Here is a 225,432-nt window from a genome sequence, read left to right as displayed (position 1 = left end):
GGGCGGGGAGGTGGGGCGGCGGGAAGAGCTGAAGGTCAGCAGCCGCGGCAGATGTTGTTGATGCTGCGATAGACCGCGTCGTCGTCCTGCCGCATCTGGCGCAGCGTTTCGAGCGTCGTGCCCGCGTCGGTCGCGGGCGCAGGCTTGCGCCTGGCCGCGAGCTCGTCCTCCTGCCGCTTGTAGCAGGCTTCGCGCTCGGGCTTGGCCTGGATGAAGCGGCAGTTCTGCTCCACGGCCGTGGCGGGAGCGGCGGCGGAGATCGCAAGAGCGATCAGGGCGGAATGGGCGAGTTTGGCGACGGTCGAATCCATGGCGGCCCTTCTCTCAGGTCCATTGATCGCGGGCAACCGCTAACTTGCGACCTACAGCGACGGCGCCAGTGACGTCTTCAGCAATGTCAGCAGCGCCTGCACCGCGGCCGCATTGCGGCGCCGCTCGGGGATCGCGGCCTTCACCCACAATTCCGGAATCGGAAAGTCGCGCAGCACCGGCTTCAGCGTTCCGTCGTGCAGAGCATCGGCGACGAGATAATGCGAGATCAGCGCAATGCCGTTGCCGGCGATGGCGCTGCGCGCCAGCACGTGTCCCTCGTTGGAGGAGAGCAGCGGACTGACCTGGATGCTGATGCGCCCGCGCGGTCCGTCGAACAACCATTCCGGGCCGGTCGGCAGAAAGCTGAGGCAGCGATGCTCGACCAGATCCCGCGGATGCTTTGGCGTGCCGTGTTTCTTCAAATAGGCGGGCGAGGCGCAGAGCAGCCGCTTCAGCGCGCACAGCGGCTCGTCGACGACGCCGCCAAAGGAATGCGGGAACGCGCCGATGGCGATGTCAAAGCCTTCGGTCACAGGATCGACCGGCCGATCGATCAGCACGATCTCGAGCTTGAGCTTCGGGTTCTGGGTCTGGAATGCGCTGAAAACATCGGCGAGCCGCGCCACCGTCAGCGAGGTCGGCGCCTTGATGCGCAGGTGATCGACGAGATCGTGGCCCTTCTCGCCCATGCGCGAGAGCAGATCGGTGGCGTCCGTGACCACGCCGCGCGCGCGATGCACATAGCGCTGTCCGGCTTCGGTCAGCCGCAACTGCCGGGTCGAGCGGCGAAACAGCGGCGTGCCGATCCGCGCCTCCAGCTGCGTGACGCGCTTGGCGACGACCGAGGTCGAGACGCCGAGCTTTCGCGCGGCGGCGGAGAAGCCGGCGGAATCCGCGGTGGCGAGGAAGGCCTGCAGGTTCACCAGGACGTCCATGGCGATCTTTCTCGATTCGCGAAAGCTGATTGTGTATTTTGGTGGATTGTAGCTCGCTGCGCGTTAATTCATAGTCGCCCGCAAGCAAGGAATTTTGGGAAGGGGCGCGCCATGCGGGCCGTGACGATCGAAGAACCGGCACGACAGGTGCCGCTCTATGGCGAATATGAAGTCGTGGTGCTCGGCGGCGGGCCCGCCGGCATCGTCGCGGCGGCTTCAAGCGCACGCGCCGGGCGGAAGACGCTTCTGATCGAGCGCTATGGCTTTCTCGGCGGTATGGGCACGGCGGCCGGCGTCACTAATTTCTGCGGCCTGCATGGCAATGTCTATGGCGAGCACCGGCGGCTGGTGCAGGGCATGGCCTCCGAGCTGCTGGCGCGGATCGACCATCTGAACGGCCTGAACACGCCGCATCTGATCCTCGGCAAGGTGTTCGCGCAGGCCTATGACACCGCGGCCTACAAGATCGCGGCCGACGAGCTGCTGGCCAGCCACAAGGTGCACATCCTGTTCCACGCGCTCGGCGCCGGCGTCGTGATGGGCGACAACAGCCGCATCGACGCGCTGATGGTCGAGACCAAGGCCGGCCGGCAGGCGGTGCGATCGGAGATCTTCATTGACTGCTGCGGCGACGGCGATCTCGCGGTCTGGGCCGGCGCGCCGTTCGAGATCGGCGATGCGCACGGCCATCCGCTGTACCCCTCGATGATGCTCCGTCTCAACGGCATCGATCCTGCGCGGGCGGGCGAAGCCTGGCGGACCATTCCGCAATTGATGGAGAAGGCCATCGCGGCCGGCACGCATCAATTTCCGCGCAAGAGCGCGATCGTGCGGCCGCAGAAGTCCGGCATCGAATGGCGGGTGAACTTTACGCAAGTGGCGCGCGAGGACGGCCACGCCATCAATGGCGTCGAGCCCGACGATCTCACCCGCGGCGAGATCGAGGGCCGCAAGCAGGCGCTCGCCGCTTACGAGTTCTTGCGCAGCACTGTCCCGGGCTTTGAGAAGTCCTACATCGTCGATTTGCCGCCGCAGCTCGGCATCCGCGAGACTCGCCGCATCACGGGCGGCTATCAGCTCAGCGGCGAGGACGTGCTCGGCTGCGCCTCGTTCGGGGATTCCATCGGCGTCAATGGCTGGCCGATCGAGGCCCATGTGCCCGGCGACGTCGTCTTCACCTTCCCGCCGATCCCGGAATCCCGCGGTTATAACGAGCTGCCTTACCGGATGCTGGTGCCCGAAGGCGTCGACAACCTGCTCGTCGCCGGCCGCTGCGCCTCCATGACCCATGAGGGTCAGTCCGCGGCGCGGGTGTCCGGGGCCTGCTTCGCGATGGGGGAGGCCGCCGGTTCAGCCGCCGCGCTGGCGCTCTCCGGAAATCGGATTCCGCGCGAAATCCCCATTGAAAAATTGCAGGAAACGTTGAAACAACAGGGTGCCTTCATCGGCCGGGACCAAATGGTGCCGGAAGGCTTGTGACGGGCGGCAAGAGAACAACGGCGGAGGAAACGGATGATCGGAATGGTGCGGCTCGCACTCGCGGGCCTTCTGGCGATCGCGGCAATGGGCGGTGCAAGGGCCGAGGACGCGCTGAAGGCCAGGATCGGCGTGCTCCGCCTGTCCTCCTCCGCGCCCGTCTTCATCGCGCAGGACAAGGGCTATTTCCACGAGGCCGGCCTCGAGGTCGAGCTGAAATTCTTCGACGCGGCCCAGCCGATCGCGGTGGCGACCACGTCGGGCGACGTCGATTTCGGCATCACCGCCTTCACCGCCGGTCTCTACAATCTCGCCGGCAAGGGCACGCTGAAGGTGATCGGCGGCATGAGCCGCGAGAAGGCGGGTTATCCCCTGATCGGCTATTTCGCCAGCAACAACGCCTATGCGGCCGGCCTCAAGACGCCAAAGGACCTCGCCGGCAAGCGCGTGGCGATGACGCAGGTCGGATCGAGCTTTCACTATTCGCTCGGCCTGCTCGCCGACAAATACGGCTTCAAGCTCGCGGACGTGAAGATCGTGCCGCTGCAATCGCTGTCGAATGCGGCGGCCGCGCTGAAGGGCGAGACCGTCGATGCGGCGCTGCTGCCGATCTCGACCGCGCGCAAGCTCATGGACGAAGGCGGCGCGAAGTTCCTGGGCTGGGTCGGCGACGAGACGCCCTGGCAGCTGGGTGCGGTGTTTGCCTCGCCGAAGACGCTGACCAACAAGGCGCTGGTGACAAAGCTGCTCGGCGCCTTGGCCAAGGCGGACCGCGAATATTACGACGTCATCCTCGCGGCGATGAAGGACGGTGTCGCGCCGATCAACGACAAGACGAAGCCGCTCTTGGAGATCATCGCGAAATACACCAATCTGCCGGTCGAGCAGGTGGTCGGCAATTGCGCCTATATCGATCCCGACGGCAAGCTGGACGTGAAGAACGTCGACAACCAGATCAAATGGCTCCAGGAGCAGGGCTTTGCCGACAAGGGCTTTGACGCGGATGCAATCATCGCCAAGGAATTTGTGAAGGCGGATTGATGCTGCGCGCCCCCTCCCAGACCCGTCATCCTGAGGCGCGAGTAGCGCAGTGCATCCGCACTGCGCTGCGAGCCTCGGAGGATGAACGGCCGAGCTGCATCCGGGCCGCTCATCCTTCGAGGCCCGACTTGCGGCAAGCCGCAAGTCGAGCACCTCAGGATGACGGGTCGAGACGTGGAGGCGTGTAGCGCATGGACCTGATCGCCAGCCACATCTCCCATCGCTTCGGCGATCTTGCCGTGCTCGACGACGTCTCCTTCACCGTCGGCGCCGGCGAGGTGGTGGCGATCGTCGGGCCCTCGGGCTGCGGCAAGAGCACGCTGCTGTCGATCCTCGGTGGGCTGCTGCAGCCGACGTCCGGTGCGCCCGAATTGCGCGGCTCGCCGCCGGCGGACAGTCTCAATCCGCTCACCTTCGTGTTCCAGGATTTCGCGCTGCTGCCCTGGGCGACGGTCGAGCAGAACGTCGAGTTCCCGCTGCTGCACGCCCAGCTTTCGGCGGCGCAGCGCCGCGCGCTGGTCGACGACGCCTTGCGCCGCACCGGCCTGACTGATTTCCGCAAGACCTATCCGAAGCAGCTCTCCGGCGGCATGCGCCAGCGGGTCGGCATTTCGCGCGCGCTGGCGGTGAAGCCTGCCATCCTGCTGATGGACGAGCCGCTGTCGGCGCTGGATTCGCAGACCCGCGAGCTCCTGATGGAGGATTTCGTCCGCCTGCTCGCCGATGGCGGCATGGGCGCGGTCTATGTCACCCATAATCTCGAAGAGGCGGCGCGGCTCGCCGATCGCATCGTGGTTCTGTCGCGCAGACCCGGCCGCATCCGGGAGGTCGTGACCGTGCCGATGACGCGCACCGAGCGCGGCGAAGCTGCGGCACGCGAGAAGCTGCTGGCGCTGCAGACCCAGATCTGGTCGCTGATCCGCAACGAGGCGATCGATGCCGAGCGCGAGGTCCAGCATGCTTGACCGCGCGGGCCAATCTGCCAACGACGAGGCGACGCGGCGCGTCGGTTTCCGCGGCGCCGGCTTCGTGCCCGCCAGCAGCCGCTACGGCGGGTGGATCGCGCTGGCGATCGTCATCGCGATCTGGCAGGCCGCTGGCAGCGCCGGGCTCGTCAATGCGCTGTTTCTGCCGACGCCTGCTGCAATCGTCCGGGCGATCTATCAGCTCGCGATCTCGGGCGCGCTCTGGCAGCATGTGTCCGCCTCGCTGCTGCGCATCGGCGTCGGCTGGCTGCTCGGCACCGCCGCCGGCGTTGCCGTCGGCTTCGCCATCGGCCTGTCGCGGCTGGCGCGCAGCGTCGGCATCACCTTCATCTCGGCATTGTTCCCGATCCCGAAGATCGCGCTCTTGCCGCTGCTCATCCTCTGGCTCGGCATCGGCGAAGAGCCGAAGATCGCGACCATTGCGCTCGGGGTGTTCTTCTCGACCGCGATCTCGGTCTATAGCGGCGTCGATGCCGTGCCGCGCAACCTGATCCGCATGGCGCAGAGCTTCAACGTTCCCTTCGCCACCATCGTGCGCAAGGTGATCTGGCCCGGCGCGCTGCCCGCGATCCTGGCCGGCTTCCGCATCACCGCATCCGTCGCGCTGCTGCTCGTCGTCAGCGCCGAGATGATCGGCGCCCAATACGGCATCGGCGCCTTCGTGCTCCAGGCCGGCAACCTCATGCAGACCGATCAGCTGCTCGCCGGCGTCGTCATCCTGTCGGTGTTCGGGCTTGCGATCGGCAAGGTGATCGGCTGGCTGGAGATGCGGTTGTTGCACTGGCGGTAGCCGCGATCACCGCCGGCGTAGGGTGGGCAAAGCGCAAGCGTGCCCACCACTTCTTGATGAGTCGCGAAGACGCGTGGGCACGGCGCAAGTGCGCCTTTGCCCACCCTACGAGACTGATGGAGATGCGCGCCCTAAATCAGGTCGTCATGCCCGGGCTTGTCCCGGGCATCCACGTTCTTCGGTCCGCGCGGCAAGGCGTGGATGGCCGGGTCAAGCCCGGCCATGACGGCGGATAGAGCAGAGCCTCACGCGTTGCCGCGATCTTCCCTGAACAGATCCAGCTTCTGCTGCACCGGGCGATCCGAGAAGCTGAACAGCACCGCATCGTCGTCCGTCTCGTGCGTCACCCATTGCCAGCTCGGCACCACGAACAGATCACGCGGGCCCCATTCGAACACGGCATCGCCGATGCGGCTGCGGCCCTTGCCCTCGATCGGACAGAACACCGTGGCATCCGTCGAGCGATAGCGCGCGGTCTTGAAGCCCCTGGGCAGCAGCTGGATGAAGGTGCCGATGGTCGGCATCGCGAAATCGCCGGTCTCGGGGTTGCTGAACTTCAGCTTCAGGCCGTGGCAGGCGTCCCATTCCTGGCTGGTCCTGGCCTTCTCCAGCGCCTCGCGCGTATAGGCATAGGGATAGCTGAAGATCGGAGAGGTCTTCGATGAGCGCTTCACGTCGACCGGCAGCAGATTGTGGCCGTAGCGCGCAAAGCTGTCGCCGGCGGGCTTGGTGATCTTCTGCTGGTCCTCCTTGGCGCCTTCCGCGAACGAGCAGTCGAAGAACTGCACCATGGGAATGTCGAGGCCGTCGAGCCAGAACATCGGCTGGTCGGTCTCGTTGGAATGGTCGTGCCAGGTCATCGACGGCGTGATGATGAAGTCGCCCGGCTCCATCGCGGTGCGCTCGCCGTCGACGGCGGTGTGCGCGCCCTTGCCTTCGAGCACGAAGCGCAGCGCCGACTGGCTGTGACGATGGGCAGGCGCGATGTCGCCGGGCACCACCATCTGCACGCCGGCATAGAGCGAGGTCGTGATCTTGGACTGGCCGCGCAGTCCGGGGTTCTCCAGCACCAGCACGCGCCGCTCGGCTTCTCGGGCGGTGATCAGCTTGCCGGCTTCGATCATGTAGTCGCGGATGACGTCGAATTTCCACAGATGCGGCCGGCAGGCGCTCTTCGGCTCCGGCGTGATCAGATCGCTCATCACCGTCCACAGCGCGGTGAGGTTTTCGCCGTCGATCTTCTTGTAGAACGCTTCGCGTTCCGGCGTCTTGGTCACGGCTTCCATGGCGGCGCTCCCGATCGTTTGTTGATTGACAGTATACTGACGATCTAGGTAGCGTCAATGCTGGCAGATGTTGTTGCTGTCATTCCGGAGCGATGCGATAGCATCGAATCCGGAATCTCGAGGTTCCGGGTTCTCGCTTCGCAAGCCCCGGAATGACAGAACGAGGGAGGGTCCCAATGAAGCTGCACGGCTATTTCCGCTCCAGCGCCGCCTATCGGGTGCGGATCGCGCTGAACCTGAAGGGCCTCAAGGCCGCGCATCTGCCGCATCATTTGCGCAAGGGCGAGCAATGCGCGCCCGCCTATCTCGCCATCAACCCACAAGGCCTGGTGCCGGCGCTGGAGAGCGATGCCGGTGCGGTGCTGACGCAATCGGTCGCCATCATCGAATGGCTCGACGAGACGCATCCCCGTCCGCCGCTGCTGCCGAAGGATGCGCTGCAGCGCGCCAAGGTCAGGGCGTTTGCGCTTGCGATCGCCTGCGACACCCATCCGCTGCAGAACCTGAAAGTGCTGGCGCGGCTGCGCGAGCTCGGCCTGCCCGAAGACAAGGTCCAGGACTGGGCCGCCTGGGCCAACCGCGAAGGCCTGGCGGCCTGCGAGATCCTGATCAAGGACGAGCCGGGCCCGTTCTGTTTTGGTGATGCGCCGACGCTGGCCGATCTCTGTCTCGTGCCGCAGCTCGCCAATGCGCGCCGCTTCGGCGTCGACGTCTCGGCCTATCCGCGCCTGCTGGAGGCCGAGGCAGCGGCCAAGGCGCTGCCGGCGTTCGCCGAGGCCGCGCCGGAGAAGCAGCCCGATGCCGAGTAAGCCTGCCGCTCCGATCACGATCGACGCCGTCTATGCCGCGCCGGGCTATCTGTTCCGGCGCATGCAGCAGATCGCCGTGTCGATCTTCATGGAGGAGTGCAAGGCGTTCGACCTGACCCCGGTGCAATATGCGGCGCTGATCGCGATCCACACCCATCCCGGGATCGACGCCACGCGGTTGTCGGCGGTGATCGCCTTCGACCGCTCCACGCTCGGCAGCGTGATCGAGCGGCTGCAGGCCAAGGACTATGTCGAGCGCAAGCCGGCGCCCGAGGACAAGCGCATCAAGCTGCTCTATCTGACCAAATCAGGCGCCGCGATCCTGCGCGAGATCATCCCCGCCGTCGAGCGCGCCCAGGCGCGCATGCTGGAGCCGCTGAAGCCGGCGGACCGCAAGACGCTGATGGGGCTCCTGTCGCAGCTCGTCGACCTCAATAACGAGGCCTCACGCGTGCCGCTGCGCGCCGAGGATGCGCTGGAGCATCTGGGCAAGACGGGGTGAGGGACGTACGAGGCGATACGCGCGCCTCAATCTCACATCTCGTAGGGTGGGCAAAGGCGCTCTTGCGCCGTGCCCACGACCTCCTTCCAACTGATCAGAAGTGGTGGGCACGCTCCGCTTTGCCCACCCTACAATTGCAGTGCGTGGATCTCCGCCTCACATCCGCAGCAAGGCCTGCCGGTCGATCTTCCCCGTCCCGGTCTTCGGCAGCTCGTCGATGAAGATGACCTCGCGCGGATATTTGTAGGGCAGCAGCCTGCCCTTCACGTAATCCTGCAGCCGCCGCGTCGTCTCACGCTGGTTGGCCGCGCGGTTGTTCATCACCACCACCGCCTTCAGCGTCATGCGGCGATCCGGCAGCTCGGCGGCGAACACCGCGCATTCGCGGATATCGGGGTGGTCGGCAAGGCACAGCTCGACCTCGAGCGGATAGACCCATTGGCCGGAGATCTTGATCAGATCATCGGCGCGGCCGCGGAAGAAGTGGAAGCCGTCGGCATCCCTGACGAAGCGGTCGCCGGTGTAGATCCACCCTTCCTCGCGGATGGTCTCGGCGGATTTGTCCGGCCGGTTCCAGTACAGCGGCGTGTTGGAATCGCCGCGGACCCACAGGATGCCTTCCTCGTTGTCGCCGACCTCGCGACCGTCCTTGTCGCGCAGCGCGACCTCGTAGCCGGGGACGCGCAGGCCCGCGGCGCCGAGCTTCTTCTGCCCGGGCCGGTTGGAGAGATAGATGTGCAGCACCTCGGTGGAGCCGAGGCCTTCGACGATCTCAAGGCCGGTGAGCGCCTTCCAGCCGTTGAAGACCTCGGCCGACAGCACTTCGGCGGCGGAGAGCGCCATGCGCAGTGACGAGAAGTCGGTCTTGTCCGCGCCCTCGGCCTTGGTCAGCGCCGTATACAGCGTCGGCAGGCCGAAGAAGACCGTCGGTCTGTGCTGCGCGATCGCTGCGAAGATCGCTGCGGGTTTCGGCTGGCCCGGCAGCAGCAGCGTCGCAGCTCCCGCCGAGAACGGGAAGGTTATGGAATTGCCGAAGCCGTAGGCGAAGAAGATCTTCGGAACGGAGAAGCAGATGTCGTCCGGCGTCAGCTGCAGGATGTTCTGCGCGAAGGCGAGATCGCTGTAGGCCATGTCGTGCTGGAGATGCACGATGCCCTTGGGCCGGCCGGTCGAGCCGGAGGAATACATCCAGAACGCCATCTCGTTGCGATGCGTGGAGACTTCGGCCAGCTGGGTCGGGAATTGCGCCAGCCAGTCGGCCGCCGCAACCGCTCTCGGCGCCGCGTGATCGCCCACCGCGCCGTTGGCGACGATCAGCGTATGCAGCCTGGTGTCCTTGCAGGCCTCCGCATTGAAGCGCGCGCAGAATTCGGCGTCCGCCACCGCAACTTCCGCCCCGGAATCGGCGAGATAGAATTGCAGCAGGTCGGGCGGCGTCAGCGTGTTGATCAGCAGCGGCACGAAGCCGGCGCGCACCGCGCCGAAAAACGCGGCCGGATAGGCCGGCGTGTCGTCGAGGAACAGCAGCACGCGGTCGCCGCGCTTCAGGCCGAGCGAAGCAAAGCCGTTGCCCCAGCGGCAGGCTTCCGCGCACAGCTCGGCATAGGTCCGCGTGCCCGCGGGGCCCAACAGCGCCAGCTTGTCGCCGCGGCCCTTGGCGAGGTTGTCGAACAGCACCCGGCTGGCGTTGTAGATCTCGGGAACGGCAAAGCCGATCTCGCGTGCTCCCGCACTGTCGGCGGGCACCTGGTCGCGAATCTCGTCGCTCATGCCTCGTCTCCGCCGTTGTTTCCATCACCCTTGGCCGCCTCGTAGCGGGCCATGAAGGCCGGCGACATCGCGCGCAGCCGGGAATCGTCGATACGGCCGGAGCGGGTGATGTAGCTGTAGGCGAAATCCATCAGCGGAAGCTTCATGTGCTCGGCAAAGTGCTCGTACCAGAACGCCGAGGTGCGCGCGGCGTTGACGAGCTTCTGCACCACCGGCTTGCGCGCGGCCTGGTAGCGATGCAGGGCGGTCGCAAGATGCGCATCCGATTCCAGCGCCTTGACCAGCGCGATGGCGTCCTCGATCGCAAGCCGCGTGCCCGAGCCGATCGAGAAATGCGCCGAGTGCAGGGCGTCCCCGAGCAGCACCATGTTCTTGAACGACCAATGCTCGTTCCAGACCCAGGGGAAGTTGCGCCAGACCGATTTGTTGGAGACGAGGCAATGGCCGCCAAGCGTGTCCGCGAACACTTCTTCGCAGACGCCCTTGGACTGCTCGACATCCTTGTAGGCGAAGCCATAGGCCTGCCAGGTCGCGTGGTCGCATTCGACTAGGAAGGTGCTCATGGCCGGTGAGTAGCGGTAATGATGGGCGTTGAAGGCGCCCCGGTCGGTCTTCACAAAGGTCTGCGACAGCGTGTCGAAGCGCTTCGAGGTGCCGTACCAGACGAACTTGTTGGAGGAGTAGGACAGCGAGGTGCCGAAATCGCCCTCATAGGCGCGGCGCACCAGCGAGTTCAGGCCGTCGGCGGCGACGATCAAATCGTGGCCATGGAGCTGGTCGATGGCGTGGATCTGCGTGTCGAAGCGGGGCGTGACGCCGACGTCGAGCGCGCGCTGCTGCAGGAATCGCAGCAGCTCCAGCCGCCCGATCGAGGAGAAGCCGACCCCGTCGATGGCGACGCTGTCGCCATGAAGGTTCAGCGTGATGTTCTCCCAGCTCTCCATGTGCGGCGCGATCGCGTCGACCGTGTCGGGGTCGTCGGCGCGCAGGAATTCCAGCGCCTGGTCGGAGAACACGACGCCAAAGCCCCAGGTCGCGTCGGCCGGGTTCTGTTCGAACAGGTCGACCTGATCCTCGGGGTGACGCTTCTTCCAGAGATAGGCAAAATAGAGCCCAGCGGGGCCCCCGCCAATCACGGCGATCCGCAACGTCTGCCTCCCTAATTGACAGTATACTTACTATCTAGGGGTAGACTAATGTGCTCCGGCGTCCGGCGCCAGCGGAATTATCCGCCGAGCGCCGGCGCCGAAACTCATCGTCGGACACACGTTTTGCGCGCATCCGAACCGTCAGATCCGAATCATAGCCAAACCGCGCCGGCTTGGCTATTCGCGGATCAGACCAGCTATCGCGCAGCGAATCGCGCCAGCACGTCCCTGCACGCCGGTGACAGCGACGCGGCATTGCTGGCCAGGCACTGAACGATGCGGCCGCCGCCGGCCTCGACGCCGGCGCAGATGGTGCGGATGTCGGCGCCGCAGGCCGATTGGGCGACAAACAGCTGTTCGCGCGGCCGCAAGGGACGCAGCACGAGCACGGTCGGCGCGGCGGCAGGCGCGGCTGCCGCGGCCCCCGGCGGCGCAGCGGTGGCGGCCACGCCAGCGCCGGTCGCAGCGCTCACGGCCTTCTCGCAGGCTGGCGAGACCTTCGCCTTGTTCTTCTCCAGACATTCGAGCGCGGCCGTTCCGCCCGGCGGCACGCTGGCGCAGACCTTGGGATAATCGCCGCGGCAGGAGCTCTTGATCGCAGCAAGCTGCGCGCTGCTGGGCTGCTTGGGCGCGGCGGCCTTCGGCGCCGGTGGCGCTGCGGCCGGCTTCGCAGCGGGAGCGGATTCAGCCTTCGGTGCGGCAGGTGCCGGCGCCGGCTCGGCTTTGGGGGCCGCTTCCTTGACCGTTTCCTTGGGTGCAGCTTCGGTCTTCGGCGGAGTGGGAGCAGCCTCGGTCTTCGGCGCCGCCGGCGGAGCGATCGCGCGAACCGCGGTCTGACATCCCGGCGAGAGGCTCGACACGTTCTTCTGCAGACATTGAAACGCTTCCGTGCCGCCGGGCGTCACGCTCGAGCAATGCGCCATGAAGTCCGAGCGGCACGCGGACCTGATGGCGCTCTTCTGGGCGTCGGTCGGCGCTTGCGCGAACGCGCCTGTTGCAGTTGCGAACAGTGCCGCCGCCAGCAACGCCTTGCGCGTTGCGACTTGTTTGAACGTGTTGACCATCCGGATGAATTCCTGCCCCTGTCGATATTGTTCGACGTTTCATCAAGGTCGCGCAATCGTCGCGAGTGATGCTTCGCGAGCGATATCATTGGCCGCTTCGGCCGCTACCGCAAGCAGATTGTGCCGGCGCGATGACGATGTGCCGGCGTGGTCAGAGCCTGACCATGCGCTTGCCGCGGTTCTCGCCCGCGAGCAATCCGATCAGCGCCTTCGGCGTGTTCTCGAGGCCGGCGATGATGTCTTCCTGCACCTTCAGCTTGCCGGACTTGACCCAGGCCTGGAGATCGGCGAGCGCGCGCTGGCTCTCCTTCATGTAGTCCATCACGATGAAGCCCTGCATGACGAGCCGCTTCACCACGATCAGTCCCGGCACGCCGCGCGGGCCGTGCGCTGCGGGCACGCCGTCATATTGCGAGATCGCGCCGCAGCAGGCGATGCGGCCGTAATTGTTCATCTGCGGCAGGCAGGCTTCGAGAATGTCGCCGCCGACATTGTCGAAATAGACGTCGATGCCATCAGGAGCAGCCGCACGCAGCGCCTTGAACAATGCGCCGTCCTTGTAATCGACGGCGGCATCGAAGCCGAGCTCGGAGGTGAGCCAGTTGCACTTGTCGGCGCCGCCTGCGATGCCGATGACGCGGCATCCCCTGATCTTGGCGATCTGCCCGACGATGGAGCCGACCGAGCCCGCCGCCGCCGAGACCACCACGGTCTCCCCCTCCTTGGGCTTGCCGATCTCGAGCAGGCCGAAATAGGCGGTGAGGCCGGCGATGCCGAACACGCTGAGCAGATGCGTCATCGGTTCGAGCTTCGGCATCTTGGTGAGATGCTTCGCCGGCACCGCGGCATATTCCTGCCAGCCGGTGTCGCCGAACACGATGTCGCCGGGCGCAAGCTCGGGCGCCTTCGAGCTGACGACCTCGGCAATGGCGCCGCCGGCCATCACGCTGTTGGCCTCGACCGCGGAGCGATAGGTCGCGCCGTGCATCCAGGCGCGGTTGGCGGCGTCGAGTGAAATGTATCGCACGCGCAGCAGGGCTTCGCCGTCTTTCGGTTCCGGCATTGCGCCGTCGATCATCTTGAAATGCTCGAGGCCGAGCTTGCCGCCGGGTTTTTCGACCAGCAGGATCTGGCGATTGGCGTTGCCGCTCATGGCGTTTCCCTCATTGATGTCTTGACGATTATTGATGCAGCCGCCGCAAACAGGACGTGCGAGCCGCATGTGTTGTGCGCCGCACGAAGGCTAAAGCGCCGCGTTCGATTTCACAACGGGAACATCCTGCCAACGGCTGGACACCGGGGCCGCCTCGTTCCGACGAAATCTGGTCTTGCATCACCGCGCATCGCCGCAGCCGGCCAAACGCCCAGTGATCGCGCCGTCACGTGTCTGCCGGTGAAAGTCCGCAAATCCATGCGCTGCTGCATGTGAAGCTGCCCCGCCACCATTGTCACGGCCGTACGGGCGAGGACGAACATCGCCAGAGCCAATTGGTGCGCTTCGTTCCTGTCCGCAGTCCGAAAGATGGGAGCCGCGGATTTCCAGTTGCGACGCGGACGGTGCGACGTTGATTTGCACAGCTTCGGAGGTTGAATTCTCTCCGGCAGACTACTTAGGGGACTCGCCCTAAGATAAGCCGCGCAATCGCGCGGCCCGGCGGTTCCGTTTAACAATGCCTTGCGGAACAGAGTTCGGAGAGCCCAATGAATCATTCGATTTATAGCGCCGACCGCGCCACTCACGCGAGGATCGTCATCGTCGCGCTGCTGGTTGCTACGGCCGTCGCCGGTCTTGCCGTTTCCCTCCACGCCGGCGCGAGAACCGTATCGGTCGAGAGAACCGCCGTATTCAAGCCTGGCAAGCCGGTGGTTCTGAGCGGTTTGTCCATCGTTGCCGCTCCCTGACCCGGAGATCCGCGATGCGAGTGAGCAGAATCGAGAGCGGCGTTGCCACCGAGCCGTTTGACCCGGCGTTTTGGTCCGTCGCAGTCGTCCTCAGCGGGGCGGTCGTCTATCTCGCCTGCCTGATCTAGCGGGCCGGGAGCCTGTCGGCGGCCGATGCGGTCTTGCGAGAATCGCAGCTTGCGCGCCGCCGTATCTCTTTGTTGTTTGCGCTGGCGCAACCGATACGAGCAGGACGTGCGATAACGTCTTGGAGCCTGGCGGCTCTCTCTGAAACTCGATGCAGTTGCTGGGGTAACGAGGCTCGGTATTTCGGGCCTCGTTCCATTTTGCCGATTGGCTGTCGCAGGATATCGGCCGCCAGCGCTGGCGGCTCAGTGCTCTGGCTCGAACACCCGGTCCAGCGCCGCGTCGTACGTCGCTTGCACCAGCTCCGGATGCAGCTTCGCCAGGACCTCCATCATCACGCCGGAATTGATCTCGAGCACGCGCCATGCACCGTCGACGCGAACCACGTCGATCGACGCAAAGACAATGCCGATGGCGCGCGCGGCGTCGACCGCGAGCTTGACGCAGGCCGTGCGGACATCGCCATCCTCCAGCAGCACCGGCCTTGCGCCGGCATCGAGATTGTGTCGCCAATCCGTGCCGCGCCGCTTGCTGTAGACGACGCGCGGCACGTCATCCAGCAGCACCACACGCACCTCGTCCTCGATCGCGACATAGGGCGAGATCACGAGTCCGGTGCTCATCGAGAAGACCTCGCTGGCCGCGCGATCAAGTTCTGCCTCGGTCGTCACCTTGAACACCGAGCGGCCCGATGTTCCCTCGTTCGGCTTCACCACCACGCCTTGCGGATTGTCGCCAAGCAGCTCCAGCATGGCCTCCCGCCAGCCGGCGCCGACCACGTTGCTGCCCAGCTTCGGATTGAGGAAGAGCTGGTGCGGAATGCAGGGCACGCGCTCCAGCCTCAGCACCTCGGCAGTGGCTGATTTGTCGTTTGCGAGACGGTGCGCGATCGCGCTGTTGAGGCCGATGTCGTAACCGAAGGCGAAGCGGCGCTTTTGGCCCCGGCGCATTGCGATCAGCCAGCCGTCGGCGCGGACATCGACGGCGATGCCGTGGTCCGCGCAATAGCGCCGGATCGCCTGCACGAAGATTCGCTCGCCGCCTGCCAAATCGCCTGTCATGTCTCTTGTCGTTCCCCGTCGCCGAAAGCCGCAAAAATGCGGGCAACGGCGTCAATCGCGCGGAAAATCAGAGCTATTCTTAATGAAATTCTCGCGAGCGCGACGGAAATTAAGTGCTGCAATCGAGCCCCGGAGGGAAAAGAAATTGCCCTTCCTGCAGGCGAGGCAGCAGATTCATTAATGATGCGTCCAATTCCGCCGCAAATGCCGGTTTGATCGGCATCAATTGCAGCCGAAACGAGGTTGATTATTGGTCTCAATGGCGTAGATCACACACGCGAAATCCTCCGCCATGGCAATGGTGTCCGCCCTGTTTTCGGGGCCGGGCAACGCTGTTGCCCGAAAACCGCAATTATTCGGAATATCGAAAATCATGAGCGCGTTTTACCGAGAGAAGGTTCTTTCCGTTCAGCACTGGACCGACACGCTGTTCAGCTTCCGCGCCACGCGCGACACCGGCTTCCGCTTCCAGAACGGCCAGTTCGCCATGATCGGCCTCGAAGTCGACGGCCGTCCGCTGCTGCGGGCCTACAGCATGGCGAGCGCCAACCACGAGGAGGAGCTCGAGTTCTTCTCGATCAAGGTGCAGGACGGCCCGCTGACCTCGCGCCTGCAGAAGATCAAGGAAGGCGACACCATCCTGGTCGGCCGCAAGGCGACCGGCACGCTGATCACCGACAATCTGCTTCCCGGCAAGCGGCTGATGCTGCTCTCGACCGGCACCGGCCTTGCGCCGTTCGCGAGCCTGATCAAGGACCCCGAGGTCTACGAGCAGTTCGAGTCCATCGTGCTGGTGCACGGCTGCCGCCAGGTCTCCGAGCTCGCCTATGGCGAGAAGCTCGTCGCCACCTTGCGCGAGGATGAGCTGTTCGGCGAGTTGCTCGCAGACAAGCTCGTCTACTATCCGACCGTGACCCGCGAGCCGTTCAAGAACCGCGGCCGCATCACCGATCTCATCAGCTCTGAGCAGATCTTCAACGACATCGGGCAATCGCCGCTCGACATCGCAACCGACCGCATCATGATGTGCGGCAGCCCGGCGATGCTGGAAGAGCTGAAGGTGATGTTCGAGAGCCGCGACTTCATCGAAGGCAGCGGCAACAAGCCCGGCCATTTCGTGATCGAGAAGGCATTCGTCGAGCGGTAAGCGCCGTTCGCCATCGTGCCGAACGCCTAATTATCCACTCAGCTGTCGTCCCGGACAAGCGCGCCCAAAGCGCGCGCCGATCCGGGACCCATAACCACAGGGAGCAGTCTTGCGAAGGCTGGTAATCACCAGCTTTGTCCAACATCCCTCCCTGTGGTTATGGGTCCCGGGTCTGCGCTTACGCTTGCCCGGGACGACAACTGAAGATGTGGAAGTGCGTGTGCGTCCCACTGGCGCCCCATCGCGGCGTCTGCTCAGGATCGATTGCCGCCTCCATCCCCACCCCTTTGCTGCACCGCAATACCCGGCCGTCAGGCTGATTGATTTGTCTCGGCCGAATTCGCTAGCCTGAAACAAGGGCCGGGTCATATCCGTATGACAGGCGAAGGCGTATCGTACCGCCTCATGCTGGCGAGAGGATGGGAATCGTGGCCGAGGACAACAAGACGCAGCAAGCCCCCAAACGCCTGCCGCTGGCGGAAGAGGGGATCATGGAGACCTTGCTGCTGCCGTTCTCGCCGCGCTTCATCGTGCTGACGATCTGCGCGGTCGTCACCGCGCTCCTGATCGGTATCGGCCTCGCCGACCGCAAGATCTTCGACATCATGCTGGTGCCGATCCTGATCTTCGGCGCGCTGACGCTGCTCGGCGTGCGCGATCTCCTGCAGAAGAGCCACGCGGTGCTGCGCAACTACCCGATCTCCGCGCATATCCGCTTCCTGCTCGAAGAGATCCGCCCCGAGATGCGGCAATATTTCTTCGAGAGCGAGAAGGACGGCATGCCGTTCTCGCGCGACACCCGCGCGGTGGTCTATCAGCGCGCCAAGATGGAGCTCGACAAGCGCCCGTTCGGCACCCAGGAGGACGTCTACCGCGAGGGCTATGAGTGGATGCACCATTCGGTCGCGCCGAAGACGCATGCCCAGGAGAAATTCCGCATCACCATCGGCGGTCCCGATTGCAAGAAGCCCTATTCGGCCTCGGTGTTCAACATCTCCGCGATGAGCTTCGGCGCGCTCAGCCCCAACGCGGTGCGGGCGCTCAATGCCGGCGCGAAGAAGGGCGGCTTCGCGCACGACACCGGGGAGGGCGGCGTCAGCCCCTATCACCGCGAGATGGGCGGCGACATCATCTGGGAGATCGGCTCCGGCTATTTCGGCTGCCGCCATCTCGACGGCGCCTTCGATCCCGAGGCGTTCGCGCGCGTCGCCGGTGACGACCAGATCAAGATGGTCGAGCTCAAGGTCAGCCAGGGCGCCAAGCCCGGCCATGGCGGCGTGCTGCCGGCGGCAAAGGTCTCGGAGGAGATCTCCAAGATCCGCGGCGTCGCGATGGGCGAGGACTGCATCTCGCCGGCCTCGCACCGCGCGTTCTCCACCCCGACCGGCATGATGCAGTTCATCGCCGAGATGCGCCGCCTCTCGGGCGGCAAGCCGACCGGCTTCAAGCTCTGCATCGGCCATCCCTGGGAATTCCTGGCGATCTGCAAGGCGATGCTCGAGACCGGCATCTATCCGGACTTCATCGTCGTCGACGGCAATGAAGGCGGCACCGGTGCGGCGCCGCTGGAATTCATGGATCATCTGGGCATGCCGATGCGCGAGGGCGTCAGTTTCGTCCACAACGCGCTGATCGGCATCAATGCGCGCGACCGCATCAAGATCGGGGCATCCGGCAAGATCGCGACCGCCTTCGACATGGCGCGCGCGATGGCGATCGGCGCAGACTATTGCAACTCGGCGCGAGGCTTCATGTTCTCGCTCGGCTGCATCCAGTCGCTGAGCTGTCACACCGACCGCTGTCCGACCGGGGTGGCGACGCAGGACCCGACGCGCGCACGTGCGCTCTACGTGCCGCTCAAGATCGACCGCGTGCATAATTATCACCACGCGACGCTGCATTCGCTCACCGAGCTGATCGCCGCGGCCGGTCTTGAGCATCCGCAGCAGCTGCGACCGATCCATTTCAGCCAGCGGACCTCGACGACCCAGGTGCGATCCTTTGCCCAGCTCTATCCGGAGCTGCGCCCAGGCGAGCTGCTCGAAGGCACCGCGGACCGGCGCTTCAGCGACGCCTGGCGGATGGCACGGGCGGACACGTTCCAGCCGGCGCTGTAGCAGTTGCCCCACCGCGATACCGGCGCGCGCAAGACGCGGCGGGAGCGCGGCGGGCCTTTAATGGTTGGTTCAACTTTGGGTGTAAATTGCGCCCATGGACGAACGGCGCGACAAGGCAAGGCATCGCGTGCTGAAGGCCGGAACGATCGAGTTCGGCGGCGGCGCGATCGACTGCACCGTGCGCAACCTGTCCGACACCGGCGCCGCGCTCGACGTCACCAGCCCGCTCGGAATTCCCGCGCGTTTCACCCTGTTCGTTCCGGCGGATGCAACGCATCTGTCATGCACCGTGGTCTGGCGCAAGGAGAAGCGGATCGGCGTGAGGTTCGGATGAGGGTTGTGTTCGGGTAAGCTCGCGCGGGGGCCAAATCGACGCGTACTCGCGCTATCGCTCAATTCACCCCGTCTCGACCTCACTCAACCGGCTCGCCAGGATCTTGTCGATCCTCCGCCCGTCGAGATCGACCACCTCGATATGCCAGCCGCCGAAGTCGAAGGCGTCGCCGGCATCGGGCAGCGCGCTGAATTGTTGCAGCACGAGGCCCGCCACCGTGTTGTAGCGGTGCGGCGGCAATTCGATGCCGAGCAGATCGCCGAATTCGTCGACCGGCATCCAGCCGGAGATCAGGAACGAATCGTCCGCGCGCCTGACATAGGCCGGCTCCGGCGGTCCCGCTTCGGAATGGAAGGCGCCGACGATCGACTCGAGGATGTCGGTGGCCGTCACCATGCCCTCGAAGCCACCGTATTCGTCGTAGACGAAACCGACATGAACCGGAGCGGTCCTCAGAATCGTCAGCACGTCGCGCGCGTCCGCCGACGCCGGGATGCCGGGCGCTTCGCGGACCAGTGCGCGCAGGTCGGGGTTGCGCTCGTTCATATAGGCGACCAAAAGGTCCTTGGCCTGGAGCACGCCGATCGGCTTGTCGCGGTCGCCGTCGGAGACGGGAAAGCGCGAGTGCGGGCTGTTGGCGATGATCTCGCGAATCTCCTCAGGCGGGGCGTTGAGGTCGATCTCGTCGACCTCCGTGCGCGGCGTCATGACCGCGCCGGCCGGCCGGTCGCCGAGCCGCATCACGCCGGCGATCATCTCCTTCTCGCCGGGCTCGAGCACGCCTGCATTCTCGGCTTCGCTGACAAGATGATGGATCTCGTCCTCGGAGACCTTCTCCTCGGCCTTGCCGCCGCGGCCGAGCAAGGCGAGGATCAGCTTGCCGGAGACGTCGAGCAGAAAGACCAGCGGCAGCGAGACCTTCGCGAGCACGTGCATCGCCGGCGCGACCCTCACCGCGATGCTCTCGGGGTCGCGTAGCGCCACCTGTTTCGGCACCAGCTCGCCGACGATCAGGGTGGCGTAGGTGATGAGGGTGACGACGAGGCCGACGCCGACGATGTCGGCAATGCCGGCGGACAGGCCGAGCTCGAGCAGCCATTGCGTCAGCCGCTGTCCGAGCGTCGCGCCCGAGAACGCGCCGGAGAGCACGCCGACCAGCGTGATGCCGATCTGCACCGTCGAGAGGAATTTGCCGGGATCGGCCGCCAGCGCCAGCGCCCGCTCGGCGCCGCGCACGCCCTTGGCCGCCAGCAGCGACAGCCGCGCCGGACGCGACGAGACCACGGCCAGCTCGGACATGGACAGCAGGCCATTGATCACGATCAGGACGACGACGATGATGAGTTCGACCGAGAGCATTGAGATTCCGAGGTAAGGGAGTGTGGCCGCATGAACGGCACCTGCCTCGATATAGGTACTCGGAGCGGAAATGCCGTCAATTTTGCCGCATCCGCCGCCCCACGGAACCCATAGGTGACGACATCCCCTGGGCATCCGCGACGGCCTGACACTCCGCGGAACTACGGATCGATGCTTAACGACCCCTTCATGGCCGGCAGCTAAGTTTTCGACATAGCAGAAATCTATTCGGGAGACCCCAAGATGCGAATCGGGAAACTTTTTGCGCTGTCGATGCTGACGGTGACGGTGTTCGCAGTCATCCTCGGCGCCGAGGTGCTGATTCCGCAGACACGCATCTTCACGAACCGCTCCGACGCGATCAAGACCGTCGATGCCTTTGGTGCGACGCTGATGGCCAGCCAGCATGTCGCCAGCCTTCGTGCCCCCTATATCGGACCGATCTTCCAGGAAGGCGCCGCAACGCAGGCACAGCTCGAAGCTGCCACGAAGGCTGCGAAAGCCGCCGAGGCGGGCTTCGAGGCCGCACGGCGCGCCGTCATGGTGCTGGATGACGGCGGCGCGATCGCGGAGAATCTCGACCGTGCGGCGCGGCGGCTGAAGGAAGTCACCAATGCTGCCGACCGCGCGATGGGCCTTCCCCTGGCCGCGCGCGATAGCGCCGCGACAAAGGGCTTTCTTCCCGGTGTTGCCGAGGTCATCGGCCACATCGAACCGGTCATGAACCGGCTCGAGGCGAAGGTCATCAACGCCGATTCCTCGCTCGCGGCGCTGTTGAGCCTGGCGCGAACCGCACAGGATCTGCGCGTTTCGGCCGGTAGCCGCGCCGCCACGCTTTCCCCGGCGCTGTCGGCACGCCGCCCGCTCACCGCCGCCGAGCTGTCGCTGATGGACCGCATGCAGGGACGCGTGGAGGCCGACCGCGAGCGCATCGAAGCGGGTATCGAGCAGCTCGGTAATCCCGCCCGCATCATTGCCGCGTTCAAGGCGGCAACGGACTCCTATTTCGGACAAGCCGCGGTTGCCGTCGACAAGGAGCTCCCTGCAGCCCGGAGTGACGGCAAGTACGGCGCCACCGCCGACGATCTGGCGAAGGTCATCGTTCCCGCCATCCAGATGTTCTACGGCGTGCGCGACGCCGCGCTGGCCGAAGCGGCCGAGCGCGCCACGGCTGCGCGGAACGGCGCCCTGGCGATGCTCGCGCTGGCCGGCGTTGCCGTGCTCGCCCTGCTCGGAACGCTCGGTGGCGTGACCATGATGCTGCGCAAGCGCGTGGTGACCCCGCTCGGCCGGATCGCGGACGTGATCGGAACGCTCGCCGCCGGACGGCACGAGGTCGAGATTCCCACGACCGGCCGCGATGACGAGATCGGCCAGGTGGCGGGCTCGCTGCAGCACTTCAAGGATTCGCTGCTCGCCAAGAAGGCCGCCGACGAGGCTGCTGCGGCCGAGGCCGAGGCGAAGCTGCGGCGCAGCCAGCGTATGGATCAGATCGCGCGCGAGTTCGAAGCCATGATCGGCGATGTGATCAACACGGTGTCGTCCGCCTCGTCCGAACTCGAAGTATCGGCGGGCACGCTGACGAGCACGGCCGATCAATCGGAGAAGGTCACCGCAACCGTCGCGGCCGCCTCCGAGCAGGCCTCCACCAACGTGCAGACCGTTGCCGCGGCGGCCGAGGAGATGGCCTCATCGGTCGACGAGATCGGCCGCCAGGTGCAGGATTCCGCGCGCATTGCCGCCGAGGCGGTGCAGCAGGCGGGGCGGACCAACGACCATGTCGGCGAGCTCGCCAAGGCTGCAGGGCGGATCGGAGACGTCGTCGAGCTGATCAGCCAGATCGCGGGCCAGACCAATCTTCTCGCCCTCAACGCCACGATCGAGGCGGCGCGTGCCGGCGAGGCCGGGCGCGGCTTTGCCGTCGTCGCCTCCGAGGTCAAGGCGCTCGCCGAGCAGACCGCCAAGGCGACCGGCGAGATCAGCCAGCAGATCTCGGGAATCCAGACCGCGACGGAGGAGTCCGTCGGCGCCATCAAGGCGATCGGCGACACCATCACCCGCATGTCGGAGATCGCCTCCGCGATCGCCTCGGCGGTCGAGGAGCAGGGCGCGGCGACGCGGGAGATTTCCCGCAACGTGCAGCAGGCCGCGCGCGGCACCCAGCAGGTCTCCGCCAGCATCGTCGACGTGCAGCGCGGCGCGAGCCAGACCGGCTCGGCCTCCGCCAACGTGCTCACGTCCGCGAGATCCCTGTCCGGCGAGAGCAGCCGTCTCAAGGTCGAGGTCGGCAAGTTCCTGGACGCGATCCGCGCGGCGTAGGTTCACCCCTCCCGCAAGCCAAGCGGGAGAGGGGGCGCAGCTCCGTCCTTACGGCGACTAAGGCTCACTTTATCGCGCCCGAACCGCCGCTCAGAATTCCCCGTGCAGCCGTCCTGAGAATACCGACACTGGGCCGCGGTCGGCGTTGTAGGCGGGGTTGACGATCAGCTGGTAGTCGGCGGTGAAAGTCAGCGCCTTGTTCAGCGCATAGGCGTAGTAGGTCTCCAGCACGCGTTCCCTGCGGTAGTTGAGCCGGCCGTCGCCGATCAGCGGGCCGAGGCCGCCGGCGGCGATGAAGTCGCGATGGTCCTGCGACAGCGCGTTGACGGCGCCGGCGATGGCGACGACGTCGTCGGGCCGGCCCCATCTCGTGCCTTTCACCGAGACGCCGCCGGACAGGCTGCGGTCGATGTCGGTGAAGGCCATGATCTCGTTGCGGCCATCGTTCCAGCTCCAGCGGCCGAACACGCCGATGTCGCCGACGATCGCCTGTTCGAGGTTGAGCGCGTAACCGTATTTGATGCGGCCGCGGCGGGTCTGGCTGATATCGACGCCGAACGCGGGATTGTCCAGCGTTTCGCGATAGCTGCCGGAGAACGCGCTGTTGACGAAACCGAGCACGCGCAGCTTGCCGGGCTGGCCGAACAGCGAATAGCGGGTCTCGAGCTCCGCCACATACGCGCCGCGGCGACCGACATTCATGTCGAAATTGCTGGAGTTCGATTCCGCGCCGATCAGGAAATAGCCGGCGCGCAGGGCCCATTGCTTCTGGTTCAATTCGGCCGTGGCGCCGTAGCCGAGGCCGAGCTTGTCGGCGGCATAGTCGAAGGCGCCGGAGGCCCAGATCGACCAGTTCATGAAGTCTTTGCGCGGATCGTGCGCGTAGGAGTTGCCGTCGAACACGTCGACCACGGAGAACTTGCCGACCTGCAGGGTCAGGCGCGAGACGTCGACCTTGCTCGCGAGCTGGAGCTGGCCGGAGGCAAGCTGCTCCTGCTCGCCGCCGAAACCGAAGGTGTGTCGCACGAACAGCCGCGAGGCGTTGAAGTGCGGATAGGGGAAGCCGGACTTCTGCGCTTCGCCGTTGGGGAAGCCGGCGGCGCCCGTCGTGTTGTTGAAACCGAATCCCTGCAGCAGCTCGGGGTTGAAGTAGACCTCGCCGCCGTCCCATAGCCGCGCATTGAGATAGAGCGAATTGCTCCAGGTCTGCTGAAAATCGGGTGACGGCAGCAGGCTGTTCGGTCCGGTATAGGGCGCGCGGAATGCGGGGTAGCCCTGGCCCAGCGCGGTCGACTGGCCATGAATCTCCCAGCGGCTGGACTCGGTGTCGGTCACATCCGACTTCGGGTTGTAGGTCGGCACGCCCGGCCAGTCGATCTTGCGATTGAGGCCGAGCCGCAGGCTGTGAAGATCCATCGACGAGGAATATTGCCCGCCCGAGGGGAAGGTGACGCTGGCGTTGTCGTATTTGCTGTAGAGATATTCGAGCCGCGTGGTCCAATGCGGCGCGAAGGCGTATTCGACGCCGCCGCCCGCGGTCCAGCCGAACCGCGTGTGCAGCACCTTCTCTTCAGTGCCGCCGCTCGGCGTCGAGAGGAAACGCTCGCCGGTGAAGGCCGCGCCGCCGGTGGCGTAGACCAGCCAATTGCCGCTGGCATAGCCGAGCCGCGCGCGCAGGCTCGCGACATAGTCCCAGCGTTCCTCCGCGAAGGACAGCGCGGTCCCCGTCGACGACACGACGTGGTTGGAGGGCAGATAATTCGGAAAGGAGATGTCGCCTTCGACGCCGAGCAGCAGGCCCGAAGCGAAGCGCCAATTGTAGCCGGCCTGGACGCCGCCGGTCGCGCCGGTGAAGACGTTATCGTCGGTTGCGAATGTGGGATCGGTCAGCGTCGCGGCGGACGTGCCGCGGGTGACGCCGACATGCGCGCCGATATAGAGGCCGGTCCAGTCGTAGACCGCCTTCAGCGCCGGCGCCTTGAGCGGCAGATCGGTCGCGCGGCCGGTTGCGGGAAAAGCCAGCACGCCCGAGGCAATCGCCGCGGCCGTCCGCCAGGTCCTGTAGCGGTGATCTCTCAACGTCAAAACGCACGCCCCCAAACGCGAATGTCATCCAGCCACCGCGACATCCCTGCCGATTCGTGGCGGCCCTGTCATCAGTCTTGGGCGCCCGCGCACCGCCGAGATGACCCCGGCCCGACCCGACTTCGTCCCAAGCTCCCGACCCTGCGACAGGTCTTATTGCTACTAATTCGCAATAGCAACTAAATCCGGATCGCCCACTGAGGATGAATCGCACCGCTGTATGACGAGGCTACAACAATCCAGCGGGCTCCAACATGAATGACCCCGCCCGGGGGGACAGCCGGGCGGGGTCCGGGCACGACACGGGGTGGATGAGGCGCCCGTGTCGGACGCAGGATCCACGTGAGATCGGCCTCAGGTACTCAAATCAGTAGCAGGTACGAACGCGGCCGACGTACTGGCCGAAGGCGTTGTACTGGGCGACCCAGCCGCAGCGGTGATAGCCGTGATAATAGGGGTCGTTGGTGGCGGCGATCGCGGAGCCGACGACGGCGGCGGTGGCGATGCCGGCGCCCACACCCCAGACCCAGCCGGGCTGCTTGGCTTCGGCCTGCGAGGTGGTGGACACGATGCTGCCGGTCAGGGCGAGCGTGGCGAGAGCGGCGGCGGCAAGCTTGGTCTTGATCGACATAAGAAACTCCATCCGGGTTGAGGCGGTCCGTTGTGGCCCGCGTGCCCAGTTGGACGGAGGCTCCTCGCGTCCGGTTCGAAAACGGCAAATCCGCTGCCGGAGCCGAGGCCTTTCCTGAATGATTCCAGGACTATAAGGGCTAGCCGAGGGGCCCCTTGGCGAGCCTGTTCACGTCGAAGTTATCGACCTCGCTCAGCAGCTCGCAAAAGGCGCGCGCGCCCTGGTCGAGCAACTGCTCGCCTTTCGCCGGCTCGGCCAATGTCGCGTTGCCGACGGCGCCGCTGGCGTTGAGATCCTGGGCCTGCCAGGCGAACGGCGCGGGCCGCTGCGTCGATAGCCAGCGATATTGCTTTTCCAGTGCGATGCTGCTCGCGGCAAAATCGGCGATCGCGGCTTGACGCACCTGATCGGGATAGCGCGCCAGCATGATCGAGGTCTCGATCGCGCCGCCATGAATGCCGTGGCGCACTTCCTCCGCCGGAAACAGTCTGTCGGCGCCCGACAGCCGCGACCACGACGTCGTCACCACGAACAATTTCTGGTGCGCGCGAAGATCCTGCGCGACCAGCATCATCGCTGCGCTGTTGCCGCCATGGCTGGTGATGATGACGAGCTTCCTCACGCCGCGCCGCGCGATGTCCTCTCCGATTTCGGTCCATCGCTTCAGCGCGACCTCGGTCGGCAGCGTCTGCGTGCCCGGATAGTCGATATGCTCGGTGGAGATCCCGACCGGCTCAACGGGCAGGAACGTCACCGGGACGCTTCCGGGCAACAGCTCGCGCGTGCGCGCCAGATAGGCGTTCGCGATCAGCACGTCTGTCGTCAGCGGCAGATGCGGGCCGTGCTGCTCGGTCGCTGCCAGCGGCAGCACCGCGATCCAGCGCGCCGTCTCCGCCGGGGGCACACCGGCCCAGCGGATCTCGGTCCAGTCGCGGGACGGCGTCATCAAGGTTTCTTTGCCCGAATTTGTCACGTAATTTGGGTATCAGGGGATGCGGACCCGGCCGGCTCGCGTCCCCTGATGTCATGCGGTTCTATCGCGTTGCGCTCATATGAGCCAGACGCGATTGGGCTTCAAGCGAACGACGGAGTGCCATTATGACCCATTTTCATCTGCGGCGGACGCTCACGGCGGGCCTCTTCGCCGCTCTCGTCGCTCTCGCACCGGCGCGGGCCGAGACGCTCGACAAGGTCACTTTCGGCACCAACTGGGTCGCCGAGGCCGAGCATGGCGGCTTCTTCCAGGCGGTCGCCGACGGCACTTACAAGAAATACGGCCTCGACGTCACCATCGTTCCCGGCGGTCCCAACGAGAACAACCGGATGTTGCTGATCGCCGGCAAGATCGATTTCTTCATGGCCGCGAACACCCTGATGTCGTTCGACGCGGTCGCCAACAACGTCCCCGTCGTGACCATCGCCGCGATCTTCCAGAAGGATCCGCAGGTGATGCTGACGCAGCCGGACGCCAAGGTCGGCAAGCTCGAGGACCTCAAGCCGCTGACGTTGTTCGTCTCCAAGGAGGGCATGGGCAGCTATTTCCAATGGCTGAAGTCCGAATACGGCTTCAGCGAGAAGAACGTCCGCCCCTATAATTTCAATCCGCAGCCCTTCATCGCCAACCCCAAGAGCGCGATGCAGGGCTACGTCACCTCCGAGCCCTTCGCGGTCGAGAAGGCGGCGGGCTTCAAGCCCAACGTGCTGCTGCTGGCCGACTACGGCTTCAACACCTATTCGACCCTGATCGAGACCCGCCGCGACATCGTCGAGAAGAAGCCCGATCTGGTCCAGCGCTTCGTCGATGCCTCCATGGTGGGCTGGTACAATTACCTCTATCGCGACAATTCGGCCGGCAACGCCACGATCAAGCAGCTCAATCCTGAGATGACCGACGATCTGCTGGCCTATTCCGTCGCCAAGATGAAGGAGCACGGCATCGTCGATTCCGGCGATTCCCTGAAGAACGGCATCGGCGCGATGAGCGACGAGCGCTACAGCTCGTTCTTCAACAAGATGGTCAAGGCCGGCGTCGTGAAGGCGGATCTCGACTTCCGCAAATCCTACACGCTCCGCTTCGTCAATAAGGGCGTCGGCCTCGAGCTGCGTCCGAACAAGCCGTAACGCATGTTGAGATTTGGCACGCAGGTGCGGCTCGGGCTCACATCTCCCGAAGGGAGAGGTCGCATCGCATCGCCAGATGCGATGCGGGTGAGGGGTTACGCTTTTTCGGAGGACCTGTTCCCCCTCACCCGCGCCTGCGGCACGACCTCTCCCCGTTGGGGAGAGGTGAAGGACGCCCGAAACGCGGCAGCCTGCGCGCAATGGTAGAGCGCATCACCTCGTCCGCCGTCGAGGCCAGCCTGACGGCTCTCGCCGTCAGCCTGCGCGGCGTGACCAAGACCTATGACAACGGCGTCATGGCGCTCGGCCCGTTCGACCTCGCGGTGCGCAAGGGCGAGTTCATCTCGCTGCTGGGCCCGTCCGGTTGCGGCAAGTCGACGGTGCTGCGGCTGATCGCGGAGCTCGGCGCGCCGTCCTCCGGGATCGTGCGAGTGGCGCGCCGCGAGGGCGAGCTGCAGCCGGGGCACGGCATCGGCTTCGTGTTCCAGGAGCCGACCCTGATGCCATGGGCCAGCGTGCGCGAGAACGTGCGCTTGCCGCTGAAGCTCGGCGGCGTGGCGAAGGCCGAGGGGCGCGCGCGTGCCGACGCCGTCTTGGCCAGCGTCGGCCTTGCCGATTTCGCCGATGCCTTTCCGCGCGAGCTCTCCGGCGGCATGAAGATGCGGGTGTCGCTGGCGCGCGCGCTGGTCACCGATCCCGACATCCTGCTGATGGACGAGCCGTTCGCCGCGCTCGACGAGATCACGCGCTTCCGCCTCAACAACGATCTGCTCGCGCTGTGGCGAGCTCTCGGCAAGACCGTCATCTTCGTCACCCATTCGGTGTTCGAATCCGTCTATTTGTCGCAGCGTGTTGTCGTGATGACGGCACGGCCGGGCCGCATCCAGGCCGATATCCGCATCGAGACGGTCGAGCCGCGCGGCGAGGAATTCCGCACATCGACCGCTTACGGCGACTATTGCCGCAGGGTCTCCGGCGCGCTGGCGCCGTCCTATTCGGGGCGGCCACTGCTATGAGCGCCCGGTCCGAGAGCATTTCCAGGCCGCAAGGCGCGCAGCGTGCGCTGCGCCTGGTGCTTCCCGTCATCGTGTTCGCGGCCGGCCTCATCGCCTGGGAATTGGTGGTCCGCCTCAAGGAGATCCCGCCTTACGTGCTGCCGGCGCCCTCGATCATCATTCTGACGCTGATCAAGGATTGGCAGGTGCTGTCGCAATCGCTCGCGACCACGCTGCTGACCACGCTCGAAGGCTTTGTTGCGGCCAGCGTCGGCGGCATCGCGCTGGCGCTGCTGTTCAACCAGTCGAAATGGGTGGAATACTCGCTGTTCCCCTACGCGATCGTGCTCCAGGTCACCCCCGTGATCGCGATTGCGCCACTCTTGCTGATCTACCTGGAACAGCAGACCGCGGTGGTGGTCTGCGCCTTCATCGTCGCCTTTTTTCCTGTGCTGTCCAACACCACGCTCGGGCTCAATTCGGTCGATCGCAACCTCGCCGGCCTGTTCCAGCTCTATGGCGCATCGAAGCCGCAGACGCTGCGCTTCCTCAAGCTGCCGGCGGCGCTGCCTTACATTCTCGGCGGCCTGCGCATCGCAGGCGGCCTGTCGCTGATCGGCGCGGTCGTGGCCGAGATCGCGGCGGGAACCGCGGGCGCCGGCTCCGGGCTCGCCTACAGGATCGCGGAATCAGGCTATCGATTGAACATACCCCGCATGTTCGCAGCGCTGCTGCTGTTGTCGTTGGCCGGGATTGTCATCTATGGGGTGCTGGCGCTAGTTTCGCACCTCGTTTTACGGCGCTGGCATGAAAGCGCGCTTGGAGAGGAAAACTGATGGCTGCCGGTTCGATTTCGTCCGAAAAGATCGACCTTCTGATCTATGGGCCGGTGCGGCCGATCCTCGAGAACGGGTTTTCCGATCATTTCGTCGTGCACAAGGCGGAGACGCACGGCGACCTCGAACGGCTGACGCCGGCGATCCGCGAGAAGATCCGCGGCGTCGCCGTGACCTATCACACCGTCCGGGCCGACAGGGGGGCACTGTCGCAACTGCCCAAGATCGAGATGGTGGCGAGCTTCGGCGTCGGCTACGACCACGTCGATGCCAAATACGCCGCCGAGCACAACATCATCGTCACCAACACGCCCGACGTGCTGACCGAGGAGGTCGCCGACGTCGCGATGGGTCTTCTGATCGCCACCTTGCGCGAGTTCATCAAGGCCGATCGCTACGTCCGCTCCGGGCTGTGGCAGACGCAGAACTATCCGCTCAGCGTCGGCTCGTTGCGCGACCGCAAGGTCGGCATCGTCGGCATGGGCCGGATCGGCCAGGCCATCGCGCGCCGGCTCGATGCCTCGCTGGTGCCGGTGGTCTATCATTCGCGCAACCCGTCCAAGGACGTCTCCTACAAGCACTATCCCGACCTGATCGAGATGGCGAAGGAGGTGGACACGCTGATGGTGATCGTGCCCGGCGGCGCCTCGACCAACAAGATGATCAACGCCGAGGTGCTCAAGGCGCTCGGCCCGCGCGGCGTGTTGATCAACGTCGCGCGCGGCTCCGTGGTCGACGAGCCGGCGCTGGTTCAGGCGCTGAAATCGGGCACCATCCTCGCCGCAGGCCTCGACGTGTTCGCGGCCGAGCCGAACGTGCCGGACGAGCTCAAGGCCATGCAGAACGTCGTGCTGCTGCCGCATATCGGCTCGGCCTCGGTGGTGACGCGCAACGCGATGGACCAGCTCGTGGTCGACAACCTCAAGTCATGGTTCTCAGGCAAGGCGCCGTTGACGCCGGTTGCGGAAACGCCGTTCAAGGGACGCTGATGCGAAGTCTTCGGGCCGTCGCATTCGCCGTCGCGGCCTCTTTGGCCGCGATCGGCGCCGTCGCGGCCTCCCTGGCCGCGATGGGCGCTGCCCATGCGCAGGATGCGGCGAGCCTGAAGAAGTCGATGCCCGGGCAGTGGGAGCTGTCGACCACCGAGCGCAGCAAGACCTGCGTCGTCACGATGAAGGGCGATGCCGCAGGCCAGGGCTACAAGCTGGAGCTGGAGCCGGCCTGCAAGACCGCGCTGCCTTTCACCAAGGACATCGTCGCCTGGAGCGTCAGGGGCCTCGACATCGTGCGCCTGCAGGATGCGGCCGGTGAAGCCGTAATCGACTTCACCGAGGTCGAGGCCGGCATCTTCGAGGGCCTGCGCCAGGGCGAGGGCGTCTACATCCTGCAGGATCTCGCCGCGGCCCGCTCGATGGCCAAGTCGATGGACCAGATGATCGGCGACTGGGCAATGGTGCGCGGCAACGGCCAGCCGGTGTGCGGGCTGACGCTGACCAACACCGAGGCGAGCCCCGACAATTTCCAGGTCTTCCTCAAGCCGAGATGCGACGCCGCCATCGCCCAGTTCAATCCGGCGCAATGGCGGCTCGAGCGCGGCCAGATTATCCTGATGTCGAAATCGGGCGATGTCTGGCAGTTCGAGGCCGACGACAACGCGCAATGGCGGCGCGTCCCCGACACCGCCGATCCCCTGATCATGCTGCGTCAGTAACCGGCCCGGCATTCGCCGTCGCCGAAGCCGTGCAGCGCTGGATCGAGCCGTGACCGGACGAGCCCGGACGGACCAGAATCCGCTGGTTTGAGAGTTCTTGCCGAATTTCGAACTTTTCCTGCGCCTCGGGCGACCAAGGCGGAATGGCTCAAACACGATCGGGCTTTGACATGAAATTCGTTGCCCTGGCTTTTTCGTGCCTTCTGCTGCTCGCGATGCCCGCCAGCGCGAATGACACGCGCACCTTTGATGCGATGGTCCTGTTGGCCAAGCGTGGAGATGCCGAGGCGCAATATCATGTCGGCATGATGCACAACAATGGCATCGGCACGCAGCAGGACCGCAGCCAGGCATTCGAGTGGTTTCAGAAATCGGCCGCCGGCAACGACCCCCTGGGGGCCTACAAGCTCGGTTGTTATTATGACGGGCAAGGTGCCGGCATTGTTGCAACCGATGCCGATCAAGCACTGAAATACAAGCTCGTGTCCGCCAGGGCCGGCTATGCGCGCGCTCAGCACGACGTTGCCCTGATGTATGACCGACAAGGCAATTCGGAAGAAGCGCTGAAATGGTGGAAGACGGCTGCCGATCAGGGGCTTCCCGAGGCCCTCTTCAGCCTGTCTCGCGCCTATTCGGCCGGAAAGGGGACGCCGAGAGATTTGTCCCTATCGTATGCGTATTTCAAGCTGTCGAAGGTGGCGCCGGCCAGGAATGTGAAAGAGATGGCGTCGATGTTGTCCAAGCCCGAGCTGGAGAAGGCCGAGAAGCTCGTTGCCGAATGGAAGCCGCAACCGACCGCCTTGACGCTCAAGGCATTCAGCGGGTTCAGGGCCGCTGAAGAGCATTTGAAGGTCGCCAAGAATCAGGTGTTCTGACCTGGTTAGATCAACCGCATCCCGCGCAGGCTGGCATGACCGCCCTTGCCCACAATGATGTGGTCGTGCACGGCGATGCCGAGCGGCTTGGCGATGTCGATGATCGCCTTCGTCATCTGGATGTCGGCCTGCGAGGGCGAGGGATCGCCGCTAGGATGATTGTGCACCAGGATCAGCGCGGTCGCCGATAATTCCAGCGCGCGCTTGATCACCTCGCGGGGATAGACCGGAGTGTGGTCGACCGTGCCGGTCTGCTGCACCTCGTCGGCGATCAGCTGATTGCGCTTGTCGAGGAAGAGCAGGCGAAACTGCTCCTTGTCGGCGAACGCCATGCTGGAGCGGCAATAGTCGATCACCTCGTTCCAGGACGACAGCGCGTTACGGCTGTTGACCTCGCCCCTGGTCACGCGGCTCGCCGCGGCGGCAATCAACTTGAGCTGGTTGATCGCGGATTCGCCGATGCCCTCGACCTCGCGCAGCCGCGCCACCGGCGCATGCACGACCTCGGCGAACGAGCCGAACGTCTTGATCAGCGCCTTCGCCAGCGGCTTGGTATCGCGCCGCGGCAGCGCCGGAAACAGCGCCATCTCCAGCAATTCGTAGTCGCTGAGCGCATCCGCGCCCGCGCTGTAGAAGCGCTCGCGCAGCCGCTCGCGATGGCCGAGATAGTGCGGCGCATCCTCGGGCTTGCTCTTGTCGTGGTCGGACTTGGCGGGCATCGGCCGCCAGCATCGCCGGGGCCTGGCGTTTTTGCAACCGTCAATTGCGGGGCGGAAGTTCGGTTTGTGCCCAGCGGGCACGCCCGAAAGTTCACCCAATCTGCTTCTCGCCGTGCCGCTCCGACAGCGTGAAGATCTCGACGCCGGTGGCGGTGACGCCGACGGAGTGCTCGAACTGTGCCGATAGAGAGCGGTCGCGGGTGACCGCGGTCCAGCCGTCGGAAAGGATCTTCACGTGCGGCTTGCCGAGATTGATCATCGGCTCGATGGTGAAGAACATGCCGGGCTTCAGCTGCACGCCCTCGCCCGGACGGCCGATATGGATGATGTTCGGCTCGTCGTGGAACATGCGGCCGAGGCCATGGCCGCAGAAGTCGCGCACCACGCTCATGCCCTGCGGCTCGACGAAGCTCTGGATGGCGTGACCGATGTCGCCGGTGGTGGCGCCGGGCTTCACCGCGGCGATGCCGCGCATCATCGCCTCATACGTCACCTCGATCAGCCGCTCCGCCTTGCGGGCGATCGGGCCGACCGCGTACATCCGGCTGGAATCGCCGTACCAGCCGTCGACGATGAAGGTGACGTCGATGTTGACGATGTCGCCTTCCTTCAGCGGACGGTCGCCGGGCATGCCGTGGCAGACCACGTGGTTGAGCGAGGTGCAGGTCGAATAGCGATAGCCGCGATACATCAGCGTCGCCGGATAGGCGCCATGGCTGAAGGCGAACTCGCGGACGAACTGGTCGATGCGCTCGGTCGGCACGCCGGGCCCGACGATGTCGGTGAGCTCGTCCAGGCACTTCGCCACCAGCGCGCCCGCCTTGCGCATGCCGGCAAAGGCGGCCGGCCCGTGCAGCTTGATCTGTCCGGTCTTGCGCAGCGAGGTATCGGTGGCTTCGACGTAGCTCATGCTTGTGCAGTCTTCCTTGGGCGGTCCGGCTGATCGCGATTATCGGCGGAAAGGCTTGATTTCAGGCCCCAATTTAATGATTGCGGGCCTTCATGCAAGCTGGAGGGTGCCGACCGGGCGGCGAAAGCGACCTAATTCGGGACTTCTACGGTGGTTTCCACGGGGAGGGCGCCGCCGCGGATGCGGATTTCGCGGACCGGATAGGGAACCCGGATGCCCTCCTGCTTGAAGGCGTCCCACAGCGCCAGCATCACGTCGCTCTTGACGGTGTCCATGCCGTCGGGGTCCGCGAGCCAAAGGGTGAGCGAGAACTTCATCCCGGCCTCCGCGAACTCGGTCAGAATGCAGTTCGGCGGCTTGCCCTTCTGCGCGCGGGGATGAGCGGCGGCGGTCTCAGCGGCGAGCTTGCAGACGAGCCGCGGGTCGGCGTCGTAATTGGTGCCGAAGGCGATCTTCACCAGCGTGTTCTTGTCGGTATAGGTCCAGTTGACGACCTTCTGCGTCACCAGATCCTCGTTCGGCACCAGGAACTCGCGGCCGTCGCCGGCGGCGACGGAAATATAGCGCGTCTTCATCGCGCTGATGCGGCCGGTATTGTCGCCGATGGTGACGAGATCGCCGGGCTTCACCGACTTGTCGGCGAGCAGGATGATGCCGGAGATGAAATTGGCGACGATCTTCTGCAGGCCGATACCGATGCCGACGCCGACCGCGCCGGAGAACACCGCGAGCGCGGACAGGTCGATGCCGACTGCGCCGAGCGCGATGACGATGGCGACGGCCAGGAGCCCGATGCGGATGATCTTGACCAGCAGCACCTGCACCGACGGCGTCAGGTCGGTGGTCGCGTTGATCCGGCTCTCGGCGAAATTGCTGGCGATGTTGGTGGCCCAGAGCGCGACGAGGAGGAGCGCGCCGGCCTTGATCGCCAGCAGCGGGGTCAGCCTGAGGCCGCCGAGCACGATCGCGTAGGCATCGAGCAGGTCGACGGTCGCATCGAACTGCCCGAGGATGGAGAGCGCTGCGACGAACCACGCCGTGATCGACACCAGCTTGACGATGAAGGCATTGCGCAGCACCGAGGTCAGGAGCCGGATCGCGAGCCAGGCGAAACCAAGCTTGGCCGCGACCATCAGGAGATAGGAGCGGCTTGGCCAGGTCGCGTGATACATCACCACGCGCGAGACGATCACGAGCAGCGTGAATACCGCCGTCGAGGCGCTGGCGACCATGACTCGCACGAAATGCCTGAGCGGCAGCGGCCAGCGCAGCGCCAGCGAGGTCAGGTCGACCCGGCTGCGAATGGCGGCCTCCGCCGCATAGGCGATGCCGGCGGCGGCCAGAATGAGGCCGAATTGCAGGTAGAACCAGGGTGAAGAGATTTCCGCCCCGACGCTGCGTGCGGTGGTCTGCACGAACTCCATGAAGTCCTTGAGGTCCATGTCCATCGGTCTCGTCGGCAAGCGGGGAGGATTTGATTCGAGGGAGCCGCAGAATCCCACAAAGGGCACGGCCGGGCCATCGATACACCGGCATGTGATGGACGTTAAGGCCGTAAAATGCGGGCAGATTGCCGCGAGATGAGAAAATGGGTTGGCGTGCGCAGGCGGCGACGATAGAGATGCATGGATATATGTTTGGGTAAATCCGTTGGTCGCGGCTCGCTTCGCCTCTCCCCGCGTGCGGGGAGAGGCCGAAATTCGAGCGCAGCTTGAATTTCGGGTGAGGGGGACTCTCCGCGAGTCTCACTGTCACCGTCTCCGCGGAGGCTCCCCCTCACCCCACCCTCTCCCCGCAAGCGGGGCGAGGGAGCGCCCGGCCGGTGGCCCCCTGACCGAACTCGCTCATTACCTGGAGTAACCCGCAGCACCGCATGGCTTCCCTCGACTCCGTCAGCCTCGCCATATTGCTCGGCGCCGTCCTCGTCATGGCCGGTATCCTGTCGAGCCTGCTTGCGCTCCGCTTCGGTGCGCCCCTGCTGCTGGTCTTCCTTGCGGTCGGCATGCTCGCCGGCGATTCCGGTCCCGGCCAGCTCCAGTTCGACGACGTCCGCACCACCTATCTTGTCGGCTCGGTGGCGCTGGCCCTGATCCTGTTCGATGGCGGCCTCAGGACGCGCTTTGCCAGCATCCGCACCGTGCTCGCGCCGTCCGTGGTGCTTGCGACCGCCGGCGTGCTGCTGACCGCGCTGATCACGGCGCCGTTCGCCAGATTCGCGCTCGATCTCAACTGGACGGAATCGCTGCTGGTCGGCGCCGTGGTGGCCTCGACCGATGCCGCCGCGGTGTTCCTGCTGGTGCACACCCAGGGCCTGCGCCTGCGCCCGCGCGTCGGCGCGACGCTGGAGGCGGAATCCGGCACCAACGACCCCTTCGCGATCTTCCTCACCTTGATGCTGGTCGAGTACATCTCGGTCGGCTCGAGCTCGCCCGGCCACGTGCTGATGGAGTTCATGCGGGAGGCGGTGCTGGGCGCCATCGTCGGCTTCATCGGCGGACGCCTCGTCGTCATCGCGCTCAACCAAGTGGCACTGCCGCAGGGCCTGCATGCGCCCTTCGTGACCACGGCCGCGCTGGTGATCTTCGGCGGCGCGCAGATGATGCATGCTTCCGGCTTCCTCGCGGTCTATCTCGCCGGCATCATCATCGGCAACCGGCCGACGCGCGCGCATAACCAGGTCGTGGCCTTCCTCGATGCCGCGACCTGGCTGGCGCAGATCGTGATGTTCGTGCTGCTTGGCCTGCTGGTGTCGCCGAGCCGGTTAGGGGCCAGCATCGTGCCGGCCGTCGCCGTCGCGTTCGTGCTGATGCTGGTGGCGCGGCCGATCGCGGTGTTCGTGTGCCTTGCGCCGTTCCGCTTCAACTGGCGCGAAAAGATCTTCATCGCCTGGACCGGCCTGCGCGGCGCGGTCGCGATCTTCCTGGCCTCGATCCCGATGCTGGTCGGCCTGTCCAAGGCCTATCTCTATTTCGACGTCGCCTTCGTCGTCGTCATCATCTCGCTCTTGCTGCAGGGCTGGACCCTTGCACCGGCCGCGCGCAAGCTGCACGTGGCGCTGCCGCGTGCCGAGCGCGGTCCGCGGCGTGTCGAACTGGATCTGCCCGGCCAGCTCGAGCAGCAGCTGGTCGGCTATCCGGTGCGGCCCAAGAGCCTGTATTTCCGCCGCGGCCTGATCCCGTCCTGGTCCAAGCCGACGCTGGTGATCCGCAACGAGAACATCCTGACGCCGCTGGAGGCTGACCCGATCGCGCCCGGCGACTACATCTATCTGCTGGCCCCGCCGGAGAAGGCCGAATCGCTCGACCGCTTCTTCGTCGACATGCAGCCGAGCTCGGCGCCGGATCCGCATCTGCTCGGCGACTTCATGGTCTCCGGCGAGCACACGCTGGCCGAGCTGGCCGAGATCTACGGCGTCCGGATCGGCGAGGACGAGGGCAAGCTGACCCTCGCCGATTTTTTCGACGTCCATCTCGACCACGCGCCGAAGGAGGGGGCCGAGCTCGCCCTCGACGAGATCGTGCTGGTCGCTCGCAGCATCTCCGGCGGCCGCGTCAGCGTCGTCGGCTTGCGCCTGCCGGAAGAAGACGAGACGCCCCCGCCGCTGACCCGCGCGCAGGCGCTGCGGAAGAAGCTCTCGGATATGTGGGCCTCGGTGGCGGGGGTGTAGGGGACGCAGCGCCTCGTCAATCTCCCGCCCCGTAGGGTGGGCAAAGCGGTAGCGTGCCCACGCTTCTTTTGCGATCGAGACAGTTGGTGGGCACGGCGCGATGCGCCTTTGCCCACCCTACGAAAGCCGTCGTTTGGACAAGGTCGCTGTGCGCCTCACGCCAGCACCTTCACCCCGCCGACACTCGTCACCCGGCCCTGCTTCAGCATCACGATCTGCGTCGCGAGCTGGCGCAGCTCGGCGGCGTCGTGGCTGACATAGACCATCGGCACGTTGGCCTCGTCGCGCAGCCGCACCAGGTAGGGCAGGATCTCGAGCTTGCGGCCCTCGTCGAGCGCGCCGAGCGGCTCGTCGAGCAGCAGCAGGCGTGGCCGTGACAGCAGCGCGCGTCCGAGCGCGACGCGCTGGCGCTCGCCGCCGGAGAGTTTTCCGGGACGACGATCGAGCAGGGCGCCGATGTCGAGCAGGTCGATGACGCGCCTGTGCTGGGCGGGATCGGGCGCTAGGCCGTTCATGCGGCGGCCGTAGTCGAGATTCTGCGCGACGTCGAGATGCGGGAACAGCCGCGCGTCCTGAAACACGTAGCCGATGCGGCGGCGATACGTCGGCACGTGGATTCCGACCGCGATGTCGTCGACGGTTTCGCCGTCGATCACGATGGTGCCGCGGTCGGGCCGCAACAAGCCTGCGATCATGTTGACCAGCGAGGTCTTGCCGGCGCCCGACGCGCCGAACAGGCCGATGACGCGGCCTTCGCTGGTGAAGGACGCCTGAAGCGAGAACTCGCCGAGTTTCTTCTCGACATCGACGCGCAGCATGGTCAATTCCCGTGCAGCCGCGCGGTGGCGCGGCGGGCGAACCATTCGGCCGATATCAGCGCGCCCAGCGCCAGCGCGATCGAGACGATCACCAGCCGGCCAGCCGCGGCGTCGCCGTCCGGGGTCTGGATCAGCGAATAGATCGCCGAGGAGATCGTCTGGGTCTCGCCGGGAATGTTGGAGACGAAGGTGATGGTCGCGCCGAATTCGCCGATCGCCTTGGCGAAGCCGAGCACCATGCCGGCGAGCACGCCGGGCAGCGCCAGCGGCAGCGTCACGGTGAAGAACACTTTCCAGGGGGCGGCGCCGAGCGTCTCGGCGGCCTGCTCCAGCCGGCGGTCGATCGCCTCGATCGACAGCCGCATCGGGCGCACCAGCAGCGGAAACGCCATCACGCCGCAGGCGAGCGCCGCGCCGGTCCAGCGGAACGAGAACACGATCCCGAGATGGTCGGCGAGGAAGCCGCCGACGAGGCCGCGCCGGCCGAACGTGAGGAGCAGCAGATAGCCGGTGACGACAGGCGGCAGCACCAGCGGCAGATGCACCACGGCATCCAGCACCGACTTGCCCCAGAAATCCCTGCGCGCGAGCAGCCATGCCAGCGCGATGCCGAACGGCGTCGCGACCAGCGTGGCGATGATCGCGACCCTGAGCGAGAGCAGGATCGCGGTCCATTCGGCGGGAGAGATCTCGAACATCAAGTGCTGAATATCAGATTGTCGGGCTGACCAGGAACTTGAAGCCGTATTTTTCCAGGATGGACTTGGCCACCGAGGAGCGCAGGAAGGCGAGATAGTCGCCGGTCCCGGCCTTCGCGGTCGTGGTCGCGGCGACCGGATAGATGATCGCGGGATGCGAGTCCGCCGGGAAGGTGCCGACGATCTTGACGCCGGGCTCGACCTTGGCGTCGGTGGCATAGACGATGCCGAGATTGGCCTCGCCGCGCGCCACCAGCGTCAGCGCGGCGCGCACGCTTTCGGCCATCGCGAATTTCGCTTCGGCTGCCTGCCAGGCGCCGAGCTTCTCGAGCGCCGCCTTGGCATATTTGCCTGCGGGCACCGACTTGACGTCGCCGGTCGCGATCCGGCCGTCGCCGGCGAGCTTGGCGAGGTCGAAACCTTGCGCGATCGTGACGCTGTCGATCTTGGACTCCTTCGGCGTGATCAGCACGAGGCTGTTGCCGAGCAGGTTGACTCTGGAAGGCTCATTGATGGTCTTCCTGGCGATCGCGTAATCCATCCAGTCGGTGTCGGCGGAGACGAACACGTCCGCCGGCGCGCCCTGCTCGATCTGCCGGGCGAGCACCGAGCTCGCGGCATAGCTGACCGAGAACTTGACGCCGGACCTGGCGGTGTAGGCGGCATCGACCTCGTCGAGCGCGTTCTTCATCGACGCGGCGGCGAACACGGTGATGGTCCTGTCCTCGGCTGCGGCCGGCGAGAGGGGGGCGGCGGCAAGGATCGCGAAGGCAAGGATCACGAAGGCGGTGAGAAGTCCGGACTGGCGAAACATGCATGCGCTCCGTGCGAGCTCGCGCGCGCAGGCGGCGCACGCAAATCTGGCGTTGGGTGGGTCAGATGCGACGGGCGGACGCGCCGTTCCACGGCTCCACTTTGGCTTACGGCCAGCGTGGGATATCGCAGCAGCGAAGATAGCAGGCCAGGTCGGAAGGTCAAACCGGGCGCGTCATCCCGGGCTCGCTTCGCGCCCCGGGACGACAGCGGTGGGCGAGGGGACAGCGTATCCTACGGCTTCGCATCGCCTGCGTTCAACACCGCCTTGCAGGCCGCGGGCATCTGCGCCAGCGTCATCGGCGGCTTCGGCTTTGGCGGCTCCGGCGGCGGCTTGGGGTGCAGCACCGCGTCGGAGAACCAATAGGCGAGATCGGCGGGCTTGCAGCCTTCGTCCTCGGCCTGCGACGGCTGGCCCTCGCAATCCTCGGCACCCGCCGGGCAGCGCATGCGGATGTGGAAATGGTAGTCGTGGCCCCACCAGGGGCGGATCTTCGACAGCCACGCGCGGTCGCCCTTGGCCTCGCGGCACAGCGCCTTCTTGATCGCGGCGTTGACGAAGATGCGCTGCACCGCCGGCTCCCGCGCCGCATCGCGCAGCACCAGCACATGGCCCGGCGTGAACACTTTCGGATCGATGTCGAGCCGGTCCTGGCGCACCATCATCACCGCCGACATGTCTTCGCGCTCCTCGCGCGAGAGACGGCGGTCCGGCATCGGCGTCAGCCAGATGTCGGCGTCGAGACCGATCTGGTGGCTGGCATGGCCCGACAGCGCGGGCCCGCCGCGCGGCTGCGCGATGTCGCCGACCAGGATGCCCGGCCATCGCGCGTCCTTGTGCGCCTTGGCCGCGAGCCGCTTGATCAGCGCGATCATCTCGGGATGGCCATAGCTGCGGTTGCGCGACAGCCGCATCACCTGCCAGTGATCGCCGTTGAGCGGCATCTGCTCCGCGCCGCCGATGCAGCCCTTGGTGTAGGAGCCGATGACATGGGCCGGGCCCTTGGACGGCAGCAGCTTGCGCGCGAACAGCTCCTTGGCGGCCAGATCCGGGTCGTTCGGATTGGCGAGCGGCGGCAGCGGCTTCGGATTCACGCTGCCCTTGTCCTGGGCCAGCGCGCCGCCGGCGGCCAGGGGGACGAACCAGAGCAGGAGGAGGATGATGCCGCGGCGACTCATGCAGATGTCCTTATAGCCCAATGCTGCATCAGGGGTAAGAATGAGGCTGGAGCCGGCCGCCGGCTCAGCGCTGCTGGTTAAATCGCGTCTCAGGCCGCGTTTCTTAAGGCGGCAATAACCGTATCCTGCATTGACCAAAATTCGTGCGCGGCGCGAGGAAAATCCGCGGCTCGCATGCAATCGCGCCTGATTTCGGAACTGATTCAAGCGCGCGCGCAATTTTGCATCAGGCCGACCTTCGATTGCGGCTCCAGACCCAATGTGACAGCGCCTGCCGCCATGGCTACGCCGCGCAAACAGGCAGCAAGGTCCGCCTCGCGCGGACCGCAGCCCGGCAAGATTACTTTTTTTTCAGACACTTGCCCCAAGACTTTTTCATTCAGGACTTGCGCGGGCGGGCGCAACGGGAACGAGTGAAGTTGGGTTTGAAGTCTCGAAAAGCAAAAAAGCGAAGGCAAGGCTTGCCTGCCCGGGCCGGCCGCTCGCCGCGTAAGCCGCGCTTCGCATGCGCGCCGCGACCCCTGTCCGAACGCGACGAGGTCTTGCGCAGTCGCGCCGAGGCGGAATCCGCGATCGCGGACGCGCGCAAATCCCATGAGCGGCTGCGCCAGGCCATCGACATCCTGCCGCAGGGCATCGTGTTCCTCGATGCCGAAGGCCGCTACGTCCTCTGGAACAAGAAATACGCCGAGATCTACAGCAAGACCGCCGATCTGTTCGAGGAAGGCGCACGCCTCGAAGACACGCTGCGCATCGGCGTTGCCCGCGGCGACTACCCGGAGGCCGTGGGCCAGGAGGACGAGTGGATCGCCGAGCGGCTGCAAAAACTCTATCAGCCCGGCGCGCGCCACGAGCAGATGCTGTCGGACGGCCGCGTCATCCTGATCGACGAGCGCTTGACCGATGACGGCGGCGTGGTCGGCCTGCGCGTCGACATCACCGAGCTGAAGCAGCGCGAAGCCTCGTTCCGCCTGCTGTTCGACGGCAATCCCGTCCCGATGATCGTCTGCGCGCTGGACGACGAGCGCATCCTCGGCGTCAACGATGCCGCGGTCGCGCATTACGGTTACAGCCGCGCCGAGTTCGAGCGGCTGAAGATCCGCTCCTTGCAGGCCTTCGACAGCGAGCCGCCCTGGACTGCCGACCGTTCCAGCGAGGAGCAGGCCGGCCGCACCTGGAAGCACGTCAAGGCCGACGGCGCGCTGATCGACCTTGCGATCTATTTCCGCGAATTGACCTATGCCGACCGGCCCGCGGTGCTGCTGGCGCTGATGGACATCACCGAACGCAAGCGCGCCGAGGCGCGGCTCGCCTTCATGGCCCAGCACGACGCGCTGACCGGCCTGCCCAACCGCGCCTTGCTGCGCCAGCAGACCGACGAGATGCTGCTGCACACGCGGCGCAGCCCCGAGAAGGTCGCGCTGCTGATGCTGGGGCTCGACAATTTCAAGGCAGTCAACGACACGCTCGGACACGCGGTCGGCGACAAGCTGCTGCGCGGCGTCGCCAAGCGGCTGCGCTCGACCTTGCGCGAGGAAGACGCGCTGGCGCGGCTCAACTCGGACGAGTTCGCGATCGTGCAGAGCGGCTTGATGCGGCCCGAGGACGCGGTGGGGCTGGCAAAGCGCCTGCTCGAGGCCATCGCCGATCCTTATCTGCTCGACGGTCATTCCGTGGTGATCGGCGCCTCGATCGGCATCGCGATGGCGCCGGGCGATGGCGACGATTCCGAGAAGCTGCTCAAGAGCGCCGACATGGCGCTGTCGCGCGCCAAGCAGGACGCGCGCGGCAGCTTCGCCTTCTTCGAGGCCGCTTTGGATGCGAAAGCGCAGAGCCGCCGCAAGATCGAGGTCGAGCTGCGCGACGCGATCCAGAACGACGTGCTGCGTCCGTATTATCAGCCGCTGATCGACCTCCAGAGCGGCCGCATCACCGGCTTCGAAGCGCTGGTGCGCTGGCCGCACGCCGAGCGCGGCATGGTCTCGCCCGCCGAGTTCATTCCGGTCGCCGAGGACACCGGCCTGATCAATCCGCTCGGCGGGCTGATGCTGCGCCGGGCCTGCCTCGATGCCGCGGCCTGGCCGGACGACGTCCGAGTCGCCGTCAATCTGTCGCCGCTCCAGTTCCGCAGCGGCAATCTGCTCTCGATGGTCACGGAGGCGCTCAAGGGTTCCGGCCTGCCGCCGCGGCGGCTCGAGCTCGAGATCACCGAGACGCTGCTCCTGGAAAAGAGCGCGCAGGTGCTGGCGACGCTGCATGCCTTGCGCGCGCTGGGGGTGCGCATCTCGATGGACGATTTCGGCACCGGCTATTCCAGCCTCAGTTACTTGCGCAGCTTTCCCTTCGATAAGATTAAGATCGATCAGTCCTTCGTTCGCGATCTCGGCGCCAACCGCGAGGCGCAAGCCATCATCCGCTCCATCGTCAGTCTCGGCAAAGGCCTGGGCGTCACCATCACCGCCGAAGGCGTCGAGACCGAAGCCGAGCTGAGCTGCCTGCGCGCGGAAGGCTGCCACGAAGGCCAGGGGTTCCTGTTCAGCAAGGCCCGGCCAAATATCGAGATCGTCAGCCTGCTCGCCGCACAGCGCGGCATCGACGGCGATGACGCCGCGCTGGTGGCGTGAGCGGTGGTCGCCGCCTGGCGATGCCGATGTAAAGGGACGCGCCGCATTCTCCAACGTCGCAACACGAGGCCGAAACTCGAAGTCCGACGAAGGGGCGGACTCATAGCGCCGGCTTGCTGACGCAAAGCCTTCGTCAATGGCGGACCTGAGGTCGGCCAGCCGAGTTGTGCTCCAGGAGAAGGTGTCCCACCCATGTGCCGAGTACAAAATTCTTTCTCTGCGCGCTTGGTTGTTGGACAAGGGGGCGTCCGGTTCAGAGGGAGCACGACGAATGTTTGGTAAGTCTGACGGCACTTGGTTGAACGAGCCGAAAACATGGTCCGAAAAGGAAAACCTCCTTGAACTGATAACGGACCGGGCCACTGACTTTTGGCGCGAGACACATTACGGCTTTATCCGCGATAGCGGACATTTCCTCGGTTTTGAGACGGGAGATGCGTTCACGGCCGAACTTCGCATCCGAGCTGATTTCAAGGCGCTCTACGATCAAGCGGGCCTGATGGTGCGTATAGACGAACGTCGCTGGCTCAAGGCGGGGATCGAGTTTTCGGACGGACGCGCCATGCTTTCGAGCGTGCTGACTGCGGGGCAATCGGACTGGGCAACAGCCCACTATGAGCACGACGCCAGTGACTTCCGATTGCGTGTCACGGTTGCGCATGGTGTTCTTCGTTTGCAGGCCTCGACCGATGGAAAGATGTGGCCTCTCATGCGGCTCGCGCCATTCGCGGAGAGTTCTTCCTATCTCGTTGGCCCCATGGCTTGCACGCCGGAGCGGTCAGGATTAGCGGTCGCCTTTTCCGATTTTCGGCTGCTGCCGCCGCTTGGCAAGGAGCTTCATGATCTGGGATGAGGAGCACAAGCGAAAGCGAGTTGACGTCCGCTCGCCAGGGCAAACTGGCGATGTCCTCGCTCGTCGAAATCAGGCCGCGGCGCGGCCGAGGGCGAGCGATGGCCTACGCCTGGTCGGGAAGCTCAGCGCCACCGCGACGGCGGCGAGGCCGATCGCGAACGAGCCGGCGTGCAGCCAGGTGTAGCGCTGGAAGCTGTCGAACACGAGCCCGCCGGCCCAGGGTCCGAGTGCCATGCCGAGGCTGGCGAAGGCCGACACCGCACCGAACACCGTCCCCATGATGCGGGCGCCGAAGAACTCGCGCACCAGCACCGCATAGAGCGGCATCACCCCGCCATAGGCGAGGCCGAACACGACCGACAGCGCGTAGAATTCGCCGAGCTGCGCCACCGCGAGATAGGTCGCGATGCAGATCGCCTGCACCAGGAGCCCGCCGACCAGCACCGGCTTTGCACCGAGGCGATCGGCCAGCGCGCCCAGCAGCAGGCGGCCGCCGAGGCCCGAGACGCCGGCGACGCTGTAGACCGTCACCGCCGTGAGCGGAGCGATGCCGCAGACCATCGCATAGGACACCATGTGGAAGATCGGGCCGGAATGCGCCGCGCAGCAGGCGAAATGCGCCGCCGCGAGCGCAATGAATTGCGGCGTGCGCAACGCCTGCGCTGCGGTCAGCTCGACCTCCGGCGCCGTGTCTGCACGCGTGTCGGCCGCTGCCGCGGGCGCCGGACGCACCAGGAAGCAGGCGGGGATCAGCAGCGCCCAGGCTGCACAGCCGATCACCAGCATGGCGGTGCGCCAGTCGTAGGCCGTGATGAGCCAGCTCGCGGCCGGCGCGATCGTCACCGGCGACACGCCCATGCCGGCCGAAACCAGCGCCACGGCCAGACTTCTGTTCTTCTCGATCCAGGCGCTCGCCAGTGCCATCATCGGCGCATAAAAGCTGCCGGCGGCAATGCCGATCAGCACGCCGAAGCAGAGCTGGAACTGCCACAGGCTCGTCGCCTGGCTCGCGGTGACGAGGCCGAGCCCCAGCAGCAGGCTTCCCGCGAGCACCACGATGCGGGTGCCGAACCGGTCCGACAGCGCGCCCCACAGGAACGCGGCAAATCCCATGAAGAGGAAATCCAGCGTCGCCGCCGCGGACACGCCGGCGCGCGACCAGCCCATGGCGTCCGAGATCGGCTGCAGGAACACCGCCAGCGACAGCATCGTGCCGAACCCGACACATGTCATCAGCGCGCCTGCGGCGACCACGACCCAGCCATAGTCGTAGCGTGACGGCTTGCTCATGCGTTTCCTCGGCGCTGTTGGTTTTGTTCGTGATGCGCGGGAGGGATGGTGGCCCATCCGCTTCCGGAGAGCAAGGCGCGCCGGGCACATGGCTGACACCGCCTGCCTGTCATGATAGCGTGCCGCTCGCCATCGGCCTGCTTTGTTGTTCTCACTAACGCATCCGCAAGAACGCGTGAGGAGGCAAGTCCAATGACATGGGAAGCGCTCTGCAGGCCGCGCAATTGCCGCGGGCTTGTCTTGTCAGTCATGCTCGCCGCCGCGGTCGCGGCATCTCCAGCCTGCGCAGACGACGGCCGCAGCTCCGCCCGCGAGCCGGGGCCGGTGTTTTCGGATAGCGGCCCGGATGCCGAGCTCTACGGCGCGGCCGAGGGCTATCCGGTCGGCACACGCGGGGGTGCCCCCCAGCTTGACAAGCTGGTCGGGGCCTACAGCCATTACGACGAGCTCTATCGCTCGCGCCCGGTTCGCCGCGCAACGCTGCCTTGGTCATTCAAGCGCGCGCCGGAGCCGCCGATTGCCTATAGCTTCGATAACCAGCGGCTAAGCATCGCGGACTACCTCAAGCGCAACCCGGTGACGGGACTCCTGATCGCCCGCGACGACACCATCCTGTTCGAGCACTATCAATATGCACGGACCGACCGCCACCGCTTTGTCTCGCAATCCATGGCCAAGACGCTGGTGGCCATGCTGGTCGGGATCGCGGTCTCGGAGGGGCGCATCAAGTCGATCGACGACCTCGCCTCGACCTACGTTCCCGGCCTTGCGGGAACGGAATATGGAAACACATCCATCCGTGCCCTGCTGAACATGTCTTCAGGCGTCGCGTTCTCCGAAGTCTATGACGGCAAGGACGACATCGCCCGGCTCGGGCGGGCCCTGTTCGTCGACGAGCCGAAGGACCCCGCCGCAATCGTCGCGCAATTCAATACCCGAACCGCACCGCCGGGGACCAGATGGCACTATGCCAGCGTTGAAACGGAAATCCTCGGCCTGGTCCTGCGCGCCGCCACGGGCGCGCCGGTTGCCGACTATCTCCACGACCGGATCTGGGATCCCATCGGCACCGAAGCCGATGCCTCGTGGGCGATCGACGGCAGCGGGCAGGAGGTCGCCTATTGCTGCTTCAACGCCACCTTGCGCGACTATGCGCGCCTGGCCCGATTGCTCGCGCATGACGGCGCCTGGGAGGGGCGGCAGCTGATCCCCCGGCAATGGCTGCTCGATGCCACGACGGTCAGGCCAGAGGATGGTCATCTCGCGCCGCGCGTTGCCACGCCCTTTCTCGGTTACGGCTATCAGGTCTGGCTCCTCCCCGGCGAGCCGCGCAGATTCGCCCTGCTCGGCATCCGCGGCCAAATCATCCTGGTCGATCCCGCCTCCAAGCTCGTCATGGTGCACACCGCCGTTCGCAAGAAGCCAACCGAGCCCGGTGGCCTCAGGGAGCCGCTGGCGCTGTGGTCTGCCGTGCTTCAGCAGCTCGGGCACTGATGAATTGCTGATGCCTGCCAATGGCATACAGCCGCGCCCGGCGCGGTCCGTCGCGTCGGAAAGCCGCGGCTGCATTGAACCTGTCCGGCTTCCGGGAGCACCAACGGCGCGTAGGTCCCTGATGTCAGCGACGAGGGAAGGCGCGATGAAGGCTCTGAAAGCATCCATCTGTGTTGCAGTCACGGCGCTCGCCTTGAGCCTGTCCTTCGGCGCGCCATCCCATGCCGAGGAGGACGAGGCGGGTACGCTGACCCGGCAGATGAAGCAGCTTTATCGGGCCGGGAAGTACATGGAAGCGCTGCCTCTGGCCCAAAAGTCGCTGGCTCTCCGCGAGAAGGAGTTCGGCCCTGATGATGCGCATGTCGCGATGCCGCTGAACGACCTCGGCACGATCCACTACAATCTCGGCCAATACGCCGTTGCCGAACCGCTGTACAAGCGCGCGCTGGCGATCCGGGAGAAGACGCTCGGTCCGAACCATGCCGAAGTCGCAATGGTGCTGAACAATCTCGGCGATCTCTATCGGGCGGAAGAGCGTTACGCGGAAGCGGAGCCGCTGCTCAAGCGCTCGATCGCCATCAGCGAGAAGACGGTCGGCCCCAATGATGCGTCGATCGTGCTGGCGTTGAGCAACCTCGGCGCGGTCTACAGCAATCAGGGCCGGTACGATCAGGCTATACCGCTGTTCAAGCGAGGCCTCGCCGTGCTGCAGAAGGCGCTCGGCCCCGACGATCCCGAGGCCACGGTGATGATGAACAATCTGGCCGACGCCTATATCAATCGCCATCGCTATGCCGATGCCGAGCGCCTGCTGAAGCGGTCGATGGCGGTGACCGAGAAGGCGTTCGGCCCGGATCATCCCGACATCGCGCAGGCACAGAACAATCTGGCTGCGCTCTACGGGCGTCAGGGCCGTAACGCGGAGGCCGAGCGCCTGTACAAGCGGTCGGTGGCCACTTTCGAGAAAACCCTCGGCCCCAACCATCCGGATCTCGCCGGCGTTCTGGAAAACCTCGCCGGTTTCTACAAGTATCAAGGCCGCTATGCCGATGCCCAGCAGGTCCTGAAACGGTCGATAGCCATCCGAGCGAAGACAAGACCGATCTGAACCAGGATGGTAGGGCGTTTGCCCACACCACGACTTCTCCAACTTTCTTGGCACATTGACGCCGGACCATGTCGGCATGGGCCGGTCTCGATCGTCCTTGGGTCGACACGTCGCGGACGTGCTGGAATGGACCCGGCACATGTGACGAGATTCCGTCAACTCGAGCCGTCAAAGTCGCACTGGAGCAATGCCCATGAGGATCACCGTCGAAACCAGCGTAGCTGCCCCGATCGATCAGGTCTGGCAGGCCTATACGACGCCCGCCGACATCGTGAAGTGGAATGCGGCGTCCGACGACTGGCACACGACCACGGCGACGGTTGACCTGCGGGAAGGCGGCGCCTTCTCGTCCCGGATGGAGGCCAAGGACGGCAGCATGGGCTTCGACTTCGCCGGCACTTACACCAGGATCGTCGAGCACAAGCGGATCGAATATGCGTTCGGCGATCGGAAGGCCGAGGTCGAGTTCGTGCCGGGCCCGAAGGGCGTTGTCGTCCGTGTCGTCTTCGATGGCGAAACGACGCACTCGGAGGAGCAGCAGCGTGGCGGCTGGCAGGCGATCCTCGACAATTTCGCACGGTACGTCGAGGCGAAGAAGGTGTGATCGATCAGGCAGCGGACGGGAACGCCCGCATCACACACCCTGCGATGCTGCCGCCATTCCCCTGTTTTGCCCGACGGAGCAAACGGATTCGTGAAATCGAAAAAGCGCAATGCCGCCAAGGGGGCGGCTACTGTGCATGGGGTTGTTTTCGCAATTTTTGTTGGCTGACCCCGAAGAGGGGGGCCGACCGTGCCGAGCCTCGCCTCAGCTATCCACCTTCAGCGCGGCGATGAAGGCTTCCTGCGGGATGTCGACCTTGCCGAACTGCCGCATCTTCTTCTTGCCTTCCTTCTGCTTCTCCAGAAGTTTTCGCTTACGCGTGATGTCGCCGCCGTAGCATTTCGCGGTGACGTCCTTGCGCAGCGCGCGCACCGTCTCGCGGGCGATCACCTTGCCGCCGATCGCTGCCTGGATCGGGATCTGGAACATGTGCGGCGGGATCAGCTCCTTCATCTTCTCGACCATGGCGCGGCCGCGGCCTTCGGCGCGGGTGCGGTGGACCAGCATCGAGAGCGCGTCGACCGGCTCGGCATTGACCAGGATCTGCATCTTGACGAGGTCGGCCGGCTTGTAGTCGGTGAGATGATAGTCGAACGAGGCGTAGCCCTTGGAGACCGACTTCAGGCGGTCGTAGAAGTCGAACACCACTTCGTTGAGCGGCAGATCGTATTTCACCATGGCGCGGGAGCCGACGTAAGTCAGCTCCTTCTGCGAACCGCGGCGGTCCTGGCACAGCTTCAGCACGCTGCCGAGATATTCGTCGGGCGTCATGATCGTCGCCTCGATCCAGGGCTCCTGGATCTCCGCGATCTTGACCACGTCGGGCATGTCGACGGGATTGTGGATCTCGAGCTCGCTGCCGTCGGTCAGCTTCATCTTGTAGATGACGCTCGGCGCGGTCGCGATCAGATTGAGATCGAACTCGCGCGACAGCCGCTCCTGGATGATCTCGAGGTGCAGCAGCCCGAGGAAGCCGCAGCGGAAACCGAAGCCGAGTGCGGCCGAAGTCTCCATCTCGAAGGAGAAGCTGGCATCGTTGAGCCGCAGCTTGCCCATCGCGGCACGCAGCGTCTCGAAGTCGTCGGCATCGACCGGGAACAGGCCGCAGAACACCACGGGGATCGCCGGCTTGAAGCCCGGCAGCATTTCCGTGACAGGCTTCCTGTCGTCGGTGATGGTGTCGCCGACGCGGGTGTCAGCGACTTCCTTGATCGCGGCGGTGATGAAGCCGATCTCGCCGGGGCCGAGCTCGTCGACCTGCTGCATCTTCGGCGTGAAGAAGCCGACGCGCTCGACGTCGTAGGCCGCGCCCGTGCCCATCATGCGCACGCGCTGGCCCTTCTTCATGACGCCGTCGACGACGCGGATCAGAACGACGACGCCGAGATAGACGTCGTACCAGCTGTCGACCAGCAGCGCCTTCAGCGTCGCGTCGCGGTCGCCCTTCGGCGGCGGCAGACGGGTGACGATGGCCTCCAGCACGTCGGGGACGCCGAGGCCGGTCTTGGCCGAGATCATCACCGCGTCGGAGGCGTCGATGCCGATGACGTCCTCGATCTGCTGCTTGACCTTCTCGGGCTCGGCGGCGGGCAGGTCGACCTTGTTCAGGACCGGAACGATCTCGTGATTGTTGTCGAGCGCCTGGTAGACGTTGGCAAGCGTCTGCGCCTCGACGCCCTGGCTGGCGTCGACCACCAGCAGGGAACCTTCGCACGCCGCCAGCGACCGCGAGACTTCGTAGGCGAAGTCGACGTGGCCGGGCGTGTCCATCAGGTTGAAGATGTAATCCTTGCCGTCCTTGGCGCGGTACGACAGGCGCACCGTCTGCGCCTTGATGGTGATGCCGCGCTCGCGCTCGATGTCCATGGAATCGAGCACCTGCTCCTTGCCCGCCATTTCGCGGTCGGAGAGCCCGCCGGTCATCTGGATCAGGCGGTCGGCCAGCGTCGATTTGCCATGGTCGATATGGGCGACGATGGAGAAATTGCGGATGTTGGAAATGGGGACGGTCGTCATGGGCGCGGGATACCACTCACATCCCCCTGCGGCAACCATATTGCTGTAATTTCAGGGCCTTTGTTCACGCCAAGCTGATTCCACGATCGCCCAAAACGCGCTAGCAACGGCCCATGTCGATCACGTCCCTTCCCACCACCAGGGCACGCGCGAAGACCCGCCTGAGCTTGACCCGCGTCCGGGCCTGGCTGGTTGCCTGCGCGGTCCGTCCCGAGGCGAGATTGTGGCTGGTGATCCAGCTCGCGATCCTGCACGCGGTGCTCTGGACCTTCATCCTGATCAATCTGAAGGCGGCGCAGGACGTTCACATGGACGTCGCGGAAGCCTATGGCTGGGGCCAGAAATTCCTGTGGGGCTACGGCAAGCACCCGCCGCTGTCGGGCTGGGTGGCCGGTCTCTGGTTCAGCGCGTTCCCGGCGGCGGACTGGGCGACCTATGCGCTGGCGATGGCGACCGTCGGCGTCGGCATGGTGATCTGCTGGCTGGTGGCCTTGCGCGTGGTGGACGCGCGCCGCGCCTTCCTGGTCGTGGTGATGGTGGCGCTCTACCCGATCTTCAATTTCAAGGGCTTCAAGTACAACCCGGATCTGCTGCAGCTCGTCACGCTGCCGCTGCTGGTGCTCGCTTATCTCAACGCGTTCGAAAAGCGGAGCTGGCAATCCGGCGTCCTGCTCGGGCTCGCCGGCGCGCTGGCGCTGATGACCAAATATTGGGTGCTGACCATGATCGGCGCCATCGGGCTTGTCGCGCTGATCCATCCGGAGCGGATGAGATTCCTGCTCTCGCCGGCGCCATGGGTGGCGATCGCGACGATGGCGCTGGCGATGATCCCGCACATCGTGTGGCTGGCCGAGGCGCATTTCGTGCCGCTGACCTATGCCGGCGACACCTACAGCCTCCAGGACAAGAGCCAGGTGCATCAGCTCGTCGCCGGCTACCTCCTGCATAATTTCGGCTTGCTGGCCTTGCCGGTGGCGCTCGCCGGGCTGGCGATGGCGCTGGTGCCGCCGTGGCTGACGCTGCTGGTGCGCGCGCCCGCGCGCATCGTCACGCGGGCGTGGCGGCGCGGCGCCAATTCGGGCGTCAATGTCTCGCAGGCGCTGAACGTCTGGATCATCCAGATCATCGTCGCGTTCGGCCCGCCGCTCGGTGCGCTGGTCTTCAGCATCTACATGAAGACCGATTGGGGCATCTCGCTGTTCTTCCTGGTGCCGCTGGCGCTGGTCGCGATCCCCACCTTGCGCGTGCAGAGCGCGAGCCTGTTCAACATCGCCGCGATCTGGCTCGTGCTCAGCGTCGCGACGCTGATTGCCTCGCCCTGGATTGCCGCGCGCGAGATGACGGCCAATGCCGGCAACACCGCGACCTATGGCGCGCGCTCCGAGCTTGCGCGCGAACTGACCCAGGCCTGGCACGCGCGCTTCGCCTCGCGCTGGGCCGTCGTTGCGGGCACGATGGAGACGATCCAGCCGATGGTGTTCTACAGTGCCGATCACCCCAGCCCGTTCACGCCGAACGAAGCCTGGGCCTCCGGGCTGACCTCGCTCGACGACGTCAAGCGATACGGCTTCATCGGCGTGGTCGATGCCAGCGACGAACGCCTGCCCAAGTTCGAGAAATGGATCTCCGAGACCGCGCCGAACGCCGAGCGCATCGTGATGACCACGCGCCGCTTCACCCACGGCAAGCCCGGCCCGTCGATGAGCTGGAATGTCTACATCGTACCGCCGGGGAAATAGTCGAGCTGTCGTAGGGTGGGCAAAGGCGCACTTGCGCCGTGCCCACGATCTCTCTCGGTCGCGAAAAGATGCGTGGGCACGCTTCGTTTTGCCCACCCTACGGCACTGCGTGCGTTAGGGAGAGCTAAATCCCTTCCTCGTTGAACTTGCTTTCAACGAGCTCGGTGATCGCCGCGAGCGCGGCTTCGGCCTCCGCGCCGGCGGCGGCGACCGTGATGGTGGTGCCGGGTCCCGCGGCGAGCATCATCAGACCCATGATCGACGTGCCGCCGACGGTCTCGCCGCCGCGCGTCACCCACACTTGCGCGTTGAAGCGTTCGACCGCCTGGACGAATTTTGCCGAGGCGCGGGCGTGCAGGCCGCGCTTGTTGATGATCAGGAGATCCCTGGAGATCGCGCCCGCGGGCACGCCTGCCCCCGCTTGTGACGCCTCGCCGGTCATTTGCCGGCGAGTACGCGGCTGGCGATGGTGACGTATTTGCGGCCGGCTTCCTGAGCCATCGCGATCGCGTCGGGCAGCGTGCGCTCCTCGCGCACCTTGGCGAGCTTCACCAGCATGGGCAGGTTGATGCCTGCGAGCACTTCGACCTTGGGCCGGCTCATGCAGGATATTGCAAGGTTCGACGGCGTGCCGCCGAACATGTCGGTGAGGATCGCAACACCGTCGCCGGAATCGACGCGGTTAACCGCCTCGATGATGTCGCTTCGGCAGAGATCGGAATCGTCTTCGGCGCCGATCGTGATCGCTTCGATTTGTTTTTGTGGGCCCATGACATGCTCAAGCGCTGCCTTGAATTCGTCGGCAAGGCGCCCGTGGGTCACAAGTACTAGACCAATCATCGGAAAACTCCTCGCGGGCGCTTTTGGTGCACCGCACGAACGCGCCACTTTGACCATCCAGAGCCCCCGCGCAAGAGGGGATGTTGCGTATCTCCCTGAATCTAGACGGATGGATGAGGGGAGCTGCGCCGGTCTATTCGGTCGCGATAGTGGGGTTCATATGGTTACCATTTCCCTTCAAACAATCGCCCGAAGGGTTAACGGAAGATGAACTCTTGGTAGTGGTCAAGGCCGCGACAACCAAGGGGAGGGGTGAATGGTCGCGGCCCACCGGGATTCGCGGTATTTCGACACCAGAAATGCTGGTTTTCAGGGCTTCGGGCGGCGGCAGGCGCTCCGCGTCCGCCGCGTCCAGATCGACCACGAGACCGACGGTCGCATGCTCCACGAAGTCGCAGCAGCGGATTCCGAGGCCCCGGATCTCGATCAGGCCCTTGAGGCGCGGCGCCGGGCGGACCTCAATTTCATCGCCGACTGTCGCCAGATGGACACGGTCATCCCCGACCAGAACGGCCCTATCGACCACGCCCGCGCGTCCCGCCATGATCAAATCGAAGGCAAGGCGCGACTTGCCCGAGCCCGAGGGCCCGCGGATCAGCACCGCCAGGGGCCCGACCTTGACCGCGGAGGCGTGAACGCTGGGCCCGGCCTCGTTCAAGCCGCCGTCGTTCAATCGGCCCTGGCTCATAGCGCCGGCAGCCTGACCACGAAGCGCGCACCTGCGACCGTCGGGACGCCCTCGTCATCCAGCGGGCCGGCACGGTTCTCGGCCCAGATGCGTCCGCCATGGGCGTCGACGATCTGCTTGGAGATCGACAGGCCGAGGCCGGAGTTCTGGCCGAAACCCTGATGCGGACGGTCGGTGTAGAAGCGCTCGAAGATGCGCTCCAGCGCGTCGTCGCGAATGCCGGGGCCGTCGTCGTCGACCACGATCTCGATCTCGGAGCGCACGCGGCGGCAGGTGAGGCGCACCTTGTTGCCGGCTTCCGAGAACGATTGGGCGTTGGAGAGCAAGTTGGAGACCACCTGTCCGAGCCGCGAATCGTGGCCGCTGACGGCGAAGGTGTCGCTCGGGCTGCGGCCCTCGAAGCGCGTCTCGACCGCGACGTCATGGCCGAGCTTGGTTTCATTGGCGACGGACACCAGCGTCGTCAGCAGGCGGCGCAAATCGACCGGGATCGCATCCTGGCGCTGCAATTCGGCATCGAGGCGGCTGGCGTCGGAGATGTCGGAGATCAGTCGGTCGAGCCGCTTGACGTCGTGCTCGATCACCTCGAGCAGGCGCGCGCGGCTGGTCTCGTTGCGCGCCAGCGGCAGCGTCTCGACCGCCGAGCGCAGCGAGGTCAGCGGGTTCTTCAATTCGTGGGCGACGTCGGCGGCGAACATCTCGATCGCCTCGATGCGGCTGTAGAGCGCGCTCGTCATGTCGCGCAATGCGCCCGAGAGATGGCCGATCTCGTCGCGGCGGCGGGTGAAATCCGGAATCTCGATGCGGGCCTTGATGCGGCGGCGCACGCGCTCGGCACTGTCGGCGAGCCGGCGCACCGGACCTGCGATCGTGCTCGCGAGCAGCAGCGACAGCATGATCATGACGGCGGCCGCGACGCCGCCGACCTTGAGGATGGCGAGGCGCTCGGCGGTGACCATCTGGTCGATGTCGTCGCCTTGGGTCGACAGCATCAAGGCGCCGTGAATCGCGCGCGAGCGCAGCACGGGGACCGCGACCGAGACGATCACCTCGCCGCGGGCATTGACCCGCACCATCGAGCGCTTCTGGCCCTGGAGCGCATCGCCCACCTCCGCATAGCCGTTGCCGTTCTCGGGCCCGAGCTCGCGATAGAGCGGCAGGTCGCCGCGGTTCAGCCAGGTGCGGACCGCGACCATGCCGCGCTCGACGATGCCGGGCTTCTCGGCCGGCGGCGGCAGGTTGTAGCGCAGCACGTTTTCGAGGTTGCGGCTGTCCACCAGCAGGCTGCCGTTCGGATCGTAGATGCGGGCGCGCGTCTTGGTCGGCGAGATCAGCGTGCGCAGCACCGGCGCCACCCGCTCCGGATTGATCGGGAAATCCAGCGGCGAATATTCGTCCGAGCCGCCATAGGTCTCGCCCGGCTTGAGGTCGAGCAGCCGGTCGGGATCGATGGTGATGGCGTTGGTCTGCACCGTGGCGGAGGCCGCGATCGCGCCGGCGATGATCTCGGCCTGCACCAGCAGGCTCTGCGCCCGCGCGTCGATCAGGCCGGCGCGGAATTGCGACAGGTAGAGGATGCTGGCGACCAGCGCGACGAGGCCGGCGAGGTTGAGCGAGACGATGCGGCGGGTGAGGCTGGAAAAGGACAGCGCGAAGAAGAACTGCCCGGCGCGCTTCAGCCAGTTCAGCGGTCGGAAGCCCTGCGGCTTGGCTTCGGCAAATGGCTCCTGAACGCCGTCGGATGCGACGCCGCCGGCGCTCTGGTTGGGATCAGGCTGCGTTCGGTCCAGCAATGCTTACGCCCGTGTTCAGACGGCGTTGAGAAGGTCCCCACATTCTAGAGCATGATCCGGAAAAGTGTGCAGCGGTTTTCCGAAAGGATCATGCTCGAGAAACAAACCGGAGCACGATGATCTCATCGCGCTTTGGAGCGATCCCGGTCCCGATGCAATCAGAACCGGCGATGCTCGTAGTCCGTTCGTGAAGCTGCCTGCCGCCTCAGGCTTCCTTGAAACGATAGCCGACGCCGTACAGCGTCTCGATCATCTCGAACTCGTTGTCGACCACCTTGAACTTCTTGCGCAGCCGCTTGATGTGGCTGTCGATGGTGCGGTCGTCGACATAGACCTGATCGTCATAGGCGGCGTCCATCAGCGCGTTGCGGCTCTTCACCACGCCGGGCCGGGTCGCCAGCGCCTGCAGGATCAGGAATTCGGTGACGGTCAGCGTCACCGGCTCGTTCTTCCAGGTGCAGGTATGCCGTTCGGGGTCCATGCGCAAAAGGCCGCGATCGAGCGCCTTGGCGTCGTTCTCCTTCGGCGCGACGGTCGGGTCCTTCGGCGCCGAGCGGCGCAGCACCGCCTTGACGCGCTCGACCAGAAGGCGCTGCGAGAACGGTTTGCGGATGAAGTCGTCGGCGCCCATCTTGAGGCCGAACAGCTCGTCGATCTCCTCGTCCTTCGAGGTCAGGAAGATCACCGGCAGGTCGGATTTCTGCCTGAGGCGGCGCAGCGTCTCCATGCCGTCCATGCGCGGCATCTTGATGTCGAGGATGGCCAGATCAGGCTGGGTGGTGCGGAAACCGTCCAGCGCGGAGGCGCCGTCGGTGTAGGTCATGATGCGGTAGCCTTCGGCTTCCAGCGCGATCGAGACGGATGTGAGAATGTTGCGGTCGTCGTCGACCAAAGCGATTGTGGGCATGAGCCTCTGCTTTCTGCTTTCCGTTTGGGTCGTGGCTTGAAACGGCGAGCAATCCACTGATGCGCCGCATACATGGGTGCCGAAGTCGGCGTTCGAACCTTGTCACCGAGCAATGCAAGCTGGGCTGAAGTGTGACCAAGTTCCACGAAACACGGCAGATTCGCCGCATGTCGACCCATAACCAGGCCCCCGTTTACCCGAAAAAAGGCCTCCCTTGCAACCACCTGAGCCGAGAAAGCCGATGCAACCGACCCCTGATTTCGACCCCGCAAAGCTCGCCAAATCCCTGCTGCGACGATCGCGCCAGGGGGCGCTGGCAACCCTCATGGCCGGCAGCGGCGATCCCTATTGTTCCCTGGTCAATCTGGCCAGCCATCCCGATGGCTCGCCCATTCTGCTGATCTCCGGCCTTGCCGTGCATACAAGGAATATCCTTTCCGACAGCCGAGTCTCGCTGATGCTGGACGAGCGGGCGGAAGGCGATCCGCTGGAAGGCGCCCGGATCATGCTGTCCGGCCGGGCGGAGCAGGCCGAGGCCGAAAAGGACCTGCTCCAGCGGCGGTATCTCAATGCCCATCCGTCGGCGGAAAGCTTTGTTTCCTTTAAGGATTTCTCCTTCTTCCGGATCCGCCCCACGGGAACCCATCTGGTCGCCGGTTTCGGCCGGATCGTCGATCTCCAGCCCGAGCGGTTCCTCACGGATCTCACCGGGGCCGAGGATCTGCTGGCGGCGGAGGAGGGCGCCGTCGCGCATATGAACGCCGACCATCGGGAGACCATGGGCCTCTATGCGACCAAGCTGCTGGGTGCCGGCGCGGGTGATTGGCGCTGCACCGGCTGCGATCCGGAAGGCCTCGACCTGCAGGACGGCCAGATCGCGCTGCGGCTGGACTTCCCGGAGCGGGTGACCGACGGCACGTCGCTGCGCAAGATGCTCGTGCGCCTCGCTGGCGAAGCGCGCAGCAAGGCGGCCGACTAAAGCGCGATGCGATCTTTTCGGAAAACCGCTGCGCACTTTTCCGGATCATGCTTTAGTGCGTGTACTCGTAAAATCGAGGCCGGCTCTGAGCGCCGAGCGGAAGTTTTCTGATCGGGTAGAGCATGACCGCTGATGACCCCGAACGGACGTTGCTAGGGTCGATCCGATCGAGCCATGCTCAATCGCGCAGCATCTTGCGTAGCGTGTCTGGCGCAAGGATGCCGACGCAGCGGTACGACAGTGTCACGTGCCCATCGGCCTCGAGCCGGCGCAGGATGGCACCGGCCGTGGTCCGGGCGACATTGGCCATATAGGCGATGTCTTCATGATTGAGGTCCACCTCGATCGGCTGGTCGTTTGCCGGAGTTGCGACGCGGCAGTCCCCGAGGCGGAGCAGCACAGCCACGAAGCGCTTGACATGATTGCGTATCATCAGGTCGTCCGAGCCCCCCATGGCCAGATCGAGATGATCGAGCGCCAGGAGGCCGAATAACCGCCAGGCATCTGGGTCGTCGCAGACAATCTCGTCGACGCCGTGCACTGGCAGATGCAGCAGCGTGGTTGGCCTAGTCGCGGTCAGGCCAACTTTTCGGGGCTGACGCGTAAAGACCGAACCTTCCCCGAACCAGGCGCCGGGCATCGCAAAATGCGCGGTATACGGCCCCACCTCCCCGGGCGCGATCGAAACGCCGAGACCTCCTTCGACAAGTCCATAGAGACCACCGGGCTCATCGCCGATCGCATAAATCGGAGCGCCGGCGCCAAAGTGCTTCACCAGGCAGCGCTTCAAGACCGCGCTCCGAAACGACGGCGGCGTATTGCGGAGCCATCCCTTGCGGCTGACGATTTCGGAGGATGTTTCCTTGCTGAGCATCCTGGCTCCAATAGGTCGCCGGCGATCAATCTCGATCAGGCTTTATTGCTATGCTGGGAGCGGAATACACGGGTTGACCGAGATCAAGATCGCACATGTGGTCTTGTGGTGCGCTGCCTATATGGATCGTTCCATTTCGACCACAAACGGATGGAACTTGGCCTGCGCCAAGCCTCGTCAGCGTAGCCCGCGCTCATTCCAAACAAGCGAGAAAGAGGTCAGGCATCATGATGAAGCAAGCACGGAATACCTCTTCTGCTTCGATTGTGATTGCCGGACTTGCGCTCGCCGTTGCCGTACCCGGAAACGCTAGCGCACAATCGGCAACGCCTGGGGCCGCCGCCGATGATGTATCGGTCAAGGGCGCGTTCGATCCGGACGACGGCATTGCCCGGGACACCAGGCCGGAAACGCCGGCTGGCGTCGAGGCAAAGAAGCGCTACTCGCCCTATGCCGGCCGCAAATATCCGACCCGGGTGTTCTTCGGCGACACGCATCACCACACCGCCAATTCAGGCGACGCGTTCATGGGTGGCAACAAGCTGACCCCGGATCAGGCCTACCGTTTCGCCCGCGGCGAAGAGGTCGTCTCCTCAAGCGGCGTGCCGGCGAAGCTCTCCCGCCCGCTCGACTTCCTGGTCGTCTCGGACCACGCGGAAGGGCTCGGCCTCATGTTTCAGGTCGCCAATGGCAACCCGGCGTTCGCCTCGGATGCAACTCTAACGCGCTGGGGCAAGGCGCTGAAGAGTGGGGGAAAGGAGCAGCAGGACGCGATGAACGAGCTTGTTTCGGCACAAGCCAACAACAAGCTTCCGCCTCCGATAAAGGACCCGAAAATCGTCGGTCCGATCATGAAGTCGGTCTGGCAGGAATACACGGCGACCGCGGAGAAGTTCAACGAGCCGGGAAAGTTCACGGCGATGATCGGCTTCGAATGGACCTCGGTTCCCGGCGGCAACAATTTGCATCGCAATGTCCTGTTCCGCGACAACAAGGACAGGGCCGATCAGATCTTGCCGTTTTCGGCGTGGCAAAGCGAAGACCCGGAAAAACTCTGGGAATGGATGGAGAAGTACGAACAAAAGACCGGCGGCAAGCTGCTCGCCATCCCCCACAATGCGAACCTTTCCAATGGCCGCATGTTCGAACTAATGGACTTCGCCGGCAAGCCGCTCTCGAAAAACTACGCCGAGCGACGTTCCCGTTGGGAAGTGCTGCAGGAAATGATGCAGACCAAGGGCGGCAGCGAGACGCATCCCGCGCTGTCCCCCAACGACGAATTCGCGGATTTCGGCATTGCCGGCTGGGAATACGGCAACCTCACGCTCGAGGACAAACCGCTGTCCCGCGAAATGATGCCGACCAATTATCTCCGCTGGGGATTGCTCCAGGGCCTGATGCAGGAGCAAAACCTCGGGACCAACCCGTTCAAGTTCGGCTTCATCGGCGGTACCGACGTGCACAACTCGCTGACCGCGATCGAGGAGGACAATTTCTACGGCAAGCACGTCAACCAGGAGCCGAGCCCGATCCGCTGGGAACACGTCTCCAAACAGGGATTCGGCAAGACGCGATATACGTGGCACTACACGGCGGCCGGCTACGCAGCGGTGTGGGCCTCCGAGAACACCCGCGAAGCGCTGTGGGACGCGATGAAGCGCAAGGAGGTCTACGCGACCTCGGGCACCCGCATGACGGTTCGCCTGTTCGCCGGCTGGGACTTCACGGCCGACGACGCGCGCTCGCGCTACGTTGCCGAGACCGGTTATGGCAAGGGCGTGCCGATGGGCGCTGACCTGCCAAAACTGCCGGTGGCGGGCAAGGCCCCCTCCTTCCTCGTCGCGGCAATGAAGGACGCCTTGGGCGGCAACCTTGACCGCATCCAGATCGTCAAGGGCTGGCTCGACAAGGCCGGCAAGCCGCAGGAAAAAATCTACAACGTGGTGTGGAGCGATGCTCAGCGCCGCAAGCTCGGGAAGGACGGCAAGCTGCCGCCAGTCGGCGACACCGTGGACGTGGCGCACGCCACCTGGACCAACACCATCGGCGCCTCCGAGCTCGTCGGGGTCTGGAAGGACCCGGATTTCGACCGATCGGTGCGGGCGTTCTACTATGCGCGCGTCATCGAGATCCCGACGCCCCGCTGGACCGCCTATGATGCGTTCCGCTTCGGCATCAAGATGCCGCCGGAGGTGCCGATGAAGCATCAGGAGCGCGCCTGGACTTCGCCTGTCTGGTACACGCCATCGTAAACGGGGCGCCGCAGCCATGGTGAAACGTCTGCTCAAAGAGCCCCTGCTGCATTTTCTGGCGCTGGCTGTCGCCGTGTTCGCTGCTTACGGCGCCTTCAATCGTTTCGAGGCGGGCAAGCCTGACGAGATCGTCATCACGGAGTCCCGGATTGATCGGCTTGCCGCCCAGTTCGCCGCGATCTGGCAGCGGCCGCCGACACCCGCCGAGCTGAAGAACCTGATCGACGACTACGTGAAGGAGGAGATTTTCGTCCGCGAGGCACTCGCGCTTGACCTCGACAAGGACGACGCGATCATTCGCCGCCGCCTCCGCCTCAAGATGGAGTTCTTGAACAACGCCGATACCGCGACCTTGAATCCGGCCGACGCCGAGCTCGAAAACTACCTGAAGAGCAATCCCGAAAAATTCGAGATCGATCCCGCTTACGCTTTCGAACAAGTGTTGCTGAGCCCGGACCGGCACGGCGAGAAGATCGAGCAGGACGCCGCGTCCGTCCTTCAGATCCTGCGCACTAAATCATCGATCGATCCCGGCGAGCTTGGAGACGCCACGCTGCTTCCGCGCAAGCTCGAGCTCACCGGCAAGGCGTCGATCAGCCAGACGTTTGGTCCCGCGTTCGCCGACGTCCTCGACAAGATCGCGACAGGCGAGTGGACCGGACCGGTCGAGTCGGACTTCGGGCTGCATCTTGTCCGCATCGCGGAGCGTCAGGCGGGGCGCACGCCCGCTCTCGACGAGGTTCGCAATGCGGTCGAACGCGAGTGGACGAACGACAAACGAAAGGCGATCGAGGAGCAACGCCTGGCCGCGTTGCTGACGCGCTACCGGATCACGACGGAGCAGAAGCCCCGGCTGGCGAACGGCCCATGACCCGTCTCGCCGGCATTTTTCTTCTTCTCGCGCAATTGTTCGCGGTCCATCTCGCCGCGGCCGACGAGCTGCGGCCCGCTTTTCTCGACATCCGGGAAATGGCAGCCGACGAATTCGCGGTCGTGTGGAAAGTGCCGGCGCTCGGCGATTTACGGCTGGGCATCTACGTTCGCCTGCCGGCATCGTGCCGCCCCAAGGCGGAGCCGGTCAGGACCATTCAGGCGGGGTCCTTTTTTGAACGATCGAGCGTAGTTTGCGCCGGTGGATTGAAGGGCCGGGAGATTTCCGTTGACGGCCTGAAGTCAGGTGTGACCGACGCGCTGGCGCGAATTGAGTACCGCGACGGCACGACGGAAGTCGCCCGGATTACCCCAGACTCCCCGATCCTCCTCGTCGTGGGCGCCCAAAGCAGGCTGGAGGTCGCGAAGACCTATCTGCTGCTGGGGATCGACCATATTCTCACGGGCTTCGATCATCTGCTCTTCGTGCTGGCGCTGATGCTGCTGATCCGTGACCCCTGGATGCTGGCGAAGACGATCACCGCCTTCACGATCGCGCACAGCATCACGCTGGCCGGAGCGACGCTCGGCTTTTTCAGCCTGCCGCAAAAGCCCGTCGAAGCCGCCATCGCGCTCAGCATCGCCTTCGTCGCGAGTGAGCTCATCAAGATAAAGGCAGGCGAGCGGCGGCTTTCGCAAGCCTATCCATGGGTGGTGGCCTTCGCCTTCGGTCTTCTTCACGGCTTCGGCTTCGCCGGCGCGCTCAAGGAGACGGGATTGCCGCAGCTGGATGTCCCGCTGGCTCTCCTCATGTTCAATGTGGGCGTCGAGGCCGGCCAGCTTCTATTCGTGGCCGCGATCCTGATCGCGGTCAGAGCGGCGACGGCGCTCGTCACCACATGGCCGGTCGTGCCGGCGCGCCTGGCCGCTGCTTATCTGATCGGCATCATATCGATGGTCTGGTTCGTGACGAGGGTCACCAGCTTCGCAATCTAGCGATTGGTCACCCCAATCTGCCAGCCGACATCCGTGGCCGCTCCGGGCGCAATGAAACGTGAACTTGGATTGCCTGCGACATTTGGTCTTCAAATGATCGCCCGTGATCAATGTCGCTTTCGTCGCCTGTTACTCTTCGTGGATCGGTGACCTTTGATCTACCCAGCGAGTGCGATGCGTGCGCGGCTGAGTGCCGCAAATCCCCTCGCGCGGTCGCAAAGTGGATGGGAGTGCAAATGAAGGCCTCAGGCATTCTGATCCGAGCGCTCCTGGCGACGCCTTTGTTGCTGGTTGAAATCGAGCCGGGCGCGAACGGCGGCACCTACGGCCACGGCAATTTCGACGTAGACCAACGGCAGCTTGAGCAGCGCCACTTGGCCGCCGCCGACGGCGAAGGTCGCACGAGCTGGACCAACTATCTGTACTTCACGTTATGAACCGGAGGGACGCCATCATGATCAGAAACGGTCTGTACGCGCTGACCGTCGAGTTGCTGGACGGCGTTCAAGGCGGAGGCAATGGCGTCCTGGTGCTGCGCGACGGCACGATCCGCGGCGGCGACTCGTTCTTCTACTTCACCGGCAGCTACATCTGTTGCGACGGCAAGTGGAAAGGCGAAGTCACCTCGCAAGAGCACACGCTGGATCTGGCGACACGGCCCTTCGCGCGAAAAGTCGCCACCATCGGCTTTAGCGGAACCTATACCGATCACGGTGCCGAAAACGACAACACCGCGTTGCTCGGCAATCGAAGCATTCCCTTCCGAACGATTTTGCGCCTGCTGCTCGCCGACCAGGACGGAGAAATGCCGGCGCTCGATCACTGGCGTTCCGAATATCTACGGTATAAGGAAATAAGCACGCCTGCCCGAGCCGGGCGTCAATAAGAGGCGCTGATCTGCCCGCGGTTTCGCGATCCGATGAGACCTACTTGGCGGCCGTGTACCAGATCGGCGACGTCCAGGCCCGCTCCTGAACCGTGGCCGCCACGCCGTCGAGCAGCGGCAGCTTGGCGCGCACGGCGTCATAGGTGCTCCAGCGCGGTGTCGGGATCTGCAACACGCGGGCGTAATAGAGCGCGTACTGGGTGGGTTCGAATTCGTCGTCCACCCAGCTCCCGGTCAATTGGGGGCTGCCGGCCGAATTGCTGTAGGTTGCCGTCTTCAGATCCACGGTATTGGCCACCGGCGGCAGCTTGCCGTCCGGCCCGATCTTGCGATCGCCCGACCACGCGATGTTGACGATCTTCTCCTGCGGCGTGCCGTCTGCATCGATCCAGCCCTTGATGATCTGGATGCGATCGAGATTGGCGTCCTTCGGACCCTTCATCGCCGTCACGTTGAAGCGTAGCGGCCGCTTTTCGCCGGGTGCGGCCGCCGGCAGGGTTCCGCCCATCGGCACGCCCAGCCTGTAGCCGTTCTCGACCATGGCTTTCGGATTGGCGTCCGGCCCGGGAAGATCGAAACCCGCGAACATTCGGACCTTGATGCGGACGCCGCTGGTGGCAAACGTTTCTTTTGCCTTCATCGCGTCCCAGATGGCGCCGCGCGTGTTGCTGGTCGCCCAGACGCCGGCAAGCGCTCCGGGATTGAGGTCGATGCCGCCGATCCAGCCGCCGACCTCCGCGGTCCGGCGCCGCTCGACCGTGCTGTCGGCGGCGCCGTGGCTGCCGACCTTGAAATTGCTTTCGTCGGTATCGCCGGGCGTGCCGTTGTGGCTGTCGGTGCCGCCGACGACGCCATATTTGTAGGGATTGGCGCCCATCGTGCGCTCGTATTCGAGCCCTTTGACAAGCCCATAGCGAACGAAATTTTCCTTCTTGGCCACGCGCCCGCTGTAGTTCGCCATCGAGTCCGCGTTCTCAAAATTCGCGAATTCGTCGGCAGCCCAGAAATTCCGGTGAACCTCCGAATTGCCCTTCACCTGCATCATCTCGATCAGCGGCTCGAAATGGGCCCGCGTCTTCGCATAGGCCGCATCGATCGGCCTGCCCTGCGGATCGAGCGGGTCGAACATCATGCCCTTGCTGGCGTTCGAATTGTGCGGGATCGCGATGACGGAGGCGCCGATCTTTTCCAGGCCGCCCATCCAGGCCCAAAGCCCGTCCTCGCGATTGATCTCGACGTAGCTCATGGGAATCTCGGGAACGCGGATGTCCCGAAAGAACACGTTGCGATGCAGATTGCCGCCCTTGGGCGCTGCGCTCCATTCGAACGCGGGGATCGTCGTGAACTTGCCCGGATGATAGTTCCGCTCGGTGGCCTCGAGCTCGATGACCCAAGCGCTCTTCGTGGTCTCGGGACCCGCGAAGAACGGCGGGTGCTGCGGCGTATCGGACCGATTGCTCTTCACGACGAAATTGAGGAACCAGGTCTCACGGTCCTCGATCGAGGTCATCGACCGAAGCTCCTTCAGCTTATCCTGATCGTGTCCCGGCGCGCCGTCCACCATGGTCGAATACATCTCGCCGAGATATTCCGCGTGGTCGGTCACCGCCGCGAAATCGAGCGGCTCGACGATGCGATGCACCTGCCCGTTGACCGTCATCTTCTCGCCCTGGGCGAAGCGGTATGCCCCATCCGGCGTCAGCCGCGCGCCGCCGAGATAGGCGTCCAGCGAATAGGCCGTGTGGACATGCGTTTCGCCGAAATAGGCCTCCCGCAGCGGGTTGGACGGAGCCTTGGCCTCGGCGGCCACGATCCGCGCCTGTTCCTTCTGAATCGCGGGATTGGCCGCCATGAGCTTCAATTCGCCCGCGCGCGCGGCCAGCGCGAACAAGGACGCGGCCAGCAGCAGGCCGCGGCCGAGGGCGCGATGCCTGAGTGTGGTGACGCGCTCCGCACTGTTCTTCATCTTCAGGCCCCGTATTTGTTGCCACCGCGCTTCGAGTCGCGCGTCCGAAGATTTCCCGGACCGCGAGGCACGCTCCTTTACCATGCATTTCCCGGACGAATTGTTCGCCCGTGAACAATGCGCCGAGAGATTCCATGTTACCGAGCCGAACCGATGAATGGTGCACGAGCAGCTCTTGTGAGACAGAATTCGCCAGCGATGTTGCGCGATCCATCGACGGCGAGCAGGTTGCTCCTGGCTGTCTGCATGCTCGTCCTCGCCGCCGCATCGAGCCGTGCTGCCGATGACTCGATGCCGCGGGTGGAAGAGAAGCTGATACTGCTTTCGACGCCGATCCCCATTCTCGCGTACGAGTTCCGGCCCATCATCGCAGGTCCCTCCCCCTCGTCGTCATGAACCACGGAGAGTCGCTGGATGCGACCGAGCGGAGCTTCTTCCCGCTGGTCGAATTCCGGGACGCCGCATTCTGGTTCGCGCGGCGAGGCAATCTGGTTGTTGTTCCCATCCGTCCGGGATTTGCGCGCTCCGCAATCGATCTCCCCGCGCGCGGTCTGCTCCGCGGAGATCAATCATGGCTCGTCGTCGCTCACGATGGACTGCGTCTCGGATATTGCTGCTGGTAGGTATCGCTCTGGCGGCAGACGCGGGCGGGAGCGCCAGAGGACAGAAAGCGAATCCGGCAAGCCAGGCTCCGGCTACAAAGTCTCCGGAAGCGATGATCGAAGCGCGTGGCGAGCGTCAGCTCGGGCAGCTCAGATTCTCCGGCTGGCGTAAACTGTGCTTTCAACCTTCCTAGGCCATGATTTGCCGGACGAGCATCACCGGCGTGACGGAGACGGGTCAGGAGATGCTGCGGGTCGACTTGATAGAAGGAGCAGCCGGCAAGGGCGGCCGTCTGCAGTTTCGTGCCGCCGATGTTGTTCCTGGCGGCCGGCGTCAGGGTTTCCCTCGGCCAACGCGACGCGGTCAGCATTCCCTCTCCTGGTATTTTTCTAATACCTGATGGCGGCATTGTGCCGTTGTTGACGGGGAGCGGACACCGAAAGCGCCCAAAGCAAGCGCCGAATTATGAGTACCCCCCCTGGAACGCAACGATTTGAACGCCGCGACCCGTCGCTGCGACCCAAGACGATAAGGCTTCGTGGCTCGCAGCGAGAAGGTTGATGACGCGTCGTCGTTTTGCATTGGCTGCGGGTCTGGCGCTCGCGATCGCCACGTCGTTGGCCTCGCCCGGTCTTGCCCAGAAGGGTGATCTGTCATCGCAGAGCGCGCGCATCAATGCGCTCCGGAGCGCCGGCAAATATTCCGAGGCGCTGCCGCTGGCGCAGGCCATGGTGGCCTCGCTCGAGAAGACCGGCAACAACCGCGACCTCGCCGCGGCGCTCAACAATTTCGGGCAGATCCACGCCGACCAGGGCCACGACGATCAGGCCGAGCCGCTCTACAAGCGCGCCATTGCGCTGATGGAGAAGGAGACCGGTCAGGGCAGCGCCGAGATCGCGCCGCTGCTGAACAATCTGGCGGCGCTCTATCAGCGGCGGGCCCGCTTCACCGAGGCCGAACCGCTGTTCAAGCGTGCGCTGGCCGTCAGCGAAAAGAGCCTGTCGCGCGAGCATCCCGATGTCGGCCGGGCCCTGAACAACCTCGCCACGCTCTACGTCAAGCAGGAGCAATTTGCCGAGGCCGAGCCACTGTTTCAGCGGGCGCTCGCGATCTACCAGAAGGTCGGCGGTCCCGAGCATCCCGCGGTCGCGACCGTCCTGAACAACATCGGCCAAGTCTATCGCGACCTCAACCGCGATGCCGACGCCGAGGCGCCGATCAAGCGCTCGCTGGCGATCCGCGAGAAGGTGCTGGGGTCCGATCATCCCGACGTCGCGCGCTCGCTGAACAATCTCGCCGGCCTCTACGAGCATCAGCAGCGCTACGCCGATGCCGAGCCGCTCTATCGACGTGCGCTTGCGATCCGCGAACGCGCGCTTGGGGCGGACCATCCGGACACCGTGATCTCGACCGGCAATCTTGCTTATTTCCTCTACGTCTTCGGACGCACCGCCGATGCTTTGCCGCTCGCGGACAAGACGCTTGCCAGCGGTCGCGCGCAGCTGCGCATCGTGCTGCCGATCTTGTTATCCGCGCGGCAGCAGCATCTGCTGCCCGACGACAAGGCGCTCGATAAGGCGCTGGCCGCGATTCAGCGCGGCACGCAATCCTCCGCCGCCGCTGCCGTGAACAAGCTCGCGGTGCGGATGGCCGCCGGCAGCGACCGCCTCGCCGAGCTGGTGCGCAAGGATCAGGATCTCGCCGCCGAGTCCGAGGCGCTCGACAAGGCGATCGTCGCGGCGGTGTCGAAGCCGCCCGCTCAGCGCGACCTCGCGCTCGAGCAGCGCAGCCGCACGAGGATCGCGGCGATCGGAAGCGAGCGCGGCACGTTGCAGAAGACCCTCATGCTCGAGTTTCCCGACTACGCCTCGCTCTCCAATCCGCTGCCGCTGGCAGTGAAGGACATCCAGCCGTTGCTGTCGGCTGACGAGGCGATGGTGATCTATTCCGTCGTCGACAGGCAGAGCCATGTCATCGCGATCACGCGCGAGGGCGCTGACTGGAAGGAGATCCCGCTCGGCGCGGATACGGTGACGCAGAAAGTGGCCGCCTTCCGCAAGGGGCTGGATGTCGGCAAGGCGCGCGATGCCTCCGGCAAGTCGGGCCTGTTCGACCTTGCGCTTGCCCATGAGCTCCATGCAGCGCTGCTCGGCCCGGTCGAGGCGTTGACGAAGGACAAGCGCAATTTGCTGGTGGTGCCCTCGGCGGCGCTGACGGCGTTGCCGTTTCATCTGCTGGTCACGGAGAAGCCGCCGGCTGCGATTCCGGACCGGCTCGAGGGCTATCGCGATGCCGCCTGGCTGCTGCGGCGCCAGGCCGTCTTGGTGCTGCCGTCGGTGATCTCCCTGAAATCGCTGCGTGCCTTCGCCCGCAAGGATCAGAGCGTAAAGCCGATGACCGGCTTCGGCGATCCCGTCTTCAACCCCGCGGCCGAAGATCCGGCCGACCGTCGCGCGGCCAGCGGCAAGGTTGCCGCACGCAGCATCGCGACGATCGCCTACACCGATTTCTGGCGCGGCGCCGGCGTCGATCGCGCGCGGCTGGCGCAGGCGCTGCCGCAACTGCCCGATACCGCCGACGAGCTGAACGCGGTGGCGAGGGACGTCGGCGCGGCCAAAGCCGATATCCATCTCGGACGCGATGCCAGCGAGACGACGCTGAAGCGTGCAGCGCTTGCTCAATACGGCATCATCTACTTTGCCACCCACGGTCTCGTGGCCGGTGACGTCAAGGGACTGGGCGAGCCCTCGCTTGCGCTGTCCATTCCCGATCAGCCGTCCGAACTCGACGACGGTCTTCTGACCGCGAGCGAGGTGGCTCAGCTCAAGCTCAACGCCGATTGGGTGGTGCTGTCCGCCTGCAACACCATCGCCGGCGACAAGCCGGGCGCCGAGGCGCTGTCGGGCCTGGCGCGCTCGTTCTTCTATGCAGGCGCCCGCGCGCTTCTGGTCTCGCATTGGGCCGTGGATTCGGAGGCCGCCACCCGCCTGACCATTTCGACATTCGAGCTGCTCAAGAACGAACCAAAGATCGGTCGTGCCGAAGCCTTGCGCCGCGCGATGTTAACGTTTGTCGACGACGCCACTTCGCCGCGCAACGCCTACCCAGCCATGTGGGGACCGTTCGCACTGATCGGCGAAGGCGAGGTAAAATGAAACGATTCCTCAGGGATTGTGCGTCGCAATAACCTGACATAACGCGCAAACACGCATTTGGTTGCGCGATCATTTGTGTTTTTTGGTTGCCCCTGCTCAGAGCTGACATGCGCGACGTTTGGCGCGGTCCTTGAATAAACCAAATCCTGCGGGATCAGCTTGGCAACGCCAGCGTTCATGATTATTAGGTCGTTCAGCCGAGGCCGAATGGCCCATTCATCACGGTGACTGCGATGGCGTCCAAACTTGGTCGCGCAGGTGTCGCGGGTTCTAGGAGGATTTTTTCGTGCAAGAGACGGGCGTGCGCAACGGTGCCTTCGGCGCCGACAAATTCGGCTTAAAGAATCTCAAGCAGGTTCACTGGAATCTTGGTGCGCCGCAACTCTATCAATACTCGCTCGCGGCCGGCGAGGCGGTGCTGTCCGCTGACGGCGCACTCTGCGCCGACACCGGCGAGTTCACCGGGCGCAGCCCGAAGGACAAGTTCACGGTGCGTGACGCCACCACCGACAAGAAGATGTGGTGGGCCGGCAACCAGTCGATCACCGCAGAGCAGTTCGAGACGCTCTATCAGGATTTCCTCAAGCACGCCGAAGGCAAGAAGCTGTTCGCGCAGGACCTCTATGGCGGCGCCGACCCGGCCTACCGGATCAAGACGCGCGTCTTCACCGAGCTCGCCTGGCACTCGCTGTTCATCCGCACGCTTCTGATTCGCCCCGAGGCGATCGAGCTGTCGACCTTCGTGCCGGAGCTCACCATCATCGACATGCCGAGCTTCCGCGCCGATCCCAAACGCCACGGCTGCCGCTCGGAGAACGTGGTCGCGATCGATTTCGCCCGCAAGATCGTCCTGATCGGCGGGTCTTATTATGCCGGCGAGATGAAGAAGTCGGTCTTCACCACGCTGAACTATTACCTGCCCGAGCGCGGCGTGATGCCGATGCACTGCTCGGCCAATGTCGGCGCCAAGGGCGACACCGCGATCTTCTTCGGCCTGTCGGGCACCGGCAAGACCACGCTGTCGGCCGATCCCAACCGCACCCTGATCGGCGACGACGAGCACGGCTGGGGCCCGAATGGCGTCTTCAATTTCGAGGGCGGCTGCTATGCCAAGTGCATCAAGCTGTCGAAGGAAGCCGAGCCCGAGATCTTTGCGGCCTCGACCCGCTTCGGCGCGGTGCTCGAGAATTGCGTGCTCGACGAGGACACCCGCGTGGTGGATTTCGACGACGGCTCCAAGACCGAGAACACGCGCTCGGCCTATCCGCTCGACTTCATCCCGAACGCCTCGCGCACCGGCCGCGCGCCGCAGCCCAAGAACGTTGTGATGCTCGCCGCCGACGCCTTCGGCGTGCTGCCGCCGATCGCCAAGCTGTCGCCGGCGCAGGCGATGTATCACTTCCTGTCTGGCTACACCGCCAAGGTCGCCGGCACCGAGCGCGGTCTCGGCAACGAGCCGCAGCCGGAATTCTCGACCTGCTTCGGCTCGCCCTTCCTGCCGCTCGACCCCAGCGTCTACGGCAACATGCTGCGCGACCTCATCGCCCAGCACAATGTCGATTGCTGGCTGGTCAACACCGGCTGGACCGGCGGCAAGTATGGCGTCGGCTCGCGCATGCCCATCAAGGTGACGCGCGCGCTGCTCACCGCCGCGCTCGACGGAAGCTTGCGCAACGTCGAATTCCGCACCGACAAATATTTCGGCTTCGCGGTCCCGACCGCGCTGCCCGGCGTGCCCAGCGAGATCCTCAACCCGGTCAACACCTGGAAGGACAAGGACGAGTTCGACAAGACCGCCCGCGCGCTGGTCGGCATGTTCCAGAAGAACTTCGCCAAGTTCGAAGCCCAGGTCGACGCCGACGTGCGCGCCGCAGCCCCGGACGTGAAGCTCGCGGCGGAGTGAGGCTCCGTCTTCTTGAATGCAAAAGGGCGGCCGTGAGGCCGCCCTTTTCGTTGGTGGGCATGTCACTGGCCCCACCACCGGCGCTATGGCGCGCTTGTCCGGGACGACAGCGTGGCTACGCCTTGAAATACGCGATCTGCGTCGTGGTCGCGAGCAGCCGGCCGTTCGGCGACCACAGCTCGGCGTTCTGGTCGGCGTAGCTCTTGTGCATGATCTTGGAATCCGCCGTCGCCAGCACGCGGGTGATGTCTTCGCTCGCGAGCTCCGCGCTGTCGGTGTGGAAATAGGTCGTCAGCGACACCGTGCCGAACGGCACCAGCTCGCGCCGCGCATGGAAGATGCGGCCGAAGAAGGCGTCCGACATCGACGTCAGCGACAGCATGTCGAGCTTGCGCGGCGTGCGGTCGCTGATCCAGATCTTCGAATAGGTGCTGGCGGGCTCGGCCTGCTGCGGGCCGATCCGCATCTCGCCCTCGACGAAGCGGAATTCGTACTGGTTGGCCCAGGACGCCGCGATCTTCGGAAACGGCATCGTCTCCTCGAACGGCTTTGCGTCAGGATATTGCGCCACCCGGTGCTCCCAGGACGGCCGCCGCTCGGCGAACACGGCCGTGGCGAGCGTTGCGACCTCGCCGCCGCCCTGGCTGAGCTCGACGCACCAGTGCTGGCTGGAGCGGTTGGCCTTGACCAGCCGCACGTCGAGATCGAACGCGCCCTTGGCGATCGGCGCGCAGTAATTGACGGTGAGCGCCAGCGGATCGCCGGCGGCCTGCGGATGCTCGATCAGCGCGCGGAGGATCGTCGCGGCCGTGGCGCCGCCGAACGGGCCGACAAAGGCCCAGTAATCGTCGCTGGTGTGTCCCTGCCAACTGCTGTCACCCGCGGTGATGCGGGTCGCGTCGTCGAAGGGGTGCGGGAGCTTGGCGTGCATGGGAGTCCTCGGTGTCGCCCCACCCGTCATTGCGAGCGCAGCGAAGCAATCCAGACTGTCTCCGCGGAAAGATTCTGGATTGCTTCGCTGCGCTCGCAATGACGGCGTTTGAGGTGGCGGCGTCGGTTCACCGACTCCGTCTTGGGGATGATGGCAGTCATATCATCATCCGCCTTGCGAGATGCAAATAACCTCGCAGGTAATTCCGCTTCCATCTCGCGGAAAATCAACCCGCGACGTTCCGCAGATCCGGCAGCAGCGGCGTGGTCGGGTTCACCGGCACGTTCCAGATCTCCTCGGCGTATTCGCGGATGGTGCGGTCCGACGAGAACCACGCCATGCGCGCGACGTTGAGGATCGAGGCGCGCGTCCAGGCCGGCGAGACCTGCCAGCGCGCGTCGACCGCGCGCTGCGCCTCGTAATAGGAATCGAAATCGGCGCTGACCATGTAATGGTCGAGATAGCGCAGCGCGTGCGCGATGGATTCGAAGCGGCCGGGATCGCCGGGCGAGAACTCGCCGCCGCCGATCGCATTGATGGCGCGCTGCAGCTTCGGCGAATTGCGGATCACGTCGGAGGCGTCGAGCCCCTGCTTGCGGCGGATCATCACGTCGCCGGCCTCCATGCCGAAGATCGCGATGTTCTCGGCGCCGACATGGTCGCGGATCTCGATATTGGCGCCGTCGAGCGTGCCGATGGTGATGGCGCCGTTGAGTGCCAGCTTCATGTTGCCGGTGCCTGAGGCTTCCATGCCGGCGGTCGAGATCTGCTCGGAGAGGTCGGCCGCGGGAATGATCACTTCGGCCAGGCTGACATTGTAGTCGGGCAGGAACACGACCTTGAGCTTGCCGGCGATCGCGGGGTCGTTGTTGACGACCTCGGCGACGTCGTTGATCAGCTTGATGATCAGCTTGGCGTAGCGGTAGCTCGCCGCCGCCTTGCCCGCGAAGATCTTCACCCGCGGCACCCAATTGCCGTTGGGATCGTCCTTGATCGCCTGGTACAGCGCGACCGTCTCGATGACGTTGAGGAGCTGGCGCTTGTACTCGTGGATGCGCTTGATCTGCACGTCGAACAAGGCGGTCGGATCGACCTTGATGCCGAGCCGCTCGCCGATCAGGCGCGCCAGCGCGGTCTTGTTGTGAAGCTTGACGCTGCGGAACCTCTTCTGGAATTCGACGTCGCTGGCGCGGGCCTCGATCAGCGAAAGCTGGGTGGGATCGTCGAGCACGGCCTCGCCGCAGGCCTCGCGCAACAGGTCGGTCAGCTTCGGGTTGGCCAGCATCAGCCAGCGGCGGAAGGTGATGCCGTTGGTCTTGTTGGTGATGCGGCCGGGATAGAGATGGTTGAGGTCGTGGAACACGGTCTCGCGCATCAGGTCCGAATGCATCGCCGAGACGCCGTTGATGCGGTGCGAGCCGACGAAGGCGAGCTGGCCCATGCGCACGCGGCGCCCGCTCTTCTCGTCGATCAGCGAGACCGAGGCGCGGAAGTCGATGTCGCCGGGGCAGCGCGCCTCGGCGAGCGCCAGGTGCTGCACGTTGATGCGGTAGATGATCTCGAGGTGTCGCGGCAGCAGCCGCTCGAACAGCTCGACCGGCCAGGTCTCCAGCGCCTCCGGCAGCAGCGTGTGGTTGGTGTAGGACAGCGTGGCGACGGTGATCTTCCAGGCCTCGTCCCAGCGGAAATTGTGCAGGTCGACCAGGATCCGCATCAGCTCGGTGACGGCAAGGCTCGGATGGGTGTCGTTGAGCTGCACCGCGACCTTGGACGACAGGCTGCGCAGCTGCCCGTCGGAGGCGAGATGCCGCTTCACCAGGTCCTGCAGCGAGGCCGACACGAAGAAATATTCCTGGCGCAGCCGCAGCTCGCGGCCCGCCGGGCTCTCGTCGTTCGGATAGAGGAATTTGCAGATCGCCTCCGCGCGCGACTGCTCGGCGCTGGCGCTGACATAGTCGCCCTTGTTGAAGGCATCCAGCTTGAGCGGATCGGGCGAGCGCGCCGACCACAGCCGCAGCGCGTTGACGTGCTGGCCGCGCCAGCCGACGATCGGCGTGTCATAGGCGATCGCCTGCACCGTCTCGGCGGGATGCCAGATCGCGCGGTCGCGGCCCTTGTCGTCGACATGCTCGACGCCGCCGCCGAAATTGATGTCGTAGATCACCTCGGGCCGCTGCAATTCCCAGGGGTTGCCGAAGCTCAGCCATTCGTCCGGATATTCCTGCTGCCAGCCCTGATTGATGATCTGGCGGAACAGGCCGTAATCGTAGCGGATGCCGTAGCCGATCGCGGGAATCGACAGCGTCGCCATGCTCTCCATGAAGCAGGCGGCGAGGCGGCCCAGGCCGCCATTGCCGAGCGCGGCGTCCGGCTCGCATTTGCGCAGCTCCGGCAGCGAGACGCCGAGATCGCCGAGCGCGACCTCGAAGATCTTCAAAAGGCCCATGTTGTTGAGCGCGTCGCTGAACAGGCGGCCGATCAGGAATTCGAGCGAGAGATAATAGACGCGCTTGCGGCCGGCGTCGTAGCTGTGCTTCTCCGCGGTGAGCCAGCGATGCACGATGCGATCGCGCAGCGCGAGCGCTGCGGCCTGATACCAGTCGTGCTTGGTTGCCATGCCGGCATCCTTGCCGATGGCAAGCCGCAGCTTCGCCAGGATTGCGCCCTTGATCTCGGCCAGCGCGAGTTCGTCGATGGGCTGCCCCGGGGCCGGAAAACTGGGTTGGAACGATGAATCCTGCAAAGCCGTCATTTCCTAGGTCGAACTCTTACCAATCTACGCGTCGTGCCCTTGCACCGGAACAGTGGCCGTGCATTGCGCTGGCGCTAATTTATGCAAGGAACGGGCCGAATTGGGAACCCGGGTGAGCACGGAGAAACCTACGATTCGGTGCTAGATTACGAAACAATTCAGCCATCAGTGTGGAGAGGAGACGATCATGAGACTGATGATTGACATCGCCGCTGCAGCCCTGCTCGTCGTCTGCATCGGCGCCTCCAGCGCGGCGTTTGCCGCCGGCAAATCCGGCCGCAGCGCCGATGGTCTCAGCTGCGGCTTCATGGCCACACAGAAGGCGTCGCCCGCGGCTCGCTGCGCTGCGATCAAGCGCCAATGCGGCGGCAAATTCTACGCGAATGCGTGCGGGGACAAGCTGCTGTCGGCGGCGAATTGAGCGCCTGACCTCAAGCGGGCTCAAGCCGCCTTTGCCTGCACCGCATCGCAAAATTCGGCGAGACGATCCGCAAGCCGCAGCGTGGCCGGGCTCGCATCCGGCGCAGCCATCAATGCGACCTCGGTCTTGTTGATCGGTGCAAAACCTTCCTTCGCCGTCAGCACGCGGTGATCGGACTGGATCGACATCTCCGACAGGATGCTCAGCCCCATGCCGGCGGCGACCGCGGCCTGGATGCCGGCGAGGCTCGACGAGGTATAGGCGGTGTGCCAGGCCCGGCCGGCGCTTTCCAGCGCATGGATCGCACCGGCGCGGTAGATGCAGCCGAGCGGAAAGCCGATCAACGGCACCGAGGGAACGTCGACGTCGACGGGATGGCTCTTGCTGGTGACCCAGTGCACCCGCTCCGGCCACACCGCGATCGCGCCGTTCGCGCCGGCCTCGCGCTTGTAGAGCGCAAGGTCGAGCTCGCCGCGCTCGAGATCGCGCGCCAGGTGCTTGCTCTGGTCGGCCCGCACGTCGAGCCGCAAGCCGGGATGCGAGCGCGCGAACGCGCCCAACAGCTTGGTCAGCCGGTACGCCGCGAAATCCTCGGGGATGCCGAGCCGGACCGCGCCTTCGCCACCCGGGCGGCGCAGCACGTCGCGCGCCTCCTCGGCCAGCGAGAGCAGACGGCGCGCATAGGAGAGCAGCCGCTCGCCGGCCTCGGTCGGCCGCACGCTCTTGCCGTCGCGATGCAGCAGCACCTGGCCGATGTCGTCCTCCAGCCGTTTGATCTGCTGGCTGACGGTCGATTGTGTTCGGTGGACGCGCTCGCCGGCGCGGGTGAAGCCGCCGGCCTCGACCACCGAGACGAAGCTGCGCAGCAGCTCGAGATCCAGCATTACCGCTTCCATTCGAAAATCGACTGATCTGAAGTTAATCATTTAATTTCCAAATGACAAGCGGCGTCCCTAGATCGAGGGCCGGAACAAGAACATCCCGAGAATGCCCCTCATGTCGCTCGCCCCCTCGATTTCGGTCCCAGGCACCCGCTTCAACACGTTGCCGCTCGCCATCGGCCTGTTCTGCCTGCTCTGGAGCTACGCCTTCGTCGCCGGCAAGATCGGCGTCACCCATTGCCCGCCGCTGATCCTGCTCGCCGCTCGCTTCTCGCTCGCCGGCATCTTGATCCTCGGCGCAACGCTGATCCGCGGCGAGGCCTGGTCACTCTCCTGGCGCGATGCCGCGATCTTCGCCGTGCTCGGCATCGCCAACAACGCGCTTTATCTCGGTCTCGGCTACACCGGCCTGCAATCGGTCTCCGCCGGCCTCGGCGGCCTGATCGTCTCGGCCAATCCGGTATTCACCGCTGGCCTCGCCGCGCTGCTGCTCGGTGAAGGCATGACCTGGCGCAAGGCAAGCGGCCTCGTGCTCGGCGTCGTCGGCGTGACGGCGATCGTCTGGCACCGCCTGTCGGTCGGCACCGACAGCCTGCACGGCATCGTCTTCACGCTGGCCTCGCTCGCCTCGATCGTCGCCGGCACCATCCTGTTCAAGCTGCTGGCGCCGAAGGGGTCGTTGTGGATCGGCAACGGCGTGCAGAACCTCGTCGCCGGCATCGTGCTGACGCCGGTCGCGCTCACCTTCGCCGACATCCACGCCATCGATGTCACGCCGAGCCTGATCGGCGCCTTTGCCTTCCTCGTGCTCGGCGGCTCGATCCTGGCCTACTGGCTCTGGTTTCATCTGCTGAAAGTGTGCGGCGCCACCGCCGCCAGCGCCTATCATTTCCTGATGCCGCCGCTCGGCATGCTGTTCGCGTATCTCGTCCTCGGCGAGCACGTCGAGGCGCGCGATCTGCTCGGCATCGTCCCGGTCGCGCTCGGCATCTATCTGGTGACGCGGCCGGCGAAGGTGGTGGCGTGAGCTCAGTCTTCGTCATGGCCGGGCTTGACCCGGCCATCCACGTCTTCGTTGCCGCGCGCAAGAACGTGGATGCCCGGGACAAGCCCGGGCATGACGGCGACGAGGCAGTATGCGCCCCTCAATCCTTCCGGAACACGATCGACGCCATCCATCCCGTCATCAGCGCCATCGCCACGGTGGCGAGACCGTACAGCAACCCGTTGTGCCTTGCGGTGGTGGCGACGAACTGCTCGAAGCCGACCTTGACGATCTCGAACGCGGTCTCGGTCTTGGCGATGAACGCGCCGTTCGCGAACAGCTTGATCTCCACCTCATAGGTGCCGATCGGCACCTCCGCCGGCAGTGGAATGCCGGTGCGGAACAGGGTCGGCGTCAGGAACGTGACGGCGCTTCCGTCTTCGCGATAGAGCCCGCGCTGGGTACGCAGGCGGATGAAGGCCGAGCGGAACGCGTCGTTCGGCACCACGTCGGCAAAGTCGCCGCTGACGCGCTGCGTCAGCAGCACGTTGTTCAGCCCGATCTGCTGCCGCCGTGCGATCTCGGGCGAGGTGATGCCGTCGAAGGGACGGTTGGCGAACAGCGCCAGATAGCTCGGCACCTGCAGGAACTGACGGTAGTCGGTGTTGATCCAGATTCCGAAGGTGCGTTCTTTCCGCCGCGTCACCATGTCGGCGCGCGGGCCCATCACGGTGACGACGAGATCGTAGGCGGTGCGGTCGGCAGGCGTGGTGGCATCCTTCTCCACCGAGCCGAACAGCACCAGCTCCTCGCCGGAATAGTTCGGCGTCACCGTGACGCGGTGATTGGAGACCGACACGATCAGCCGCTCGGCGCGTGCGGCGCCGCCGAGCAACAGGACGAGCACGAATGCGAGGAGTGCGCGCATCATCCGCTCACTCCCAGCTCGCGGATGGTGAAGAGGTCCGAGGGCTGGATCACCAGCTCGATCGCGAAGCGGATTCCGACCGAGAGGATCAGCAGGCCGAGCAGCAGGCGCAGCTGCTCGCCGCGGATCTTCTGCCCGGCGCGGGCCCCGAACTGCGCACCGGTGACGCCCCCGATCATGAGGATCAGCGCCAGCACGGCGTCGACCAGGTGATTGGTCGCCGCGTGCAGCATGGTCGCGAACAGCATGGTGACCAGCGTCAGCACCATCGAGGTCCCGATCACCGTCGAGGTCGGCACCCGCAAGAGATAGATCATGATCGGCACCAGGATGAAGCCGCCGCCGATGCCCATGATGGCGCCGATGAAGCCGATCACGATGCCGACCACCACCACCGGGATGATCGAGAGATAGATCTTCGAGCGCTTGAACCGCATCTTCAGCGGCAGGCCGTGGATCCAATTGTGCGTGCGGCGTGGCGGCAGCGCGCCGCGCCGGGTCCGCATCAGCGCGCGCAGGCCTTCCGAGAACATCAGGCTGCCGACGGTGGTGAGCAGCACGACGTAAGAGAGTGCGATCATCAGATCGAGCTGGCCGAGCGCACGCAGCTGGGTGAAGGTCCACACGCCGAGCGCCGTGCCGGTCACGCCGCCGCAGAGCAGGACGCTTGCCAGCGCCGGATCGATCGCGCGCCGCCGCCAATAGGACAGCGCGCCGGAAAACGAGGACGCCGCGATGTGGCTGGTGACCGAGGCTACTGCGACCGCGGGCGTGATGCCGATGAAGATCAGCAGCGGGGTCATCAGGAAGCCGCCGCCGATCCCGAACATGCCCGAGACGAAGCCGACCGCGGCCCCCATCGCCAGCACCAGCAAGACGTTGACGGGAAGGTCGGCGATCGGGAGATAAAGCTGCATCGAAGGACCACGCTCCGGCGAGACGGACGATTGCGCAAATGCCCGCCGGACGGTCGGAACGATTGCCGCGCCCCTCAATAGCGGAATTCGGCGCGGGGAGGGACCCTAGAATTCGGGCGTGGTGAATGGGGGCGATGGCGGCATCGACGCTTTTGCTCCTCACCCTGAGGAGCCTGCGTAGCAGGCGTCTCGAAGGGCGAGGCCCGGACCGAGAGGCGGGGCCTGCATGGTTCGAGACGCGCGCAAGGGCGCGCTCCTCACCATGAGGGGAGAGATTTTAATGCGCCGCGGATGCCGAACGCTTCGCCGCGACCGGCTTTGGCGCCGGCTTGGCGCTCGCCTGCGGCGCGCTGTCCCAGCCGCCGTTCGGGGCCGGGACATTGACGGCATCGTCCGGCTGCGGCTCGGCGCTGAAAGTCTGGATCGCGAGCTTGGCGGCGGCGAGCGATTGCGGATCGAGCCGCTTGGCGACGTCGTCGCGCTTGCCGGCGGCGTCGGCATCGCCCTGCGCGGCCGCAAGGCTGAACCATTTGTAGGACTCGGCGAGGTTCTGCTCGACGCCGATGCCGCGGGCGTAGAGGATGCCGAGGTTGAACTGGCTATCGGCGACGCCACGATCGGCCGCTTTCCGGAACCACTGCGCCGCGCTCTTGTAATTGGCGCCGCGTCCGCCGCCATCGGCATCGAGCACCGCGAGATTGTGCATTGCCTTGGCGTTGCCGCGCTCGGCGGCCTGGGTGTAGTAGCGGCGGGCGATGTCGGCGTCCTTCTTCACGCCCAGGCCCTTCTCGTAGAGCGTGCCGAGGCGGAAGGTCGCGGGCACGACGCCGGCCTGTGCGGCGCGGTCGTACCATTTGGCGGCTTCGTCGTAGTTGGTCGCAACGCCCTTGCCCTCGGCAAAGCGCAAGCCGATCTCGTAGGCCGCGGTCGGATCGCCCTTCATCGCGGCGCTGCGCAAGGCGGGGCCGCCGATGCCGTCGGGCAGCTTCTCGCTCGGCGGCACCTGGATGACGCCGAGCTTGGCGCGGCTCGTGCCCGACAGCGCGCCGGTGATGTCGCTGTTGGCGGCCGGCGGCACCGCTGCGGCGGGCGCCGCCGGAATTTCGACCGAGGCCGAGTTGCCGGGATTGGTAGCGGGCGCCGGCGCGGAATTGTTCTGGGATTGCCGGCCGATCGGCGTCGGCGAGGTCATCGAGGGCGTGACCTGCTCGGGCGTCGCGGGCTTGTTCTCGATCGCCGGCGGTGGCGACGGGGCCTGCGGCGCGGGCTGGCTGGAGGTGTTGTCCATCGCCTGCGGCGCCGGCGTCGGGCTGCCCTCGAGCAGGTTCATCGCCATCTTGAAGGTGCCGAGCACGATCACGACCACGCTCGCGCCGACCAGCAGCGAGCGGATCTTCGAGCTGATGGTCGAACCGCCGTCCTTGCCCTTGTCCTTGCCGCGATCGGCGCCGGCTTTGGCACCGCGCGCCGGCTTTTCCGGCTGCGCGGCGGCGGCCTGGGCCGCGCGGCGGGCGGCCGCGATGAAGCTCGACGACGAGACCGGCTCTTTCGCCGCAGCAGGAATGCCGCTGATCGCGCTCTCGGAGGCGGCGATGCGCTCCGACGGCGTGGCGGCGCGTCCACCCGGCCGTGTCCCCGGCTCGAGCGGATGATCCGGCGGCAATTCCGGTGCGAGCGCCGCGCGGGCGGGCGCCGTGTGCGGCTCCAGGATCTCGCTGATCGCACGCGGCGGAACCGGAGGCACCGGCGGCGGCGCGGCGGGGGCAGCGGCATGGAATTCACGCGGCGCGGCGGCGAAGGCGGCCTGCGCGCTCTGCGCCGCGGCGGGATTCGGCAGCTCGGGCTTGGGATCGTATTTCGGCTGCTGTGCTTGCGGCCGCGGCTCGCGCGCGACAGGCGGGGGCTCCATGGCAGCAGGCATGGGAGCAGCCATGTGAGCAGCCATGGGAGCGGCCATCGGCTGCGGCGCGGCGGCCGGCGGCGCCGTACGCACTGCGCGCAGGTCGCCCTCGATCATGGACAGGCGATCGACGACATGGCCGAGCGCGCTGTGGACGGCGTCGAGCGAGTCCTGGGTGCTCCGGTTGGTCTCGGCCTGGCTGAAGCGGATGTCGGACAGCTCGCGCTTGACCAGATCGACCATTCCGGAATCGACGGGCGCCGAATTGCGGCTCTCGGCCAGCGCGGAATAAGTCGCCTGCTGCCGCTCCAGGTGCCGGAGGATGTCGTGCAGCCCGTCCTCGACGCGGCTCAGATTGCCGTTGCGCGGGTCGGAGGCGGCTTCGATCCGTTCCAGCAGGTACGAGACGCGCTGCTCGAGATGCGCGAAGGTCGAGGCGGAATCGTTGCCGACCTGCATGCGGTCGAAACGGTCCGACAGCGCCCGGATCGCGGCTTCCAGATGCTCGGTGCTTTCGGACGGCTGCGGCCGCTCGCGGGTTTCCAGCGCCGCGGTGAGCGCGGCGATGCGCTGCTCCAGCACCGCGAAGCTGTCGCCCTGGCCGGAGGCGCGGGTGACCTGGTCGACCTTGGACGACAGCAGCTGCACGTCTTCGGACAGGCGGGCCAGCGCTTCGTTGGAGGCGACGTTGGAGACGATGCCGCGCAGCGCCGCGATCGCGCTCTCGAGCTGGTGCACCGTCGAGGGATCGTCATTGGCGCGCAGGATCAGATCGAGCTTGGCGCCGAGATTGCGGATCGCCTCGTCATAGCCGGTGAGCTGCTCGGCCGGCGTCAGCGTGCGCAGCACCTGCTTGATGTCGGACAGCGCATGCTCGATGCCCGACAGCACCTGGCCGTCGGTGCCGTTGGACCGCGTCTCGTCGATGCGCCGATGCAGCGAGCGGATCTCGTTCTCGATTGATTCGATCGCGCGCCGCGGCATCGCCTCGGTGATGGCGGTACGGATCTCGGCGAGCTCGCTGCGGAAGGCGTTGATCGCCTGCTCGGTATTGTCGGGGCGCTGCAGCGCTTCGATCTGGCTCGTGATCTTGAGCAGATGGCGCTCGAGCGAGGAGAAGTCCGGCCCCGGCGCTGGTGGCGGCGGCGCATAGGCAGGCGCGGGCGGCGCCATCGGGGGCGCATAAGGAGCAGCCGAAGGCGCAATCGACGGCGCGGCGCGCGGCGGCATCTGCCGCGGCGCAAAACCGTCGAGCTCGCTCTGGCGCGCGGTGATCTCGGCGACGGCGACGTCGAACGAGGCGGGGCTCAAGGGTGGGGCGTTGCGATAGACCTGCGCTGCCGCGCGCTCGACCGCATCGGCCTGGCGCTGGCGCGTCTCGACGGGCGAGGGCGCAGGTGCCGGACGCGGCGCCTGAGGCTGCTGCGGGCGGGAGATCTGCGACAGCCGCGCATCGAGCCGCGAGATCGCGTCGTTGAGCTGGCGTGCGACGCCCTGCTCGCGCGTGACGTCCGGTCGTGAGGAATCCTGGCGCGGTGCCGGCTTTGAAATCCGTTCGATCTGCTGGGTGATCGCGTCGAGCCGCTGGTGGATGTCGGCGACTTCGCGGCTCTCCTGGCTCGGAACGTGGGAGGCTTGTGGGGCTTGCGGACGCTGGTCGTGAGGGCCGCGAAAGTTCGGCGGCGCGGTGTCGCCGAGCGTGGAGTTCAGCCAATCGTTCAGCGACATGCCCGCGCGACGCGCAGCAGCTTCGGCCCGCTCCCTGACGGATGGATCGATGCCGTCCACACTCCACGATACGCGCGAATTCATGACTCTGTCCGGTTCCGACTCCGGCGCCCCACCCGGCGCCTCCAGCCTCCCCACGCGTGCCGGTTGCAAAGACAATCGAATTTGGCGCGGGTCGTCTGCCTCGAAAACCGACTTTTGTCCGTTACGGTAAATAACGAGTTAAGGAACGTGGCGCGGGTGTCTTAAAGTTGGGCGGGGGAACCTTCCACCGGTGTCATGCCCCGCGAAGGCGGGGCATCCAGTACTCCGAGACAGCGCGGCTAGAAGCGAGCCGCCGCGGCGTACTGGATCGTCCGCCCCAGTGCGCAATCGCGCACAAGGCGGACGATGACAGCGGAGCAAGACGCTCTGCCGGAGCGTAGCGCCGGGAGCCCTACGCCTTCCCCTCGCGCTTGCCCTCGTCCAGCGGCACCACCGTGGCCTTGCCGCTCATCGCCGACAGCGCATCGAGCGCCTCCTCGCAGAAATCCGCCACCATCTGCTCGTGCCGGGCGCCGAGGCGGAGCAGCAGCAGATTGCCGAGGTCGAGCCGGCCCTCGGCCGTGCCGTCGGGAAAGCGCTTCTTCAGGATGCGCTCGTAATTGGCGTGGCGGTCGCGGTGGTGCTCCAGGCGCGCCATCAGGTCGGTGCGCAGCGGCTCGATGTCGATGCTGTCGAGGGCGTGGAGGCGGACCAGGAGGTCGTCCTTGGTCGAGGCCGGCGTGCTTGGCCGCGCGGCCCAGTGCCGCAGCGCTGTTCGCCCCTCCGGAGTGAGCGTATAAACCAGCTTGTTGGGCTTGCCCGATTGCACGACCTCGCGGCCCTGGATGTGGCCGCGGTCGCGCAGCTTGGAGAGCTCGCGGTAGATCTGCTGGTGGTCGGCCTTCCAGAAGAAGCCGATCGAGGAATCGAACGTCTTGGCGAGCTCGTAGCCTGTCATCGGGCGTTCCGTCAGGCATGCGAGGATCGCGTCGCCCAGCGCCATGGCCGGCCTCCTTGTTTCAACCTCGACCATCATGCTTGACTTTATGCGCATTGGCGCATATGCGTCAATGTGCATATCGGGACATATCGGGCCGGGCGCAAGATCCGATCCGAAAAACCCAGCGAAATCAATCGCTCCGCTACTGTGCATGGGGTTGTTTTCGCACTTTTTGTCCAGGCCTTTAGGGAGGCAGCTGCGAATGACCGGCCTCGATTCCTGGTACGCCTACATGAAGTCCCATGACCGCGCCGCGCTCTGGGACCTCCTGCATCCCGATGCCGTGTTCGAAAGCCCGGTCGTGCACTCGCCGCAGCGCGGCCGCGACATCACCTTCAAATACCTCTCCAGTGCGGAGAAGGTGCTTGGTGGGCCCGGCTTCACCTATGTCGGTGAATGGCGCAACGACCATGGCGCCGTGCTCGAATTCAGGAATGTCATCGACGGCATCGAGATCAACGGCGTCGACATCATCACTTTCGACAGCGACGGACGCATCACCCATTTCAAGGTGATGGTGCGTCCGCTCAAGGCGATCAACATGCTGCACCGCCTGATGGCGGAGCAGCTGGCCGCCAAATCATGACCCTGCCCTGAGGTTGCGGAACCCGCTAAGCTCGCGGGCCAGGCTGCCTCGCAGGAATCACTGACATCACCGCTTCAAGGCCATTGCCGGGAGAACCCCATGCCGATCTACAAAGCCCCTGTCGAAGACGTGAACTTCCTGCTCAACGACGTCTTCCAGATCGACCGCTACGACAATCTCGCCGGCTTCTCCGACGCCTCGAGCGATGTGCGCGAAGCCATCCTCGGCGAAGCCGCCAAGCTCGCCGAAGAGGTATTGCAGCCGCTGAATCGCGTCGGCGATCTCGAAGGCTGCAAGCGTGCCGATGACGGCAGCGTCACCACGCCGAAGGGCTTCAAGGAGGCGTACAAGCAGGTCGCCGAGGGCGGCTGGCTCGGCCTGTCGGCGCCGACCGAATATGGCGGGCAGGGCCTGCCGGTGACGCTCTCGCAGGCGGTCAACGAATTCCAGATCTCCGCCAACATGGCGTTCTCGATGTATGGCGGCCTCACCATGGGCGCGACCGCGGCACTGATCGTTCACGGCTCGCCCGAGCAGAAGCAGACCTACGTTCCGAAGATGGTGGCGGGCGAATGGACCGGCACCATGAACCTGACCGAGCCACATTGCGGCACCGATCTCGGCATGCTCCGCACCAAGGCGGTGCGCCAGGCCGACGGCAGCTTCAAGATCACGGGCACCAAGATCTTCATCTCCGCCGGCGAGCACGATCTCGCCGAGAACATCATTCACCTCGTGCTCGCCCGCATCGAGGGCGCGCCCGCCGGCATCAAGGGCGTCTCGCTGTTCGTGGTGCCGAAATTCCTGGTCAACGCCGACGGCTCGGTGGGCGCGCGCAACGGCGTCGTCTGCGGCTCGCTCGAGCACAAGATGGGCATCCACGGCAATTCCACCTGCGTGATGAACTACGACAACGCCACCGGCTGGCTGATCGGCGAAGAGAACAAGGGCATGCAGGGCATGTTCGTGATGATGAACGAGGCTCGCCTTGGCGTCGCCGTGCAGGGCCTCGCGCAGTCCGAGGTGGCCTATCAGAACGCGGTCGCCTATGCCCGCGAGCGCATCCAGGGCCGTTCGCTCACCGGCGCCAAGGCGCCGGACAAGCCGGCCGACCCGATCATCGTGCATCCCGACGTGCGGCGCACGCTGCTCTCGATCCGCGCCTTCAACGAGGCCGCGCGCGCCTTCGTGATGTGGACCGCGCTGAAGAGCGACGTCGCCCACCGCTCCGAAGACCCCAAGGACCGCCAGGCCGCGGACGATCACATGGGCCTGATGACGCCGGTGCTGAAGGGCTTCCTCACCGATTACGGCTTCGCCAACGCGGTGCAGGCGCAGCAGATGTATGGCGGCCACGGCTACATTGCCGAGCAGGGCATGGAGCAGTTCGTGCGCGATGCCCGCATCGCCATGATCTATGAGGGCGCCAACGGCATCCAGGCGCTCGACCTCGTCGGCCGCAAGCTGCCGCGCGACGGCGGCCGCGCCATCATGGCGTTCTTCGGCGAGGTCATGGCCTTCGCCAAGGAGAACGGCGGCGACGAAGCGCTGAAGCCCTTCATCACCCCGCTCTCGACCTCGCTCGGCCATCTGCAGCAGGCCACGACCTGGCTGATGCAGAACGCGATGGCGAAACCGGACAATGCGGGAGCTGCCGCAACCGATTATTTGCATCTCTTCGGCTTCGTCGCGCTCGGCTACATGTGGGCGAAGATGGCCAAGGTGACGAACGCCAAGATTGCCGAGAGCGGGGCGACGCCCTATCTCTCGACCAAGCTGGTCACCGGCCGTTTCTTCATGGAGCGGATGCTGCCGGAGACCGCGGCCAATCTCGCGCGCATCCAGGCCGGCTGCGCCACCATCATGGAATTGCCGGCGGAAGCGTTCTGAGCCTGCTTCCGCGGCTTGCTCCCAATCGCATCAAACAACACACCAGGAGGGCGTCATGCCTGAGGCATTCATCTACGACCACGTTCGCACCCCGCGCGGCCGCGGCAAGGCGGACGGTTCGCTGCACGAGGTCACCGCGCTCGCGCTCGCGACCGTGCCGCTGAAGGCGCTGAAGGACCGCAACAATCTGCCCGAGGATTCCGTTGACGACGTCATCCTCGGCGTGGTCGATCCGGTCGGCGAGGCCGGATCCGACATCGCGCGTTTCGCCGCGCTGAAGGCCGGTCTCGGCGAAGCCGTGCCCGGCGTGCAGATCAGCCGTTTCTGCGCCTCCGGCCTCGATGCGGTGAACTTCGCCGCCGCGCAGGTGATGAGCGGCCAGCACGAGCTGGTGATCGGCGGCGGCGCCGAATCCATGAGCCGCGTCGGCATCGGCGCCTCCGGCGGCGCCTGGCCGATGGACCCCTCGATGGCGGTGCCGGCCTATTTCATGCCGCAGGGCGTCTCGGCCGATCTGATCGCCACCAAATACGGCTTCTCGCGCGACGACGTCGACGCCTACGCGGTGCAGAGCCAGCAGCGTGCGGCCAAGGCCTGGGACGAGGGCCGCTTCAATAAGTCCGTGGTGCCGGTGAAGGACATCAACGGCCTCACCATCCTCGCCAAGGACGAGCACATGCGTCCTTCGACGACGATGCAGTCGCTGGCGCAGCTGCAGCCCTCGTTCACGATGATGGCGCAGATGGGTGGCTTCGACGGCGTTGCAATTCAGTCCCATCCCGAGATCGAGCGCGTCAATTACGTGCACCATGCCGGCAATTCCTCCGGCATCGTCGACGGCGCCGGTGCCGTGCTGCTCGGCAGCAAGGAGGCTGGCAGCAAGTACGGGCTGAAGCCGCGTGCGAAGATTCGCGCCTTCGCCAATATCGGCTCGGAGCCGGCCATGATGCTGACCGGTCCGGTCGATGTTACCGAGAAGCTGTTCGCGCGGTCCGGCATGAAGAAGTCGGACATCGACCTGTTCGAGCTGAACGAGGCCTTTGCCTCCGTCGTGCTGCGCTACATCCAGGCCTTCGACATCGACAGCGCCAAGATCAACGTCAATGGCGGTGCCATCGCGCTCGGCCATCCGTTAGGCGCGACCGGCGCGATGATCCTCGGCACCGTGCTCGACGAGCTCGAGCGCACCAACAAGTCCACCGCCCTGGTGACGCTGTGCATCGGCGGCGGCATGGGCACCGCGACCATCATCGAGCGGGTGTGATGAGCTGCCGTAGGTGGGCAAAGCGAAGCGTGCCCACCGCTGCTGCTTTCGCGAATGATGGTGGGCACGGCGCAAGAGCGCCTTTGCCCACCCTACGAGATCAAGGTCAACCGCCGCGCCTTACATCGGCTGCGGCACCGAGGAGCAACCAATATGTCGTACAAGAATTTCAAGGTTGAGACCGACGCAGACGGCATCGCGCTCGTCACCTGGGATATCCCGGGCCGTTCCATGAACGTGCTCGACGAGACCTCGACCAACGAGCTCGACGCGATCGTCAAGGCGACCACGGCTGATGCCGCGGTGAAGGGCGTCGTCATCACCTCGGCGAAAGAAGCGTTCTGCGCCGGCGCAGACCTCTCGATGCTCGAAGGCATGAACCAGGCCTACGCGAAGGTCTTGAAGGAGCAGGGCGAGACCGCGGCGAACCAGATGCTGTTCGACCAGAGCCGCCGCTTCTCGCTGGTGCTGCGTTCGATCGAGACCTCGGGCAAGCCGTGGGCGGCCGCGATCAACGGCCTCGCGCTCGGCGGCGGCTTCGAGATCACGCTGTGCTGCCATTACCGCGTCGCCGCGGAGAATCCCAAGACCCGTCTCGGCCTGCCCGAGGTCAAGGTCGGTCTGTTCCCCGGCGCCGGCGGCACGCAGCGCGTGCCGCGCCTGGTGCCGCCGCAGGACGCGATGACGATCCTGCTCAAGGGCGATCCCGTCACGGTCGACAAGGCCAAGGCGCTGAACCTGATCCACGCCATCGTTCCGGCCGCCGATCTCATCAAGGCCGCCAAGGACTGGATCAAGGGCGGCGGCAAGGCCGTCGCGCCCTGGGACGAGAAGGGCTTCAAGCTGCCCGGCGGTCCGGTGTTCTCCAAGGCCGGCATGATGATGTTCCCCGCCGGCAACGCGATCTATCGCCGCGAGACCTACGACAATTATCCCGCCGCGCGCGCGATCATGAGCTGCGTCTATGAGGGCCTGCAGCTGCCGATCGACGCCGCGCTGCGCGTCGAGTCGCGCTACTTCACCTCGGTGCTGCGTTCGAAGGAAGCGGCTGCGATGATCCGCAGCCTGTTCCTGTCGATGCAGGAGCTCAACAAGGGCGCGCGCCGCCCGAAGGATGTGCCGCCGACCAAGGTGAAGAAGATCGCCGTGATCGGCGCCGGCTTCATGGGCGCCAGCGTCGGCTACGTCTCGGCCCGTGCCGGCCTCGACGTCGTCCTGATCGACCGCGACCAGGAGAGCGCCGACAAAGGCAAGGCGCATGCCCAGAAAGTGATCGAGGAGCAGATCAAGAAGGGCCGCGCCAAGCCTGCGGATGCCGAAGCGCTGCTTGCGCGCATCACGCCGACCGCCGACTATGCCGCTCTGAAGGACGTCGACCTCGTCATCGAGGCCGTGTTCGAGGACCGCAAGGTCAAGGCCGAGACCTTCGCCAAGGCGCAGCAATATCTGAAGCCCGACGTGATCTTCGCCTCGAACACCTCGACGCTGCCGATCACCTCGCTGGCCGAGAGCTTCAAGGACCAGGGCAAGTTCGTCGGCATCCACTTCTTCTCGCCGGTCGAGAAGATGATGCTGGTCGAGATCATCAAGGGCAAGAACACCGGCGATCTCGCGATCGCGGCCGCGCTCGACTACGTCCGGCAGATCGGCAAGACGCCGATCGTGGTCAACGACTCCAGAGGCTTCTTCGCCAACCGCTGCGTCGGCCGTTACGTCGCCGAAGGCAACGAGATGTTCCTCGAAGGCGTGCCGCCGGCGATGATCGAGAACTGCGCCAAGATGGCCGGCATGCCGGTCGGCCCGCTCTCGCTGTCGGATGAAGTCGCGCTCGACCTCGGCCTCAAGATCATGAAGGCGACCGAGGCCGATCTCGGCCCCAACGCCATCAACCCCGATCAGAAGAAGCTGATGGTGGAGATGGTCGAGAAGCAGGGCCGCCTCGGCCGCAAGAACAGCAAGGGCTTCTACGACTATCCCGAGAAGGGCAAGGGCCAGAAGAGCCTGTGGCCGGGCCTCTCGGCCCTGCAGCCGAAGCAGCTCGACCCCGACACGCTCGACGTCGAGGAGCTGAAGCAGCGCTTCCTGGTGGTGCAGGCGGTGGAAGCCGCGCGCACCGTCGAGGATCACGTCATCACCGATCCGCGCGAGGCGGATGTCGGCTCGATCCTCGGCTTCGGCTTCGCGCCGTTCACCGGCGGCACGCTGTCCTACATCGACTTCATGGGCACGAAGAAGTTCGTCGAGCTCTGCCGCAAGCTCGAGGCGAAGTACGGCTCGCGCTTCACGCCGCCGAAACTGCTCGAGGAGATGGCGGCGAAGGGCGAAACCTTCTACGGCCGCTTCGCGCCGAAGAAGGCCGCGGCCTGACGGAGCCTGCAGCCCCGGATTGCGCTGCACGCCATCCGGGCGACGCACGAATGAAAGGCCGGATCATCGATCCGGCCTTTTTACTTTCGATCGCCGAATGGCGAGAACGCGCAGCCTGATACCGCCTCGTCGGCGAGACTGGCTCGCTTCGCGGTGGCACCGCTTTTGCTGACGGATCCAACGGATGACCATCAGCATTGAAAGTGTCCCGTAATGACCTCGACGGTGTCTCAACTCGGCGCAGCCGGCGTTGCCGCAAGATACGCCCCGCTGTCTCTGATGGGGTGGCCGCGGCCCCGCCGCAGGCTCTTCAGGCTGCGCAGAAAAATTCCGTCATGGGCCGGCCTGGCTCTACTCGTTCTCGTCGTCGATGTGGCGCTGGCCGTGCTGGCCTGGGTCGCCGTCGATGTCGTCCTGCACTGACAGCTCGCCTCTGTGCACGTAGAGCGAGGCCGCCAGATAGGCGACCTGGCCGACAATCAGGCAGCCGACGACGATTGGGATTCCGGTCCAGAATCCGAAGCCCGAGGTCTGAAGCACTATTGCTGCAAGGATCGCAGTCGCCGGCGAAACCAACAAGAGAGTCCAGACTCGGAAGAAGAGTCCGGTCGACAATCCAGCGATCATGCTCGCGAGCAAGAGCAGGAATATGGTTGTCACGAGAGCTTCTCGGTTCGCAGGTCCGTTTCGCCTACAGGGCCGAACTTGAGCCACCTGGGTCGCTGTCACAACAATGCTAACCTCCACCGTGCACATCGCGCGGAATTATTGTTAACTCCGACAATGCTCGTAAAATTGATGTCCAGGACATCCCGGACATCCGGGCTTGCGCAACCGGTTCAAGCAAAAAGAGCCGGATCATCGATCCGGCTCCTTCATCATCCCGTCTGTCAGGTCTCGCCTTACTTCGCCTGGGCAAGCCCCTCCTTCTTCAGTGCTTCCTGCACCTGCGGCCGCGCCGCGACGCGGGTCTTGTAGGCGGCAAGGTTCGGCATCGCCGAGAAGTCGAACTTCATCCGGTCCGCCCAGGTCAGCATCGTGAAGAGATAGCCGTCAGCCACCGTGAACTGCTTGCCCATGAGGTAGTCGCGGCCAGCGAGCTGGCTGTCGATATATTTCAGCTTGCCCATAACGCGGTCTTTGAAGAAGGCCTTGGCCTCGTCGTTCAGGGCCGGCGCGAACAGCGGGCCAAAGCTCTTGTGCACCTCGGAGGTGAGGAAGTTGAGCCATTCAAGCAGCTTGTAGCGCTCGGAACTGTCGCGGGCCGGCGCCAGCGCCTTGGCCGAAGCCTGATCGGCGATCATCTGGACAATCACCGGGCCTTCGGTCACGATCTCGCCGCTGTCGAGGCCCAGCGCCGGCACCTGGCCCTTGGGATTCAGCTTCAGATAATCCTCACCATTTTCGAGCTTCTTGGCCCGGATATCCACCTTGACCAGCTCATAGGGCAGGCCGGCTTCCAGAAGCGCGATGTGGGGGGACAGCGAGCAGGCACCGGGCGAATAGTACAGTTTCATGGAATTTCCTCCTCTTGAAGCTTGGTTCGGCCGAAAGAGCGATTACATGCAACTGCTTGAAATAGTCAAGATTGATGCAGCTGCATCAAATGAGGTAAGAGACGGGCGACGAGCTTGAGCGGGACCATGAAACGCAAACCATCGACCGAGGCGACTGCTGCCTGGATTCGCCTGATGCGGGTGCAAAGCCGCGTGCTCGATTGCGTCGAGCAGGACTTGAAGCGAGCCGGTTTCCCCCCGCTGGCCTGGTATGACGCGCTGCTCGAATTGTCGCGGGCGCCGTCGGGCGAGCTGCGGCCGGTCGAGCTCGAACGGCAGATGCTGATTCCGCAATATTCCACCTCGCGCCTGATCGACCGCCTGGTCGACGAGGGCCTGGCCTCGCGGCGCGAATGCAAGATCGACAAGCGCGGCCAGTTCGTCGAGATCACGGAAGCCGGCCGCGAGCTGCAGAAGCGGATGTGGGGCGCCTATTCGGCCGCGATCGAGAAATATGTCGGTTCGAAACTGTCCGATGCCGATGCCGTCAAGCTCAGCGATCTGCTCGACCGCCTGGGCTGCTCCTGCGGCGAGATGAAACTGCCGCCCGTCGCCAACGCCAACGAAAACGCGCCGTCGCGATGACCGCGCGGCACACCAGCTCGTCCGTGCGCCCGGTGGGTTCGCGGACCATCCCCGTCACCCACGCGCATTCGACCGAAGCGCCTTTGATTAGAGTTTGATATGGCGCGAGACCAGATCGATATGACGCCGCTGCAATCGCGCGACGAGCTCGTCGCGTGGTTCGAGGCCGGCTGCAAGGACCCGTCCGAATTCCGCATGGGCACCGAGCACGAGAAGACGCCGTTCACGCTCGAAGGCCACCGTCCGGTGCCGTACGAGGGCGCGCGCGGCATCGGTGCGTTGCTCGAGGGCATGAAGCTCCTGCTCGGCTGGGAGCCGATCATGGAGAAGGGCAACATCATCGGCCTCTACGACGTCACCGGCGGCGGTGCGATCTCGCTCGAGCCCGGCGGACAGTTCGAGCTCTCCGGCGCCCCGGTCGAGAACGTGCACCAGACCCAGAGCGAGCTGATGGCGCATCTTGCGCAGGTGCGCGAGATCGCGACGCCGCTCGGCATCGGCTTCCTCGGCCTCGGCATGACGCCGTCCTGGTCGCGCGCCGAGATCCCGATGATGCCCAAGGGCCGCTACAAGATCATGACCAATTACATGCCGAAGGTCGGCCAATACGGCCTCGACATGATGTACCGGACCTGCACGGTGCAGACCAATCTCGACTTCTCCTCCGAAGCCGACATGGTCAAGAAGCTGCGCGTGTCGCTCGCGCTGCAGCCGGTCGCAACCGCGCTGTTCGCCAATTCGCCGTTCACCGAAGGCAAGCCGAACGGCTTCCTCTCCTTCCGCTCCGAGATCTGGCGCGACACCGACAATGCCCGTTCGGGCATGATGCCGTGGGCATTCGAGGACGGCATGGGCTTCGAGCGCTATGTCGATTACGCGCTCGACGTCCCCATGTATTTCGTCAAGCGCGGCGAGGATTACATCGACGTGTCGGGCTCCTCGTTCCGCGCCTTTTTCGACGGCCGCAACAACAACCTTCCCGGCGAGCGTCCGACGCTGTCGGACTGGGCCAATCATCTCTCGACGATCTTCCCGGAAGTGCGGCTCAAGCGTTATCTCGAGATGCGCGGCTCCGACGGCGGTCCGTGGGGCCGGTTGCCGGCGCTGCCGGCGTTCTGGGTCGGGCTGCTCTATGACGATGTCGCGCTCGATGCGGCCTGGGAGATCGTCAAGCACTGGACCGCGGCCGAGCGTCAGGCCCTGCGCGACGACGTGCCGCGCATGGGCTTCAAGGCGCGGATCAGGGATCGCTATCTGTTCGAGATCGCCAAGGAATGCCTCGTACTGGCGCATTCCGGCCTGCGCCGGCGGGCCCGGATCGACCAGCTCGGCCGCGACGAAACGCGGCATCTGGAACCGCTCGACCGCATCATCGATTCCGGCCGGACGCCGGCCGAGGAAATGTTGGACAAGTTCAACGGTCCCTGGAAGGGTTCGGTGGAACCCGCCTACGCGGAATACGCTTTCTAGACCATAGACCAACGACCGCGCTTTCAGCCGTTCATCGCCCATACAGGTTTGCGGCGATCAAATGACCGGCCGAAAAACCTTAGCGTCGTCAATAACTCGAAAGCTGTTCCGATGGGGAAGGGCCGCCTGTCCGGCGCCGTCATGGCAAAGGTCGTGGCATGCGCCGCGCTGCTTACGCTCGCTGTCGCGAGCGTGCCGGCGCACGCCCAGACCGCGTTCGACCGCCCCGGTGGCGACTATTTCAGCACACCGGTTGCGTCGGGCGATCCGGAGGATTGCGCGCTGCTGTGCGAGCGCGACCGCCGCTGCCGCTCGTGGAGTTTCAGCTATCCCGACGTCGAGGGCGGCTCGGCCGTGTGCTGGCTGAAGAACACCGTGCCGGCGCGCGTGCCGGGGAGCTGCTGTATTTCCGGCGTGCGCGGCGCCGGCGTAATCGAGCCGCGGGTCGAGGGCGTGGAGACGTCGATCGATCGCCCCGGCGGAGATCTGCGCAATTTCGAGCTGAAGGACGGCGAGGGCGTCGAGGTCTGCAAGGCCGCGTGCACCGCCGACAACAAATGCCGCGCTTTCACCTATGCCCGGCCCGGCTACACCGGACGCGAGGCGCGCTGCTTCCTGAAAAAGGAAATCAAGCCGCCGCGCCGCAAGGCGGGCTTCACGTCGGGCGTGGTGCGGTAGGGGAGGTGTCGTAGGGTGGGCAAAGGCGCGAAGCGCCGTGCCCACGTTCTCTGCGATACGGCCACAGACGGGTGGGCACGCTTCGCTTTGCCCACCCTACGAGATCTTACTCCGGCGCGATCACTGTGAGCTCCGGCCACAGCGCCTTCCATCGCGCGGCTTTCATCGCGTAGTTCGCCGCGGAGAAATTCGGTCCTGGATTTGGCCGCGCGATCAGGGCTGCAACGTCGTCAAAGCCGTGCGGCGCGTAGACCTCGTAGCTATCTCTTCCGCGTCTCACGCCGATCTGCGTGTTCTGCGTCAGGAAGCGGTCGATGGCATCGGATGCGCGCGTCAGGGGCGGATAGGGCAGGCCGTGCTTGGCCGGGTACCACAGATGCACACGGGCCTGGTTGCGGATCTCGATCTTGACGCCGAGCTGCGTCAGCCGCGCGTCCAGCTCGCGGATGACCGCGTCCTCCGCCTCCCACGAGGTGTCGGGATCGAAATAGAACACGTCGTAATCGGCGATACCATAATCGACCGCGCGGCCGGTGAGCACGTTCCACACGGTCTGCACCAGGCATCCCGAGACCAGCCAGGCATCGGGAAGGGCGAGGCGATCGAGCTCATCGATGATCGCGACGTTGACGGGATTCCTCAGCGCGAGTGCGAGGAATTCGTCTCGGTTCATCGTGAGACGGGGAGGATCAATGCACGGCGGTGAAGAACCGCGCCAGCCGGAAGCCGGACAGCCAGGTCCACACCGGCTGGCTTCGCATGCCGAGATCCCAGGAGCCGAGCACCGCATCCGCACGGCCGATCAGATTGTCGATCGGCAACAGGCCGACGCCGCCGGAGCGCAGCGACACGCGGCTGTCGGAGGAATTGTCGCGGTTGTCGCCGAGCACGAAGAGGTGACCGGCCGGCACCGTCACTTCCGGCGTGTTGTCGAGCGGGCCGTTGTCGCGCATCTTGAAGATCAGATGCGAGACGCCGTTCGGCAGCGTCTCGACATAACGGTAGGCGGGCTCGTTGCCGCCATTGTCGTCCTCGGCAGCGCCGACACCGTCGGGCTTGAGCTCGGCGGGACGGTCGTTGATGAAGAGCTGGCCCTGCCGCATCTGGATGCGATCGCCGGGAAGGCCCACGACGCGCTTGACCCAGGCCTGCGAGCGATCGCCGGGCCAGCGGAACACGACGACGTCGCCGAGCTTCGGCGTTTCGGCGAACACGCGGCCGGTCTCGGGCAGGCTGATCTGGATCGGCAGCGACGAGCTGCCGTAGCCATAGGGGAATTTCGAGGCGAGCAGCGCATCGCCGATCAGCAGCGTCGGCTCCATCGAGCCCGACGGCACGTAGAACGGCTCGGCAAGCGCGCCCTTGGCGATGAACACCGCGACGACGATGCCGGCGAGCTGAACGATCTGCCCGCCCCAGCCGCTGCCCTTCTGCTTGGACGCGACGGTCACTTTCTCAACGCTCATGCTCCGGTTCCACCTACGGTAATGCGCTCCATCAGCAGCGACGGCTGGCCGACGCCGACGGGCACGCCCTGGCCGTTCTTGCCGCAGGTGCCGATGCCGGTATCGAGCGCGAGATCGTTGCCGATCATGCGGATGCGATGCAGGTCGGTCGGCCCGTTGCCGATCAGCATGGCGCCTTTCAGCGGCGCGCCGATCTTGCCGTTCTCGATCTTGTAGGCCTCGGTGCACTGGAACACGTACTTGCCCGAGGTGATGTCGACCTGGCCGCCGCCGAAATTCGCGGCGAAGACGCCATTCTTCACCGAGGCCAGGATCTCGGCCGGATCGCGGTCGCCTGCGAGCATGTAGGTATTGGTCATGCGCGGCATCGGCACATGGGCATAGCCCTGGCGGCGGCCGTTGCCGGTCGGCTTCATGTTCATCAGCCGCGCGTTCTGACGGTCCTGCATGTAGCCGACCAGGATGCCGTCCTCGATCAGCACGGTGCGATTGGTCGGCGTGCCCTCGTCGTCGATCGACAGCGAGCCGCGGCGCGAGGCAATGGTGCCGTCGTCGACCACGGTGACGCCCTTGGCCGCGACCTGCTGGCCCATCAGGCCCGCGAATGCAGAGGTCTTCTTGCGGTTGAAATCGCCCTCCAGGCCATGGCCGACCGCTTCGTGCAGCATCACGCCGGGCCAGCCGGCCCCGAGCACGACGTCCATCTCGCCGGCGGGGGCGGGAATCGATTCCAGATTGACCAGCGCCTCGCGCAGCGCGCCGTCGGCGGCGTCGCGCCAGGACCTCGTCTCGATGAATTCGGCATAGCCGGCACGGCCGCCATAACCCTTGCTGCCGCTCTCCTGGCGGTCGCCCTGGCCGGCCACGACGGAAATGTTGACGCGCACGAGCGGACGAATGTCGCGATAGCTCTCGCCGTCCGGCCGCAGGATCTCGACCACCTGCCAGGTCGCGCCGAGGCTGACGCTGACTTGCCGCACCCTGGGATCCTTGTCGCGCAGGTAAGCGTCGATCTCGGCGAGCAGCTTGACCTTGGTCTCGAAGCCCGGCGCGTCGAGCGGATTGTCGTCGCCATAGAGCCGGACATTGGTGTGCGGAGGCGGCGCGGCAAAACTGCCGGAATAGCCGCCGCGCACGGCCGCGACCGCGTCCGCAGCGCGCATCAGCGCCGGCAGCGAGACGTCGGAGGAATGCGCATAGCCGACCGCATCATCCTTGACCGCGCGCAGGCCAAAACCTTGCGAGGTGTCGTAGGTCGCCTGCTTCAGCCGCCCATTGTCGAACATCAGCGCTTCGGTCTGGCTGTACTCCAGGAACAGCTCACCGTCGTCGGCGCCGGAAAGCCCGCGCGCGAGCTCGTGGCGAACCTGGTCGCGGTCGAGATTGGCGCGGTCGAGCAGGGAGGTCGTGGCAGGATTGGTCATGCGTCCATCCATTAGCGGAAGATGTGGGTCAAGATAATGGTTTCCCGACCGGTCCGCGAGAGGCCGGGCGTCACATTACCGAAACGATAGGGTTGTCAGTGCGGATCGGCGCTACGGCAGCTTGTCATAGCCCTCGCCGAGGCCGTTCAGGCTGAGCGGGAAGCCGATGCCTTCTTCGGGGGTCTCGAAGATGATGAAGGTGGCGGTCTTGGCGGTGCGGAGCTGGCCGAGCAGCTTGTCGTCCATCACGACCTCGGCGACGCAGCCATTGGGCAGGCAGCGGACGAACCCGGCTCGGCCGACGTCCTGGTTGTCGAGCTTGAGGCCGAGACCGGAGGGCAGCAGCACACCCAGTGGCGCCACCACGCGCATCAGGCGGCTCTTCTGGTCGGCGGTCTTCAGCACGATCACGGTCAGGCCGGCATTGGAGCGGTCTTCCGCCACCACGCTCTGGATCAGCGCGCATTGCTCGGTCTGGGCGCCGGGCGGCGTGTCGCAGCGAATCTGCCAGTCGCCATGGACAGAGCGCACCGCGCCCTGCGCATGGGCAAGGCCGGGAAGCGCCAGAAGGAGGAGCGCAGCCAGCAGGGTGGCCAGCATCGGGAGGCGGTCAAGCTGCCTGGTCGCCGGCCTTGCCATCGATATCGAAAACCCCATCGGGTCGGTCCCTCCGCTCGCCTTCCTCGCTCGCGCTTGGCGGACTCATCTGGCGGACTGATACGGGAATGACGGCGTCTTGAAGGCGATTGCCAAGCAAATTCCGCGCCGCCTCGCACCGCCGCCGCCCGCACGAATCAGGTTCCTGCGCGGCCATCTGCCAGTGCCTAACGCGGGCAATTCCGCTGTCAAGCGGCAGCATCCCGGCCAACGGTATTTTTGTCCGATGTTACTAGGAATTATCCTGCGGGTGATGGCTGGCAGATCAGGCGCAAGACTGCATTGCGATAGATCAAGAATTATGGTTTGAGAGGCTAGATTTCGGCGTTCTAGCGATCTGGCCCGAATTCCTCTTAGAGGTATTCTTGCGCGGCGGTTTGTCAGGCGGGCGGATCGAATAAGCGTTGCCCGGACGCAGGGCGGCGCACTTGGGGTGATTTCGTAAGGGGAGCGCGAACGGCATGAGGATGTCGATGGGTCGGGTGGGCCAGCATCTGCTGGAATTGGCCACCATCGCCGTGGTGGCGGCTGGTGTCATGCTGGCGACGGGCGGCGCGGCATTCGCCGAGGTCGGGCAGCCGGCTCCGTGGGAGTGGACGCTTCAGCAGTCCGGTTCTCCGGTGATGGACAACATCGTCTGGTTCCACAACTTCCTGTTCGTGCTGATCACGCTGATCACGCTGTTCGTTCTGGCGCTGCTCGTGGTCGTGGTCGTCAAGTTCAACGCGCGGGCCAATCCGGTGCCGTCGCGGACCACCCACAACACGCTGATCGAGGTGGCCTGGACGCTCGTTCCGGTGCTGATCCTGGTCGGCATCTCGGTGCCGTCGTTCCGGCTGCTGTTCCTGGAGCTCGACATTCCGAAAGCGGATCTGACCATCAAGGCGACCGGCAAGCAGTGGTACTGGTCCTATGCCTATCCCGATAACGGCAAGTTCGAGTTCGACTCGCTGATGGCGCAGGACAAGCAGCCCCGTCTGCTCGGCGTCGACAACGAGATGGTGGTGCCGGTCAACAAGGTGATTCGTGTCCAGACCACCGGCGCCGACGTCATCCATGCCTTCGCGGTGCCGGCTTTCGGCGTCAAGATCGACGCCATTCCGGGCCGCCTGAACGAGACCTGGTTCAAGGCTCCCAAGACCGGCATGTATTACGGTCAGTGCTCGGAATTGTGCGGCAAGGACCACGCTTTCATGCCGATCGCCGTGCGCGTGGTGAGCGACCAGGAATTCGCCTCCTGGGTCGAGGCGGCGAAGAAGAAATATGCGAGCGGTGGCGCCAGCACCTACGCCTCCGCGGCCGGTCCGACGCAGTAAGCGTCGGATGACGGCTTGAGGCACTGGAAGCGATAGAAGGGCGGGACCTCCTGGAGGTCCGAATGGGACGCAAGGCAGGATTTGAACATGGCAACGAGCGCAGCGGCACACGGCGATCACGCCCACGGACATGACGAGCACGCCCATCCGACCGGATGGCGCCGCTACGTCTATTCGACCAACCACAAGGACATCGGCACGATGTACCTGGTCTTCGCGGTCATCGCAGGCATCATTGGCCTCGCAATGTCGATCGCGATCCGTGCCGAGCTGATGTATCCGGGCGTGCAGGTCTTCCACGAGACCCACACCTATAACGTGTTCGTGACCTCGCACGGCCTGATCATGATCTTCTTCATGGTCATGCCCGCGATGATCGGCGGCTTCGGCAATTGGTTCGTCCCGCTGATGATCGGCGCGCCGGACATGGCGTTCCCGCGCATGAACAACATCTCGTTCTGGCTGCTGCCGGCCTCCTTCGCCCTGCTCCTGATGTCGACCTTCGTCGAGGGCGAACCCGGCGCCAACGGCGTCGGCGCCGGCTGGACCATGTACGTGCCGCTGTCGAGCTCCGGCCATCCGGGCCCGGCCGTCGACTTCGCGATCCTGTCGCTGCATCTGGCGGGTGCCTCGTCGATCCTCGGCGCCATCAACTTCATCACCACGATCTTCAACATGCGCGCCCCGGGCATGACCCTGCACAAGATGCCGCTGTTCGTGTGGTCGATCCTGGTGACGGTGTTCCTGCTGCTGCTGTCGCTGCCGGTTCTCGCCGGCGCGATCACCATGCTGCTCACCGACCGCAATTTCGGCACGACCTTCTTCGCGCCCGACGGCGGCGGCGATCCGGTGCTGTTCCAGCATCTGTTCTGGTTCTTCGGCCACCCCGAGGTGTACATCCTGATCCTGCCCGGCTTCGGCATGATCAGCCAGATCGTCTCGACCTTCTCGCGCAAGCCCGTGTTCGGCTATCTCGGCATGGCCTACGCCATGGTCGCGATCGGCGGCATCGGCTTCGTGGTGTGGGCGCACCACATGTACACGGTCGGCATGTCCTCGGCGACGCAGGCCTATTTCGTCGCCGCGACGATGGTCATCGCGGTTCCGACCGGCGTGAAGATCTTCTCGTGGATCGCCACGATGTGGGGCGGCTCGATCGAATTCCGCGCTCCGATGATCTGGGCGGTCGGCTTCATCTTCCTGTTCACGATTGGCGGCGTCACCGGCGTCGTGCTGGCGAACGCGGGTGTCGACCGCGTGCTGCAGGAGACCTACTACGTCGTCGCGCACTTCCACTACGTGCTCTCGCTCGGCGCGGTGTTCGCGATCTTCGCCGGCTGGTACTACTGGTTCCCGAAGATGTCGGGCTACATGTATAATGAAGGGCTCGCGAAGGCGCACTTCTGGGTCACCTTCATCGGCGTCAACCTGGTGTTCTTCCCGCAGCACTTCCTCGGCCTGTCCGGCATGCCGCGCCGCTACGTCGACTATCCCGATGCGTTCGCGGGCTGGAACCTGGTCTCGTCGCTCGGCTCCTACATCTCCGGCTTCGGCGTGCTGATCTTCCTGTACTGCGTGGTCGATGCCTTCATGAAGAAGGTGCCGGCGGGCGACAATCCGTGGGGTGCGGGCGCAACCACGCTGGAATGGACGCTGCCCTCGCCGCCGCCCTTCCATCAGTTCGAAGTGCTGCCCCGCGTGCAGTAAGCGATCACCGCGGCGCCCGTGACGGGCGCCGCGGCTCTTACAACGAAGCGAGTTGAATTCGTGTCCGTCCTCGACCAGAACGCCATCGACATCAATCCGCGCATCTCCGAGGCGGAGGTCGGCGACTACATCGCGCTGCTGAAGCCGCGGGTGATGTCGCTGGTGATCTTCACCGCGCTGGTCGGGATGGCGATGGCGCCGGGACACTTCCACCCCGTGCTCGCGTTCACCTCGCTGCTCTGCATCGCCGTCGGTGCCGGCGCCTCCGGCGCGCTCAACATGGCGCTCGAAGGCGACATCGACTCCAAGATGTCGCGCACGGCGAACCGGCCGATCCCGCGCGGCCGCATCACCCGCCCCGAGGCGATGGCATTCGGCCTGACGCTGTCCTTCTTCTCGGTGATGACGCTCGGCATCCTCGTCAACTGGATCGCAGGCAGCCTGCTCGCCTTCACCATCTTCTTCTACGTCGTGATCTACACGATGGGCCTGAAACGCTGGACCGCGCAGAACATCGTGATCGGCGGTGCCGCCGGCGCGCTGCCGCCGGTGGTGGCCTGGGCCGCCGTCACGGGCACGGTCGACGTCGAGCCGCTGCTGCTGTTCGCCATCATCTTCTTCTGGACTCCGCCGCATTTCTGGGCGCTGGCGCTGTTCCGCTCCGACGACTACGCGCGCGCCGGCATTCCGATGCTGCCCAACGTCGCCGGTCCCGATGCGACGCGGCTCCAGATCCTGCTCTACACAATCGTGCTGATCGCGGTCGCCGCCGCGCCCTGGGCGCTCGGCTATTTCGACGCCGTCTACGGCATCGTCTCGCTGATCCTCGGCGCCGGCATGCTGGTGCTCGCGATCAACGTCTATCTGCGCCGCGAGCGCGCTGCGTCGCTGCGCGCGACCCGCAAGCTGTTTGCCTTTTCGATCCTCTATCTGTTCGCACTGTTCGCGACCCTGCTGGTCGAGGTCGTGGTCCGGGCGCTGGCTCCGATGGTTGGGGGCGCATGATCACAGCGATGGCCGACAAACCCGAGACAGGTGGAATCGTCCTCACCGAGGCGCAGAAGAAGAGCCGTCGTCAGCGCTCGATCGCGATCGCACTCGCGCTCGGCGTGCTCGTGGTGCTGTTCTTCGCCGTCACCATGGTCAAGGGACCGGCAGTTCTCGTGCGGCCGATGTAGAAGATGAATCAGGAGCCGACCATATCGCAGGACAGCGCCAAGCCGGGCGATCGCAAGCCGGCTGATCTTAAGCTGACCAAGCGCCGCGGGCTCGGACGCGATGCGGTGGTTGCTTCGATCTGCGGCGGCGTGGTCGCGCTGATGGTCGGCGCTTCCTACGCGGCGGTGCCGTTCTACAATTGGTTCTGCCGCGCCACCGGGTTCAACGGCACGACCCAGGTCGCGACCTCCGCGCCGGCCACGGGGCCGATCGCGCGGAGGATCTCGGTGCGCTTCGATTCCAACGTCGCGCCCGGCCTGCCCTGGAAGTTCGAGCCGGAGCAGAACGAGATCGAGGTCAATATCGGCGAGGTCACGACCGTCTTCTATACCGTGACCAACCAGGCCGCGCGCACCACGGCCGCGCAGGCTGCCTACAACGTCGCTCCGCTGACGGTCGGCTCCTATTTCCAGAAGATCAACTGCTTCTGCTTCACCGAGCAGACCATGGCGCCGGGCGAGAAGCGGGAAATGCCGGTGGTGTTCTACGTCGATCCGTCGATCGCCGACGATCACGAGAACGACGCGCTGAGCACCATCACGCTGTCCTACACCTTCTATCCGGTGAAGGATCCCGTGGTGAAACCGCTGGCATCGGGCGAAGGCGACAAGCGCAAGGGAAATCTCTGACCGCCGGGCTCGTGCCGCGGGGATCGGAAGCAAGGGGATAAGTGCCTGACAGGCACGGGATTGAGGAGAGAGACCGCAAATGGCAACGGCGCACACCAAGCATCACGACTATCACCTGGTCGATCCCTCTCCCTGGCCGTTCGTCGGCTCGCTTTCCGCTTTCATCATGGCGGTCGGCGCGGTCGCCTGGATGCACCACATGTTCTCGGCCGCGCCGATCGTGTTCGGGGTGGGCACCGTGGGCGTGCTCTACACCATGGCAAGCTGGTGGACCGACGTGATGAAGGAAGCCCAGTACAAGGGCGACCACACCCGCGTCGTGCAGCTGCATCACCGCTACGGCATGATCCTGTTCATCGCCTCGGAAGTGATGTTCTTCGTCGCCTGGTTCTGGGCCTATTTCAACGCGGCGCTGTTCCCGGCCGACGCCGTCCACGCCACCCGCGACGCGGTGTTCGGCTGCGGCCTCGGCACCCAGCCCGGCGCCTGCGCAGTCCCCGGCACCTGGCCGCCGAAGGGCATCGAGACCTTCGATCCCTGGCACCTGCCGCTCCTGAACACGCTGATCCTGCTGACCTCGGGCACCACGGTGACCTGGGCGCACCACGCGCTGCTCGAGAACGACCGCCAGGGCCTCAAGTACGGCCTGATCCTTACCGTCGTGCTCGGTGCGCTCTTCACCTGCGTGCAGGCCTATGAGTACAGCCACGCGGCGTTCTCCTTCGCCGGCAACGTCTATGGTGCGACCTTCTTCATGGCGACCGGCTTCCACGGCTTCCATGTTCTGGTCGGCACCATCTTCCTGCTGGTCTGCCTGTTCCGCGCCTATGCCGGCCACTTCACGCCGAAGCAGCACCTCGGCTTCGAGTTCGCCGCATGGTACTGGCACTTCGTCGACGTGGTCTGGCTGTTCCTGTTCCTCTGCATCTACGTCTGGGGACGCGGCGCCGCGACCATGGCCGGCGCGCACTGAGCCGCGAGGAATCGACCAGAAAGGGCGGCCGCAGGGCCGCCCTTTCGCTTTTGGACCGCCGGAAAGTTTCGGCGAAAACTGTGATAGGGTCCGCCATCATGAATGACGCCGCCGGCAAACCCGAGCCCGAAACCACCGTCCTGCAGAGCGCGCTGCGCGGGCTTGCCTGCCGATGTCCGCGCTGCGGCCAGGGCAAGCTCTATGCGGGCTTCCTGACGCTCGCGCCCGCCTGCGACCGCTGCGGCCTCGACTACGCCTTCATCGATACCGGCGACGGTCCGGCGATCTTCATCATCATGCTGGCCGGCGGGATCGTCGTTGCGGCAGCGCTCATCGTCGAGGTCAAATACCAGCCGCCGTACTGGCTGCATGCGGTGCTGTGGTTGCCGCTGATCCTCGCCACCACGCTGCTGCCGCTGCGTGCGATGAAGTCGCTGCTGATCGCGCTGCAATTCCACCACAAGGCGGCGCCGGGCCGGTTGGTCGACCGCGCGAAATGAACCAGCCTGCGCGCAAGCCCCGCGTGGCCGGCTTCGCGCTGTTCACGCTGTTCCTGGCGGCCGTCTTCGTCGCACTCGGCGTCTGGCAGTTGCAGCGGCGGACCGCCAAGCACGAGCTGATCGCGGCCCTCACCGAGCGCCTGGCCAAAGCGCCGGTCCCGCTGCCGCCGCCCGCGCTCTGGGCCAAGCTGAATCCCGCACGCGACGAGTTCCGCCGCGTCAGCTTCACCGCGACCTACGCGGCTCTGCCGGATGCGATGGTCTATTCGTCCGGCTCGGCGGTGCGCAAGGACGCCTCCGGCCCCGGCACCTGGGCCTTCCTGCCGGCGCGGCTTCCGAGCGGCGAGACGGTCGTGATCGACGCGGGCTTCGTCGAGAACACGATGCAGGACCGCGGCGTCGAGGATCGCGCGGTGAAGAAGCTCGTGACCGGGCAGCCGGTCGTGCTCACCGGTTATCTGCGCTTTCCCGAGCCCGCCGGCTGGCTGACGCCCGCGGAGAACCGCGACAAGCGGCTGTGGTTCGTGCGCGATCATCCGGCCATCGCCAGCGCGCTCGGCTGGGGCGCGGTGGCGCCGTTCTACGTCGATCTCGAGCAGCCGGCGCCCGAGAACGGCATTCCGCGTCCGGGCCCGCTCGCCGTGCATCTGAAGGACGACCACCTGCAATACGCCGTCACCTGGTTCCTGCTCGCGGGCGCCGTGCTGATCGCCTTCGCCGTGTGGGCCAGAGGCCGGCGACAGGGCTGAGCCGGACGGTCTCCGCGCGGGAACCCGGTATCGCCCGGGGTTTATTATTCAGCGCACATTCACGAGTGTGGTCCTAAGCCGCCAGTGTTTTTCGCGGCAGACAGGATTGCGGTGTGAGCGATTTCGATCAGATGGGAATTGTCGTCGACTGGGTGGACGCCTGCCGGAGCGGCGACCTCACGACCTTGCTCGACCTCTATGCCGACGACGCCCAGGTCGAATGCACGTGCAACGGCGCGCGGTGTTACCGCGGCCGGAGCGAGCTCGAGGCCTATTGGCAGCCGCGGCTCAGCGCGTTCTCGCTGGCGGGTTTCGGGCTGGAGGAGATCCACCCGATGCCGCATGGCGTCGACCTCGAATATTCCGTCGCCGGCGCGCTGCGCATTCGCGCCTCGTTTCGCTTCAGTCCGGAAGGCAAGATCCACAGCACGCTGTGCGAGCCGGCGCGGCCGCACGCGCATCACGGCTGCGCGTGCTAGGTTATTGTTTGAGCATGATCTTTTCGGAAGACCGCTGCGCACTTGTCAGGATCATGCTCTAGCTGTTGACCGGCGCCTCGCGTGTCGGTTCGGCCGGAAGGCGGCAGCGCACATAGGTTCGCTCGTCCACCCGCAGCAATGACAGCGATCCGCTGAGCGCGCGCACGCGCTCGTGCATGCCGGTCAGGCCGCGGCCGAAGACATTGTCGGCGGGGAAGCCGCCGCCGTCGTCCGAGATCTCGATGATCAGGCTCTCGCCGGCGATGGTCGCCTGGACATGGGCGGCGCCGGCCTTGGCGTGGCGCAGAACGTTGGTCAGCGCCTCCTGGATCACCCGATAGATGGTCCGGGCGAGCGCTCCGTCGATCACGTTGAGCTCCGGATCGATCGTGTCCGTCAGGGTGATGTGGGGGGCCTGCTTGCGAAAATTCCGGAGCAGCGTCTGCACGCTGGTCGCAAGGCCCAGCTCCTCGATGTAGAGCGGCCGCAGCCGATCGAGGATGCGGCGGTTGGTCTGCTGGAGCGCCTCGACCGATTGCAGCACTTGCTGGACCGGGTTGCCGAGATTTCCCGCCGACGGCGCGGCCTCCACCAGCGCGATCGCGCCCGCGCGGATGCTGAACAGCAGCGGCCCGAGCTCGTCGTGCAGCTCGCGGGCGAGATCGCGCCGCTCGTCGTCCTGGAGCGATACCAGGCGATGCATCAGATCGCGATTGTCCTGGCTCAATTGCGCAAGCGTTGCAGCCAGCGCATTTGCTTCCGTACAGCTCCGCCGAATCTCCGGCGGCCCCCCGACCGGGATCGGCTTTGTGTAATCGCCGCGCCGCATCCGCGTCAGGCCTTCGCCGAGGTGCTGCAGCGGTCGCAGCGCCGATCCCGCGAAGATGTAGGCGATGATCCCGGTGAGCAGCATCAGCACGGCGACGAGGCTGGTCAGCGCCAGGAAGCCGATCCACTTCTCGAACAGGTCGGCTGATAGGTCCGGTAAGAACACGATATCGCCGATATGTCTGCCGTCGATCAGCACCGGAGCCGCAGCGTCCGTCTCCGGCACCATGAGCAGCTCGACAAACCATCGCGGCACCCCCTGCAGATTTCGCACGGCGTCCTTTGGCGAGGGCGCAAGACCGCCTTCTACGGAACGGAAATGGATGTCCGAGGACCCGGCCAAGGAACGGACAAAGGCGTCAAGCGTCTTCTGCGGATTGTCCGAGGCCCGCAAAGTGTCGTTGAGGGCGGCCGCGATGGTTCGGATGGAACGTCGAGCGGGCTCGTGCTCGTCGGCGAGCTGGCTGGTCGCGAATATCTGGAGCAGGACGCCGCCCAGGATCAGCGCCGCCAGAAAACTAGCGCCGAGCGGAAGAAACAGTTGCGTTCTGAACGAGAGTCGTTGCCACATTAGGTCAATTCTAACGCGCATCGGCGGAATTTGCTCTTTCCATTTGTTCCCGCCGGTCTATGAATCGAGAAACAAGAGAGCGCGCGATGCAAGAAACTGCCAAGCCGGGGACCCGGGTCCTGATTGTCGACGACCATCCCGTGGTGCTGTCGGGTTGCCGGACCCTGTTCGCTTCCGACCATTCGATCCGCATCGAGGAGGCGACGGACGCCAAATCCGGCCATCGCGCCTATGTCAGCAAGCGGCCGGACGTCGCGGTGATCGACATCAGCCTGCCCGATGTCTCAGGCTTCGAGCTGATGCGGCGAATCCGCAAGGACGATCCCGACGCCAAGATCATCATGTTCAGCATGAATGACGATCCGGCCTTCGTGGTGCGGGCCGTCGAGCTTGGCGCGCAAGGCTATGTTTCCAAGGGCGACGATCCCAGGATCCTGCTCAAAGCGGTGCGCAAGGTGGTCGCGGGCGACAACTTCATCTCACCGCAACTTGCGGAAGCCGTGACGTTTTCGGGGGCGGCGATCAAGGCCAACCCGGCCTCGCAGATGACGCCGCGGGAGCTCGAGATTCTCCGCCTGCTCGGACGCGGCGACAAGATCGTGGAAGTCGCTGAGGCGCTCGGCATCTCCTACAAGACGGTCGCCAACACCACGTCCCTGCTCAAGCAGAAGCTGGGGGCCAAGAACCATTCCGACCTCATCAGGATCGCAGTGGAAATCGGCATGAATTGACGTCCGGATGCTGGCGGCCCGGGCACTGGCGGCCCGGAAGCACCGAACCGGCCGCTCCAGGACGCAGCCGGTTCGGCGGAACGGATCGGTGTCAGCGTGCAGCCGGGCAATGCATGGACACCGCCGACACCTATCCGCCGATTCCAATGGGGGGAGACGGCATTCGTTCCCGGCACCTCCAAGAGTTCAGGAATACAAGAGTTCGGGAAATAGCGGCAACGCGCGGCGCGCTAACGCTTTGGCTGCGGGCGCCAAGGCTCGGATTGTTGTCGGGAAAAATAGGAACATTTTCGCCCCCCTCGTCGTTTTGACCCTTGACGGTTTCGTGACAGGCGACGAAAGGTTGCGCGAACAGTTTTGACGGGTCGGTGACCCCGATAGGCAAACCGGTCTGCACACATCAACGACAGACCTTCCAAGAGAGGGGTTGCGGCACGACCGCAGCCCCTTTTTCGTGTGACCGGGTCAAGGCGGGAAGCGGTTTCCTGATGCCGCAAAACACTTTATGGTGGCCCAAAGCCTCTGGCCGCTAACAAGTAATTTCGTAAAATCAAAGGCTTAACGGGCGGCTCAGGCCGCCCGGCCTTTGGAGGGCAGTTTGACTCGTTATATCTCGACCCGGGGCGAAGCCCCCGAACTCGGCTTCTGCGACGTGATGCTGACCGGGCTCGCGCGCGACGGCGGCCTGTATGTGCCGACCATCTGGCCCCAGCTATCCACCGAGACCATCGCCGGCTTCTTCGGTCGTCCCTATTGGGAGGTCGCGGTCGATGTGATCAGTCCCTTCACCGGCGGCGAGATCACCGACGCCGAGCTCGGCCGCATGGCCAACGAGGCCTACGCGACGTTCCGCCACCCGGCGGTGGTGCCGCTGCGCCAGATGTCGCCGCACCAGTTCGTGCTGGAGCTGTTCCACGGTCCGACGCTCGCCTTCAAGGACGTGGCGATGCAGCTCATCTCGCGGCTGATGGACCATGTGCTCGCCAAGCGCGGCCAGCGCACCACCATCGTGGTCGCGACGTCAGGCGATACCGGCGGCGCCGCTGTGGAGGCTTTCGCCGGCCTCGAGAACGTGGACCTGATCGTGCTGTTTCCGCACGGCCGCATCTCCGAGGTGCAGCGGCGGATGATGACGACGACGGGCGCGGCCAACGTCCACGCGCTCGCCATCGAGGGCAATTTCGACGATTGCCAGGCGCTCGTGAAGGGGATGTTCAACAACCATCGCTTCCGCGATGCGACCTCGCTCTCCGGCGTCAATTCCATCAACTGGGCGCGCATCGTCGCCCAGGTGGTCTATTATTTCACTTCGGCCGTTGCCGTCGGTGCGCCGGCGCGCGCGGTGGATTTCGTGGTGCCGACGGGCAATTTCGGCGACATCTTTGCCGGCTACGTCGCCAAGCGCATGGGATTGCCGGTGCGGACCCTGCGCATCGCCGCCAACGTCAACGACATCCTGGCGCGCACGCTGAAGACGGGGATCTACGAGGTGCGCGAGGTGCACGCGACGGCGTCGCCGTCGATGGATATCCAGATCTCGTCGAATTTCGAGCGGCTGCTGTTCGAGGCCGGCCGGCGCGATGCGGCGGGCGTGCGTCGCCTGATGGAGTCGCTGAAGCAGTCCGGGCGTTTCGTGCTGCCCGATGCGACGCTGGCTGCCATCCGCGAGGAGTTCGACGCCGGGCGCGCCGACGAGACCGAGACCGCGGCTGCGATCCGCGCCGGCTGGCGCGAGGCAGGCGAGCTGGTCGATCCCCACACGGCGGTGGCGCTCGCTGTCGCCGACCGCGACACCACGGACACGCGGGTGCCGAGCATCGTGCTCTCCACCGCCCATCCGGCCAAATTCCCCGACGCCGTCGAAGCGGCCTGCGGCCAGCGGCCGCAACTGCCGGCCTGGCTCGACGGTTTGATGACCAAATCCGAACACATGAAGGTGATGAAGAACGATCAGGCCGAGGTCGAGCGGTTCGTGCTGGCGGTCAGCCGCGCTGCAAAGCAGGGAGTTGCCGGATGAGCGTCGAGATTTCCAAGCTTGCCTCCGGCCTGACCGTCGTCACCGACAAGATGCCCCAGCTCGAGACCGCGGCGCTCGGCGTCTGGGCCGGCGTCGGCGGCCGTGACGAGAAGCCGAACGAGCATGGCATTTCCCATCTGCTCGAGCACATGGCGTTCAAGGGCACCACGAAACGCTCCTCGCGCGAGATCGTCGAGGAGATCGAGGCGGTCGGCGGCGACCTCAATGCCGGCACCTCGACCGAGACCACGTCCTATTACGCCCGGGTGCTGAAGGCCGACGTTCCGCTCGCGCTCGACGTGCTCGCCGACATCCTCGCCAATCCGGCCTTCGAGCCCGACGAGCTGGAGCGCGAGAAGAACGTCATCGTGCAGGAGATCGGTGCCGCGCAGGATACGCCCGACGACGTCGTGTTCGAGCATCTCAACGAGCTCTGCTATCCCGACCAGCCGATGGGCCGCTCGCTGCTCGGCACGGCCAAGACGCTGCGCAGCTTCAACCGCGACATGCTGCGCGGCTACCTCTCGACGCATTATCGCGGGCCCGACATGGTGGTGGCGGCGGCCGGCGCGGTCGATCACGCTCAGGTGGTCGCCGAGGCCGAGAAGCGCTTTGCCAGTTTCGAGGCGGCACCGGGCCCGAAGCCGCAGACCGCCCAGTTCGGCAAGGGCGGCGCCAAGGTGGTGCATCGCGAGCTGGAGCAGGCGCATCTGACGCTGGCGCTGGAAGGCGTGCCGCAGAACGATCCATCGCTGTTCTCGCTCCAGGTCTTCACCAACGTCCTCGGCGGCGGAATGTCCTCGCGCCTGTTCCAGGAGGTGCGCGAGAAGCGCGGCCTCTGCTACTCCATCTATTCGTTCCACGCGCCCTATACCGATACCGGCTTCTTCGGCCTCTACACCGGCACCGATCCGGCCGATGCGCCGGAGATGATGGAGGTCGTGGTCGACATCATGAATGATTCGGTGGAGACGCTGACCGAGGCCGAGATCGCGCGGGCCAAGGCGCAGATGAAGGCGGGTCTGCTGATGGCGCTGGAGAGCTGCTCCTCCCGCGCCGAGCAGCTCGCCCGGCACGTCCTCGCCTATGGCCGGCCGCAGACGGTCGAGGAACTGGTCGGGCGGATCGACGCCGTCAGCGTCGAATCGACCCGGGACGCGGCGCGTGCGCTGTTGTCGCGGAGCCGGCCTGCCGTTGTCGCATTGGGCAGTGGCAGGGGTCTGGACACGGCGGTGGCTTTTGCGGAAGGATTGACCCGGGCGCGCGCCAAGGCGCGGCTGCACTAGGAGCCGCCCAAGGGCGCCCGCCCCCGGAAGCATCACCATGGCCCTCTTTCGCCTGCCGTCCAGTGGACCCGCCGCCCTCGCACCGCGCGGCAACGGGCTGTTGTTGCGCGCACCGCAGATGTCGGACTTCCTGCAATGGGCTCATCTGCGCGAGTCCAGCCGCGACTACCTGACGCCTTGGGAGCCGATCTGGCCGTCGGACGATCTCACTCGCTCGGGCTTCCGCCGCCGTCTGCGCCGCTATTCCGAGGACATCGCCGCGGACCGTTCCTATCCTTTCCTGATCTTCCGCGAGCTCGACGGCGCCATGGTCGGCGGTATCACGCTGGCCAACGTCCGCCGCGGCATCGTGCAGGCCGGCACCATCGGCTATTGGGTCGGACAGCCTCATGCCCATCGCGGCTACATGACGGCCGCGCTGCGGGTGCTGCTGCCGACATTGTTCGGCGAGCTCAATCTGCACCGGGTCGAGGCCGCCTGCATCCCCACCAATGCACCGTCGATCCGGGTGCTGGAAAAGTGCGGCTTCTCACGCGAGGGCTTGGCGCGCCGCTATCTCTGCATCAACGGGGTCTGGCAGGATCATTTGCTGTTCGGCCTCCTGCACGAGGATTTCCGCGGCTGAGCGGTCCGATTCATGCGGCCAAGTCCCCCTTTTTGCTGCCTTGGGTTCGCCGATTTTGGCGATATAACCGCATGCCCCGGACCGTGATCGGCCGGACAATTGTCATTGGAGTATAGGCGTTGATGGTGCAGCAGCTTCGGTCATCGCGGAATGCGTTGCGGCTGGGAGGGGGAATCGCGCTGGCATTGTCGGTTGTGCTCGCCTCTGTCCCGCCGGTGAAGGCCCAGTCTCTGACCGACCGCTTCAAGAGCCTGTTCGGCGGCAAATCCGACGAGCCGGCCGAGCCGAAGCCGGCGCCTGCGCCCGGCCAGCCGGCCGAAGACGAGCTCGATTGCCCCCAGGTGACGGTGCGCGCGGGAGCCTCGACCTACGCGGTTGGCGTCCCGGGCAAGCCGGCCGTCGGCAACGACATTCGCTTCCAGGCCTCGATCACCAAGATGGCGCGCGAATGTGCCCGCAGCAGCGCCGGCATCACGGCCCGGATCGGCATCCAGGGCCGCGTCATCGCCGGTCCCGCCGGTGCCCCTGCCTCCGTCGAGGTGCCGCTGCGCTTCGCCGTCGTGCAGGGCGGCGTCGGCGAGAAGGTGATCGCCTCGAAGGCCTACCGGACCACGGTCGACATGACTCCGGGGGGCAGCGTGCCCTTTACCTTCGTTATCGAGGATATGACCTATCCGATGCCGGCCCCCGCGGTCGCCGATAACTACATTTTCTATGTCGGCTTCGACCCGCAGGCGCTCGCGCCCGAGCCGAAGGGGCGGAAGAAGAAATGAGCCTCGTGCCCCGGACGCGCCGTAGCGCGTAGCGGTGCGGCGCAGAGCCGGGGCCCAGGAGCTTCGGATGCATGTTCCGGATGTATGGGTCCCGGCTCTGCGGTGCAGCGTTGCACGCTGCACCGCGTCCGGGACACGGGTCAGGCCAAACAAAAAAGCCGGCGCTTATCGCGCCGGCTTTTTGATTGGTGAAGGCAGGACCCTCAGTTCAGCTTCTGCCGGACTTCGCTGATGCCCTTGGCCAGCAGATCGTCGGCGACCTGGCCCTTGACCGACTGCGACAGGATCGTCGAGGCGGCCTGGACGGCGGCTTCGGCGGCTGCGGCGCGGACATCGGCCAGCGCCTGGGCCTCGGCGAGCGCGATCTTGCTCTCCGCGGTCTTGGTCCGGCGTGCCACGAAGTCTTCCATCTTCGCCTTGGCATCAGTCGCGATGCGCTCGGCTTCGCTTCTGGCGTTGGCGATGATCTCGGCGGCTTCGCGTTCGGCCGAGGCGGTGCGCGCCTTGTAGTCGGCAAGCACCTTGGCGGCTTCCTGCTTGAGGCGCTGGGCGTCGTCGAGCTCGGCCTTGATGCGAGCGGCACGATGATCGAGCGCGGTCATCGCCGTCTTGAAGACCCCGAGATAGCCGAACACGACCATCAGGATCACGAAGGCGACGGCGACCCAAAATTCAGGTTCGAAGACCATCTCGACTAACCTTTCAGGGACGCATCGACCGCGGCATTAACCGAGGCGGCGTCGGGAACGACGCCGGTCAGCTGCTGCACGATCTGGCCGGCCGCATCGGCTGCGATGCCGCGGACGTTGCTCATCGCGGTGGCGCGGGTCGAGGCGATGGTCTTCTCCGCCTCGGCGAGCTTGGCCGCCAATTGCTGTTCCAGCGCCTTGCGCTCGGCCTCGGCCTGCGCATTCGCCTTGTCGCGGGATTCGTTGCCGATCGCCTGCGCCCGCGCGCGCGCCGCAGCGAGCTCGCTTTCGTAGGCCTTCAGCGCCGCCTCGGACTGATCCTTCAGCTTCTGCGCCTCGGCGAGGTCACCCTCGATCTTGTTCTGACGCGCCTCGATCGCACCGCCGATGCGCGGCAGAGCGAGCTTGGACACGATCACGTAAAGCAGGACGAAGAAGATCGCGAGCGACACCAGCTGTGAAGCGAAGCTGCTGCTCTCGAACGGCGGAAAGCCGCCACCGTGGTGACCACCGTCAGCCTCGGTATGAGCGCCCGCCGGACCTTTTGCGCCGCCATGACTCTCAGCCATGGAGTTCTCCTGTTGCTGTCACACGCGCCGTCCCAGGGACTGGAACGGCGCGAAAAACGTCGTCCTCAGAGCGGAACGAACAGCAGCAACAGCGCGATCAGCAGCGAGAAGATGCCGAGCGCTTCGGTCACGGCGAAGCCGAAGATCAGGTTGCCGAACTGGCCCTGAGCGGCCGACGGGTTGCGGACGGCTGCGGCGAGGTAGTTGCCGAAGATCACGCCCACGCCGACGCCCGCACCGCCCATGCCGATGCACGCGATGCCCGCGCCGATAAGTTTTGCTGCTGCCGGATCCATTTTAGACTCCTTGGAAGAAAGATTGGGTGGTGGGTGGAAATTCCCCGGACCGTTCAGTGTCCCGGATGAATGGCGTCGTTGAGGTAGATGCAGGTCAGGATCGCGAACACGTAGGCCTGCAGGAACGCGACCAGCAGCTCCAGCGACGTCAGCGCGACAGTGAGCGCGAGCGGCACCACGCCGCCGACCCAGCCCAGCGCCCCGAGCGAGAAGCCGAGCATGGCGACGAAGCCCGCGAAGACCTTCAGCGCGATGTGGCCGGCCAGCATGTTGGCGAAGAGACGGACGCTGTGGGAGACCGGCCGCAGGAAGAACGACAGGATCTCGATGAACATGACCAGCGGCAGGATGTAGATGGGGACGCCGTGGGGAACGAAAATCTTGAAGAACTTCAGGCCGTTCTTGTAGAGGCCGTAGATCAGGACCGTGAAGAAGACCAGCAGCGCGAGCGCTGCGGTGACGATCAGATGGCTCGACACCGTGAAGGTGTAGGGGATGATGCCGACCAGGTTCGAGACGCAGATGAACATGAACAGCGAGAAGATCAGCGGGAAGAACTTCATGCCTTCCGTGCCGGCCGTCGAACGGATGGTCGAGGCGACGAACTCGTAGGAGATCTCGGCGATCGACTGCAGGCGCCCGGGAACCAGCTGCGTGCCGCTGGCGAGCATCAGGATCGAGATGATCGCCACCGCCACCAGCATATAGAGCGACGAATTGGTGAAGGCGATCGTGTGATTGCCGATATGGCCCAGGGTGAAGAGAGGCTCGATGTTGAACTGGTGGATCGGATCGATTTTCATCAGCGCGGCATCTCTTGGTCTGCCGGGCAATGCCGGCGGGTCTCGGTCTGCCGGCCGGGCCGGCCCGTGCCGGCAAGACCGGCACGATCACTCTGCTGGTGCGGATCGGCTAAGATCCACCGCGCCTGTTCTGACCCGCGCCTGCCGTTCTCACCACATTCACCACGCCGGCGACGAAGCCCAGCAACAGGAACACGATAAACCCGAAAGGCGAGGTCGACAGCAAGCGGTCGAAGCCCCAGCCAATCCCCCCTCCGACAGCGACGCCGGCGATCAACTCCGAGGATAGTCGGAAACCAAGCGCCATCGCCGAGGCTCTGGCCGCTCCGTCTCCACCGTCACCTGCGGGTTGCTCGGTCTTGATCCGGCGGTCGCGAAATTCGGACAACCTGTGATCAAGACTTCCGAGCCGTTCGGAAAGCGCAGCTTCCTCGGACGATCTATCGCGATCTCCATTCTCGCCGTGTCCCGTGCCCTGTGTCATGCAACAAAGACCCGAAACGCTGCGGCTGAATGGAAATTACGCCCGCCACCCTCAAAAGCCGCGCGGACCATACTGATGGCCTATAATCAAGTCAAGCCAAGTCACGATTGCGTCGCTTTCTGTTATGTAGCTGATTTATTTGACAATATTGACGCGAACGGCAGGGCTGCACACAGCGTGACGCCGCACCGCAGCAGCGCGCCGCAGTATCGGTGGATGCGGCCACCCTTTCGCCGCGCTGCCGGGATCGAAGACGCCGCCGCGATCGTTGATGTCGGTGTGCATTTTGGGCGGCGGATCGCTTTGGCGGGGTGTAGAATTTACTGGATTGCCACCTGTGCGTCGTGGCGGAGAGCGCGATGAGACCAGTGACGTCATCCACAACATCCTTCCCAACATCCTGGCTTGCGGCGGCGGTGTTCGCCGCGGCGATCGCGATCGGCGGGGGTCTGATGGCTGCGCCATCCGCACCCGACGGCGAAAACGGTCGCTACAGCATGACGCCCATCCCCGAGGGCGTGCTGCGGCTCGACACCCGCACCGGCACGGTCTCGACCTGCACCAAGAACGGCGCCGGCTGGGCCTGCTATGCGGTGCCCGACGAACGGACCGCGCTCGACGCCGAGATCGGCAGGCTCCAGGCCGAGGTCGAGAAGCTGAAGGGGCAGCTTGCGGCGGGGCCGACGGTGTCGGGCAAGGTCGACGAGGCGCTGCCGAAATCCGACCCGCTGAAGAAAGCCGAGCCCAGGAACGCCGAGCCCCGGAGCACCGAGGGCGAACGCAAGATCGAGATCCCGCTGCCGAGCGACCAGGACGTCGATCGCGTGATGTCGTTTCTGGAAAAGGCCTGGCGGCGGCTGATCGACATGGCCAACCGCGTGCAGAGGGACGTGTCGGGGAGGATCTGAAGCGAACCGCCGTAGGGTGGGCAAAGGCGCAACGCGCCGTGCCCACGATCTTGATATTGTCGGATGGATTGGTGGGCACGCTCCGCTTTGCCCACCCTACGCAGCGTCGATGAGTCGAGGGCCTTCATGACATCAGGCAAATCTATCACCCGCTCGGCGCCGTCGACGGTGCAAGCCACCACCATCTCATCCTCCCGGCTGGCGGTGCAGACATCGGGCCATGGCTTCACCGATCTCACCAGCGAAGCTGCAAGATTCGTCGACGAGGTTCGCGCCCGCGACGGTGCCTTGACGCTGTTCATCCGCCATACCTCGGCCTCGCTGACGATCCAGGAGAACGCCGACCCTTCCGTGCTCGTCGACCTCGCCACGGCGCTGTCCCGGCTCGCGCCGGAGAATGCCGGCTGGACCCACGACACCGAAGGACCGGACGACATGCCGGCCCACGTCAAGACGATGTTGACCGGAACCTCGCTTCAGGTCCCGGTTCTGGACGGCAGGCTCGCACTCGGCACCTGGCAGGCGATCTATCTGATCGAGCATCGCAGGCGCCCGCACCGCCGCGAGGTGGTGCTGCAATTCGTCGGCGCGTCGCGGTGACCAAAACAAAACCGGCCGCGGAGACCGCGGCCGGTTGGTGCTGGTTGAGATCGGTGCTTTCGATCAGGTGCCCTTGATGTCGACGTCCTTGGTCTCGGGCAGGAAGAAGAAGCCGATCACGACGGTAATCGAGGCGAAGATGATCGGGTACCAGAGACCGGCATAGATATCGCCGGTCGAGGCCACGATGGCGAAGGCGGTCGCCGGCAACAGGCCGCCGAACCAGCCGTTACCGATGTGGTAGGGCAGCGACATCGAGGTGTAGCGGATGCGGGTCGGGAACAGTTCGACCAGCATCGCCGCGATCGGGCCGTACACCATGGTGACGAACAGCACCAAGACGAACAGCAGGCCGACGATCGCTGCCACCTGCGGACGGAAGATGTCGAACGGATGCGCCATCTTCACGATACCGGCGTCACCGGCCTTCGGATAGCCGGCAGCCTGCACCGCGGCGAGGACTGCCGGGTTGCTGTCCTTGGCGTTGGTGTAGGCAATGTCCTTGCCGTTGACCACCACCTTCACGCCCGAGCCGGCCGCACCCGGCGTGGTCGTGTACTTGACCGACGACTGCGACAGGAACGCACGTGCGGTGTCGCAAGGTGCGCTGAAGACGCGGGTGCCGACCGGGTTGAACAGGTCACCGCAGAGTGCGGGATCGGCCACCACGTCGACCTTGACCGTCTCGATGGCCTTTTCCAGCGCCGGGTTGGCGTTGGAGGTGATCATCTTGAAGATCGGGAAGAAGGTCAGCGCCGCGATCAGGCAGCCGCCGAGGATGATCGGCTTGCGGCCGATCTTGTCGGAGAGCGCGCCGAACACGATGAAGAAGCCGGTGCCCAGCAGCAGCGACCAGGCGATCAGCAGGTTGGCGGTGTAGCCGTCGACCTTCAGGATCGATTGCAGGAAGAACAGCGCGTAGAACTGGCCGGTGTACCAGACCACGCCCTGGCCCATCACGCCGCCGAGCAGCGCGAGCAGCACGAGCTTGCCGTTCTGCCAGTTGCCGAAGGCTTCGGTCAGCGGCGCCTTCGAGCTCTTTCCCTCTTCCTTCATCTTCTGGAAGATCGGGGATTCGTTGAGGCGGAGCCGGATCCAGACCGAGATGCCGAGCAGCAGCACCGAGACCAGGAACGGAATGCGCCAGCCCCAGGCGGCGAATTCAGGTTCGCCGAGGGCGCTACGGGTGAACAGAATCACCAGCAGCGACAGGAACAGGCCGAGCGTCGCTGTGGTTTGAATGAAGGAGGTGTAGTAGCCGCGCTTGCCGTTCGGAGCATGCTCCGCGACATAGGTCGCCGCGCCGCCATACTCACCGCCGAGCGCCAGGCCCTGGGCGAGGCGCAGCACGATCAGGATGATCGGAGCCGCGATGCCGATGGTGGCAGCGTTGGGCAGCAGGCCGACGATGAAGGTCGACAGGCCCATGATCAGGATGGTGACGAGGAAGGTGTATTTGCGGCCGACGATGTCGCCGACGCGGCCGAACACGATCGCGCCGAACGGACGGACCAGGAAGCCGGCTGCGAACGCAAGCAGTGCGAAGATGTCGCGGGTTGCCGGCGGATAGGCCGAGAAGAACTGCGCGCCGATGATGCCGGCCAGCGAACCGTAGAGGTAAAAATCGTACCATTCGAAAACGGTACCGAGCGAGGAAGCGAGAATGACGAAACGTTCGTCCTTCGTCATCCCTCCCGCGCCTGTTTGAGATACAGCCATTGTCGACATGTTGAGTCGCTCCCCGAAACGTGTTTCCTCGCGCCCCCAGATGTCCGGACATGCCGGATCGATCCAGGACTTGCCCATAAGGTAACATTGGCGTGAAACCCGCCCCAATACGACTTTCGGCCTTGCGCACTGACGCGCAGCTGATGCGCGGTATCGGGCGCCGGTGTGCGATGTTCGGGGGGCTCCGGATTAACCCCTTTGCGGCAAAGGGATAATGTGCACTTGCATGCCACGGCCGCTCAGGGAAGAATTGCCGCACCCGGGATCGGTCCGCCGGCCTGCGAACGACAGCAAGAGAACGATGAACGCTCCATCGACCCATCTCGTCATCGCCGATGACCATCCGCTGTTCCGCGATGCGCTGCGACAGGCGGTGGCCGGCGTCCTGACCTCGGCCCAAATCGACGAGGCCGGATCGTTCGAGGATCTGACCAAGCTCCTGGAACAGGCCTCGGACGTCGACCTGATCCTGCTCGACCTCTCGATGCCCGGGATCTCCGGCTTTTCGGGCCTGATCTATCTGCGCGCGCAATATCCGGCGATCCCGGTCGTGATCGTCTCGGCCTCCGACGACAGCGCCACGATCCGCCGCTCGCTCGATTTCGGCGCGTCCGGCTTCATTCCGAAGCGCTTCGGCGTCGAGACGTTGCGTGACGCCATCCTCAAGGTGATGGAAGGCGACGTCTGGGTTCCCGCCGACACCGACCTGTCCGCGGCTGGCGATCCCGACATGACGCGCCTGCGCGACCGCCTGGTGACGCTGACGCCGCAGCAGGTCCGGGTCCTCATGATGCTGTCGGAGGGTCTCCTCAACAAGCAGATCGCCTACGAGCTCGGGGTCTCCGAGGCCACCATCAAGGCGCATGTCTCGGCCATCCTGCAAAAGCTCGGCGTCGAGAGCCGCACCCAGGCCGTGATTGCGGCCGCCAAGATCGCCGGCGGCCAGTGGAGGCAGGGCACGCCGACGGGCTGAACCCCGCTACAGCCTCTTCAGGAGCGCATCGGCGGCCCTGATGTCCGCCGTCTCGGAACCCTCGGCAAAGCCGTCGAGGGATGATCGCAGCAATCGCTTCGCTTGCTCGTGCTGGCCACGTTCGCCGAAGAGCCCGGCGAGATCGATTGCCGCTCGCAGCTCCCAGGCTTTCGCGCCTTTGGCGCGGCTGAGCGCGAGCGATTGCATGAGGCAGGCCTCTGCGTCCTCGATCTGCGGCTCCGGCATCTCCGCCAAGACTCCGGCCCTCATGCGCAGCAGCTCGGGCATATAGAGGTGATCGCCGCTCCGCGCGACGAGGCGGATCGCATCGTCGATCAGCTCTGCGCTCTGCTCGATCTGCCCGAGCGCCAGCAAGCCCTGCACCAGCGCGATGTTGAAGGTCGTGGTGAGCAGCTCGTAGCCGGCATCGTGCAGCTCCCGCAGGCAGGTCCTGATGGTCTCGACGCCACCGGCGGCATCGCCGCGCCGGATTGCGAGCTCGCCCTTGACGCCCCGGCCGACCGCGAGATAGGGGCCCATCGAGCGCGAATTGGCATGCGCGATGAAGCGGTCGATGTTCTCGTCCGCCCTGTCGAGGTCTCCGCTCCAGAGGTCGATCGAAACCGCCCAGATCAGCGCGATACAGAGCGTGATCGGGTGATCCATCTGCGCGGCCTCGGTGACCGTCTGCTGCGCCAGTTGCCGCGCATCTGCCGGCCGGCCCTGCAACCAGAGCTCGCGGGCCAGCGTGATGCCGGCCCGGTTACGATGATCGAAGCCGTAGACGGTGCTGATCCGTTCCGTGCCCGGTCCCTCCCAGGCGATCTCCAGCATCTCGAGCGCGCCGCGATGCTCGCCGGCCAGATGTAGCGAGACGCCGAGGAGCGAATGGGCGAGGGCGACCGAGGCGGGGTCGCCCAGCGATCTCGCGACCGCGAGACTCTCTCGCGCGTAACCAAGCGCGGCGTCGAACTCGCCCATCCGCTCGTGAAAGATATGCATGCGGCCGAGCAGCTGGAGCCGATTGATGTCGTCGCCATGCGCTTCGGCGATCGCAAGGCTCCGGCTCAACGCGCCGCGCGCCGCTTCGCTGCCGCCGCGCGTGAACATCAAGGTCAGCCCGAGGGCAGCCTGGATGTGCATTTCTTCGCTGCTGCCGCGCGCGGAGGGCGGCAACGCCAGCAGCGCGCGTTCCGACCAGCGCCGGCATTCGATCAGCAAGGACATCGCCAGGAAGATCGGCGCCGCGGCGGCGGCGAGCGCAATACCGATGCCCGGATCGCCGTCCGCGCCGAAGCACCAGTCGAGCGCGGCGCGCACGTTGTGAAGTGCCGAGAAGTGAGCCGCGCGTTCGTCCGGGCTCGGCACCGTGGCCCATGTCATGCCGGCCTGTTCCAGCCATCGCCGGTAGTAAGTCGCGTGGCGGGCGGCGAGCGCCGCGTCATCAGGTTCGATCTCGAGCAGGTAAGCGCGCGTCGTGTCGAGCAGACGGTAGCGCATCATGGCGCCGATCGGTCGTGGCGCGACCATCGATTTGGCAACGAGACCGTCGATGGCGTCGAACAAACGGGCATGATCGACGCGCTGGTCCGGCACGACCTCGAGTGCTGCGTCGATGGTGAAATGCCCGGCGAAGACCGCAAGCCTGCGCAGCACGAGGCGTTCGAGATCGGACAGCAATCCGTAGCTCCAGTGGAGCGTGGCCTGCAATGTCTTCTGCCGGGGCGGCGCCGTTCTCTGGCCTTGCCAGAGCAGATTGAGGCGCTCGTCCAGCAGCGCGGCCGTCTGCTCCAGGCCGTAGGCTTCGACCCGGCCGGCGGCGAGCTCGATCGCCAGCGCCATGCCGTCGAGCTTGCGACAGATCCGCGCGATGATCTCGGCATTTGCGTCGTCGAGCGTGATCTGCGCGCCGCCGGCCGTGGCACGTTCGAGGAACAATTGAAGTGCGGGATAGGTCTGCGCTGCGGCGGCCGTCAGTTCGGAACTGTCGGGTGGAACGGCGAGCGGGGCCAACCGATAGACCTGCTCGCCCTCGACGCGAAGGGCTTCGCGGCTGGTCGCGAGGATATGGACCTGCGGCGCCGCGTGGAAGATCTCCGCAGCCAGCGGTGCGGCCGTGGCGATGACGTGCTCGCAATTGTCGAGGATCAGCAGCATCCGCTTGTCCCTGACATGCGCGAGCAGCGTCGGCAGGGGGTCCTCGGTCTCGGCCGGCAGACCAAGCATCAGCAGGATCGAGGTGATCACGAGATCGGGATCGCTCAGCGCGCCCAGATCGACAAAGTGCGCGGCATCGGAGAACGTTTCGAGCAGATCGTGCGCGATCGCCACGGCGACCGCCGTCTTGCCGACGCCGCCGGGGCCGGCAATCGTGACGAAGCGCGAGGCGACGAGCTTGTCGGAGACCGCGGCGATCGCATCCTCGCGCCCGACCATCCGCTGCAAGCGGTTCGGCAGCTTCACGGGCGGCAATTCCAGCCTCGCTGCGGGGCGCTGTGCCGGCGCGATATTTGTGCGCGAGATCGGCGCCACGAAGCAATAGCCGCGGCCGGAGAGCGTCGTGATGTAGCGGGCGCCATCCTTGCCGTCGCCGAGCGCCTTGCGAAGCGCTGCGACGTGAAAGCGCAGATTGGCCTCCTCGACCGTGAGGCCGGGCCACACCAACGCCATCAGGTCCCATTTGCTGACGACCTGGTTCGGCCGCGACATCAGCGCCATCAGCGTGTCGAAGGCCTTTGCGCCGAGCGGCAACGCGACGCCGTCGCGCATCACGAGCCTTTCATGCGGCGTCACGGAAAATGGCCCGAACGACAATGTTCCGGTCGCGGTGCCGGCCGGCTCGGTCATGGCGAAATCCTGATCCTTTCGTCAGGACCCGATAGCCAGATGAGCGCGATCGGGCAAGGCCGTCCCTGCATCGCCAACAGACCGCGGATGCAGGCCTTGTGACGCCGGCAAGATGCGACCTCACAATTTCTCACAAGTCCAAACGGGTGTGCCCTCGCAGCCACTGCTAGTCGGTGGCGTGACGGCAAGGAGAGCTTCATGACGCAGGCGCAGACACTCTACACGGCCAGGACCCACACCAGCGGCGGGCGGCACGGCGGCATGTCGCGCAGCTCCGATGGCCGGCTTGACGTCAAGCTGTCGCCGCCGGGCGGCGCAGGCATCGGCACCAATCCCGAGCAATTGTTCGCCGCCGGCTGGTCGGCCTGCTTCGAAGGCGCGATGGAGATCGCGGCCCGCAAGCGCAAGATCGAGCTTCCCAGGAAATGCGCTGTCGATGCGGAGATCGATCTCTTGCTCGACGACGGCGCCTATTCGCTCCGGGCACGGCTCAATGTCAGCCTGCCAGGTCTCGACCCCGAGATCGCGCGTAGCATCGTCGATGATGCGCATCAGATCTGTCCCTATTCCAAGGCCGTTCGCGGCAACATCGACGTCACGGTCGCGCTGATCTGACGCACCAGCACCCATCACCACAAGGTAACAACATCATGAAGCAGATGATCGACCAACAGCGCCGCAACTTCTTCGGCATCGCCGCGGGAACCATTGCAGTCGGCCTCGGCGCGATCGACCTCGTGCGCGCGGAGACGGAAGCGCCGCGATCATCCGGATCGAAGGCGTCCTTCGGCGCCATCAAGCAGATCGACGCCGGCGTCCTCAATGTCGGGTATGCCGAGGCTGGTCCTTCGAACGGTCCCGTGGCGATCCTGCTGCATGGCTGGCCCTACGACATTCACGCCTTCGTCGACGTCGCGCCGATCCTGGCAAAGGCGGGCTATCGCGTGATCATCCCTTATCTGCGCGGTTACGGCTCGACGCACTTCCTGTCCGGTGAGACGCCGCGCAACGGCGAGCCCGCTGCAATGGCCTCCGACATCATCGCGTTGATGGACAAGCTCGATATCAAGAAGGCTGTTATCGCCGGCTTCGACTGGGGCGCACGCACCGCCGACATCATCGCCGCGCTGTGGCCGGAGCGTTGCCGCGCGCTGGTGTCGGTCAGCGGTTACCTGATCTCCAGCCAGGCCGCCGGCAACATGCCGTTGCCGCCGCAGGCGGAGCTGCAATGGTGGTATCAGTACTATTTCGCGACCGAGCGCGGCCGCGCCGGATACGAGAAGTACACGCACGATTTCGCCAAGCTGATCTGGAAGCTCGCCTCGCCGCAATGGACGTTCGACGACGCCACCTTCGCCCGCAGCGCAGCGGCGCTGGACAACAAGGATCATGTCGCGATCACGATCCATAATTACCGCTGGCGGCTCGGGCTCGCCCAGGGCGAAGCGAGATATGAGCAGCTCGAGAAGAAGCTGGCGGCGGCTCCCGTCATCGATGTGCCGACGATCACGATGGAAGGCGACGCCAATGGCGCGCCGCATCCCGACCCCAGCGCCTATGCCAAGAAGTTTTCAGGCCGGTACGAGTTTCGGCTGATCACCGGCGGCATCGGCCACAATCTGCCGCAGGAAGCGCCGCAAGCCTTTGCCAAGGCCGTCATCGACGCCGACGGCGCCTGATCATTCATGCGATGCCTCGGTCCAGCGTGGCTGGACCGGGGATGTGCCGTCCTCCCAGCCTGAAGAAATCTCATGACGCCGATCCAATCCGAAAAGAACAAGCGATCCTATGCCACGGCGATCACGCTCGCCGTGCTGCTTCTGGTCGTTCTCCTGACTTGCGTGCCATATCTGGTCTCGATCGCTCTTGCCGAGGGACCTGGCACGGTCGAGGCCTCGCCGATCTTCGGCGTCACCATTCCGCCGGGTTACAAGCAATGGGAGCTGATCGCACCGGCCGAAGAGGCCGCGCCGCTCGACGAGCTTCGCGCCGTTGTCGGCAACCAGACCGCAATCGACGCCTATCAGGCCGGCAAGCTTCCATTCCCAGACGGCACCATCCTGGTCAAGCGCGCCTGGAAGCGGAAGCAATCGCCCGAGTTTGCATCAGCGACGATTCCCGGCGCCGCCACCACGGTCCAGGTGATGGTCAAGGATTCCAAGAAATATGCCTCAACCGGCGGCTGGGGCTTTGGCCGCTTCGTCAACGGCAAGCCGGTCGACGAGGCGCAGCACCGCTCCTGCTGGGGCTGTCACGAAGCCCGCGCGAGGAGCCGCGACTACGTCTTCACGCGGCTGGCGCCTTGAGATTGACAGGAGGCAGTCCTGAAGACCTGGTTTGTCAGCGGCAGCTCACGCGGGCTTGGCCGAGCAATTGTGGAAGCCGCGCTTGCGGCCGGAGATCGTGTGCTGGCTTCGGCTCGACACCCCAATCCGCTCGAACCGCTGCTCGATCGCTTCGGCGACAGGCTTCGGCTTGCATCGCTCGACGTGACCGACGACGTGGCCGCGCAAGCGGCGGTCGACCTCGCCATACAGGTCTTTGGCAGCATCGACGTGGTGGTCAACAATGCCGGCTACGGCGATCTCGGGTCGGTCGAGGACACGAGCCTGGCCTCTTTCCGCCGTCAGATCGAGGCCAACCTGATCGGCACCATCATCGTCACCAAGGCGGCGCTTCCCGTGCTGCGGCGGCAACGGCGCGGACACATCGTGCAAGTTTCGTCCGTCGGCGGCCGAATTGGTGCGCCCGCCCGTGCGGCCTATTCGGCCGCGAAATGGGGAATCGAAGGCTTTTCGGAATCGCTGGCGCGCGAGATGACGTTGATCGGCGTGAACGTGACGATCGTCGAGCCCGGCGGGTTCCGCACCGGCTTTGCCCAGACAGCGCATGCGGCCGATGAAGGACGGCCAGAGTACGACGCGGTCGTCGGCGCTGCCGTCAGGATGCAGCGCGATTACGATGGCCATCAGCCCGGGGACCCAGCTAAGGCCGCGGCCGTGGTGCTGAAGCTCGCCGATATGGAGCGCCCGCCTCTGCGCATTGCGCTCGGAAGCGATGCCGTCGACGCCATCGCTGCGACGGATAGGCTTCGCCTTGAAGAACTGGAGAAGTGGCGAACGCTCAGCGTATCGACCGACTATCGACCCGGGCCACTCACTCCGCCGCCACCATCTGCTGCGTGCGCCACTGGCCGAGCAGGGCGCGGAGCGAGGCCGGCTTGACCGGCTTGTTGAGCACCGCGACCTTCTCGTCGCGGGCCGCGACCTGCACCGCGGGGCTGCGGTCGGCCGTGATCAGGATCGCGGGGATGCCGTCGCCGAAACGGCGGCGGATCTCGCGGATCGCGGCGATGCCGTTGCCGCGATCGAGATGATAGTCGACCAAGAGGCCGGTGACGCGGCGGCCGGCGGTTTCGATCGCGGCGATCGCGCCTTCGGGATCGGCGACCGCGATCACCTCGGCGTCCCACGCCTTCAGCAGCGTACGCATGCCGTCGAGGATAGCCGCGTCGTTCTCGATGCAGACGATCAGCGCGCCCGAGATCGGCGTGTGCGCCAGCGGCGTCGCACTGGTCACGGCGGCGGTGTGGGTGATCGCCTTCGCCGTCGGCACCGTCACGGAGAACACCGAGCCGCCGCTTGCAGTCCCGTCGATGGCGATGCCGTGCTTGAGCACCCGCGCCAGCCGTTCGACGATCGAGAGCCCGAGGCCGAGGCCGCGCGCGATCCGCGCCCCCTGCTCCAGGCGATGGAATTCCTTGAAGATCTCGCCGCGCTTGACCGGCGGGATGCCGACGCCGGTGTCGTAGACGCAGATCCTGAGCGAAGTGCCCTGGCGGCGACAGCCGACCAGCACGCGGCCGCGCGGGGTGTATTTGATGGCGTTCGAGATCAGGTTCTGCAGCAGACGCCGCAGCAGGAGCCGATCCGATTCGACCGGCAGCGAGCAGGGCACGAAGACGAGCTCGAGGCCCTTAGCCCGCGCAATCGGCGCGAACTCGATTTCCAGCGAGCGCATCAGATCGGCCATCTTGAAGCTCGAGATCGAGGTCGTCATCGCGCCGGCGTCCAGCCGGGAGATGTCCAGCAGCGCGCCGAGGATCTCCTCGATTGCCTGCAGCGATTCGTCGATGTTCTCGACCAGCCGCGTCTCCTCGCCGTTGTGCTGGCGCTCGACCAGGCTGGTCACATAGAGCCGGGCCGCGTTCAGCGGCTGGAGAATGTCGTGGCTGGCGGCGGCGAGGAAGCGGGTCTTGGAGATGCTGGCGTCTTCCGCCGCGCTCTTGGCCAAAGCGAGTTCGGAATTCAGCCGCGTCAGCTCCTCGGTGCGGTCGCGCACGCGCTTTTCCAGCGAGGCGTTGGCGCGCTCCAGCGCTTCGGCCGCCTCGAAGCTGGGCGTGACGTCGGTGAAGGTGATGACGAAGCCGCCGCCCGGCATGCGGTTGGTGAGCACCTCGATCACCATGTGCCGTTCCGGCAGGCGTTCGAGATACGGCTCGCTGTCGGTGGTGTAGGCCGCGAGCCGCTGCTCGATCATCGCCTCGCTGTTGGCCTGACGGTCCGGATCGCTCGCGTCCATGAATTCCAGGATCTCGCGCAGAGGCGTGCCGAACTGGACGATGTGCGGGGGGACATTGAGGAGATCGCCGAACTGCCGGTTGGAGCAGATCAGCTGCAGGTCGGCATCGAACACCGCGATGCCCTGGCGCACGTGGTTGAGCGCGGTCTGCAGGATCTCGCGGTTGAAATGCAGCGCCGCGTGCGAATCGTCGAGCAGCTTGAGCGCGGCTTTGGCCGAGACCGTGCGCTTGCGCAGCAGCAGCGACATCACGAGGCGGGAGGAGGCAGCTCCGATCGAGGAGGCGATCAGGTGCTCGGCGTGCTGCAACAGCTCGAAATCGGCGGGAGCTCCCGGCTCGAGCCGCAGATTGCGCTGCGCGGAGAAGGCCTCGAAGGAGTGCCGCGCACGGTCGGGTCCGAGATATTGCGCCACCGTGGTCTGGATGTCCTGCACGGTGACCGTGGTGCGCCAGCGGCGGAAGCTCGGGGAGATCGGCGCGAGCGTATCGGGCACGAACAGGTCGGCCTGCAACAGCTCGATCGACGAGGGCCTTCGCGCCAGCGACAGCAGCACATAGGTCAGGATATTGAGCGACAGCGACCAGATGACGCCATGCATCAGGGGCGGCAGGTCGGCGCCGAACAGCGCCTGCGGCCGCAGCGCCTCGATGCCGAACGGGCCGTGCTGGAGCAGCAGGATCCCCGTGGTCGAGGAATCCATGAAGCTCGGCATGAACAGCGTGTAGAGCCACACCGCGAAGCCGACCAGCATGCCGCCGATCGCGCCGCGCGCGGTGGCGCGCCGCCACAACAATCCGCCGAAGAAGCTCGGAGCAAGCTGTGCGATGGCGGCAAAGGAGAGCAGGCCGATGGCGGCGAGCTGGGTACTGCCGAGCGCGCGATAGTAGAAATAGGCCATCACCATGATGGCGAAGATCGCGAGCCGCCGCGAGCGCAGCAGGAAGTTGCTGAAATCGGCGCCGCCGGTGCGCCCCTCGGGCCGCCGCTGCAGCACCAGGGGCACCACGAGGTCGTTCGAGACCATGATGGAGAGCGCGACGCATTCCACGATCACCATCGCGGTGGCCGCGGACAGGCCGCCGACGAACACGCCGACGCTGAGCAGATCCGCGCCGGCCTCCATCGGCAATGCCAGCACGTACATGTCGGGTTCGGCCGCGCCGAACGGGAAGGTGACGAGGCCGGCAAGCGCGATCGGGATCACGAACAGATTGATGGCGACGAGGTAGAGCGGGAACAGCCAGCGCGCGCGGCCGACCTCGGCGTCGGAGGAGTTCTCGACCACGCTGACGTGGAACTGGCGCGGCAGCAGCATGATCGCGCACAGCGACAGCAGCGTCATGGTGAGGAAGTTGCCGATCGAGGGCGAGTAGTTGATGGCGCGCACCGCCTCCGGCGTCTTCATGGCGCGCTCGATCAGTTCCTGCGGCGAGAACATCCAGAAGGTGACGAAGATGCCGGCGGCGAGGAAGGCGACCAGCTTGATGATGGATTCGGTCGCGACCGCCAGCATCAGGCCGTGCTGGTGCTCGGTTGCGTCGGTCTGTCGGGTGCCGAACAGCACGGCGAAGGCCGCCATCGCCAGCGTCACCATCAGCGCGACGTCGCCAATGAGCGGGATGTGGGAGAAGGCCTGGTCCTCGCTCAGGATCGTCTCCAGCGAGGAGGCGACCGCCTTGAGCTGAAGCGCGATGTAGGGCACCGAGCCGATGATCGCGATTCCGGCGACGGTCGCCGCCACCGCCTGGCTCTTGCCGTAGCGGGCCCCGATGAAGTCGGCGATCGAGGTGATGTTGTGGGCCTTCGCCAGCTGGATCACGCGGCGCAGGACGCCGGCCCCGAGCCCGATCATCAGGATCGGGCCGACATAGATGGCGAGGAAGTCGGTCGAGGTGCGGGTGGCGAAGCCGACCGAGCCGAAGAAGGTCCAGGACGTGCAATAGATCGCCAGCGACAGCGGATAGATCAGCCCGGGGGTACGCCCGCGCCCGGCCGGCGAGCGGCGGTCGCCATGGCTCGCCACCAGGAACAGAAAGCCGATATAGCCGAAGGCGGCGGCGATCACGCCCCAATCGTGCAGCATGGCGAGCACGCGTCTCCCTGGGCACCGGCGGCGCCCGCGCTCATTTTCCCTGCAAATCTAGCGCGTTGGACAGGGCGAAGCGACAGCGAAATGCCGGGCGGCGGCCGGAATCGGGGCTGTCGTTAAGGTGGGAATGCGGATGCCTGGGACTTACCCTCCCCTGGAGGGGGAGGGTCGATCGCGCGTAGCGCGAGCGGGGTGGGGTGATCTATCCACTCGGGCAGTATTGGATGTGGAGACACCGTCACCCCACCCCGCTACGCATTCCGCTTCGCTGCATGCGTAGCGACCCACGGGCGAGCTACGCTCGTCCCGGACCCCTCCAGGGGAGGGTAAGAAAGACCTATTCCGCGGCCAGCGACTTGGCGCGCAGCGGCAGGCCGAGGCGGTCCCACACCTGCAGCAGAGCTTCGGCGAGCTGATCGATCAGGCCGTCGTCGTGATAGGGCGAGGGCGTGATGCGCAGCCGCTCGCTGCCCTTGGCGACCGTCGGGTAGTTGATCGGCTGGATGTAGATGCCGTGCTCCTGGAGCAGGAGATCGGACGCCTGCTTGCACTTCTCGGGATCGCCGACGAACAGCGGCACGATATGGGTGTCGCTCGACATCACGGGCAGGCCGGCGGCGTTGAGGATCGCCTTGACGCGGGCGGCGCGGTCCTGGTGGCGCTCGCGCTCCCAGTTCGAGGCCTTCAGGTGCTTGATCGCGGCGGTCGCCGCCGAGCAGATCGCCGGCGGCAGCGCGGTGGTGAAGATGAAGCCCGGCGCATAGGAGCGCACGGCATCGATGATCTGGCCGTTGGCGGCAATGTAGCCGCCGAGGCAGCCGAACGCCTTGGCGAGGGTGCCTTCGAGCACGTCGATGCGGTGCATGACGCCGTCACGCTCGGCGATGCCGCCGCCGCGCGGGCCGTACATGCCGACGGCGTGGACCTCGTCGACATAGGTCATCGCGCCGTACTTCTCGGCGAGATCGCAGATCTTGGCGAGCGGAGCGACGTCGCCGTCCATGGAATAGAGGCTTTCGCAGACGATCAGCTTCGGACGGTTCGGGTCGGTCGCTTTCAGCAGCTCCTCGAGATGCGCCACATCGTTGTGGCGGAACACGACCCGCTCGCAGCCCGACTGGCGGATGCCCTCGATCATCGAATTGTGGTTGAGCTCGTCCGACAGAATGAGACAGTTCGGAATGAGCTTTGCGATGGTCGGAATGCCGGTCTGGTTCGAGACATAGCCCGAGGTGAACAGCAGCGCGGCTTCCTTGCCGTGGAGATCGGCGAGCTCGGCCTCGAGCTGAATCAGCGGATGATGCGTGCCGGCGATGTTGCGGGTGCCGCCGGCCCCGGTGCCGACGCGGGTCGCGGTCTCGACCATGGCGCCGACCACCTTCGGGTGCTGGCCCATGCCGAGATAATCGTTGGAGCACCAGATCACGACGTCGCGCTTGCCCTTGGGCGAGTGCCAGACCGCGTGTGGGAACCGGCCGGCCGTGCGCTCGAGGTCGGCGAACACGCGGTAGCGCCGCTCCGCGTGGAGACGATCGAGGGCGGAATCGAAGAACTGATTGTAATCCATCGGCAAGACCTGCAACGGAACCCGGCCAAGGCGGCCACCCATTTTTTAGAGCTTTTCCAGCTCCAATGTCTATGCGCCAGCACACATTTGGTGCGCGGCGCGCGGGTATATTGATAGCGGCGTCTCGCAGGCGATAGTTGATGTGGATCAAACGCCTAACGCGTTCCGCCGCCGCGGATGGCGGCCCCTGCGACAGCCGCAGACCGCCGCAGCCGGCTTGGACATTTTGTCCATGGGGCGCCCTGCGTCCATGATGGCCGAGCTGGTCGCGCCGATCCCGCCGTCTTGTTTTCGTCCGGGCGCGGATCGGTGCTCGCCAAGCTCATGCGAAAGGACGCCCGATGAAACGTGTCATGATCCTCAACGGTCCCAACCTCAATATGCTCGGCATCCGCGAGCCGCACATCTATGGCACAACGACGCTCGCGGAGATCAACGCGAGCTGCGAGGAGGCCGCAGCCAGGCTCGGCCTCAAGCTGGCCTTCCACCAGTCCAACCATGAAGGCGTCCTCGTCGACCTGATCCAGTCGGCGCGGCAGGATGCCGACGCCATCGTCATCAATCCGGCCGGCTTCTCATTCACCTCGGTGGCCATCATGGACGCGATCAAGACGTTCGAGGGGCCGGTGCTGGAAGTCCACATCTCCAACATCCACGCCCGCGACGAATATCACCGCCACTCCAGGATCTCGTTCGTGGCGACCGGCGTGATCTGCGGCCTCGGCCCGTTCGGCTACGTCGCGGCGCTGCATGCGATCGCGAACACGACGTGAGTTTTGCCGCAGTGACGGTGTGCTCCCTCGGCCCGCAGCGGGGCGAGGTGAAGAAAAGGCTCACGTCGTCCTGAATTGCAGCACGCCGTCCTTCGTCTCGGCGGTCAGCCGGCCCTCGACGATCATGTAATTGACGTGGGCGACCAGCTCGCCGGCGGCAAAGCCCATCTGGTGCTCGTCGAGCACATGCTTGTTGAACACCACGGGCACCAGGGCGCGCGAGGTCTGCGGCACCTCGCGGCAGGCCTCCGCGATCAGGCGGCAGCGCTCCTCGTGGTGGTCGGCGAGCTGCTTGATGCGGGTCTTCAATCCGTAGAACGGCACGCCGTGGCCGGGCAGCACCAGCACGTCATAGGGCAGCGTCGTGGTGAGGCTGGCGAGGGAGGCCAGATATTCGCCGAGCGAGTTCTGGTCGGGCTCGACCGCCCAGACGCTGACATTGGGCGAGATCCTGCTCAGCACCTGGTCAGCCGAGAGGAACAGCTTGTCGTCGGCGCAATACAGCATGACCTGGTCGAGCGCATGGCCGCCGCCGGTGATCACCTTGAAGCGGCGCGTGCCGATGACGACGTCGTCGCCATGGGAGATGCGGCGGTAGGAGGGCGGCAGCACCGAGACGCGCTTGAGATAATCCTGGCCGCGGCCCAGCAGCTTCTCGGTCAGCGACTCGTCCATGCCGTGGCGGCGGAAGAACAGCCGCTGCGCTTCCTGCCGCTCCGCGGTGCCACGGTTCTGATGATACACCGATTGCAGATACTCGACCTGCGACATCACCAGCGGGCAGTTGAATCGCTCCACCACCCAGCCGGCGAGGCCGACGTGGTCGGGATGGGAGTGGGTGACGATCAGGCGGGTGACGGTGACGCCCTTCAGCGGTCCGTCGAACAGCTTGGTCCAGGCCTCGATCGTCTCCTCGTTGCCGAAGCCGGTATCGACCATCGCATAGCCGTCGCCGTCGGCGAGCAGGTAGATGTTCACGTGGTTGAGGCGGAACGGCAGCTTCAGCCGGGCCCACAACACGCCGGGCCTGACTTCGACGATCTCGTCGTGGCCGGGATGCTGGTCCCAGGGATAGCGCAGGGCCTCGGCCGAGGACGGCGCGGTGTCGGTTTTCGCGGTCATGCTACCCGCTTAAACCCGGCGCGCGCGCCGCGCCAGCCGAAAAAGGACCGGGCGGGGTCTTCGCATGGCGGTCATACCGGAGGCTTTTTCCGTGATGTGGGACCGCGAGACGCCGGCTCCCTCAACCAGGCACCCTCACGCCGACCCTCTCCCGCAGGCGGGAGAGGGGAGCGCAGTACCGATGCCGCGGCGTCCTACGCCGCCCGCATGTTGTTGAGGAACGCGTCGATCTCTCCGCGCAGCAGGTCGGCTTCGCGGCGCAGCGCGTCGGAGGCGCCCAGCACTTCGCTCGCGGCCGCGCCGGCCTCGGCGGAGGCGGTGGAGACGCCGACGATGTTGCTGGAGACCTCGCTGGTGCCGCCGGCCGCATGCTGGATGTTGCGCGCGATCTCGCGGGTGGCGGCGCCCTGCTCCTCGACCGCGGCCGCGATCGTCGTGGTCACGTCATTGATCTCGCCGATGATCCGGCCGATGCCCTGGATGGCGCCGACCGCCGAGGTCGTGATGTCCTGCATGCTGGCGATCTGGGTGCGGATTTCCTCCGTCGCCTTGGCGGTCTGGCTCGCGAGGCTCTTCACCTCGGAGGCGACCACGGCGAAGCCGCGGCCGGCCTCGCCGGCACGCGCCGCCTCGATGGTGGCGTTGAGTGCGAGCAGGTTGGTCTGCGAGGCGATGGTCTGGATCAGATCGACCACGACGCTGATGCGGCTCGCGCTGTCGGCGAGGCTCTGCACCGTGGCGTCGGTCGCGCCGGCTTCGTCGACGGCCTTCTTGGCGATCGCGGCCGAGGTCACGACCTGCTTGCTGATTTCCTCGATCGAGGACGACAGCTGCTCGGTGCCCGACGAGACGGTCTGCACGTTGACGGAGGTCTCCTCGGCGGCGGAGGCGACCGCGTTGACCAGCGCGTTGGACTGGTCGGCGGTGGTCGACATGCTCTGCGCGGTCGACTGCATCGAATTGGCCGATTGCGCCAGGTTGTCGAGTGCGGTGCGCACCGTGTTCTCGAATTCGGCGATCTTCGCTTCCATGCGCGCGGCCCGCTCGGCCTTGGCGACGCGGTCTTTTTCCTGTTCGCCGGCGAGCGCCCGGGCTTCGATCATGCTGTCACGGAACACGGTCAGCGTTTCCTTCATCACGCCGATCTCATCGTTCTGCCGGGAACGGACGATCTCGGTGTCGAGGTCGCCGGCCGAGAGCAGCTGCATCGCGCGTTGAAGCTCACGGATGCGGCGCAGGATGTTGCGGCCGACATAGAGCCAGACGAACAGCGCCGAGCCGACCAGCATCGAGGCTCCGAGCGCCAGCATCACGGACGTCGCGAGTGAGGTCTCCTGCTGCGCCTGGGAGGTCGAGGCGTCGGTCTCCTTCTGCACGCCGTCGACGAGCTGCTGCACGCTGATGCCGAGGCCGACATTGAGCTTGCGGGTCTCGTCCAGGATGGTCTGGCCGTAATCGATGGAGTCGAGCTCCTTCTCGCGCAGATTGAACACGCCGGTCTTGCCGGTGCCGAGCGCGAGCAGCTTCTCCGCCGTCTCGCGCAGCATCTTGTTGCCCTGGTTGTCCGGCAGCAGATCGAGATTGGAGCGCAGGCGGCCCTGCGCCGTCTTGAATTCCTTCTGGATGTCGTCGAGCTTGTCGCTGCTGTTGGCCGACAGCGCCGCGCTCATGTCGGCGGCCGCGAGGTTGCCGCTGGCGACGACGTTGCCGAGCTGGCCGACGGTCTGCGCGGCCTCGCTTGCATCCGCGGCGGACAGGTCGGCCGAGCCGAGAATGGCGTTGACCCGGGTCTGCGCGTCGAGCATCGCCGGGCTGGCCGCGCCGACGAAGGCGCCCTGCGCGCTGCGCAGCGCGTCATATTGCTTGTCGTGAAGAGCGGCGATATCCAGCCGCTCGCGGGCGGCCTTGGCCAGGCTCTGCGCCGCCTCGTTGATGCTCTTCATCGTCTCGCTGAGACCGGAGACGACGGATTTGTCGCCGCCGAGCTGAATGATCTCGGTGAGCTTCTGCTGCGTCTGCTCCTGCAATTCCTTGAGCTTCTTGGTGCGCTCGTTGAGGGCTTCCTCGCTTTGCGCCGCGAGCAGGGCCGGTCCCTGCGCCGCAAGGCTCGCGCTCAGCGCCGACAATTGCAGGCTGGCGGTCAGGCGCGGAATGTCCCGTCCGCTCAGCTCGGTCATGCGTCCGCCGAGATTCTGCAGCGCCAGGCCGGCGCCGGCTGCGATCACGAGGCCCATGCCCGCGATCACCGCGAATGCCGCGAACAGGCTGCCGCGCACGCCCCATGTCGGCATCTTGAATCGCGGCTTGAATCGACCAAGCAAAGGGCCAAGGCCCAGACGGATCGCCATCGAAAATTCCCCCAGCGTTCTTGCTTCTCTTTGTGGCCGGCAGTATCGGCACGGCCGGGTTAAAAAAATCGCAATGTCCGCAAACGGTTGCGTCTGTTCCGCAGGGCGAAAAAAACAAGGGCCGGCGACGTCGCCGGCCCTTCGTCCTGGTAAAGTTGCGGTAACCGATCAGTAGCGCGCGGCCGCCGGGCCCGCCCAGTTGAAGCGGTAGTTGACGCCCGCCTTGATGGTGTGGTCGTCGGTGGTGAAGCTGCCGGTGCCGACGAGCGGACCCGCGGTGAAGCTCGCGTCGCCGAAATTGTAATACTGGTACTCGGCCTTGGCCGACCAGTTCGGGGCGAACATGTATTCGAGGCCGGCACCGACGGTGTAGCCGTTGCGGTGATCGCCCGTGATGACGAAGGCGGCCGGCACGCCGCCGACGGTCACCCTCTCGTTGTTGTCCGAATAGGCGTAGCCGCCCTTCACGTAGACGAGGCCGGGACCCCAGGTGTAGCCGATGCGGCCGGTGATCGAGCCGAGACCGCGCTGGTCATTGGTGTAGGCGATGCCGCCCGGAAACACGGCGCCGACGCTACCGGAGAGCCAGGAATACTGGCCCTCGACGCCGACCACGACGTTCGGGTGGAACTGCCAGTCCGCACCGACCTGCACGCCGCCGAGGAAACGGCCATTGCCGTTGTTGCCGGTGGAGAGGCCGCTGAAATTGTTGTCGCTGGAGAACGCGCCGCCGACATGGCCACCGATATAGAAACCGGTCCAGTTGTAGATCGGCGCGGCATAGGCCGGCGCGGGCGACTTGTAATAGTTGCGGTTGCCGAGATCGGCACCGACGGCCGGTGCAGCCGCGCCCATCGCGAGCAGCGCAACGGTCGCAAACAGAATCTTCTTCATCGTCTTGAACTCCAGCACTCAATGTCCCCGGCAGGCGCGCTGTCCGCGCCGGCGTTGGTTCTGCAGATAGCTCGCTTTTGATGAAAATGCTGTCACATGCATGGCACAGCGAGACCCAACCCAACCTATTGGGCTGCAAATGATTTTCGTGCTTAATGCCGGCTTAAGAAATGCTGAAGGAAGGTTTAACGCCGCAGCGTTTCGGTAACCTCCAGGCGCACTTCGTTAACCTAGCCGCCGGCGCGCCTCGTCCCGCATCTGCTGGCGGAACGCCGCGCGCTTTGCCGGTCGGTCCTCCTCGCGCACGTCGTGGCGATCGAAGATGTCGAACTTCTCCAGGATCGGATAGCGCTCGCTCGCCATCGCGAGCACGCGCAGCACCTTGGTCGCCGAGGGCGTCGGGCCGCTCACCTCCCAACGCCGGATGGTGTCGGCGCCGCCTTTCTCCGGCAATCCGCAGAGCTTTGCCATGTCGAGCGCGGTGAGCTTCCGCTCGAGGGCGTCCGAGAGGTCGGCGCGGAGTTGCTTCAGTTCAGGGCCGGTCATGTCGCCTCAATCCGCGAACTCGGTGAGGCCAATGCACTAACGCTGATTCGGGTCCAACCGAAGGCGGACTGTCCGCTCCCGGCACCTTCCTCCGCGCACGGAGTTATGAACGGGGCGGCCCTGGATATCGTCCGCTGAATGGACACATGGCGACAAGGGCGCAAGCTTCGGAGAGATCAGCCATGATGGGCTTCAAATTCGCCATTGCCGCCGTCATCGGGGCCGGACTTCTGCTCGCGCCGGTCGCGGCCGAGGCGAAGAAGCAGCGCGCGAGCAGGCCTTACAGTGCCGGCGTGGTGGCCCCGAACTATGGCGGCGGCGCGTCGCCGGCCGCGCAGCCGAAAGCGTACGGCTCGTCCGGAGCGTCGGTCGGCACCGTCACGGCGCCGTCGATCGGATCCTACAATTGGCCGTCGGTCGGCGTGACCAATTCCGTTCCGACCTGGAGCAACACCACCCGATAGAGCGATGCCGATCAGCTTGAACAGCTAAATTCCGCGGCGAACCTGTTGCCCGATCACGCAGCGCCATGCTGCCAGCCGCTCGGTCGGATGCTGGTTCATCCAGTCGGCAAGCTGCGGCGCGCCCATCAGGCAGGACTGCACCGAGACCTCGGCAAAATCCGAGGTGGTGACGATCTGCTCGTGACAATTGTTCGGAGAAGCGAGACTGCAAAGCACCGCGATGATCTTGATCACGATCGGGTGCTCCCGTCGCCGACGAACGCCCGGCCAGGCGGCACCTTATCCTGACCTTCGCCGGCCGGATCGGCCGAAGGGAAGATGCTGTCGTAGATGGCGCGCGCCTCCTGGATGAGACGCATCCGCTCACGCTCGGACTTCGAGACAAATCGAATAACTTCGCCCATGTTGACTCCGTATCAATTGGCATCCGTCATCAGATGACGAAAATCATTCCATCATGATCTATGGTGCCGGCTTCGCCTTTGAAGCGGCGCGGCCGATCACGACGGAATAAAATACGTGTGAGCGCACCCGGGCATCTCGATACCTCCAGCGCCGTTCATGCGCGGGTCGAGAAGCCGCTCACCACCTTGTATTCGCTTGCGAGGCTCTAAATGGCGGTGTCAGCTTTGCTCCTTGTCTTCATCAGCAAGGATCATTCCGGAAAGCAAATGCCGTTGGCTTCAATATGTTTCACCTTCGGGCATGCAAGTTTTTGGAACAACGCGAGGTCCGGTGATCCGATGCGAACACCGTTTCACGCCGCCGGCGCAGGCTCCTTCCGTCCCGGCACCGCCGCCAGCAGCTCGCGCGTATAGGCATGCTCCGGCGCGGCGAACAGCTGCGCGGTCGGCTTCAGCTCGACGATGGCGCCGCGCTGCATCACCGCGATGCGGTCGCAGATCTGGGCGGCGACGCGCAGATCGTGGGTGATGAACAGCATGGAGAGACCGAGGCGCGCCTTGAGGTCTTCGAGCAGCTTCAAGACCTGCGCCTGCACGGAGACGTCGAGCGCGGAGACGGCTTCATCGGCGACGATGATCTCCGGCTCGAGCGCCAGCGCGCGCGCAATGCCGATACGCTGGCGCTGGCCGCCGGAGAATTCGTGCGGATAGCGTTCGAGCGCGCCGGCATCGAGGCCGACCATCTTGAGCAGATCGCGGGCACGATCGAAGGCGATCTTCGCATCGATGCCGGCCGCGATCGGGCCGGCGGCGATGATGTGGCCGATCTTGCGGCGCGGATTGAGCGAGGCGAACGGATCCTGGAAGATCATCTGGATGCGATGCCGCTCCGCGCGCAGCGCCTTGCCGGAGAGGGAGGTGAGATCGGTCTCGCCGATCCGAACCGTGCCGCGGTCGGCCTCGATCAGCCGCATTACGAGGCGCGCCACCGATGATTTCCCGGAGCCGGATTCGCCGACGAGGCCGAGTGTCTCACCCTTGAGGATGTCGAAATTGACCGCGCGCGCGGCATCGACGCGGCGGTCCTCGCGAAACCAGCCGCCTGATGTCACGTAGGTCTTATCGAGACCGATCACCTCGACCGCCCTGGCCTGACCGTCGAGGGGCTTGCGTGCCGGCGGATCGATCGAGGGGACGGCGGCGAGCAGCGCCTTGGTGTAGTCGTGCTGCGGCTCGTTGAAGACGGCAGAGGCCGGGCCTTCCTCCACGACCTTGCCATGGCGGAGCACCACGACCTGGTCGGCGATGTCGGCGACCACGCCGAAATCGTGCGTGATGAACATCACGGCCATGTTGCGGCTGCGCTGGAGGTTGCGGATCAGCTTGAGGATCTGCGCCTGCGTGGTGACGTCGAGCGCGGTGGTCGGCTCGTCCGCAACCAGCACCGCAGGCTCGAGCGCCAGCGCCATCGCGATCATGGCGCGCTGGCGCTGGCCGCCGGAGAGCTGGTGCGGATAGGCGCGCACGATCCTTTCAGGATCGGGCAGGCCGACCTCGCGCGCCAGCGACAGCGCCTTGGCGCGCCGCTCCCTTGGCGTCAGCAGGCCATGCGCCTCGAACATCTCCGCCATCTGGTCGCCGATCCGCATCAAGGGATTGAGTGCGGTCATCGGCTCCTGAAAGATCATCGCCAGCCGGCGGCCGCGCAGGTCGCGCCAGCCGGCGTCATCGAGCTTGAGCAGGTCGCGGCCTTCGAACTGGATTTCGCCGGCGGCGACGGACACCGTATCGGGCAGCAGACCCATCAGCGCATGCGCGCACATCGACTTGCCGGAGCCGGACTCGCCGACGACGCAGACGATCTTGCCGGGGTGCAGGTCCAGCGAGACGCCGTCGACCGCGAAGGGCCGCTCGGCACCCTTCGGCAGCGCGATCCGCAGGTTCCTGATGGAGACGGCGGGCGGGGCGATCATCATCAGCGTCCCTCGCGCGAGAGGCGCGGATTGAGCGCGTCGTTGAGGCCTTCGCCGATCAGGTTCAGCCCGAGCACGGAGATCAGGATGGCGATGCCGGGAAACACGGTGATCCACCAGGCCTGGCGGATCACGGTGCGGCCGGCGCCGACCATGTAGCCCCAGGAGATCAGATTGGGATCGCCGAGGCCGAGGAAGGACAGCGAGGATTCCAAGAGGATCGCGGTCGCCACCATCAGCGAGGCCAGCACGATCACCGGCGACAGCGCGTTGGGCAGGATCTCGCGCAGGATGATCCAGCTGTTGCTCTGGCCGGTGACGATCGCGGCCTGGACATATTCGCGCGTGCGTAGCGACAGGACCTCGCCGCGCACCAGGCGGGCGACCGGCGGCCAGCTCACGACCGCGATCGAGGCGACAATCGAATAGATCGAGGGCTGCAGGATCGCGACCAGCACGATCGCGAGCGCGAAGCTCGGGATGGTCTGGAAGAACTCGGTGAAGCGCATCAGGGCGTCGTCGACCCTGCCGCCGAAATAGCCGGCCATCGCGCCGATGGGAATGCCGACGACCAGCGCGACCAGTGTCGAGACGAGACCGACCAGCAGCGAGACCCGCGCGCCGAAGATCATGCCGGCAAAGACGTCGCGGCCGAGCGCGTCGGTGCCGAGCGGCACGGCCCCGAGCGTGAAGGGCGGCAGGAACGGCCGCTGCACCATGCGCCAGGGCGAGTTCGGAAACAGCATCGGCCCGAACAATGCGACCGAGATCGCGAGCAGGAGGATGATCAGCCCGATGACGCCGCTCGGGCTCTTGAACATCGATTTCCAGAACTGTCTCATGAGGCGAATTCAATGCGCGGATCGACCAGGCGATAGACGAGGTCGGTGATGAGGTTGAAGATCAGCACCATGGCGGAGCAGATCACGAACACGCCGAGCAGCAGATTGTAGTCGCGCTGGAGCAGGGCGTCGTACATCAGCCGCCCGATGCCGGGCCAGGCGAACACGGTCTCGGTGATGACGGCGCCGCCGATCAGCGTGCCGGAATGCACGCCGGCGAGCGTCACGACCGGCAGCAGCGCATTGCGCAGCACGTGGCGGCGCTGGATCACGGCATCGCCAAGGCCTTTCGCGCGCGCGGTCTTGACGAAGTCGAGCCGCTTCACCTCCAGCATCGAGGCGCGCGTCATGCGGGTGTAGGTCGCCATGAAGAACAGGCCGAGCGTCATCGCCGGCATGATCAGGTGCTTTGCGACGTCGACCGCGTGGGAAAAGCCGGTGAGGTTGGCGCCGACCGTCTCGTAACCGAAGCTCGGCAGCCAATCCATGGTGACCGAGAACAGCAGGATGCCCATCAGCGCCACCCAGAAGATCGGCATGGCGTAGAAGACCAGCGCAAAGACCGTGATGGCGGTGTCGAGGAAGGTTCCGGCGAAGCGCGCGGCGAAAGTGCCGAAGAGGATGCCGAGCATCAGCGAGATCGCAAACGCGGTCAGCGTCAGCAGCAGCGTCGCCGGCAGCCGCTCGCCGATCAGTTTTGCCACCGGCGCCTGCTGGCGGAAGGAGAAGCCGAGGTCGAGGCTGACCACGCCCTTGACGTAGATGAAGAGCTGCTCGGGCAGCGGCTTGTCGAGGCCGAACTTTTCCCGGAGCTGCTTGACGAAGACCTGATCGCTGGCGCCGGCCTCGCCCGCCATCACGATCGCGGGGTCGCCGGGCGCGAGCCGGATCAGGAAAAAATTGAGGACGACGATCGCGAGCAGGACGATCACGCCCTTCACGATACGCTGAGCGACGAAGGAGAGCATCTAGACTCGTATGCCAGTTGATCGAGGCGGTCTTGCCGCGAGGAACACCTCTCCCCGACGGGGAGAGGTGGGCACCGCCGATGCCTCAGCGTCTCGATATGATTTCATCGTGAATCAGTTCGTACCCCGGAGCGCGACGCCGCGACTGAGATTTCGTCGCGATGTCGCATGCACCTCGTCACTTGTCGAGCCATGCGTCCTTGAAGCCGTCATTGACCCCGATCCCCGTCGTGATCAGGTTCTTGACCTTGCAGCGCGTGATGGTCGGGAATTGCAGCTCGAGCATCCAGGCCACCGGCACGTCCTCGACCAGGATCTTCTGCGCCTTCTCGTAGATCTCCTTGCGCTTGGAATCCGGCGTCGCGACCGCGCCTTCGGCGAACAGCTTGTCGATCTCCGGGTTGGAATAGCCCTCGACGTTGTTGAAGACCTGACCCTTGGCGATGTTGCTGGAGATGTAGTTGCGGCCGACCCCGAGTGCGGGATCGCCGTACTGATAGAGATAGGTGAAGGCGATGTCGTAGTCCCAGTCGCCGATCTTCTGGTTGCCGCCGGCAACGTCGGTGGCGATGGTCTCGATGTTGATGCCGACATCCATGAGGTTCTGCTTCACGGCTTCACCCCAGCGCTGCCAAGTCTCGCCATAGGCGAGCGGCAGCAGGCGGATCTTCTCGCCCTTGTAGCCGGCCTCCTTCAGCAGCGCCTTGGCCTTGGCCGGATCGTAAGGATATTTCTTCACGTCATCGGTGTAGTACTTGATGGTCGAGGCGGAGGGGCCGGTCGCGACCTTGCCGAGCCCGTTCCAGATCACGTCCTTGGCGAAATCGCGGTCGATCGCATACATGACGGCCTGCCGCACCCGCTTGTCGGCGAGCGGACCCTGGCGGTTGTTGAGCCACAGCCAGGCCAGCGGTGAGAAGAACTCCCAGCCGGCGCCCGTAACGCACGTGTCCTTCAGCTTGGACAGCCGCGGCACGTCGAAATTCTCGACGGAGCCGCCGGGCAGCACGTCGACCTTGCCGGTCTCATATGCCACCGAGCGCGCCGCGGCGTCGGGAATGATCTGCCAGTAGATCTCGTCGAGATACGGCTTGCCCTTCTCGTAATAGTTCGGGTTCTTGACCAGGCGGATGAACGATCCCTTCTGCCACTCCCTGAACATGAAGGGGCCGGTGCCGATGGGCGCGTTGTTGTAGGGATTGGTCTTGAAGTCGGTGCCTTCATAGAGATGCTTCGGCACCATCGGCATCGAGCCGACCTCGAAGATGCCGAGGAACGGGCCGAACGGCTGCTTCAGCGTGAACACCACCGTATGGGCGTCGGGTGCCTCGACCTTGTCGACCTGCGCCAGATTGGTGCGGGCGCGCGCATGCGTCTGCTTCAGCATCTCGATCGAGAACAAGACGTCCGCGGCGGTGAAGGGCTTGCCGTCGTGCCAGGTCACGCCCTTCCTGAGCTTGAAGGTGTAGGTCTTGGCGTCCTCGCTGACGCTCCAGCTCTCGGCGAGCTCCGGCTGCGGTTCGAGCTTGGGGCTGTAGCGCAATAGCCCCTCGAAGATGTTGCCCGACACCATCTGGGTCGGGCCGTTCTGCACCAGGGCCAGCATCAGGCCAGGCGGCTCGGGCTGGATCACGGCATTGATCACACCTCCGGTTTTCGGCTCTTGCGCCAGAGCCGGGGCCGCAAAGCCGCAAGCCAGGAGGAGACCAAGCAACACTCGTTTCGGCATGTCGTAACTTTCTCAAGCGAGGCCAGCCGAAAACGCTTCGCAACGTGCTCGCGCGCAAAGCTACGACCAGTCCGTCCCAGTCCCCATCCGATATCGAGGCTCACACAGTCTCGTTCGGCGCCGCAAGATGAAAGTCTCGACAGTATCAGCACAAAAAATGTACAGCGCGTCCGGTTTTCCCCGCAGGCCTTCGCGCACGGAGCAATCAGCAGGCTTCAGTCATGGCGAGAGTTGGCGGAGCCGGTGCACAAGCTTGCGCCTGCGACCAAAAGCGTCAGACCGTCATGATGCGCTGAGCGCCCGTCGCAATTCGTCGAGCGCCTCTGCGAGCTGCTCGCGGTGCGCGATATCGTCCTTGGGGATGCCGGCGACGCTGCCCGCGAGCTCACGCAGGATGCCGGCGAGCAGGCCGAAATTGATGTGCAGGTGGACCGATTTGCGCTCGTCGGCGGCGCCCGGATGCTGCAGCGTCAGCGCAACGCCGCTGCCATCGAGCCGCGCCTCGAACCGCGACGAATGCTCGAAAGTGCCGACATAGAACTTGTCGGGATATTCGAGCGCGACCTCTGCCTTGTCGGGAACCGGTCTGGACATGCGAACCTCGTTGATATCAGCCGATCCTGGCCGGGAATAGACCGGGCCGCCTTGCGATAGGTCAGAGGCGGCCTGCGAATTTGACCTGGATCAAAGTCGGGCCGGCGCCTTTGCGATCCAATAGCAACTGGCGGAAGGCGGCACTGCCTGTCCTGCTCCCTTGAGCCGTGAGACGATCGATGGACATCCAGGCCACCCATATCCCGGCGCTTGACGATGACGGACCTGATGTCGCCAGCCTCGAGCCACCGCCGGATCCAGGCGTGCAGCGCTGCCTGCAGCTGCTCGGCAATGCCGGCCTGCGCCCGACGCGCCAGCGTCTCGCGCTCGGCCAGTTGCTGTTCCTGAACGGCCACCGTCACGTCACCGCCGAGAGCCTCTATGAAGAGGCGATGGCGGCGAACGCCTATCTGTCGCTCGCGACCGTCTACAACACGCTGAACCAGTTCACCGAGGCCGGCCTGCTGCGCCGGATCGCGGCCGACGGCATCAAGTCGTTCTTCGACACCGACACCTCGGTGCATCCGCACTTCTACCTCGAAGGCGAGGACGTGCTGGTCGACGTTGCCGACGGCCTCGCCTTCACCAAGATCCCCGAGGCGCTTCCCGGCCACGAGATCGCGCGGCTCGACGTCATCGTCCATCTGCGCCGCAAGCGAGCCTAGGAACACCGCGCCCTAAGAAAAGTTCGCGACGTCTCTTACCCTCCCCTGGAGGGGGAGGGTCGATCGCGCGCAGCGCGAGCGGGGTGGGTGATCTCTCCATACGGGCACTGTTCGAGGTGGAAAGACCGTCACCCCACCCCGTCTCTCATCTTCGCTGCGCTCAGATGTGAGCCACCCTCCCCCTCCAGGGGAGGGTAAGAGCCGCGACATACCCTAGCGCAATCCGGCGCGCCGGAACCCTTCCAGATAGTGTGCGCGATCGGCGTCGTTGGCCCACGGCAGCTGCGTCGCGATCCAGTGCAGCGAGATGCCCGGCTGGGCGCGGCGGAGCTCGCCCAGCGCCGTCTCCGCCAGCATGTCGTCGCCGGTCATGCCGGCCGAGACCGCGAGCACGCGGTAGGCTCCGGTGAGATCGCCGCGATGGCGGATCGCCTCGCGCGCGAGCGCGATGGCCTCGTCATATCGGCGTTCGGTGAAGCGCGCATAGCCGGCGATGCCGTGATAGATCGCCAGCGAGGGATCGCGGGGCGACAGCCGGATCGCACGCTGCGCGGCCTCGAACGAATCCTTCGGCCGTCCGGCATAGGACAGCGCCAGCGCGTAATAGCCCTGCGCCAGGGAGAAGTTCGGGTTGAGCCCGAGCGCCTGCTCGAACTCGGACAGCGCGTCCGCGAGCCTGCGTGTCGAGAAGCAGACGCTGCCGAGCGCGACATGGGCCCAGGCATCCTCATGATCGCAGCGCACCGCGGCCAGCGCGGCGGCTTCCGCCACCGGCGCCACCGTGGCGAGCTCGCTCCAGCCGAGATGCGCGCCGAACATGTGGTTAGCCGCCAGCAGCGACAGCGCCCGGCCGTAGCTCGGATCTATCCCGATCGCGCGTTCCAGCAGCGTTCGTGCGGTCTCGTGATCGCGGGGGGTCACGCGCCAATAATGCGACAGCGCCCGCATCAGGAGATCCCATGCGTCCAGGCTCGCCGGTGTCTTGCTGTGCGCGCGAAAATTCTCCGCTGCGTGAATCTGCGGCTCGATCGCCGCCGCGATTGCGTTGGTGATCTCGTCCTGAACGGCGAAGACGTCGCCCAGCTCGCGGTCATAGCGCTCGGCCCACAGATGGCCGCCCGAAATGGCGTCGTTGAGTTGCGCGGTGATGCGGACCCGGTTGTTCGACTTGCGGACGCTGCCTTCGACGACGTAGCGGACGCCGAGCTCCTCCGCGATCTGCCCGATATGGACTGCGCGTCCCTTGTAGGTGAAGGATGAATTGCGGGCGATCACCATGAACCAGCGCTGCTTCGACAGCGCGGTGAGGATGTCCTCGCTGATGCCGTCGCCGAAATAATCCTGGGCGGGATCGCCGCTCATGTTCTCGAAGGCAAGCACCGCGACCGCCGGGCGATCCGCCACGCGCGGGAGTGCGGGCCCGGCTTCGGCCGGCACGATCGCTGCGGCTTCTTCCCGGACCTCGCCGACGAAGCGAAAGCCCTTGCGCGGAATGGTCTTGATCAGCCGCTGGGTCGCGCCATCGTCCCTGATCGCCTTGCGCGCGGCGTTGATCCGGCTGTTCAGCGCGGAATCCGAGATGATCCGATCGGCCCAGATCTGGCTGATCAGGTCATCCTTGCTGACCACACGCCCGCGTTGCGCGACGAGATAGAGCAAGAGATCGAACACTTGCGGCTGCAACGGCACGGGCACCCCGCCGCGGGTGAGCTCCCGCAGGGTGCCGTCGAGCACGTTGTTTTCAAAGCTGAATCGCACGGTTTCGTCGTCTCAAGCAAAAATCAAAGTCGTCTCAGGCGAAAATCAACCGCCCGCGAAAGTCTTGGGGCGTCCGATCCGCCATGGTGCCAAGACCAAACAGTGTCGATGTCTCGGCACAACGGAGCGTTTCATGACCCAACTTGATCACCAAATTCATTCCATGGGCCCGGAAGTTATGGGCACACGCATTTTCAAGCTCGCCGCCTTTTTGTACGGAATTACGGCCTATCTCGTCTTCTTCGTCACCATTCTCTACGCCATCGGCTTCGTCATGGGGGTGATGGTCCCCAAGACCATCGACACCGGAACCGACACGCCGCCAGTCGAGGCGGTTCTCATCAATCTGCTCTTGATGTCGCTGTTCGCGGTTCAGCACAGCGTGATGGCGCGCAAGCAGTTCAAGGCGTGGTGGACGCAGTTCGTCCCGAAGCCGGTCGAGCGCTCGACCTATGTGCTGTTCGCGAGCCTGTCATTGCTCCTCCTGTTCTGGCAGTGGCGACCGTTACCTGCAATCATATGGAACGTCGAGAACCATGATCTCGCCGTGACACTGGTCACGCTGTCCTTCGCGGGCTGGATCCTGGTGTTCACCAGCACCTACCTGATCAATCATTTCGAATTGTTCGGACTGCATCAGGTGACCAACCATCTGATCGGGAAGGAGATGGCGCCGCCGCGCTTCAAGACGCCGCTGCTCTACAATTTCGTCCGCCATCCGATCTACCTCGGTTTCATCGTTGCGTTCTGGGCGGCGCCGACCATGACCGGGGGCCATCTGCTGTTCGCGGCCGTCACCACGCTGTACATCTTCGTCGGCATCGCGCTGGAGGAGCACGACCTCGTCGCTCTCTTTGGTGACGAGTACCGGGACTACAAACAACGGGTGTCGATGCTTATTCCCTGGCGTCGATCGCTCTAGCCTCGGTGCAGCACCGCGCGCGTCCGCCGAACGGAGGACGCGTGGCCGCGCCTGGTGGGATCCGCGAGCATCTCACGCGTCTGCCCCTCAACGTCGCCCTCGGGGTGATGTCCCCTTCACCCCGACAGCTCTCCCCGCATCCCATCTGTCCCGACATATCGTGGACGAGGAGCGGGGAGGGGATCCTTCCCTTCATCAACGGAGACGATTCAATGAAGCATGTCGGAAACTGCTTCTGTGGCGCGGTCACGATCGAGGTCACGGGCGCACCGGAGGCGATGGGCTATTGCCATTGCCGCTCCTGCCGGTCGTGGTCGGGTGGTCCGGTCAACGCCTTCAGCCTGTGGAAGCCCGAGGCTGTGCGCGTCACCGAAGGCGCCGGCAATGTCGAGACCTTCGTCAAGACGCCGCTCAGCCAGCGCAAATATTGCAGGAAGTGCGGCGGTCATCTCATGACCAATCACCCGCCGCTCGGCCTGGTCGACGTCTTCAGCGCCACGATCCCGACGCTCGCCTTCGCGCCCGGCGTTCACGTCAACTATGCCGAGACCGTGCTGCCGATGCGCGACGGCCTGCCCAAGCTGAAGGATTTTCCGGCCGAGTTCGGCGGCAGCGGCGAGATGATGCAGGAGTAGCGGCGCTGCCATCGTGAGGGCGGCAGCACGCCGCCCTCGTTGTCGTCTTTCAGGAAGAACGACGACGACTAGCCGCCGCGCGATTCAACGACCTTGCGGCAGGACTCCGAGAGCTTCGACTTGTTGTCGCGCAGGCAGGCGTTCATCTGCGGCGGCTTGCCGATATGTTCGGCGCAGAACTTGCTGGCGTCGCCGCGGCAGGCCATCTGCTCCTGGACCGACGGACCGGATTGCGCGGCAGCGGGCAGGGCGGCGGCAGCGAGCAGCAGCGCGGCAAGAACCGAAATCTTCATAAGGCACCTCTTTTGGAATCCTCGTTGGTCCCGACCGGGATCAATCGGGCCGGACCATTCCGCAAAGGCCGGCCGCCGGTCCATGCCATGTTCATGGCACCGGCTAACCCTCCCGGCTGCGGTACCCCCATCTTCATGGCATGTATTCGGGCGCCGTCTTTTGCCATTCAGGCTATACCTAGGCTGCGAAACCCGGTGATTGCATCGGGACGCCAACGGGAAGCAGGAGAGCTAAGAATGTCGAAGAGAGCTGGAGCGCTGAGCGCAGGGCTGACGGTCATGGCGCTCGCGGGCGCGGCGATGGTGTCGCTGGGCACGAGCCCGGCGCAGGCGGTGGTCTATTGCAAGACGGTCGGCGTGCCCAAGGGCTGCGTGGTGCGGCCGACGGCGGCAGTGGTGGTGGCGCCGGGAGCGCCGGTCGCCGCCGCGGCGGTCGCAACGCCCGGCGTCGGCGCGCCCGGTGTCGGCGTGCGCGCGGGAACGCCGATGAATCGCGGCGGCCCGGTCAACCGCGTCGGCCGGCGCTGATATTTCCGTTGAGTTGATTGCATTGCTTCGGGCCAACGGAGCCTGCGGACGAACACCCCCGTCCTCCGCAGGCAGCTTCCCGGCCCGTCCCCTCTCTCCGTGCGCCCCACACGTTCGGGGAGGGGGCCTTTCAGCCCGTAGCCATGTCGCTGTCGGGAAAGCGCTGCGGCAATTGCAGCCGCACACGCGTGCCGGACGAATCCGAGCTCAGATCGAGCACGGCACCGCAGCGCGCGGCGCGGCTTTTCATGTTGCGCAAGCCACGCGCGGTCTGGCCGTTGCGAGCGGCCTCGCTATTGCCGGCCGGCGCGAAGCCGCGGCCGTCGTCGGTCACGCTGATCACGCCATACGGCCCCTGGCCGGCGTCGAACGTGTCGATGGTGACCGCGATGCGGCGGGCCTGGGCGTGCTTGACCGCATTGGTCACGGCCTCGTCGAGGATGCGCACGATCTGGATGACGTGCCATGGCCGCAGTTCCGGATGCAGCGGCACGCCTTGCGGCGTCGCCACGCGCCAGTCGAGCGTGATGTCGTGCGGCCGCAATTGCGCCGTCGTGCGCTCGCGCCAGGAGCCGAGGGCGAGCATCAGGTCGCCGCCGATGTCGTCCATGGAATCGATGACGAGACGCAGATCCTTCAAGGCGGCACGGGCGGCGTCGGTGATCATCGCGCCCTCATGGCCGCGCTCGGAAAGCGCGACGATGCTGACGAGCTGGCCGCCGAGGCCGTCATGCAGGTCGCGCATCAGGCGCGTGCGCTCGTTGGCGAGCGCGGCGGCGCGGGCGCGCTCCTCCTCGCGGGCAAAGCTCGCCTTCAGCCGTTCCTCGGCCTCGCGCACGCGCGTCACGAGCTGGCCGGCAAAGCTGTCGACCTGGTTCAAGGCGCGGGCGAAGCGCCAGGTCAGCCCGGCGCCGATCGCGACCAGCATCGCCGAATAGGACAGGCGCGAGACGAAGATGCGATCGTTGGTGGCGATCTCGAGCACCGTGAGCATGTCCTGGATCCAGCAGGTCAGCACGATGGTCACGGCGCATCCGATCGTGAAGCTCGCCGCGTCCTGCCGCCGCACCACCGCCGTTGCCGTGATACAAGCCATCAGGACCAGGCAAAGCCCAACGGTCGGAATGCCGAGCACCAGGAAAAGGATGCGCGGCAGCGGCGGGCCCCCGATCAGCCCGACCACGAACACGAGGATGCCGGGCACGAACAGCAGCGTGCCGTAGCGCGGCCAGCGCCAGCCGAAGAACAGCACGGCGAACACGACGATCAGCGCGCTCTCGATCGGCGCGGAGGCCAGCAGCACGGCGGCAAGCCGCGAGGTGGCGGCCGGCGGCACCGGCGGCGGCGCGAACGCCTGCACGACGCCGAGCACCATCGCCGCGGCCAGCACGCCGTAGACCGGCTCATGACGCCGCATCAGCCACATGATTGCGAGGATGACGGCCAGGATCGCCTGCCAGGCCGAGAACACCACCGGCAGCGTGACGAACAGCAGCGTGCGCGTCTCATAGGCCGGGCGCAGGGCGACGTCCGGGCCGACATAGACGGTGTCGAGAAACCCCTTGAGCGGTCCCCATACGTACAGCCGTACCGTGATCTCGTTGCCGCCTTCGCGCAGCAGCGAAGCGGGAATGGCCGCGATCTGAGGCGTGTTGCGGTCGGGCCGGTTGGCATTGGCGTCGCGCCGGGAGTCGAGCACGACGACGCCGTTGACGGCGACCTCCACCGCGTTGCTGAAGCGCGGCAGGTAGACCGACCAGCCCGCGGCCGCTTCGCCGCTGGGGAACGTGAAGGCGCCGGTGTAGAATGGCGGGTCGGTGAGGGAATAGCGCGACGGCGTGAAATGCGGCAGCGTCACGGGGCGGATCTGGCCGTCCTCCCGCGCCGAAAAATCGCTCAACGCGAAGCCTTCGGGATCGCTCGGCTGTAATTGCCGAAGCCCGAGGATGGTGACGATCACGATCAGGGCCTGCAGCAGCAGATAGGGCACGAGGCGCGAGGCCAGCAGCCGGCGCTGCGCGGCTTTGCCGGCTGCCTTCGTAGGTGCCTTCGCAGGTGCCTTGGCCGCGATCTCGCTCACAGCTTGATCAGGCCCTGCTGCACCGCCTCGAACACCGCCTCGCTGCGCGTGTGCACCTCGAGCTTGCGATAGATGTTCTTGATATGGCCCGGCACGGTCTGCTTGGACAGGCCGAGATGGCTCGCGATCTCGGCATAGCTGAAGCCCTTGGCGATGCCCCAGAGGATGTCGATCTCGCGCGGTGTCAGTCTCGCGGTGTTGAGCACGGGGCCGGGCGGCGGCTCCGCCGAGCTTTGCGCCGCGCCTTGCGTCCTGCGCACGATGAAGCGGGCGATCGAGGCCGAGATCGGCGAATGGCCGGCGACGAGGTCGCGCACCGTGGTGGCGATGTCGGTGGGGAAGGCGTCCTTGAGCAGGTAGCCGGTGGCGCCGACCGTGATCGCGGAGATCACGCTTTCCTCGTCGCCGAGGGCCGAGATCACCATGATCTCGGTGTCGGGGAAGCGCTGCCTCATCTCGCGGATCAGCTCGATGCCGTGGCCGTCGGGCAGCCGCAGATCGGTCAGCAGCACGCGCGGCGCGCCGCCGGCAAGCGCAGACCGGGCTTCGCCGAGCGTGCCGGCGCTGCGCACCTCGTAGCCGGCCTTGACCAGCGCATCCTGAAGCCGCCAGCAGGTCGGCGCGTCGTCCTCGACGAGGAGGATGGTGATGACGTCACCCGTCTCGTCCTGTTCGGTCATGATCTAAGGTCCCGCACCCGCGTGTCCCCCGCGGCGCAAGGGCAAGTTTAGCCGCAGCGGGGATGCCGTGACACCCATAATCATGGGGGCGGGGATGACATTGGACTGCCAAGTCGCGGGGCTGCGGATGATGGACGGCCGCCGAGCTGCCGATGCTTTCAAGGAAGGTCGACGCGCGGCGGCGGATAGCGCCGCGCCAGGACCGACAGAGAGAGGGACCGCTCTTCGTCCGGCAATTCCAGATACGCCAGCACCAGCGGTCGCTTCCAGTTGCCGACACCGAAATCCATCGCCATCCATTTCTGCGGCTCAGGGCCCTCGAGACCCCGGACCCAGACCAGATAGCGCGGCAGATCGTCGGCGTCCGTATCCGTCGTGCGTCTCCTGGCCATCGAAGCTATCCGCTGCATCACCAATCATGCCGCACGATATAGGGAATAGCTTGGCATAGGGAATAACTTGGCGAAGCCCGGGTGGCTTGGGGGAGCCAACCGCCGCCGGGGACGCAATCACCGTCATTGCCGGAGCGGCTCTCCGCCACTGACTATGCTCGTCAGGACTTCAACCGTTCGAGAAATGGACGCATGAGCGAGACAACCTCATCGAGGTTGGTTTCAAGCAGCCAGTGGCCGCCGTCCAGGAGATGCAGTTCGGCATCGGGCAGGTCGCGGAGATAGGCTCGCGCCGACTCTTCTGGCATGTAATGGTCTTGCGGCCCCCACAGGATCAAAGTCGGCGGCTTGTGCTGCTGAAGATATCGGCGGTGCTCGGGAAACCATTGGCGGTTCGCCTTGAGGCCAAACAGAACGTTTGCGGCGGCGTCCTTCCGCCGCTCGGTCATCAGCGACCAGTGCAATTGCCAAAGGTCCGGCGCGATGAGGCGAGCCAGATCCGCGCGCACATCATTCAGGAACTCGTCGCGGAAATTCTCTTCGGTGACAGCCTGCCTCATCGCCGCACGCATCTCCCGGTCGGGCAATGTCCAGGTCTTCTCGATGTCGGCGTATTTCGGGCCAAGCGCATCTTCGTAAGGTATGTCACCGTTCTGGATGACCTGAGCCACCACCCGCTCAGGCCGCATGATCGCCAGCCTGGCCCCGATCGGCGAGCCGAAGTCATGCAGGTAGATCACGAAGCGCTCGATCTTCAGATGGGTCACGAACCGGTCGAGCCACGCGGCATAGCCATCGAAGCTGTAATCGAAGTCCTCGGGTGTCCCGCTATAACCGAACCCGGGATAGTCCGGCGCAATCAGCCGCCATTTGTCGGCCAGTCGCGGCATGAGATTGCGAAATTCGTAGGATGAACAGGGATAGCCGTGCGGCAGCAGGACGACGGGCGCGCCTTCCCGTCCTGCTTCGCGGTAGAATGTGTCCACGGGTCCGATCTGAACCCTGCAATGCCTGACGCGTGTGTCCATGTCCTGCTTCCTTGGTAGATAAAGCGACGTCTTCGGCGGGGTTCCCGGGGGGCTGGAGGGAACAACGGCTGGAAGCTTGCCGTTACGGGGCAACATCGGAACGGGAGGTCGTTGTGATCCACCATGTCTCGGTCGGGACGAATGATGTTCAGCGTGCGAAGCGCTTCTACGATGCCGTCTTGCCCATCGTCGGCATCATGCCGATGGCCGAGGACGAGGGTGGACTGGGTTATGGAAGCGGCACGTTTCACTTCAGCGTTCAGGTTCCGATCGACGGACGACCGGCGACCGCGGGCAACGGCAGTCATATCGCCTTTGCCGCCGAGGACCGCGCGATGGTCGATCGTTTCTACGTAGCGGCATTGAAACACGGTGGCAGCGACGATGGACCTCCGGGGCTGCGGTCGAATTACGACCTCAATTACTACGGCGCGTTCGTCCGTGATCCAGACGGTCACAAGATCGAGGCCGTGACCTATTCGGCAAGATAGGCGTGACGGGGTGCTCATGCGGACGCGACAGAGTTGAGCAACCCGCGGCTATCGCTTCAGGCTGAAGCCATTCCGCCCCAGCTCGAATTTCCGATTGACAGAAATTCGGAAATGTCGTAGTCGTTTGCCATCCCGGCCCAAGGATAAGGGGCGTTTCGCGATCGTCACGATACGCGGGCCGGGTCGCGGTGGGCGTTGGGCGCATCGCGCGCCGGCAGTCGCAGGGCGGGCTTGGCCCGTGAGCGGTTGAGCGGCGCGCACACGACCGGTGTGGTCCAGCGTACGGCAAAAGCGTGTGGTCCTGACGCCCGGGGTCTGTGCGTCAAGGCTTGCGGTGGTGAGGCGGCCCGACCGGGCACGCGCACTGCTCGTCCGCAAGGCGACGGGGGCAATAGTGCAACGCTCCCCGGGGAGAGCGCGCCATAAGCCGTCAAACCATTGCGCAGGGAAAGGCCGGGATGTCCAGGCTGCCCTGTATGCCGCTGTGCATCTGTCTTCGCGCAATCTGCGCACAGCGGACCGTGGGTGCCAGCCGGCGCCCGGCCTTCCCTGCGCCCTTTCCAACCAAGGGGCGTCGAGAGAAGCCCAAAGCTCGGGCGTCAGGCGCCGCGAGAGCGTGAAGGCATGTCTTTGATATCTGAAATTTGCGGAGACAGTCCGTCTTCGAGAGGCTCCGCCGCACACGCGTCCGCTTTCGGCTGTGCGTGGCCGCGCCACGCGAAGCCCGAAGGGCGAAGCGTGGTGCCCCTGGCCGGAATCGAACCAGCACTCCTTGCGGAACTCGATTTTGAGTCGAGCGCGTCTACCAGTTCCGCCACAGGGGCCCTCGGTCGGCCCTTGAAGGGAGCGTCGCGAAGCCGGCGGACTATAGCCATGGACAAAGCGGGGTCAACCCGCGCCAAAGTGATGTTCGCCGTTCTCGACAGCTGCCTGGACCGGGGCTAGAGGCTAAGGCCACGCCCCCTTTGAAAGAGGCCGCCGTGACGACCCAGAGTGCCGCAATACCTGCATTCAGGCCGGGAGCCACGAGCCCCGCGCTGACGGCCTCGCTGCTCGTCACGCTGATCGCGGCCGCGGCCATCGCGGGCGCCTGGTTCTTCCAGCTCGTGCTGGAGATCCTGCCCTGCCCGCTCTGCCTCGAGCAGCGCTACGCCTATTACTTCGCGATTCCGCTTGGCGCGCTCACGGCTTTTGCGGCGAGGAATCGCGCGCCGCGGCCGCTGCTGCTGGCGGGGCTCGCGATCCTCGCGCTGGCGACGCTCGCCAATGCCGGCCTCGGCGCCTACCATTCCGGGGTCGAGTGGGGTTTTTGGAAGGGGCCGACCGATTGCAGCGGTCCCGTCGTCAATCTCGGCAATGCCGGCGATCTGTTTTCACGGCTCGACACCGTGAAGGTGGTGCGTTGCGACGAGGTGCAGTGGCGCTTCCTCGGCCTCTCGCTCGCCGGCTACAACGTGCTGATCTCGCTGCTGATGGCCGCGGTCGCCGCGTGGGGATTTGCGGCGACGGCGAAGCGTTCGTAGTTGCCGTAGGGTGGGCAAAGGCGCGCTCTTCGCGCGCTTTGCCCACCATCATTAACGATTGAGAGAGATCGTGGGTACGGCGCTGCGCGCCTTTGCCCACCCTACGAGAGCGGCGCTCTGCTAATCGTCCACGTCGTCTTGGGTGCGCCCGAACAGATGCACGATGCCCGGCGTTGCGATCGTCACGAACACGAAACGCGACAAATGATGGGCGCCGACGAAGATCGGGTCGATGTGCAACGTCAGCGCCAGCGCCAGCATGGCGTCCATCGCGCCCGGCGCGAAGGCGACCACGATGTCGGAGAATTTGACCTGCGTGGTGAGCGCGACGGTGCCGACGAAGATGGCGGAGACGGCGATGGCCACGGCAAACGAACCCAGCGCCGCGTTGATGTGACCGGCGAGCGTCTTGATCCGCATCCGCGCGAAGCGGCTGCCGATCAGCGCGCCGATGCCGACCAGCGCGACGCCGCGCACCCAGTCCGGCAGGCCGCCCTCGACCCAGCCGGCGCCATGCAGCACGCTGGAGGCGATCATGGCGCCGAACATCCAGCTCGCGGGAAATCTGATCAGCCGCAGCACCAGCGCCATGGCCAGCGAGGCCGCGACCAGCTCCACGAGGTCGAGCGGCGAGGCAATCGTCGTCGTCGTCAGCGACGGCACGGCGGAGGGGACCACGCCCGCAATCGCGAGCACCATCGGCAGCGCCGCGGTGAGGATGATGACGCGCATGGTCTGCACCACCGCGATGCCCGGCAGGTCGGCGCCGCGCTCGACCGCGAGAATCGTGATCTGCGACAGCGCGCCGGGGCTGCCGGCCAGGAAGGCCGAGGTGCGGTCCCAGCCATGGATGCGCTGGAGGTAATAGCTGGAGCCGAAGGTGGAGCAGAAAGTCGCGAGTGCGAGCAGCCCGATGGTGAGGGGATAGGCGCCGACCTGTTGCAGCAGATGGCGCGAGACCACCGAGCCCAGCGAGATGCCGAGCAGCACCAGCACGGCCTGGGTCAGCAGCGGCGGCAGCGCCAATTGGCGGCCGGCGATGGCGGCGATGGCGACCGCGATCATCGAGCCCGAGATCAGCCCGCCGGGAAGGCCGGCGAGGAGAAACACCAGGCCTCCGGCGGTGCCGATGACGAGCGTCTCCGCCGTGCTCAAGAGCTTGGCACGGCTCGGCCATTCGAACGGCAGGGAGGTGGTGATGTGCTTCACGCCGCCTTATCGCAAATCGGCGGCAGGCGCACAATTGCAGGCTCCTCATGCCGCAATGCGTGCGCCTCGCCGTCGTGCGCGGAGGGGCGCGAGGGTTATTTCTTGTCGGCGGCGGGCGCGGTGGGCGCGGCAGGGGCGGCAGGGGCGGCGGTCGCGGCAGGCGCGGCGGTGCCGGCCCTCGCTTCCTTCTTGCACTCGCGACGGAATTTCTTGCGCTCCTTGCCCTTCAGCCCCTTGGCGTCGGCCTGCTTGGAGCATTCGATCGACTCGGCCGTGCGCTCTTTCGCTGCCTTCGCGGCCTCGGTCTTCAAATCGGTCTTCACATCGGTCTTGGCGGCCGGCGCGGCGGTCTGCGCGAAGGAGGTCGCGGTTGCGAGCAGGGAGGCGAGGGCGATTGCGGCGAGGCGAGAGGCGAGGGTCATGGGGTTGCACTCATCTTGCGAGTATTGCGAGGGCTGCGAACCTCAGCTCGCATTGCTGAACGCGACATGAATAATCCGGAGCAAGACGCTCACTATATTTTGGCAGCAAGCGCCGTCGCGTTCTTGTCGCAGATGGCCGGCACGCTAGGATAGCAATTGTTATTTCACTGCCCCATCGGGGGAAGATCAACGAGGAGACCAGGGATGACCATCCGATCGAGATTGCTGTGCGCGATTGCCTTGTCGGAATTCGCTGCGCTCGCGCTGTCGGCGCCGGCGCAGGCGCTGACCGCGCAGGAGTGCAGCGCGAAATACCAGGCGGCCAAGAAGGACGGCTCGCTCGGCACCATGAAGTGGAATGACTTCCGCAAGGCCCAGTGCGGCGCGGATGCGACGCCGGCCGCTGCGCCGACCGCGGCCGCGCCGGCGGCGCCCGCGGCTCCCGCCGAGCCGAAGCAGGCGAAGAAGGAGGCGGCCCCTGCCGCCGCGCCGACCCTGCCGGCCGGTCCCGCCGTCTATCCGAACGCGGTCGATCCGAAATACGCCAAGGAGACCCCCGGCAAGGCGCGCCTGCACACTTGCGTCGACCAGTACAATGCCAACAAGACCACCAACGGCAATGGCGGCTTGAAGTGGATCCAGAAGGGCGGCGGCTATTACAGCGAATGCACCAAGAAGCTGAAGGGCGCCGCCTGAGCCCGGACGCGATGCCGAGGCCGGGGCAACGCTCCGGCCTCTTCGTTCAGTCCAGCAGCTCGTCTAATCCAGCAGCTTCTCGGCCGATTTCGCCACCAGCTGCGACCGCTTGCGCGGCCCGCGCTCGACGAACAAGAGGCTCTGGCCGAAGATGAAGCAGTAGAACAGGAAGGCCTGCGCCTCGGCCTCCTCGGCCGCAAGCCCGGTGGCGCGATAGAGTTCGGCGACGTGCTTGAGTCGCGCGGCGTCGACGCCTGCCACCGCCGCCGCGGCATTCTCGTCCGAGCGGGCCCATTGCCGGATCGCGAGCTCGATCGCCATGGCTTCCGGATTGAGCCGCTCCGAATAGAGTTGGATCACCGCCTTCAGCCGTTCGCGGGGCGTCTGACCGTCGAGGCGCGTTTGCTGCGCGACCGATGCCGCGCGTCCCTCGCGCCAGCGTTGCAGCATCGCATCGAGCAGTGCGCTGCGGTCGGCGAAGCGGCGGTAGAAGCCGCCCTTGGTGACGCCGAGATTCTTGGCGAGCACCTCGACCCTGACACCCTCGACCCCCGAGCGGGCGAGCTCGGCAAAACCCGCCTCGACCCAGACATCGCCCTTGCCGTCGCTCATGAAGGAAGCCTCTCGGAATCTGATACGGTGCCGTATTGCTAACCCGTCCCGCGCTTGATACGCTACCGTATCAGGGAAATACAGGGAGAGACGTGCACATGGACCGAGGCCAGCGCGAATCCGCATCTTTCGCTCATGCCGTCCGCGAGATCGCTCGCCGGTCTCCCGCCGAGCCGGCCGGTATCTGAGCCATGGCTGCGTTCGAGCCGAAGAATCCGGGCTATCGCGCGGCGGCCATCGCCATGTTCGATCGCCAGCCGGCGATGCACACCCTCGGCATCGTGATCGTCCGTCTCGCACCGGGCGAGGTCGAGCTGGCGATGCTGCATTCGGCGGCCTTCACCCAGCAGAACGGCTTTGTCCATGCCGGCATCATCACCGCCGGGCTGGACAACGCCTGCGGCGTTGCCGCCTTCACCCTGATGCCGCGCGAGGCGGACATCCTCACCGTCGAGTTCAAGACCACGCTGCTCGCGCCGGCCAGGGGCGAGCGCTTCGTCTTCAAGGCCGAGGTGGTCAAGCCCGGCCGCACGCTGACCTTCTGCGAGGCCAAAGCGTTTGCCGAGCATGAGGGCAAGACCACGCTGATCGCCACGATGACCGGGACGTTGATGGCGATGCTTCCGCGCATTCACGCAGCGGGTGCCATGACATCGCCGCCGTGACGCTCTATATGACCAGTAACAATTCCCGACCCCGAACCGTATTCGGGAAGATGGGACCGAAACGGGACGAGATATGGCTAGATCTGGGAACAAGGGCTTGGTGCCGACGCGGCGAGCCGCGCTGACGCTGATCGGAGCGGGCGCCCTCGCGGCAGGCCGCATCACCCCGGCACTGGCAGCCGCCGGTGACGACGAGGTGCTGACCGAAGCCAAGGTGCTGCGCGATCCCGACACGCCCGTCGCCGGCAATCCCAATGGCAACGTCACCATCGTCGAATGGTCCGATTACAATTGTCCCTATTGCCGCAAGCTCGAGCCCGAGCTGCGCCAGGTCGTCCAGGACGACGGCAAGGTGCGGCTGGTGATGAAGGACTGGCCGATCCTCGGGCCGGTCTCGGTGACGGCGGCGCGGTCCGCGCTCGCGGCGAAATTCCAGGACAAGTATCACCAGGCCCATGACGCCCTGATGGCCGTCAGCTCGCGCCTCACAGAGCCGCGCATCAACGAGCTGCTGGCGGCGGCCGGCGTCGACATGGACCGCCTGAAACGCGATCTTGCCGGCCGTGGCAGCGACATCGATGCCCTGCTCAAGCGCAACAATGATCAGGCCGAAGCCTTCGGCTTCCGCGGCACTCCGTCCTTCATCGTCGGCAAGTACCGCGTGCCGGGCGTGCTCAGCATGGCCGAGTTCGAGCAGGTCATCGCCGATGCCCGCAAGGCCAAGATGAACTGACGCGTACAGCCTTGATCGCAGCCAACACAAAGGCGCCGCCGCGGATCCGCGACGGCGCCTTTTTCATGATGGAGCGTCGTTACTTCGACGAGATCCGGACCCAGTCCTTGTGCGCGCGGTCGCGCAGCGCGTCCCAATCCGCCTTGGCGACGTCCCAGTTCACGATGGTGCGATTGGTGACCGCGACCTGGCCATTGGCGACGGAGGATGTCTGCATGGAGTCATAGACATAAACGCCGCCCGCGAGCAGCAGCGCGCCCAGGATCATTCCGAAAAAAGTCTGCATGGCGAGTCTCCGATGACGAGCGATAACGTCGTCCCGATACGAATGTTCCCCGGCAGTGCGGCGCGGATAAGGAGAGGCCGTTCATCCTGCATTCAGCCACTGCATCAGCTCCGCGTTGATCTCGCGCGGATAGGTGTGGCTGAGGTCGTCGATCTCGCGATAGGTGACGTCGGCGCCGGCGGCTGCGAGCGCCGCTTGCGTCTGGCGCGCGGTCTGCACCGGAAACATCCAGTCGAGCTTGCCGTGGGTAATGAAGATCGGCAGCCCCTGCAGGCGCGTGGCGTTCGCCATCTCCGCCATCAGCGGATGGAAGGTTGCGGACACCGGCGCCAGATGGGTGAAGGGCGAGGCGCCGTCGAGCCCGCTCACGTAACAAAAGGTGCCCCCGTCGCTCATGCCGGTCAGCAGCATGCGCGAGGCATCGACGGCCCAGCGGCTGCGCACGGTCTCAAGGATACGCACGAGATTGGGCGTGTCGGCATCGTCGCCCATCAGCGCCCAGGTCGGGCCGGTCGCGGTCGGCGCCACCAGGATGGCACCACAGCTGCGCGCATCGCGCAGCCAGCTCCACAGGAAGCCGCGTCCGTTGCCGCTGCCGCCATGCAGCGCCATCACCAGCGGCATGGCGCGGTCGTGCCTGTAATATTCGGGCACGTAGACCGAGAAGCCGCCGCGGCTGCCGGGTTCGTTGTGATCGTGGAAGATGCCGGTATCTTCGCCCGCGCCGGCTTCGAGCCGAGACAGCACGTCCGCATTGTCGCGATTGGCGGCGTTGAGGAAGAAGCTGCTCACCGGCGGAAACTGCATCGCCAGCGGATAAAGCGCCTCCTGCGCGCGCGGCAGGTGGCGCAGCGCGCGGAACACCGCGACGAGATCGCCGTTGCCGCGCTCGACCTCCCGGATGCCGGCAAAGGCGGCGAGCGTCTCGTCGCAGGCCGTATCGAGCCGCTCACGCAGGCCGGCAAACTGGTCCGGCCAATCTCCGGTCGAAGCCCGTGCCTTCCGCAGCACCTCGTCCGGGGCCCCGACCGTGTTCATCACGGACGCAAAGGCCGGCGGGTGCAGATGCCGGGCGAAGAACCCGAGCGCCTCCATCGCATTGAGCAGCGGTGGCAGCACGGCCACGATGTCGTCGATCACGGCCTCGCTCATCGCGGCTTCCTTCAGCGGAAAATCAATGCAGCTTCGGCGCTTTCAGCAACTTGAAGCGGTCGGTCGAGGCCACCGTGACGTCGAAGGTGACGCCTTCGTGGTGCACGGTGAGCGGCACGTCGACGCCGGCGGCGCCGAGCGCCCACATCTTCTTGTAGAACGCAGTCTGGCTGGTGACCTTGTCGCCGTCGACGGCAAGGATGACGTCGCCGGCCTTGAGCTCGGCGCGCGCGGCCGGACCGTTCGCGGAGATTCCGATCACCACCACGCGATTATCGATCTCGGTCGAGTAGAGTCCGAGCCAGGGCCGCGCCGGCTTGTTGACGCGGCCGAACTTGCGCAAGTCCTCCAGGATCGGCTTCAGCAGGTCGATCGGGACGATCATGTTGACAGGCTCGGCCTTGCCGCCGCGCTCGCGCTCCAGCTGAAGCGAGCCGATGCCGATCAGCTCGCCGCGCTCGTTGAGCAGCGCGGTGCCGCCCCAGTTTGGATGCGCCGGATAGGTGAAGATGGCTTCGTCCAGCAGGTATTCCCAATAGCCGGCGAATTCCTGCTTGGCCACGATCTGGCTCGCGACCGAGCGCGTGCGGCCGCCAGCACCGCCGACCACGACGCGGTCGCCGAGCCGGGTGTCGGCCGAGTTGCCGAGCGGCAGCGGCTCGATATCAAGATCACCGAGCGCCTGCACCAGGCCGAAGCCCGTCTCGGAATCGAAGCCGAGCGCATGACCCTCCACCACGCGCCCGTCGGCGCGGTGCAGCCACACCGATTCCGCCTCGGTGATGAGATAGCCGATCGTGAGCACCAGCCCGTCGTCGATCACGACGCCGTTGCCGGCGCGTTCGGTGCCCAGCGTCTCGGCGCTGAAGGCGTCAGGCGGGATGATGGCGTGCAGGCCGACGATGGATCCGAGTGCGCGGTCGAGGTCGAAACCGTAATCGCTCGCACGCGGCTGGTTGGCCGGCGGCACTCTCCATTCGGTCAGGGCGGACATGGAGTTTCTCCTGGCTGAGAACATCGCTGCCGTGCTGGCGGAACGACGCACGATGCATGGATAATTTAGGCCGGCAGAGCCCGTCTTGAAAGGCTCGTTCCCAACTATTCGCAAGAGCGTCGCGTGAAATCTTCGAAAGGCACAGGAACGCCCAGCATACGAGGGGCGGCCCCCCTCAATCCGGCATGCGTCGCATGGCTGATGCCCCCGCCGCTGCTAGGCGAGGTGCGGTGAAGCTGCTAACCATTGCCGCTTGGTTTGACCAAGAGATCACGGACGACAGACAATGGACAACCGCAGCGACATCTGGCGTGGCGTCGACACGATCAAGGCGCGTTTCATCGACCTCAGCGACAGGGTCTGGGGCATGCCCGAGGTGTGCTACACCGAGGCGCGGTCCGCCGCCGAGCATCTCGCCGAGCTGCGTCATCAGGGTTTCCGCGTCACCGAGAAGGTCGCCGGCATTCCGACCGCGGTGATGGGCGAGTGGGGCGAGGGCGGTCCGGTCATCGCCTTCATGGGAGAATATGACGCGCTGCCCGGCCTCAGCCAGGAAGCGGGTGTCGCCGAACATCGTCCGGTCGAGGCCGGCGGGCACGGCCATGGCTGTGGTCACAATCTGCTCGGCTCCGCCGCGCTGCTCGCCGCGACCGCGGTGAAGGACTGGCTTGCCGAGAACAAGGTGCCCGGCCGCGTGCGCTATTATGGCTGCCCGGCCGAAGAAGGCGGCGCGGCCAAGGCGTTCATGGTGCGCTCCGGCGCGTTCGAGGACGCCGACATCGCCATCACCTGGCATCCGCACAGCTTCTGGGAGGTCGCGGTGACGCCGTCGCTCGCCAACACGCGCGCGGATTTCATCTTCACCGGCCGAACCTCGCATGCCGCCGCTTCGCCGCATCTCGGCCGCTCCGCGCTCGATGCGGTGGAATTGATGAATGTCGGCGTGAACTACATGCGCGAGCACATGCCGAGCGACGCGCGCGTGCATTACGCGCTGCTCGACACCGGCGGCATCGCGCCGAACGTGGTCCAGGCCCATGCGCGGGTGCGCTATTCGATCCGCGCGCGTGATCTGCCCGGCATGAACGAGCTGGTCGAGCGCGTGTCCAAGATCGCGCAAGGCGCGGCGCTGATGACGGAGACCAAGGTGGAGATGAAGATCATCTCCGCAGTCTCCAACATCCTGCCGAACGGGCCGCTGGAGCAGGCGCTGCACCGGGTCATGGAAGAGCTCGGACCGCCGCATTTCGACGATGCAGACAAGAGCTTTGCCGGCCAGATCCGCGCGACGCTGAGCGACAAGGACATTGCGTCGGTCTATTACGCGATCGGCATGGAGCCGACCGATCGGCCGCTGGCCGACTTCCTGGTGCCGCTCGATGCCAAGCGTAACCCGCTGGTCGGATCGACCGACGTCGGCGACGTCAGCTGGGTGGTGCCGACCGTGCAGGTCCACGCCCCGACGGTCGCGATCGGCACGCCTTTCCACACTTGGCAGGTGGTTGCGCAGGGCAAGAGCCCGCATGCCCACAAGGCCATGGTGCAGGCGGCCAAGGCGATGGCCGGTCTCGGCATCAAGGCGCTGACGGATCCGGAGCTGATCAAGGCGGCCAAGGCCGACCTGAAGAAGCGCACTGCGAGAACACCTTATGTCTGTCCGCTGCCGGATCACGTCGAGCCGCCGCTCGACATGTCCGTCGCGTAGAATTTTGCCTCGATACTTCGTCTGATCGGGCGAACAAATTTTCCGCAGTGCAGCGTGCAATCCAGCGTGTTTTGATGCCGGATTGCCGAACGGATGGGCTGCGGAACGCGGTTTTGCCCAACAGACAGCCAGAAGACCGTTTGCATACACACGGTCCCAGTTGACGCGCCCCCCATTCGGTGTGCCATCTACTGCCAGCTATTTGGGCGGCCGCCTTTGCCGGCCGTCTTCATCACGATGGGAACCAGACGGGGGACAACCATGCTGGATAAAGAACTGCGTTCGATGATCGGCCAGGTGAAGGACGGGCGGATGGATCGCCGCGCCTTCATCAAGCACATGGCCGCGGTCGGTCTCACCGCTCCCCTGGCCAACCAGATCCTCGCGCTCGGCGGCGTCGCGATGGCCCAGGGCGCCTCGACCTACAAGCCGACCAAGCGCGGCGGCGGCGGTGCGCTGAAGCTGTTGTGGTGGCAGGGACCGACCTTGCTCAATCCGCATTTCGCCACCGGCACCAAGGATCAGGACGGCTCGCGCCTGTTCTACGAGCCGCTCGCCTGCTGGGATCCGGACGGCAACATGAAGCTGGTGCTGGGGGCGGAGATCCCGTCGATCCAGAACGGCCTGCTCGCGGCCGACGGCAAGTCGGTGACGTGGAAGCTGAAGCCCGGCGTGAAATGGCACGACGGCAAGCCGTTCACGGCCGACGACCTCGTATTCACCTGGCAGTACATCAAGGATCCGGCCACTGCGGCTGTGACCATCGCAACCTATCGCGATCTCACGGTCGAGAAGATCGACGATCTCACCGTCAAGATCACTTTCCCGAAGCCGACGCCGTTCTGGGCCGACGCCTTCGTCGGTGCGACCGGCCAGATCCTGCCGAAGCACCTGTTCGCCGATTTCATCGGCTCCAAATCGCGCGAAGCCCCGAATAACCTCGCGCCGGTCGGCACCGGTCCCTACAAATTCGTCGAGTTCAAGCCGGGCGATCTCATCCGTGGCGTGATCAATCCCGACTATCACATGGCCAACCGGCCCTATTTCGACACGCTCGAGATGAAGGGTGGCGGCGACGCCGTCTCGGCCGCGCGTGCGGTGATCCAGACCGGCGAGTACGATTTCGGCTGGAACATTCAGGTCGAGGACGACGTGCTGCTGCGCCTGGAGAAGGGCGGCAAGGGCAAGACCGTCTACGCCGTGGGCGGTGACACCGAGTTCATCGCGCTCAACTTCACCGATCCGAACGTCGAGATCGACGGCGAGCGGTCTTCGATGAAGACCAAGCATCCGTTGTTCTCGGATCCCGTCGTACGCAAGGCGCTGTCTCTGTTGGTGGACCGCGAGTCCGTCAAGAAGGCGATCTACGGCCGCGCCGGGCGCACGACCGCGAACTTCCTCAACGGCCCGGAGAAGTTCGTCTCCAAGAACACGAGCTGGGAGTTCAACATCGAGAAGGCGGCCAAGATGCTCGATGACGCCGGCTGGAAGCCCGGCGCCGACGGCATCCGCGAGAAGGACGGCAAGAAGCTGAAAATCGTCTATCAGACCTCGATCAACGGTCCGCGCCAGAAGACCCAGGCCATCGTCAAGCAGGCCTGTCAGAAGGCCGGCATTGACGTCGAGTTGAAGTCGGTGGTGGCTTCGGTGTTCTTCTCGTCGGACGTCGCCAATCCCGACACCTATCCGAAATTCTATGCCGACATCGAGATGTTCCAGATCCCGCTGAGCCAGCCGGATCCGTCGCAGCACATGCGTCGCTACCTTTCCAGCAACGTCGCGACCAAGGAAAACAAGTGGCAGGGCACCAACTTTCCGCGCTGGGTCAATAAAGAGTACGACGCGGTGATCCAGGCCGCCGACAGCGAGATGGATCCGGTCAAGCGGGCCGCGCACTACATCAAGGCCAACGACCTGATGTGGCAGGACACGGTGTTCATCCCCGTGATGCATCGCCTCAAGGTCGAGGTGGCTGCGAACAATCTGCGCCCGGTGATCTCCGGCTGGGCCAACGAGACCGACAACTTGTTCGACTGGTATCGCGAGGAATGATCCCCCAAAGCTAGACGGGGCTTCCCCTCATGAGCCAATACGTCCTGCGTCGCCTGCTGATCGCGATTCCGAGCCTGCTCGGAATCTCGGTCGTCCTGTTCGTCGTGCTCGCGCTCGCGCCCGGCGATCCGTTTTCCGAGTTGGCGACCAACCCGAACGTGCCGCCCGAAGTGCAGGCGGCGCTTCGGGCCAAGTTCGGCCTCGATGACCCGATCTACCTGCGCTACCTGCACTGGCTCAACGCCATGCTGCACGGCGACTGGGGTTTCTCCTTCGTCAGCCGGATGGACGTCGACCAGTTGATCCTCCAGCGCCTGCCGGCCACGCTCTATGTGATCGGCTCGGCGCAGATCCTGGCGCTGCTGATCGCGATTCCCGTCGGCGTCTACGCCGCGACGAAGCCCTATTCGCTGTTCGACCAGGTCGCGAACACGCTCGCCTTCGTCGGTTTCTCGCTTCCGACCTTCTTCACCGGCATTCTGTTCATCCTGATCTTCTCGATCACGCTGGACTGGCTGCCGTTCGTCTATACCACCGACATCAAGGCGACCGGTATCCGCTGGGTGCTGGAAATGATCCGCCAGGCGATTATGCCGGTGGCGGTGCTCGGCCTGTTCCAGGCGGCGTCGATGACGCGCTTCGTGCGCTCGGCGATGCTCGACGTGATCCGTCTCGATTATGTCACCACGGCGCGCGCCAAGGGCCTCGGCCAGGCCAAGGTCATCGTCAAGCACGTCATGCGCAACGCCATGATCCCGGTCGTGACCCTGATCGCCTTGCAGATGCCGGCGGTGTTCGGCGGCGCGATCGTCACCGAGCAGATCTTCCGAATCCCCGGCATCGGCTCGCTGCTGATCTCTTCCATTCTTTCCAACGACACGCCGGTTGTGATGGCCGTCACCTTCGTCTTCGCGTGCCTCGTCGTTCTGTTCAACCTCATCGCGGACGTGCTTTATGGCTGGCTTGACCCTCGCATCTCCTTCCGCTGAGCGGCGCGTCTACTCGCCCTGGCGCGAGACGTGGCGGCGCTATAGCCGGCACAAGCTTGCGGTGGTGAGTGCGGTCCTGCTCCTCATCCTGATCCTGGCGGTGGTGCTCGGCCCCTTCGTCTGGCGCGTCAAGATGGACGACATCGATATCGTTGCAGGCATGCAGGGGCCCTCGCTGGCTCATCCCTTCGGCACCGACGATCTGGGGCAGGACATCCTCGCCCGCATGATCTATGGCGGGCGCATCTCGCTGGCGGTCGGTCTTGCCGCCATGCTGGTCTCGGTCCTGGTCGGCGTGCTGATCGGCGCGCTCGCCGGCATGTCGCGTGGTGCGCTCGGCCATGGCCTGATGTGGCTGACCGACCTGTTCCTGTCGCTGCCGCAGCTGCCGTTGCTGCTGCTGCTGATCTATCTGTTCCGCGACGGGCTGAAGCAGGCGTTCGGACCCGAGGGCGGCATCTTCATCCTGATCGTGCTCGTGATCGGCGGCCTGCGCTGGATGCCGGTGGCCCGGCTTGTGCGCGCGCAGTTCCTGTCAATCCGCGAGAAGGAGTTCGTCGAGGCTGCACGCGCGCTCGGCGCCAGCCCGGTGCGGCAGGTGGTGCGCCACATCCTGCCCAATGCGCTCGGCCCCGTGATCATCGCCGGCACCATCGACGTCGCCGCCGCCATCATCGCGGAATCGACCCTCTCCTTCCTCGGCCTCGGCTTCCCGCCTGATACCCCGACCTGGGGCCGGCTGCTGTACGACGCCAAGGACTTTCTCGACATCGGCCCGCACTGGGCGCTGTTTCCGGGCGGCGCCATCTTCATCGCGGTGGTCGCCATCAACTTCATCGGCGACGGCCTGCGTGACGCGCTCGATGCGCGACGGGTGATCTGATGGCGCCGCTGCTCGAGATCAAGGGCCTCAAGACCCACTTCTCCACCGACGACGGCATCCTGCAGGCCGTCGACGGCGTCGATATCTCCATCAACCGCGGCGAGACGCTCTGCGTCGTCGGCGAGTCCGGCTGCGGCAAGACCGTCACCGCGATGTCGATCCTGAAGCTGATCGCGATGCCGCCAGGGCGGATCGCGGCTGGCCAGATCATCTTCGAGGGACGCGATCTGGTGCCGCTGACCAGCAATCAGCTGGACGAGATCAGGGCCAAGGAGATCGGCTTCATCTTCCAGGAGCCGATGACCTCGCTCAACCCGGTGCTCACCATCGGCGAGCAGATCGCCGAAAGCCTGCGCCGGCACGAAGGGCTGAACAAGAAGCAGGCGCTCGAGCGCACCATCGAGATGCTGAAGCTGGTGCAGATCCCGAACGCGGAAGGCCGCGTGCACAATTATCCGCATCAATTCTCGGGCGGCATGCGCCAGCGCGTGATGATCGCAATGGCGCTCGCCTGCAAGCCGAAGCTGATCATCGCCGACGAGCCCACCACGGCGCTCGACGTCACCATCCAGGCCCAGATCCTCGATCTGCTCCAGGACATGAAGGACCGTTTCGGCATGGCGGTGATGCTGATCACCCATGCCATGGGCGTCGTCGCCGAAACCGCCCAGCGCGTCGTCGTGATGTATGCCGGCAAGGTGGTCGAGGAAGCCCCCGTCAACGATCTCTTCGGCGATCCCCGCCACCCCTACACCCAAGGCCTGATCCGCTCGATCCCGCGCATCGACCTCGACAGCGAGCACAAGACGCGGCTGGAGGCGATCGGTGGCTCGGTGCCGATCCTGATCAATCCGCCGGTCGGCTGCCGCTTCGCGCCGCGCTGCAAGTTCGCCATGAACGTCTGCACCGAGAAGGAGCCGCTGCTGCGAGAGATCGCGCCGGGCCACCGCATGGCCTGTCACCTGGGAGATCTGAGCGTGGGAGCTGCGTCATGAGCGAACCCCTGCTCCGCGTCAGCGGCCTGAAGAAACATTTCCCCGTGCTCGGCGGCCTGTTGTCACGCCAGGTCGGCACCGTCTATGCGGTCGACGGCGTGTCGTTCTCGGTCAACCGCGGCGAGACGCTCGGTCTCGTCGGCGAATCCGGTTGCGGCAAGTCGACCACGGGACGCTGCGTGCTGCGCCTGATCGAGCCGACCGACGGCGAGGTCACCTTCGACGGCCAGGACGTGCGCAAGCTGGGCGGCGATGATCTGCGCGCGATGCGGCGGAACATGCAGCTGGTGTTCCAGGATCCGTTCGCCTCGCTCAACCCGCGCATGACGGTCGGTGCGATTCTCGGCGAGGCGCTGGTCATCCACAAGCTCGGATCCTCGGCAAAGGAGCGCGACGAGCGCGTCGCCAGCCTGCTGGTCAAGGTGGGGCTCAAGGCCGAGCACATGCGGCGCTATCCGCACGAATTCTCCGGCGGCCAGCGCCAGCGCATCGTGATCGCGCGGGCGCTCGCGGTCGAGCCAAAGCTGATCGTCTGCGACGAGCCGGTGTCGGCGCTCGACGTGTCGATCCAGGCCCAGGTCATCAATCTGCTGGAAGACCTCCAGGCTGAGCTGAACCTCACCTATCTCTTCGTCGCGCACGACCTCTCGGTGGTCGAGCACATCTCCGACCGCGTCGCGGTGATGTATCTCGGACGCATCGTGGAGCTGGCGAAAGCGAGCGATCTCTACCGCAATCCGCAGCATCCCTACACCAGGGCGTTGTTGTCGGCGGTGCCGGTGCCCGATCCCAAGCTGAAGCGCGAGCGCATCCGCCTCAAGGGCGACGTGCCGAGCCCGATGAAGCCGCCCTCGGGCTGTCACTTCCACACCCGCTGCCCGATCGCCCAGCCGCGCTGCGCGGAGAGCGCACCGGCGCTGAAGGAGGGGGCGAACGGTCACCTCGTGGCCTGCCACCTGGCGTGATGGTGCGGCGCGACTGTCTTGCGAGGACGAACTTGCGACGGAGATCAGCGAGGCGTGCCGTTCGTCGTCCGCAGTGACTGGACGAAATCGAGCACCGCCAGAATCACCACGCCGACCACAATGATGATGAGCGGAACGGCCTTGATCCAAACCAGCAGGATCCCAAGAAAGGTGATCATGAGCGCGAGGCCGATGAGGCCGGTGATCAGATTGGTCATCGCACGTTCCTTTTCTCCGCGCGGGGAGCCGAGTTCGTCCCGGCGCTCGGGACGTTGTGCCGAGCGCTGCCACGCGTGCGCCCGATCGTCTTGACGAGCCAGCGCGCCGTGCGCAAGAGCCGGGCATCGTTGCCGCGGCGGCCGACGAGCTGCACGCCCAGCGGAAGGCCGGCTTCGGAACGCATCAGGGGCAGGCTGATGGCGGGCACGCCGAGATAGGTCCATAGCGTGCAGAAAGCCGGGTTGCCGGTCGTTTCGATGCCGGGCGCCGCACCCGGCGCCGCGGGCGTCAGGACGGCGTCGTACTCGTCGAAGATTTGGTCCAGAGCCTGGTTGAGCGGCGCAATCCCGGCCAGGGCGTCGCAATAATCCATCGCAAGATGCGCGCGGCCGCGCTCGATCGCCTGGCGCAGGCGCGGGCTCAGCCTGTCGCCGCCTCGCTGATAGTCGCGCCGCAGATTGTGCGCCATATCGACTTCCATGATGATGCGGTGCATATCGACGGCTCTGTCGAAGCTCGGCCCGAGCTCGACCTCGCTACACGCCTCGCCTAAAGCCTCGACAAGCTCGGCAAAGGCCTCACGTGTCACCGGCTCGGCCTGATCCCAGACTGGAGAGCGCACGAAGGCAAACCGCGGCGGCAACGGCGGTTCGCTCGCCGCTACCGCAGAGAATGGCGGGCGCGCAACAGGCCGCGTGTCCAGATCCTCCGGGTCGAAGTCGACCATGACCTCGGACAGCAGGGCCACGTCCTCCACGCTGCGCCCGAACACGCCGACATGGTCGAGCGTGCGCGACAATTCGAGCGCACCGCTGCGCGGAATGAGGCCATGCGAGGGCTTGAAACCGACCACGCCGCAGAAGGCGGCAGGACGGATCACCGAGCCGTTGGTCTGCGAGCCGACAGCACCCGGCACCATCAGCGCCGCGACGGCCGCGGCGGAGCCCGAGGACGATCCGCCGGGCGTGTGATCCGGGTTGTGCGGATTTCGGGTCTTGCCCGGATTGTAGTACGCGTACTCGGTGGTCACCGTCTTGCCGAGGATCACGGCGCCGGCCGCCCGCAGACGCGCCACGGCCGCCGCATCGCGCCGCGGCGTGCGTCCGGCCCACAGCTCCGATCCGAACTCCGTCGGCATGTCGCCGGTGTCGAATATGTCCTTGATGCCCACGGGCACGCCATGCAGCGGGCCTATGGCCTTGCCGTGCTTGCGATGATCGTCAGCAGCCTCGGCCTGCCGCATCGCGTGGTCGCGATCAAGAAACGCCCACGCCTGGATATCGCGATCGACCGCGTCGATGCGCTCCAGGCAGTCGCCGACGAGCTCTTCCGAACTGAGCCGACCGTCGCGGATGCCGGCCGCGGCTTCCATGAGGCCGAGCGCGCTGAGACTCATGCGCGGCCTCGCGGCGGTCTGCCGGGCGCGCTCATCGCGTTCCATAGAGATAGGTGGGCAACCACAATGCGATCCCCGGGAAGATGTAGACCAGTGCCATGGTGAGGAAGACCAGGCCGACGAAGGGGAGCGCGCCGGAGAAGATGTCGGTCAGCTTCACCTGAGGCGGCGCCACGCCCTTCAGGTAGAAGGCCGCCATCGCGACCGGCGGCGTGTTGAACGCCGTCTGCGTGTTCAGGGCCACCAGGATCCCGAAGAAGATCGGATCGATGCCGTATTGGGGCAGCAGCGGCAGGAAGATCGGCACGAAGATGATGATGATCTCGGTCCATTCCAGCGGCCAGCCGAGCAGGAAGATGATCACCTGGGTCAACAGCAGGAAGCCGATCGGCGACAGGTTCAGCGCGGCGAAGAACTGCTCGACGACGGTCTGTCCGCCGAGGACGGCAAACACCGCGGAGAACGTCCACGATCCGATGAACAGGTAACAGACCATCGCGGTGGCACGCACGGTCAGATAGACCGATTCGCGCATCATCGTGAAGTTGAGCGAACGATAGGCGGCGGCCAGAACGATGCTCATGAGGGCGCCCACCGCGGCTGCCTCGGATGGCGTCGCCAGGCCGAACAGGATGGCGCCGAGCACCGAAACGATCAGTAGCGCCAGCGGCAGGAACGATGTGGCGAGCGCCCAGATGACCGTACTGAGCGGCACGTTGGTCTGCTCGGGGGGCAGCTTCGGCGCCAGCGCGGGATTGATGATCGCGCGCGACATCGCATAGAGGACGTAGAGTCCGGCCAACAGGAAGCCCGGAAAGAAAGCGGCCGCATAAAGCTTGACCGCCGAAACGCCGGCGGTTGCCGCATAGACGATCAGCAGAATGCTCGGCGGAATCAGGATGCCGAGGCAGCCGCCGGCGCAGACGACGCCTGCCGACAGCTTGACGTCGTAGCCGGCGCGCAGCATCGCCGGCAGGGCCAGCAGGCCCATCAGCGTGACGACGGCGCCGACGATGCCGGTCGCGGTCGCGAACATCGCGCAGGTGATCAGCGTGGCCACCGCCAGCGCGCCCGGCACGTTCTTCATCGACAATTGCAGCGAGTAGAACAGGCGGTCGAGAATGTTCGCGCGCTCGATCAGATAGCCCATGAACAGGAACAGCGGAACCGCAACCAGCACATCACTGGATGTGACCTCGAACGTCTTCTGCACCAGAAGGGTGAAGATGCGGTTCTGGAAGAAGTCCTGGCCGGGAGTGTAATAGGCATAATAGCCGAACGAGACGCCCATCGCCATCAGCGTGAAGGCGATCGGGAAGCCGAGCATGATGATGAAGATGAACAGGCCCAGCATCAACATGCCGAGTTGAGGATCGGTCATGCGCCTGGTGCCTTCTCGCTCTGCGGCTCGGCCGCCTGCTGCTGATGTTCGCGGATGACGAGGCTCTCGGTCTCCTCCACGTCGTGCAGGCGCTGCGGCCATCGGCCGGTGCGGATGCACAGCACGCAGCGGATGATCTCGGCGAACCCTTGCAGAAACAGGAGGAAACCGGTGAGCGGGATCAGCGCCTTCAGCGGAAACACCGGCACACCGGCCGGACTGAAGATGCTGACTTCGCGGAAGCGCACCGACATCTGGGCGTAGTTCCAGCCCGAATACATCAGTGCCGCGATCGCCGGCAGGAAGAACAGGATATACAGGACGAGGTCCATCGTCGCCTGCGTGCGCGGCGACCAGAGGCGGTAGACCACGTCGGCACGCACATGGCCGTTGCGCGAGAGCGTATACGCGCCGGCCATCAGGAACATCGCGCCATAGGTGATGTAGCTGATGTCGAAAGCCCAGGTGGTCGGCGCACGCAGCACGTAGCGCACGAACACCTCGTAGCTGACACCCAGAGTGAGGACGAGGATCAGCCAGGCGAACGCCTTGCCCACCCAGGTGCTGAGCTCATCGATGAAGAACAGGAATTTCGTCATGCGAGCTGAACTCGCTGCGAGCAGACCATCCTGATGTCCCCCTCCCAAGTCGCGGGCGGCGCTTCAATTGCGCCGCCCCTCACGATACGGCCTCGTGCGATGCGCTGCGACAGCGGTCAGACCTTGAGCACGCCCGGGAAGTGATGCTCGAAGGCGCCGCGGTAGTCCGTCGCGTTGTTCATGTTGTAGTAAACCACGCGGCGCACCCATTCCTTCTGCGAGTCCATCACCTTCTTCATGAACGGATCCGAGCCGAGCTGGGCGATCAGGCCGTCCCAGGCCTTGATCTGCGCGTCGAACACCGACTTAGGCGTCCGCTGGACGTTCACCTTGTCCTTGTTGATCAGCTCCTGCAGGTCCTTCGAATAATAATCCATGGCCTTCCACTCGTTGGCGGAGGACACGGCTTCGGCGGCGTATTGCAGGATCGCCTGCTGCTCCTTCGGCAGCCCGTTGAATTTGGTCCGGTTGAACATGATCTCGAAATATTCCGTCGCCTGATGGTGGCTGCCCATCATGTAGTTCTTGGCGACGTCCTGTGCGCCGAAGCGTCGGTCGGAGGTCGGATTGTTGAACTCGAATCCGTCGATCACGCCGCGCTCCATCGCGGGCACGATCTCGCCGCCCGGTAGCTGCGCGACGGATGCACCCATCGCCTGGAAGAGATCGGCGGCAAGGCCCACCGTGCGATACTTCAGGCCCTTGAGATCGGCGTCGCTGGTGATCGGCTTCTTGAACCAGCCGAGCGGCTGGGTCGGCATCGGCATGGCGAAGAAGCTCTTGATGTTGACGTTCATGATCTTGGTCTGGAGCTCCTCGAACAGCTCCTTGCCGCCGCCGTTGTGGATCCAGCCGAGGCCTTCGTTGGCGTTGAAGCCGAACACGGGACCTGTCCCGAACAGCGACGCTGCCTTGTGCTTGCCGTACCAATAGACCGTCACCGTGTGGGCCGCGTCGATCTGGCCGCCATGAACGCCGTCGAACACCTGGAACGGATGCACGACTGAGCCGCCGACCAGATAGTCGATGCGCAGCCGGCCTCCGGCCATCTCGTTGACGCGCTTCACATAATCTTCGGCCATCTCGTTGAAGACATCGGCCTTGCCCCACGAGCCCTGCATCTTCAGGGTGGCTGTCTGCGCCCGGCTCACTTGGGGCATGGCGATGGCAGCAGCGCCGGTCGCGCCGGCGGTCAGCAGGAATTTGCGACGAGTCGATCTGGTCTTTTCAGACTTAGCAATCATGGACGTCCTCCCTGGCGGCCTGGTTTGTTCGAATGCGCTTGGTGCGCTTCGTTTATGACCGCTGGAGGTATGCCGCATTCCAGCGACTTTGATCACAGTTTGGACGCAATGCCGGCATCCGACAAGCTGCGCGATGTCGCATTTTGAATGTCGGCGAGCTTTTTGTTTGCGGGGAGCCGCATATTCGTCGCGTGTCGCAGCGCAGCAAATGCAGACGCTCTCTCAGACCTGGGAGAGGTCGCAGGCTTGGAGACGTCTCAGATTTGGGAAAGCTGCGTGTGCACCGCCGAAACGGACCAACGGCTGGTCGATGGCAATGACGTTCGAAGGCGAGCTGTTCAGCGTCACCCGCAGCTGCGCCGGCAAGGGCAGCATTCGCTTCGGCCGGTGAGCGCCGTCATTCCTCTAGTGTGAAGCCGACGCGCAACGTGACCTGATAATGGCCGACGGCGCCGTTTTCGATGTGGCCACGAGTCTGCACCACCTCGAACCATTTCATCTCGCGAATGGTCTTCGAGGCGCGGCTGATCGCGTTCTGGATTGCGTCCTCGATCGAGGTCTCCGACGATCCGACCAGATCCAGAATCTTATAGACATGATCTTTTTCAGCTGCAGCCATGATGGCCTCCATGGGTTGTGCGGCGGCACGCATCGACGCGTGAGCTCCATTTGAACGACCGCCAGGCGGTCCGGTTCCGTTCTGCGCGATGGCCCGCATGCGCCGGCCGCGGTGGAGCGGGCCGCGCCGGCCTGCTAAGCGCTATGCATGGATATGACGCGGCGTGACAGGACGATCGGCTCTCTCTGCCTTTGCGTAACAGCGTTCGGCTGGGCGTTGAACTGGCCGCTGATGAAGCTGCTGCTCCAGCAATGGCCGCCGCTGTTCGCCCGCGGCCTTGCCGGGGTCTGCGCCTCGCTCATTCTCGGTACCCTGGTGCTGAGCCGGAAGGAATCGTTCGCCGTTCCGCGCGAGGCCATCCCACGGCTGGTGTTCGCGACCTTCACCAACGTCTTTGCCTGGATGGGGCTCGGCACGGTCGCGATGAAATATGTGACGGTGAGCGAGGGCGCCCTGCTCGCCTACACCATGCCGATCTGGGCGATGCTGTTCGCCTGGCCGGTGCTGCACACGCGGCCGACGCCGCGGGATATCTTCGGGCTGGTCCTCGGCGTTGCCGGCGTCACGCTGCTGCTGAGCGGCAACGGTTTTGCGTTCGGCGCCGACAAGCTGCTGGGCATCGTGCTGGCGCTGCTCTGCGCCATCCTGTTCGCGCTCGGCAACGTGCTCAACCGCAAGCCGCTGCCGATGCCGCCCTTGGTTGTCGTCGCCTGGCAGGTCGGCCTCGGTTGCGCAACGATGCTGGTCCTCGGCATGCTGTTCGAGCATCCCGACGTCACCGCCATCACCCCACTGGGCCTCGGCTGCTTCGTCTACATGACATTGGTGCCGATGGGCGTCTGCTACGTCACCTGGTTCGAGACGCTGCGCCGCCTGCCTCCGACCACGGCCTCGACCGGCATGCTGATCGTGCCCGTGATCGGCGTGGTCTCCGCCGCCATCATTCTGGGCGAACCGCTCGGCTATCGCGAATGGACGGCAATGGCGCTCACGCTCGGTGGCGTGACGCTGGCCTTGCAGCGGGGATAAGGCGCGACCTCGCGCCCCTTACGGATCCAGCTCCGTATCCCAGTAGAGATAGTCCAGCCAGCTGTCGTGCAGGTAGTTCGGTGGAAACAGGCGGCCGTTGCGGTGGAGCTGGTGCACGGTCGGCGCGAACGCGTTCTGGCGCGGAAACATCTTGGCTTGCGCCGGCGTCAGGTTGCCCTTGCGCAGGTTGCAGGGCGAGCACGCCGCGACCACGTTCTCCCAGGTGGTCTGGCCGCCCTTGCTGCGCGGGATGATGTGATCGAAGGTGAGGTCCTCGGGCGAGCCGCAATATTGGCAGGCGAAACGATCGCGCAGGAAGACGTTGAACCGGGTGAAGGCGGGGTGGGTGGTCGGCTTGACGAAGGATTTGAGCGAGACGACGCTCGGCAGCTGCATCTGCAGCGTGGGACTGTGGACGGCCTGGTCGTAATGAGCGACGATGTTGACGCGGTCGAGGAACACCGCCTTGATCGCGTCCTGCCACGACCAAAGAGACAGTGGGTAGTAACTCAGCGGCCGGAAGTCCGCATTCAGCACCAACACCGGCCAACTGCCTTGCGAGACATGTGCGTTCAAGTAACGCTCCCGGCCTCCAATATACGCTGCGAAGCAGCATGTACTGACATACTACATGCAGCGTGACGGGATTGTGAAGCCCGTTGAGCGACTTATTCAGGCGCAAGCATTGCGGCGGCGGGGTGGCAAAAGCGCTCAAAACGCCGCGATCTGCGGAGGGCACGCGGCGGGCGCGGAACTGCTTCTTGTCCGGGGGGCGCGGCGTGCCGCGGCGGCTACTCCCGTACCCGCTCCAGCTTCTGCAAGCACCGCGTTGCGCGCACGACGGCCGGCATCTCCTGGTCCGGAAAGCTCGTCTTCCAGTCGGTGACGCCGACCTCGCCGACATAGATGTCGCCCCGCGAATCCAGCGCGATGCCATGGGGCGCCAGGAATTTGCCGCTGGCGACGCCCGGACCAGCCTCGCCGCCGAGCCGCGCGATGCGCTCGCCCCTGGCGTTCACGATTGACAGCCGCGGCCCGAGATTGGGCACCTTGCGGTTGACCGCCAAGCCGGGGCCGAGCTCGCCGATCACGAAGGTCGGGTTCTTCGCCCCGCCGCAGCAGCACAGCGCACAGGGCCGGTGAAGGTTATTCCACTGCGTCTCGTACCTGCCCTCGCCATCGAACACCTGGACGCGATGGTTCTCGCGGTCGGCGACATAGACCCAGCCGTCGGTGTCGGTGGCGATATTGTGCACGATGTTGAACTGGCCGGGATCGGTGCCGGGCTCGCCCCAGCTCTTGATGAGCTTGCCGTCGGGCGTGAATTTGTGCACGCGCGCATTGCCATAGCCGTCGGAGACGTAGATCTCGCCCTTCGGCGACAGCGCGGTATGCGTGCAGCGGTGGAACGGCTCGCCGCTCATGAACGGCGTCGGCTTCTCGGGAATGCCGATCGTCAGCAGCACCTTGCCGTCGGTGGTGCATTTGCGCACGGTGTGGTCGCCGTCATCGGTGCAATAGAGATTGTCGTCCGCATCGATATGCAGGCCGTGCGCCCGGGAAAATAGTCCTTCGCCCCAACTGCGCAGGAAATTGCCGTCGCGGTCCAGCACCACCATCGGACGGGCGCCGCGGTTGAAAACGTAGATGCGATCCTTGCTGTCGACCGCAACCGAGGCGACGTCGGTGAGTTGCCAGCCGTCCGGGAGCTTTGCGAAGTTTTCGACCACGCGATAGCGGTGCTCGCCGCTGCCGAGAATGGCTGGCATCAATCTCTCCTCCTGTCATTCCGGGGCACGCGCAGCGTGAACTATGATGCGCAATTGCGCATCTGAGAATCCATTGTGCGGCGCATTTCGTGGTTGGATGGATTCCGGGCTCGCGCTGCGCGCGCCCCGGAATGACCACTAGGTTTACGTCCGCCCCAAAATCCCTTCCTCGATCGCCTTGATCTGCAGCGCCAGATATTTCGAGTTGATGCGGCACTGCGCGAGGCTCCCGGCGATGAACCACAGGCCGGGCTGCGCCGTGCGCGCATACATGTTGCGCAGCTCGAAGCCGTCGCCAAAGCCCCAGATCGGGCCGACGCGGTCGGCCACGCCATCGCCGAACAGCCTCCGAACGAGATATTCCTGTGGCTTGTAGCCGGTGGCGAGCACGATGAGATCGGCCGCAATGGTGGAGCCGTCCTTCATTCGTGCGCCTTCGGCGACGAAGCGCTCGATGTCGTCGAACTGCCTGAGCTTGACCTTGCCCTCGACGATCAGGTTGGAGCAGCCGACGTTGAAATAATAGCCGCCACCGCGGGTGAGGTATTTGAATTGCCAGCCGGTGCCAGCCTCGCCGAAGTCGAGCTTGAAGCCGACGCGCGAGAGGCCGTCGAGCAGCTCCTTGTCGAGTTGCTTCGATTGCTCGGTCAGCATGACGTGGGTCTTCTTCGCGAGCGGCGTCGGCATCGAGGCCGCGATCAGGTCGTTGTCCTCGAGCGTGCCTTCATTGTAGGTCGCATAAGCGAGCTGCGCCGACGGCTCGATATTGGTCACGAGCGTGGGCGAGCGCTGCACCAGCGTCACCTCGGCGCCGCTGGAATAGAGATCTTGCGCGATGTCATGGCCGCTGTTGCCGGTGCCGACGATGATCGCGCGCTTGCCGGCCCAGCTCTCGCCGTCTTCGTAGCGGCTGGAATGCAGCAGCGCCCCCGTGAAATTGGCGAGGCTCGGAATCTCCGGAATGTTGGCGATGCCGCTGACGCCCGTCGCCATGATCACGTGGCGCGGAAGCATGGTGCGCTTGCTGCCGTCGGCGCGGCGCAGCGTGACGGTCCAGCGTCCCTTCGCCTCGTCATAGGCGCCGCCCTCGAATTCGGTGCCGGTCCAGAAGTTCAGCTCCATCGCATCGACGTAAGCCTCGAACCAGTTGGCGAGCTTGTCCTTGGGGATATAGGTCGGCCAGCTCGGCGGAAACGGCATGTAGGGCAGGTGATTGACCTGCACCTGGTTGTGCAGCGTCAGCGCATGATAGCGCTTGCGCCAATTGTCGCCGATCCGCATTTCGCGATCGACGATCAGCGTGTCGACCTGCAACTGCTTCAGCCGCGCTGCGATCGCAAGTCCGGCCTGGCCGCCGCCGACCACCAGCACGGCCGGATCGCGATCGGCATAATCGCGCGAGGCGTTGCGCAAATCGAGCCAGTTCGGCCCGCGGAAATCGCGCGAATAGGCCTGGCCGCGCGGCCGCGAGGTGCCGAGTTGCTCCTCGAAGCCTTTGAGCTCGTCGAGCGCGGTCAGCAGCGTCCAGGCTTTCAGGCGATCGTCGTCGGTGCCGTCGGGTGCGAGCCGCACGATACCGCTGCCGCGCCCGATCGCGGTTTCGAAATCGAAGATCGCCTCGACGCAGTTGCGGCCAGCGCGCGTGACCCAGCGCGGCGGTGCGCGGTGGGGCGCGATCTTGAAATTGGCTGGTGCCGACTTGGGCGCGAGTGCGGCCAGCGCATGGGCAATGGTGTCGCGGCCGGCGAGCGTTTGCAGGTTCCAGCTCAGCGCCAGCACGTCGCGCCAGAAGCTGTCGGCGAGGAAGAGATGGTCCAGCGCGGGTTCGGGCTTGCTCAGCGTTCGCTCGAACGCGTCGAGCCAACCCTGCGCGGATGCGGCAATATCCTTCGTCCTGTCCAGCATGCGCGACCTCGTGGCCGTCTTGGCGGCGTTTCCTCTGTCGAGGCTATACGGTTTCGCAGGCCGCCAAAAGCCGGTGACCCGCGCAATGCCGGCATATGGCACTGCTCGGACGGTATGTGCCGGAGATGCTTCAGGGAGGGTTCGGCGACGGGTGGCTAAGGCCCACCGGACCTCTGGTCCGCCCAATAGGGATCGCGCAGCTTGCGCTTGAAGATCTTTCCGGTTGCCTCGCGGGGCAGCGCGTCCAGGAACTGAATCTCCTTCGGCACCTTGAAGTTGGCCAGCCGGTCGCGCAGCCAGGCTTGCACAGCACCGGCGGAGAGCTGTGCGCCGGTGTCGGGCTCGATGCAGGCGCAGAGCCGCTCGCCATATTCCGCGTCGGGGATGCCGAAGACGGCGCAATCGCGTACACCCGGCATTCCGATCAGCACGTTCTCGATCTCGGCGGGATAGATGTTGACGCCGCCCGAGATCACCATGTCGCGCTTGCGATCGCACAGGAACAGATAGCCGTCCTCGTCGAGATAGCCGACGTCGCCGACGCTGACGAGGCCGTCGCGCCCTGCCTCGGCGCGGGCCCGCGCCTTGCCGTGATAATCGAAGTCGGGCACCGCGGTCTGACGCATGTAGATTTCGCCGACCTCGCCGGCGCCGCAGCGGCTGCCGTCGTCGCGAAAGATCCTGACGATGCCGCCTTCGATGACGCGGCCGACCGTGCCGGGCTTCTTCAGCGCCTCTTCGGCCGAATGCCAGACCGGGATGCCGGTCTCGGTCGAGCCGAAATATTCGTTGATGACCGGTCCCCACCATTCGATCATGGCACGCTTGATCTCGGGCGGGCAGGGCGCCGCGCCGTGCACGACGAAGCGCAGCGACGAAAGATCGTACCGCTGCCTGACTGCTTCGGGCAGACGCAACAGGCGCACGAACATGGTCGGCACCATGTGGATATGCGTCACGCTGTGGCGCTCGATCAGGGCCAGCAGTTCCTCCGCATCGAACCGCGCCTGGAGCACAATCGTGCAGCCGCAGCGGAACGCCATCATGCCGTAGGAATGCGGCGCCGAGTGATACATCGGCCCGTTGATCAGCACGACCTGGTCTTCGCGCGGCTTGATGCCGTAGGCGATCGCACCGACTCGTTCGGAGGCGGCGGCCTGTTCGGGCTGCATCGGCATGCGCCGCACGCCCTTCGGCATGCCTGTGGTCCCCGAGGTGTAGATCATCGCCGCGGCCCGGCGCGGCGGCTCCTGCGTTTCCGGATGGCCGTCGCGCCAGCGGTCCCAATCCGTCAGACCCGCCAGGACCTCGGTCAGCTCAGGAGGAGTTGCGAAGGTCGCCGCGAGCTCGGGCGGCGTCCGAACCACGAAGAGACGGACAGCCTCCGGAATGCCGCCGCGGATCTGCGGCAGCAGGTCGGCGTGGCAGACCAGGATCTTGGCACCGCTGTCGGACAGGATATAGCGGACCTCTTCCGCCTTGAGATGCCAGTTGATCGGCACCACCGGGCTGCCCAGCGCAGCGGAGGCCGCGACCACCTCGAACAGCGCGAAATCGTTGCGCAGCATCATGGCGACCGGGGCGCCCTCGGCAAGCCCGAGGGCGCGAAGGCCGCTTGCCGCGCGCCTGATGCGCGCCTGGATCTCGTCATAGCCGATCCGGCGTTCGCCGCTGATGATCATGGCGTGTTCCCTTCCGCGCGAGTCAGCGATCGTCGAGCACGTCGCCGAAGCCGACCCAGCTCTTGCCGTTGAAGCGCCGCAGCTGCAGCTGCTGGAACGGCAGATAGTCGTCTGGGCCGGTGCTCACACTGATGCCCGGCAGCAGCAGCGGCAGCTTCACCTCCTTCAGCGAGGCGGCCTGGCGCAAGATGTTGTCGCGGCTGACATCGTCCTTGCATGCCTTGAGGACCGTCATCAGCAGCGTCGCGTAATGGTAGCCGGCCGCGTAGTTGGAGTTGGAGAGATCCGCGGTCGGCATGTACTGCTTCATGAAGGCGAAGTATTCCTTCACGCCGGGATCGCCGGCCCATTGCGGGTCCATCGTGTCCTTCTGATTGCTCGACGAGATCAGGCCGACCGCATTGTCGAGCCCGGCGGGCTCCAGGAACGAGATCGACGAGGCAGAGGTCGGCACGAAGAACAGATCGGGCTTCCAGCCGATCTCGGCCACGCCCTTGATCATCTGCGAGGTGAACTTGCCGAGCACGACGCCGAACAGCACGTCGGCGCCCGACGCCTTCAGGGTCGAAAGCTGCGAGCTGATCGTCGGCGCGCTGGTCTCGTAGGTCTGCTCCGCGACGATCATGCCCGCGGCCTTGTCGCCGAGCGCGCGCTTGAAGCCGGCGACATAATCGCGGCCGAAATCGTCGTTCTGGGACAGGATGGCGATCTTCGCGCCGGGCTTGGTCCGCAGCACGTGCTTGGCGTAGACCACGCCCTCGGATTCGTAGGCGGCCATGCCGGGCATGGTCCACGGATATTTCTGCGGCTCGGCCCATTTCGTCGCGCCGGAGAGCACGAACAATTGCGGCACCTTCTTGCCATTGAGGTAGCGCTGCACGGCGCTGTTGGTGGCGGTGCCGAGCGAGCCGAACATCATCAGCACCTCGTCCTGCTCCACCAGCTTGCGGGTCTGCTCCACCGTCTTCGGCGGCGAGTAGGCATCATCCAGCGTGATGAACTTGACCTTGCGCCCGTTGATGCCGCCCTCGGCATTGATCTTCTCGAAGAACGCCTCCTGGGTCCGTCCGATCGCCCCGAAGCCTGATGCCGGACCGCTATAGGGCAGGGTCTGCCCGATCCGGATCTCGTCGCTGCCCTCGGCATGGGCGTTGCCGCCGGCGAACGCCAGCAAGGATAGGCCGAACAGTGCGGCTGCCAGCTTCATGGTATCCTCCCGTGTTGTCTTGTTAGTCCGGAACGTCAGGCGCTCGCGCGCATCAGGAAATCCTGCCTCGCCTGATCGAGTTCACCCTTCATGCGGTCGACGAGCTCGGCGACTGCGGGGACGTCGGAGATCTGACCGATGCCCTGGCCCGATCCCCAAATGTCCCGCCAAGCTTTCGATTTCATGTTGCCGCCGGAGCCGAAGTTCATCTTCGACTTGTCGGCGACGGGGAGATTGTCCGGATCGAGCCCTGCGGCCGCGATCGACGGTCCCAGATAATTGCCGTGCACGCCGGTGAACAGGTTGGTGTAGACGATGTCGTGCGCGGCGTGCTGCGTCAGCGCGGACTTGTAGGACTCGTCCGCATTGGCTTCCTTCGTGGCGATGAAGCGCGTGCCCATATAGGCGAGGTCGGCGCCGAGCGTCAGCGCCGAGGCAATGCCGAAGCCGTCGCTGATCGCGCCCGACAGCAGGATCGCGCCGCCGAACCATTGCTTGACCTCGCGCACCAGCGCGAAGGGCGACAGCGTGCCGGCATGCCCGCCGGCGCCGGCGCAGACCAGGATCAGGCCGTCGACGCCCTGTTCGGCCGCCTTGCGTGCATGCTTGACGTTGATGACGTCGTGGAACACGAGGCCGCCATAGGAATGCGCGGCCTCGACGATCTCGGCCGGCGGCCGCAGCGAGGTGATGATGATGGGCGCCTTGTGCCTGACGCAGGTCTCCATGTCCTTCATCAGCCGGTCGTTGGAGGCATGGCAGATCTGGTTGACGGCGTAGGGCGCGACCTTCTTGCCGGGATTGCGCGATTTGTATTCGTCGAGCTCGTCCTCGATCCGGCTCAGCCACTCGTCGAGCTTCTCGACCGGACGGGCGTTGAGCGCGGGAAACGAACCGACGACGCCCGCCTTGCACTGGGCGATCACCAGCTCCGGGCCGGAAACGATGAAGAGGGGTGAGCCGACGACGGGCAGCTCCAGGGAATTCCTGAGCAAGGCGGGTAGTGCCATCCGATCCTCCTGACGACGCGCGTCGGCGGCCTTCCGGCCGATGATCGAGCGCTTCCATGTCGATTGTCGCGCGGGCGGGTTCTCCCCCCTCGCGGTTTGGCGCACTATAGGGTTGGACGGGTGGCGCGAGATCGTTCAATATTGAACATAGGTCCATTCAGCTTTGAACGGAGCCGGTAGTGGATTGGGATCTCTGCAAGACCTTCGTCGCGGTAGCGGACACCGGCAGCTTCACCGCCGCGGCGCGGCGGCTGCACGCCAGCCATCCGACCGTCAGCCGCAAGATCGCGGCGCTGGAGGCGCAGCTCGGCACCAAGCTGCTGGCCCGCGCTGCCGACGGCCTGGTGCTCACCGCCGACGGCCGCACCTTGCGCGAGCATGCGGAGGCGATGGCTGCCGCCGCGCTGCGCGCCGAGGCCGCCGTCGGCGCCGGCGGCCGCAAGGCGCGCGGCACGGTCAAGCTGTCGATCGGGGCGACGCTGGCCTCGCACTGGCTGATGCCGCGGCTGCGATCCTTCCTCGAAGCGCACCATCACATCCGGCTCGAGATCATCACCCATCCGTTTCCAGCCAGCGTGCGGCGCCGCGAGGCCGACGTGGTGCTGCGTCCGGTCGACAGCGGCGAGGAGAACTTGGTTGGCCGCAAGATCGGCCGTCTCGGCACCGGCTTCTATGCCTCGCGCGACTATGCGGCCGGCCGGTCCTTGCCGGAACGCAGCGGCGAATGGAAGGGCCACAGCGTCATCGGCTTTGCGGATCAGGACTCCAACGCGCAATTGGCGCGTTGGAGCGATGCGATCACGCGCCAGGGCACAATGGTGATGCGCTGCTCGTCGCAGGGCGACATGCTGGCGGCGGTGCGCGCGGGAATCGGGATCTCCGCGCTGTCCTGCTTCGTCGCGGAGAGCTATCCGAACCTCGTGCGCGTCGCACCGCAGAAGCTCGTCAGCGTCGCCGATCTCTGGCTGCTCGCCCATCCTGATCTGGTCGAGCTGTCCGCAGTGAGGGCCGTGGTCGATTTCGTCGCCAAGTGCGCCCGCGCCGATCGCGAGCGGCTGCGGGGCTAGTTTGAGCCCGCGAGCACGCCCTCGCGCTTCTTCACCGCGCGATAATAGCTCCACCACAAATGCGCCGCCGCGCCGCGCAGGGGACGCCAGGGCTCGGCGAGCGGCGCCATCTGCTTTTCCGTCGGCCGCGCCTTGAGGCCGAGGCCGATCCTGATGCCCTCCTGCACCGCGAGGTCGCCGGCCGGCCAGGCATCGCCATGACCGAGGCAGAACAGGAGGTAGACGTCCGCGGTCCAGGGGCCGATGCCGGGCAGTGCGATCAGCGTGTGATGCGCGGCGTCGGCGTCTTCCTCGGCCAGCACGTCGAGGTTCAGCCGCTGCGCGTTAATCTCGCGCGCGAGATGCTTCAGCGTCTTGATCTTGGCGGCGGAGAGGCCGAGCCGCCCCAGCCGGTCGGCGCGGGCGCGGCGCACCGCGTCATGGTCGAACGGATCGAAGGCCGCCGACAGCCGACCCCAGATCGCCGCGGCGCTCGCGGTCGAGAGCTGCTGTCCGCAGACGATATGGGCAAGCCCCGCAAAGCCCGGCTCGCGCCGCCGCAACGCCGGCATGCCCGCGATCTCGAGCACCGGTTTCAGGCGCGGATCGCGCTTGATCAGCGCGTGGACGGCTTCTTCGAGATCGGATTGGGTTTCGAGATGGATGGTCATGACAATTTGGCGAGCTCTCTGTCGTCATGGCCGGGCTTGTCCCGGCCATCCACGTCTCTCTGGCCACCGAGCATGTTTAGCATGGGAGAGCGTGTCCGTAAGTCCGTGACCTTGACACGCTCGCGTTGTGATACCGAAGAACGTGGATGGCCGGGACAAGCCCGGCCATGACGAGTTCTTTCGCATGGCACCACCCGTTTTCCGATTCGCCCCTAGCCCCAACGGCCACCTGCATCTCGGCCACGCCTTTTCCGCGCTGCTGAATTTCGAGCGCGCGCAGGAGACCGGCGGGCGGCTGCTGTTGCGGATCGAGGACATCGACGCGACGCGTTGCCGGCCGGAATATGAGGCGGCGATCTATGAAGATCTCGCTTGGCTTGGAATCTCCTGGGAGATGCCGGTGCGGCGGCAGTCGGAGCATCTCGCCGATTATCGCGCCGCGCTGGATAGACTGTCGGCGCTCGGTCTCGTCTATCCCGCCTTCGAGAGCCGGGCTGAGATCGCAAAGCTCGTTGCCGCACGCGAGGCCGACGGGCCGTGGCCGCGCGATCCCGACGGTGCGCCGCTTTATCCTGGCGATGCCAGATCATTGTCGGCTGACGAGCGGTCGCATTTGATCGCGTCAGGCGCGCCCTATGCGCTGCGGCTCGACATGCAGGCCGCCTGCCGCCATGCCGCCCGTCTGAGCTGGAGCGAGCTGGGTGAGGGGCCTGATCGTGAGCGCGGCACCGTGCCGGCGCGACCGCAGGCCTGGGGTGACGTGATCCTCGCCCGCAAGGAGATTCCGACCAGCTATCATCTGTCCGTCGTGGTCGACGACGCGCTGCAGGGCGTCAGCGAGATCGTACGGGGTCAGGATCTGTTTCATGCGACCTCGGTGCATCGCCTGCTCCAGGTGCTGCTCGGCCTGGGCGAACCGGCCTACCACCATCACCGGCTGATTTGCGACGGCGAGGGGCGGAAGCTGTCGAAATCGAGCCGCTCGACCGGTCTGCGCGACTTGCGCGCGGCCGGCGTCACGCCTGCCGGTATCCGCCAGCTGGTGGGATTAGGTTAAGTTTCTCTGGGGGTTAGCGAAACGTCGCCGTGACTCCGGGTGTTTCGCCGTGCCATGCTCGGCAACAGCCCGGGGGTCCGAAGGGGATACTTCGAAGGGGATTCATGGCGGCGAAGAAGCGCCCAGCGCGCACCACGAAGACGTCCAGGCGGCCGCCTCGGAAGCGGCCCGGGGCGGCTGGGCAGGTGCGCAAGCGCAGCACCAGGACGGTCACGCCTGATGTGGTCCAGGCGGCGCTCGCCGCCTTTGCTCATGAAGTTCGCACGCCCCTGACCGGCATTCTGGCGATCAGCGACCTGCTCGCGACCTCCGATCTCGGCGAACGGGAGCGGCGCTGGGCCGACACCATCAAGGCCGGGGCCGAGCATCTGGCGAGCCTTGCCACGCTGTTCGTCGATGCAGCCAGAAGCGGCAAGGGGGCGGCGAAGGGCGGCAGCACGCTGCGGCAGGACCTGTTCGACCTGCGCACGCTCGCCCGCAGCGCCGGCGATTCGCTTGCGGGGCGCGCCGCGGCCAAGGGTCTCCAGGCCCAGGTCGAGATCTCCGATAAGGTCCCCGGCCTCGTGGTCGGCGATCCCGTCCGCCTGCGCGCGGCGCTCGAGAACCTGATCGACAATGCCGTGAAATTCACGGACCAGGGCGGCGTGGCGCTCGCGGTCGCTCCCACCAGGGGCAAAGAGATGGGCAAAGCCAAAGGCAAGGACAGGGTCGGCATCGCTTTCGCGGTGTCCGACAGCGGCATCGGCCTCACCATGGGCGAGATCAAGCGGCTGTTCCGCCCGTTCACCCAGGCCAACGTCACCATCGCCTCACGCTTCGGCGGCGCCGGCCTTGGCCTATCCTCGGTCAAGCAATTGGCGCGGGCGATGGGCGGCGACATCACCGTCGCACCGCGCCGCGGTGGCGGCGCCACCTTCACCCTGACGGTATCGCTGGATGCCACCGGACCGGACAAATCCAGCAAGGCGAAGGACGAGGCCGGGACAGATGCGGCCGCGGCGCTGCGCATCCTCAGCGTCGAGGACAATCCGTTCGGCCGCGTCGTGCTCAACACGATCTTGACCGAGCTCGGCCATCATGCCGAGTTCATCGGGCGGGGCGAGGACGCCGTCGGCCGGCTGGCGCAAGGCGCGTTCGATGCGGTGCTGATGGACATGGTGCTGCCGGGCATCGACGGCGTCGAGGCCATCAGGCGGATTCGCACCATGGAGGCGCCGTTGGCCCGGATCCCGATCATCGGGGTGTCCGGCCGCGGCGAGGACGAAGCGGCCTCGCGCGAAGCCGGCGCCGACGCCTTCCTGGTCAAGCCTGTGTCTCCGAGGGCTTTAGCGACTGCGCTGCTTGAAGCGACACGCCGTGAGGAAGCCGCGACTTGATTATCGCGGCGTTGAGCTCGCCGCCGTAAACGAAGATCGCGGCGATGAAGTACAGAAACACCAGCGCGATGATCACCGAGGCAAGCCCCGCATACATGGTCACGTAATTGTTGGCGAAGCGCGCCAGATATTGTCCGAACACGATGCTCGAGATCAGCGAGGCCACGATGGTGAAGACGATGCCCGGCAGGATCTGGAGGAAGCTGCGGCGCCCCGCCGGCAGCCAGGCGTGCAGGATGAGCAGCGCCACCACCAGCGCGCCGATGGAGATGCCGTAGCGCACCCAGGTGAGAATGCTTTCGTTGGATTCGACGAACAGGGGAATGTGGCGCCGCGTCGCTTCGATGATCAGCGGGCCGAGCACGATCAGGAACGCCATGGCGAGCGCAGTGAAGGCCGCGATGATCGTATAGGCAATCGATTCCAGCCGGAGCCAGTACCAGCTCCGCATCTCCACCACCGCATAGGCGCGGTTGAGTGCGACCCGCAGCGCCTCGACACCGTTGGAGGCGAAATAGACCGAAAGCGCCGCGCCGATGGTGAGCAGGCCGGTGCGGGTGGTAGTCAGCACGTCATGGACCTCGCCCGAGATCGAATCGGCGACCTGCTTGGGCCAGACCTGGAGCATCAGGCTTGCGGCCTGGTCGGCGAGCTCCTTGGAGCCGAAGAAGCCGGCCAGCGAGGTCAGCACGATCAGGAACGGGAACAGCGCCATCAGCGTCGACAGGGCGATGTGGCTTGCGATCGCCCAGCCGTCGTCAGCCAGGAACGTGTAGAACGCATCCATCGCGACGACGTAGATGTAGCGGACGGCTTTCACTGGACGCCCCGTACTGCTCCCGCGCGCCGCAGGCGGGGAGAGGGGAAGACGGTCGATGCCGGATGCAAATCGGAAATCATGCAGCCAGCTTCTGACATTATCGGCTTAAAAGCCAGATCGCGAAGCGCCGCGCCTCGCTCAGCGCGGTCGCAGCGCATCGCCCCGAAATGACGAAACTGAGGAGATGGCGGACCGGCGCGCACGGTGTTATCACCCCCCAATGGCATCTCTCCTGACGACTTTCATCCTGCCGGCGGCGGCCGGCGCCGTGGCCCTGGTGCTGCTGCTCGGCCTCATCAACATGATGCGCGGCGGCTCGCCCAACACCTCGCAGAAATTGATGCGCTGGCGCGTGCTGCTCCAGTTCGTGGCGATCATCATCGCGATGCTCGCGGTCTGGGCGATGGGGCGCTGACATGGTCGTATTGAACCGCATCTACACCAAGACCGGCGACGACGGCACGACCGCGCTCGGAACCGGCGAGCGGCGTCCGAAATACGATCTGCGCATCGAGGCCTATGGCACCGTCGACGAGACCAACGCCGCGATCGGTGTGGTCAGGCTCCATACGCAAGACCTACCCGAGCTCGATGCGATGCTCGGCCGCATCCAGAACGATCTGTTCGATCTCGGCGCCGATCTCGCGGTGCCCGAGCGCGAAGGCAAGGCGGAGCGCCTGCGGGTGGTGGCGAGCCAGGTCGAGCGGCTCGAGCGCGACATCGACGCGCTCAACGACAAACTTGCCCCGCTCACCTCGTTCGTGCTTCCCGGCGGCACGCCGGCTGCGGCCCATCTCCATGTGGCGCGCACGATATGCCGCAGGGCGGAACGGGTCATCGTGGAACTGGCGGCCCGGCCCGGCGAGCCGGTCAGCGCAGCTGGCATCCAATATATGAATCGCCTCTCGGACTTCCTGTTCGTGGCCAGCCGGACCGCCAACGGTAATGGCGCCGGTGACGTGCTTTGGGTTCCCGGCCAGAACCGTTGACCATCGCGCCGTCCGCATTTCAGGAGGCCAAATTTAGGCCCGTTCGCGCGTTGACCGGGGCAGATCAGGCCTTTAGGTTCCGCGCCAGTTGATAACCCCCCTCCCAAATTGAGTGAAAGAGGATCGATGAAGGTCTTAGTGCCGGTAAAGCGGGTGGTCGATTACAACGTCAAGGTCCGCGTCAAGGGCGATGGATCGGGCGTTGAACTCGCCAACGTCAAGATGTCGATGAACCCGTTCGACGAAATCGCGGTCGAGGAAGCGCTGCGCCTGAAGGAAGCCGGCAAGGCGACCGAGGTCGTGGTGGTCTCCATCGGGCCGGCGCAGGCGTCGGAGACGATCCGCACGGGTCTTGCCATGGGCGCCGATCGCGGCATCCTGGTGAAAGCGGAAGGCGCGGTCGAGCCGCTCGCTGTCGCCAAGATCCTGAAGAAAATCGCGGAAGAAGAGCAGCCGGGTCTCATCATCCTCGGCAAGCAGGCGATCGACGACGATTCGAACCAGACCGGCCAGATGCTGGCTGCACTGCTCGGCTGGTCGCAGGCGACGTTCGCCTCCAAGCTCGAGGTTGAAGGCTCCGGCTTCAAGGTGACCCGCGAAGTCGACGGCGGCCTGCAGACCGTGCAGCTGAAGGGACCGGCGATCGTCACCACGGATCTCCGTCTCAACGAACCGCGTTACGCCTCGCTGCCCAACATCATGAAGGCAAAGAAGAAGCCGATCGCGGAGAAGACCGTCGCCGATTACGGCGTCGACATTGCCGCGCGTCTCGAGGTCCTCAAGACGACTGAACCTGCGGGCCGCAAGGCCGGCGTCAAGGTCAAGGACGTCGCCGAGCTGGTGTCGAAACTCAAGAACGAAGCCGGGGTGCTCTGATGACGACGCTTCTGATTGCCGAACACGACAATGCGTCGCTCAAGGACGCCACCAACAAGGCCCTGACCGCAGCTAGCGCGCTCGGCGCGGATGTCGAGGTTCTCGTTGCCGGCCAGAACGCCAAGGCCGCGGCCGATGCCGCTGCCAAGCTCGCCGGCGTGAAGAAGGTGCGGCTCGCCGACGGCGACCTCTATGCGCACGATCTTGCCGAGCCGCTGGCCGCGCTGATCGTCTCGCTGGCGTCCGGCTATGACGCCATCGTCGCGCCCGCGACCTCGCGCTTCAAGAACGTGATGCCGCGCGTCGCCGCGCTGCTGGACGTCATGCAGGTCTCGGAGATCATCAAGGTGGTCGCCCCTGATACCTTCGAGCGCCCGATCTATGCCGGCAACGCCATCCAGACGGTGAAGTCGAAGGACGCCAAGAAGGTCATCACGGTGCGGACCTCGACCTTCGCCGCTGCGGGCGAGGGCGGCAGCGCGCCGGTCGAGGCCGTTCAGGCTGCGGCCGATCCCGGCCTGTCGACCTTCGTCGGCGAGGAGGTCGCCAAGAGCGATCGTCCCGAGTTGACCTCGGCCAAGATCATCGTTTCCGGCGGCCGTGCCATGCAGAGCCGCGAGAATTTTGCCAAGTACATCGAGCCGCTCGCTGACAAGCTCGGGGCCGGTGTCGGTGCTTCTCGCGCGGCGGTCGACGCCGGCTATGCCCCGAACGACTGGCAGGTCGGCCAGACCGGCAAGGTCGTGGCGCCCGAGCTCTATGTCGCCATCGGCATTTCCGGCGCCATTCAGCATCTGGCCGGCATGAAGGACTCCAAGGTGATCGTCGCGATCAACAAGGACGAGGACGCACCGATCTTCCAGGTTGCCGATTACGGCCTGGTCGCCGACCTCTACCAGGCGGTTCCGGAGCTGACGGCCGAACTCGGCAAGCTCGGCAAGTAAATGACGTCGAAAACACCGGCCGGAGGTATAAACTCCGGCCGGTGTTGCTTTTTTGAGCCGTTTTCTTGGCGTGGGGCACGCCTTCGGCGCGATCCAATCTAGGTTTCGAGCCAAGGTTCTGATTAAATCGGACCTCCCGGCTCAAGGGGTAGTGGCAAGCGCGCGTCGCGCGGTTCCGGTGGATGACAATATGGCGATGGCGGCAGTGATCAAGAAGGTCGGCGTGATCGGCGCGGGTCAGATGGGCAACGGCATCGCGCATGTCGCGGCGCTCGCCGGCTTCGACGTGGTGCTCAACGACATCTCGGCCGACCGCCTCAAGTCGGGCATGGCCACCATCAACGGCAATCTGGCGCGCCAGGTCTCCAAAAAGGCAGTTTCCGAGGACGACAAGGCCAAGGCGATGGCGCGCATCACGCCGGCCGAAAAGCTCGACGACCTCGCCGATTGCGACCTCGTGATCGAGACCGCGGTGGAGAAGGAAGAGGTCAAGCGCAAGATCTTCCACGAGCTCTGCGCCGTGCTGAAGCCGGAGGCAATCGTCGCCTCCGACACGTCCTCGATCTCGATCACGCGGCTTGCCGCCGCCACCGACCGGCCCGAGCGCTTCATCGGCATTCACTTCATGAATCCGGTTCCGCTGATGGAGCTGGTGGAACTGATCCGCGGCATCGCCACCGACGATGCGACCTTCGAGGCGTCCAAGGAATTCGTCGCCAAGCTCGGCAAGCAGGTCGCGGTCTCCGAGGATTTCCCGGCCTTCATCGTCAACCGCATCCTGTTGCCGATGATCAACGAGGCGATCTACACGCTGTATGAAGGCGTCGGCAATGTCGAGGCGATCGATGCTGCGATGAAGCTCGGGGCACACCATCCGATGGGCCCGCTCGAGCTCGCAGATTTCATCGGGCTCGATACCTGCCTCTCCATCATGCAGGTGCTGCACGAGGGCCTCGCCGATTCCAAATACCGCCCGTGCCCGTTGCTGGTGAAGTACGTCGAGGCCGGCTGGCTCGGCCGCAAGACCCAGCGCGGCTTCTACGATTACCGCGGCGCCAAGCCGGTTCCGACGCGATAGAGGCGGTCTCGTGCCCCGGACGCTGCGCAGCGCGTCAGCGATGCGCTGCAGAGCCGGGGCCCAGCAGCCAAGCGCACGCTGAGACATGGGTCCCGGCTCTGCGGTGCGTCACTTCGTGTCGCACCTTGTCCGGGACACGGCTACTTCACTCCATCCGTGTCATTTCATGTCCCATTAACCTCTCGCGCCTAGGTTACGGCCGGTACGAGGGTTCGCGTAATGGACATGATGGCAATGGTCAGCACCATGCTGGCCGCTCAGCAAGGCGCGCTGCAGTCGAATATTGCGGCGACGCTCAGCAAACAGAACGCGGATATGGAGAAATCCACCGTCCTGACGCTGCTCGGCGCCGGCCAGCCCTCGCTCGCCAATGTCGGCCCTGGTGTCGGCGGCAATCTCAACGTCACCGCCTGATATAGTCAGAGCGCTGCAGCGGCCTTGCCCGTTGCCGCCCGGATCAGCTTGAGCGCGTCCTCGCTCGCCCATTCCGCCGGCCCCGCGATCGTCGCGATCTCGCAGCCCTGCGGATCGACCAGCACCGAGGTCGGCATGCCCAGAGCCCGGCCTATGGCCTTAAGGTCCTGAAAAACCTTGGCTTTCTGATCACTAAAATAGCTGAGCCTGACCAGGTTGGCCTCTTTCAGGAAGTTTTTCGGCTTCTCGGGGTCGCGGGTGTCGATATTGATCGCCACCACCTCGAAATTCGGGCCTGACAGCTTGCCCTGCAGCTCGTCCAGCGCCGGCATTTCCTTCCGGCACGGCACGCACCAGGTCGCCCAGAGGTTCACCAGCAGCGTCTTGCCGCGGAAGTCCGACAGCTTCTTAGGCTTGCCATCGGCGTCCTCGAAAGCGAGGTCGGGCAGCTTCAGCGGCGCGCTCGCCATGGCCAGCGCCGCCACCTCGCCATGGGCGAGCGGGGCGATCTTCTGCGCCGTCGCCACCGCCGGCCGACAGGTCGGATCGCCTGCGGGCGAGCGGCCGAGGCCCAGCCCGTACAGCGCGGCAAAGCCGGCCAGGCCGCCGATCGCCACGACGGCGATCACGAGGGGGACCCGGCGCGTGGCCGAGGGCTTCTGGTCGAGCATATCGTTTGTCATCCGGTCGCAGATATGGCTATCAGGGGCCTCTTAATACGGCTGGCGGCGGCCGGCAAACGTGCGGCAAATCAAGGCGTGAGCAGGGGATCATGAGCAACAAGATGTGGGGCGGCCGGTTCTCGGAACGTCCCGACGAGATCATGGAAGAGATCAACGTCTCCATCGACGTCGATCGTCACCTCTACGCCCAGGACATCGCCGCCTCCAAGGCCCACGCTGCGATGCTCGCCAGCCAAGGCATCATCACGGGTTCTGATGCGAAAAATATCGCCAGGGGTCTAGACACGATTTTGTCAGAGATCGGCAAGGGCGGCTTCGAGTTCAAGCGCGCGCTCGAGGACATCCATATGAATGTCGAGAGCCGCCTGTCCGAGCTGATCGGCCCCGCCGCCGGCCGGCTGCACACCGCGCGTTCGCGCAACGACCAGGTCGCGACCGACTTCCGTCTCTATGTCCGCGACATCGTCGACGAGACCGATGCGGCGCTCGCGGCGTTCCAGCAGGCGCTGGTCGAGCGTGCGCTGGAGCACGCCGCAACCGTGATGCCCGGCTTCACGCATCTGCAGACCGCACAGCCGGTGACCTTCGGCCATCATCTGCTCGCCTATGTCGAGATGGCCGCGCGCGATCGCGGCCGGTTCCAGGATGCGCGCAAGCGTCTCAACGAATCTCCGCTCGGCGCCGCCGCGCTGGCCGGCACCTCGTTCCCGATCGACCGCCACGCCACCGCGAAGGCGCTTGCCTTCGACCGCCCGATGGCGAACTCGCTCGATGCCGTCTCCGACCGCGACTTCGTGCTGGAGACGCTGTCGGCGGCCTCGATCTGCGCCGTGCACATGTCGCGCTTTGCCGAGGAGATCGTGATCTGGACCTCGCCGCTGGTCGGCCTTGTCAGGCTCAGCGACAAGTTCACCACGGGATCCTCAATCATGCCGCAGAAGCGCAATCCGGATGCCGCCGAGCTCGTGCGCGCCAAGACCGGCCGGGTCATCGGCGCGCTCAACGGCCTCCTGATCGTGATGAAGGGCCTGCCGCTCGCCTATCAAAAGGACATGCAGGAGGACAAGCAGGGGGCCATGGAGGGCTTTGCCGCGCTGTCGCTCGCGATCCGCGCCATGACCGGCATGGTCCGCGATCTCGTTCCCGACGAAGCCAAGATGAAGGCCGCTGCCGGCGAGGGCTATGCCACCGCGACCGATCTCGCCGACTGGCTGGTGCGGACGCTGAAGATGCCGTTCCGCGAGGCCCATCACGTCACCGGTCGCATCGTCGCCAAGGCGGCCGAGGGCGGCGTGGCGCTGCACGAGCTGTCGCTGAGCGAGATGCAGGCGATCGAGCCTGAGATCACCAAGGACGTGTTCGGCGTGCTCTCGGTGGAATCGTCGGTGAAGAGCCGCACCAGCTTCGGCGGCACCGCGCCGAAGAACGTGGCGTCCCAGGCCAAGGCCTGGGCGAAGCGGCTGGAAAAAGAGCGAAAATCGGGCCGAGGGTAAAATTTCGCTGATGTTTCATGGTCATCCGGCTCTCGCCAGAGCGCGCCAATCTCTGTATGGTGCGGCCGCGTAGTGGGGATTTCGTCGTGACGTCAAAGTTTCGCCCGGCCGGTTCGGGGTGGGCCATCATTGTCTTGAGCCTGACGGCGCTCGCGCTTGCCGGCTGCGGCCGCAAGGGACCGCTCGATCTGCCGCCGACCGCCAATGCGTCCACGGTCAACGGTGCCGCGCCGGTTGATACCGAGACCGAAGCGCAGAGGACGCCGAGCGTGTTCAACCCCACCTCCGGTGCGGATGCCGCGCCCGCGGCGGCCAAGGGCCGGAAGAAATCGTTTATACTCGACCCGCTCCTGGACGAACCTCCCGGCAAGAAATGAGCCGGGATAACCGAGCCTAAGCCATGAACCATTTCGACTACCGCAACGGCGTGCTGCACGCCGAGGCGGTGAACCTGTCCGAGCTGGCCGCGACCGTCGGCACGCCGTTCTATTGCTATTCGACCGCGACGCTGGAGCGGCACTATCGCGTCTTCGCGGATGCCTTCGCCGGCGAGAAGGTGCTGGTCTGCTACGCCATGAAGGCGAACTCGAACCAGTCGGTGCTGCGCACGCTGGCCAAGCTCGGGGCCGGCGCCGACGTGGTCTCGGGTGGTGAGTTGAAGCGCGCGCTGGCCGCCGGCATTCCCGCCAGCAAGATCGTGTTCTCCGGCGTTGGCAAGACCGAAACGGAGCTCCGCGCCGCGCTCGCCGCCGACATCCTCTGCCTCAACGTCGAATCCGAGCCCGAGCTCGAGCTGCTGTCGCGGCTTGCGACCGAGATGGGCAAGACCGCGCGGATCTCGCTCCGCGTCAACCCCGATGTCGATGCCGGCACCCACGCCAAGATCTCCACCGGCAAGTCCGAGAACAAGTTCGGCATCCCGATCGTGCACGCCCGCGAGGTCTATGCCCGCGCGGCCAAGCTGCCGGGCATCGAGGTGACCGGGACCGACGTGCATATCGGCAGCCAGATCACCGACCTCTCCGGCATGGAGACCGCGTTCCGCATCCTCTCCGAGTTCGTGCAGACGCTGCGCGCCGACGGCCACGACATCTCCCATGTCGATTTCGGCGGCGGCCTCGGCATTCCCTACGACATGAACCGCGAGGCGCCGCCGGAGCCGGCCGCGTATGCCGCCATGGTCAAGCGGGTCAGCCACAATCTCGGCTGCACGCTGATGTTCGAGCCAGGCCGCATGATCGTCGGCAATGCCGGCATCCTTGTCGCCAAGGTGATCTATGTGAAGCACGGCGACGGCAAGAATTTCGTCATCATCGATGCTGCGATGAACGACCTCATTCGCCCGACGCTGTACGAGGCCCATCACGACATCCTGCCGGTGAAGCAGCCCGCCAGCGGCGCCGCCACCATCATCGCCGACGTCGTCGGCCCGGTCTGCGAGACCGGCGACTATCTCGCGCTCGACCGCACGCTGCCGACGCCCGCGCCCGGCGATCTCCTCGCCATCATGACCGCAGGTGCCTATGGCGCGGTGCAGGCGGGCACGTACAACACCCGGCCGCTGGTGCCGGAGGTGCTGGTGAAGGACGATCAGTACGCCGTGGTGCGCCCGCGCATCGAGGTCGAGCAGCTCATTGCGATGGACAAGCCGGCGCCGTGGCTGTGAGGCGGTGAGAGGCGGCACGGCGCTTCAACAGATTCGGTGTCGTCCTCGCGAAGGCGGGGACCCATAACCACAGGGCGCGTTTGTCGCGCGAAGCTGATCACTCCGAGTCTTCGCAAAACATCTTCCTGTGATTATGGGTCCCGGATCTGCGCTTCGCTTGTCCGGGACGACAGCGGAGAATGTCGCGCTACTTCCCCGCCAATCCTCCCTTCCCACCAACGATAACCCCCGCCTTCGTCTCGATCGGCTTGATCGCCGCGGTGAAGTCGGACTCGGCGCCTTCCGCCGCTATCACGGTTTCCCACAACCGCCCGACCGCGTCGGCGACCTCCATCGACAGGCCGAGCCGCTTCATCTCCTCCAGCGCCAGCCGCACGTCCTTCACCATCAGTCCCGTGGCGAAGCCGAAATCGAAGCTGCGCGGCAGCACCGAGCGGGGAAACTTGTCGCGGCTCGCCGTGTTCATGCCCGAGCCGGCATTGATGACGTCGATCATCACGGCGGGGTCGAGCCCGGCCTTGACGCCCATCACCACGGCCTCCGACGTCGCCACGATCGCTGTGGCCGACAGCAAATTGTTGGCGAGCTTCATGGTCTGTGCCGACCCCGGCTTCTCGCCGATGAAGAACACTTTTCCGATCACGTCGAGGACGGGCTTGAGCAGATCGAACTCCACTTTCGGCCCCGACACCATCACCGCCAGCGTGCCCTTCTCGGCGCCGCCGACGCCGCCGGAGACGGGGCAGTCGATCTGCACGATGTTGCGCTTGGCGAGCAGGCCGTGAATCTTCACGGCCATCGCCGAGCCGACGGTGGAGAGGTCGACGAAGCGTCTTGCCCGGCTGCCCTCGATCACGCCGTTCGCGCCCGTCGCAACCTCGAGCGAAGCCTGCAGCGAGGGCAGGCTCGCCATCACGGTCTCGACCTGGTCGGCGACGTCCTTCGGCGATGTTGCAGCCGTCGCGCCGAGGGCCACGAGCTTGCCCGTGACCTCCTTGCGCGTGTCGAACACGACGAGCCTGTGCCCCGCCTCGATCAGCCGCCGCGCCATCGGGAAACCCATGTTTCCGAGGCCGATGAATCCGATGTCCATGGTGTTTCCTTTTTTCTTCTTCGTTGTCGTGAAAAGCGCTTGTTGCATCCCCGCTGTCGTCCCGGACAAGCGCGCCCAAAGCGCGCGCAGATCCGGGACCCATAACTCCAGGGAGGAGCCGTTGCACGAAAGCTCACCCGGAGTGCCCGTAGCCACATCGTCCTGTGGCTACGGGTCCCGGGTTCGCGCTCCGCGCGCCCCGGGACGACAGCGGAGATTGGCGCTGCATCTCACGCCTTGCCGTCGATCTCCGAAAACACCTCGCGCGCGATGCGGAAGCTGTCGACCGCGGCGGGCATGCCGCCGTAGATCGCGACCTGCATCAGGATCTCGCGGATCTCCTCGCGGGTGACGCCGTTGGTCAGCGCGCCCTTCAGATGGGCGCGGAATTCGTGCTGGCGGTTGAGGATCGCGATCATGGCGATGTTGAGCATGCTGCGGGTCTTGCGCGGCAGCTCCTCGCGGCCCCACACCGTGCCCCAGCAATATTCGTTCAGCATCTCCTGGAACGGACGGTTGAAGTCGTCGACGTTCTTCAGGGCGTTGTTGACATAGGCCTCGCCCAGCACCGCTTTGCGGACTTCCAGGCCCTTGTCGTGCATCTTCTTGTCCATGGCGTTTCCCTTGCTTTCCTTGCGTTCCCTGAGGTGGCGCGCGGAAATTACGGGGTTGGGCCGGGCCAGTCACGTCCTCGTGTTATGCGGGAAAAGGGGTATCTCCCGTACCGGAACGGATGCCTCAGTGCTGCCGTTGTGATAGGCTTCTCTCTACCGGGCAACCTGGAGAGTTGATTGAACGGCGTCACCGACCCGTCAGACCCGATCCGCAACAGTGATGCTCTGTCGCCGATCCGCAACAGTGATGCTCTGTCGCGGCTGAAGCTGGCGCAGGCCCTGGACCGGGCCCTCTATGCCATCGCGTGGGAGCGTGCCTGGCCACATCTGGCGCGGCTTCTTACCGTCGTCGGCCTGTTCCTGGTGGTGTCCTGGGCCGGCCTCTGGCTCGCGCTGCCCTTCATCGCCCGTGCCATCGGTCTCGTCGTTTTCGGCGGCATTGCGATTGCGGTGCTGTTGCCCCTGATTCGCTTCCGCTGGCCGAGCCGCGAGGAGGCATTGAGCCGGCTCGACCGTGGCTCCGGTATCCGTCATCGTCCGGCCACGACGCTGACGGACACGCTGTCCTCGCAGGATCCGGTTGCACAAGCACTGTGGCAGGCGCAGCGCGAACGCACGCTGGCCTCGATCAGGCGCATCCGCGCCGGTCTGCCCCATCCGCGGCTCGCGCTGCACGATCCCTGGGCGCTGCGCGCGCTGGTCATGGTGATGCTGGTCGCGACCTTCTTCGCCGCCGGCGACGAGCGCGCGATGCGGCTCGGCGCCGCCTTCGACTGGAATGGCGTGCTGGCGCCAGCCAATGTTCGCGTCGACGCCTGGGTGACGCCGCCGCTCTACACCGGCAAGCCGCCGGTGATCCTGTCGACCGCCAACAAGGAGGCCGCGGCGCTGCCCGCCTCCGGTCCGCTTGCCGTTCCCGCCGGCTCGACCCTGATCGTGCGCTCCTCCGGCGGCAGTCTGGACGTCACCGTCTCCGGCGGCCTCAAGGAGGTCGCCCCTGCGGAAGCCGCGCCCAAGGGAACCAACGAGAAGCATTTCACCATCAGCGCCGACGGCACCGCGCATGTGCGAGCGCCCTCCGGCCAGCCACAATGGGCGTTCGCGGCCACGCCGGACCGTGCGCCGACGATCGTGCTCGCCAAGGATCCCGAGCGCCAGGCGCGCGGGGGCCTCCAGCTCTCCTACAAGATCGAGGACGATTACGGCGTGACCGGCGCCGAGGCGCAGATCGGCTTGCGCCCCGACGACGGCAAAAATGCCGCTAAGGATGGCAGCAAGGAGTCCGACAGCAAGGCCGCGCCGCGGCCGCTGTTCCAGCCGCCGCAATTCCCGCTCGTGCTGCCGAACGCGCGCACCCGCAACGGTGTCGGCCAGACGGTGAAGGACCTCAGCGAGGATCCCTATGCCGGCGCCGACGTCACCCTGACGCTCACCGCCAAGGACGAGGCCGGCAACGAGGCCAGAAGCGAACCGTTCAACATGCGCCTGCCCGAGCGTCTCTTCACCAACTCGCTGGCGCGCGCGCTGATCGAGCAGCGCCGCATCCTCGCGCTCGACGCCAACAGGAATTCGGACGTCTACACCGCGCTTGACGCCCTGTTGATCGCGCCCGAATTGTTCACGCCGGACGCCGGCTGCTATCTCGGCCTGCGCAGCCTCGCGACCCAGCTCGAGGCCGCCCGCACCGACGATGCCCTGCGCAACGTGGTGGCGAGCATGTGGGCCTTCGCGGTCACCATCGAGGACGACGGTGTCGCCGGCAGCGTCAACGCCGCGCTGCGCTCGGCGCAGGATGCGCTCAAGGCGGCGCTGGACCGCGGTGCCAGCGAGGACGAGATCAGGGTGCTGACGCAGAAGCTTCGCGAGGCCATGGCCGGCAAGGTGCGCGATCTCGCGCGGCGCGCCGAACAGAATCCGCTCGGCGCGCGGCAGCCGTTCCCCGCCGAGGTACAGCTCATCCTCGACAAGGCGATCGAGCTGCGACAGAAGACCCAGAATGCGACGCCCGAGCAGCTTGCAGACCTGGCGCAGCAGCAGGACACCTTGCGCGAGCAGCTTCAGGCCTATCGGAAGTCGGCCAACAGCCGTGCCAACAAGGCGGGGGACGACAGGACCAACCAGTTTACGCGGGACCGGAAATGCGGAAGCTAGCACGCGTGCCAGTCTTGCGGGCGATGTCGATCGCCTGCCTCGCCTTCCTGTTGGGGAGCGTGAACCCCGTCGTGGCCCAGCAGGACCAGGACCCCGATGCCCTGCTCGACAGCGCCGAAAAGGCGATGCAGGAGTCCGGCGACAGCCTCAGGCAGAAGGAATCCGGCAAGAGCCTGGGCAATCAGTCCGACGCCATTCAGAAGCTCGAGGAATACAAGCGGGCCACGGAGCGGAGCCAATCCTCCAGTCGCGATCGCAACGTCCTGACGCAACGCGATCTCGACGACCTGCTGCGGCAGATCGAGAAGGCGGCGCGCGAGGGCAATAAGGAGGCGGCGCAGCGCCTGCTCGAGCAGCTCGCGCAGATCATGGAAAATCTCCAGATGGCGCAGCCGGGGCAATCCGGCGAGAGCGAGATGGAGCAGGCGCTCAACGAGCTCAGCGACATGATCCGCAAGCAGCAGCAATTGCGCGACAAGACGTTCAAGCAGGGCCAGGATTCCCGGCGTGACCGCTCGCGCGGCAAGCAGGGCGATCAGTCGATGTCTGACCTCCAGCAGGATCAGCAGTCGCTGCGCGACCGTCTGAAGAAGCTGCAGGACGAGCTGGCCAAGCGCGGTCTCGCCCAGAAGGGACAAAAGGGCCAGAAGGGGCAGCAGGGTCAGAAAGGCCAGCAGGGCGACCCCGGTCAGAGCGGCGATCAGGACGGCGACCAGGGCGATGACGACGGCAGCCTCGACGCCGCCGACGGCGCCATGGGCGATGCCGGCTCGAAGCTCGGCGAGGGCAATGCCGACGGTGCCGTGGACTCGCAGGGCAAGGCCCTCGAGGCGATGCGCAAAGGCGCTCAGAAGATGGCCGAAGCGATGCAGCAGGGCGACGGCGACGGGCAGGGCGATGGTCCCGGCAATCGGGCCGGCCGCCAGCAGAGCGGCGGCAATCAGACCGATCCGCTGGGACGCCCGCTTCACGGCCGCGATCTCAGCGACGACTACACCGTCAAGATCCCCGGCGAGATCGACGCCCAGCGCGTCCGGCGCATCCTCGAAGAGCTCCGCCGCCGCTTAGGGGACAGCTCGCGCCCGCAGATCGAGCTCGATTACATCGAGCGCCTGCTGAAGGATTTTTAGCGCGCCGTATCCTCGTCATTGCGAGCGCAGCGAAGCAATCCAGAATCTTTCCGTGCAGGGGCGCTGGATTGCTTCGTCGCAAGGGCTCCTCGCAATGACGACGTGGTGGCATTGCGCGTCAGTCTACGACCGTCACCCTGAGGCGCTCGCCTCTTCGGCGAGCCTCGAAGGGCGACGGCCCGGCTGGCAGCTCGGCCGCGCATCCTTCGAGGCTCTCCATGCGACGCGGGGAGTCGCACGGTTCGCGCCTGAGGATGACGGGTCAGGTGCGGGTGTGTTGAGGGGTTAAGCCTTCTTCGCCGCCAGTGCGTCCGCCACGGCGGTGCGGATGTCGGCGACCGAGAACGGCTTTGTCACGACGTCGTGCACCAGCGCGTTGAGGTTCGAGGCGCGCTCGCGCTGGTCGGCAAAGCCGGTCATCAGCAAGATGGTCAGATCGGGAAAGTCGCGCGCGGCGGAGAGCGCCAGCGCGATGCCGTCCATGACGGGCATCTGGATGTCGGTGAGCAGCAGGTCGAAGGCGCCGTCCTCGCGGCTCAGGATCTCCAGCGCCTCGGCGCCGTCTTGCGCGGTGACGGTCTCGTGGCCGTCCATGGCAATGGCGCGCGCCACCAGCGTGCGCATCGAATCCTCGTCGTCGGCGATCAGGATTTTCGGCATGAGAGGAACCTTGGGATCAACTCCGCGCGGGCTTGCGAGGCTGATTATACGCTGCCGCCGGCAATGTCGCGCCGGTTGAAGAAGCGGACGTCGATATTGCGGCCCTCCGGCGGCGGCGAGGCGAGACGCGAGCGAAAGAACGCGCGCTCGCCGGGCCGCAGCACGGTCTGCTCCAGCACCGTATTCCAGGCGTAGATCTCCGCTCCTTGGGCGTCGCGCACGGCAAAGCGCAGCCGCGGGATGTCGAGCGGCTTCTTGCCCTCGCCGACGATCATGCCCTCGATCACCAACACCTGCTTACCGTCCACGGTCTCGCTGGACAGCTTCACGTCCTTGAAGGCGAGGCCCCGCAGGTTCACCTCGAGCCCGACCAGCTTGTAGAATGCCGCCGTCTGCGGCAGCAGCCGGACCATGTCGCCGCGCCAGATCACCAGCGCCAGCACCAGCGCGCCCATGGCGGCACAGGCGGTCGGCAGGCCGAAATAGGATTTTCGCGGCGCAGCATTGGCCGCGGGGCGGCTGACCCGCGCACCGCGGCGGCGGAACAGGCCGCGGAACCACGAATGGTGCTGCGCGCCGGCGACCTCTTGCTCGGCCTCGCGGGCTGCCGCCGACCACTCGTCCTCGGTTTCCCTGGCTTCTTCCTCGGGCCAGTCACTGGCGATCGAAGGGCTGTCGACGACAGGCGCATCGGTGGCACTGTCGTCCGCGGCATAGGAATTCCACTGCTCGGCGAGGTCGGACTGGTCGTCAGCCTGGCTGGCTGCCGCCATGGCCGGGACGGACGCCTCCTCGATGGCATCCTCGGCATGGGCGATCCAGGTCTCCTTGCAGCGGGAACAGCGGACCGCCCGCCCGTTCGCCCCAAGGCTCGCGAGCTTGATGGCGTAGGATGTCATACAATGGGGGCAGACGATATGCATGGACGAGCCTTGATGCATGAACCAGGATTGAACGAGCTCTTGCCCCTGACCCCGTCGGAAGAACCGGGCGGCCAGGATGCTGCCAATATGCTACTGGCCGACCGTTAACGAACCGGAAACCATAACGGCGGCAAAACCCGTTGATCGCGCTGGCGGAGCGCAGCCACGCGACCCGCGCCCCCTCTCGAACGGAGCTGAACTTGGTTCGGTTCGAAAATGTCGGATTGCGTTACGGCCTGGGGCCGGAGATCCTGCGCGACCTCAGCTTCCAGATCCCGGCGCACTCGTTCCAGTTCCTCACCGGCCCGTCGGGCGCCGGCAAGACCTCGTTGCTGCGCCTGTTGTTCCTGTCGCATCGGCCGACGCGGGGCCTCGTCAATCTGTTCGGCCACGATATCTCGCAGCTCGGCAAGGACGAGATCGCGGACTTGCGCAAGCGCATCGGCATCGTGCTCCAGGATTTCCGCCTGCTCGATCACATGACGACCTATGAGAACGTCGCGCTGCCGTTCCGCGTCATGGGCCGCAGCGAGTCGAGCTACCGCAAGGAGGTGATCGACCTGTTGCGCTGGGTCGGGCTTGGTGACCGCATGGACGCACTGCCGCCGATCCTGTCGGGCGGCGAGAAGCAGCGCGCGGCGATCGCGCGCGCCGTGATCTCGCGGCCGCAGCTGCTGCTCGCGGACGAGCCCACCGGCAGCGTCGATCCGACGCTCGGACGCCGCCTGCTGCGGCTCTTCATCGAGCTCAACAAATCGGGCACCGCCGTCATCATCGCGACCCACGACATCGGCCTGATGGACCAGTATGAGGCGCGGCGGCTGGTGCTGCACCAGGGACGGTTGCACGTCTATGAGTAGGACCGACGAGCGCGGCGTGCTGGTCGACCTCGGGCAGGAGCGTCCGCAGCTGCCGGCCAAGGCGCGCAACATGTCGCCGATCGTGCCGCGCGCCTCGATCCAGGGTCGGGCCCTGGTCGCCGTCGTCGCCATCATGACCTTCCTGGCGTCGATGGCCACGGGCACCGTGCTGCTGGTCAGCGCCTCCGCCGCGGAATGGCAGTCGGACGTGGCGAGCGAGATCACCATCCAGGTTCGTCCGCAAGCCGGGCGCGATCTCGAACGTGACACCGCAGCGGTGACGGAGGCGATGCGCGCGCAAGCCGGCGTCGTCGAGGTCAAGCCGTTCAGCAAGGAGGAGAGCGGCAAGCTGCTCGAACCCTGGCTCGGCACCGGGCTGTCGATGGACGATCTGCCGGTGCCGCGCATGATCATCGCGCGCGTGCAACCCGGCACGCCGCTCGATCTCGAGGCCCTGCGCGCTCGGGTGAACCAGGTCGCGCCGAGCGCCAGCGTCGACGATCATCGCGCCTGGATCGAGCGGATGCGCTCGATGACCAACGCCACCGTGCTCGCCGGCCTCGGCATCCTCGCGCTCGTCATCGTCGCCACGATCATCTCCGTCTCGTTCGCGACCCGCGGCGCCATGGCGGCGAACCGCCCGATCGTCGAGGTGCTGCACTTCGTCGGCGCCGGCGACCGCTACATCGCCAATCACTTCCTGCGTCATTTCCTCAGGCTCGGCCTCGAGGGTGGCGTGATCGGCGGCGGCGCCGCCATGCTGGTGTTCGGCTTCTCCGAGTCGATCGCCGGCTGGTTTTCCGGTACTCCCGTCGGCGACCAGTTCGCCGCGCTGCTCGGCACCTTCTCGCTGCGGCCATCCGGCTACATCGTGCTTGCGGTCCAGGCCGTGCTGATCGGCGCCATCACCGCGGTGGCCTCGCGCCAGACGCTGTTCGCGACCTTGAACGACGTCGACTAGGGTTGAGATACCGGACTCCACTTCGCCTCAAAACATCCTAAAATCAGTCAGGGAAGGGATCACCGACATCGCATGACCTCGCCGACCGACGATCGATCGCCGAAATTGCCGCGCGGCTGGCTGCGCGCGGCAATCGTGTCGGCGATTGCGCTGGCCTTCGTCGGCGCCGCGGCGGGCTTCGTCGCGTTCCTGGCGCAATTGCGCGGCGCCGAGATCGCACCGAGCCGCAAGGCTGACGGCATCGTGGTCCTGACCGGCGGCTCCTCGCGGGTGTCGGATGCGATGGCGCTGCTCGCCGCCGGTTACGGCAGGCGACTGTTGATCTCCGGCGTGCACCCGACCTCGACGGCGAACGACATCTCCAGGACATTGCCGGAGAACCAATCTTTCATGACCTGTTGCGTCGATCTCGACCGCACCGCGCTCTCGACCCGCGGCAACGCGGCGGAGGCGCGGCGCTGGGCCGAGGGACGCCGCTTCAAGTCGCTGATCGTGGTCACTTCGAACTACCACATGCCGCGCGCGCTGGTGGAATTCTCGCACGCGATGCCCGAGACGGCGCTGATCCCGTTCGCGGTGGTCGGCGACAAATGGCGCGAGGAGCCGTGGTGGACTTCGCCGTCCACCTTGCGGCTGCTGCTGTCGGAATATGTCAAGTACCTCGCGGCCGAGGTCAGGGTGCGGCTGGAGGATTTCGGGATTGACCTTTGGCCCGAGATATCGGAGCAGCCTGCAGGCCGGCAGCTAAAGCGGCCCGCCACCGCCCAAGCCAATTGACATGCCAATTTGAGACGCCAATTGACCGGCAAATTGATGGACCGTCGATGTTCCTGATTTTCCTGCGCTCGCTCGTGTTCAACGTGCTGTTTTACGCCGTGCTGGTATGCCTCGCGATCGTGGCGCTGCCGACCTTCGCATTGCCGCCACGCGCCATGCTGACGGTCGCCGAATGGTGGGCGAAGGCGACGCTGGTCCTGATGCGGGTGGTCTGCAACATCAAGGTGGAATTCCGGGGGACGGAGAAGATTCCGCAGGGGCCGTTGGTGATCGTGGCGAAGCACCAGTCGTTCTGGGAGACCTTCGTGCTGCCGGGCTTCTTCGACCGCCCGATCTTCATCCTCAAGCGTCAGCTGATGCAGATCCCGGTGTTCGGCCAGTTCCTGGTCAAGACCGGCATGATCGCGATCGATCGCAATGCCGGCGTGAAGGCGCTCCTGGACATGACCCGGCGGGCGCGCGAGGCGGTGCGCAGCGGCCGGCAACTCGTGATCTTTCCGGAAGGCACGCGCCGCGCGCCCGGCGCGCCGCCGGATTACAAGACAGGTTTTGCGCAGATCTATTCGTCCTGCGGCGTGCCGTGCCTGCCGGTCGCGCTCAATTCCGGCCTGTTCTGGCCCCGCCGCACCTTCATGCGCTATCCCGGCACGCTCGTGGTGGAGTTCCTCGATCCGTTGCCGCCGGGCCTGCCGAAGGACGAGTTTCTCTCCCGCGTGCAGACGGCCATCGAGGATGCGACCGGCCGCCTCGTCGAAGCTGGCCGCAAGGAGCAGGAGCAATTGATCGGCTCGGCGCCGAGCTACGCGCCGACGGGCTAGCGGCTTTCGCGGTCTTCGTTTTGACTCGCGTGCAGGGAATGCGCATCGCCATGCAGCATCAATGCAAGCTGGTGCAGCTGCGCGTCGCGAAAGCCTTCGGCCTCGATCGCCTTCACCGTCGCGGTGACATAGTCGCGGTTGGCGCCCGACTGGCCATGGCCCTGGAGGACATGACGGTGCTGCTCGGCGAGCGAGAGACGGCCGGCATATTGCGCATGGCCGCGGTCGACGACATAGGCGAGCGCGGAGACGCGCTGGCGCGCGTCGTTCTCCAGCCACACCGAACGCATCACCTCGCGATAGACCGAGGTGACCTGCTCGCGCGCGCGCAAGTAAGCGACGACCTCGGTGCGGTTCTTTTCAGCGACGCGGAAGGCGATGCCGCGGCAGGCGCCGCCGCGATCGAGCCCGAGCACAAGGCCCGGCTTCTCCGGCGTCCCGCGATGCACGAAGGAATAGACACAGAGCGCACGATGCTCGCCCACCAGCCGCGCCGGGACGCGCTCCTCGAAGTCGAAGCCCGGCCGCCACATCAGCGAACCGTAGCCGAACACCCAGAGGTCGCCTTTGGCGGTGGTGACGGAGGGGAGGGTGATTTCCGACATTTCGGGCACGGCTACCAGAATGAAGGTCCCAAGCGAAGCGAATTCTCCGCCTTTCGCCGCAGCCGCACCACGCTTACATTTGCCTGAATCTGGGATCAAAGGGTCGCCGCATGTCCAATATGACCGTTGCCGCAGGCCGCCGCTCCCGTTGGGGCCTTTTCGTCGCACCCATTCTCGTCGTGATCCTCGCCGTCGCGTGGAGTTGCTTCTGGTTCTATGCGGCCTCGCGGGCCGAAACGGCCGCAGACGCCTGGCGGGCGCAGGAGGCCAAGTCCGGCCGCATCTATGATTGCGCCAAGCGCTCGATAGCCGGCTTCCCGTTCCGCTTCGAGATCCAGTGCTCCGGCGCCAGCGTGTCGCTGGTCTCGCAGAACGCAAGCAAGACGCCGTTCACGGCCAAGCTCGACAACATCCTGGTCGTCGCCCAGGTCTACGATCCCAAGCTTGTGATCGCCGAATTCTCCGCACCCGCGACGCTGACCGACGGCGTCACGCAAAACACCTTCGTGGTGAACTGGAGCAAGGGCCGCAGCAGCGTGGTCGGCCTGCCCTCGGTGCCGGACCGCGCCTCCATTGTGTTCGACGATCCCTCGCTCAACCGCCTCGACGGCAGCGTGCAGGTGCCGCTTGCGCGCGCCAAGCAGGTCGAGCTGCACGGCCGCCTTGCCGACGGCTCGCCGGCCGATCATCCCGTGCTCGAAACCGTGCTTCACGTCGCGCAGGGCAGCATTCAGGGCGTTCATCCCCTGCTCGCCGAGCCGTTCGAGGCGGACACGCGCGCCAGGGTCACCGGCCTTTCCGACCTCACGCCAAAGCCGTGGCCGCAGCGCTTCCGCGAGATGCAGGCCGCCGGCGGTCACATCGAGATCGTGCAGTCGCGGATCCAGCAGGGCGAGATGATCGCGGTTGCGGCCGGCACGCTCGGCCTTTCGGCCAACGGCCGGCTCGACGGCGAATTGCAGATGACGGTGACGGGCCTCGAACGCGTGATCCCCGCGCTCGGCATCGAGAAGATGCTGGAGGAGGGCGTGCCGCAGGCAACGCTCGACCGCGTCGCGCCCGGCGTGAAGTCGCAGGACCTCACCAATCTGTTCGGCGCGCTCGATCGCGCCGTTCCGGGCCTCGGCAAGGTCATCAAGCAGAATGCCAATGCCGGTGTCGCCGCCGGCATCAACTCGATCGGTACCGAGAGCACGCTCGAAGGCAAGAAGGCGCGCAGCTTCCCGCTGAAATTCGTCGACGGCGCGGTGCTGCTCGGCCCGGTCAAGGTCGGCCAGATCCCGTCGCTGTATTGATAATTTTCAGTCTCGTCATTCCGGGGCGATGCGCAGCATCGAACCCGGAATCCATTTCACCGCGTGCGCTGTGGCCCGATGGATTCCGGGCTCGCCCTTCGGGCGCCCCGGAATGACCGACGGCTACGGCTTCTTCAGCGCCGCAAGCGGCCGGCCGAAATCCGGCGCAGCCGAATCCTGGCCGATCTCGACGATGCCGCGGCGGATGGCGCGGGTGCGGGTGAAGTGATCGAACAGCGCCTCGCCGTCGCCGCGACGGATCGCGCGCGTGAGCTTGGCGAGATCCTCGGTGAAGGTGCCGAGCATCTCCAGCACGGCCTCCTTGTTGGCGAGGAAGACGTCGCGCCACATCGTCGGATCGGAGGCCGCGATGCGGGTGAAATCGCGGAAGCCGCCGGCGGAGAACTTGATGACCTCCGACTCCGTCACCTGCGCCAGCTCGTCGGCGGTGCCGACGATGGTGTAGGCGATCAGATGCGGCAGATGGCTGGTGATGGCGAGCACGAGATCGTGATGGTCCGGCGTCATCACCTCGACCTTGGCGCCCATCGCCGCCCAGAACGCCCGCAGGCGGTCGGTCGCCGCGGCATCGACGCCTTCGGGCGGGGTCAGGATGCACCAGCGGTTGATGAAGAGCTCGGCGAAGCCAGAATCCGGCCCCGAATGCTCGGTGCCCGCGACGGGGTGCGCCGGCACGAAATGAACGGTCTTCGGCAGATGTGGCGCCATGTCCCTGACGATGGCGCCCTTCACCGAGCCGACGTCGGAGACAACAGCGCCGGGCTTCAGATGCGCGGCAATCTCCTGCGCCACCGGCCCGCAGGCGCCGACGGGAATGCAGAGGATGACGAGATCGGCATCCTTCACCGCTTCCGCATTGGTCGCCACCACCTTGTCGACGATGCCGAGCTCCATCACCCGCGCCCGCGTCTTCTCCGAGCGCGCGGTGGTGACGATCTCGCCGGCCAGGCCCTGGAGCTTCGCAGCGCGCGCGATCGAGCCGCCGATCAGGCCGAAGCCGATCAGCGCGACGCGCTGGAAGTGCGGATCAGCATTCATGTGCCGCCCATGAAGTCGTGCAAGGCCTCGATCACGAGACGGTTGGCCTCCTCGGTGCCGATGGTCATGCGCAGCGCATGCGGAAGGCCGTAGTTCTTCAGCGCGCGCAGCACGAGGCCCCGCTTGGTCAGGAAGGCGTCGGCGTCGTCAGCAGTCTTGCCCTTGTCGGTCGGGAAGTGGATCAGCACGAAATTGGCGACGCTCGGCGTCACCTTCAGTCCGAGCTTGCCGATCTCCTCGGTGAGCCGGTTGCGCCAGGTCTCGGTGAACTGCTTCGACATCGCCTGGTGCGCGGTGTCCTCGATCGCGGCGACCGCGGCATGCATCGCCGGCGTCGACACGTTGAAGGGACCGCGGATGCGATTGACCGCGTCGATGATGTGCTCGGGGCCGAACATCCAGCCGATGCGCAGCGCAGCCAGGCCGTGGATCTTGGAGAAGGTGTGCGTCACCACCGTGTTCTCGGTGGTGGCGACGAGCTCGATTCCCATCTCGTAATCGTTGCGCGAGACGTAGTCGGAATAGGCGGCGTCGAGCACCAGCAGCACGTGCGAGGGCAGGCCGGCGCGCAGCCGCTTGACCTCGTCGAACGGCAGATAGGTGCCGGTCGGATTGTTGGGGTTGGCGAGCCAGACCAGTTTTGTCCGTGGCGTCACGGCCTTGAGGATGGCATCGACGTCGCAGGTGAGATCCTTCTCCTGCGCGATGACGTTCTTGGCGCCGACCGCCATGGTCGCGATCGGGTAGACCAGGAAGCCGTGCGTCGTGGAGATCGCCTCGTCGCCGTGGCTGAGATAGGTGTGGGCGAGCAGATTGAGGATCTCGTCCGAGCCGGCGCCGCAGATGATGCGGTTGGGGTCGAGCCCGAAGGAGCGGCCGATCGCCTCGCGCAGCACGCGCGAGGTGCCTTCCGGGTAGTCTTCCAGGTGGTCCGCCACGCGCTTGAACGCCTCGATCGCCTTGGGCGAGGGCCCGAACGGCGTCTCGTTGGCGGAGAGCTTGAACACCTTGCGGCCCGGTTCGGCGACCGGGCTCTTGCCGGGCGTATAGGGCGCAATATCGAGAATGCCGGGATTCGGCACGGGGCGGGACATCTTGAACTCCGAAAATGGCAGGGCGTGGCGCGTGGTTTACGATTTCGCCCCGGTCGGGGGCACCGTATAGCGCGTTGCGTGGCTGCCGACGAGGGCCACGGAGCGCACCGAGGCCCCCGCCTCGGTCAGGGCAGCCCTGATTTTGTCGATGCTGGTCGCGCTCGTGACCGAGACCAGCAGCGCCGCGCCGTCGAAGGCGGTGTCGGGCACCGCGACGATCTCGGCGAGCGGCGACAAGGCGCGCGCGACCTCGGCGTTCCAGCCCGACACACGCACGCTGAAGGTCTCGACCTCCGTGTCCAGGGCGCTGTCGGCGACGCGCGAGATCGCGAACACCGGCAGTGCGGCGGGATGGTCCGCACGCTCGACGAAGGGCATCCGCGCGATGATCTTCGGCGCGCCGGCGGCTTCCAGCTCCAGCCACCACGGCGTGCGGCTCGACGTCGCCGAGACCAGCGCCAGATCGCCCTTGGATCTCGCCACCGCCTCCACCGCGGCCTGCGCGCTGAAATGCGCGACGTAAGGCACCGTGAAGCCGAAATGGAAGCGCGCGGAATCGCGCATCGCCGGCTCGCTCACCGAGATGTCGGCATGCACGGAGAACGGCGCCTGCACATAGGTGAAGGTCGAGATGATGACGCGCCAGATGCTCTCGACCGTGTCGAGCGGCAGGATGCCGCGATGGCGCCGCACGAGGTCGCGCATCATGGCGGCCTCGCGCGCGGGCCGGAACGCCGAGCCGACCTCCTGGGTCTGCTTCACCTGGATCAGGCGGTCGATGATGTCGCCGCGCTGCATCAGCAGGCGATGCATGCCCTCGTCGATCGCGTCGATCTCCTTGCGCAGTTCCTGCAGCGATGGCGGCGCGGGTGGACGTTGGGACATGTCTGGCTGTCGATCGTTTCGAATGGGGAATGTCCTGATTAGGCAGTCGGGGCGGCGAAAGCAAAGAGAAATGACGTCCTTTCCGGGCGACGCGGCAGAGGCGAATTGAGCCGATCCGGGCCGCGACTTGACGAAAACCGCCCAAGACGGTAGCTTTTGCCGTTCCGTGGTCATTTGAGCCGGCCGGCTTGCAGCCACGTTAAAAAACTCGCTAAACAGGCCGGGGACGCTTCCGATCCCGGCCGAACCTATCGTTCAGGCCGGGTTTTTCATGGCCTGATGCAAGTGGCGATCAGCGTTTGATCGCGAACGAGGTCAATGGTCAGATGGGTGGCGTCAAGTCGATACCGAGTCCTGCGATCAGCGCCGACGAGCGGTCGCACGAGGTGGATCATCCGAGCTCGCAGGTTGCGCATTTCGGCGCCGAGCAGCCGCTGCGGCTCGATTGCGGCGTCGATCTCAGCCCGTTCCAGATCGCCTACCAGACCTATGGCGAGCTCAACGCCGATCGCTCCAACGCGGTCCTGATCTGCCATGCCCTGACCGGCGATCAGCATGTCGCCAATGTCCATCCCGTCACCGGCAAGCCGGGCTGGTGGGAGACGCTGGTCGGCCCCGGTCGGCCCATCGACCCCAAGCACTACTTCATCATCTGCTCCAACGTGATCGGCGGCTGCATGGGCTCGACCGGGCCGGCGTCGATCAATCCCGCCACCGGCAAGGTCTGGGGGCTCGATTTTCCCGTCATCACCATCCCCGACATGGTGCGCGCGCAGGCCATGCTGATCGACCGGCTCGGCATCGACACGCTGTTCGCGGTCGTCGGCGGCTCGATGGGCGGCATGCAGGTGCTGCAATGGACCGCGGCCTATCCGAAGCGCGTGTACTCCGCGCTGGCGATCGCCTGCGCAACGCGGCACTCGGCGCAGAACATCGCCTTCCACGAGCTCGGCCGCCAGGCCGTGATGGCCGATCCCGATTGGCACGGCGGCGGCTATGCCGATCAAGGCATCCATCCGCATCGCGGGCTTGCGGTGGCGCGCATGGCGGCGCACATCACCTATCTCTCCGACGCGGCGCTGCATCGCAAGTTCGGCCGGCGCATGCAGGACCGCGAGCTGCCGACCTTCTCGTTCGACGCCGACTTCCAGGTCGAATCCTATCTGCGCTATCAGGGCTCCTCCTTCGTCGAGCGCTTCGATGCCAACTCCTATCTCTATCTGACGCGCGCGATGGACTATTTCGATATCGCGGCCGACCATGGCGGGGTGCTGGCGAAAGCGTTCGCCGACATCAAGACCCGCTTCTGCGTCGTCTCCTTCACCAGCGACTGGCTGTTTCCGACCTCGGAATCGCGCGCGCTGGTGCATGCGCTGAACGCCTCGAGCGCGCGGGTGTCGTTCGCGGAGATCGAGACCGATCGCGGACACGACGCCTTCCTGCTCGACGTGCCCGAATTCTTCGACATCTCCCGCGCCTTCCTGCAATCGGCCGGCAAGGCGCGCGGGCTCACCGGCAAGAAGGACGGCTAGCGATGTCTGTACAGGAAGTTCTGCCGCTCGGCGGCCTTGCGGCGGGGCAGTCCGGCCAGTTTCGCGCCGATCATCTCCTGGTCGCCGAGATGGTCAAGCCGGGCTCGAAGGTGCTCGATGTCGGCTGCGGCGAGGGCGATCTGTTGCAGCTGCTGGAGACGCGCGGCATCGACGGCCGCGGCATCGAGCTGTCGCGCGAGGGCGTCAACCGCTGCGTCGCCAAGGGCCTCGCGGTGGTGCAGGGCGATGCCGACACCGACCTCGTCAATTATCCCGACGACGCCTTCGATTACGTGATCCTGTCGCAGACGCTGCAGGCGACGCGGCAGCCGCGGGTGGTGCTGGAGAATCTGCTGCGCATCGGCCGAAGAGCCATCGTCTCGTTCCCGAATTTCGGGTTCTGGAAGATGCGGCTCCAGCTCCTGGTCGGCGGCCACATGCCGCGCACCGAAAACCTGCCGGCGACCTGGTACGACACCGCCAACATCCACTTCTGCACCATCAAGGATTTCGTGCAGCTCTGCGACGAGATCAACGTCAAGATGGAGCGCTCGGTGGCGCTCGATCTCTACGGCCGCCCGGTGCCGCTGAACCTGCCCTGGTGGGTGTGGAACATGTTCGGCGAGCAGGCCGTGTTTCTGCTGAGCAGGGGCGGGGGGAAGTGACGCCGACGGCGTCATTCCGGGGCGATGCGACAGCATCGAACCCGGAATCTCGAGGTTCCGGGTTCGCTCTTCGAGCGCCCCGGAACGGCTAACCAACTCCGAGCGAGCGCGGATCCCGCGCCGGCCAGCGCCCCGCTTCCACCAGCGTCACGAACCGCTCGACGCTTTCATTGAACAGCGCGGGCTCTTCGAGATTGAGCACGTGGCCTGACTTCGGAAACATCGCCAGCCCCGCTGCGGGAAGGTGCTTCTTCAGGAACAGGCTCGGGCCTACGCACGGATCGTCCTCGTCGCCGCAGATGATCAGTGCCGGCGTTGTCGCTTTCCTGATCGCATCCGTCATCGTGTAGATCGAGGGACGGCCGCCTTGGAAGCCGCGCATCGTGCGCGCCGAACCCTTGGCATCGTGACGTGCCAGCGCGGCATAGAAATCGGCGTGGCCGCGCGGATCCTTCACCAGGAAGGGAATCCGGCTCGGCGCCTCGCGCGTGACTTTGGCGACCTCGGCGGAGCCCAGCGTCTCGAACTGCTCGGCATTGGCGCGGCACTGCTGGCGCCATGTCGCCAAATTCTCCAGCTCCGAACCCGAGCCGACGCCGGCCAGCGTCATCGACAGCGCGCGCTGCGGCGCGTTCAATCCGATTTGCAGCGACGAGTAGGCGCCCATCGATAGGCCGACGAGATGCGCGCGCTCGATTCCGAGATGATCGAGCACCGCGAGCGCGTCGCCGTAGAAATGCGTGTAGCTGTAGACCTCGCCCTCGGGCACGTCGGACGGCGTGTAGCCGCGTGCCGAATAGGTGATGCAGCGGTGGCCGCGCGAGAAGTAGCGCATCTGCGGCTCCCAATTGGTGTAGTCGGCCGCGAACTCGTGCAGAAAAATGATCGGCGTTCCCTGGCCCGCCTCTTCGAAATAGATGCTGACGTCGTCCCTGGTCTTGGCGTGGGGCATTAACCGTTTCCCTCTGTTCAAGCCGTCCTTGCAGGATCGCAGTTAATGCTGTTGTCCGCAATGCGGCAGCACCGACCAGTGTCGGCACAAAATCATCGCAGCCATTCGCGGGCTACCCGCGTCTTTTTCTCGCCACATCGGGCGGCTTAACGGCCGGACGGATGTCGGCTCTTGCACGGGCCGGCGGGAAGTGGGGTGTCAACGAAGGATGAAGAATGTTTGAGTTGTTTGCGTCTCGCCTGTCGCGTTGTGTTGTTGCGCTGGCGATCTTCTCCGCGGCACTTGCCGCATTCGGTTCTCCGGCCTCAGCGCGGCCGCATCATCGTCATAGCGCAGAGCGGCACGCTGACGTGCACCACGCCAGACATCATCATCACCGCCACCATGAACGCAGCTCGCGCTTCGAGCGCAGCGCGGCGCAGTTGCAGGCGAGCGGATTCGGCAACACTTTTGCCAGCTATGATCCGAACACCAATAGCTCCGGCGTCGCCATGAGCGGCAATGGTGGAACGATCATCACCGGCGGCGGTCGAATGGTCACGCGCGCAAGCCGTCGAGCGGCGCTGAGCGCGAGCGGCGGCATGGCGAGTGAGGCCACGAGCAGTGGTGGCTTCGGCGGCGGCTCCCTGGTGTCGGAAGCGCGCCGTTACGTCGGCGGCAATCCGACCGGGCGCGGCAGCCTGTGGTGCGCGCGCTTCATGAACATGGTGCTGGAGAAGACCGGTCATCGCGGCACCGGCTCGGACATGGCGAACTCCTTCGCCCATTACGGCACGCGCGTCTCCGGTCCGCAGGTCGGCGCCATCGCGGTGATGTCGCGCGGCCGCCGCGGCGGTCATGTCGGCATCATCACCGGCATCGACGCGCAGGGCAATCCGATCATGATCTCCGGCAATAACGGCAACCGCGTCCGCGAAGCGCCGGTCTCGCGCGGGAAGATCTATGCGTATGTGATGCCGAATTGAGGTGACGACAGCGACGGTCTCGTAGGGTGGGCAAAGCGAAGCGTGCCCACGGCTTCTGCCAGCTGAGAGAAGTGGTGGGCACGGCGCAAAGGCGCCTTTGCCCACCCTACGGCAGCGTAGCTCTCACAGCAGCTTCGGCTCTTCCACCGCAACCGCATCGCCCACGCCGATCTCGCCACCTTCGATCACCTCGGCATAGATGCCGCAGTCCATGTGGCCGAGATGGCGCGAGAGCGTCGGCGGGATCTCGAGATCGCGCTTGGCCGTCACCGGGTCCACATTGGTGGCGGGGCAGCGGACGATGCGCTTGACCACCTTCAGCCGCGCCTGTCCGATCGCAAGTGTCTGGCCGACGAGATCGAGCTCCGACCAGGCCAGCCAGCCTTTCACGTAGAGATTGGCGCGGAAGCGCAGCGGATGCACGGCGGTGCCGCCCAGCATGGCCTCGATGGCGCGGACACTGCCGAGATTGATGATGGAGACCACCTTGCGGGCGACGTCGGAGAAGCTGTGGTCGCGGCCGGACAGCAATTTCGGCGGGCCCTTGAGTTCCGGCTGAAAATTCTCCGCGACGTAGCGCTCGATGGCCGCCCGCCCGGCCGCGGTCTCCAGGTCCCCGCTGGCGACGACCTGACCACCCCTGCGGATGGTCAGGACATTGCTGGCGTCTTCGAAATGGCTGTCGAGCTCGGCCAGCCGCTCATTGCGTGCCAGCATCAGGAACTGGATCTTCGGCTTCCATTCGGGCGCTTCAGGATCGAAACCGCTCGGACCGTTCTCGATGGCGTAGCGGCGGTCGGCGGGCAGGGTCTGGCCCGGTCGCAAGGGAACGCGGCGCAGCGGCTCCGGCGTCAGGCCCTTGACCGGGTAGCGGTAGAGGCCGGTGATCTCGGCGGTCTGGCTGGCTGTCATGCCGTTACTTAGAGGATTCGGCCGGCCCGCGCCAAGCAGCCGAGAAGCGCACGAAATTGTGAACGCGCCTCTTTCGTTCCGCCGGACCGCTTCCCACATCTGCCTCAGGCCGGCGCAAGCCGGCAAAAGACCACCGTTCCCGCTTGAGAATCCTCAATGCGGTCAGCCGTAACCCAATGAAGATGCCGTATTGGGGTGCCTGAGAGGGCCCCAAGGGCAGGCCGAGGGACAGAACAGATGAATATCGAGAAATATACCGAACGCTCCAGGGGCTTCATCCAGTCCGCGCAGTCGCTTGCGATGCGCGAGGGGCATCAGCAGTTTTCGACCCTGCACATGCTGAAGGTCCTGCTGGACGACAATGAGGGGCTGGCTTCCGGCCTGATCGACCGCGCCGGGGGCAATTCCCGTGCAATCCTGAAGGCAACCGAGGACGCCCTCGGCAAGGTGCCGAAGGTTTCCGGCGGCGGCGCCGGCCAGATTTACCTCGCACCCGAGCTCGCCCGCACCTTCGACGCCGCCGAGAAGGCCGGCGAGAAGGCCGGCGACAGCTTCGTTACCGTCGAGCGGCTGCTGCTCGGGCTGACGCTGGAGAAGTCCAGCGAAGCCGGCACGATCCTGAACAAGGGCGGCGTCACCCCGCAAAACCTCAACGCGGCGATCGAGGCGCTGCGCAAGGGCCGCACCGCGGACTCGGCGACCGCCGAGAACGCTTATGATGCGCTCAAGAAATATGCCCGCGACCTGACCCAGGCGGCGCGCGATGGCAAGCTCGATCCGGTCATCGGCCGCGACGAGGAGATCCGCCGCACCATCCAGGTGCTGTCGCGGCGGACCAAGAACAATCCTGTCCTGATCGGTGAGCCCGGCGTCGGCAAGACCGCGATCGCCGAAGGCCTCGCGCTGCGCATCGTCAACGGCGACGTGCCCGAGAGCCTGAAGGACAAGAAGCTGCTGTCGCTCGACCTCGGCGCACTGATCGCCGGTGCGAAATATCGCGGTGAGTTCGAGGAGCGGCTGAAGGCCGTGCTCCAGGAGGTGACCGGGAGCGAGGGCACCTTCATCCTGTTCATCGACGAGATGCACACGCTGATCGGCGCCGGCAAGGGTGACGGCGCGATGGACGCCTCCAACCTGCTCAAGCCGGCGCTTGCGCGCGGCGAGCTGCATTGCATCGGCGCGACCACGCTCGACGAGTATCAGAAGCACGTCGAGAAGGATGCGGCGCTGGCGCGGCGCTTCCAGCCGATCTTCGTCAGCGAGCCATCGGTCGAGGACACGATCTCGATCCTGCGCGGGCTGAAGGACAAGTACGAGCAGCACCACGGCGTGCGTATCACCGATTCCGCGCTGGTGGCGGCGACGACCCTGTCCAACCGCTACATCACCGATCGCTTCCTGCCCGACAAGGCGATCGACCTCATGGACGAGGCCGCGGCCCGGCTGAAGATGCAGGTCGATTCCAAGCCGGAAGAGCTGGATTCGCTCGACCGCGAGATCATCCGGCTCAAGATCGAGCAGGAAGCGCTGAAGAAGGAAACCGATCCCGGCTCCAAGTCGAGGCTCCAGACGCTGGAGAAGGACCTGGCCGAGCTCGAGGAGAAGTCGGCTGCGCTGACGTCGCGCTGGAGCGCGGAGAAGAACAAGCTCTCCGACGCCCAGAAGCTGAAGGCCGAGCTCGACGGTCTGCGCGTCGAACTCGCCAACGCGCAGCGGCGCGGCGAATTCCAGAAGGCGGGCGAGCTGGCCTATGGCAGCATTCCGCAACTGGAGAAGCAGCTTGCCGATATCGAGGCCAAAGAGAATTCCGGCGAGATGGTGGAGGAGGCGGTCACCGCCAACCACATCGCGCAGGTGGTCTCGCGCTGGACCGGCGTGCCCGTCGACAAGATGCTCGAAGGCGAAAAGGAGAAGCTCCTCAAGATGGAGGAGCAATTGGGGCAACGCGTCGTCGGCCAGGCCGAGGCCGTGCGTGCGGTCGCAACCGCCGTCCGCCGCTCGCGCGCAGGCTTGCAGGACCCGAACCGCCCCACCGGCTCGTTCATGTTCCTGGGGCCGACCGGCGTCGGCAAGACCGAGCTGACGAAAGCCTTGGCGGAATACCTGTTCAACGACGAGACCGCGATGGTCCGCCTCGACATGTCCGAGTACATGGAGAAGCACTCGGTCTCGCGGCTGATCGGCGCGCCTCCGGGCTATGTCGGCTATGACGAGGGCGGCGCGCTCACCGAAGCGGTGCGGCGCCGGCCCTATCAGGTGGTGCTGTTCGACGAGATCGAGAAGGCGCACCCTGATGTCTTCAACGTCCTGTTGCAGGTGCTCGACGACGGCCGCCTGACCGACGGCCAGGGCCGCACCGTCGATTTCCGCAACACGCTGATCATCATGACCTCGAATCTCGGTTCGGAATTCCTGGTGAACCAGCCGGAGGGCGAGGACACCTCGGCCGTGCGCGAGCAGGTGATGGGAATGGTGCGCGGACATTTCCGCCCCGAATTCCTCAATCGCGTCGACGAGATCATCCTGTTCCACCGGCTGCAGCGCAGCGAGATGGGCCGGATCGTCGAGATCCAGTTCGCACGGCTGCAGAAGCTGCTGACCGATCGCAAGATCACGCTGACGCTCGACGCGGCCGGCCGCGACTGGCTCGCCGCCAAGGGCTGGGACCCCGCCTACGGCGCACGTCCGCTGAAGCGCGTGATCCAGCGCCACCTCCAGGACCCGCTCGCCGAGATGATCCTCGCCGGCGACGTCAGGGACGGCGACAGCGTTGCGATCTCGTCCGAAGGCAACGTGCTGACCTTCAACGGCAAGGCGCCGCAGACCGCGGAGATCACCCAGTTCGAGGCGCCGGTGGCGAAGCGCAAGCTGAACTGAGGGTCGGCGTTCGAAAGCAACCAGATGCCCCGGAGAGGTCGACCTCTCCGGGGCGTTTGTCGGGTCAGACCGCCCGCCGGTTAACCGAGTGCTGACGCGGAGCCGGGATCGACAGGGCCCTGCTCCTCGTCGTCTTCATCGAGATCAGAGAGAATATCGACGAGCTCACGAACGCGGCCCTGCGCCAGCGGCCGCAGATCGTTGATCATCGGCTCGTCGTTGGCGAGCCAGGCCCTGGCTTCGGCGAACTCCTCGGCGGTTGCGCCGGTTCCGATAATCCGGGCAATGGTGACATCGTCTGCGCCGTCTACCGCCTTGGCGACATCGTGGCGTGAGAGGTGCGTCATGGGCAGCCCTCCTGCTGTCGGCTTCGTCAGCGTCCCAACCGAGAACCGGCCCACCGGTTCCCGGCCAAAGCGTGCAACCCAAGCCTACTTCTTGGCGGCCTTGTAGATGGCGTTATCGACGTCCGAGCTGAAGTAGATGACGCCCGACGCCCCGACTGCAACACCCGTCGGAATATTGCTCGGCAATCCGCCGGGCGTACCCGGGAGGCCGATCGGGAGGTTGGCGGCGATCTCCGTCACCGTGCCGCTCTCCGGCGCGATCGCGATCAGCCGCTTGGCGCCCACTTCCGCCACGATCAATTGGCCATCGGGACTGCGCGCGATGCCTTCCGGCATTTTCAGCTCCTTGGCGAGCACCGTCTTCCCGCCCTTGCTGTCGATCCGTGACACCGTGCCGGCAAAGGCCTCAGTGACGTAGACCTCGTCGGTCTTGCCGCGGACAAGCCCGACCGGGCCTTCGAGATCGCCGATCAGCGTGGTGCGATCCTTGCCGTGCTCGCCGCTCACCTTGACCAGTGACTTGGTGCCGAGCTCGGCGACCAGGATGCTGCCGTCCCCGAGCACGATCGCATCGTGCGGCGCCTTGAAGCCGTGCAGCATGTCGCGCGTGGTGCCGGTCTTGGCGTCGATCACCTGCACGGTGCCGGTGAACCAGCTCGACAGCACCACGTCGTTGCCGTTCGCCGTCGCGCTCATCGGATATTCGAGCGTCGTGCCCGCGGCGTGCATGCGCGCCTTCTCGGTGACCTCGCCGGTCGCCCCATTCACCGTGCGGTAGGCGAACACGTCGGCGACGTGGATCGTATCCTTGCCGTTCTCGCTAGTGACGCCGATGCCGCCGGGCAAAGCCAGCTTGCCGATGATGATCTGCCTGGCCTGGCCGGTCGCGGGATCGATCTCCTGAATGCCGTTGTCGGCCATGTTGGAGACGTAGATGCGGTCCTTGGCGTCGATGGCGAGATTGTCCAGCGACGGCTTCAATTGCGCGACAATGGTCTTGCTGCCCGATTTGGGATCGACCCGGACGAGCTGGCCGAGCGCGGTGTCGATCACGAACAGATTGCCCTTGGAATCGAAGTTCACCGCGGCCGGGATCTTGAAGCCCTCGGCGACGACGGTCAGCTCGGCCTTGTCGACGTCGACCTTGGCGACCTGGCCCTTGAACCAGAGCGGACCGTAGAGCTTGTCGTCGGGACCGAACTCGAAGCCGTTGAGGCCGCCCATCTTCTCCATGATCTGGCGCGGCGGCTTCACACCCTCGACGTCGATCTCGTAGAGCGTATCGCCGAGGAAGACGGTGGTGGCGTAGAGCCGGCCGTCCTTGCGAAAGGCGAGCGAGTTGATGCCGGGAAGGCCGCTCGCGAGCTTCTTGATCGGGCCGTCGCCCTTGCGGGAATAGAGATCGCCGGTCAAGAATCCGGTCCAGGCCATGGTGCCGTCAGGCGCGAACGCGATGTCGTCGGCCATGCCCACGGGGGAAGGGATAGCAACCTTGGCGCTACCGCCTGATATGTCGACCTCGTAGAGCGCCGCGCCGGCGACGCTGCCGGCGAACAGATGGCCGGCCTTGTCGACGCCGAGCCCGTGCACGCCATGGAATGCCGAGCCAGGAACGAGCTTCGTGACCTCCCAGCTCTCCGCCGACGCGCTTGTGGTGGCGAAAAGCGCGGCGATCAAGGCTGCGCAGGCGAGCCTGTTGTTCATGGCGAGACCTCCCTTTCTTGGAAAGTATTCGCCGCTCACGCCGCTTTGGCAAACGAAACTTGGCGTTGTGACGCCGCCAACGCGGCCTTGCCGTGCAGCGTCTGTGTTTGAAATTCTGTTTGAAAATGTTCGGTCGATGTCGGCCGTTGCCGGCTTACCGGTTGGTGACTTACCGGTTAGTGACCTGCAGCGGGCCACCGGTGGCGTCCGACATGCGCGCGATGGCGCCGCCGCGGCCGCTCATCATGCCCTCGAGCCGGTCGCGCTCCTTCTCGAAGCTTGCGAGCATCGGGCCCTCGAGCGAACGGCCGCGCGGCAGCTTCACGCGCATCGGGTCGACGAAGCGGCCGTTGACCAGGATCTCGTAATGGACATGCGGGCCGGTCGACTGGCCGGTCGAGCCGACGAAGCCGATCACCTGGCCCTGGCGCACCTTCTTGCCCGCCTCCATGCCCTTGGCGAAGGCCGACATGTGACCATAGGCGGTCTCGTAGCCGTTGGAATGCTTGATGCGGATGTACTTGCCGTAGCCGCCCTCGGGGCCGGCCTTCTCGATCACGCCGTTGCCGGAGGCGAAGATCGGGGTGCCGTAGGCGGTGGCCCAGTCGACGCCGGTGTGCATCTTCACATAGCCGAGGATCGGGTGGCGGCGGCCGCCGAAGCCGGAGCGCATGATGGCGTTGTTGATCGGCTTCCTGACCAGGAACTTCTTCGCGCTCTTGCCGGTCTCGTCGTAATAATCGACGACACCGTCGTCGGGGCTCTGGTAGCGATAGTATTTCTTGGTCTCGCCGCCGACGGTGAGGGAGGCGAACAGCACGTCGTTCTTTTCGCTCGAGGTCACGCCCTCGTCTTCGCCGGCGTAGAACACGTCGAAGGAATCGCCCGGCTGCACCTTGCGCTGGAAGTCGACGTCGTAGGAGTAGATCTTGATCATGTCCTCGATGACCGGCATCGGCACCTTGTTGCGCATCGCGGTCTCGTAGATGCTCTGGTACAGCCGCACGCCGGAGCCGTCATCCTCGTCATCGTCGTCGCTGCTGGCGCTCGCCGCGGCGTCGGCGGCAGTGTTCATGCTTGAGACGTCGACCGCGACGTATCTGCCGAGATCGGACAGCGCCGCGATCGCCTCGACCTTGGTCTCGTTGGCGACGACGACGCGGTAGGGCTGGAGGCGGGCGCCGGGACTTGCGGGCGCCATCAGGATGCGGAGCTTCTCGCCCTCCTTGAGGCCGCCATCGCGGCCGCGGGGCCCGAGCGTCGCGGTGATCGCCTTGATCTCCTCGGGCGTGGCGCCGAGATCGCGCAGCACGCCGGCGACGCTGTCGCCCTTCTTGACCAGATGGATGCGTTCGCCGTTGGGATTGCCGCCGGTGATCTGCTCCTTGGTCTTGGGCAGCAGCGTGACGTTTTCCGGCACCACGCGCGTCTCGAAGCCGGCATAGGGATCGGACGGCGAGGCTTCGGCGGCGTAGGCGGTCCTGATATCGGAGGGTCCGGTCGCGCCGGAGATGTCGGCGGCGGCATTGGCGAGCGAGGCGTAGCGCACCCCGCCATTGCCGCGCCAATTGGCGGCGTCGCGGACCCGCATCAGGATGTCGTCGAGCGCCACCACCGCGGAAATCTTCGCCTTCGGCAGCACTGGCGACAGGTCCTTGGTGACGAAGGAGACCTCAGCGTCGGGCTCGACGGCTTCCGGATTGTTCGGGTCTTCCGCGGCCGCCTTCGGATCGGAGCCGACATCGGTGAGCAGGCGCTGGGCGTTGAACGGCGGAATCTTCGCCGACAGATCGCTCGTCGTCATCGACAAATTGCCGGCGATGCGAACGAAGGGGCGCACCCGCATCACGTCGCGGTTGCCGACGCGGGCGACCGTGGAGACGCGCACGATGTTGCGGGACGCCGTGGATTCGCTCGGCGGCGGCAGGCGGTCGCTCTTGTGCAGCGTGGCGGCGCGGTCGGCGGCACCGAAGGCGCCGCGCAGCGCGCCCTCGACCCGCTCCGGCACCTTGGCGAAGGTCATCTCGCCGTCCAGAGATGCGAAAACGGCGCCGCCGATCAGGGCTGCGCCGCAGAGTCCGGTCAAGATCGTGCCGCTGAACCATTGCACCGAGACGCGGCGGCGGTCGATCACGGCGGCTTCAGAACCGTCGACCGACAGCGGCGGCTCGTGGCCGAGATCGATGATCCCGGTCTCACGCCCGTAAGCGCCGCGTGACGTCCTGTGGTTCACTCAAGTCCCCCAATCAACGACCCAAGAAGCCTGGTCCCGAACCTCGTCCTCGTCGCCCTCTTGAAGGGGCATCGCCGGAAAAGGCAAGCCGCACAGGCGCCCGCGCTCAGAAGGCCCCCGACGGGGACCGGCCGAAATTACGAACAGCTGGACGGAAAAAGCTCTCTCGATGTCTCTCGAATGTCCGGGGAAGGCCGCGTCATCTGCAAGATCGCCTTCCTCTGACCCCATGAAAACCGCCGGCAGCCCCCACTGGCATCCCCGCGATTCAAGCTTGTCTCCTATCAGAACGCCGCGGGATTGTGGCTCAAGTACGGCGTCTGTCATGGAAAAAGTTTCCTGAATGGGCGGTCGCCGGCGCCCGCGCCGAGGGGGCGCGGCAAGCCGCCGCCGGAGCCCTTCCGGGGCCCCGTGGAGGCCAAACTTTTTTCAGTTTTTTCGCCGGACCGTGCCGGTCGGGCTCTTCGCGGCCCGTCTAACTGGCTGGAAACGTGTAATTATTTTCCTCGATCCACTGTGCGACGATTTGTTGACGATTGGCGTTGACAGCCCGGAAGGTGGGGCCTATAACCCCAACCACTGAGCGCGGCGCCGCCGGGTCACTGACCAAGGCGAGCGAACGCGCCACTGATGCTCCTCACCTTGTTGAGTGACACAACAGCCGATACAAGTCGGTTGGAGTTCATTCATCGTCGGTAAGGGTGTCGGAACCCTTCCCACCTGGGGAAGGTTGGGGCCTCCTGGTCCCGGGCTGTTTGACAAGTGAAGATGAAGAAAGAGAAACGTGGACGGCGGAGTCCTTGCGGGTCTCGCATTTAGAAGGCTTCGGCTTTCTGGATCGGGACCGGACGAAAGACTTCGGCGGTACACGTTTTAAAGGAAACACCATCGTTGCCAGCGATGTGAATCGCGGGCAGCTCGGCGGCTTCGGTCGTCGGAAAAATGGTGGGACCTCGTCAAACGTTGTGATCAGCCGGTTCAAAGTTCAAGTCCAACTTGAGAGTTTGATCCTGGCTCAGAGCGAACGCTGGCGGCAGGCTTAACACATGCAAGTCGAGCGGGCGTAGCAATACGTCAGCGGCAGACGGGTGAGTAACGCGTGGGAACGTACCTTTTGGTTCGGAACAACACAGGGAAACTTGTGCTAATACCGGATAAGCCCTTACGGGGAAAGATTTATCGCCGAAAGATCGGCCCGCGTCTGATTAGCTAGTTGGTAGGGTAATGGCCTACCAAGGCGACGATCAGTAGCTGGTCTGAGAGGATGATCAGCCACATTGGGACTGAGACACGGCCCAAACTCCTACGGGAGGCAGCAGTGGGGAATATTGGACAATGGGGGCAACCCTGATCCAGCCATGCCGCGTGAGTGATGAAGGCCCTAGGGTTGTAAAGCTCTTTTGTGCGGGAAGATAATGACGGTACCGCAAGAATAAGCCCCGGCTAACTTCGTGCCAGCAGCCGCGGTAATACGAAGGGGGCTAGCGTTGCTCGGAATCACTGGGCGTAAAGGGTGCGTAGGCGGGTCTTTAAGTCAGGGGTGAAATCCTGGAGCTCAACTCCAGAACTGCCTTTGATACTGAAGATCTTGAGTTCGGGAGAGGTGAGTGGAACTGCGAGTGTAGAGGTGAAATTCGTAGATATTCGCAAGAACACCAGTGGCGAAGGCGGCTCACTGGCCCGATACTGACGCTGAGGCACGAAAGCGTGGGGAGCAAACAGGATTAGATACCCTGGTAGTCCACGCCGTAAACGATGAATGCCAGCCGTTAGTGGGTTTACTCACTAGTGGCGCAGCTAACGCTTTAAGCATTCCGCCTGGGGAGTACGGTCGCAAGATTAAAACTCAAAGGAATTGACGGGGGCCCGCACAAGCGGTGGAGCATGTGGTTTAATTCGACGCAACGCGCAGAACCTTACCAGCCCTTGACATGTCCAGGACCGGTCGCAGAGATGTGACCCTCTCTTCGGAGCCTGGAGCACAGGTGCTGCATGGCTGTCGTCAGCTCGTGTCGTGAGATGTTGGGTTAAGTCCCGCAACGAGCGCAACCCCCGTCCTTAGTTGCTACCATTTAGTTGAGCACTCTAAGGAGACTGCCGGTGATAAGCCGCGAGGAAGGTGGGGATGACGTCAAGTCCTCATGGCCCTTACGGGCTGGGCTACACACGTGCTACAATGGCGGTGACAATGGGATGCTAAGGGGCGACCCTTCGCAAATCTCAAAAAGCCGTCTCAGTTCGGATTGGGCTCTGCAACTCGAGCCCATGAAGTTGGAATCGCTAGTAATCGTGGATCAGCACGCCACGGTGAATACGTTCCCGGGCCTTGTACACACCGCCCGTCACACCATGGGAGTTGGTTTTACCTGAAGACGGTGCGCTAACCCGCAAGGGAGGCAGCCGGCCACGGTAGGGTCAGCGACTGGGGTGAAGTCGTAACAAGGTAGCCGTAGGGGAACCTGCGGCTGGATCACCTCCTTTCTAAGGATGGTTCTTCAGAAGCTTGCTTCTATCGAACCGTTTTAGAAACATCAGTGGCCAACAGATCGCCAGATCGTTGAGCTGCATTGGCGGGATTTCGCCGTCTACGTTTCTCTTTCTTCGCGGACGAACACGCGCTGGGGCTGCAGGCTTGCAGAATCCCTGGTCCTTAACAGGATAAGCGTTAGGGGCTTGTAGCTCAGTTGGTTAGAGCGCGCGCTTGATAAGCGTGAGGTCGGAAGTTCAAGTCTTCCCAGGCCCACCACTTTCATCGAGTGAGCATTCGTCTTCTGGTTACGGGGCCATAGCTCAGCTGGGAGAGCGCGTGCTTTGCAAGCATGAGGTCGTCGGTTCGATCCCGTCTGGCTCCACCAGATGGTTTGATCACCGAGATCTTGCACCGTCGTCCGCGAAACATCACTTCGCATCCTGCTAGTCTGGATAGACAGCAAGCTGCGTGATTTCTGACATCGTAAAGAGGAGATCGATCCGAGTTGGATCGTGCGGCAAGCAATTGCCACGCGAGACTTCATTATCTCCGGATCATTTCGGCGCTCGTGCGTCCTTCAAGGTCAAACTTGGAAGACACGCGAGTTGTAAATGATCCTTTTAGCGAAGCTTGACCGCCTCGCTATCGGAACGATCTTACGAAGCAAGCTGGTCTTTCTAGTCAATGTCCGGCTGCAGATAGCGTTCATCGAGGGCGCGTGCCGCAAGGCAATTCTG

Annotated in this window: 209 protein-coding genes, 3 tRNA genes, 1 rRNA gene and 1 riboswitch (1 of these 214 only partly in view); of the genes, 107 read left to right on the top strand and 106 right to left on the bottom strand. The window is 65.4% G+C overall.

The features are described from left to right. A protein-coding gene (locus WI560_RS30100) for an enoyl-CoA hydratase-related protein (RefSeq protein WP_375306070.1) crosses the window boundary here: on the top strand, positions 1-32 show its final stretch. It extends 772 nt beyond the left edge of the window; only the last 32 of its 804 coding nucleotides appear in the window; the start codon falls outside the window, past its left edge; its stop codon occupies positions 30-32. Between the two features lie 3 nt (positions 33-35). Here the strand turns inward: WI560_RS30100 and WI560_RS30095 are convergent, their stop codons facing one another. Together WI560_RS30095 and WI560_RS30090 are read right to left on the bottom strand one after the other, a co-directional pair. Then, complete coding sequence (locus WI560_RS30095; protein ID WP_375306069.1) at positions 36-311, bottom strand: hypothetical protein; 276 nt, start codon at positions 309-311, stop codon at positions 36-38. 51 nt (positions 312-362) lie between these two features. Further along, positions 363-1,247 (bottom strand): LysR family transcriptional regulator, encoded by an 885-nt coding sequence (locus WI560_RS30090; protein WP_375306068.1) that lies wholly within the window; start codon positions 1,245-1,247, stop codon positions 363-365. Between the two features lie 111 nt (positions 1,248-1,358). Between WI560_RS30090 and WI560_RS30085 the strand changes: the two genes are divergently transcribed. The 4 genes from WI560_RS30085 to WI560_RS30070 all read left to right on the top strand — a co-directional run bounded on the left by WI560_RS30085 (position 1,359) and on the right by WI560_RS30070 (position 5,540). Then, positions 1,359-2,726: an FAD-dependent oxidoreductase gene (locus WI560_RS30085; protein WP_375306067.1), complete on the top strand. Its 1,368-nt coding sequence runs from the start codon at positions 1,359-1,361 to the stop codon at positions 2,724-2,726. A gap of 33 nt (positions 2,727-2,759) precedes the next feature. Beyond that, positions 2,760-3,764 (top strand): ABC transporter substrate-binding protein, encoded by a 1,005-nt coding sequence (locus WI560_RS30080; protein ID WP_375306066.1) that lies wholly within the window; start codon positions 2,760-2,762, stop codon positions 3,762-3,764. Between the two features lie 191 nt (positions 3,765-3,955). Beyond that, on the top strand, positions 3,956-4,729 hold the full coding sequence (locus WI560_RS30075) for an ABC transporter ATP-binding protein (protein WP_135171417.1): 774 nt from the start codon (positions 3,956-3,958) through the stop codon (positions 4,727-4,729). Continuing rightward, complete coding sequence (locus WI560_RS30070) at positions 4,722-5,540, top strand: ABC transporter permease (RefSeq protein ID WP_375306065.1); 819 nt, start codon at positions 4,722-4,724, stop codon at positions 5,538-5,540. Before WI560_RS30075 ends, WI560_RS30070 begins: the two co-directional genes overlap by 8 nt. Positions 5,541-5,785: 245 nt before the next feature. Here the strand turns inward: WI560_RS30070 and gtdA are convergent, their stop codons facing one another. After that, the gene (gtdA, locus tag WI560_RS30065; protein ID WP_375306064.1) at positions 5,786-6,826 is read right to left on the bottom strand and encodes a gentisate 1,2-dioxygenase; all 1,041 of its coding nucleotides are present in this window, start codon (positions 6,824-6,826) and stop codon (positions 5,786-5,788) included. A gap of 176 nt (positions 6,827-7,002) precedes the next feature. On the opposite strand from gtdA, the gene maiA reads away from it, so the two are divergent. Both maiA and WI560_RS30055 read left to right on the top strand, forming a co-directional pair. Then, positions 7,003-7,635, top strand: a complete 633-nt coding sequence (maiA, locus tag WI560_RS30060) for a maleylacetoacetate isomerase (protein WP_375306063.1) — start codon at positions 7,003-7,005, stop codon at positions 7,633-7,635. Further along, the gene (locus WI560_RS30055; protein WP_257196827.1) at positions 7,625-8,137 is read left to right on the top strand and encodes a MarR family winged helix-turn-helix transcriptional regulator; all 513 of its coding nucleotides are present in this window, start codon (positions 7,625-7,627) and stop codon (positions 8,135-8,137) included. Before maiA ends, WI560_RS30055 begins: the two co-directional genes overlap by 11 nt. A gap of 156 nt (positions 8,138-8,293) precedes the next feature. On the opposite strand, the gene WI560_RS30050 is transcribed toward WI560_RS30055, so the two are convergent. From WI560_RS30050 to WI560_RS30035, 4 genes are all read right to left on the bottom strand, one after another. Continuing rightward, the gene (locus WI560_RS30050) at positions 8,294-9,907 is read right to left on the bottom strand and encodes a benzoate-CoA ligase family protein (protein ID WP_375306062.1); all 1,614 of its coding nucleotides are present in this window, start codon (positions 9,905-9,907) and stop codon (positions 8,294-8,296) included. Continuing rightward, entirely contained in the window at positions 9,904-11,055 is a 1,152-nt protein-coding gene (locus tag WI560_RS30045; protein ID WP_375306061.1) for an FAD-dependent monooxygenase, read from the bottom strand. Before WI560_RS30045 ends, WI560_RS30050 begins: the two co-directional genes overlap by 4 nt. 197 nt (positions 11,056-11,252) lie before the next feature. Continuing rightward, positions 11,253-12,119, bottom strand: coding sequence for a cysteine rich repeat-containing protein (locus WI560_RS30040; RefSeq protein WP_375306060.1), 867 nt, complete (start codon positions 12,117-12,119; stop codon positions 11,253-11,255). 151 nt (positions 12,120-12,270) lie between these two features. Next, the gene (locus tag WI560_RS30035; protein ID WP_375306059.1) at positions 12,271-13,272 is read right to left on the bottom strand and encodes an NADP-dependent oxidoreductase; all 1,002 of its coding nucleotides are present in this window, start codon (positions 13,270-13,272) and stop codon (positions 12,271-12,273) included. A 548-nt stretch (positions 13,273-13,820) separates the two neighbouring features. Here WI560_RS30035 and WI560_RS30030 point away from each other — a divergent pair. Further along, positions 13,821-14,021, top strand: a complete 201-nt coding sequence (locus WI560_RS30030; protein ID WP_028133976.1) for a hypothetical protein — start codon at positions 13,821-13,823, stop codon at positions 14,019-14,021. Positions 14,022-14,392: 371 nt separating this feature from the next. Here WI560_RS30030 and WI560_RS30025 read toward each other — a convergent pair whose 3' ends face one another. Further along, on the bottom strand, positions 14,393-15,196 hold the full coding sequence (locus WI560_RS30025; RefSeq protein ID WP_375308942.1) for a RimK family alpha-L-glutamate ligase: 804 nt from the start codon (positions 15,194-15,196) through the stop codon (positions 14,393-14,395). 385 nt (positions 15,197-15,581) lie between these two features. Here WI560_RS30025 and WI560_RS30020 point away from each other — a divergent pair, with 385 nt between their 5' ends. The 3 genes from WI560_RS30020 (at position 15,582) to WI560_RS30010 (ending at position 18,806) form a co-directional block, all read left to right on the top strand. Continuing rightward, complete coding sequence (locus WI560_RS30020; RefSeq protein WP_028133978.1) at positions 15,582-16,355, top strand: ferredoxin--NADP reductase; 774 nt, start codon at positions 15,582-15,584, stop codon at positions 16,353-16,355. A gap of 419 nt (positions 16,356-16,774) precedes the next feature. Beyond that, positions 16,775-18,472, top strand: coding sequence for an FMN-binding glutamate synthase family protein (locus WI560_RS30015; RefSeq protein ID WP_375306058.1), 1,698 nt, complete (start codon positions 16,775-16,777; stop codon positions 18,470-18,472). Between the two features lie 94 nt (positions 18,473-18,566). Continuing rightward, complete coding sequence (locus WI560_RS30010; protein WP_375306057.1) at positions 18,567-18,806, top strand: PilZ domain-containing protein; 240 nt, start codon at positions 18,567-18,569, stop codon at positions 18,804-18,806. A 63-nt stretch (positions 18,807-18,869) separates the two neighbouring features. Here WI560_RS30010 and WI560_RS30005 read toward each other — a convergent pair whose 3' ends face one another. Continuing rightward, positions 18,870-20,165: a hemolysin family protein gene (locus WI560_RS30005; RefSeq protein ID WP_375306056.1), complete on the bottom strand. Its 1,296-nt coding sequence runs from the start codon at positions 20,163-20,165 to the stop codon at positions 18,870-18,872. 243 nt (positions 20,166-20,408) lie between these two features. Here WI560_RS30005 and WI560_RS30000 point away from each other — a divergent pair, with 243 nt between their 5' ends. Beyond that, positions 20,409-22,484: a methyl-accepting chemotaxis protein gene (locus WI560_RS30000; protein ID WP_375306055.1), complete on the top strand. Its 2,076-nt coding sequence runs from the start codon at positions 20,409-20,411 to the stop codon at positions 22,482-22,484. A gap of 90 nt (positions 22,485-22,574) precedes the next feature. On the opposite strand, the gene WI560_RS29995 is transcribed toward WI560_RS30000, so the two are convergent. The 3 genes from WI560_RS29995 to WI560_RS29985 form a co-directional block, all read right to left on the bottom strand. After that, positions 22,575-24,563: a carbohydrate porin gene (locus tag WI560_RS29995; RefSeq protein ID WP_375308941.1), complete on the bottom strand. Its 1,989-nt coding sequence runs from the start codon at positions 24,561-24,563 to the stop codon at positions 22,575-22,577. 373 nt (positions 24,564-24,936) lie between these two features. Then, the gene (locus WI560_RS29990) at positions 24,937-25,200 is read right to left on the bottom strand and encodes a hypothetical protein (RefSeq protein ID WP_257196782.1); all 264 of its coding nucleotides are present in this window, start codon (positions 25,198-25,200) and stop codon (positions 24,937-24,939) included. Between the two features lie 139 nt (positions 25,201-25,339). Beyond that, complete coding sequence (locus WI560_RS29985) at positions 25,340-26,146, bottom strand: creatininase family protein (protein WP_375306054.1); 807 nt, start codon at positions 26,144-26,146, stop codon at positions 25,340-25,342. A gap of 152 nt (positions 26,147-26,298) precedes the next feature. Between WI560_RS29985 and WI560_RS29980 the strand changes: the two genes are divergently transcribed. From WI560_RS29980 to WI560_RS29955, 6 genes are all read left to right on the top strand, one after another. Further along, positions 26,299-27,321, top strand: a complete 1,023-nt coding sequence (locus tag WI560_RS29980) for an ABC transporter substrate-binding protein (protein ID WP_375306053.1) — start codon at positions 26,299-26,301, stop codon at positions 27,319-27,321. A gap of 200 nt (positions 27,322-27,521) precedes the next feature. Continuing rightward, positions 27,522-28,337, top strand: a complete 816-nt coding sequence (locus WI560_RS29975) for an ABC transporter ATP-binding protein (protein WP_375306052.1) — start codon at positions 27,522-27,524, stop codon at positions 28,335-28,337. Continuing rightward, positions 28,334-29,152, top strand: coding sequence for an ABC transporter permease (locus WI560_RS29970; protein ID WP_375306051.1), 819 nt, complete (start codon positions 28,334-28,336; stop codon positions 29,150-29,152). Before WI560_RS29975 ends, WI560_RS29970 begins: the two co-directional genes overlap by 4 nt. Beyond that, positions 29,152-30,141 (top strand): 2-hydroxyacid dehydrogenase, encoded by a 990-nt coding sequence (locus WI560_RS29965; protein ID WP_375306050.1) that lies wholly within the window; start codon positions 29,152-29,154, stop codon positions 30,139-30,141. Before WI560_RS29970 ends, WI560_RS29965 begins: the two co-directional genes overlap by 1 nt. After that, a complete protein-coding gene (locus tag WI560_RS29960) occupies positions 30,141-30,863 on the top strand; it encodes an AprI/Inh family metalloprotease inhibitor (protein ID WP_375306049.1) in 723 nt (240 codons plus the stop codon). The genes WI560_RS29965 and WI560_RS29960 overlap by 1 nt, the downstream gene beginning before the upstream one ends. A 170-nt stretch (positions 30,864-31,033) precedes the next feature. Then, positions 31,034-31,738: a tetratricopeptide repeat protein gene (locus WI560_RS29955; RefSeq protein ID WP_375306048.1), complete on the top strand. Its 705-nt coding sequence runs from the start codon at positions 31,034-31,036 to the stop codon at positions 31,736-31,738. A gap of 5 nt (positions 31,739-31,743) precedes the next feature. On the opposite strand, the gene radC is transcribed toward WI560_RS29955, so the two are convergent. From radC to WI560_RS29940, 3 genes are all read right to left on the bottom strand, one after another. Next, on the bottom strand, positions 31,744-32,457 hold the full coding sequence (radC, locus tag WI560_RS29950; RefSeq protein ID WP_375306047.1) for a DNA repair protein RadC: 714 nt from the start codon (positions 32,455-32,457) through the stop codon (positions 31,744-31,746). A gap of 91 nt (positions 32,458-32,548) precedes the next feature. Continuing rightward, a complete protein-coding gene (map, locus tag WI560_RS29945; RefSeq protein ID WP_375306046.1) occupies positions 32,549-33,367 on the bottom strand; it encodes a type I methionyl aminopeptidase in 819 nt (272 codons plus the stop codon). Positions 33,368-33,498: 131 nt separating this feature from the next. Continuing rightward, positions 33,499-34,815, bottom strand: coding sequence for a mechanosensitive ion channel family protein (locus WI560_RS29940; protein WP_375306045.1), 1,317 nt, complete (start codon positions 34,813-34,815; stop codon positions 33,499-33,501). A gap of 425 nt (positions 34,816-35,240) precedes the next feature. Between WI560_RS29940 and WI560_RS29935 the strand changes: the two genes are divergently transcribed. After that, on the top strand, positions 35,241-37,034 hold the full coding sequence (locus WI560_RS29935) for a potassium/proton antiporter (RefSeq protein ID WP_375306044.1): 1,794 nt from the start codon (positions 35,241-35,243) through the stop codon (positions 37,032-37,034). A gap of 155 nt (positions 37,035-37,189) precedes the next feature. On the opposite strand, the gene modC is transcribed toward WI560_RS29935, so the two are convergent. From modC to mepA, 4 genes are all read right to left on the bottom strand, one after another. Beyond that, positions 37,190-37,852, bottom strand: coding sequence for a molybdenum ABC transporter ATP-binding protein (modC, locus tag WI560_RS29930; RefSeq protein ID WP_375306043.1), 663 nt, complete (start codon positions 37,850-37,852; stop codon positions 37,190-37,192). A gap of 2 nt (positions 37,853-37,854) precedes the next feature. Further along, entirely contained in the window at positions 37,855-38,550 is a 696-nt protein-coding gene (gene modB / locus WI560_RS29925) for a molybdate ABC transporter permease subunit (RefSeq protein ID WP_375306042.1), read from the bottom strand. A gap of 13 nt (positions 38,551-38,563) precedes the next feature. After that, entirely contained in the window at positions 38,564-39,364 is an 801-nt protein-coding gene (modA, locus tag WI560_RS29920) for a molybdate ABC transporter substrate-binding protein (protein ID WP_375306041.1), read from the bottom strand. Between the two features lie 233 nt (positions 39,365-39,597). Continuing rightward, complete coding sequence (gene mepA / locus WI560_RS29915) at positions 39,598-40,542, bottom strand: penicillin-insensitive murein endopeptidase (RefSeq protein ID WP_375306040.1); 945 nt, start codon at positions 40,540-40,542, stop codon at positions 39,598-39,600. Positions 40,543-41,003: 461 nt separating this feature from the next. Between mepA and WI560_RS29910 the strand changes: the two genes are divergently transcribed. Next, complete coding sequence (locus WI560_RS29910) at positions 41,004-43,166, top strand: EAL domain-containing protein (RefSeq protein ID WP_375306039.1); 2,163 nt, start codon at positions 41,004-41,006, stop codon at positions 43,164-43,166. A gap of 271 nt (positions 43,167-43,437) precedes the next feature. Next, the gene (locus WI560_RS29905) at positions 43,438-44,019 is read left to right on the top strand and encodes a DUF1349 domain-containing protein (RefSeq protein WP_375306038.1); all 582 of its coding nucleotides are present in this window, start codon (positions 43,438-43,440) and stop codon (positions 44,017-44,019) included. 69 nt (positions 44,020-44,088) lie between these two features. Here WI560_RS29905 and WI560_RS29900 read toward each other — a convergent pair whose 3' ends face one another. Continuing rightward, on the bottom strand, positions 44,089-45,309 hold the full coding sequence (locus tag WI560_RS29900; RefSeq protein ID WP_375306037.1) for an MFS transporter: 1,221 nt from the start codon (positions 45,307-45,309) through the stop codon (positions 44,089-44,091). A gap of 249 nt (positions 45,310-45,558) precedes the next feature. On the opposite strand from WI560_RS29900, the gene WI560_RS29895 reads away from it, so the two are divergent. The 3 genes from WI560_RS29895 (at position 45,559) to WI560_RS29885 (ending at position 48,515) form a co-directional block, all read left to right on the top strand. Then, positions 45,559-46,803, top strand: a complete 1,245-nt coding sequence (locus WI560_RS29895; protein WP_375308940.1) for a serine hydrolase domain-containing protein — start codon at positions 45,559-45,561, stop codon at positions 46,801-46,803. A gap of 145 nt (positions 46,804-46,948) precedes the next feature. Then, a complete protein-coding gene (locus WI560_RS29890; protein WP_375306036.1) occupies positions 46,949-47,911 on the top strand; it encodes a tetratricopeptide repeat protein in 963 nt (320 codons plus the stop codon). A 193-nt stretch (positions 47,912-48,104) separates the two neighbouring features. After that, positions 48,105-48,515 (top strand): SRPBCC family protein, encoded by a 411-nt coding sequence (locus WI560_RS29885; protein WP_375306035.1) that lies wholly within the window; start codon positions 48,105-48,107, stop codon positions 48,513-48,515. 204 nt (positions 48,516-48,719) lie between these two features. Here the strand turns inward: WI560_RS29885 and lepA are convergent, their stop codons facing one another. After that, complete coding sequence (gene lepA / locus WI560_RS29880) at positions 48,720-50,531, bottom strand: translation elongation factor 4 (RefSeq protein WP_061022830.1); 1,812 nt, start codon at positions 50,529-50,531, stop codon at positions 48,720-48,722. A gap of 113 nt (positions 50,532-50,644) precedes the next feature. Here lepA and WI560_RS29875 point away from each other — a divergent pair, with 113 nt between their 5' ends. Next, positions 50,645-52,270 (top strand): glycosyltransferase family 39 protein, encoded by a 1,626-nt coding sequence (locus WI560_RS29875; RefSeq protein ID WP_375306034.1) that lies wholly within the window; start codon positions 50,645-50,647, stop codon positions 52,268-52,270. A gap of 124 nt (positions 52,271-52,394) precedes the next feature. Here the strand turns inward: WI560_RS29875 and WI560_RS29870 are convergent, their stop codons facing one another. From WI560_RS29870 to WI560_RS29850, 5 genes are all read right to left on the bottom strand, one after another. Continuing rightward, positions 52,395-52,712 (bottom strand): HPr family phosphocarrier protein, encoded by a 318-nt coding sequence (locus WI560_RS29870; protein WP_375306033.1) that lies wholly within the window; start codon positions 52,710-52,712, stop codon positions 52,395-52,397. Beyond that, positions 52,709-53,110, bottom strand: a complete 402-nt coding sequence (locus WI560_RS29865) for a PTS sugar transporter subunit IIA (protein WP_028134014.1) — start codon at positions 53,108-53,110, stop codon at positions 52,709-52,711. The genes WI560_RS29870 and WI560_RS29865 overlap by 4 nt, the downstream gene beginning before the upstream one ends. 133 nt (positions 53,111-53,243) lie before the next feature. Continuing rightward, on the bottom strand, positions 53,244-53,768 hold the full coding sequence (locus WI560_RS29860; protein WP_375308939.1) for an HPr kinase/phosphorylase: 525 nt from the start codon (positions 53,766-53,768) through the stop codon (positions 53,244-53,246). A gap of 26 nt (positions 53,769-53,794) precedes the next feature. Beyond that, positions 53,795-55,591, bottom strand: coding sequence for a stimulus-sensing domain-containing protein (locus WI560_RS29855; protein WP_375306032.1), 1,797 nt, complete (start codon positions 55,589-55,591; stop codon positions 53,795-53,797). A gap of 205 nt (positions 55,592-55,796) precedes the next feature. After that, positions 55,797-56,498, bottom strand: a complete 702-nt coding sequence (locus WI560_RS29850) for a response regulator transcription factor (protein ID WP_008542552.1) — start codon at positions 56,496-56,498, stop codon at positions 55,797-55,799. A gap of 241 nt (positions 56,499-56,739) precedes the next feature. On the opposite strand from WI560_RS29850, the gene WI560_RS29845 reads away from it, so the two are divergent. After that, positions 56,740-57,477: a HugZ family protein gene (locus WI560_RS29845; protein WP_375306031.1), complete on the top strand. Its 738-nt coding sequence runs from the start codon at positions 56,740-56,742 to the stop codon at positions 57,475-57,477. A gap of 178 nt (positions 57,478-57,655) precedes the next feature. Here WI560_RS29845 and WI560_RS29840 read toward each other — a convergent pair whose 3' ends face one another. Next, on the bottom strand, positions 57,656-58,351 hold the full coding sequence (locus tag WI560_RS29840) for a Crp/Fnr family transcriptional regulator (protein ID WP_375306030.1): 696 nt from the start codon (positions 58,349-58,351) through the stop codon (positions 57,656-57,658). 227 nt (positions 58,352-58,578) lie between these two features. Here WI560_RS29840 and WI560_RS29835 point away from each other — a divergent pair, with 227 nt between their 5' ends. The 5 genes from WI560_RS29835 to WI560_RS29815 all read left to right on the top strand — a co-directional run bounded on the left by WI560_RS29835 (position 58,579) and on the right by WI560_RS29815 (position 63,355). Further along, positions 58,579-60,603 (top strand): DUF3604 domain-containing protein, encoded by a 2,025-nt coding sequence (locus tag WI560_RS29835; RefSeq protein WP_375306029.1) that lies wholly within the window; start codon positions 58,579-58,581, stop codon positions 60,601-60,603. Positions 60,604-60,619: 16 nt separating this feature from the next. Continuing rightward, on the top strand, positions 60,620-61,474 hold the full coding sequence (locus tag WI560_RS29830; RefSeq protein ID WP_375306028.1) for a peptidyl-prolyl cis-trans isomerase: 855 nt from the start codon (positions 60,620-60,622) through the stop codon (positions 61,472-61,474). Continuing rightward, positions 61,471-62,469, top strand: coding sequence for a HupE/UreJ family protein (locus tag WI560_RS29825; protein ID WP_375306027.1), 999 nt, complete (start codon positions 61,471-61,473; stop codon positions 62,467-62,469). Before WI560_RS29830 ends, WI560_RS29825 begins: the two co-directional genes overlap by 4 nt. A 236-nt stretch (positions 62,470-62,705) precedes the next feature. Next, positions 62,706-62,906: a hypothetical protein gene (locus WI560_RS29820; protein WP_375306026.1), complete on the top strand. Its 201-nt coding sequence runs from the start codon at positions 62,706-62,708 to the stop codon at positions 62,904-62,906. A gap of 17 nt (positions 62,907-62,923) precedes the next feature. Next, on the top strand, positions 62,924-63,355 hold the full coding sequence (locus tag WI560_RS29815; protein WP_375306025.1) for a hypothetical protein: 432 nt from the start codon (positions 62,924-62,926) through the stop codon (positions 63,353-63,355). Positions 63,356-63,395: 40 nt separating this feature from the next. Here the strand turns inward: WI560_RS29815 and WI560_RS29810 are convergent, their stop codons facing one another. The 3 genes from WI560_RS29810 to WI560_RS29800 all read right to left on the bottom strand — a co-directional run bounded on the left by WI560_RS29810 (position 63,396) and on the right by WI560_RS29800 (position 66,294). Then, positions 63,396-65,321 carry a DUF3604 domain-containing protein gene (locus WI560_RS29810; protein ID WP_375306024.1) on the bottom strand — a complete coding sequence of 642 codons (1,926 nt, stop codon included), beginning with the start codon at positions 65,319-65,321 and terminating at the stop codon, positions 63,396-63,398. A 137-nt stretch (positions 65,322-65,458) separates the two neighbouring features. Next, entirely contained in the window at positions 65,459-65,890 is a 432-nt protein-coding gene (locus WI560_RS29805; protein WP_375306023.1) for a hypothetical protein, read from the bottom strand. Between the two features lie 17 nt (positions 65,891-65,907). Then, the gene (locus WI560_RS29800) at positions 65,908-66,294 is read right to left on the bottom strand and encodes a hypothetical protein (protein WP_375306022.1); all 387 of its coding nucleotides are present in this window, start codon (positions 66,292-66,294) and stop codon (positions 65,908-65,910) included. A 190-nt stretch (positions 66,295-66,484) separates the two neighbouring features. Here WI560_RS29800 and WI560_RS29795 point away from each other — a divergent pair, with 190 nt between their 5' ends. Next, positions 66,485-69,079: a tetratricopeptide repeat protein gene (locus WI560_RS29795; RefSeq protein ID WP_375306021.1), complete on the top strand. Its 2,595-nt coding sequence runs from the start codon at positions 66,485-66,487 to the stop codon at positions 69,077-69,079. Between the two features lie 286 nt (positions 69,080-69,365). Further along, positions 69,366-70,982 carry a phosphoenolpyruvate carboxykinase gene (locus tag WI560_RS29790; RefSeq protein WP_028134019.1) on the top strand — a complete coding sequence of 539 codons (1,617 nt, stop codon included), beginning with the start codon at positions 69,366-69,368 and terminating at the stop codon, positions 70,980-70,982. Between the two features lie 115 nt (positions 70,983-71,097). Here WI560_RS29790 and WI560_RS29785 read toward each other — a convergent pair whose 3' ends face one another. The 3 genes from WI560_RS29785 to WI560_RS29775 form a co-directional block, all read right to left on the bottom strand. Next, positions 71,098-71,913, bottom strand: a complete 816-nt coding sequence (locus WI560_RS29785; RefSeq protein ID WP_375306020.1) for an acyl-CoA thioesterase — start codon at positions 71,911-71,913, stop codon at positions 71,098-71,100. Between the two features lie 26 nt (positions 71,914-71,939). Beyond that, positions 71,940-72,074, bottom strand: coding sequence for a hypothetical protein (locus tag WI560_RS29780; protein ID WP_375306019.1), 135 nt, complete (start codon positions 72,072-72,074; stop codon positions 71,940-71,942). Between the two features lie 65 nt (positions 72,075-72,139). Beyond that, complete coding sequence (locus tag WI560_RS29775; RefSeq protein ID WP_375306018.1) at positions 72,140-74,665, bottom strand: glycogen/starch/alpha-glucan phosphorylase; 2,526 nt, start codon at positions 74,663-74,665, stop codon at positions 72,140-72,142. 187 nt (positions 74,666-74,852) lie between these two features. Between WI560_RS29775 and WI560_RS29770 the strand changes: the two genes are divergently transcribed. After that, positions 74,853-75,086 (top strand): hypothetical protein, encoded by a 234-nt coding sequence (locus tag WI560_RS29770; protein ID WP_375306017.1) that lies wholly within the window; start codon positions 74,853-74,855, stop codon positions 75,084-75,086. Positions 75,087-75,106: 20 nt separating this feature from the next. On the opposite strand, the gene WI560_RS29765 is transcribed toward WI560_RS29770, so the two are convergent. Then, complete coding sequence (locus tag WI560_RS29765) at positions 75,107-75,970, bottom strand: LysR family transcriptional regulator (RefSeq protein ID WP_257178691.1); 864 nt, start codon at positions 75,968-75,970, stop codon at positions 75,107-75,109. Positions 75,971-76,082: 112 nt separating this feature from the next. Here WI560_RS29765 and WI560_RS29760 point away from each other — a divergent pair, with 112 nt between their 5' ends. Then, positions 76,083-76,994 (top strand): DMT family transporter, encoded by a 912-nt coding sequence (locus WI560_RS29760; protein WP_375306016.1) that lies wholly within the window; start codon positions 76,083-76,085, stop codon positions 76,992-76,994. Between the two features lie 118 nt (positions 76,995-77,112). On the opposite strand, the gene WI560_RS29755 is transcribed toward WI560_RS29760, so the two are convergent. The 4 genes from WI560_RS29755 to WI560_RS29740 all read right to left on the bottom strand — a co-directional run bounded on the left by WI560_RS29755 (position 77,113) and on the right by WI560_RS29740 (position 83,452). Then, entirely contained in the window at positions 77,113-77,883 is a 771-nt protein-coding gene (locus tag WI560_RS29755) for a TIGR02186 family protein (RefSeq protein WP_375306015.1), read from the bottom strand. Further along, positions 77,880-78,797 (bottom strand): sulfite exporter TauE/SafE family protein, encoded by a 918-nt coding sequence (locus WI560_RS29750; RefSeq protein ID WP_375306014.1) that lies wholly within the window; start codon positions 78,795-78,797, stop codon positions 77,880-77,882. Before WI560_RS29750 ends, WI560_RS29755 begins: the two co-directional genes overlap by 4 nt. Positions 78,798-79,074: 277 nt before the next feature. Next, positions 79,075-82,509: a hypothetical protein gene (locus tag WI560_RS29745; RefSeq protein ID WP_375306013.1), complete on the bottom strand. Its 3,435-nt coding sequence runs from the start codon at positions 82,507-82,509 to the stop codon at positions 79,075-79,077. 352 nt (positions 82,510-82,861) lie between these two features. Beyond that, on the bottom strand, positions 82,862-83,452 hold the full coding sequence (locus WI560_RS29740; protein ID WP_375306012.1) for a PadR family transcriptional regulator: 591 nt from the start codon (positions 83,450-83,452) through the stop codon (positions 82,862-82,864). Between the two features lie 199 nt (positions 83,453-83,651). Here WI560_RS29740 and WI560_RS29735 point away from each other — a divergent pair, with 199 nt between their 5' ends. From WI560_RS29735 to WI560_RS29720, 4 genes are all read left to right on the top strand, one after another. Then, positions 83,652-84,035: a nuclear transport factor 2 family protein gene (locus WI560_RS29735; protein WP_375306011.1), complete on the top strand. Its 384-nt coding sequence runs from the start codon at positions 83,652-83,654 to the stop codon at positions 84,033-84,035. Between the two features lie 99 nt (positions 84,036-84,134). After that, the gene (locus WI560_RS29730; RefSeq protein ID WP_028134030.1) at positions 84,135-85,925 is read left to right on the top strand and encodes an acyl-CoA dehydrogenase C-terminal domain-containing protein; all 1,791 of its coding nucleotides are present in this window, start codon (positions 84,135-84,137) and stop codon (positions 85,923-85,925) included. A 55-nt stretch (positions 85,926-85,980) separates the two neighbouring features. Continuing rightward, complete coding sequence (locus tag WI560_RS29725) at positions 85,981-87,189, top strand: acetyl-CoA C-acetyltransferase (RefSeq protein ID WP_375306010.1); 1,209 nt, start codon at positions 85,981-85,983, stop codon at positions 87,187-87,189. Between the two features lie 153 nt (positions 87,190-87,342). Continuing rightward, entirely contained in the window at positions 87,343-89,556 is a 2,214-nt protein-coding gene (locus WI560_RS29720; RefSeq protein ID WP_375306009.1) for an FAD-dependent oxidoreductase, read from the top strand. A gap of 351 nt (positions 89,557-89,907) precedes the next feature. Here the strand turns inward: WI560_RS29720 and WI560_RS29715 are convergent, their stop codons facing one another. Next, complete coding sequence (locus WI560_RS29715; protein ID WP_375306008.1) at positions 89,908-90,216, bottom strand: hypothetical protein; 309 nt, start codon at positions 90,214-90,216, stop codon at positions 89,908-89,910. Positions 90,217-90,458: 242 nt separating this feature from the next. Further along, positions 90,459-91,073: a glutathione transferase GstA gene (gstA, locus tag WI560_RS29710; RefSeq protein WP_375306007.1), complete on the bottom strand. Its 615-nt coding sequence runs from the start codon at positions 91,071-91,073 to the stop codon at positions 90,459-90,461. Between the two features lie 126 nt (positions 91,074-91,199). On the opposite strand from gstA, the gene WI560_RS29705 reads away from it, so the two are divergent. From WI560_RS29705 to WI560_RS29695, 3 genes are all read left to right on the top strand, one after another. Then, positions 91,200-91,697, top strand: a complete 498-nt coding sequence (locus tag WI560_RS29705) for a MarR family winged helix-turn-helix transcriptional regulator (protein ID WP_028134035.1) — start codon at positions 91,200-91,202, stop codon at positions 91,695-91,697. A gap of 99 nt (positions 91,698-91,796) precedes the next feature. Then, the gene (locus WI560_RS29700) at positions 91,797-93,167 is read left to right on the top strand and encodes a glutamate--cysteine ligase (RefSeq protein ID WP_375306006.1); all 1,371 of its coding nucleotides are present in this window, start codon (positions 91,797-91,799) and stop codon (positions 93,165-93,167) included. 111 nt (positions 93,168-93,278) lie between these two features. Then, positions 93,279-93,845 carry a PAN domain-containing protein gene (locus WI560_RS29695; RefSeq protein WP_375306005.1) on the top strand — a complete coding sequence of 189 codons (567 nt, stop codon included), beginning with the start codon at positions 93,279-93,281 and terminating at the stop codon, positions 93,843-93,845. 106 nt (positions 93,846-93,951) lie between these two features. Here the strand turns inward: WI560_RS29695 and WI560_RS29690 are convergent, their stop codons facing one another. The 4 genes from WI560_RS29690 to WI560_RS29675 all read right to left on the bottom strand — a co-directional run bounded on the left by WI560_RS29690 (position 93,952) and on the right by WI560_RS29675 (position 97,392). Further along, entirely contained in the window at positions 93,952-94,518 is a 567-nt protein-coding gene (locus tag WI560_RS29690; protein ID WP_375306004.1) for a nucleotidyltransferase family protein, read from the bottom strand. A gap of 16 nt (positions 94,519-94,534) precedes the next feature. Beyond that, entirely contained in the window at positions 94,535-95,311 is a 777-nt protein-coding gene (lepB, locus tag WI560_RS29685) for a signal peptidase I (RefSeq protein ID WP_375306003.1), read from the bottom strand. Then, positions 95,308-96,735, bottom strand: coding sequence for a metalloprotease TldD (gene tldD / locus WI560_RS29680; protein ID WP_028134040.1), 1,428 nt, complete (start codon positions 96,733-96,735; stop codon positions 95,308-95,310). Before tldD ends, lepB begins: the two co-directional genes overlap by 4 nt. A gap of 111 nt (positions 96,736-96,846) precedes the next feature. After that, the gene (locus tag WI560_RS29675) at positions 96,847-97,392 is read right to left on the bottom strand and encodes an invasion associated locus B family protein (RefSeq protein ID WP_375306002.1); all 546 of its coding nucleotides are present in this window, start codon (positions 97,390-97,392) and stop codon (positions 96,847-96,849) included. A 461-nt stretch (positions 97,393-97,853) separates the two neighbouring features. On the opposite strand from WI560_RS29675, the gene coxB reads away from it, so the two are divergent. The 9 genes from coxB (at position 97,854) to WI560_RS29630 (ending at position 104,963) form a co-directional block, all read left to right on the top strand. After that, positions 97,854-98,708, top strand: coding sequence for a cytochrome c oxidase subunit II (gene coxB, locus WI560_RS29670; RefSeq protein ID WP_375306001.1), 855 nt, complete (start codon positions 97,854-97,856; stop codon positions 98,706-98,708). A gap of 87 nt (positions 98,709-98,795) precedes the next feature. After that, positions 98,796-100,415 carry a cytochrome c oxidase subunit I gene (gene ctaD, locus WI560_RS29665; RefSeq protein WP_028134043.1) on the top strand — a complete coding sequence of 540 codons (1,620 nt, stop codon included), beginning with the start codon at positions 98,796-98,798 and terminating at the stop codon, positions 100,413-100,415. Positions 100,416-100,475: 60 nt separating this feature from the next. Next, positions 100,476-101,420 (top strand): heme o synthase, encoded by a 945-nt coding sequence (locus WI560_RS29660; protein WP_257197671.1) that lies wholly within the window; start codon positions 100,476-100,478, stop codon positions 101,418-101,420. Beyond that, the gene (locus WI560_RS29655) at positions 101,417-101,593 is read left to right on the top strand and encodes a hypothetical protein (protein WP_028134045.1); all 177 of its coding nucleotides are present in this window, start codon (positions 101,417-101,419) and stop codon (positions 101,591-101,593) included. The genes WI560_RS29660 and WI560_RS29655 overlap by 4 nt, the downstream gene beginning before the upstream one ends. Positions 101,594-101,596: 3 nt before the next feature. Further along, positions 101,597-102,262, top strand: coding sequence for a cytochrome c oxidase assembly protein (locus tag WI560_RS29650; RefSeq protein WP_375306000.1), 666 nt, complete (start codon positions 101,597-101,599; stop codon positions 102,260-102,262). A gap of 79 nt (positions 102,263-102,341) precedes the next feature. Beyond that, complete coding sequence (locus tag WI560_RS29645) at positions 102,342-103,235, top strand: cytochrome c oxidase subunit 3 (RefSeq protein WP_028134047.1); 894 nt, start codon at positions 102,342-102,344, stop codon at positions 103,233-103,235. A gap of 98 nt (positions 103,236-103,333) precedes the next feature. Next, the gene (locus WI560_RS29640; protein WP_028134048.1) at positions 103,334-103,735 is read left to right on the top strand and encodes a DUF983 domain-containing protein; all 402 of its coding nucleotides are present in this window, start codon (positions 103,334-103,336) and stop codon (positions 103,733-103,735) included. Then, positions 103,732-104,484, top strand: coding sequence for an SURF1 family protein (locus WI560_RS29635; RefSeq protein WP_375305999.1), 753 nt, complete (start codon positions 103,732-103,734; stop codon positions 104,482-104,484). The genes WI560_RS29640 and WI560_RS29635 overlap by 4 nt, the downstream gene beginning before the upstream one ends. 113 nt (positions 104,485-104,597) lie before the next feature. Beyond that, on the top strand, positions 104,598-104,963 hold the full coding sequence (locus WI560_RS29630; protein ID WP_375305998.1) for a nuclear transport factor 2 family protein: 366 nt from the start codon (positions 104,598-104,600) through the stop codon (positions 104,961-104,963). Positions 104,964-105,021: 58 nt separating this feature from the next. Here the strand turns inward: WI560_RS29630 and WI560_RS29625 are convergent, their stop codons facing one another. Further along, positions 105,022-106,362, bottom strand: coding sequence for a histidine kinase (locus WI560_RS29625; RefSeq protein WP_375305997.1), 1,341 nt, complete (start codon positions 106,360-106,362; stop codon positions 105,022-105,024). An 86-nt stretch (positions 106,363-106,448) separates the two neighbouring features. Here WI560_RS29625 and WI560_RS29620 point away from each other — a divergent pair, with 86 nt between their 5' ends. From WI560_RS29620 to WI560_RS29600, 5 genes are all read left to right on the top strand, one after another. Next, positions 106,449-107,093: a response regulator transcription factor gene (locus WI560_RS29620; protein WP_028134052.1), complete on the top strand. Its 645-nt coding sequence runs from the start codon at positions 106,449-106,451 to the stop codon at positions 107,091-107,093. A 598-nt stretch (positions 107,094-107,691) separates the two neighbouring features. Further along, complete coding sequence (gene thrC / locus WI560_RS29615) at positions 107,692-109,110, top strand: threonine synthase (protein WP_257179468.1); 1,419 nt, start codon at positions 107,692-107,694, stop codon at positions 109,108-109,110. After that, positions 109,107-110,396, top strand: a complete 1,290-nt coding sequence (locus tag WI560_RS29610) for a pitrilysin family protein (protein WP_257179469.1) — start codon at positions 109,107-109,109, stop codon at positions 110,394-110,396. The genes thrC and WI560_RS29610 overlap by 4 nt, the downstream gene beginning before the upstream one ends. A 37-nt stretch (positions 110,397-110,433) precedes the next feature. Continuing rightward, positions 110,434-111,021 (top strand): GNAT family N-acetyltransferase, encoded by a 588-nt coding sequence (locus WI560_RS29605; RefSeq protein ID WP_011084002.1) that lies wholly within the window; start codon positions 110,434-110,436, stop codon positions 111,019-111,021. A gap of 122 nt (positions 111,022-111,143) precedes the next feature. Then, positions 111,144-111,794, top strand: coding sequence for a hypothetical protein (locus WI560_RS29600; RefSeq protein ID WP_375305996.1), 651 nt, complete (start codon positions 111,144-111,146; stop codon positions 111,792-111,794). Positions 111,795-111,997: 203 nt separating this feature from the next. On the opposite strand, the gene WI560_RS29595 is transcribed toward WI560_RS29600, so the two are convergent. From WI560_RS29595 to WI560_RS29575, 5 genes are all read right to left on the bottom strand, one after another. Then, positions 111,998-112,483, bottom strand: coding sequence for an ATP F0F1 synthase subunit B (locus tag WI560_RS29595; RefSeq protein ID WP_028134056.1), 486 nt, complete (start codon positions 112,481-112,483; stop codon positions 111,998-112,000). A 5-nt stretch (positions 112,484-112,488) separates the two neighbouring features. Further along, the gene (locus WI560_RS29590) at positions 112,489-113,052 is read right to left on the bottom strand and encodes a F0F1 ATP synthase subunit B (RefSeq protein WP_028134057.1); all 564 of its coding nucleotides are present in this window, start codon (positions 113,050-113,052) and stop codon (positions 112,489-112,491) included. A gap of 65 nt (positions 113,053-113,117) precedes the next feature. Beyond that, a complete protein-coding gene (locus tag WI560_RS29585) occupies positions 113,118-113,348 on the bottom strand; it encodes a F0F1 ATP synthase subunit C (protein ID WP_007599451.1) in 231 nt (76 codons plus the stop codon). A 53-nt stretch (positions 113,349-113,401) separates the two neighbouring features. After that, the gene (locus WI560_RS29580) at positions 113,402-114,151 is read right to left on the bottom strand and encodes a F0F1 ATP synthase subunit A (RefSeq protein WP_375305995.1); all 750 of its coding nucleotides are present in this window, start codon (positions 114,149-114,151) and stop codon (positions 113,402-113,404) included. Positions 114,152-114,260: 109 nt separating this feature from the next. Further along, a complete protein-coding gene (locus WI560_RS29575; RefSeq protein WP_375305994.1) occupies positions 114,261-114,635 on the bottom strand; it encodes an AtpZ/AtpI family protein in 375 nt (124 codons plus the stop codon). Positions 114,636-114,994: 359 nt separating this feature from the next. On the opposite strand from WI560_RS29575, the gene WI560_RS29570 reads away from it, so the two are divergent. Together WI560_RS29570 and WI560_RS29565 are read left to right on the top strand one after the other, a co-directional pair. Next, positions 114,995-115,543: a hypothetical protein gene (locus WI560_RS29570; RefSeq protein WP_375305993.1), complete on the top strand. Its 549-nt coding sequence runs from the start codon at positions 114,995-114,997 to the stop codon at positions 115,541-115,543. 126 nt (positions 115,544-115,669) lie between these two features. Further along, positions 115,670-116,143: a secondary thiamine-phosphate synthase enzyme YjbQ gene (locus WI560_RS29565; RefSeq protein WP_375305992.1), complete on the top strand. Its 474-nt coding sequence runs from the start codon at positions 115,670-115,672 to the stop codon at positions 116,141-116,143. A 63-nt stretch (positions 116,144-116,206) separates the two neighbouring features. Here the strand turns inward: WI560_RS29565 and WI560_RS29560 are convergent, their stop codons facing one another. Beyond that, entirely contained in the window at positions 116,207-117,832 is a 1,626-nt protein-coding gene (locus WI560_RS29560; RefSeq protein ID WP_375305991.1) for an MFS transporter, read from the bottom strand. 340 nt (positions 117,833-118,172) lie between these two features. Between WI560_RS29560 and WI560_RS29555 the strand changes: the two genes are divergently transcribed. Continuing rightward, positions 118,173-118,844 (top strand): response regulator, encoded by a 672-nt coding sequence (locus WI560_RS29555; protein WP_375305990.1) that lies wholly within the window; start codon positions 118,173-118,175, stop codon positions 118,842-118,844. 6 nt (positions 118,845-118,850) lie between these two features. On the opposite strand, the gene WI560_RS29550 is transcribed toward WI560_RS29555, so the two are convergent. Beyond that, positions 118,851-121,691 carry a winged helix-turn-helix domain-containing protein gene (locus WI560_RS29550; protein WP_375305989.1) on the bottom strand — a complete coding sequence of 947 codons (2,841 nt, stop codon included), beginning with the start codon at positions 121,689-121,691 and terminating at the stop codon, positions 118,851-118,853. Between the two features lie 198 nt (positions 121,692-121,889). Here WI560_RS29550 and WI560_RS29545 point away from each other — a divergent pair, with 198 nt between their 5' ends. The 4 genes from WI560_RS29545 to WI560_RS29530 all read left to right on the top strand — a co-directional run bounded on the left by WI560_RS29545 (position 121,890) and on the right by WI560_RS29530 (position 124,915). Beyond that, on the top strand, positions 121,890-122,306 hold the full coding sequence (locus tag WI560_RS29545) for an organic hydroperoxide resistance protein (protein WP_375305988.1): 417 nt from the start codon (positions 121,890-121,892) through the stop codon (positions 122,304-122,306). Positions 122,307-122,341: 35 nt separating this feature from the next. Then, positions 122,342-123,370: an alpha/beta fold hydrolase gene (locus WI560_RS29540; protein ID WP_375305987.1), complete on the top strand. Its 1,029-nt coding sequence runs from the start codon at positions 122,342-122,344 to the stop codon at positions 123,368-123,370. Between the two features lie 72 nt (positions 123,371-123,442). After that, positions 123,443-123,997: a cytochrome P460 family protein gene (locus WI560_RS29535; protein WP_375305986.1), complete on the top strand. Its 555-nt coding sequence runs from the start codon at positions 123,443-123,445 to the stop codon at positions 123,995-123,997. A gap of 69 nt (positions 123,998-124,066) precedes the next feature. Further along, positions 124,067-124,915, top strand: a complete 849-nt coding sequence (locus WI560_RS29530; protein ID WP_375305985.1) for an SDR family NAD(P)-dependent oxidoreductase — start codon at positions 124,067-124,069, stop codon at positions 124,913-124,915. Here WI560_RS29530 and WI560_RS29525 read toward each other — a convergent pair. Beyond that, positions 124,848-128,357: a NahK/ErcS family hybrid sensor histidine kinase/response regulator gene (locus WI560_RS29525; RefSeq protein ID WP_375308938.1), complete on the bottom strand. Its 3,510-nt coding sequence runs from the start codon at positions 128,355-128,357 to the stop codon at positions 124,848-124,850. The genes WI560_RS29530 and WI560_RS29525 overlap by 68 nt on opposite strands. A 343-nt stretch (positions 128,358-128,700) precedes the next feature. Then, positions 128,701-129,930, bottom strand: coding sequence for a 5-aminolevulinate synthase (gene hemA / locus WI560_RS29520; protein ID WP_375305984.1), 1,230 nt, complete (start codon positions 129,928-129,930; stop codon positions 128,701-128,703). Positions 129,931-130,271: 341 nt separating this feature from the next. Here hemA and aroQ point away from each other — a divergent pair, with 341 nt between their 5' ends. Continuing rightward, on the top strand, positions 130,272-130,703 hold the full coding sequence (gene aroQ / locus WI560_RS29515) for a type II 3-dehydroquinate dehydratase (protein ID WP_375305983.1): 432 nt from the start codon (positions 130,272-130,274) through the stop codon (positions 130,701-130,703). A gap of 60 nt (positions 130,704-130,763) precedes the next feature. On the opposite strand, the gene WI560_RS29510 is transcribed toward aroQ, so the two are convergent. From WI560_RS29510 to WI560_RS29495, 4 genes are all read right to left on the bottom strand, one after another. Further along, positions 130,764-131,825 (bottom strand): MBL fold metallo-hydrolase, encoded by a 1,062-nt coding sequence (locus WI560_RS29510; RefSeq protein WP_257179484.1) that lies wholly within the window; start codon positions 131,823-131,825, stop codon positions 130,764-130,766. A 194-nt stretch (positions 131,826-132,019) separates the two neighbouring features. Beyond that, a complete protein-coding gene (locus WI560_RS29505) occupies positions 132,020-134,173 on the bottom strand; it encodes a methyl-accepting chemotaxis protein (RefSeq protein WP_375305982.1) in 2,154 nt (717 codons plus the stop codon). A 168-nt stretch (positions 134,174-134,341) separates the two neighbouring features. Continuing rightward, complete coding sequence (locus WI560_RS29500; protein WP_028134073.1) at positions 134,342-135,067, bottom strand: outer membrane protein; 726 nt, start codon at positions 135,065-135,067, stop codon at positions 134,342-134,344. Between the two features lie 225 nt (positions 135,068-135,292). Beyond that, positions 135,293-135,613, bottom strand: a complete 321-nt coding sequence (locus tag WI560_RS29495; protein ID WP_028134074.1) for a hypothetical protein — start codon at positions 135,611-135,613, stop codon at positions 135,293-135,295. 182 nt (positions 135,614-135,795) lie between these two features. Between WI560_RS29495 and WI560_RS29490 the strand changes: the two genes are divergently transcribed. Continuing rightward, the gene (locus WI560_RS29490) at positions 135,796-136,077 is read left to right on the top strand and encodes a hypothetical protein (RefSeq protein WP_257179487.1); all 282 of its coding nucleotides are present in this window, start codon (positions 135,796-135,798) and stop codon (positions 136,075-136,077) included. A gap of 24 nt (positions 136,078-136,101) precedes the next feature. Here the strand turns inward: WI560_RS29490 and WI560_RS29485 are convergent, their stop codons facing one another. From WI560_RS29485 to WI560_RS29455, 7 genes are all read right to left on the bottom strand, one after another. Beyond that, a complete protein-coding gene (locus tag WI560_RS29485) occupies positions 136,102-136,311 on the bottom strand; it encodes a hypothetical protein (protein ID WP_375305981.1) in 210 nt (69 codons plus the stop codon). Beyond that, positions 136,308-136,481: a hypothetical protein gene (locus WI560_RS29480; RefSeq protein ID WP_375157490.1), complete on the bottom strand. Its 174-nt coding sequence runs from the start codon at positions 136,479-136,481 to the stop codon at positions 136,308-136,310. The genes WI560_RS29485 and WI560_RS29480 overlap by 4 nt, the downstream gene beginning before the upstream one ends. A 353-nt stretch (positions 136,482-136,834) precedes the next feature. Further along, a complete protein-coding gene (locus WI560_RS29475) occupies positions 136,835-138,454 on the bottom strand; it encodes an ABC transporter ATP-binding protein (protein ID WP_375308937.1) in 1,620 nt (539 codons plus the stop codon). Between the two features lie 2 nt (positions 138,455-138,456). Beyond that, the gene (locus WI560_RS29470) at positions 138,457-139,296 is read right to left on the bottom strand and encodes an ABC transporter permease (RefSeq protein ID WP_375305980.1); all 840 of its coding nucleotides are present in this window, start codon (positions 139,294-139,296) and stop codon (positions 138,457-138,459) included. Further along, positions 139,293-140,264, bottom strand: coding sequence for an ABC transporter permease (locus tag WI560_RS29465; RefSeq protein WP_375305979.1), 972 nt, complete (start codon positions 140,262-140,264; stop codon positions 139,293-139,295). The genes WI560_RS29470 and WI560_RS29465 overlap by 4 nt, the downstream gene beginning before the upstream one ends. A gap of 178 nt (positions 140,265-140,442) precedes the next feature. Beyond that, positions 140,443-141,993: an ABC transporter substrate-binding protein gene (locus tag WI560_RS29460; protein WP_375305978.1), complete on the bottom strand. Its 1,551-nt coding sequence runs from the start codon at positions 141,991-141,993 to the stop codon at positions 140,443-140,445. 282 nt (positions 141,994-142,275) lie between these two features. Beyond that, positions 142,276-142,587, bottom strand: coding sequence for a hypothetical protein (locus WI560_RS29455; RefSeq protein ID WP_028134081.1), 312 nt, complete (start codon positions 142,585-142,587; stop codon positions 142,276-142,278). A gap of 179 nt (positions 142,588-142,766) precedes the next feature. Here WI560_RS29455 and irr point away from each other — a divergent pair, with 179 nt between their 5' ends. Continuing rightward, on the top strand, positions 142,767-143,252 hold the full coding sequence (irr, locus tag WI560_RS29450) for a Fur family transcriptional regulator Irr (protein WP_375305977.1): 486 nt from the start codon (positions 142,767-142,769) through the stop codon (positions 143,250-143,252). A 213-nt stretch (positions 143,253-143,465) separates the two neighbouring features. On the opposite strand, the gene WI560_RS29445 is transcribed toward irr, so the two are convergent. Then, positions 143,466-145,010: a winged helix-turn-helix domain-containing protein gene (locus tag WI560_RS29445; protein ID WP_375305976.1), complete on the bottom strand. Its 1,545-nt coding sequence runs from the start codon at positions 145,008-145,010 to the stop codon at positions 143,466-143,468. A gap of 133 nt (positions 145,011-145,143) precedes the next feature. Between WI560_RS29445 and mddA the strand changes: the two genes are divergently transcribed. Both mddA and WI560_RS29435 read left to right on the top strand, forming a co-directional pair. Further along, on the top strand, positions 145,144-145,932 hold the full coding sequence (gene mddA, locus WI560_RS29440; RefSeq protein WP_375305975.1) for a methanethiol S-methyltransferase: 789 nt from the start codon (positions 145,144-145,146) through the stop codon (positions 145,930-145,932). Positions 145,933-146,144: 212 nt separating this feature from the next. Then, positions 146,145-146,567 (top strand): GFA family protein, encoded by a 423-nt coding sequence (locus WI560_RS29435; protein ID WP_028134084.1) that lies wholly within the window; start codon positions 146,145-146,147, stop codon positions 146,565-146,567. Between the two features lie 68 nt (positions 146,568-146,635). Here the strand turns inward: WI560_RS29435 and WI560_RS29430 are convergent, their stop codons facing one another. Beyond that, a complete protein-coding gene (locus WI560_RS29430; protein ID WP_375305974.1) occupies positions 146,636-146,860 on the bottom strand; it encodes a hypothetical protein in 225 nt (74 codons plus the stop codon). A gap of 237 nt (positions 146,861-147,097) precedes the next feature. On the opposite strand from WI560_RS29430, the gene WI560_RS29425 reads away from it, so the two are divergent. Then, entirely contained in the window at positions 147,098-147,388 is a 291-nt protein-coding gene (locus WI560_RS29425) for a hypothetical protein (RefSeq protein WP_028134086.1), read from the top strand. A 130-nt stretch (positions 147,389-147,518) separates the two neighbouring features. Here the strand turns inward: WI560_RS29425 and WI560_RS29420 are convergent, their stop codons facing one another. The 4 genes from WI560_RS29420 to WI560_RS29405 form a co-directional block, all read right to left on the bottom strand. After that, complete coding sequence (locus WI560_RS29420) at positions 147,519-149,468, bottom strand: sensor histidine kinase (RefSeq protein ID WP_375305973.1); 1,950 nt, start codon at positions 149,466-149,468, stop codon at positions 147,519-147,521. Continuing rightward, the gene (locus WI560_RS29415) at positions 149,465-150,148 is read right to left on the bottom strand and encodes a response regulator (protein ID WP_375305972.1); all 684 of its coding nucleotides are present in this window, start codon (positions 150,146-150,148) and stop codon (positions 149,465-149,467) included. The genes WI560_RS29420 and WI560_RS29415 overlap by 4 nt, the downstream gene beginning before the upstream one ends. Before the next feature lie 158 nt (positions 150,149-150,306). Further along, positions 150,307-150,540: a hypothetical protein gene (locus WI560_RS29410; protein WP_375305971.1), complete on the bottom strand. Its 234-nt coding sequence runs from the start codon at positions 150,538-150,540 to the stop codon at positions 150,307-150,309. Positions 150,541-150,701: 161 nt separating this feature from the next. Then, the gene (locus WI560_RS29405; RefSeq protein ID WP_375305970.1) at positions 150,702-151,568 is read right to left on the bottom strand and encodes an alpha/beta fold hydrolase; all 867 of its coding nucleotides are present in this window, start codon (positions 151,566-151,568) and stop codon (positions 150,702-150,704) included. Between the two features lie 113 nt (positions 151,569-151,681). Here WI560_RS29405 and WI560_RS29400 point away from each other — a divergent pair, with 113 nt between their 5' ends. Then, positions 151,682-152,059: a VOC family protein gene (locus WI560_RS29400; protein WP_375305969.1), complete on the top strand. Its 378-nt coding sequence runs from the start codon at positions 151,682-151,684 to the stop codon at positions 152,057-152,059. A gap of 739 nt (positions 152,060-152,798) precedes the next feature. Here WI560_RS29400 and WI560_RS29395 read toward each other — a convergent pair. Then, positions 152,799-152,883 (bottom strand) — tRNA-Leu (locus WI560_RS29395). Positions 152,884-153,039: 156 nt separating this feature from the next. On the opposite strand from WI560_RS29395, the gene WI560_RS29390 reads away from it, so the two are divergent. Continuing rightward, the gene (locus WI560_RS29390) at positions 153,040-153,582 is read left to right on the top strand and encodes a disulfide bond formation protein B (RefSeq protein ID WP_375305968.1); all 543 of its coding nucleotides are present in this window, start codon (positions 153,040-153,042) and stop codon (positions 153,580-153,582) included. Between the two features lie 120 nt (positions 153,583-153,702). Here WI560_RS29390 and WI560_RS29385 read toward each other — a convergent pair whose 3' ends face one another. Further along, positions 153,703-154,791 (bottom strand): AbrB family transcriptional regulator, encoded by a 1,089-nt coding sequence (locus WI560_RS29385; RefSeq protein WP_375305967.1) that lies wholly within the window; start codon positions 154,789-154,791, stop codon positions 153,703-153,705. Between the two features lie 95 nt (positions 154,792-154,886). Continuing rightward, positions 154,887-155,213 (bottom strand): PsiF family protein, encoded by a 327-nt coding sequence (locus tag WI560_RS29380; protein ID WP_375305966.1) that lies wholly within the window; start codon positions 155,211-155,213, stop codon positions 154,887-154,889. 204 nt (positions 155,214-155,417) lie between these two features. On the opposite strand from WI560_RS29380, the gene WI560_RS29375 reads away from it, so the two are divergent. Then, on the top strand, positions 155,418-155,909 hold the full coding sequence (locus WI560_RS29375) for a hypothetical protein (protein WP_375305965.1): 492 nt from the start codon (positions 155,418-155,420) through the stop codon (positions 155,907-155,909). A 63-nt stretch (positions 155,910-155,972) separates the two neighbouring features. Here the strand turns inward: WI560_RS29375 and WI560_RS29370 are convergent, their stop codons facing one another. Then, complete coding sequence (locus tag WI560_RS29370; protein ID WP_375305964.1) at positions 155,973-156,521, bottom strand: TetR/AcrR family transcriptional regulator; 549 nt, start codon at positions 156,519-156,521, stop codon at positions 155,973-155,975. Positions 156,522-156,712: 191 nt separating this feature from the next. Between WI560_RS29370 and WI560_RS29365 the strand changes: the two genes are divergently transcribed. Both WI560_RS29365 and WI560_RS29360 read left to right on the top strand, forming a co-directional pair. Beyond that, positions 156,713-157,186 (top strand): PaaI family thioesterase, encoded by a 474-nt coding sequence (locus WI560_RS29365; RefSeq protein ID WP_375305963.1) that lies wholly within the window; start codon positions 156,713-156,715, stop codon positions 157,184-157,186. 73 nt (positions 157,187-157,259) lie between these two features. Further along, positions 157,260-157,919, top strand: coding sequence for a DsbA family protein (locus tag WI560_RS29360; protein ID WP_375305962.1), 660 nt, complete (start codon positions 157,260-157,262; stop codon positions 157,917-157,919). A gap of 79 nt (positions 157,920-157,998) precedes the next feature. Here the strand turns inward: WI560_RS29360 and WI560_RS29355 are convergent, their stop codons facing one another. The 3 genes from WI560_RS29355 to WI560_RS29345 all read right to left on the bottom strand — a co-directional run bounded on the left by WI560_RS29355 (position 157,999) and on the right by WI560_RS29345 (position 160,351). After that, positions 157,999-158,205: a hypothetical protein gene (locus WI560_RS29355; RefSeq protein WP_126259341.1), complete on the bottom strand. Its 207-nt coding sequence runs from the start codon at positions 158,203-158,205 to the stop codon at positions 157,999-158,001. 81 nt (positions 158,206-158,286) lie between these two features. Further along, positions 158,287-159,357 carry a phospholipase gene (locus WI560_RS29350; protein ID WP_375305961.1) on the bottom strand — a complete coding sequence of 357 codons (1,071 nt, stop codon included), beginning with the start codon at positions 159,355-159,357 and terminating at the stop codon, positions 158,287-158,289. Between the two features lie 22 nt (positions 159,358-159,379). After that, positions 159,380-160,351, bottom strand: a complete 972-nt coding sequence (locus WI560_RS29345) for a S1C family serine protease (protein ID WP_375305960.1) — start codon at positions 160,349-160,351, stop codon at positions 159,380-159,382. 286 nt (positions 160,352-160,637) lie between these two features. Between WI560_RS29345 and WI560_RS29340 the strand changes: the two genes are divergently transcribed. The 6 genes from WI560_RS29340 (at position 160,638) to WI560_RS29315 (ending at position 167,940) form a co-directional block, all read left to right on the top strand. After that, complete coding sequence (locus WI560_RS29340) at positions 160,638-162,056, top strand: M20 family metallopeptidase (protein WP_375305959.1); 1,419 nt, start codon at positions 160,638-160,640, stop codon at positions 162,054-162,056. A gap of 261 nt (positions 162,057-162,317) precedes the next feature. Continuing rightward, positions 162,318-164,108 (top strand): peptide ABC transporter substrate-binding protein, encoded by a 1,791-nt coding sequence (locus WI560_RS29335; protein ID WP_375305958.1) that lies wholly within the window; start codon positions 162,318-162,320, stop codon positions 164,106-164,108. Between the two features lie 29 nt (positions 164,109-164,137). Continuing rightward, positions 164,138-165,097, top strand: coding sequence for an ABC transporter permease (locus WI560_RS29330; RefSeq protein WP_028134105.1), 960 nt, complete (start codon positions 164,138-164,140; stop codon positions 165,095-165,097). After that, positions 165,063-165,980 (top strand): ABC transporter permease, encoded by a 918-nt coding sequence (locus WI560_RS29325; protein WP_375305957.1) that lies wholly within the window; start codon positions 165,063-165,065, stop codon positions 165,978-165,980. Before WI560_RS29330 ends, WI560_RS29325 begins: the two co-directional genes overlap by 35 nt. Further along, positions 165,980-166,975: an ABC transporter ATP-binding protein gene (locus WI560_RS29320; RefSeq protein WP_375305956.1), complete on the top strand. Its 996-nt coding sequence runs from the start codon at positions 165,980-165,982 to the stop codon at positions 166,973-166,975. Before WI560_RS29325 ends, WI560_RS29320 begins: the two co-directional genes overlap by 1 nt. Beyond that, positions 166,972-167,940 carry an ABC transporter ATP-binding protein gene (locus WI560_RS29315; RefSeq protein ID WP_375305955.1) on the top strand — a complete coding sequence of 323 codons (969 nt, stop codon included), beginning with the start codon at positions 166,972-166,974 and terminating at the stop codon, positions 167,938-167,940. Before WI560_RS29320 ends, WI560_RS29315 begins: the two co-directional genes overlap by 4 nt. 44 nt (positions 167,941-167,984) lie before the next feature. Here WI560_RS29315 and WI560_RS29310 read toward each other — a convergent pair whose 3' ends face one another. The 6 genes from WI560_RS29310 to WI560_RS29285 form a co-directional block, all read right to left on the bottom strand. Then, the gene (locus tag WI560_RS29310) at positions 167,985-168,158 is read right to left on the bottom strand and encodes a hypothetical protein (RefSeq protein WP_155253262.1); all 174 of its coding nucleotides are present in this window, start codon (positions 168,156-168,158) and stop codon (positions 167,985-167,987) included. After that, complete coding sequence (locus WI560_RS29305) at positions 168,155-169,555, bottom strand: amidase (protein WP_375305954.1); 1,401 nt, start codon at positions 169,553-169,555, stop codon at positions 168,155-168,157. Before WI560_RS29305 ends, WI560_RS29310 begins: the two co-directional genes overlap by 4 nt. A gap of 31 nt (positions 169,556-169,586) precedes the next feature. Then, complete coding sequence (locus WI560_RS29300) at positions 169,587-170,936, bottom strand: TRAP transporter large permease subunit (RefSeq protein WP_375305953.1); 1,350 nt, start codon at positions 170,934-170,936, stop codon at positions 169,587-169,589. Next, positions 170,933-171,535 (bottom strand): TRAP transporter small permease subunit, encoded by a 603-nt coding sequence (locus WI560_RS29295; protein ID WP_257179528.1) that lies wholly within the window; start codon positions 171,533-171,535, stop codon positions 170,933-170,935. The genes WI560_RS29300 and WI560_RS29295 overlap by 4 nt, the downstream gene beginning before the upstream one ends. Before the next feature lie 116 nt (positions 171,536-171,651). Further along, positions 171,652-172,779 (bottom strand): TRAP transporter substrate-binding protein, encoded by a 1,128-nt coding sequence (locus WI560_RS29290; RefSeq protein WP_375305952.1) that lies wholly within the window; start codon positions 172,777-172,779, stop codon positions 171,652-171,654. A gap of 397 nt (positions 172,780-173,176) precedes the next feature. Continuing rightward, positions 173,177-173,398: a dodecin gene (locus tag WI560_RS29285; protein WP_028134113.1), complete on the bottom strand. Its 222-nt coding sequence runs from the start codon at positions 173,396-173,398 to the stop codon at positions 173,177-173,179. A gap of 147 nt (positions 173,399-173,545) precedes the next feature. Here WI560_RS29285 and WI560_RS29280 point away from each other — a divergent pair, with 147 nt between their 5' ends. Continuing rightward, positions 173,546-174,427, top strand: a complete 882-nt coding sequence (locus WI560_RS29280; RefSeq protein WP_375305951.1) for a DMT family transporter — start codon at positions 173,546-173,548, stop codon at positions 174,425-174,427. An 18-nt stretch (positions 174,428-174,445) separates the two neighbouring features. On the opposite strand, the gene WI560_RS29275 is transcribed toward WI560_RS29280, so the two are convergent. From WI560_RS29275 to WI560_RS29250, 6 genes are all read right to left on the bottom strand, one after another. Beyond that, entirely contained in the window at positions 174,446-175,003 is a 558-nt protein-coding gene (locus WI560_RS29275; protein WP_028134115.1) for an HNH endonuclease, read from the bottom strand. Positions 175,004-175,218: 215 nt separating this feature from the next. Beyond that, positions 175,219-176,196 (bottom strand): peptidyl-alpha-hydroxyglycine alpha-amidating lyase family protein, encoded by a 978-nt coding sequence (locus tag WI560_RS29270; protein WP_375305950.1) that lies wholly within the window; start codon positions 176,194-176,196, stop codon positions 175,219-175,221. 144 nt (positions 176,197-176,340) lie between these two features. Continuing rightward, on the bottom strand, positions 176,341-178,101 hold the full coding sequence (locus tag WI560_RS29265; protein WP_375305949.1) for a flavin-containing monooxygenase: 1,761 nt from the start codon (positions 178,099-178,101) through the stop codon (positions 176,341-176,343). Between the two features lie 155 nt (positions 178,102-178,256). Beyond that, complete coding sequence (locus WI560_RS29260) at positions 178,257-179,783, bottom strand: acyl-CoA synthetase (RefSeq protein ID WP_375305948.1); 1,527 nt, start codon at positions 179,781-179,783, stop codon at positions 178,257-178,259. Between the two features lie 22 nt (positions 179,784-179,805). Continuing rightward, positions 179,806-180,990, bottom strand: coding sequence for an ABC transporter substrate-binding protein (locus tag WI560_RS29255; RefSeq protein WP_375305947.1), 1,185 nt, complete (start codon positions 180,988-180,990; stop codon positions 179,806-179,808). Between the two features lie 35 nt (positions 180,991-181,025). Beyond that, positions 181,026-182,000 (bottom strand): NAD(P)H-dependent flavin oxidoreductase, encoded by a 975-nt coding sequence (locus WI560_RS29250; protein ID WP_375305946.1) that lies wholly within the window; start codon positions 181,998-182,000, stop codon positions 181,026-181,028. A 179-nt stretch (positions 182,001-182,179) separates the two neighbouring features. Between WI560_RS29250 and WI560_RS29245 the strand changes: the two genes are divergently transcribed. Beyond that, on the top strand, positions 182,180-183,067 hold the full coding sequence (locus WI560_RS29245) for a LysR family transcriptional regulator (RefSeq protein WP_375305945.1): 888 nt from the start codon (positions 182,180-182,182) through the stop codon (positions 183,065-183,067). On the opposite strand, the gene WI560_RS29240 is transcribed toward WI560_RS29245, so the two are convergent. After that, positions 183,064-183,717 carry a DNA-3-methyladenine glycosylase family protein gene (locus tag WI560_RS29240; protein ID WP_375305944.1) on the bottom strand — a complete coding sequence of 218 codons (654 nt, stop codon included), beginning with the start codon at positions 183,715-183,717 and terminating at the stop codon, positions 183,064-183,066. The two genes, WI560_RS29245 and WI560_RS29240, sit on opposite strands and share 4 nt — an antisense overlap. Positions 183,718-183,901: 184 nt before the next feature. Between WI560_RS29240 and gluQRS the strand changes: the two genes are divergently transcribed. Both gluQRS and WI560_RS29230 read left to right on the top strand, forming a co-directional pair. Continuing rightward, a complete protein-coding gene (gluQRS, locus tag WI560_RS29235; RefSeq protein ID WP_375305943.1) occupies positions 183,902-184,774 on the top strand; it encodes a tRNA glutamyl-Q(34) synthetase GluQRS in 873 nt (290 codons plus the stop codon). A gap of 104 nt (positions 184,775-184,878) precedes the next feature. Next, complete coding sequence (locus WI560_RS29230) at positions 184,879-186,150, top strand: ATP-binding protein (protein WP_375305942.1); 1,272 nt, start codon at positions 184,879-184,881, stop codon at positions 186,148-186,150. On the opposite strand, the gene WI560_RS29225 is transcribed toward WI560_RS29230, so the two are convergent. Then, the gene (locus tag WI560_RS29225) at positions 186,077-186,970 is read right to left on the bottom strand and encodes a YihY/virulence factor BrkB family protein (RefSeq protein WP_257179540.1); all 894 of its coding nucleotides are present in this window, start codon (positions 186,968-186,970) and stop codon (positions 186,077-186,079) included. The two genes, WI560_RS29230 and WI560_RS29225, sit on opposite strands and share 74 nt — an antisense overlap. 220 nt (positions 186,971-187,190) lie before the next feature. Here WI560_RS29225 and WI560_RS29220 point away from each other — a divergent pair, with 220 nt between their 5' ends. From WI560_RS29220 to WI560_RS29195, 6 genes are all read left to right on the top strand, one after another. After that, on the top strand, positions 187,191-187,385 hold the full coding sequence (locus WI560_RS29220; protein ID WP_028134126.1) for a twin transmembrane helix small protein: 195 nt from the start codon (positions 187,191-187,193) through the stop codon (positions 187,383-187,385). Between the two features lies 1 nt (position 187,386). Beyond that, positions 187,387-187,959 (top strand): cob(I)yrinic acid a,c-diamide adenosyltransferase, encoded by a 573-nt coding sequence (locus WI560_RS29215; RefSeq protein WP_375305941.1) that lies wholly within the window; start codon positions 187,387-187,389, stop codon positions 187,957-187,959. A gap of 126 nt (positions 187,960-188,085) precedes the next feature. Beyond that, positions 188,086-188,835 (top strand): electron transfer flavoprotein subunit beta/FixA family protein, encoded by a 750-nt coding sequence (locus WI560_RS29210; protein ID WP_257179542.1) that lies wholly within the window; start codon positions 188,086-188,088, stop codon positions 188,833-188,835. Then, positions 188,835-189,779 carry an electron transfer flavoprotein subunit alpha/FixB family protein gene (locus tag WI560_RS29205; RefSeq protein WP_375305940.1) on the top strand — a complete coding sequence of 315 codons (945 nt, stop codon included), beginning with the start codon at positions 188,835-188,837 and terminating at the stop codon, positions 189,777-189,779. The genes WI560_RS29210 and WI560_RS29205 overlap by 1 nt, the downstream gene beginning before the upstream one ends. 196 nt (positions 189,780-189,975) lie before the next feature. Further along, positions 189,976-190,857: a 3-hydroxybutyryl-CoA dehydrogenase gene (locus WI560_RS29200; protein WP_028134130.1), complete on the top strand. Its 882-nt coding sequence runs from the start codon at positions 189,976-189,978 to the stop codon at positions 190,855-190,857. Between the two features lie 219 nt (positions 190,858-191,076). Further along, positions 191,077-191,271 carry a hypothetical protein gene (locus tag WI560_RS29195; RefSeq protein WP_142250949.1) on the top strand — a complete coding sequence of 65 codons (195 nt, stop codon included), beginning with the start codon at positions 191,077-191,079 and terminating at the stop codon, positions 191,269-191,271. Positions 191,272-191,276: 5 nt separating this feature from the next. Here the strand turns inward: WI560_RS29195 and WI560_RS29190 are convergent, their stop codons facing one another. Further along, entirely contained in the window at positions 191,277-191,942 is a 666-nt protein-coding gene (locus WI560_RS29190) for a TlpA disulfide reductase family protein (RefSeq protein WP_375308936.1), read from the bottom strand. A 101-nt stretch (positions 191,943-192,043) separates the two neighbouring features. Between WI560_RS29190 and argH the strand changes: the two genes are divergently transcribed. The 3 genes from argH to lysA all read left to right on the top strand — a co-directional run bounded on the left by argH (position 192,044) and on the right by lysA (position 195,113). Next, positions 192,044-193,447, top strand: coding sequence for an argininosuccinate lyase (gene argH / locus WI560_RS29185; RefSeq protein WP_375305939.1), 1,404 nt, complete (start codon positions 192,044-192,046; stop codon positions 193,445-193,447). 86 nt (positions 193,448-193,533) lie between these two features. Next, complete coding sequence (locus tag WI560_RS29180) at positions 193,534-193,824, top strand: lipoprotein (RefSeq protein WP_375161937.1); 291 nt, start codon at positions 193,534-193,536, stop codon at positions 193,822-193,824. 23 nt (positions 193,825-193,847) lie between these two features. After that, positions 193,848-195,113 carry a diaminopimelate decarboxylase gene (lysA, locus tag WI560_RS29175; protein WP_375305938.1) on the top strand — a complete coding sequence of 422 codons (1,266 nt, stop codon included), beginning with the start codon at positions 193,848-193,850 and terminating at the stop codon, positions 195,111-195,113. A gap of 187 nt (positions 195,114-195,300) precedes the next feature. Here lysA and WI560_RS29170 read toward each other — a convergent pair whose 3' ends face one another. Continuing rightward, a complete protein-coding gene (locus tag WI560_RS29170; protein ID WP_375305937.1) occupies positions 195,301-196,206 on the bottom strand; it encodes an NAD(P)-dependent oxidoreductase in 906 nt (301 codons plus the stop codon). A gap of 230 nt (positions 196,207-196,436) precedes the next feature. After that, the gene (locus WI560_RS29165) at positions 196,437-196,820 is read right to left on the bottom strand and encodes a carboxymuconolactone decarboxylase family protein (RefSeq protein WP_091891246.1); all 384 of its coding nucleotides are present in this window, start codon (positions 196,818-196,820) and stop codon (positions 196,437-196,439) included. Positions 196,821-196,997: 177 nt separating this feature from the next. Here WI560_RS29165 and WI560_RS29160 point away from each other — a divergent pair, with 177 nt between their 5' ends. Further along, complete coding sequence (locus WI560_RS29160) at positions 196,998-198,971, top strand: TIGR02302 family protein (protein WP_375305936.1); 1,974 nt, start codon at positions 196,998-197,000, stop codon at positions 198,969-198,971. Continuing rightward, positions 198,959-200,101: a DUF4175 family protein gene (locus tag WI560_RS29155; protein WP_375305935.1), complete on the top strand. Its 1,143-nt coding sequence runs from the start codon at positions 198,959-198,961 to the stop codon at positions 200,099-200,101. Before WI560_RS29160 ends, WI560_RS29155 begins: the two co-directional genes overlap by 13 nt. A 285-nt stretch (positions 200,102-200,386) precedes the next feature. Here the strand turns inward: WI560_RS29155 and WI560_RS29150 are convergent, their stop codons facing one another. Next, entirely contained in the window at positions 200,387-200,761 is a 375-nt protein-coding gene (locus tag WI560_RS29150) for a response regulator (protein ID WP_028134140.1), read from the bottom strand. A gap of 44 nt (positions 200,762-200,805) precedes the next feature. After that, positions 200,806-201,684: an MJ0042-type zinc finger domain-containing protein gene (locus tag WI560_RS29145; RefSeq protein WP_375305934.1), complete on the bottom strand. Its 879-nt coding sequence runs from the start codon at positions 201,682-201,684 to the stop codon at positions 200,806-200,808. A gap of 200 nt (positions 201,685-201,884) precedes the next feature. On the opposite strand from WI560_RS29145, the gene ftsE reads away from it, so the two are divergent. The 4 genes from ftsE (at position 201,885) to WI560_RS29125 (ending at position 205,100) form a co-directional block, all read left to right on the top strand. Then, on the top strand, positions 201,885-202,544 hold the full coding sequence (gene ftsE, locus WI560_RS29140) for a cell division ATP-binding protein FtsE (protein WP_018646542.1): 660 nt from the start codon (positions 201,885-201,887) through the stop codon (positions 202,542-202,544). Next, a complete protein-coding gene (locus WI560_RS29135; RefSeq protein ID WP_375305933.1) occupies positions 202,537-203,505 on the top strand; it encodes a cell division protein FtsX in 969 nt (322 codons plus the stop codon). The genes ftsE and WI560_RS29135 overlap by 8 nt, the downstream gene beginning before the upstream one ends. A 72-nt stretch (positions 203,506-203,577) precedes the next feature. Continuing rightward, positions 203,578-204,282, top strand: coding sequence for a YdcF family protein (locus WI560_RS29130; RefSeq protein ID WP_375305932.1), 705 nt, complete (start codon positions 203,578-203,580; stop codon positions 204,280-204,282). A 47-nt stretch (positions 204,283-204,329) separates the two neighbouring features. Next, entirely contained in the window at positions 204,330-205,100 is a 771-nt protein-coding gene (locus WI560_RS29125; protein WP_257176290.1) for a 1-acyl-sn-glycerol-3-phosphate acyltransferase, read from the top strand. On the opposite strand, the gene WI560_RS29120 is transcribed toward WI560_RS29125, so the two are convergent. Next, on the bottom strand, positions 205,097-205,705 hold the full coding sequence (locus tag WI560_RS29120) for a gamma-glutamylcyclotransferase (protein ID WP_375305931.1): 609 nt from the start codon (positions 205,703-205,705) through the stop codon (positions 205,097-205,099). The two genes, WI560_RS29125 and WI560_RS29120, sit on opposite strands and share 4 nt — an antisense overlap. 110 nt (positions 205,706-205,815) lie before the next feature. On the opposite strand from WI560_RS29120, the gene WI560_RS29115 reads away from it, so the two are divergent. Beyond that, positions 205,816-207,000 carry a DUF2125 domain-containing protein gene (locus WI560_RS29115; RefSeq protein ID WP_375305930.1) on the top strand — a complete coding sequence of 395 codons (1,185 nt, stop codon included), beginning with the start codon at positions 205,816-205,818 and terminating at the stop codon, positions 206,998-207,000. Positions 207,001-207,123: 123 nt separating this feature from the next. Here WI560_RS29115 and WI560_RS29110 read toward each other — a convergent pair whose 3' ends face one another. The 3 genes from WI560_RS29110 to WI560_RS29100 are packed head-to-tail and all read right to left on the bottom strand — an operon-like array spanning position 207,124 to position 210,038. After that, a complete protein-coding gene (locus tag WI560_RS29110) occupies positions 207,124-208,059 on the bottom strand; it encodes a prephenate/arogenate dehydrogenase family protein (protein ID WP_375305929.1) in 936 nt (311 codons plus the stop codon). Continuing rightward, a complete protein-coding gene (hisC, locus tag WI560_RS29105; RefSeq protein WP_375305928.1) occupies positions 208,056-209,153 on the bottom strand; it encodes a histidinol-phosphate transaminase in 1,098 nt (365 codons plus the stop codon). Before hisC ends, WI560_RS29110 begins: the two co-directional genes overlap by 4 nt. Before the next feature lie 36 nt (positions 209,154-209,189). Next, positions 209,190-210,038, bottom strand: a complete 849-nt coding sequence (locus WI560_RS29100; protein ID WP_375305927.1) for a chorismate mutase — start codon at positions 210,036-210,038, stop codon at positions 209,190-209,192. 156 nt (positions 210,039-210,194) lie between these two features. Continuing rightward, positions 210,195-210,274: riboswitch (SAM riboswitch) on the top strand. Between the two features lie 90 nt (positions 210,275-210,364). Between WI560_RS29100 and WI560_RS29095 the strand changes: the two genes are divergently transcribed. Continuing rightward, on the top strand, positions 210,365-211,570 hold the full coding sequence (locus tag WI560_RS29095) for a homoserine O-acetyltransferase (RefSeq protein ID WP_375308935.1): 1,206 nt from the start codon (positions 210,365-210,367) through the stop codon (positions 211,568-211,570). 2 nt (positions 211,571-211,572) lie between these two features. Then, a complete protein-coding gene (gene metW / locus WI560_RS29090; protein WP_028134151.1) occupies positions 211,573-212,235 on the top strand; it encodes a methionine biosynthesis protein MetW in 663 nt (220 codons plus the stop codon). Positions 212,236-212,323: 88 nt separating this feature from the next. Here the strand turns inward: metW and WI560_RS29085 are convergent, their stop codons facing one another. Next, positions 212,324-213,187, bottom strand: coding sequence for an alpha/beta fold hydrolase (locus WI560_RS29085; RefSeq protein WP_375305926.1), 864 nt, complete (start codon positions 213,185-213,187; stop codon positions 212,324-212,326). A 215-nt stretch (positions 213,188-213,402) separates the two neighbouring features. Here WI560_RS29085 and WI560_RS29080 point away from each other — a divergent pair, with 215 nt between their 5' ends. Then, positions 213,403-214,152 carry a TIGR02594 family protein gene (locus WI560_RS29080; protein WP_375305925.1) on the top strand — a complete coding sequence of 250 codons (750 nt, stop codon included), beginning with the start codon at positions 213,403-213,405 and terminating at the stop codon, positions 214,150-214,152. A gap of 123 nt (positions 214,153-214,275) precedes the next feature. On the opposite strand, the gene WI560_RS29075 is transcribed toward WI560_RS29080, so the two are convergent. Further along, entirely contained in the window at positions 214,276-215,064 is a 789-nt protein-coding gene (locus tag WI560_RS29075) for an MOSC domain-containing protein (protein WP_375305924.1), read from the bottom strand. A 237-nt stretch (positions 215,065-215,301) separates the two neighbouring features. Here WI560_RS29075 and clpB point away from each other — a divergent pair, with 237 nt between their 5' ends. Then, positions 215,302-217,941, top strand: coding sequence for an ATP-dependent chaperone ClpB (gene clpB / locus WI560_RS29070; RefSeq protein ID WP_375305923.1), 2,640 nt, complete (start codon positions 215,302-215,304; stop codon positions 217,939-217,941). Positions 217,942-218,021: 80 nt separating this feature from the next. On the opposite strand, the gene WI560_RS29065 is transcribed toward clpB, so the two are convergent. From WI560_RS29065 to WI560_RS29055, 3 genes are all read right to left on the bottom strand, one after another. Next, complete coding sequence (locus WI560_RS29065; protein WP_375305922.1) at positions 218,022-218,288, bottom strand: hypothetical protein; 267 nt, start codon at positions 218,286-218,288, stop codon at positions 218,022-218,024. Positions 218,289-218,372: 84 nt separating this feature from the next. Beyond that, positions 218,373-219,992 carry a hypothetical protein gene (locus WI560_RS29060; protein WP_375305921.1) on the bottom strand — a complete coding sequence of 540 codons (1,620 nt, stop codon included), beginning with the start codon at positions 219,990-219,992 and terminating at the stop codon, positions 218,373-218,375. A gap of 169 nt (positions 219,993-220,161) precedes the next feature. Further along, positions 220,162-222,225 (bottom strand): M23 family metallopeptidase, encoded by a 2,064-nt coding sequence (locus WI560_RS29055; protein ID WP_375305920.1) that lies wholly within the window; start codon positions 222,223-222,225, stop codon positions 220,162-220,164. Between the two features lie 992 nt (positions 222,226-223,217). On the opposite strand from WI560_RS29055, the gene WI560_RS29050 reads away from it, so the two are divergent. The 3 genes from WI560_RS29050 to WI560_RS29040 all read left to right on the top strand — a co-directional run bounded on the left by WI560_RS29050 (position 223,218) and on the right by WI560_RS29040 (position 225,080). Then, positions 223,218-224,706 (top strand): 16S ribosomal RNA (locus WI560_RS29050). Positions 224,707-224,894: 188 nt separating this feature from the next. After that, positions 224,895-224,971 (top strand) — tRNA-Ile (locus WI560_RS29045). Between the two features lie 33 nt (positions 224,972-225,004). Next, positions 225,005-225,080 (top strand) — tRNA-Ala (locus WI560_RS29040). The last annotated feature ends 352 nt before the right edge of the window (positions 225,081-225,432 follow it).

The sequence above is a fragment of the Bradyrhizobium sp. A11 genome, assembly GCF_042077125.1.
Classification (GTDB): domain Bacteria; phylum Pseudomonadota; class Alphaproteobacteria; order Rhizobiales; family Xanthobacteraceae; genus Bradyrhizobium; species Bradyrhizobium japonicum_B.
Note: the sequence above shows the minus strand (reverse complement) of the source record. Positions and strands in the feature narration are given on the sequence as shown.

Excerpts from the sequence above, each read along its gene's own strand:
- WI560_RS30095 (WP_375306069.1), bottom strand. The coding sequence starts at position 311 with ATGGATTCGACCGTCGCCAAACTCGCCCATTCCGCCCTGATCGCTCTT.
- WI560_RS30090 (WP_375306068.1), bottom strand. The coding sequence starts at position 1,247 with ATGGACGTCCTGGTGAACCTGCAGGCCTTCCTCGCCACCGCGGATTCC.
- WI560_RS30085 (WP_375306067.1), top strand. The coding sequence starts at position 1,359 with ATGCGGGCCGTGACGATCGAAGAACCGGCACGACAGGTGCCGCTCTAT.
- WI560_RS30080 (WP_375306066.1), top strand. The coding sequence starts at position 2,760 with ATGATCGGAATGGTGCGGCTCGCACTCGCGGGCCTTCTGGCGATCGCG.
- WI560_RS30075 (WP_135171417.1), top strand. The coding sequence starts at position 3,956 with ATGGACCTGATCGCCAGCCACATCTCCCATCGCTTCGGCGATCTTGCC.
- WI560_RS30070 (WP_375306065.1), top strand. The coding sequence starts at position 4,722 with ATGCTTGACCGCGCGGGCCAATCTGCCAACGACGAGGCGACGCGGCGC.
- gtdA (WP_375306064.1), bottom strand. The coding sequence starts at position 6,826 with ATGGAAGCCGTGACCAAGACGCCGGAACGCGAAGCGTTCTACAAGAAG.
- maiA (WP_375306063.1), top strand. The coding sequence starts at position 7,003 with ATGAAGCTGCACGGCTATTTCCGCTCCAGCGCCGCCTATCGGGTGCGG.
- WI560_RS30055 (WP_257196827.1), top strand. The coding sequence starts at position 7,625 with ATGCCGAGTAAGCCTGCCGCTCCGATCACGATCGACGCCGTCTATGCC.
- WI560_RS30050 (WP_375306062.1), bottom strand. The coding sequence starts at position 9,907 with ATGAGCGACGAGATTCGCGACCAGGTGCCCGCCGACAGTGCGGGAGCA.
- WI560_RS30040 (WP_375306060.1), bottom strand. The coding sequence starts at position 12,119 with ATGGTCAACACGTTCAAACAAGTCGCAACGCGCAAGGCGTTGCTGGCG.
- WI560_RS30035 (WP_375306059.1), bottom strand. The coding sequence starts at position 13,272 with ATGAGCGGCAACGCCAATCGCCAGATCCTGCTGGTCGAAAAACCCGGC.
- WI560_RS30030 (WP_028133976.1), top strand. The coding sequence starts at position 13,821 with ATGAATCATTCGATTTATAGCGCCGACCGCGCCACTCACGCGAGGATC.
- WI560_RS30020 (WP_028133978.1), top strand. The coding sequence starts at position 15,582 with ATGAGCGCGTTTTACCGAGAGAAGGTTCTTTCCGTTCAGCACTGGACC.
- WI560_RS30015 (WP_375306058.1), top strand. The coding sequence starts at position 16,775 with ATGGGAATCGTGGCCGAGGACAACAAGACGCAGCAAGCCCCCAAACGC.
- WI560_RS30010 (WP_375306057.1), top strand. The coding sequence starts at position 18,567 with ATGGACGAACGGCGCGACAAGGCAAGGCATCGCGTGCTGAAGGCCGGA.
- WI560_RS30005 (WP_375306056.1), bottom strand. The coding sequence starts at position 20,165 with ATGCTCTCGGTCGAACTCATCATCGTCGTCGTCCTGATCGTGATCAAT.
- WI560_RS30000 (WP_375306055.1), top strand. The coding sequence starts at position 20,409 with ATGCGAATCGGGAAACTTTTTGCGCTGTCGATGCTGACGGTGACGGTG.
- WI560_RS29990 (WP_257196782.1), bottom strand. The coding sequence starts at position 25,200 with ATGTCGATCAAGACCAAGCTTGCCGCCGCCGCTCTCGCCACGCTCGCC.
- WI560_RS29985 (WP_375306054.1), bottom strand. The coding sequence starts at position 26,146 with ATGACGCCGTCCCGCGACTGGACCGAGATCCGCTGGGCCGGTGTGCCC.
- WI560_RS29980 (WP_375306053.1), top strand. The coding sequence starts at position 26,299 with ATGACCCATTTTCATCTGCGGCGGACGCTCACGGCGGGCCTCTTCGCC.
- WI560_RS29975 (WP_375306052.1), top strand. The coding sequence starts at position 27,522 with ATGGTAGAGCGCATCACCTCGTCCGCCGTCGAGGCCAGCCTGACGGCT.
- WI560_RS29970 (WP_375306051.1), top strand. The coding sequence starts at position 28,334 with ATGAGCGCCCGGTCCGAGAGCATTTCCAGGCCGCAAGGCGCGCAGCGT.
- WI560_RS29965 (WP_375306050.1), top strand. The coding sequence starts at position 29,152 with ATGGCTGCCGGTTCGATTTCGTCCGAAAAGATCGACCTTCTGATCTAT.
- WI560_RS29960 (WP_375306049.1), top strand. The coding sequence starts at position 30,141 with ATGCGAAGTCTTCGGGCCGTCGCATTCGCCGTCGCGGCCTCTTTGGCC.
- WI560_RS29955 (WP_375306048.1), top strand. The coding sequence starts at position 31,034 with ATGAAATTCGTTGCCCTGGCTTTTTCGTGCCTTCTGCTGCTCGCGATG.
- radC (WP_375306047.1), bottom strand. The coding sequence starts at position 32,457 with ATGCCCGCCAAGTCCGACCACGACAAGAGCAAGCCCGAGGATGCGCCG.
- map (WP_375306046.1), bottom strand. The coding sequence starts at position 33,367 with ATGAGCTACGTCGAAGCCACCGATACCTCGCTGCGCAAGACCGGACAG.
- WI560_RS29940 (WP_375306045.1), bottom strand. The coding sequence starts at position 34,815 with ATGGACATGGACCTCAAGGACTTCATGGAGTTCGTGCAGACCACCGCA.
- WI560_RS29935 (WP_375306044.1), top strand. The coding sequence starts at position 35,241 with ATGGCTTCCCTCGACTCCGTCAGCCTCGCCATATTGCTCGGCGCCGTC.
- modC (WP_375306043.1), bottom strand. The coding sequence starts at position 37,852 with ATGCTGCGCGTCGATGTCGAGAAGAAACTCGGCGAGTTCTCGCTTCAG.
- modB (WP_375306042.1), bottom strand. The coding sequence starts at position 38,550 with ATGTTCGAGATCTCTCCCGCCGAATGGACCGCGATCCTGCTCTCGCTC.
- modA (WP_375306041.1), bottom strand. The coding sequence starts at position 39,364 with ATGTTTCGCCAGTCCGGACTTCTCACCGCCTTCGTGATCCTTGCCTTC.
- mepA (WP_375306040.1), bottom strand. The coding sequence starts at position 40,542 with ATGAGTCGCCGCGGCATCATCCTCCTCCTGCTCTGGTTCGTCCCCCTG.
- WI560_RS29905 (WP_375306038.1), top strand. The coding sequence starts at position 43,438 with ATGTTTGGTAAGTCTGACGGCACTTGGTTGAACGAGCCGAAAACATGG.
- WI560_RS29900 (WP_375306037.1), bottom strand. The coding sequence starts at position 45,309 with ATGAGCAAGCCGTCACGCTACGACTATGGCTGGGTCGTGGTCGCCGCA.
- WI560_RS29895 (WP_375308940.1), top strand. The coding sequence starts at position 45,559 with ATGCTCGCCGCCGCGGTCGCGGCATCTCCAGCCTGCGCAGACGACGGC.
- WI560_RS29890 (WP_375306036.1), top strand. The coding sequence starts at position 46,949 with ATGAAGGCTCTGAAAGCATCCATCTGTGTTGCAGTCACGGCGCTCGCC.
- WI560_RS29885 (WP_375306035.1), top strand. The coding sequence starts at position 48,105 with ATGAGGATCACCGTCGAAACCAGCGTAGCTGCCCCGATCGATCAGGTC.
- lepA (WP_061022830.1), bottom strand. The coding sequence starts at position 50,531 with ATGACGACCGTCCCCATTTCCAACATCCGCAATTTCTCCATCGTCGCC.
- WI560_RS29875 (WP_375306034.1), top strand. The coding sequence starts at position 50,645 with ATGTCGATCACGTCCCTTCCCACCACCAGGGCACGCGCGAAGACCCGC.
- WI560_RS29870 (WP_375306033.1), bottom strand. The coding sequence starts at position 52,712 with ATGACCGGCGAGGCGTCACAAGCGGGGGCAGGCGTGCCCGCGGGCGCG.
- WI560_RS29865 (WP_028134014.1), bottom strand. The coding sequence starts at position 53,110 with ATGATTGGTCTAGTACTTGTGACCCACGGGCGCCTTGCCGACGAATTC.
- WI560_RS29850 (WP_008542552.1), bottom strand. The coding sequence starts at position 56,498 with ATGCCCACAATCGCTTTGGTCGACGACGACCGCAACATTCTCACATCC.
- WI560_RS29845 (WP_375306031.1), top strand. The coding sequence starts at position 56,740 with ATGCAACCGACCCCTGATTTCGACCCCGCAAAGCTCGCCAAATCCCTG.
- WI560_RS29840 (WP_375306030.1), bottom strand. The coding sequence starts at position 58,351 with ATGCTCAGCAAGGAAACATCCTCCGAAATCGTCAGCCGCAAGGGATGG.
- WI560_RS29835 (WP_375306029.1), top strand. The coding sequence starts at position 58,579 with ATGATGAAGCAAGCACGGAATACCTCTTCTGCTTCGATTGTGATTGCC.
- WI560_RS29830 (WP_375306028.1), top strand. The coding sequence starts at position 60,620 with ATGGTGAAACGTCTGCTCAAAGAGCCCCTGCTGCATTTTCTGGCGCTG.
- WI560_RS29825 (WP_375306027.1), top strand. The coding sequence starts at position 61,471 with ATGACCCGTCTCGCCGGCATTTTTCTTCTTCTCGCGCAATTGTTCGCG.
- WI560_RS29820 (WP_375306026.1), top strand. The coding sequence starts at position 62,706 with ATGAAGGCCTCAGGCATTCTGATCCGAGCGCTCCTGGCGACGCCTTTG.
- WI560_RS29815 (WP_375306025.1), top strand. The coding sequence starts at position 62,924 with ATGATCAGAAACGGTCTGTACGCGCTGACCGTCGAGTTGCTGGACGGC.
- WI560_RS29810 (WP_375306024.1), bottom strand. The coding sequence starts at position 65,321 with ATGAAGAACAGTGCGGAGCGCGTCACCACACTCAGGCATCGCGCCCTC.
- WI560_RS29800 (WP_375306022.1), bottom strand. The coding sequence starts at position 66,294 with ATGCTGACCGCGTCGCGTTGGCCGAGGGAAACCCTGACGCCGGCCGCC.
- WI560_RS29795 (WP_375306021.1), top strand. The coding sequence starts at position 66,485 with ATGACGCGTCGTCGTTTTGCATTGGCTGCGGGTCTGGCGCTCGCGATC.
- WI560_RS29785 (WP_375306020.1), bottom strand. The coding sequence starts at position 71,913 with ATGCACGCCAAGCTCCCGCACCCCTTCGACGACGCGACCCGCATCACC.
- WI560_RS29780 (WP_375306019.1), bottom strand. The coding sequence starts at position 72,074 with ATGACTGCCATCATCCCCAAGACGGAGTCGGTGAACCGACGCCGCCAC.
- WI560_RS29775 (WP_375306018.1), bottom strand. The coding sequence starts at position 74,665 with ATGACGGCTTTGCAGGATTCATCGTTCCAACCCAGTTTTCCGGCCCCG.
- WI560_RS29770 (WP_375306017.1), top strand. The coding sequence starts at position 74,853 with ATGAGACTGATGATTGACATCGCCGCTGCAGCCCTGCTCGTCGTCTGC.
- WI560_RS29765 (WP_257178691.1), bottom strand. The coding sequence starts at position 75,970 with ATGCTGGATCTCGAGCTGCTGCGCAGCTTCGTCTCGGTGGTCGAGGCC.
- WI560_RS29760 (WP_375306016.1), top strand. The coding sequence starts at position 76,083 with ATGTCGCTCGCCCCCTCGATTTCGGTCCCAGGCACCCGCTTCAACACG.
- WI560_RS29755 (WP_375306015.1), bottom strand. The coding sequence starts at position 77,883 with ATGATGCGCGCACTCCTCGCATTCGTGCTCGTCCTGTTGCTCGGCGGC.
- WI560_RS29750 (WP_375306014.1), bottom strand. The coding sequence starts at position 78,797 with ATGCAGCTTTATCTCCCGATCGCCGACCTTCCCGTCAACGTCTTGCTG.
- WI560_RS29745 (WP_375306013.1), bottom strand. The coding sequence starts at position 82,509 with ATGAATTCGCGCGTATCGTGGAGTGTGGACGGCATCGATCCATCCGTC.
- WI560_RS29740 (WP_375306012.1), bottom strand. The coding sequence starts at position 83,452 with ATGGCGCTGGGCGACGCGATCCTCGCATGCCTGACGGAACGCCCGATG.
- WI560_RS29735 (WP_375306011.1), top strand. The coding sequence starts at position 83,652 with ATGACCGGCCTCGATTCCTGGTACGCCTACATGAAGTCCCATGACCGC.
- WI560_RS29730 (WP_028134030.1), top strand. The coding sequence starts at position 84,135 with ATGCCGATCTACAAAGCCCCTGTCGAAGACGTGAACTTCCTGCTCAAC.
- WI560_RS29725 (WP_375306010.1), top strand. The coding sequence starts at position 85,981 with ATGCCTGAGGCATTCATCTACGACCACGTTCGCACCCCGCGCGGCCGC.
- WI560_RS29720 (WP_375306009.1), top strand. The coding sequence starts at position 87,343 with ATGTCGTACAAGAATTTCAAGGTTGAGACCGACGCAGACGGCATCGCG.
- gstA (WP_375306007.1), bottom strand. The coding sequence starts at position 91,073 with ATGAAACTGTACTATTCGCCCGGTGCCTGCTCGCTGTCCCCCCACATC.
- WI560_RS29705 (WP_028134035.1), top strand. The coding sequence starts at position 91,200 with ATGAAACGCAAACCATCGACCGAGGCGACTGCTGCCTGGATTCGCCTG.
- WI560_RS29700 (WP_375306006.1), top strand. The coding sequence starts at position 91,797 with ATGGCGCGAGACCAGATCGATATGACGCCGCTGCAATCGCGCGACGAG.
- WI560_RS29695 (WP_375306005.1), top strand. The coding sequence starts at position 93,279 with ATGGGGAAGGGCCGCCTGTCCGGCGCCGTCATGGCAAAGGTCGTGGCA.
- WI560_RS29690 (WP_375306004.1), bottom strand. The coding sequence starts at position 94,518 with ATGAACCGAGACGAATTCCTCGCACTCGCGCTGAGGAATCCCGTCAAC.
- lepB (WP_375306003.1), bottom strand. The coding sequence starts at position 95,311 with ATGAGCGTTGAGAAAGTGACCGTCGCGTCCAAGCAGAAGGGCAGCGGC.
- tldD (WP_028134040.1), bottom strand. The coding sequence starts at position 96,735 with ATGACCAATCCTGCCACGACCTCCCTGCTCGACCGCGCCAATCTCGAC.
- WI560_RS29675 (WP_375306002.1), bottom strand. The coding sequence starts at position 97,392 with ATGGGGTTTTCGATATCGATGGCAAGGCCGGCGACCAGGCAGCTTGAC.
- coxB (WP_375306001.1), top strand. The coding sequence starts at position 97,854 with ATGAGGATGTCGATGGGTCGGGTGGGCCAGCATCTGCTGGAATTGGCC.
- ctaD (WP_028134043.1), top strand. The coding sequence starts at position 98,796 with ATGGCAACGAGCGCAGCGGCACACGGCGATCACGCCCACGGACATGAC.
- WI560_RS29655 (WP_028134045.1), top strand. The coding sequence starts at position 101,417 with ATGATCACAGCGATGGCCGACAAACCCGAGACAGGTGGAATCGTCCTC.
- WI560_RS29650 (WP_375306000.1), top strand. The coding sequence starts at position 101,597 with ATGAATCAGGAGCCGACCATATCGCAGGACAGCGCCAAGCCGGGCGAT.
- WI560_RS29645 (WP_028134047.1), top strand. The coding sequence starts at position 102,342 with ATGGCAACGGCGCACACCAAGCATCACGACTATCACCTGGTCGATCCC.
- WI560_RS29640 (WP_028134048.1), top strand. The coding sequence starts at position 103,334 with ATGAATGACGCCGCCGGCAAACCCGAGCCCGAAACCACCGTCCTGCAG.
- WI560_RS29635 (WP_375305999.1), top strand. The coding sequence starts at position 103,732 with ATGAACCAGCCTGCGCGCAAGCCCCGCGTGGCCGGCTTCGCGCTGTTC.
- WI560_RS29625 (WP_375305997.1), bottom strand. The coding sequence starts at position 106,362 with ATGTGGCAACGACTCTCGTTCAGAACGCAACTGTTTCTTCCGCTCGGC.
- WI560_RS29620 (WP_028134052.1), top strand. The coding sequence starts at position 106,449 with ATGCAAGAAACTGCCAAGCCGGGGACCCGGGTCCTGATTGTCGACGAC.
- WI560_RS29610 (WP_257179469.1), top strand. The coding sequence starts at position 109,107 with ATGAGCGTCGAGATTTCCAAGCTTGCCTCCGGCCTGACCGTCGTCACC.
- WI560_RS29605 (WP_011084002.1), top strand. The coding sequence starts at position 110,434 with ATGGCCCTCTTTCGCCTGCCGTCCAGTGGACCCGCCGCCCTCGCACCG.
- WI560_RS29600 (WP_375305996.1), top strand. The coding sequence starts at position 111,144 with ATGGTGCAGCAGCTTCGGTCATCGCGGAATGCGTTGCGGCTGGGAGGG.
- WI560_RS29595 (WP_028134056.1), bottom strand. The coding sequence starts at position 112,483 with ATGGTCTTCGAACCTGAATTTTGGGTCGCCGTCGCCTTCGTGATCCTG.
- WI560_RS29590 (WP_028134057.1), bottom strand. The coding sequence starts at position 113,052 with ATGGCTGAGAGTCATGGCGGCGCAAAAGGTCCGGCGGGCGCTCATACC.
- WI560_RS29585 (WP_007599451.1), bottom strand. The coding sequence starts at position 113,348 with ATGGATCCGGCAGCAGCAAAACTTATCGGCGCGGGCATCGCGTGCATC.
- WI560_RS29580 (WP_375305995.1), bottom strand. The coding sequence starts at position 114,151 with ATGAAAATCGATCCGATCCACCAGTTCAACATCGAGCCTCTCTTCACC.
- WI560_RS29575 (WP_375305994.1), bottom strand. The coding sequence starts at position 114,635 with ATGACACAGGGCACGGGACACGGCGAGAATGGAGATCGCGATAGATCG.
- WI560_RS29570 (WP_375305993.1), top strand. The coding sequence starts at position 114,995 with ATGAGACCAGTGACGTCATCCACAACATCCTTCCCAACATCCTGGCTT.
- WI560_RS29565 (WP_375305992.1), top strand. The coding sequence starts at position 115,670 with ATGACATCAGGCAAATCTATCACCCGCTCGGCGCCGTCGACGGTGCAA.
- WI560_RS29560 (WP_375305991.1), bottom strand. The coding sequence starts at position 117,832 with ATGACGAAGGACGAACGTTTCGTCATTCTCGCTTCCTCGCTCGGTACC.
- WI560_RS29555 (WP_375305990.1), top strand. The coding sequence starts at position 118,173 with ATGAACGCTCCATCGACCCATCTCGTCATCGCCGATGACCATCCGCTG.
- WI560_RS29550 (WP_375305989.1), bottom strand. The coding sequence starts at position 121,691 with ATGACCGAGCCGGCCGGCACCGCGACCGGAACATTGTCGTTCGGGCCA.
- WI560_RS29545 (WP_375305988.1), top strand. The coding sequence starts at position 121,890 with ATGACGCAGGCGCAGACACTCTACACGGCCAGGACCCACACCAGCGGC.
- WI560_RS29540 (WP_375305987.1), top strand. The coding sequence starts at position 122,342 with ATGAAGCAGATGATCGACCAACAGCGCCGCAACTTCTTCGGCATCGCC.
- WI560_RS29535 (WP_375305986.1), top strand. The coding sequence starts at position 123,443 with ATGACGCCGATCCAATCCGAAAAGAACAAGCGATCCTATGCCACGGCG.
- WI560_RS29525 (WP_375308938.1), bottom strand. The coding sequence starts at position 128,357 with ATGCTGCACGATTGGGGCGTGATCGCCGCCGCCTTCGGCTATATCGGC.
- hemA (WP_375305984.1), bottom strand. The coding sequence starts at position 129,930 with ATGGATTACAATCAGTTCTTCGATTCCGCCCTCGATCGTCTCCACGCG.
- aroQ (WP_375305983.1), top strand. The coding sequence starts at position 130,272 with ATGAAACGTGTCATGATCCTCAACGGTCCCAACCTCAATATGCTCGGC.
- WI560_RS29510 (WP_257179484.1), bottom strand. The coding sequence starts at position 131,825 with ATGACCGCGAAAACCGACACCGCGCCGTCCTCGGCCGAGGCCCTGCGC.
- WI560_RS29505 (WP_375305982.1), bottom strand. The coding sequence starts at position 134,173 with ATGGCGATCCGTCTGGGCCTTGGCCCTTTGCTTGGTCGATTCAAGCCG.
- WI560_RS29500 (WP_028134073.1), bottom strand. The coding sequence starts at position 135,067 with ATGAAGAAGATTCTGTTTGCGACCGTTGCGCTGCTCGCGATGGGCGCG.
- WI560_RS29495 (WP_028134074.1), bottom strand. The coding sequence starts at position 135,613 with ATGACCGGCCCTGAACTGAAGCAACTCCGCGCCGACCTCTCGGACGCC.
- WI560_RS29490 (WP_257179487.1), top strand. The coding sequence starts at position 135,796 with ATGATGGGCTTCAAATTCGCCATTGCCGCCGTCATCGGGGCCGGACTT.
- WI560_RS29480 (WP_375157490.1), bottom strand. The coding sequence starts at position 136,481 with ATGGGCGAAGTTATTCGATTTGTCTCGAAGTCCGAGCGTGAGCGGATG.
- WI560_RS29475 (WP_375308937.1), bottom strand. The coding sequence starts at position 138,454 with ATGATCGCCCCGCCCGCCGTCTCCATCAGGAACCTGCGGATCGCGCTG.
- WI560_RS29470 (WP_375305980.1), bottom strand. The coding sequence starts at position 139,296 with ATGAGACAGTTCTGGAAATCGATGTTCAAGAGCCCGAGCGGCGTCATC.
- WI560_RS29465 (WP_375305979.1), bottom strand. The coding sequence starts at position 140,264 with ATGCTCTCCTTCGTCGCTCAGCGTATCGTGAAGGGCGTGATCGTCCTG.
- WI560_RS29460 (WP_375305978.1), bottom strand. The coding sequence starts at position 141,993 with ATGCCGAAACGAGTGTTGCTTGGTCTCCTCCTGGCTTGCGGCTTTGCG.
- WI560_RS29455 (WP_028134081.1), bottom strand. The coding sequence starts at position 142,587 with ATGTCCAGACCGGTTCCCGACAAGGCAGAGGTCGCGCTCGAATATCCC.
- irr (WP_375305977.1), top strand. The coding sequence starts at position 142,767 with ATGGACATCCAGGCCACCCATATCCCGGCGCTTGACGATGACGGACCT.
- mddA (WP_375305975.1), top strand. The coding sequence starts at position 145,144 with ATGACCCAACTTGATCACCAAATTCATTCCATGGGCCCGGAAGTTATG.
- WI560_RS29435 (WP_028134084.1), top strand. The coding sequence starts at position 146,145 with ATGAAGCATGTCGGAAACTGCTTCTGTGGCGCGGTCACGATCGAGGTC.
- WI560_RS29430 (WP_375305974.1), bottom strand. The coding sequence starts at position 146,860 with ATGAAGATTTCGGTTCTTGCCGCGCTGCTGCTCGCTGCCGCCGCCCTG.
- WI560_RS29425 (WP_028134086.1), top strand. The coding sequence starts at position 147,098 with ATGTCGAAGAGAGCTGGAGCGCTGAGCGCAGGGCTGACGGTCATGGCG.
- WI560_RS29415 (WP_375305972.1), bottom strand. The coding sequence starts at position 150,148 with ATGACCGAACAGGACGAGACGGGTGACGTCATCACCATCCTCCTCGTC.
- WI560_RS29410 (WP_375305971.1), bottom strand. The coding sequence starts at position 150,540 with ATGGCCAGGAGACGCACGACGGATACGGACGCCGACGATCTGCCGCGC.
- WI560_RS29405 (WP_375305970.1), bottom strand. The coding sequence starts at position 151,568 with ATGGACACACGCGTCAGGCATTGCAGGGTTCAGATCGGACCCGTGGAC.
- WI560_RS29380 (WP_375305966.1), bottom strand. The coding sequence starts at position 155,213 with ATGACCCTCGCCTCTCGCCTCGCCGCAATCGCCCTCGCCTCCCTGCTC.
- WI560_RS29375 (WP_375305965.1), top strand. The coding sequence starts at position 155,418 with ATGACCATCCGATCGAGATTGCTGTGCGCGATTGCCTTGTCGGAATTC.
- WI560_RS29370 (WP_375305964.1), bottom strand. The coding sequence starts at position 156,521 with ATGAGCGACGGCAAGGGCGATGTCTGGGTCGAGGCGGGTTTTGCCGAG.
- WI560_RS29365 (WP_375305963.1), top strand. The coding sequence starts at position 156,713 with ATGGCTGCGTTCGAGCCGAAGAATCCGGGCTATCGCGCGGCGGCCATC.
- WI560_RS29360 (WP_375305962.1), top strand. The coding sequence starts at position 157,260 with ATGGCTAGATCTGGGAACAAGGGCTTGGTGCCGACGCGGCGAGCCGCG.
- WI560_RS29355 (WP_126259341.1), bottom strand. The coding sequence starts at position 158,205 with ATGCAGACTTTTTTCGGAATGATCCTGGGCGCGCTGCTGCTCGCGGGC.
- WI560_RS29350 (WP_375305961.1), bottom strand. The coding sequence starts at position 159,357 with ATGAGCGAGGCCGTGATCGACGACATCGTGGCCGTGCTGCCACCGCTG.
- WI560_RS29345 (WP_375305960.1), bottom strand. The coding sequence starts at position 160,351 with ATGTCCGCCCTGACCGAATGGAGAGTGCCGCCGGCCAACCAGCCGCGT.
- WI560_RS29340 (WP_375305959.1), top strand. The coding sequence starts at position 160,638 with ATGGACAACCGCAGCGACATCTGGCGTGGCGTCGACACGATCAAGGCG.
- WI560_RS29335 (WP_375305958.1), top strand. The coding sequence starts at position 162,318 with ATGCTGGATAAAGAACTGCGTTCGATGATCGGCCAGGTGAAGGACGGG.
- WI560_RS29330 (WP_028134105.1), top strand. The coding sequence starts at position 164,138 with ATGAGCCAATACGTCCTGCGTCGCCTGCTGATCGCGATTCCGAGCCTG.
- WI560_RS29325 (WP_375305957.1), top strand. The coding sequence starts at position 165,063 with ATGGCTGGCTTGACCCTCGCATCTCCTTCCGCTGAGCGGCGCGTCTAC.
- WI560_RS29320 (WP_375305956.1), top strand. The coding sequence starts at position 165,980 with ATGGCGCCGCTGCTCGAGATCAAGGGCCTCAAGACCCACTTCTCCACC.
- WI560_RS29315 (WP_375305955.1), top strand. The coding sequence starts at position 166,972 with ATGAGCGAACCCCTGCTCCGCGTCAGCGGCCTGAAGAAACATTTCCCC.
- WI560_RS29310 (WP_155253262.1), bottom strand. The coding sequence starts at position 168,158 with ATGACCAATCTGATCACCGGCCTCATCGGCCTCGCGCTCATGATCACC.
- WI560_RS29305 (WP_375305954.1), bottom strand. The coding sequence starts at position 169,555 with ATGAGTCTCAGCGCGCTCGGCCTCATGGAAGCCGCGGCCGGCATCCGC.
- WI560_RS29300 (WP_375305953.1), bottom strand. The coding sequence starts at position 170,936 with ATGACCGATCCTCAACTCGGCATGTTGATGCTGGGCCTGTTCATCTTC.
- WI560_RS29295 (WP_257179528.1), bottom strand. The coding sequence starts at position 171,535 with ATGACGAAATTCCTGTTCTTCATCGATGAGCTCAGCACCTGGGTGGGC.
- WI560_RS29290 (WP_375305952.1), bottom strand. The coding sequence starts at position 172,779 with ATGATTGCTAAGTCTGAAAAGACCAGATCGACTCGTCGCAAATTCCTG.
- WI560_RS29285 (WP_028134113.1), bottom strand. The coding sequence starts at position 173,398 with ATGGCTGCAGCTGAAAAAGATCATGTCTATAAGATTCTGGATCTGGTC.
- WI560_RS29280 (WP_375305951.1), top strand. The coding sequence starts at position 173,546 with ATGGATATGACGCGGCGTGACAGGACGATCGGCTCTCTCTGCCTTTGC.
- WI560_RS29270 (WP_375305950.1), bottom strand. The coding sequence starts at position 176,196 with ATGCCAGCCATTCTCGGCAGCGGCGAGCACCGCTATCGCGTGGTCGAA.
- WI560_RS29265 (WP_375305949.1), bottom strand. The coding sequence starts at position 178,101 with ATGCTGGACAGGACGAAGGATATTGCCGCATCCGCGCAGGGTTGGCTC.
- WI560_RS29260 (WP_375305948.1), bottom strand. The coding sequence starts at position 179,783 with ATGATCATCAGCGGCGAACGCCGGATCGGCTATGACGAGATCCAGGCG.
- WI560_RS29255 (WP_375305947.1), bottom strand. The coding sequence starts at position 180,990 with ATGAAGCTGGCAGCCGCACTGTTCGGCCTATCCTTGCTGGCGTTCGCC.
- WI560_RS29250 (WP_375305946.1), bottom strand. The coding sequence starts at position 182,000 with ATGGCACTACCCGCCTTGCTCAGGAATTCCCTGGAGCTGCCCGTCGTC.
- WI560_RS29240 (WP_375305944.1), bottom strand. The coding sequence starts at position 183,717 with ATGACCATCCATCTCGAAACCCAATCCGATCTCGAAGAAGCCGTCCAC.
- gluQRS (WP_375305943.1), top strand. The coding sequence starts at position 183,902 with ATGGCACCACCCGTTTTCCGATTCGCCCCTAGCCCCAACGGCCACCTG.
- WI560_RS29230 (WP_375305942.1), top strand. The coding sequence starts at position 184,879 with ATGGCGGCGAAGAAGCGCCCAGCGCGCACCACGAAGACGTCCAGGCGG.
- WI560_RS29220 (WP_028134126.1), top strand. The coding sequence starts at position 187,191 with ATGGCATCTCTCCTGACGACTTTCATCCTGCCGGCGGCGGCCGGCGCC.
- WI560_RS29215 (WP_375305941.1), top strand. The coding sequence starts at position 187,387 with ATGGTCGTATTGAACCGCATCTACACCAAGACCGGCGACGACGGCACG.
- WI560_RS29210 (WP_257179542.1), top strand. The coding sequence starts at position 188,086 with ATGAAGGTCTTAGTGCCGGTAAAGCGGGTGGTCGATTACAACGTCAAG.
- WI560_RS29205 (WP_375305940.1), top strand. The coding sequence starts at position 188,835 with ATGACGACGCTTCTGATTGCCGAACACGACAATGCGTCGCTCAAGGAC.
- WI560_RS29200 (WP_028134130.1), top strand. The coding sequence starts at position 189,976 with ATGGCGGCAGTGATCAAGAAGGTCGGCGTGATCGGCGCGGGTCAGATG.
- WI560_RS29195 (WP_142250949.1), top strand. The coding sequence starts at position 191,077 with ATGGACATGATGGCAATGGTCAGCACCATGCTGGCCGCTCAGCAAGGC.
- WI560_RS29190 (WP_375308936.1), bottom strand. The coding sequence starts at position 191,942 with ATGCTCGACCAGAAGCCCTCGGCCACGCGCCGGGTCCCCCTCGTGATC.
- argH (WP_375305939.1), top strand. The coding sequence starts at position 192,044 with ATGAGCAACAAGATGTGGGGCGGCCGGTTCTCGGAACGTCCCGACGAG.
- lysA (WP_375305938.1), top strand. The coding sequence starts at position 193,848 with ATGAACCATTTCGACTACCGCAACGGCGTGCTGCACGCCGAGGCGGTG.
- WI560_RS29170 (WP_375305937.1), bottom strand. The coding sequence starts at position 196,206 with ATGGACATCGGATTCATCGGCCTCGGAAACATGGGTTTCCCGATGGCG.
- WI560_RS29165 (WP_091891246.1), bottom strand. The coding sequence starts at position 196,820 with ATGGACAAGAAGATGCACGACAAGGGCCTGGAAGTCCGCAAAGCGGTG.
- WI560_RS29155 (WP_375305935.1), top strand. The coding sequence starts at position 198,959 with ATGCGGAAGCTAGCACGCGTGCCAGTCTTGCGGGCGATGTCGATCGCC.
- WI560_RS29150 (WP_028134140.1), bottom strand. The coding sequence starts at position 200,761 with ATGCCGAAAATCCTGATCGCCGACGACGAGGATTCGATGCGCACGCTG.
- WI560_RS29145 (WP_375305934.1), bottom strand. The coding sequence starts at position 201,684 with ATGCATATCGTCTGCCCCCATTGTATGACATCCTACGCCATCAAGCTC.
- WI560_RS29135 (WP_375305933.1), top strand. The coding sequence starts at position 202,537 with ATGAGTAGGACCGACGAGCGCGGCGTGCTGGTCGACCTCGGGCAGGAG.
- WI560_RS29130 (WP_375305932.1), top strand. The coding sequence starts at position 203,578 with ATGACCTCGCCGACCGACGATCGATCGCCGAAATTGCCGCGCGGCTGG.
- WI560_RS29125 (WP_257176290.1), top strand. The coding sequence starts at position 204,330 with ATGTTCCTGATTTTCCTGCGCTCGCTCGTGTTCAACGTGCTGTTTTAC.
- WI560_RS29120 (WP_375305931.1), bottom strand. The coding sequence starts at position 205,705 with ATGTCGGAAATCACCCTCCCCTCCGTCACCACCGCCAAAGGCGACCTC.
- WI560_RS29115 (WP_375305930.1), top strand. The coding sequence starts at position 205,816 with ATGTCCAATATGACCGTTGCCGCAGGCCGCCGCTCCCGTTGGGGCCTT.
- WI560_RS29110 (WP_375305929.1), bottom strand. The coding sequence starts at position 208,059 with ATGAATGCTGATCCGCACTTCCAGCGCGTCGCGCTGATCGGCTTCGGC.
- hisC (WP_375305928.1), bottom strand. The coding sequence starts at position 209,153 with ATGTCCCGCCCCGTGCCGAATCCCGGCATTCTCGATATTGCGCCCTAT.
- WI560_RS29100 (WP_375305927.1), bottom strand. The coding sequence starts at position 210,038 with ATGTCCCAACGTCCACCCGCGCCGCCATCGCTGCAGGAACTGCGCAAG.
- WI560_RS29095 (WP_375308935.1), top strand. The coding sequence starts at position 210,365 with ATGGGTGGCGTCAAGTCGATACCGAGTCCTGCGATCAGCGCCGACGAG.
- metW (WP_028134151.1), top strand. The coding sequence starts at position 211,573 with ATGTCTGTACAGGAAGTTCTGCCGCTCGGCGGCCTTGCGGCGGGGCAG.
- WI560_RS29085 (WP_375305926.1), bottom strand. The coding sequence starts at position 213,187 with ATGCCCCACGCCAAGACCAGGGACGACGTCAGCATCTATTTCGAAGAG.
- WI560_RS29080 (WP_375305925.1), top strand. The coding sequence starts at position 213,403 with ATGTTTGAGTTGTTTGCGTCTCGCCTGTCGCGTTGTGTTGTTGCGCTG.
- WI560_RS29075 (WP_375305924.1), bottom strand. The coding sequence starts at position 215,064 with ATGACAGCCAGCCAGACCGCCGAGATCACCGGCCTCTACCGCTACCCG.
- clpB (WP_375305923.1), top strand. The coding sequence starts at position 215,302 with ATGAATATCGAGAAATATACCGAACGCTCCAGGGGCTTCATCCAGTCC.
- WI560_RS29065 (WP_375305922.1), bottom strand. The coding sequence starts at position 218,288 with ATGACGCACCTCTCACGCCACGATGTCGCCAAGGCGGTAGACGGCGCA.
- WI560_RS29060 (WP_375305921.1), bottom strand. The coding sequence starts at position 219,992 with ATGAACAACAGGCTCGCCTGCGCAGCCTTGATCGCCGCGCTTTTCGCC.